Raw genomic sequence first — 230,686 nt, 5'->3', positions numbered from 1 at the left:
GAAATCCCTCCTGATGCAGCACCTCACTGAGTTGCCGGGATATCTTATCGTCCAGGGCCGCCACCGCCTCTTCAATGGTTTTGGTCAGGTTTTTGCTCCAGACCACCGTCCCTTCCAGGGCCTGGCGGGTCAGGGTAGCCAGCAGATTCCTGGTGGTATCCGGTGCCGTTTGCCCGGTGGCGGCTATGGCCCGGTCCAGAAAGCTTTCTGCCAGTTCCGGGGTTGCCTCAGTGGCAGACGCCTCAGCCTGTTCATCGCTCATATCAGTTCACCATGTTTTGCACCACAGAGATCACAAAGACCTCAATGGGAAAGGAAAAAAATGTCACATTTTCCTGTTTCCTGATTGCCGGTGACAGGTTCAATCCTGCCCCTCACCGGCGTCACCAGAGGCTCCGAGGTCATTAGCATCAATACCCAGCTCGCCCGATAGCCCGGTCAGGGCATCGGTACTTTGCAGCACTTCCTTCAGCAGGGCCTCCAGATCCCGGGAACGGTCGGCATGGGCCAATAACTCCCTCAGCTGATTCCGTACTGCCATCAGTTTGCGCAGGGGTTCAATCTGCTGGACCACATTGGCCGGCTCAAAGTCTTTCATGGAGGCAAACGACAGGTTGACGGCAAACTCACCATCATCCTCACTGCCTTCATCACCGGTACTGGCCAGTTTATTGGCCACTTTCAAATTCAACTGGGGACCAATGGTGGCCATGACCGCGTCAAAGTTATCCTGATCGATATCAGTGAAGTTCCGGAAGTCCACTTCTTCCTTGTGGCTGTCCGGCTTATCGCCGGAAAACTCACCAATGACCCCGACCACAAAAGGCAGCTCCCGTTTTTCCAGGGCACCGTTGGTTTCCACATCGTAGGTAATGCTGACCCGGTTTTTACTGATGCGTTTATGCTGTGTATTCAACGCCATACTCTTTGCCCCTTATGCCTCAACTGACCTTAACCTTTACTGGAATGGGATTCTGCCTTGCCGGTAGGCAGGTCGTAGGTGACATCGCCACCGGGCTCCAGCTTACCGCCTGCGCCTTCATTCCAGTGTTTCACCTTGACCTTGCTGTAGGCCAGGGCAATGCTTCTCGAACGGGGTAGCACCGTCGGACGCACTGAGGCTGTAATTGACAATCCGGGCATTGGTTAACTGCAGCTGCAGGTAAACCTGTGCCCCCTGACCGGAGCGATCAGGCTTGGTCACAATAATATCAACGGTGTCGCCTGTATCCCCGGGCACATACATCCGTGAAAGAATATTTTCCGAGGCACCATCCATCTCCTTGCTGACGGTGATTTCACTCATGGCCACCATGCCGGCATCACGATTCATACCATTGCCAATATCCATACTCACCGACCGGGCGGCACCCCAATTGAAGGAGCGAATGGCAAACCAGCCCTTGCCACCGACACTGTCTCCACCGGTATATTCAGCCGTAGCATCACCTTTACTCGTGGCTTCGCCCAGCTTCATGTACATATTGGCCATAACTTTTTCCTCAGAAACGGTGCTGGTTACACAAGGTCATCCAGATTACTGATATTGAGCCCTCCGGGAGGATCGGAAACGGAAGGGACAGGTTCAGTAATAACCTCTTGTTGACGACTTACGTTGTCTGCATAGTCAGGTGGTGATGTCGGAGGTTCAGGCTCCGCAGCGGCCTGCTCAGGGGCCAGTGATTCGGTCAGGATCGCAGGAATATGGCTGAGTCCCGCTACACCGGGGCCGGGAATGGGGACCTGATGGCTGGTATTCATGCCGGTTAACTCCATAATCCGGCCCATAAGGTTATTGTTATCCTGCAGCAGCTCATTCATTAATTCAGGCAACGGCGTATAGCCCCAGCGGATCGCTTTCTCCAGTAAATACGACACCGGACTCTGAGGTTCGGTACGCTGAAAATAATCGGACAACAGCCTGAGCTGCTGGAATGCCTGGTTGCGGTTAAACGATGGATCAGTCCCGGCGGCCTGCTGCTCGCCAGCGTTGTCTGTTTCATTCTGGACGACAGTTGCCTGCACACTTGCGTCTGGCTCGGCAATGTCCCGGGGGAAATCTGCGATACCGTGATTATCCCGGGCAGCCTTGCGAACATCCGGTGGCCAGGGGGTAATCAACCCCTCGGTCAGGTCAGCAATGGCCTGCAGGTTGGCCTCCAGGGCCTGACGCAGAAACCGGCTACCCGGCGCGGGCATATTTATTTTTTTGAAATGCTCTAGCAGTGTCTTATCCAGGGCATCAAGTCCATCAAGAACATCCTGAATGTCGTTTATTTGCGTAACAACAACGTTAATGTCGTCTGTGTCGTTTTGCTGGGAAGATGAAAACGCTATCTTAACCTTCTGCTTCAGCTCATTGCGGCTGGCCTCTTCACGCTGGTAGCAAACGTAGTCAATATCGCTGACCAGGGGCAACATGCGCAGGGGCACGGCAATCTGGCAACTGTCCTCTGATTCACCGAACAGCAGCTTCAGGGCCCGCCCCTGAACCTCAGCCCGCTCCATACCGGCGTTATCCGGGTCTGCTGAGCGAAGCTTTTCCACCGGCAGAAAAGGCTGTATCTGCTCGCCAAATTGATTGATACAGAGGTCAATCAGCTGAATCACCAGGGCCAGTTGCGCAAAGGGACGGCTGGTAAACAGCTGAGCCATGGCCAGCCATGCCAGGCACTCCAGGTCCCGGGAAGATTTCTCCAGAACGTCCAGCAACAGGGTGCGCAATTGCAACCAGTTCTCCCGGTTCTCGATTTCCAGAATATCCAGCTCTGTGGGATCCGGATTCAGAGAGAGTTTCTGCAGACTGGTCTGGGCAATGTTGTAGGCATTGCGAAGGGGACGATACAGTTCACGATTGCTTTTCAGGTATTCCCCCCCCGGTGACTCCTCCGACAGAGGCACCAGAAAGGCATCAAACTGCTCGACAGATAACAACCCTTTCATGGCAGAAACATGCTGGTCATTTTCAATAAATTAGAAGACAGGGTAGTTCCACTTCTGTTGATCTGCCAGATTCTGTCGCTTAATTGAAATTGCTGCGGAACAGTCGCAATTATCATGCGGAAAACCGGGGGAGCGGGTAGCACTGCCGCAATATCAGTCCCGAACAAATGACGGCACAATAGGACAGGACAAGGACAGGACAAGAACTTTTCAGGTAAAAGTGCCTCAAAAAGCCACGGGCTGCACAGCAGCAACACCCTGACAACCATCAGAAATCCGTCGTTTTCTTTTTAACCTTTTTCCGAGCCAGTAAACACTATGCTCAGCATTTTTGATATTTTCAAAACGGGCATTGGCCCATCCAGCTCGCACACGGTAGGCCCAATGTGGGCAGGACACCGCTTTCTGAAGGAGCTGGAAGAAAAAGGCATCCTGTCCAGTATCTCATCCATTCGAGTTGGTCTTTATGGCTCTCTGGCGCTGACGGGTGTTGGCCATGGCACCGATAAGGCCACTCTGCTCGGCCTGGCCGGTTATCGTCCGGACACTATTGATCCCGATGAAGCGGATCAGATTTTTGCACATATCAAAACCAATAAAGTACTTGAGCTGGCCGGTAAACACCCCATTGTCTTTGATTACGATTCGCACCTGATTTTCCATAACGGCGAAACACTGCCTGAGCACCCTAATGGCATGCGAATTTTCGCCTCCGACAACAATGGTGTAGTGATTTATTACAAGTCTTATCTCTCTGTTGGTGGAGGGTTTGTGGTCAGTACCGATGAGTACAATCAGCCAGAAGCGGCCAACAGCGCTGAAGATTTCGGTCAGATTCCCTATCCTTTCAGAACGGCCGCCGAGCTTCTTGATCTGTGCCATGAGCACAACCTGACCATTGCGCAGTTGACCATTGATAATGAAGTTGCCCGACATCAGGGTGATGTGGGCCTGGTAAACGACAAGATCGATGCCATTTGGACAGTCATGCACGCCTGCATTGAGCGGGGCCTGCGTATGGAAGGCACCCTCCCGGTCAGTGGCCTGAAGCGCCGTGCCGCGAATATGCATAAAAATCTGACCAGCAACCCTGAAGCCATGCTGATGGATCACTTTGCCATCATGGACTGGGTAACCCTGTTTGCCATGGCCGTTAACGAAGAAAACGCTTGCGGAGGCCGAGTGGTCACGGCTCCGACCAACGGTGCTGCGGGCGTTATCCCGGCGACACTGGCCTATTACACCCGCTTTATCTCGCGAAATAATCAGCAGGGAATTCGTGATTTTATTGCCACAGCCGCTGCCATTGGCTCGCTGATCAAGATGAATGCGTCGATTTCCGGAGCCGAAGCGGGCTGTCAGGCTGAAGTAGGCTCTGCATGCTCAATGGCTGCCGCAGCGTTGGCCGCCGTTCAGGGAGCAACTATGGAACAGGTGGAGAACGCGGCTGAAATCGGCCTGGAACATCATCTGGGCATGACCTGCGACCCCATCGCAGGCTTAGTGCAGATTCCCTGCATTGAGCGCAATGGCATGGCCGCCATCAAGGCCATCACCGCATCCCGTCTGGCCATGCGTGGCGATGGTGACCATGCGGTGTCGCTGGACAGCTGCATTGAAACCATGTACCGGACAGGGTTGGATCTTCAGGCCAAATACCGGGAAACCTCATTGGGTGGCCTGGCCGTGTATGCCAGGGCACAACCGATCAAAATCGTCAGAATGGTATCCTAGTTCACGCTCGGTTTTTAACCGCGAAAACCTGGGTCTTTTTCGCATTCTCAGCACTGGAGATACATTTTTCAAACCACTGATAATGCAATGCCTGGGAAGGGAGAACGCGTAATAACGGGTTTGGGTGTAAAAGATCATTGATTAAGCAAACCATCGGCTCAAGGTAGCTTTTTAAGGCCTCAGCCGTTTGGGTCAGTGTATTGAAATCCTGGATATTTGGATGGATTGCCGAAGCTACTCTCAAGCACAGTTGCTCCAGGCTTTTTTTATCATCAGGTATGGCCTTATGGTAAGTGTTATCGGGCTTTACGGTTTCGTATCTGTGCATGGCGTGGGAAAGTGCCAAAGCCCGGGCTTGACGCTCTGAGGGAAAAAAGGTGCATAGTTCGGCATCGTGACAGAAGCTGGCAGCTGTTCCGGTTTCCAGCTCTTTCAGAACTCTGTAGAGACTTTGACCATAAGCAAACGCATCGTCTGCTGTTTTTGCCGGGATATGTGCGTTCAGGTCTTGCAGTAATTTGAACGTATCCGGTGCGGCGAAATCCTCACTGCCAAAATGCGAATTTTCTCCGGCTACTGCAGCTTGCCCGAAGTCCAGCTGTTTAACGCTTTGGGTATTCTGGTCAAACATACAGTTAAATGGTTTAACATCAGAGTGAACAATGCCTTGTTTTTCAAGATGCGCCAGGGCAAACAGTTGCTGCTCGTGCAGATGGGCACAGGCATTAAAAAACGCGTCAGGCGTGATAATTCCTGTTTTCAGTTGGTGTATGAGTGTGATGGTCAGCGTTTGCAGATTTTGCCCGTCTATGAACTCAAAAAGTAATCCTGACCGGTTATCGACCTCCTCAAACCCATAGCAATTTACAATGTTTGGATGGCCGCCTGCTTTTTTCATTATTTCTGCTTCCCGATTGAGAGACTCTATAGCCGCTTCGTGACGGGAGTTTGTTATTGGCCTTTTCAGGGCAAACCTTTCACAGTTGCCATGTGCATCAGTTTGTTCCACCAGGTCAACAATCGCCGTGGCACCGTGTCCAAGTGTTTTAGTGATTGAAGCCTGTTCACTCAGTACCGAGTGGTCACTGTTTTCCCAGAAAACTGAATCTTCCGAAACCTCAGAGCATGGGGTCAGCAGTATTCCGGTATCTTCGATTGATGACCCGGAGCGACTGGACAAGGAGGTGCTGCGACTTTCATAGCCCACGTCATTTTCGCCGGTGGGGATGTGTTTGGCGACAGGTGGGGTTTTGGTTGTATTCGTGTCCTGCCGGTCAGCCTGGTCGGTATGGGCATGAATTCCCTCCTTTTCAGAGGTGATAGTGGAAGGAGTTGAGGCAGAAAGATTGAGTGGTTTCATTGCCTGTAAAGTTTAGTTGCCCTGATAGAGCAACTTATCGACATAAAAGGCAACGACTTTGCCAAAAAAGCCGGATTCGGTCTGAAACTTCCTGCATATCAATGAATTACAGTTCATCATCATCGCAAATAACCGCTGCTGCTGGAAATTTACCGGATCCGCCCCCAAGGCAGGAAGTGTAACAGCACTGGGCTCAGGGCATTAGCAAGAAGTTAATTCTGATGTTTCCGGGCCAGGATATCTATCGTAAATCACCTTCTTATCCAAAAGTTTTATTTATATAATCATTAAAAAGACAATAATTAAATGAATTAGAAATTGGCGCAATAAAAACAACCAACCATGGAAGAGCTTAAGTACTCGAACGGAGAAGTTGCCATGATAACTGCATCGAAAATAGCCCAGGCTTTACATATTGCGAATAATTCAGAAAATGAAAATTCTAATAAACCTGAAACAGGAAGCTTTAAGAATCATTTAATAACTTGTTGTGCAGAAACTACTTATATGCCTGCCAGTTCAAATATTTCCGAACTCGGCAGTGACTCACGAACGTATAAAAGCATGTCGAATATTGCACTTTCTGTCAAAAAACCAGCAACCCCTCCCGCTGCACCGCCGCCGCCACCAATAATGAAACAACCTGACACATGGGCGCAAATCAAACGCAACATCAGTGCTGAACAAAAGGGAAAGAATAAAAAACATGAAAAATCAAATAAAGAATTTATAGAAGAATTGTTTGAGAGACTGAAAGAACGCAGAAAAGAAACAGAAGGAACGGAAAGAGTCCTGGAGTCCAAACCACGAAAGCCGGAATCCCAGCCCGTGGAACCTGTCAGGGTTGCACCAAAGCAAATTGAAACGGTTCCTGTGGGTCCGGGTATAATTCCTCCCCCTCCACCTCTTCCTGCTGTTTTATCGGGTAAGAAGGTGATGAAAAACGACAAAAAACCGCCAATAGCACCAAAACCAGTGGTTAAGGGATCTAAATTATCCCCACCTCAACAATTTCAAATGTCTCAGCATGTACTCGAAAGTATCAAGTTGAAGAGGACTGGGAGGAATTTGGAATCTTGACAATTCAGGCAGAGATGACCCATTAAAATTGTTAATATGTCATCCGTTTGATAGCAAAAAGGCGAAGTCATCACTTCGCCTTTTTGCTGTTTAACCCACTATTTTCAGACAGCCATTTCCAGCAACAGCTTGTTAAGACGCTGAACATAAGCCGCCGGATCGTCCAGTTGACCACCCGCCGCCAGGCTGGCCTGATCAAATACCACCCGGGTCAGGTCGGCAAAGCGATCTTCATCCGCTTCTTTATCCAGTCGGCCAATCAATGGGTGTTCCGGGTTAATCTCAAAGATCGGTTTGGATTCTGGCATGCTCTGGCCGGCAGCTTCCATAATGCGGCGCATCTGCATCCCCATATCGTTCTGCCCAACCACCAGACAGGCTGGAGAGTCCGTCAAACGATGGGTCACCCGAACCGATTCGACATCAGCACCCAGCACATCACTGATGCGCTTGACCAGATCTTCATTCTCTTTAGCCGCCTCTTCCTGGGCCTGCTTCTCTTCTTCGGAGTCCAGCTTACCCAGATCGAGATCACCACGGCCAATATCCACGAACGCTTTGCCGTCAAACTCAAACAGGTGGGACATCAGCCACTCATCGACGCGGTCAGAAAGCAGCAGAACTTCCAGCCCTTTCTTGCGGAATACCTCCAGATGTGGGCTGTTGGCCGCCGCTTTGGGCGTCTCTGCGGTAATGTAGTAGATCTTGTCCTGACCTTCCTGCATCCGGGAAACATAGCCTTCCAGAGATTGATCCTGCTCAATTCCCTGGCTCTCAGTGGATGAGAAGCGCAGAAGTTTGGCAATACGCTCACGGTTGGCATAGTCTTCCGCTGGCCCTTCTTTGAGCACCTGGCCAAACTCTTGCCAGAAACTGGCGTATTGTTCAGGCTCTTTCTTAGCCAGTTTCTCCAGCATATCCAGCACACGTTTGGTCAGCGCGGTTTTCATGCTGTCAACGGCCGGGTCTTTCTGCAGGATCTCCCGGGAAACGTTCAGGGACAGATCGTTAGAGTCCACCACACCCTTGATAAAGCGCAGGTACATGGGCAGGAATTCCTCTGCCTGATCCATGATAAAGACACGCTGAACGTAGAGTTTCAACCCTTTCTGCATATCGCGGTTATACAGGTCAAAGGGAGCTTTGGCAGGAATATAAAGCAAGCTGTTGTATTCCAGCTTGCCTTCTACCCGGTTGTGGCTCCACTTCAGCGGGTCGGTATGGTCATGACTGATGTGTTTGTAAAACTCTTTATACTCTTCATCAGAGATGTCGCTGCGGGAACGGGTCCACAGGGCTTTCGCCGTATTCACCGTTTCCCACTCGGGCGCTTTGTCTTTGTCTTTCTCTTCTTCGTTTTCTTCCTCTGTCGCTGGCATCTCTTCCTTGCGCATCAGGATTGGCATGGAGATATGGTCAGAGTATTTGCGGATGATATTACGCAGGCGCCAGCCATCCGCATACTCTTCAGCCTCAGGCTTCAGGTGCAGAATAATGGTGGTACCCCGTTTGTCCTTCGTTATGGGCTCAACGGTAAACTCACCGGAACCATCAGACACCCAGCGCACGGCTTCTTCTGTGTCTACCTTGCGGGTTTCAACGGTCACTTTGTCTGCAACAATAAATGCGGAATAGAAACCGACACCAAACTGACCGATCAGCTGAGAATCTTTCTTCTGGTCACCGGTCAGTGTTTTCAGGAAGTCCGAAGTACCGGATTTGGCGATGGTACCCAGATGGGTAATCACATCGTCACGGTTCATGCCAATGCCATTATCGGCGATGGTGACGGTGTTGGCGTCCTTATCGTAATCCACCCTGACGTCAAGATTTGGGTCACTTTCCAGCAACTCACTGTTCTTGAGTGCCAGGTAACGCAGCTTGTCTGCGGCATCGGAAGCGTTGGAAATCAGCTCCCGTAAAAAAATCTCCCGATTAGAATAGAGAGAGTGAATCATCAGGTGCAGAAGCTGTTTCACTTCAGTCTGAAAGCCCAGCGTTTCTTTTTTCGTTTCGACTGCCATTAGAACCTCAATTCCGGTTGATCAACACATTGAGTATTTTGATAGTCAGGAGATATGGGCAGTGGTGGAGATTTCAACCCTCTTTCGGTCTTAGTTGATTAAATTTCATTTTATCATCAGCGGCTGTTTTCATATGGTGGTTAATTGATGCAAAATGCTCCTTGTCGGTTATTTGGTTAACTACCTACCAGCGCCACCTCCTGACAACACCAAAGGATGGCGGTAAATAACATTAACCGCCATTGGTTCAATGGCGGTTGTTGGAGAGTCAATGACGGAATTGCAGTATTTTTGGGGCTGGGCAGTTTACCTGGCAGGAGCTTTCGGCTGCCTGCTGAGCCTGTGGTTTATTGTTGGTAGTTGGCATCCGCGGCTAAAGCGGCCTCTGATGCTGGCTTTTGCTGTGCTGTTTTTCCTGCCCGGTACTGTTCACCCCGAGCAGAGCTATCTTGGCCCGGCCTTCCTTATCAGTCTTTATGATGGCCTTAGCCTGGGAGTTGACACCATGTGGCGAACGGGTCGGACTGTGGCAATTGCCGCAGGTGTTGCAGCGATTGCAGGCGTGTTATTACCGGTCGGCAAGGCAAAAAAAGCAGTTTCTGACAAAAAGCAAAAGCCCCGCACAAGCCACGCTCAACATCAACGCAAAGAACCCGCCCTGGGCCCTGCTTCAAACCAGAAATCCTGAACTTAACCGCGATTTATCAACTAATGTGTGAACTTCTTGGAATGAGCGCCAACACGCCTACGGATATTGTGTTCAGCTTCCGTGGCCTGATGCAGCGCGGGGGCAAAACCGGCCCCCACAGTGATGGCTGGGGAATCGCGTTCTATGAAGGCAAAGGGTTACGGGAATTCCGTGACCCCAACCCAAGCTGTGATTCTGAAATTGCCAACCTGGTCTGCCGCTACCCGATCAAAAGCACCATCGTGGTCAGTCATATCCGCCAGGCAAACGCAGGCAGAATTGCCCTGGAAAACACCCACCCTTTTACCCGGGAACTCTGGGGCAGACACTGGACCTTTGCTCACAACGGCCAATTGAAAGGCATCAGGAAATTCCCCCTGAAACACTACTTGCCGGTGGGAACCACGGACAGTGAGTACGCTTTTTGCTGGATCATGGACCAGGTGCGTGAGCGCTTCCCCAAACCACCCAAAAGGGTAAGTACACTGCAACGTTTCATCCGCCAGCTCTGTGACGAACTGCGTGGGCTGGGTGTTTTTAATATGTTGCTGACCGACTCCCGCTATCTCTATTGCTACTGCAGTACCCGGTTGCACTGGATAACCCGCAGAGCGCCGTTTAATCAGGCCAGTCTCAAAGATGACGACATTACGGTAGATTTTGCCAGGGAAACCACAGAAAACGACATCGTTTCTATAATAGCCACTGACCCGTTAACCATTAATGAGACCTGGCAGCCAATTCAGCCCGGCGACATGGTGGTTTTTGATAATGGCGAACTTGCTGCCTGAGTAAAAAAATCTGCATAACTGAAAACCAGTCCTCAACAAGCAATTACACTTAGCAGGTCTCTATCCAGTTCCGCGACTTATAGGTTAGCCCAGGGGGATAATGATGAGTACACCGATCAGCAGACCTGCGTATGATATAAACACCGGCCAACTTGATGACAGTCGGCATCAAGCCCCAAAAACACGAAGTTCAAAAAATTCTCTGTTCCATGGCAGAAATACCAGAGAGCTTCTTGAACCGGTTAACATGTCAACGTTCAGAGTAGAAGATGAAACCGTAGATCCTGGCCATGCATTGATTAATGACCGAACTTTTGCCGCAAGAAAAGAACACGTTGCCTCCCTTTCCTGCTTAACCTCAACCCAGTCAAAAATGGCGGATGATAAAAGTGCTGTGCGCCAGAATCGGCTGACTGCAACTCTCCCGGGTCCATCATCTTCATCCCGGCAGGATAATCGGGATGCCTACATTATCAATATGCACACCTTAAGGCCGGAAAACGACGCATTATCTCGTGACGGCGCAGAACCTGCCTGCCTGAAACATAATAACTGGTGGGAACGCAATAAAAAGTGGAATAGCACCTTTATCCTCAGCACGCTGGCCACCGCAACAACAGTGACCGCTTCGCTGATTTCAGACATAACCCGCGATGACGATCAGGCACTTTTCCAGCGATCAGGGTCCGTCGTCGTCTGCTGGGCCATGTTGGTGACATTTATTACCCTGAGAAAAAGAAGTGAAAAACTGCCAAGCCGTGAGCTGATGATTGAAGCACCCAACCATAAATTACCCCGGGAAGGGGACGTGAAATTAAAGGACCTTGCTGAACAGATCGGCAATGCCAGCATCACCGAAAGGAAAGTAAAAAGAACAGCCAGTGAGTGCGACTGGGTGATCCTGCTGGCAAGTATCATCGGTACCCTGATTTGGGGGTACGGAGATTTAATAGCCAAGTAAACACAACGATTTATCTGACCAAAAGTAATAAAAACTCATAATACCCTGGATAATCGATATATGATTCCACCATGCCAGCCAGTTTATTCAGATAGATCATCTGCCTCTGCGAATCATGGGAAACTGGAGTCCCCTGCCCCGTCTCATATCGCTAATCCCGATACCGTGGTTGCAGTAAATTCTCGTATTAGTGTTGGTACCAGCCATTGCCCAGTAACAGAGCGCCCTCTCATCACAACCGCCACTCTTGAGCGAACTGTCCGGAAATTACCCTGTGTTGAACATCCCATTACGGCGGCCTTTGAGCGGGCCATTGAGGGAAAAAATCCGGAACAGTTACTGCGTCTGGTTGCCCGGCATCCGTCGCTTATTGAGCAGTATCCGGCCTGTCTTTTGTTGGCAGACGAAGAAGGCAAGACACTGGTTCATCGGATGGGAGCGTCAGATTATACCCTGTTGCTCCGTAAAGCGCTCAACACTGAGCAAGGTAAACATGCATTGTGTACAAAAGATCATAATGGCGACACGGTATTACACCATGCAGCACGGGCTAAAACATCCGGAAGTCTTGATGTGATCATTGCCTCCGGTGCCGGTGCACAATCTTTGCTCGAACAAAATAAAGAAGGATTGTTACCGCTGCATATCGCTGTTCTACGGGGGTACATCAGCAGCAGCATCAAGATGATGAACTGTGTACCAGAAACCTTGATAACCATGGATAACAGTCATAAAACGCCGCTGCACTGCCTGGAATTTACCCAGGCGTCAGAGCGGGCGCAGCTGGCATTTCTCAAAGTTGCCATAGAGAAGCCCTGTGTCCGTGAGAGACTGAATCACCTACTGTTCTTTCTCAATTTACACAGCACCGATGCCCAATGTGAAAAAAGAATCCAACAGTTAAGAACATCGGTTTTGCCAGCCTTCAGGCCTGTTATTGCTTATAGGCCGAATAAAGAAACAGCCATCTCAAAAACAGGTTCCGGGACATTCCGGTTCTCACCTGTCGGGGAGCTGTTTGCCCCTCTATGGAACTGTCCTGAAGTAACTGCCACACTTCCGATGTTGGCCAGCAAAGAAAAAACCTTGCCACAGAGTCACGGAGAAACGGAGAAAAGAAAAAATCTTTGCCTCTGTGACTCCGTGTCTGCGGGGCAAAAAGCGGAAGTTACTCAGGAACAACTCCTATTTGCCCAAAAAGACAATCCTTCGGGCAGTGCATTCATTCAGGCCATGGATTTATCGTCGACGGTTTCATCCGCTAGCCGGGCATTACGCCATAGGGCAAAACAGGTGCTTCAGGGGCTTGTAGAGGTGGGGGTGTATGGCACCTTTTTCTGCATGAAGAGGGAGCAAGAGCACAGTTTTATCGCTCTGGGTGATGAAAATGTCAGCGTACAACTGGTCAACCAGCTGGTTGGATTGGGCGCTCCAAAAATTCAACTGCGATTATCGCCCCCATGGCATCAACCCACCGCTACCCGGCAATGGGGAGCAACCGGTCAATCAGACAATAATGCCGACCCGGAATCTGCTGAAGGGCTGAAAACAGAACGATTAAAGCGGGTGGAACTCAATAAGCTGGCGCTGTTATTGCCCGGCTTTGATCCTGACAGACGCCTCCCGCAATGTTTCCGTACGGGGCAAAGTACACTATCCATCGTACAGTGCGATGATGGAGTACCAGAACCTGCTGTGGTGTTTTCATTTCTGGATCTGCCCGAAAAACACCAGCAACACACTGTCCATTGCGATCATTACATGGTGGTAAAACCCTACCGATTTGACAGTACATCACCGGATGGTCGGGTGTTGTACACTGATTTTGATGGTTTGAACCTGCGAAAAATCCCCCTGCACCTGCCTCCCAACAGCCTGCTTCCGGAGCCTGGCACCATCAGAACTTTTACATGCGACCGGGATGAACGACAGTGGATCAGAGAAGCCTTGAATGCCTCACCCATAAACAGTCCCTTACAGGCGAAAACCCTGGGCAGAATCTGTACTTTGTGCCGGCAAGGGCATATCCATTTGAGTGTCATTTATGGGTTGAAGCATCAGGACGTTATACCCAGAAGAGAACAGCTGCTAGGTCGATGGATCGATGCCTTGCAAAAAGTCACCCAAGAGAGCAAACCCACGCTGATTTTGACGGGTAAATCCCAGATACCCAACGAATTGCCTGAGAACCTGGGCATGGCCAAAACACTGGTGATTATTGATGCTGAGTCGGAAGAGGCTGAGGCACAGCTGGGACAGTTCAGCAAACATAAAGCCGTTGCCATCTGTTTGCTGCCAGACCTGCCAAAACCGGTGTTTCATCATCTGATCACGGCTTCCGATCTGCCTGCATTGACCGAGGGAGCCAATACCACATCCTTTCTTTTGCAAACAGGCCACCCCTATTTGTCTACCCTGCCTGATGGTGAAACCCCGATTCCACAGGATATGGGGTATCCCCTTGAGGCGCTGAAAATTGAGGCTCTTTCCTATAAACTCAGGATAAACGAAACGGAACAGCAGCTTTTGCAAGCGGTCTATTCACTGATTTGCCACGGGCATTATCAGGAGGCGATGGACTATCTGAATGACCATAAAACAGCCCTGGCCGACTTGCGATTTATCAATGACCAACAGCATCAGGCCGTTTCTGCCGTCACCGTCCGGAGCCTGCTGAACAAAGGGGTGCAAAAGCGCCTCGGCACCCTGGAAAGGATGGCACTACTGGCGGCAACTAACCCCTCAGTGGATGCATTGGTTGAATATATTCATGATTGCCTGGACGGCTCATCCATTGTCACCCATCATTTGGCCCTGCAACGTATGCATGTGGGGCATGATTTTAACAATGCACTGATCGCCACGTTAGTGAAATTTGCCCGGATAAAACAGGTGCTTTGATCAATGTTTTTTGTCCTGCACCTGGCCTGCTCAACCACAATAGCAATGGCTTTACGCTTAAATTCCGGAGAATAATTCTTACGCTGCTTTGTCACTTTCTACCTCGTTATCAATGGTACTATTGTGCTTAATGAGGTGCCCAAGTCATTAAACAACTTCATTAGCTGAATGGCATGACTGAAGATAACGTGCTCTGGCGATCACAGCCTGCTCTCTAGCTTCTTCCTTGTTGGAGGTTCGTATTTTGATTCTTTGGTAGATCTTTTTATAGATCTTTTGTCCCTCGACGTAAGCGGGATCTTTGCGAAGCTCCCTTTGGCGCTCTCTTTTGCGCTCGGCAAGTGAAGAACGGCCATCAACATTAACTTCTGCCTGGGTTGTCTGGTTATCACGTGTAGCCTGGTGCATGTATAACGGATTAACAACAGCAACTGGCCGTAAATCTTGTGAACTATGAATTCCGGCAGGAAGATTAGTTAACTGTAAACCTGAACTTGTATGATTCGCTGGTGTTTGCTCTCTAATTTAAAGCTCATCCCACGATATTAGCTGCTGAAAGGGAGTACCTGGTGTTGGTAATAATGGATTTTTAACGTGTTCATAATCATCCTGGTAAGGAACATATTCATCAAGAATGGATTGTGGTATCTCTTGAATATCTGCTCCAGAAGCGTTTTCTGCATCGAAGTTTGTCAGAGATTCGATATTATATTTAATTAATGAATTAGAATGATCAGCTTCATTTTGATATGTATCTGGTCCGCTATTGTAAATAGAAACAGGGTTCAGCACTCGAACCGGTATGCCTTGATAAACAGCCTGTTGTTCGGTGGCACCAAATTGCCGTTCTTGATCTACTAAACCTAATGCGCTGGACCAAAGATAAAAAAAAGAAGCATCATATGAAGGAAATTGATTGGCTTGATACATCGAATTATTGAATTGTTGAATTACAGCTTAAGACTACGCCTTCTTGTAAAAGTTCCTCTCTTTCACAACTCATTCTTTATTTATCAGTCACTTTTTTAATAGATTAGTTCCATATAAAAATAATTGTCCGGGGGATAAAAAAGGGGAAATAAATGTCCAACGGTTCTGTTAAAACTGAATTGGGATCAAAAAAATGTATGGTGCAGTTTCCAGTCCTGATGGTCAGGGTGCATTCATCGGCACATCCACCGACAAAAAGCCTTATGACCTTGATGCCACCGATAAGTCGTCAGCTCCTGTTCTTCCTGTCTTGCCAAAAGAGACGTCCCCTGCCCACAGCCCTGCCTCCGCCACTGCCTTGATAGAAAGAACCATCGCACCATCAGGGCATCAAAGCCTTCAGCCCCTGCCGGAAAACTGGCAATGGCAATTGGTGTCTGGAATTTTGAACGGAGAAATTGATGCCATTTCAGCATTGCTTCATCAGAGTGTCGATGTGAATTGCGACCTCTCCAGCCAGCTTGCGACATTGGATCAACAACCTGTCAACATTAGCGGGGTAGAGCCCTCAATTGCCGCCCAACTGGCCAGGGTTTTTAAGCAAGAATCGCAATACACCCCACTCCGGCTGGCCGCAACAACTGGCAATCCTGAATTGGTAAAGCTTCTGCTGTCTTCGGGGGCACATCTTGAGTGCAGTAACCCTCTCCATGCACCACTGACAGGAGCTGCAGCTGCCGGGCATCGGGAGATAGTCCAGATTCTGCTGGAACATCATGCCGACATACAGGCTGGCAGCACCACAGGTGTCAATTCGCCACTGTACTGGGCCATTAAAGGTGACCATCAGGATCTGGTGGCGTTTCTGGAACAGAACGGTGCCCGTTTGCAAATCGGTTGCCCGGGCAGGAGTGCCCCGATTCACCATGCCGCCAAAGTAGGATCCTCCAGAGTCGTGGAGTATCTGCTCAATCGGGGCGAGGACATTGATAACCAGAGTACCGGGCAGCATACCCCGGTTTATGCCGCGGCATTCAACGGCCATTTTGAGCTGGTCAGGTTACTGCTTGAGCGAGGCGCAAACAATAGCCATGGTGAAACCGGTGAAAATACCCTGATCTGGGCAGCCTGTTGCAGCGGTAACCTGCAAACGGTCAAATATCTGCTTGACCAGGGGGCGGACATCAACGCCGGTTGCGGGGACTTCGACGCCATCAACAGTAATACCTGCCCCTGGAAAAAAACCTCCCCTATTGAGGCTGCTGCCTATTCTGGCAGTTGGCAACTGGTGGAGTACCTGCTTGAGCGTTATAAGCTGAGAATTGATGCTCCCGGCCTTGGCACCGCCCTATTACGCCACGCTGCTGAGGGAGGCAAGGTGGTGATGATGGATTACATTGCCAGCAGGACAACCATCAACATTGATGAGAAGGGTTACTATTCCCCGATCTCTTCCGCAGCCCGCAGCGGCTCCATCGCAGCGGTGGCGTGGCTACTGGACAAGGGCGCAGACATTCACGCCCACTGCCGAGGCCATCAATCCCCAATATGCCAGGCCTGCGCCCGGGGGCACTTTGAACTGGCCAAATCCCTGGACAGCAAGGGCGCAAGACTTCAAGGTACTGGGTGGGGTTCGCCACTCTATTGGGCGGCCAGCGCTGGCAGTATGGATATCGTGGCATACCTGCTTGACAGGGGCGTCAATGTTAATGCCAACGATAGCGGGCGCACTACGCCTGTCGTTGAAGCCGCAGCGCAAGGGCACCTTCGGCTGGTCAAATATCTGGTACATAAATCCGCAATCATTGAAGCAGACCTTTTGCTCAATGTCGCCGCAAACGGAGGTCATTGCCCCGTATTGGAGTACCTGTTTGAAAATAAGGCGATAATGCAGCATATCAAGCCGTCACACATCTCTATGGCACTCACTGAAGCGACCTGTCGAGGCCAACTGAACGCAATAAAGTACCTGCTCGGCGCATTCAAGACCCATTTCAGTGCTAACCCCAGGCCTGACATCTCCGACCTTCTCTGGTTAGCGGCACAAAGAGGCACTATTGATGTGGTGAAGTATTTTGTTGAGCAGGGGGCTGACGTTAATGTGGAATGCCAGAGTCTTGGCAGCGCACTCTGGACTGCATCAGAGTCTGGTCGTCTGGATACCGTCATGTACCTGTGTCAACAGGGTGCCAACATTCACTACTCCAACCCGGCTGAAAATGCGGACGTACTTTCCATTGCCAGGCAAGGGAACCATCAGGAGGTGGTTCAATTCCTGCAACAACAGCTTGCAGCAGCAGTTCCTGCCGGAAGCCCGGAGGCGCTTATCCTTGATGAGTCAAAAAATGAGTGAAATGAAAGTTTGGGCTAATGAAGCCAAAAAGTTTCCCTATCTTTACTGCTAAGGAATCAGTCACTTTTTTGATACATTAGCCCGGATATTTCATATAAAAATAATTGTCCGTAGAGGGATAAAAAAGGGCAGATAAATGTCAAATAGGTTTATAAAAACTGAATTAGGATCAAAAAAATGTATGGTGCAGTTTCCAGTCCTGATGGCCAGAGTACATTCACCGGCATATCCACCGGCAAAAAGCCTTCTGGCCTTGATGCCACTGATAAGTCATCGGCCCCGGTTCTTCCTGCCTTGCCAAAAGAGGCTGCCCCTGCCCACAACAGCCCTGTCGCCGCTACCGCCCTGATAGACCGAACCATCGCGCCATCAGGGCAGCATACCCCTCCGCCCCTGCCGGAAGACTGGCAATGGCAATTGATGTCTGGAATTTTGCATGGAGAAATTAACGCCATTTCAGCATTGCTTCAACAGGGTGCCGATGTTAATTGCAACCTCTCCAGCCAGATTGCGACATTGGATCAGCAACCAGTCAACATTAGCGGGTTAGACCCCTCTGTTGCCGCCCTACTGCCCATGGCTGTTGAGAAAGGATCGTGGTACACCCCAATCTGGCTGGCCGCATTGGTTGGCAATCTTGAAGTAGTAAAGTTTCTGCTGTCTTCGGGGTCACACCTTGAGGCCAGTAACCCTCTCCATGCACCTTTGTCAGTAGCAACCGCTGCCGGGCGTCGGGAGATAATCAAGTTTCTGTTGGCACATCATGCCAACATACAGGCTGGCAGCACCACAGGCGTCAATTCGCCACTGTACTGGGCCATTAATGGTGGCCACCAGGATCTGGTAGCGCTTCTGGAAATGAACGGTGCCTATCTGCAAATCGCTTGCCCGGGCAGGGATGCCCCGATTCACCATGCCGCCAAAATGGGGTTTTCCAGAATCGTAGAGTATCTGCTCAATCGGGGCGAGGACATTGATAACCAGAGTACCGGGCAACATACCCCGGTTTATGCCGCAGCAATCTGCGGCCATTTTGAGCTGGTCAGGTTACTGCTTGAGCGAGGTGCAAACAATAGCCATGGCGAAACCGGTGCCAAAACCCTGATCTGGGCTGCCTGCCGCAGCGGCAACCTGCAAACGGTCAAATATCTGCTTGACCAGGGAGCGGACATCAATGCCGGCGGCCCGGACATCAACGCCATCACCCGGAAAGGACACCACCCCATCGAGGCTGCGGCCTATTCTGGCAGTTGCAAACTGCTGGAGTACTTGCTTGAGCGTTATAAGCTGAGAATTGATGCTCCTGACCTTGGCACCACCCTATTTCGCCGCGCTGCTGAGGGTGGTAAAAAGGTGATGATGGATTACATTGCCAGAAGGGCAACCATCAACATTGATGAGGAAGGTTAATTCCCCGATCTCTTCTGCAGCACGCAGTGGCTCCATAGAAGCAGTAGAGTGGCTACTGGACAAGGGCGCAGACATTCACGCCCACTGCATGGGCCAGGAAACCCCATTGTGTCAGGCCTGCGGCCGGGGGCACTTGGAACTGGTCAAATCTTCATAGCAACGAGGAGTGGTTTCGGTGACATCGTGAAATACCTGCTGGTCAAAGGTGCAGATGTTAATGCCTACAGTAGTGGGCGCACTACGCCTGTCGTTGAGGCCGCAGCGCAAGGGAACCTTGGACTGGTCAAACATCTGGTACATAAATCCGCAACAATTGAAGCAGACCATTCAAAGCTGGGGGTCAGGTCTTTCTTCTTAAAAAGCTGGGGGTCATAAAAAGCTGGGGGTCAGGTCTTTCTTCTTAAAAAGCTGGGGGTCAGGTCTTTCTTCTTAACGCAAACCCAGGGAAGCCGAAACTGGCTTAGGTCTTTCTTTTGAATGGATTCAAGCTTCAAGACCTAATGGAATGGTCCGCTCCACTCCCAAAACCGCTTCAAATGAGCCAAGATAGAATGAGTTTTGCGGAACATCATTTGAAACGCGCTACCCCCAGTTTGCCTTTCGGACTATCCTGGAAAGCCACAAACACAGTTTCCGGCGAGGCCAGCAGGGCAAAAATGGGGGGCCTATTTCCTGTCCTGTTTCTGCTTGGGTGTCCTATTTCCTGCGCAGGTTAATCCTGCTCCTCTACAATTACTTGTCAAGATTCCACAAATAATAAATCAGTTTTAATGTCATACATCAGATTCGTCGACATATTATATTCTGTGAGCACGGACTTTACTGACGAGACTATTTTTTTGACAGGCTCCTATTGATTTGGTGAATAATTATGATCTCCTCGAAGTGTAATTCATTTCATTCTGAATATGCATCCTCAGTTGCCGGGGATAGTATGTCTGAAACGCTTGACACTCCTTTGCAAAGAAAAGGAGTTCCAGCTCATCCTGCTTCTGATAGTCTTTCAACGCGTACTGTAGAGCCTGAAGTTACTACTAATCACCTTGGCTCTCCAGGCTTTAGCTCTGTTTTTTTTGATGCCAGATCTCAGGAATATCTCCTTCTTGTAAAAGCTATTCGTGTTTTGGAAAAAGGTCCGACGTTTAATGATGAAAAAATTGGTTCTGTTTCCAGAAAAAAAATGACCGTTTCTCAACTTAGGCAAATGAAGAATGACTTAAAAGTTGAAAATCTTTTTAAGTTAAGACAGCTGGAGCTTATTACAAACAAGATCTTTTCTCTTAAATTAGATTCTAAAGAAGAAATAAGACAACAAGACATTGCTAGTCTTCTTGAGATATTGTCTGATTTTTACAGCCCTGATAATTTTATACAATGCATGATATGTATTATGCAAAAAGTGTATGGAGAACATTTTAAAGCCTTGAACCTATACAGTGCTACGCCCATCACGGTTGCGCTACTCAACAAGGCTCAATCTATGAAATTACCAATAACTGTTGCCGCCAAACATGAGATTGGAGAAATTGTCGAGCTAATTTTCAGGATTGTACTTAGCAAGGACGATATGGGGCAGATATCATCTTTTCCACTATGGTGTAAATTTTGGGAAGGGTATTTTACGATAAATATTATCTGCAGCTGCATTAATGCTGATGGCAGTCATTATTGTGCACCTTACTTTAGTCCAGAGCTACCGGTAAAAGTAGCTTTGAAATGTTTTGGTCGATTGCCACACTTAAGTGAAAGGGAAAAAGAATTTCTGCAGATAAAAACCTATGGGGGTAAGCTTGATGTCATCAAGATTCAGACGTTACATTTCAATTTGCTGATCGGAAAAGAGGTTAACACGGAACTGGTGATTTCCTACGTAAAAGAGAGTTGTCAGATATTTCAACATAAGTCAGTCATTAGTGTTTATGATGATCTTAAGCGTTATGGGCTGTTGCAGTTGTTGCATACTGCAACAGTTTGTGTATTAGAAAAATCTGAGCACGATGCACGACGATTAATTGAATGTTACGAATACTTTTCCTTTCTGCAGCCTTCAGCAGGTGTATTGAAAAACTATATGCAGGCCAGGTGTGAAGAAATATACGGTTCCGTTGATACAGCCAGCTCTATTTATCAGTCCCTGGTCAGTGGAGAAAATCAAGTTCCGGTATTTGAAGAATGGATTCGTTGCCTGGAAAAAATGGGTGATAACGAGGCGGTATATAATGCCTGTATAAATGCAGCAGATTATTACAGAGATAAAGGTATCAAATGGAGAGAAGAGTTCTATGAGCACAAGGCTGTTGCTACGATGATGATCATGACCGGGATGGATGATCTGAAGAACGTTGATCAATCTCCAGGGCAAGATGAGGTAGATGTCAGCGTTGATATTAAACCACAAGCTAAAGTCGACCGCAGTAAACCGCAGCAAGGTAATAGAAAAAACAGACTTAAACGGGGAGCAGAAGCTCGTACAACGGGCTCTCGACGTAGAGAAAAAACAGAATCTGCTCAATCCTGCCATCCACCTTGTCCAGCAATAAAACTCAAACAAGACACTGCTCATGCTGTGCATTCACGGACAGTGAAAACCGGTTCTTCAGAGCCCGCAAGCAAAAACAATGAGCGGGATTACTGGAGAGAGTTGAATGAGCTATTTTTGGATTACTATCACGTTCCTCATAAATACCGGGATGCTGTCGAGCGTCTTTCCCTGGAAGCCTGTCAGTTTTTTCCAAATGATATATGGATTCTTCATTCTGCGGGTTGGGGCTTTCATCTTATTGGCGATGAAAAAAAAGCCGCTGAGCTGCTATTGAAAGGTCTGCGCCAGTATCTGAACCGTGATTACCCTGAGGTGAAAAGCTTTATACCTGTTGATGTCTATGGCAGCTTTGAAGCAGCCCTGGATAAACTCAAGGTTCACCCTGACATCATGCCTGGCTCATCCGCAGGCCTCAATGTGGCCGCTTATTTAAGCTCTCTGGCGTATGTTTATCGGAATTTTGATAATCATTATGATGCGCAGATGCGTTCTTTGGCTAATTGGTTGAACCCCGCCAGGGAGGCCCGTAAAAAAGAAAAACTGCAGCTAGCTTTTACGCCAAAGGTAAATGTAATTACTGCGGAAGTTGGCCAAATTATCAGAAAGAGTATGGTTTTTGACCGTGTCTAACTCGCTTAACCCTTCCAGAAAGCAGGCGCAAAAAGCACAAGGGCGGTAATAACCTCAAGGTTTCAGAATAAGAAACGGAGCGAACCACGGGCACGCAAAACAAATCAGGAACTAATCATAAAGGTCAGGTAGCTTTCCACGGAATTGATCTGAGTAAAAAGAGTTTCCAGCTACATGGTGTTGATGCCAAAGGTCATGTGGTTATCAAAAAGAAACTTACATCACAAGGCACTCTTGCCCTTTATAAAAACACGCTCTTTCGAGCAACCAACCACCACGTTCGTTGTTCCCAGGGGAACCGCTGCGGAACTTATTAGTACTTCTATACTCTAATGGGCTATAAACCATAAGAATTAAATTATCAAGGAGTTACCGACAATGGAACAAATCAGACTTGGCGCTCTGCCAGCACTAACTCATTCATGGTTCGTGCATTGCGAATCCTCACTGCTAACCAGGTCCATAACCTGCTATGTTAATGGCATCAAAGCATTTTTTGGTGGTTATTCTGTCGGGGTTTTAGACGGTAACACCCAAAAGCTGATGCAAGAACACCCAAATGCATGGTTCACCCAAACACTCCATAAACCATTAACAGCTTTTAACATTAGTATCCCGTCAGCCTGCAGGAACTCAACGGACTATGTTTACAAAAAGATCGATAAACTACATGTTGAAGGGCGTTGGCTTGAGGTTAAACTTGCTTACATGGAGGATGACCGTATTGTTCCAATCCCCATGTACAACTCCGATAATTCCCTGTTTCCCATATGCCTTAATGGTCAAGCTTGCCGCTCTGATACTGACACCATAAAACCTGGCAAAAAAATTGTCTGCCGACATTTCGCCTGGGCTTATGCCACAAGAATGTTGGGTCCGGGAAAAGGTGCGTTTGCAGAAATAAACACGGTAAAAAAAATACAGTCAACTTTTACCAACATACCTGATATTCCCATCCTGGATGCGTTTAAGTATCCAAATGGACGAAAAGATGGCCCAATGACACCGCCAACACCTGGCAGATCCTATTTTGCTGACGGATATCATTTCCATGAGGAAACGTTTTCTGAGGCTCTTGCGAAGCTGGTAGAAAGTACTGGAATATGGCAGGTGGTGATGAAAAGAATTTTCTTTTTTCTTCAAGGCAAAGAAATGAAGTAACCGGTGGCCACTCAATGGCCCTGAGATTAAAGAAGCACGAAGGATGCATGAAGGTTATTTTTTACGACCCTAATTCTACACTCATGCATAGAACAATCCTTCTCTCGGAACCTGGTTTGGCTGCACACATTAACCGTGAAGATCTTCGAGCCAAGCACTTCTTTATTGGAAAACTGATCAATATTGATGATAGGAAGTTATACGCCGATGAATGTGATGTCCAAGGCTTTGGTGTCTCACCTGAAGAACTTCGAATACATGCAGCCCCCGGGCATGATGAACATCCCTTAGTCAAAGCACGATGGAAATCTTCACTTTAGAGTTCTCAAAGCGCATTAGTTCAAGGGAATAATCTGCTAATTACTCTTTAGTCATGATGGCAAACTTTTCCTTGCAATTCGGAGCGGACCATATGTGACCCCAAAGCAGCTGACTCATGACGTAAGGTCAGTGATAATCAGGAAAGAAATTGCTGTGGGCTTTATATAGTCCAAAGCAATCTTACCAAAACTGAAATAACGACAAAAAAGCCTTCTAGGCTAAAGGCTATATTAACCATATATTTTGTTTTGCGCCCATACAACAATGGAACGTTGAATGTTTAAACGGAACAATTTCTATGGAGTGAATTGTGCAGCCACTTTCTTCAACTCATACAGCCCTGTCAGATGTAACCGGCAATCCCTGCCTTGACGAACCGGCAAAAAACCATTCCACCGGCAAATTAGGCATTTTTGCAGTTGCCGTCCAGTCAGGTGTTACCGCTTTCTTCAGCTCTCTTTCTCCCAATTATGTTCCTGAACATCAACGGCAAACCAATCAGCCAACTACCCTGGTTGCCAATACCATGTCTGCTGAAAATAAAAACGACAAAACAAGTTTAGTGGCGAATGTCTTACAAGGGGTTGGGCTGGCCAGCAAGGCAATTTCCTGCTGGGTACCACATGCCAGTGCAGTGAGTGATGCGGTAGGAACACTCTGCTCTTCCTTTTCCCTGGCTCATAGCCTGGACAATATGGGCAAGTCAGGTAACAAGTCGGGTAAAGAGTCAACCAACGGTTCGGAAAATGAGTCAGAAAGCCATTCACAAAATATCACCAATAAAAACCGGGAAGCTGAAAAGCCGGGTAAGCCAGTAACCACTTCCGGTACAACAGTCAGTGTATCCGGTCCGGCCAAAGCAACCGTCGCCCTGATGGCGATGGATCGGCTAACGGGTGCTTCGGCTCTGCCCGCAGAAGGAAAACGAGGGTCCCGGAACAACCCGATACCCGTGGATGATAGTAAAACACTGGGCAACATCGGGAGTAACGATGACTATCCCATGGACGCCCACTATCAACAGAGACGAAGCTTCAGCCATAACACCGGTGTTCCGGTTGGCAATGACATTAAGCCATTTAATGGCACCTTTGACGGTGGGTGCCATACCATAAGCGATCTGAAGGACTGTTTGTTTGGTGAACTTGGGTCCGGTGCCGACGTTAAGAATCTGCTTATTGCCAATTCCACCATTGACCAACCCAAAAAGCAGCACTCTGCTGTACTGGCCTGCAAAATGTCCGGTGGATCTGCGGTCAGTGATGTCCGGGTTGAGCATGCCAATGTTTTAGCCAGCAAACGGGGAAGACTAGGAAAACCATGGGGGGAAGCCAGTGCCGGTGTGATCACCGGGTTTCAGGAAAAAAAGAGCGTTCTGAAAGATATTGAGATTGTTGACTGCTCAGTCACTTCTTTCAAGGAATACACCTATACCGGAGCCGGGGGAGGATGGGTTGAAGGTGACATCGAGCGCATGATCGTTAGAGACAGTCAGGTTTCCAGCGAAGGGCTCTCTTCTCACGCCGCTATAGGTGGTGGGTTGGTCACTGGCCAGATAAAACAACTCACTGTAGTCAGCTGTAATGTCACAACGAAGGGAAAAGGCACGAGTGCTGCTGCGATTGGTGGTGGGCGGGTTGGCAGGTGGGTTCCGACTGCTGCTGGCAAGGTCAGCGAGATTGTTGCCCTGAATAGCCATGTCAACACAGAGAATGAACGCAGCTTTGCTGCTATTGGCGCTGGGTCTCTCACTGATAAGCAAAGTGAAATCAACGGCATAACGGCTATCGATTGTTCTGTTTCAGCAAGTCACAATCGTTCCTGGGCTGCTATTGGTGCAGGTGAGAACGAGGGGCAAGTTACTGATACCACCGCAGTGAACAGCTCAGTCAACGGTCGTGTTGCAGATATTGGTCAGGCAGTGGGATCAGGCAAAGTGAAGGGTACCGCATCACTGAACAGTCGGGTTAACGGTGAACTGAAAAACATCGGCAATGTTACTTTACCCGGGTTGTGTCGTACGGTTGATGCACGTTTTGTGACCATTGATTGCCAGCTGAACCCTGATTCACTCACCGAAGATCATTGGAACTGTTCAAGCCCCCCCGCTGCTGCTCCGGGCTCGGTTTCTCAACCAATAAGGGCACCCGTCAATAAAACCGTGATGGCTGATACAACCTCACAACAACCGGCATTGACACCACTCACAACAGCAAAGGCCAACACAACCAGCCCGCAGTCCAGCCCAACTCTGACAACCCCGGCCCCGCTCAGCGAGCTGGTAATGTCCGATACAACCATTACAGGCCACACCATCACAACGCCGTTAACGTCCATCAATCCCACGATCACTACCACAGCACCATTGGCAATGGCTGCAATGACAACCACAGCACCAGTAACAGACAGCGTTGTGACGTTACCGGAAGCATCAATGACATCTGTCGGCATGCCGCCAACACCGACACTACCCGCAACGCCCACACCATTGGTTGAAACCCTGAACACGGGGGTGATCCTGGGTGCCAGCCTGGGTACAGCTATCACGGTCCTTGCAGGCATTGGTCTATGCGCTTTGTACCAATACCATCGTCGGAACCAGGCACAAATACAAACGGAACCCGAAACACCGTTGGAACCCTTAATAAACCAGCAGGTCAACAACTGATTGTACCCATTTATGAAGGTTCTGCTGCCTGGGCTGTGTTAACCATGCAATTATTTCAGGACAGACCCTTACTGCACAGACAATTAACCTATGTCCGCGGAATTAACGGCATCCGTTCATTATCAGTGGGTGCAGAAATATTGCCCGCTCCTCTGCGGCTTCGCTGTGAATTATTGGATCCATCCATGGTAAGGCTGATGTCTCTCCTGCCTCTGGCCATCAAAGGCTCGTAATGTTTCCCCGCAGCCCTGGACGATCCTCTGTGGCAATAATAGCGATAGAGACAGAAACCAATTCCGACCAGCACAAAGAGCACTCCGCCAAAGGCAATACCGACTATGACCCCGTTACTCAGGCCCGACGTCGACGGGCTTCTGTTACTGGAGGCAGATGGTATTATTGTTGGGGTAACAGGGCATAACCGGCGGGTATTACTTCTGATCAATCCGACAAAATCATCATTAAACTGGCAATCCGTTGTCAGCAGTCGATGGTTAAGGCCTGCACATAACTTATCCTGCTCGGAACGACAATCGTTGTCTGTATTGTTCTGCTCGCGACCATGAACATGAACATTACAGATATCGGGTTCAGGCCCACCCCTGACAGCAGCTGTTGAATATTCACCCAGGCTATCGACCTGGCAGTTAATCGCCGTGGTGCTGACCACAGTGCCACCGGAATCAATATCCCCCACCCCGATACCTGCCGTTGCCTCCTTGCCCGAGGCTAACACAGTGCAATTCAGCGCGGTGGTGTTGGCAATCGTTTCAGATACCGTGCTATGTCTGATCAGGCCCGCCCCGACGCCTGCGCCTCCACCAGAACCTGTGGATTTCACATGACAGTTCACGGCTGTGGTGTTGGCAACAGTGGCCAAGTCAAGGAGCACCCGCCCGGCACCGATGCCTGCCCTGCCACCTTGACCGGAGGCTACAACAGTAGAGTTCACTGCGGTGGTGTCGACAACCGCACCAGCAACAGAAGCTCTGCCCACGCCGATACCTGAGTCACCATTCTCTCCAGAGGTTACTACCTGGCAGTTCACTGCTGTGGTGTCAGCCACCGTGTCGAAGACATTAGCCATGCCCGCGCCAATGCCAGCCGAGCCAATGCCAGAAAATCCGGATAAATCTGCACCCGCGTTTTCCACCTGACAATTCACCGCCGTGGTGTTGCTGACCCTGCAGATATGATGATCAAGCCACCCTGCACCAATGCCTGACCCGCCACTGCGAGTCACCACTTTGCAGTTCAATGCCGTAGTGTTGGCAAGCGTACCAACCCGAAGGTATCCCACACCAATGCCAGCATTGCCATAATCAGGTGTAACTACTTTACAGTTCACTGCTGTGGTGTTGGCAATTATGCCATGACCATCAAGGTGTCCAGCGCCAATGCCTGCGCCCCCTCCTGCCGAGGCTGCCACGGTGCAGTTCACCGCTGTGGTATTGACAACCATGCCTCCTGTAAGCCGACCTGCGCCAATACCTGCCTTGGCACTGAACCTGAATCTGGATCTGGAACTGTGTGCTTGTACATTGCTGTTCACTGCCATGGTGTTGACAACCGTGCCACTGACATCCCCGCCGATAATCCCCCCAATGGCCTTTTTACCCAAGGCCACTACCCGGGCATTATCAACACAAATATTGCTGACTGTGGCCTGGTCTGAAATTTTACAGGCCACCACCCCGGTGGCACCTGTGGAGGTTATATTGGCACCGGTAAAGCGCAGGCTATCCACACGACCCTCACCGGCCAACGTTTTCACCAGGCAATTTCTGAGGTTGCCAATGGTCCGTTTTTCTTCGTTGCCTCGGAGGATGCCGGTAAAGGGATGAGTGTCATTACCAATGGACTGGCGCGACTGGCCACCGTCAATATACGCAACGGTTTGCTGGTAATTGCCGTTGAGCGGGTAGTCCGGATCATGGCCAATCTTGCCCAGGGTTTCGGCATCAGCCACCGCAATCCACGGGTCATTGTTACGGTTGCCGGTTACTGCCATGCCAGCAGTGGCAAGACCGGACAGCCCCCCCGGCACCACTGCGGCATCCAGCGGCTGACCAGTGCGAGCCAGGCTGGCCGGTTGGCGACGGTGCAGCGATGGGTTGTTGTCTTCATCGTTGTCGTTTATCAGGATTTTATCCGGAGTATTGTCCGGCAAAAGCGGTTCTACACCTGACTCCCTGAATACAGCCAGGCTGCCCCAACGTCCCTGTGGTTCTAAAGACATTGTTGTTACAGGTTGCCGCTCACCTGCGGTGCCTACCCTGGACTCGACCGATGGCTCTATCAAAACGACTACCTCATAAAAATGATATTTATTATCTTGTGGTTTAGCTTCTGTCCAACAGATAAAATAGACTGGGCAAGACAAAAAGCCCAGGAGCAAAAATGCTCAACAAACGGCAAGTGTAGTCAGGCTTATGGCATGAGCAATAATGATTTGAATTTTCTTCATGAGTTTGTGAACTTTCATTGTAAAAAATACTCATAAGAAAAAACACGAGGAATTTACTATGAATTTATCTACTGTTAAGTCCAGTGAGTTAACCACATCAAATACTGCTGCTTTCATTTCAGAGCAATCCTCAACAAGTGACAATTATCATTCATCACAAATATTTATACCAAAGGGTGATCAGCCATTTGATTTGCAAAGATTGCTTTCTAGCAGGAAAGTAATAAAAAATGATCCCACAGCTGAGTTGAGCATTAAACTTTTTGGTAAGAATTTTTTATCAGGGATCACAGTGTTTTCAGATAAACCTGAAAATGCTTTTTGGACGTCTACTCTAACAAAAGAAACCACAACCGAAAAAAATACAACTGCCTGGATAGAGTGGTGTAGACTAAACCCTTCGAATTCTTTGTTAGGAAAAACTGCAGCTCAATTTCAGGTTTTAGAAACAGCAAACATATTCCATATTGACTCAAATGAAAAATATAAATGCTTATTAAAAGAATATCCTCATCCAGTAGTTCATAATTATGTAAATTGGGAACGTGTTGCCATTAATTTTGATGCTGTACATTGTACACAAGATTTTCGTATTCCCAATTGGGATTTTGAATCAACAGCATGGTTCAATAAAGATAAATTAGTATTCCTGAAATGCCTGAATTCACAAGAAATTGACTTGTAATATGCATCTGGAAAAGCTGGGGGTATTCTTCCTGGCGCAAGAACCAGGTAAACAGAAACTGGCTTTGATCTTTCTTTTGAATGGATTAAAGCTTCAAGACCTGTTACTGGCTCCCAGCTCCAGAGTCAACCTCGGCCAGACTCTATTAGCACTGCAACAGCAGTGATGGTGTCAGACCTACCATATTGCTAATCAAAAATAAGGTTTCCCATCAAAGGCGCATACACATAGTCTTTGAGCTGTTGCTTATCCACCGGCAGCTGCGGCAGCAACGGCTTCAGCGGCAGCATCGGCACCGATTTTGACAACGGTTGTCCCGTTTCTTTACTGTGCGCAACCAGGCGCGAGCGGATAGAGGCCCGGGCGCAGACCTGAAGTGATTGGGGTTGAAAATTTTCCGGCTCATTATTCCGATTGATGTTGTCAAACCTGCCAGTCTCGGCCAACAGGACTTTCAAGTTGCGAATTCTGCCCTTGGCAAAATTCAGCGGTGTACACCTATTCCAGTCTCGCGCCTTACAGTTGGCACCCTCAGCCACCAATAGTTGTACTTTCTTGCCCGAACCACTTTTTGCTGCCAAATGTAACGGGGTCCATTGTGTGCAGTTGTCTTGCCTGACTTCAAGGTTAGCCCCCTCGGACAAAAGCAGCTTCAGATAATTCAAGTCGAAACAGTGTTCGCTAGCCGCATGGTGCAATGATGTCAGTTTATATTTATCAGCTGCATCAATATTGGCACCGGCAGCCAGAAGCACCTTGAATACCTCCAGCGTGTCGTTTATGTGAATCGAACAAATGAGTGGCGTTGCTTTATTCATATCCCTGGCATCAATATCGGCTCCCCGGACCAGAAGCTCTTTCGCTACCTCGCCGCTACAGGCTCTGTGCAGCGGAGTCCGGCCTGAATCAGAGCGGGCATTAACGCAGGCACCTGCATCGAGAAATACCTTTAATATCTCCAGATCGGCTTTAGAACAAGCCGGGAACAGTGGCGTGTTTCCGCAATTATCCCTGGCCTCAATATCAGCTCCCCAAGCCAGAAGCTGGTGCACAGTCTCCCCGCTACGGGCTCTATGCAACGGAGTTTGACCTGAATGATTATGGATATTCACGCGGGCACCCGCAGCCAGAAGAAAGTTGAGAACTGCCGGTTTTTCCGAAGTTACCGCCAGAAACAGTGGAGTTTCGCCATACCGGTCCCTGGACTCAATATCAGCCCCCTGTTCCAACAAGGTCTTCACCGATGCCAGGTCACCATCCTTGGCTGCCTTGAGCAGATTTTTGTCGTCCGGGGACAGTTTCTTTGTTGCGCCCATCAAGACATTTTCAACGTCTCTCAACAGTGTAAGCATAACTACTTCCATGAATTATCTCTGACAATCGTCGATAACCCTGCAAACTGCCTTAACGAATATGGCAAACAGGTAACAGGTTGCAGATCAGGCACAAGGGGACAGGATCTTTATGCCACAAATCAACAATTCTACCACTCAACACATTGTCCAGCCCGGCATCCATAAGTCTGACGACAATGACAAACAGCGCAAAAAGGACGCCACAGCAAGATTCGGCGATCGTCAGATATCGGTCACTAAGTCTGTATCGGTAAGGGCTAAAATCGCAAAGGCCGCAAAAGCGTTTGTGACCTCAAAGGTGCCGGGGTTTCTCCTCCGGCAGAGGAAAGTCGAAATCACCACACCCGAAAGCAGTCCGAAAGTACAGCAACCTGATAAACAACAGGGATCCGGGCACCAAATACGCCCTGAACGGCCACTGCCAAAGCCACCGGGTGACAATAGTGACAACCCCACCTCTCATACCGTGTCAAATAATAGCAGGCCGCTACCACCACCGCCCGGTAAACATAACAAACCATCCTCGAAAAAACCCAGAAGGCCGCTGCCACCACTTGTCCATCATAATGAGCAGACACCAATGAAAAGCAATCGTCAGCGACTGCCTCCTCTTAAGCAATACAAAAGACCATTACCGGAGCTGCCGGTTGACAATAGCGGTCAGATGCCCGATGAAAGCCTGACCATGGTCACTACCAGATCTGGCAATACCCTGCCCACAGCGACCACGGAGACATGGCAAGCCGCTGAGTCAACCGGTGTTGACACCCTGTATCAGGATATCAGGGAGCAGTATGCTGGCCAGCTGGCAGGCCTCGAAGGTACCAATGATTCCGGGTACCAGACGCAGACTATGGAATCGGTAATAGCAGCAGAGGAATCGCTGGGCGCAACAGAGCTTAACTCATTGCGAAAAGACAAATATAACTCCGGACAGATCGGGCTGAAAAATATCGAACTAAATCCGACCAGAGAAGCGCTTGATGAGTTGGAAGGTCTCAAAACGCAATGGCAAAAGGCAAAAACGGCAATAACAGAATGGCGGCAGAAAAAAGGGGATATGGATAACCAGTCCCCTGGCGACCAGAGGAAATTCGCAGTGCTTGCCAGGGCCGAAGCAGCTGCAGGCCAGGATTTTCGTACCGGGCTCAATTTATTTCTGACACAGTGCCGCAGCAAAGAGTGGCGGGACAGCGCTGCTGACTTGAGCATAGACGCCTTTTATAGACTGCAAACCATCATTCAGGCATCACCTCTGAACGATGAAGAGAAATACAGGCATGAAAGTGTGGTAGCAACCGTTGCTCTCTTCGAACAACAACAGCTGCCCGGCTATAAGAAGAAGACCAGAAAGAAGAAGCTGAATGATGCACTGCTACGGCTGGATAGTTGTGAAAAGCTTCTATTGACCAATAACGCGTTGGACAACCCTAAAAAGCTGGAACTCTTTGGTAGTTTACATACCAGAATCGTCCGTCATTTTGCCGTTGAGGAGCCCTGGCAAGACCAGAAAGTCAGGCTCGACAAGGGTAAGGGGGATCTTCTTGCCTTTCAGCTCTTATTACAACACTCAAAAACAGGCGGCAGTGGCAAGCATCCAGACCCGGATAACAGCGAGAAACGACAGTTACTGGAGGATTTCGTGACCAGGAAAAGCGAGGCCCTTGATCGGCTGCAGACCGTCAGGAAAACCTACGATGAGCTTGATGCTGTTAATGAAGACACATGGGAAGACTATGGAGAACTCCTTGAGCTTGCCGACGAAGAGCGTAGCCTGACAACACAGGTAGGTCGCTGGACAGAAGAAAAAATAGCAGCAGCTCAGAAAATGATCAAAAGGGAGTAGAACTCAGGGTAACAATAAAGGATCTTCCCCCTGCTTTTCTGCTTTTCATGATTTGAATTTTATCCATGACTTTGTGAACTTTCCTTGTGAATAAACACTCATAAACGTAAACACAAGGAACTTACTATGAATTTATCTCCTGCGAAGTCTAGCGAGCTAACCAGTTTACATAGTGCAGCTTTACTTTCAGAGCCATCCTCAATATATGATAATTATCATTCAGCACAAGTATTCATACCAAGACGTGATCAGCAGTTTGATATGCAACGATTGCTTTCTAGCAGGAAGGTAGTAAAAAATGACCCCAGTATTCCGTTTAACTCAAAACCTCTGGGTAAGAATTTTCCATTATGGCTGAGATTGCCGAGAGATAAACCTGAAAATACTTTTTGGACAAGTACTCTAAAAAAACAAACTGCAACCGAGGAAACTGAAACCGAAGAAATCAAAACCGAAAAAAACACAACTGCCTGGATAGAGTGGTGTAGAAATAACGGTATGCGCATTTTTCTGGGCAAAACTGCGGCTCAATTTCAGGTTTCAGATACAGCAAATATATTTCATATTGACTCATTTGAAACGTATGAACACTTATTAAAAGAATACACTCATTCAGAAAATGATAATTATATAGATTGGGAACGTGTGGCCATTGATTTTGATGCTGTACATTGTACACAAGACTTTGATCTTCCCGGATGGAGTTGTGAATCAACAGCATGGTTTAATAGAGATAAATTAGTATTCCTGAAATCCCTGAATTCACAGGAAATTGACTTGTAATGCGGAATCTGAAAGAGCTTGGGGCAGTCTTCCTGACGCAAAAACCAGGGCAGCCGAAACTGACATTGGTCTTTCTTTTGAATGGACTCAAAATTACGAAAAGTTATCGTAATCGTCAGGGTATCATCGAACCTTTTAGCGATATAATCCCCCCATTAATGAATTCAGTCAGACTTCCGCCAAATTCTGATGTCCCTTATTCCCACAGGCAGGAGACCTCCGGGTCATGACAGCAAGCTCTCTCTTCACTCAACCGGGGTTGGTATTGGCTCGGGCAGCGACCACCAAATCCCGGGCAATCCTGCTGGTCGCCCTGACCTGCCTGGCAGTTTTTTCCCAGGTCGCTTCCGCTACAGCGGCAAAAAGCCAGGCTCCTGCGGTAACGGCCTTTCCAGTGACGGCCACCACATTGCAACAGAGTCTGATGGCACTGGGAAATCTGAAAGCCAACCAGTCCGTTGACATTGCCCCGCAAATCAATGGCCGTATTGTTGCCCTGCATCTGCGCGATGGTGTGAATGTCAAATCAGGACAGCTGCTGGTTGAACTGGATGACCGTGAGCAGGAGGCAATCACCGCCCAGGCGCGAATTGCCTTTGAGGATGCCCAGCGGCAACTGGACTATATGGAAGCTTTGATCAACAGCAAAGCCATTTCCGTTGAGCAACTCAAGGCTCAGCGCGCCACGGTTGATCGTCTTGAAGCCGCGCTTCAGGCAGAATTGGCCATACTGGATCACTATACGCTGGAAGCGCCTTTCACCGGCATGTTGAGTTTCCATGAACAGAGCGTTGGTGCCCTTGTCAATGCCGGTACCGTGCTGACCACGCTGGATGATCTCAGCACCATGAAATTGACCTTTGACCTGCCGGAAAACACCCTTGGCCAGATCAGCAAAGGGGCCCGTGTTTCAGCAACCACTGATGCCTGGCCCGGAAAAACCTTTACCGGCACCATCAACAGCATTAACCCCCGGATTGATCCGGTCAATCTGACCTTTCAGGTCAGGGCCCTGCTGGATAACCCTGAGTCACAGCTTCTCCCGGGTATGCTGATGCGTACCTCTATTGAGCGCCCGAACCAGCAACAACGATTGGTTGTGCCTTCCCGCAGCATCCTGTATGACGGTAACCGCCGTTATGTGTTTGTGATTGATGAGCAAAACCGGGTGGAACGCAGGACCATTACCACCGGGCAAACCATTGATCAGTTCATCGTTGTCGTATCCGGACTGGTGGAAGGCGAGCGGGTAGTGAATGAAGGTGCGGTAAAAGTCACCGATGGCCGCCGGGTAAAGGTGCTTGAGAAAGGGCCGTCGGTTCTCTCTGCCAACCCGGTCACACCTGCCGCTGCCAATGGATTGCTGTAACCATGATACTGTCTGATTTATCCATCAAACGACCGGTATTTGCCACTGTCGTCAGCCTGCTGCTGATCACCTTCGGGGTGATCTGCTTCCAGATGTTACCGGTTCGGGAGCTCCCGGATATTACCCCACCGACGGTGATGGTGTATACCGGCTATGCCGGGGCTTCTGCCGAGGTTATTGAAAGCAAGATCACCAATGTCATTGAGGACCAGCTCGGTGGTATTGAAGGGGTGCGTTTTATTGAAAGCACCAGCCGTAATGGTACGTCCCGGATTAATATCGAGTTCTCTCCCGACCGGGATATGGAAACGGCAGCCAATGACGTTCGGGAAGCCATGTCACGGGTTATCTGGCGACTGCCGGATGAAGCCGAGTCACCCATTGTCTGGAAGAACGATGGCAGTGGCGAAACCATTCTCAATGTCAGCCTGCAAAGTGACACCATGTCTTTGATTGAACTCACTGACTATGCACAACGTACCTTGCAGGATCGCCTTTCCCTGGTGGATGGCGTCAGCTCCGTTGACCTTATGGGTGCCCGGGAATATGTCATGCGCATTGAACTGGATGCCCGGGCCATGGCGGCCCGGCAAATCACCACCAGCGATGTCCGCAGCGCCCTGCGTCGTGACAATGTCGAGCTGCCTGCCGGTGAATTAACCGACAGTTTGAGAACCTTGCCCGTCCGGTTAAACCGTGACTACAACACCATTGACGATTTCCGTCGTCTGCTGATTCGTCAGGATGGCAGCCGCAGAGTCTATCTTGCGGATATTGCCTCTATCCGCACCGAGGCCAAAGAGATCGAGACACTGGCAAAAGCCAATGGCCGGAACGTGTTAAGCCTTGGCATTGTGCCACTTTCCCAGGCCAATCCGCTGGAAGTGATACAGAATGTGAAAGATGAGATCGATGCGTTCACCCCTTTCCTGCCGGAAGGCACCTATATGACCACCACGCGGGACTCTTCCATTTATATCCAGTCCGCCATTGATGAGGTGTATGCCACCCTGGCCATGACGATTGCCCTGGTGGTGCTGGTGCTTTATATCTTTCTTGGCAATGTGCGGGCCACCCTGATCCCGGCCGTTACGGTACCGGTGTCGCTGATCAGTGCGTTTATCGTTATCCATCTGCTGGGCTACTCCATCAACCTGCTAACGCTGCTGGCACTGGTTCTGGCCATTGGTCTGGTGGTGGATGATGCGATTGTGGTGCTGGAAAATATCCACCAGCATCTGGAGCGTGGCGAACCACCGCTGGTCGCCGCCTGGAAAGGTGCCCGGGAGGTGAGCTTTGCCGTGGTGGCAACCACGGTGGTACTGGTGATGACCTTCGTGCCCATCATATTTATGGAAGGCTCTGTTGGCCAACTGTTCTCGGAATACGCCATGACCCTTATTGGCGCAGTGGTTTTCTCAAGCCTGATCGCCCTGACCCTGTCGCCTATGATGAGTTCCCGGTTGCTGAAGCTGAATGTCAAACCGTCAAAGGCAAGCCAGCTGATCGAAAAAGCACATCAATGGCTCACTGACGTTTATCGTCAGGCTCTGGCGAACATGCTCAAATACCCATGGTTGGGTCTGATGTTACTGCTGGCGTCACTGGGGTTGACGGCACTGCTCTACCCGATGATTCCCCAGACCTTCACACCGGCAGAAGACCGGGGCGAGTTTATTGTGATCGTCAAAGGTCCTGAAGGCGCTAACTATGACAGCATGGAACAGAGCATGTTGCAGCTGGAAGCGAAACTACTGCCGCATCTGGGCCAGGGAGTGCTGAAATATTTGTACGTTCGCTCCCCGGGCTGGGGCAGCAGCGGTGGCAGTAACTCCGGTATTCTGATCGGCACACTGGAAGACTGGGATGACCGGGAGGTCAGTGCCGCCGAAGTCATGGGTCAGATACGTCAGCTGATGGCCGGTATTCCCAATGTTCGGGCCATTCCTGTGATGCGTTCCACCATTGGTGGCCGTTCCGAAGCCCCGGTGCAATTTGTACTGGGTGGGGGTTCCTTTGATCAACTGGTGGCATGGGCCGATGTCATTGCCGAAAAGGCCCGTGACAATCCCGGGCTGCGGGATGTGGATATTGACTTCAACCAGAATCAGCCACAGCTGGAGATCACCATTGACCGGGAGCGGGCCCAGGAGCTGGGTGTTTCGGCAGAAGACATCGGGGCAACCCTGGAAACCATGCTGGGCGGTGTAACCGACACGACCTTTATGGAGCGTGGTGAGGAATATGATGTTTTCCTGCGTGCCAGGGAAGATGACTTTGCCAGTGCTGTTGATCTGGCTTCGCTTTATGTCCGCTCCCATACCAGCGGCACGTTAATCCGCCTTGACAATCTGGTAACCGTGCAGGAAGTGGGTAAAGCTGCCATGCTGAAGCACTACAACCGGAACCGGGCCATTACCATCTCCGCAAGCCTTGAGGGCAACTACTCCATTGGTGAAGCCCTGGAGTTTCTCGATCAGCAAGTGGTCGAGCACCTGCCACCGGAGGCTATTGTCAATTACAAAGGCGAATCCCTGGACTATCGATCAAACAAAAGTGCCATTTTCTTTGTCTTTGCGATGGCCATGCTGGTGGTGTTCCTGGTGCTGGCTGCCCAGTTTGAAAGCTTTGTTCACCCACTGATTGTTATGTTCACCGTTCCCCCGGGCATTTGCGGAGCCTTGTTCGGTCTTTATCTCAGTGGTGAAACCCTGAATATTTTCAGCCAGCTGGCGATGATCATGCTGATCGGATTATCGGCCAAGAATGGCATTCTGATTGTGGAGTTTATCAACCAGCTTCGGGATCAGGGGTGGATCTTTAACGAGGCAGTACTTGAAGCATCAGCGTTGCGGCTGCGCCCTATTCTGATGACCGCTCTTACCACTGTGGTTGGTGCCGTTCCTCTGCTACTGGCCTCAGGGGCCGGTTCAGAGTTCCGGTTCTCTATCGGGGTCGTGGTTTTTGCCGGTGTTACCGTTTCCAGCCTGTTAACCCTGTTTGTGGTGCCTGCCATGTATTCATTGATGGCCAGAAGAACCACCTCTCCTGACCATGTGTCAAGACAACTGGAGAAGCTGCTGACTCAATAACTCTTTCGCTGATTTTGTCAGGCCGGGAAGTAACTCAGGCTAATACCGGTTGCCGAATTATCGGTTATCGGTTAAGCCTGATAACTTATTACCAATTAACTCTAAGCTGGCACCGGTGGTGGATATGCAGTGCTGGACCCAGCATGACTGTGCGTCTGTGCGGGATGAGCAGGCGGCATCTGCATCTGCCATTGCCGAATTAATTCATCAACCTCACGTCTGAATTCATCAGGTGGTAAGTGTATTTTTGAGAGTAATTGAGACACTGCATATTCCAATTCCTCATCAGTTAATTGAATGGTGCTCATTAGTTCAATTAGCTGTTGACGTAATTCTGGAAGCTGCCGTAGCAGCATCAGCAGAGCATTTTGACCAGCAATGTTTCCGAGAGGCACACTTGAACTGGCATCACGGCCCAGCAGTTTGATCAATGAAGGCACGATTCTGTCCAACGACCTTCTTGCTTCATCGGTAATAGTGATCTGGGAGTCAATTAATACCTTGGCCCTGAACAACGCTACAGTTTCTTTTGGCATCTTCACATTACAGTTATAGGCTCTGTTAAACAGGTCAATGACTTTTTGATCAATCTTGCCCTCTCCACGATAGGGCATCAGATTCAGGACCTCCTGCTTCAGCTTATCCCAATTTGCTTTATCAGATTCATATTCACCCAAAGTTTTCAGACATTGAACTACCTGATCTGCATATTGACTTCTCCTGGCTACACCGGACTCTTCACGGAGTTGCTCCATCGCGCCAAGAATGGTATAGGTGGCTTTCACCGCATCCCTCGAGACTTTTTGTGCATTACCCAGATCAATAAAGTAAATGTTCAGTCTGCCATCCTCAACGGTAACCATGACATTGCCATCATGCATATCTGCATTAAAAAACCCCGTCTGGGCATAACAGTAAAACCAGTGTTCGAATGCCAGTTTTTTCAGACTTAACCTGAAGGCGAGTAAATGATCGTCCGATATATTCGTCTCATCGATATTCAATAGCTTTGCCGCAAGACTCCGAAGTTTTGGCTGGTCGTGTTCACTTAGCGTAACCCCATCAATTTTTTCCATGCCCAAGGCATGGGCAGAGGCAGTATTACCATCAACGGCTGGAACTTTAAAATTAACCGGAAGACTTAGCAAAACCGTGCCGGTGTCAGGATGCCGGATTTCCCACCCATTTGGCCGGGGAGGCAGCGCGTATGCATAATCCGGTAATTCGTCTTGCCGAATATCAAATATATGCTGCTGTGCAACGGCCTTGAAAGCAAAATCCTGTTGCCGTGTTCTGTTGGCCTCAGTGATCAGATTCAATTCTTCCTTGACACTGTCAAAGAATGAGAAAATGGCATGTTTGGTCCCTTTACCAATTGAACCCGGTGCAAGGAAGGTAATCAGCCCCAGTACGAACCTGAGAACCCGTAAATCAGAGTAAACCCTGGTTTCACTTGACTCGGAAACGGTCTTGACAATCAGACTCTCTCCGCTTTTCAGGATGATCTCATTGACCTCACCAATTGAACCAGTACCGAGATTACGCCTTTCATTCAATCGCTCCGGGTTGTAATCAATACCTGCTTCATCAAGGCAGTGAATCAGCTCTGCCTCGGTCATTGGCTTATTGCTGGTGGCAACGTGAGATAAAGTCCTGGTAAATTTCTCATGGTCATCACCAAAAAGATCTTGGGCAATTGAGGGAGAACTGCATGCAAACTGAATTGCCTTTACCAGAATCCCCCCCCCCGGGCTTTAGCAGCAGCGTTTTGGAAGCTCTCTATACTGCCACCATGCCGATAGATACTGAAGAGAATCCCCATCATTTTGAACATTCTGACCAGGCTGGCAAACCCCTTTTTAATCCTATCACCCAGCCATTCAAGGGAAGATAGAGTACGAGGCTGGCGTCCAACGATGACCTGATCATCAGGCACTTTAGAGGGGTCTTCAGGGTCAAACTGCTGTTCACCCAGGTGTAACTCAGGGGGGACAGCCCTGACAGTGTGACCGGCAGCCATGGGTCCATAAGGTGATTGTTGCGAGGTAAAGGTCGCAGAATGGACACCTTGGGATAATGGGTCAACCTGACCAACTCTTGGATGAGCATGGGGCTGATCCGGGATTTCGCTGGCCGACTCAGTGCGTGCATTAGCTGGCATCATAACAGAACTCCTTATTGTTATTAGTGGAAACATTACTGTTTAAATTAGAAAAATAAGTGATTAAGCCCAATTGAGGAGTAATCACATAATGGTTATTTAGTTATTGAGACCGAATAAAAGATGAAAAGTTCACTATTATTTCTGTTTAAAATATACCAATTACTTAAAAGCATGATTATTCATCAAGTAATGCTCTTGATTTGAAAAGATAAACCCGGCGAAAACATAGTTCACAAATAAAAACTAAAGTATCAATTAAGAACTCTGGTAAACCTGCAGCATTATCGAAAGAGATTGGTTTTTACTGGTTCAAAAGGTTGGCAATGATAGAGAATCATCGAAAAAGGCCAAATTGCGGTATTAATGTTAAATACCGCATGGGTCTCAAGTTCAATTAGGGTTGATTACCGCAGCGCCGGAACTACAGCTGCTCCCACTGAATTTCATGTCCGTGAATCCGATGAGCAGACAGGTAATAAACAACCTGTCCGGCTGTCACCCGGTCATTGCCGGGCGGATTTAATCTCAGGTTATCTCCGGTGGCAGACCCGGCCACTCCAAGGGCTATGGCTTCGTGATGAATTTTAAAAAACTCCAGCAGTCGACCAAACGTCGTCCCCCCAAAATCTTCAGGCACGCGAACACTGTACTGTGTTGGCCCGGTCAATGTTGATAACAGTTGCTGTTGCACACGAGAAGACCCCGGATCCTGGGCTGAGCGAACCAGCAGTTCCATTGACAAATTACTGTGACACTCTATTTGCGGGCAGTGGGACTGAAGCAGATATACCATCTGCTGGCTTTCAAACCAGGCAACAACATGGGCTTTGGTTTTTGTCGCGGCAATACTCAGGCAGGTGGCCAGGGTCTGATCATCGGAGTCACGGAACACGATCACTCTGGCCGCATTGCCAATGCCGGTTCGCTGAATAAACGACGGCTCCGTCAGACTTTCCCCCTGGGCAAACAAAATCTGGTCAGGAAGAGGATTCTCCATTTCCTGGCTGGTACAAAGCAGTATCTTTCGATTCTCACGACGTTTGTCGCCAAAAATCAGCTGTAACATTTTCGGGGTGTGATTCCGCTTCCAGCCAAATATGACAATATGATTATCCAAATCTGAGTAATCCCCTTTGCCCTGCATTCTTCTACTCCATAATCTGAGAAAAAATGATGACAGCTTCCCCAGCCCTCCCGCAAGAAGCACAACGCCACCGGGGAGAATAAACAACGCAGCCAGAACCCGCCCTGAGGCAGTACCCGGACTCAGATCGCCATAGCCGACGGTGGTCGATGTTGTGACATAAAAATAAAACCACTGATCAACAGGCAGAAGCGCTGATTCACCGGCCAGCCACATCAGCGCCCAGGACAACATACAGTGGCCCAGCAAACCCATCAACAAAGCCAGCCAGCTCAGTTTCAAAAAATGATGGTGAAAGAAACGTAAAGTTAATTTCAGAAAACTCAAGTTAACCGCTCCATGAAGGTTCCGGGAGTCCGGGAGGCTGACCGAGAAGTGCGATAGCCTATCAATGCACGATGCTAACACATACGATCATGACATTAACTGATAATTGGCATAAACACGGATTGTTGAACAATCGCACATGCCGCATTCTCCGCCTCTTTTGCAACTTATCAGCGGACCACCATGCGACACCTGACTCCCGAAAAGCACCCCGCTTTTGTTCTGATTTTTCTGACCCTGTTTGCGGTGGTAGGACCTGTGTCCATTGATATTTTTACCCCCTCACTGCCAGCAATCACCGCGTTTTTTGCCACCACCTCCGCGATTGCTCAATGGAGTGTTGGTTTATTCATGCTGGGCTTTTCCCTGTCGATGCTGATTGTCGGCCCATTGGCTGATCGTTTGGGCCGTAAGAAAACCCTGCTGATGGGCTACTCCCTTTACCTTGCGGCAACAGCAATCACTTTGCTGACGGATAGCATCTATCTATTCATTGCCGCCCGTTTTGCCCAGGCCGTTTTTGGCTGCTTCGGAACTGCCGTAGCCAGAATGATGGCCCGGGACTATTACCGTGGCCAGATGGAAGTGAAAATGCTGGCCTATATTGGCGGCTGCCTGACCATTGCCCCCATGGCAGCACCGATTGTCGGCGGTTATCTGCAGGAGTATGCCGACTGGCAGTACAGCTTTTACGTGATGGCAGCCATGGCGGTGATTGCAATACTGGCACTGACGCTCTTGCCAGAACACAAGCCGGAAACAACCATGGAAACCACATCGAAAAATTCTGTGCTGGCAGGCTATAAAGCGGTGCTGACGGATGCCCGCTACCTGCGCTTTACCATCGCCGCCGGTGCGGCATTTGCCGGAGCCTTTGTGTTTGTTGCCGGAGGCTCCTTTGTGGTTATTGGTCAGTTAGGCATTTCTCCGGCCACCTATGGCTACCTGTTTGCTGTGGCTATTGCCAGCTACCTGCTCAGTGCATCCATGGGCCCAAAACTGTCCGCCAACATGAGCCGGAGCCAGAGCACCCTGGTCGCTGGTAGCCTGTTGATGATTGGTGCCATGGTTTCCCTGGTGAGCGGTCTGCTGACGGATGGTCAATCTATCACCGGCTATGTTGCGGGTATCGCTATTTATGAACTGGGTCTCGGTCTGTTTATGCCGCTCTGTCAGGCCAGGGCCACTGAACATATGAAAGAGAATATGGGTACCGCAGCGGGCCTGATTTTCTTTATTGAGATGCTGCTGGCAACACTGATCAGTGCACTGATCGGCTTTCTGCCTGAAGCGGGTACCCTGTCGCTGTCAGCGATCACCTTAATCGCAGTTGCCATCTCCGGTGTCTGTCTGATGAAAACCAGCGATGTTTCAGAAGCCACGCCACAGGCTGCCTGAATCTGTTGCTATCGAAGCGGGTATGAATCACCATACCCGCTTTCTCATTGGGCTTGCCAGTAGGTCCGGCAGTGCGCTTTGTTAGCAGGCCATATATACATACCATTGTCGATAGTACTATTATCCGGTACCATTGAGGCTATACTGTTTACCAAACAAGACAATGAAAAAGAAACATGCCACGACACTGCGCAAACTGTTTGCCAGACCAGTCAGCGGCAGCATTCACTGGGCCGATATTGAAAGCTTATTTCTGGGCCTTGGTGCCAAAGTTGAAGAACGTGAAGGCAGCCGGATCAAGGTGGTACTGTTTGGTGAGGTAAGGATCTTTCACCGCCCACATCCGTCACCGGATACCGACAAGGGCGCGGTGGCCAGTATCCGCCGGTGGCTGGAGAACCACGGAGTGACGCCATGATTAACCAGATGAACATCAACGGCTATACCGCCATCATTACTTACGACCCGGACATTGATCTGTTTCGGGGCGAGTTTATTGGCCTGAACGGCGGCGCAGATTTTTACGCGGCGGATGTCAAAAGCCTGCACCAGGAAGGCAAGGTCTCCCTGAAAGTGTTTCTGGAGGCCTGTCAGGAGGAAGGCATAGAGCCACGCAAGTCTTTCTCCGGCAAGCTGAACCTGCGTATTGACCCGGATCTGCACGAATCCGCCAGTGTGGCAGCAGCGGCCAGTAACCGCAGTTTGAATCAGTTTATTAATGATGCATTGCGCCAGAGCCTGAATTAATAGCTTCTGTGTCTGGTAAGCGTAAAGACGACGTTTTCAGAAAACTCAAGGAACAAATGACCAATGGCCACTGATAGCAAGGACATTAGATCGGTTGATTCTGTGTATATGGAGATGGCCCACTCCCTGGCCAAATTATCAAAGTGTGTGCGCCTTCAGGTAGGCTGTCTGCTGGTCAAGGATGGACGGGTACTTTCCACAGGGGTTAATGGCACGCCTTCAGGCTATATCAACTGTAATGAGGCTGACTACGAAGAACACCACCCCTGGTCACTCAGGCATGAAATTCATGCTGAACTCAATGCGGTTATCTGGGCAGCACGGTCGGGTACTCCCATTGAGGGGGCTACCGCTTATGTAACCCACAGCCCCTGTGACCAATGCACCAAAAACCTGTTAGCGGCCGGTATCCGGCGCATTGTTTATGACATCCAGTACGACCGCAATCCTCAGGAAGAACTATCACAGTTCTGTCGGGAAAACGGCGTTGCCATTGAGCAGGTATCCATTAAATAACATCCGAGACATGCTGTGGATCGATAAAATTACGAAAGTCATAGAACTTATCTGCCCAATCGGAATAGTCGTCAAGGGAGTGGCCATACAGTGAGCGACAGGTCTGGCCTTTTCCCTTCTGGTAGGCGAACTCCCAATAAATATCTTTCATGACATGGGCCGCTGTTGAGAATTGAGCACCAAACTGCACACAAAATTCAGGATGAACGTGACCTATCAGACAGTTAATGTCCTTTTTCAACAACTCGGGGTCCCTGAACCAAAGTGATGCGGGCAAGCACTGAAAGGCTTGCTGAAAAACAGATTCCACCTGTTCATGCACACAGTGCAAAATCGATAACCGTAATTCTGCTTTTAACGCCTGGATCGATTGTCCAGAATAGCTACATTGGGCATACAGCGCCTGATTATCAAAGCTTTTGCATCTCAACAGCCACTGTTTATTTTGGATAAAGTGTAACTGTGCTACCGGATTTTCAATCTTACCCACATATTGATCAATGACTGCCAGAATCCCATTATAATTTTCCCGGCCTATGTCAAGGAGGAGCAACCGATTGGTTAAATCATTTCTGAAAGCGCGGGTATACATCCAGTGACGCTCAACTTCTTTTATTGACAGGCCAAAAGGAATTTTAACGCCCTGGTTCACACTAAAGCGAACCGGTTCAGGCTTGCCAGTCACCAGTTGCCATTGGTTTTCGTCCGGGCTCTGTTGCTGATCGGTTTGTTCCTCAAGCTCTGATTCACGGTCAAGGTTTCGCCCAAACTCAGGATCGGGCATTTGCATAGCAAAATGCTTTTCACTCTGAACGTCAGGTAGCTTTTGCTCCTGGCAATGTTCCTGGCAAGCTTGCTTACTGACAACATCAGGCGGGCTCTTTTTCCTGGCTTTGCTTTTCCTGGCAGGCCCACTTTCTGGTGCCCTTCCCTCAGCCTCTTTACGGTGAAATTTCTTATCTCCCGATAATGAAAGGGCATTTTTTTCAGATTGAATGTCCTCTAACCGGTTCTCCAATTGCAGCACTTTTTCACCAACCAGTTTAATCTCCATGGGGGTTTTAAACCTGACCGACCTTACATTGCTCTTATCTGCATGGTCATGTAAAAAACATCGGTAAACTTTCCAATGCTTCAATGAACCTGACAGGTCTCCCCGTTTTTCAAGCAACATGGCAAGATATTTATTCATTTCAGGCCGTGAGCCAATCACCGCCCGATAGTTAAGTTCTGCTTTATTCAGCAGGCCGGTGAATTGATCACTTGACTCACCCTGAGAGTTGGCGAGCTTTTCGTAAAGAATACCTAACAATGCTTTTACACACACATCTTTAACGTTGTCCTTTTCAATAAACTGAATCGCTAATTGATACTTACCCTTTGAGGCCATGCAAAGTCCGAAATAAAGTGTTTTACTTTTATGCCTGGCAAATTCAAGAAGTGCTGATGCCTTGGCAGGATTACCCTGCATAAAGTAATACAGGGCGACTCTTTCAGAACGCAATCGTGCACTTCGTGACGATCCACGCATCAATAGAATTAATTCATAAGCATAATCCATAGCTCTTTTGACTATTTCAGCAGATTGATTTTTATGGTCATTTATTTCAACTTGAATGAATTCCAGGTATTCAAGTGCCTTTTCCGGATTCAAAGTGGTACAGTAAGGCCAACGGGAAAACCCAAGATCATTCCAGAGCATGGTTAACAGTGCCAGAGTATTGTATTTTGCCGAGTTTTCAGCAACACTTCTAAATACTTCAACATCCTCCAGGACTTCTGCAATTGCAAAGCAAGTACATTTTGCCAGTGCAATCTCTGACTCCTGTTTAGGGCATCTCTCCAATGCCGAGCTTAATGTGGCTAATTGGACCCTGTCCGTCGTTTTCCAGCGATAATTTACCAAAAATCCTGCAGCGAGAAAGTTTAAAACCCAATAGTCAGCAACACGACAAATGCCTTTTTCAATGCTGGCAATCGTCATTTTATGAAGAATACGGTTGTATGTTTTTACCTGTCCCGGAACGGCTAACCTGACAGCGGCATTTTTTCCGGAAGAGTAACCATGGGATGACATTGAGTATTCCATGGTTACCTTGTTGTAAAATTGCCCCAATGCCTGAAGAAAAGCAAAATAGGCAATCTCTTTCTCATGAACGGCCAACTCTGTTTCTAATAAAAGTGCGTTAAAGTAGTTGTCAAGAAAGTCAATATTGCCAGCATTAACTACTTCAACATAATGATCATCATAATATTCCTGGTAGAGATGGTGAAAAATAATCACTATTTTATCAAGTTTGGTCAAACTAAAGGGGGATCTTGCAACTTCAGCCAATTGTCCCTCCTGCTGTTCCCTGGCACTGTTACTGTTTACGGCTCCCGGTTCATCCCGGTATCGACACTCTTCTACATCACCTGAAGCAGGGCTATGCATTTGGCACCGATTATAGCCAGCCATAACCGTTTCATGGTGAACTTTTTCAATAATAGATCTTATTCTAACCATGGCCTCTTTGCATTCTGACTCTTTAGCGAGTAACTTTGAAGATAAAGAACTTAAACTATTGCTATCACTGTCCCCTTCTGATGAGACAACTGTTTTTTTCAACTTCTCAAAAGCTTCCAGAAAAAGCTTGTTTTTATCAATAGACTCAATAGATTCTTCCAACTCCTTATCAATGGCCTTCATTTGCTCACATACTGAATAAAATTTCGTTAAGGATTCAATTTCAGGAAAGTATTTATCGTTATCGGGCAGCCACCATAAATTCAACACCTTGATGAGAGCATTGCCATTTGATGGTGGTATTAAGTCTCCGAGAGAATGAATCATACTGAATGCTTCCTGCTCACTTGACATGCCGTACAACATTCTTATGAGGAAATTCTTCTGAATATACAGAGCCGCCAACTTAAACCTGATCAATTCCTGATGGGGTATCTCACCATGAACCCTGGTGAGATCAATAATCTGTTGTTTTATTTCGTCAAGCTGCCGGGCTAATATCTCCGGATCCTGAGCTGCCTGATGCTCAGTCTGCTTTGTGCGCTCCGGTTGCACATCCTGTTGAGCACCTTCACACAGCGATTCCTGCGCCACATTATATTGGCTGGCTTGCAACGGATCATGGGTAATGACGCCATGAGACTGTTCGGGCACGGCAATGACACGAACTTCCCTGTTCACAATGCTCTTCCCTTGACCATCTCTGAACGTGCCCGCTTCCGTGAAATCGTTATCACCGACCAATACTGTTGGTGTAACGTTCAACGGTTGTGTATCAGAACACACCTCCCCGCCCTCAAAGCTGTGCCTTACCGGGGTGTGGCTGCTACTTATTGGGTTCATAATCTGTCGCCTGTTTATTTATATTGATCAATAGATACCCTGGAAAAGATTCTCAGTAAGACCCTCTAAATAATGTCCGAAAGATGTTGAGGATCGATAAATTTACGAAATTTATAGAACTTTTCAGCCAAATTGGCATAGTCCCCGGGGGAGTGGCCATACAGTGAGCGACATGTCTGGTCGGTTACCCTCTGGCAGGTAAACTCCCAATGAATATCTTGCATGACATGGGCCGCTGTTGAAAATTGAGCGCCAACCTGTACACAAAATTCAGGATGAACGTGATCTATCAGGCATTTAATGTCCTTTTTCAACAACTCGGGATTACTGAACCACAGAGGCGAAGGTAAGCACTGAAACGCATGCTGAAAAACAGACTCCACCTGTTCCCGCACACATTGCAAAATAGATAACCGTAACTCTGCCTTTAATGCCGGGATTGTTTGGCCAGAACGACGACAATGGACATAAAGTGCACGGTTATCAAAACTCTTACATCTCAACAACCACTCTCTATTTTGTATGAAGTGTAACTGTGCTACCGGATTGTCAGTTTCGCCCACATATTGATCAATCAGTTTCAAAACCCCATCATAATCTCCCCGCCCAATGTCAAGGAAGAGTAGCCGATTGGTTAAAACATTTCTTAAATTGCGGGTATTTCCCCAGTGACGCTCGACTTCTTTTATTGAAAAGCAAACAGGAATTTTAACGCCCTGATACACAACAAGCCGAAACGGGTCAGACTTTCCAGTGACCAGCTGCCATTGGTTTTCGTTCAGGCCCTGTTGATAATCGTGTTGAGGATCGGTTTGTCCCTCAAACTCTGATCCACTGGTAAGATGTAGCTCAGCCCCGGGATTCGGCACTTGAATAGAACAACGCTTTTCGCTGTGGATGTCTGCTGGCTTTTGTTCCTGGCAAGCCGGTTTCCTATCGGCAGCAGGTTGGCTCTTTTTCTTGCCTTTCCTTTTCCTGGCATGTTGACGTTCAGGCTTCTTTTCCACAGTTCCCTGGCCATAAGATTTATCATCACCCAATAGTGACTCTGCCTTTTTCTCAGATTTAATTCCCCCTATCAGGCTCTCCAATTCCAGAATTTTTTCACCAACCAGTTTAATCTCCATGGGAATTTTAAACCTTACCGACCTTATATTACTTTTATCTTCCTGATCATGTAAAAAACAGCGGTAAGCTTTCCAGTGTTTTAGCGAGTCTGACAGATGACCTCGTTTTTCAATCAACATGGCTAAATATTTATTCATTTCAGGCCGTGAGCCAATCACGGCCCGATAATTAAGCTCTGCTTTTGTGAGCAATTCATTATATTCTTCAGATGACTCTTTCTTAGAGCTGGCCAGCCTTTCGCACAGAATACCTAACAGTGCTTTAATACAAGCATCTTTAATTTTATCCTTCTCAATAAACTGAATGGCAAACAGGTATTCACCCTTTGATGCCATGCAAAGCCCAAAATAAAGCGATTTGCTTTTACCCCTGGTAAATTTAAGAAGTTCCGATGCCTTTTGAGGATCATTCCGCATAAAGTAATACAGGGCGATTCTTTCAGAATACAGCTGTGAAATCGGGGTCGATCCCTGCATCAATTTATTAAATTCATAGGCAATATCCATGGATTGCTTCAGCAATTCGGCGCTTTGATTATCATTACTGTTTATTTCATATCGAATGAATTCCAGATATTCAAGTGCTTTTTCCGGATTCAAGGTGTTTGAGTATGGCCAACGGGAAAACCCGAGATCATTCCAAAGCATGGTTAATAGCGCAAAGGTATTGTATTTTTCAGAATTATCAGCAACACTTCTGTACGCTCCAACATCCTCCAGGACTTCTGCGATAGAAAAACAGGTATATTTTGCCAGTGCAATTTCCGATTCCTGTTTAGGGCTTCTCTCCACCGCCATGCTTAGAGAGGTTAATTGAGCCCTGTCTCTGGATGTCCAGCGATAATTCATCAGTAATCCTGAACCGAGCAGGCTTAAAACCCAAAAGTCAGCACTCTGACAGACATCCCTTTTAATACAGTCCATCGCCATTTTATGAAGCCTGGCATTGTAAGTTATTGCCTTATTATAATGAGCTGTTTTTACATAATTACTTTTTCCAGCACAGTAACTGACTGTACACTCCATAGCTATCTTGTAGTAAAAATGTCCTAATGATTGTAGAAAAGCAAACCAGGCGATCTCTTTCTCATAAACGGATAACTCTGTTTCCAATAAAAGCTCGTTAAAATAATTATCAAGAACATCAATATTGGTAAGATTAAGTGATTCAATATACATTTTATTGTTATGTATTTGGTAAAGATGGTGGAAAATAACCACTACTTTATCAAGCTTGGTCAAACTGAAGTCAGACTTCATAGCTTTGGATGACCGATCTAATAACTCCCTCTGAATACTATTGCTTTTTACGCCTTCCGATTCATCCCGGCAAGGATTATCCTCTACATTACTTAAAGCAGAGCCATGCACTTGAGATTTATTCTGGCTGGCCGTAAAACATTCATTGCTCCCTTTTTTAAGAAGTCTGCCCAAGACCTCTTTGAACTCTTTTTCACTGAAACATTCTGAAGTAAGAGAACTTGCAGTGCTGCTATCACCGCTTCCTTCTAATGGGATCAGCTTTTTTTTCAACTCGTCGTTAAAAAGCAACCGGCCTTTGTCAAAAGGCTCGTCAACTGTATTCAAATTCCCGAGAGCTGTCTCCAAATACTCACTAACAGAATTAAGCCTCTTAAAAGAAATAATGGTTGTTTCAGGAAAGTATTTCGCGTTACCGGGAAGCCACCATAAATCCAGCACCCTCATGAGAGCAGCACCATTTGATGACTGTGGTAATAAGTCTCCAAGCGATTCCAACTTACTGAATGCTTCCTCCTGACTTGCCATGCCGTACAACATTCTTGTGAGGATATTCTCCTGGATATACAGTGCAGCTAACTTAAATCTCATCAATTCCTTTTGTGGTATCTCACCATGAACACTGGTGAGTTCAATGATCTGTGTTTCTATTTCATCAAGCTGCCGGGTCAACATCTCCGGGTCCAGAACTGTTTTTTGTTCAACATGTTCGGCACTCTGCGGTTTAATTTCCTGTGACGCACCTTCACATAGCGCTACCTGAGCCGTTTCACTCTGGCTCGGTTTCAATAGGGCACGTGTACTGACTCCATGAAACTGTTCGGACACTTCAATTACACGAACCTCCCTGTTAACAAAGCTCTTCCCATGACCATCTCTGATCGCGGCTGCATCAGTCAGCGCTTGATCACTTGTTGGAGTAACCATCAACGGCCGTGTATCAGAAGACATCTTCCCATCCCCGGAGTTAAGCCTTATCCGGGTGTGGCTGCTACTCATTGGCTCCATGATTTATCTCCTGCTTATCTATTTTTTCAAAGCAATTGGATACCCTCGATGGAAGAAGGTTTCACTATTTTGGTACCATAGGTCTTTTATTTACAGAACCCATACACTTACACTGCTTCCTGACCCAACAGAAACCAGAGGCATCCGGGAGCCAAGTTCTGGTACTATGCCCGCTAGAAAAAATAACATTGGTCTGCTATCTATGCTGCAAGCTTCGCCACACCAAAAAAAAGCCCTCTCTGACCTGACACAACTGCTGGAAAAACGCATTCTGATCCTTGATGGTGCCATGGGCACCATGATCCAGGACTATAAGCTGGAGGAAGCGGACTACCGTGGCGAACGCTTTGCCAGCCATGCCTGCGATGTGAAGGGCAACAATGATCTTCTGGTATTGACCCGTCCGGACATTATTCAACAGATCCACCGGGAGTATCTTGAAGCCGGTGCCGATATTCTGGAAACCAACACCTTTAATGCCACCACCATCGCCATGGCAGATTACCAGATGGAAGATCTGGTACCGGAAATTAATCACCAGGCAGCCCGTCTTGCCCGGGAAGTGGCCGATGAATTTACCCGGGCCAACCCGGATAAACCCCGTTTTGTCGCTGGTGTTCTTGGCCCAACCAACAGAACCGCTTCCATCTCCCCTGATGTCAACAATCCCGGCTATCGAAATACCAGTTTCAACGAACTGGTGAACGCCTATCAGCAGGCCGCCAAAGCATTGATTGAAGGCGGCGCTGATATCCTGCTGATAGAGACCATTTTTGACACCTTGAACGCCAAAGCGGCCATCTATGCGGTGCGAGACCTGTTCGACCAGCTGGGCTTTGCCTTGCCGATCATGATTTCCGGCACCATTACCGATGCTTCCGGTCGCACCCTGTCGGGTCAAACGACAGAAGCCTTCTGGAATTCGGTCGAACATGCCCGGCCACTGTCCGTTGGTCTGAATTGTGCCCTGGGTGCCAGTGAGTTACGCCCCTATCTTGAAGAACTGTCCAACTGCGCAGGTACCTGGACCAGTGCTCACCCCAATGCCGGTCTGCCCAACGCGTTTGGTGAATATGACCAGAGTCCCGATGAGATGGCAGAGATTGTTGCCGGGTTTGCCCAATCCGGCCTGGTCAACATTATTGGTGGCTGCTGTGGTACCACACCGGCACACATTAAAGCCATTGCCGACAAGGTTGCTGAAATTCCCCGACGAGCCATGCCGACCATTCCGGTGGCCTGTCGTTTAAGTGGTCTGGAGCCATTTACCATTGATCGGGACTCATTGTTCGTCAATGTCGGTGAGCGCTGTAACGTCACCGGTTCCGCCCGCTTCAAACGTTTAATTATCGAAGAAGATTACGATACGGCCCTGGATGTTGCCCGTGACCAGGTGGAAAACGGTGCCCAGATTATCGACATCAACATGGATGAAGGAATGCTGGATGCCAAAAGCGCTATGACTACATTCCTGAATCTGGTGGCCTCTGAACCGGATATTTCCCGGGTCCCGATCATGGTGGACTCCTCCAAGTGGGAGGTCATCGAAGCCGGGCTGCAATGCATTCAGGGCAAGGGCATTGTCAATTCCATCAGCCTGAAGGAAGGTGAAGATATCTTCCGCCGTCAGGCCCGTCTTTGCCGCAATTATGGGGCCGCCGTTGTGGTTATGGCCTTTGATGAGCAGGGGCAGGCGGATACCGAAGCCAGGAAAATAGAAATATGTCAGCGGTCGTACGACATTCTGGTCAATGACGTCGGTTTCCCGCCCCAGGACATTATTTTTGACCCCAATATTTTTGCCGTGGCCACCGGTATTGATGAGCACAATAACTATGCGGTGGATTTCATCAATGCGGTTCAATACATTCGTGAGAATCTGCCCCACGCCATGAGTTCCGGTGGGGTCAGTAATGTCTCTTCTCTTTCCGGGGGAACAACCCGGTTCGGGAAGCCATTCATGGGGTCTTTCTCTACCACGCCATCAAGGCCGGACTGACCATGGGCATTGTCAATGCCGGGCAGCTGGAGATCTATGAAGAAATTCCCCCGGAGCTGAAAGACAAGGTTGAAGACGTCATCCTCAACCGCTCAGCGAATGGGACTGAAGCGCTGCTGGCCGTTGCAGACCAATATCGGGAAGGTGGTTCTTCCGGCAAAAAAGAGGAAGATCTGGCCTGGCGGGAATGGCCTGTTAACAAACGGCTGGAACATGCGCTGGTCAAAGGCATTACCACCTGGATTGTTGACGATACTGAAGCAGCAAGACTGGCCGCCAGCCGTCCTATTGAGGTGATTGAAGGCCCACTGATGGATGGCATGAACGTGGTGGGTGACCTGTTTGGTGCGGGTAAAATGTTTCTGCCCCAGGTGGTGAAGAGTGCCCGGGTGATGAAACAGGCGGTTGCGCATCTTGTGCCCTTTATAGAAGAAGAGAAAGGCGAGAGTGCCAGATCCAATGGTAAGATTCTGCTGGCCACGGTCAAAGGTGATGTACACGACATTGGTAAAAACATTGTCGGTGTCGTTCTGGCCTGTAACAACTTTGAGGTTATTGACCTTGGGGTGATGGTTCCCTGCGAAACCATTCTGAAAACCGCAGTGGAAGAAGACGTTGATATTATCGGGCTCAGCGGTCTGATCACCCCGTCACTGGATGAAATGGTTTATGTGGCCAGTGAAATGCAGCGTCAGGGCATCAAACGCCCACTGATGATTGGTGGAGCGACCACATCACGGGCCCATACGGCGGTAAAAATTGAGCCGCAGTTCCAGGATGATCTGGCCATCTATGTCACCGATGCCTCCCGCAGTGTGGGGATTTCAACCCGGCTGATGAGTGATTCATTAAAGCCCGCCCTGGTGACAGAGACCCGCTCCGAGTATGAAAAAATCCGGATCCGTCACGGAAAACGGAGCAACAAACGGGCACTGCTCACTTACCAGGAAGCCCTGGATAACGCCTGCAAACCGGACTGGTCCCGATACCAGCCACCGGTTCCGACGTTTACCGGCGTTAAAGTGTTCGATGACTTCCCGCTGGAAGAACTGGTCAATTACATCGACTGGACCCCGTTCTTTATGACCTGGGATCTGGCCGGTAAGTTTCCCGCCATTCTGAAAGATGAAGTGGTCGGCGAAGCAGCCACCAGCCTGTATCACGATGCACGGCAGATGCTGGATAAACTGATCAACGAAAAGTTGATCCGTGCCCGGGCAGCCATTGGTTTCTGGCCCGCCAACCAGATCAATCACGATGACCTGGCCATCTATCAGGATGAAAAGAGAAGCGACATCAAAGCAACCCTGCACCACCTCCGCCAGCAAGCACCAAAACCGGAGGATAAGCCCAATTACAGCCTGTCTGACTTTGTGGCCCCAAAATCGTCCGGTCTGCCAGACTATGTGGGTGGTTTTGTGGTGACCGCAGGTATTGGTGCAGACCAACTGGCCAGGCAATATGAACAAGCCGGTGATGACTACAACAGCATTATGGTGAAAGCACTGGCAGACCGTTTTGCCGAAGCGTTTGCGGAATGTATGCATGAAAAAGTGCGCAAGGAGTTCTGGGGTTATGCCTCCAATGAGCAGCTCAGTAATGAAGAGCTGATCAGGGAGAAATACGCCGGTATTCGTCCAGCCCCCGGCTACCCGGCCTGCCCGGACCATACGGAGAAAACGGCATTGTTCGCTCTGTTGAACGGTGAAGAAAATGTCGGCGTGTCACTCACTGAACACTTTGCCATGATGCCTGCGGCCAGTGTCAGTGGCTGGTATTTCTCCCATCCTGAAGCGAAATATTTCGGCCTGGGTAAAATCGATAAAGACCAGTTGGAAGTATACGCAGAACGTAAAGGCTGGTCTTTAGCAGAAGCGGAACGCTGGCTTCGCCCCAATCTAACCAGTTAGACCTGATAAATTGCACAGTTCAAAGTCTCAAAAGTAACCGGAGGGCAGTTTGCCCTCATACTTTTCATTCCACAAACGTTGAGGATCTATACTCTGCGCCAAATGACAATCACGCTCACTGTGATGTTGCAACAGACGTATCAACTCTGATGCGAACTGCCTGATTGTTTCTGGCATGTCACTCAGCCCGGACTTTTCGACTTTTTTGAGATTTTCTGAAAAAAGACACTCAGGGCAGATCAACGACGGGTTATCAGAGAACCAGATACAATTACCCGGCATCAATCCAGCCCGGGCGATTATTGATACAAACCATTTTATATCATTCATTTTTGAATAATCATCACACCACAATTGATGAAAGCAACTCATAGTTTCTAACTTTGTGGTCTTATGATCCCTGAACCAGTCTTGAAATGCTGTATAGCAAAGCTCAACATATTTGTTATGGTAAACATCCCCTATATACTTGTTAATACTATTGAACCGGGAACCCAACACTGAATAACATTTACTATTCAAGCCAATAAAATTCACCAGATTAGCCCGCCTTTTATCGCCTAAATCTAATTCAAGATGAATGCCCATGTAGTTAATGTACAAATGTTGTAAATCCTTTTCTGCCAGGGCCATTGGAACAGTCGGCCTTTTATTACTACGTATACTTACAACAGTCTGGAATTTTCTAAACTCTGCATAACTTGTATCCAGCAGTGCTCTTGTGTCAAATAGTTTGTTTAATTCCATATCATCCAGACAGGGGATATTCTCATCAGGCAAGCGCTGGAATGCGACCGATCTGACCAATTCACAGAATTCTTTTTTCAGTATTAAAACTTTGTTGATACCCAGTCGATCAATTCGTTCATGCATACATATTGAGCATTGGATATCCTCATCAAGTTGATTAATACATTCAATCATATGTTCGTCATGGAAGGAAAAACTACCTTGGAAAAACTGCTTCCGTGCTAATAAAGAACTTTGAGTATCTTCTTCCCGATCATCCCGAAAGGGTAACAATAGCCCATAGAGATAGAGCTTCTTTTCTTCATCAGTCATTGAGCTTTGATTTTCAGAGATATATTTATCAGACTGGTCCTTCACCGACTTCATTTGGCTGCGTGACGTCAACATACTGGTCATAACATTTTTTTTGAGGAAATCTTCCACGTTATCCTTATTTTCATCCGGCATTTCAGCCATTAAAAAATCAACGGCTGAATGAACCGGAGCATCAATGATAATTTTCTCAACAGCCATTTTCACTAACGGTGATCGCTCCATAATCCGCAGGAACCCACTGAGCCATCTTAACAGGTTAATACTCAGGGGAAATTTGCACTGTTCCGGGCTAATAATGCACTCTCCATTGACAACAGCCCGTGACAATGCCATGACCTCAGCTGTGGTTAATAGTTGTCGGTTTTCAAGTGTTGATAAAAACTGCAGATTATCGGCCACAGAACCTGATCTTCTAATGCCAGTGATCGTTCTGTCTTGTATAGATCTGAACAAGGATACCGTGCTTTTGCGTTCAAAATGACTGGTGACCAATGGTTTATTGCCAACATCGGCCATGGCTTCTTGTAAATCCTGTACACATAGCGGTTTTGATGATGTTATGTTCATAATAATTTCAGGTTTCTGTACGGTTTTTTTATTGGACTTTTTTTTGCCCGATAGTTCATAAATGCTGGAGATATTTAGCTTAATGAAGCAAAGGCTTGCCACCATTTTTCAGTTAGGCGTACCTATCATGCTGGCCATGCTCTCCCAGAGCATGATCAACCTTGTTGATGCCGCACTGGTGGGCCCCCTGGGAGAAGGTGCCCTTGCCGCTGTGGGTGCTGGCAGCTATGCGAATTTTGTCGCGCTATCGTTGATGACCGGCCTTTCAGCGGCTGTCCAGGCCCAGGTTGCCCGCCGCGTTGGTGCAGGCCGCCTTGATGAATGTGCCATGCCAACCAATCATGGATTGATGATCGCATTCTGCTTTGCCATGCCAGTCAGTCTTATTCTGGTCATCGCTTCCCCCTGGTTGCTGGCGTTATTTGATCAGGGCTCTCCCACCTTTAAAGGGGACGCAACGGACTATTTTCAGATTCGGGTCATGGCCCTTACCGCAGCCGCCATGAACCTCTCATTTCGAGGTTTCTGGAACGGCATTGGTGAGCCAAACGGTTTTCTGAAACTGCTGGTCTGCACCCATATTTGCAATGTGATCTTCAGCTTTATCCTGATCTACGGAAAACTTGGCCTGCCGGCCCTGGGCGTGCAGGGTGCGGCCCTGGGAACCTTGCTGTCCATGTACCTGGGAGCCTTGCTTAATTTCCGGATGCTGAATAAGCGAGCCAGAAAATTCGGATTCCTGACCCACTGGAGAAATTGGCCGGCCTTAAAGCGCCTGGTTCTTCTGGCGATTCCTGACTCCCTGCAACAGACCCTGTTTGCCCTTGGCATGATGATGCTGTTTGCCATTGTTGCCCAATTAGGTATCCGTGAAATGGCCATCGCCCATGTGTTGATGAATACCTCTTTGATGCTGATACTGCCGGGTCTGGGCTTGGGCATGGCTGCCAATACCCTGGTCAGCCAGAGTCTGGGAGCCCGGGAGCCGGAGGTTGCCTGGCGCTGGGGGCAGGAAGTCATGTATACAGCCAGTGCCGTGTTACTGGTACTGAGCCTGCCGTTGATTTTTACCCCGGAGGCTGTGCTGTCACTCTTTCTCCACGATCCTTCACTACTGGCAATGGGCTCAATCCCGATGCAGTTAACCGGCATAGGCATTGTTCTGGATGCGCCCTCCCTGGTCTTTATTCAGGCTTTACTGGGAGCGGGTGCCAACCGAACGGTGCTCTATATCCGATTTGTTGCACAGTGGCTGATTCTGTTGCCGCTGTGCTGGCTTATAGGCCCTGTTCTGGGGTTTGGACTTACCGCCGTCTGGTCAGTACCCATACTGCAGAGAATGATTACCTCCGTCAGCTTCCTGGTTGTCTGGCGCTCACGGCGCTGGAGTAAAATACAGATTTAAGGAAGGCATTTTCCCGATTAAACAGCAACTCATCCGATTCAGAGCTGCAGTGTTCCAACCAGCAGCAAGCCCCTCAGGCAACATTCCGCCTTGAAGTGAGCTATGGCCAGGTTGCACTTCACCCCTGGTCGACCGTAAATGTCAGTTCGCTTTTTTCACCGGCCTCTATTTTTTGCCAGTGTTCATCGAAATTGATCAGGTCATACAGTGAAACCCCCTCCTGAAGCCTGGCAAGCACCCGTTCATCTCTGGCTTTAATCTCTTCAGCGACAGGAATCAAACGTATAGCTTCTGCCAAAGATAAAACCAGTACCCCATCATCATCACCAAAGATAATCTCACCCGGACGAACCTCTACACCGCCACACTCAACAACCCCCCGGGTATGAAATATCCGTTTTGACGTGCCTGACATTGGGGTAAACGTGTGTGCATAAACCGGGAAATTCATTGCTCTTACCGATGCCGTATCACGAAAGGCCCCGTCAATAACAAAACCGGCAACCCCTTTACGCATCGCTGCCGTTGATAACAGCTCCCCTGCCACGGCTAAAACACTGCCCTCAGTCTCAATAACCAGAACATCCCCGGATTGTGCCTCCTGAATTGATTTGATCACCGTGAGAAAGTCATTATGACAGTTCACGGTATAGGCCGATCCGATCAGCTTAAGCCCCGTCTTAAGCGGTCTTATTGCCGAGTTCATCACTCTCAGACGCTGGTCAGCATCCGCAAGATGGGATGTTTTCAAATCAGCCAGGCGGGAACGTATTTCGTTTAACTCCATAGGGAACCTCAGGTATACCGGTTATACAGCTGACCTGACCACCAGACTCTGCCGGTAAGTGCTGTCAGATCACCAACACAGGAGGCTGAAAAAGCAGAGAAGCCGAGCTCAGTACAAAAATTGATGAACGGATCAATAAAGCCAGCCTGTCTGACCAACAGGCAGACGATACTTACAAAGAGGCCAATGATTATAGCATTCCCGAGGATTTACAGTGCGCACAGGAACGTTTGAAAAAGATAAAAGCAGCAAATAAAGCACTGGAAAATTCGGGTTGGAAATTTATCAAAGCCGATTTTGTTTATGATGCTGAAGCAAAAATACTCACGCAGGAATGCCGTTCCTTCAGGGGCCAGAAGAGATCATCATTGCACTCCATCGACCGATAATACCAACTAATAATAAGTTGATATTGAGGAGCGTTCCCATGAACAGATTTTCAAGGGTCAGATGGGTCCTGCTGGTCAGTCTCTGCCTGGCCATCAAGGCTTTCAGTGCCGGTCACAGCGTCCATATCCAGATGAGCAAGAAGGCCGTTGAGTTGGTCTCTGACCCGGAGTTGAGGAGTATCCTGCAAGAGTACCAGGCGCAGTGGGTGATTGGTTCGGGCCTGCCGGACGGTGGTTACCTGAATGGTTATCCTTATGCCGAGATCAGCCACTGGTCGAAATTCCATCGTTCCTATTTCTCCCGGGTCCAGAAAACCTGCCCTCCTGACAAGCTGCAGCTGGCAGAGTGTAAAAAACTGGTTTCCCATTTTATGGGTATGGTGGCCCATGGCTTTGAGGATGAAATTTATGACACTTTATTGATGAGTTTATCCGACGAGGTGGATGGGCGTGGGGGGAATCATCTGGCCACGTCCAAGGATACCATCGTCGACAAATACGCCTTGTACGATTACCAGGGAGCCTACGATGTGCATCCTACTGCGGTATCACCGCTGGATGTGGTTTATCAGGCGCTGCAACCACTGCTGGAATCGAAAGTACAACTTAGCCACCTTGAAGAAGGACAGGGTAATATTGTGGCAGCAGCCGTTTGGGAGCGGCAGCTGGTCAATCCGTTCAGCAATCTTATGGACAGCCGGTTATACCCATGGCTCCGGCAGAACTACCGGGACGGCATTGGCGGCATCAATTATACCGGTATCAGTGTTGCGAGGTTATGGGATTACTACTGGGCAAGGTTCAAGGGGCATGATCAGGTTGAGCCACATTTTACGGTGTATCCTGAACCAGGGGGAACTATCGGCCTGAATAGCAATATTGGCCGTGGACGTTTTATGTTTATTGCTGATCGGCCACTTTCTTATTTTTACAGGGAACTTGAGCTGCAAAAGTTGATGCTCGATGGCTCGTGGCAGGAAATCGCCTCTAAAAATCACTATCGTTATGATGGTTATCTCCACGCTGTTTTTCCGATTGGAGGTTTTGTCGCCGGGGAACAGTATCGGGTCAAAATGTCCTATTCCGTTGATGGACTTCATTTTGACCGGGAACTGATATGGAATGCCACCGCAGCAGGTATTCCCTGAATGGCGAGGAGTTTGTCAGATTTTTACGCAGTCGGTCAGTGGAAAATCTGAAAGTCTCCTAGACTGATATGTAATAAAAACATAACAGGGAAAGAATGATGACGTTGCCTCATCTTGACTCACAACAGGTATTACACCCTTCCCAAGGGCCTTTGCTTCCCCCGGATCAAGTTTCAACTGACTCGCCAGGCAGCGTCTTTGTGGTACCGCCTTTAACCACTCCCCAGGATAATTTTACCGACATTGCCCAGGTTCCCTTGGAAAAGCGCACTATTAAGGTGAGCGATTACAATCTTGTCAATGAACAATCACCCTCCCGATTAAAAAAACTGGCATCGGCCATAAAAATCATTGGTGCTAATGTCATCAGGGCAGTTAATGACAGCGTAACCACCCGGCGACTGCTGCTCAGTGGCCTGTTGGGTGGTCTGGTGGGGCTGACATCCGGCGTCTTGCTGATGGCTTCGCTGACCGGGGGTCTCTCCATGGTTACCCTGATACCGTCACTCTCTATTTGCGCACCAGCAGCAGTGGTGGGGGCATTAGTGGGGACTGCCGGGGGAATGATCATGTTGGCAGGTTATGGTGTCACCAAGGGGCTGGTGCGCTCAGCAGCCTACCTCTGGCGTTCGCCGGAACAGCGCTTTCTGCATGATTACCGGCAGGCGGCAAAAGAGTTGGAGTCGCTGGAAGAAGAGCGTGTCAACAACCGTCACATGCGCTCTGAAAAATATATGCGGATTGGCATATTAAGAGCTTATCTGGAGCCCCGGCGCGCTGAATGTCACCAGCTGTTGGTCGCAGGCAATGTCCCCGATAAAGTCTGGCGTCAATATGGCTTCCACTCGGGCAATAATATTCCTCCCTCTTCGATGGTTTGAGTCTATTCCCGAATAGCCTCCCAGGAGGCTGACCGAGCATTCCCTATTAAATTGTTAGAAAACTATTTTCCCTTTAATCAAGGGCTTATCTGCCTGTTGCAGGCAACTGCTGACGCCAGAATCCACGCTTACTGCGGGCAGCTTGTGCCTTGCATCTCCGGTGATGTTTTTTGTACGATGCTCTTGCTCTGGCGAACAAGAATGAAAACAGTGGTTACTGTGATTCCGCCCCTTGAATGGACTTTTTTACAACCATCACAAACTATTCTTCTTGCCGAATGTCTAAACTGTTCAAGATTGATTCCAGAGTCTTCAGTTATGAGGATGAATTGTTAAGGAAGTGTGTTGTATGTCTCAGGCTGAAATTGTTCACCACTCGAGCAACGATGAAAAAGTCAGGGCTTTTTTCAAGGGTGCCGCAGCCATTATTCCGCTGATTGTCGCGGTCCTGCCCTGGGGTATCCTGACCGGATCGCTGGCTATTGAGTCGGGCTTTGACCCGGTTCAGAGCCAGGCACTGTCAGGCATTATTTTCGCCGGTGCCGTTCAGCTGGCCATTATGGGCATGATCCAGGCCGGAGTGGGTTTGGGCAGCATTCTGATTTCAGCCCTGCTTATTACCTCCCGCCACTTCCTTTACTCCATGGTGATGCGGAAGAACATCAGCCCGCTGCCGCTCAAATGGCGTCTCGCCCTGGGCTTCCTGTTAACCGATGAACTGTTCGCCATTGCCAACCCCGGTCAGCTGAAACGCTTTGACCGCTGGTACGCACTGGGAGGAGGATTATGCTTTTATCTTGGCTGGAATCTTGCCACCCTTGGCGGCATCATCGCTGGCGCAAGCTTTGAAAATCTTGATGCCCTCGGATTGGATTTTGCCATTGCCGCCACATTCATTGCGCTGGTTATCCCGAGTATCAAAAATGCCCCGGTGCTGGTCTGTGTGCTCACTGCACTGGTGACGTCGGTCATATGTGAGGTAATGCATATTCAGGCGGGCCTGCTGATTTCAGCCCCCCTGGCCATGATGACTGGTTTTGCCTATGCCAAAGCCACCACCGGGGGAGAAAGATAATGGATACCTGGATTATTCTGTTCACCGTAGCGGCCCTGGTTTTTGGTAGCCGTTTTCTCCTGATGGAACCCTGGTTACCTCTCAAACTCAGTGCAACGGTTCAGCAGGTATTGAGTTTTTCCGCCCCCGCCGTGCTAACAGCAATTGCCGCACCAATTGTGTTTATTCGTGATGATCAGTTCCACCTGTCCATGGACAATCATTATCTTATTGCCGGCATTATCGTGGTATTTCTCGCCCTGATTACCAGAAGCACATTACTGACCGTAACCCTGAGCATGCTGTCATTTCTGGCTTTAAGACATTTACTATAGATGCGGAAGCGTTGCTCTAACAGAAACCCTCTTGAAGGATCAAAAATTCTCACCCTCGGGGGCGGGAATTTCAGCAGTGAATGAATCCTGCAAGTGGACTCAGCTTCAGTCTTTTATTTGGTCTTCTGGTCGATGGTGTGTTTTGATTCTGATCTCCAACAGCTCCACTGTGCATCCGGATGGGGGGTGGCTTATGGCATAAGCCTCGGTCAGATTGCCGCGAAGCTTGCCCGTGAGGGCGGTCATGGGGATGGTGACGGTCGATTCCAGCTGATCATAGGGGGTATATATCTCTGCGATCGGCTCATATTCCCAGTCATATTTATCATCGTACACCTTTGTTGAAAGGCCGATTCTGGATGGCAGGCCATTTTCTGTCCTGATACGCAGCTTCAACTCAGCTTCACAAAAACAATGTTCAGTGTACGGGATCGGTGCTGAAATCAATTCAAACGATGACTGCCCATCAAGTCGACGCAGCGTTGGCAAGTTTCTCTTTTCCTGATTCATGACAGTTACCAGTGTCTTGAAAGGCAGCTTGTCAAAGTCAGAATCAAACTGTGCTGCATGCCGATCAATTTTGTGGGCTTTTTTGTTGAATAACGAGTTGGCCCAACGATTCAGGCTCTTGGTAGCATTGGCCAGGGTATGTTCATCGAGCACACGCCCCAGTTTGTCCATCATCATTCTGGCGTCGTACAACCTTGCAGCCTGCCGGATCAGTTTCGGTGCCCGGCTGGCAATGGCATTACATTGCGCAGCCTTCTGCCCCTTCAACAGGCAGACCTGTTTTGCTGTGGTGACCACCCGTTGCCCCAGATCAGACGAAGTGGGTTCAATATGGGTACCTTCACTGAAATCATTGAACGTTTCGACGATGACCAGGTCGGGTTTTTTCTTGCGGACTTGATTCCAGCTTAATTCATAGGTGTTATCACCATTTTCTGTCTCTGGCAAATAGGAGTCACAGGGACTCCAGGGCGCTCCCCGGGTATCAACGCCCGGATATACCGGCATTGTCTTGATGCCGAGATGATCCTGGCTCCTTTGATGCCTGTCATCCAGATTATTGACGTAATGGCGGATATTTCTATGGGTACCGTATCTGACAAAATTGTTGGCAATGAAAGGATTTTCGCTATCTTTTGCCATCTGTCTTCTAGGTACCACCCAGGGATAATTACTAACGACTTGTTTTACAGTTGCCGCTTTCCACGCGCTCTTGCCGCTCATAGTATAAACCAGCCTGACTTTGGCCAGCTCAGTATTATTCTTGAAAAACTGCTCCAGTTCATTCTGATTCAGGGTCAGATCTGATCTGACCTTGCCCCAGAAGTTCAGCATAAACATCAACGGATCGCCCCGATGGTGAATACAGTGTTCATCCTGATAGTAGCGCTGGATCATCTCCTCCAGTTTTTCCTTGAACTGGGCCTCTTTCTGTTCGGGGCTGAGATTGACGCTGGCCTTGACCGTCCACTGGGGAATCCAGAGTGGAACCAGCGCAAACTCATTGCCACGATTCTTGTCAGCCAGCACCGTTTTCATATTCACGATTGCCTTGTCCGGTGACGTCTGCCGTGCTGGAAAGCCCCACTCCACGACAAAGCCATCCAGTCCCGCAATTCTGGCGGTCAATAGTTGCCATTCGTAATAATGCAGGTTATCGATGGGACTGCCTCCCACCAGGGGCCTTGGCCCGGCACCAAAACCCGGGCGGCATGAAGCGGTGTCGCAGGGGGCAGAGTTATCCGGGTTTCGCAGCTCATAGCCATTGTTAACAATATGCGTCCTGGTGATGGTGTGGGGATGCCAGCTGCAATTAACTTTAATATGAACAGACTGGATCTGTTTATTGGTGTGGTAATCAGCTAACACCATGATGGTTTCGTTGTCTGCCTTGTGCTGGCAAGGGAGCTTTATCTGTGCTTCGGATGATAATTGATCAGTTTCTACCCCGGAGGGACGGGCTTTGTCCGGGGGATCAGACAAGGCCCTTTTTTCCCGCGGGGAAGGGTAAACGTACTCTTTGATCGTCCGTATCGCCCGGCCAAAAAGACTTTCAGCCCTGCTGGGCTCGACATTTAGGTATTTACTGCAAAATTCCTCGTCGTCCAAATGGTTCAGATCATCACAAAATTCGTCATCCATTTTACCGAGATAAGGCTCGTCAATATCGAGGTGTTTAATGCTCAGGTTAAAAGCGATGGGTGGTTTCGTGTAGAGTTGAGAGTTGGAAGAAGGCAGTTCCGGCATATGAGAAAGTGTAGTATTGATAGGAAAGTGACTATTAACCATGATAATTACCATTCCTCATTAATTTCAGATGATGGTTTAATAAAGTGAGATGGACGAATAACAGCATAAGCCCTCATTGATTTAGCTATATTCTGGATAGTAAGCCATAGACAGCTAACTGAAATCTCACGTGCCTACCACCAGTTTATTCGAGTCATTGAAGATTTCCGGCTTATTTTTCAACAAGAATGACATAAACGACTTATCTATAATGTTAATAAGCCACCTTATATATTAAAATTGTCGTTCAGTTAAATCATGAACATTATTTATTACAGCGAGAATGCATTTCGAAGCTTTAAGCTCTATTTTCTGAGCCTTATTACACGACATAAATTTTACTTTTTCTGAATTGATATCTTAAAAGACCTCAACAAAGCCATACCGAAAAGCAAGGAATAACTGAAAACGTCAATGGTCAATTGAATAATACTTTGTGGAGCGAACACTCCCTGCATCGCTCACTATTCCACTTAATTCCACTCTGTCGTCAAACTGATGAAGGTCTAATCGGTTTACCAGGTAACGCAGAAAGCTTCATATCAATGTTTCACTTTCGATTCATTAATCGGGGCCTAAGGCTTTGCCAGAAAGCTCAATAAACAGCTAGACTAATTGGGAGGTTTTTATGGATGAGACTTTATTGGGGGCATGCTCATGTACAAATTACTTTCCGCTATATTCCTTATTCTTCTTGTTGCCGGAGTTCTGGCCAGAAGCTTTGACCTGTCGGTATACCAGGATGGCTACTATCTGCGCTACGAATTCCCACGCTACGGGAATGATACCTGGTTTGAAATCACCCTGGGTCAACGTCAGGGTCTGGCAGGGGTTATTGATCAGGTCAAAAATAAAGCCAGCAAATAACCACTGGCTTTATTTTCACGGCTATTGGCATGTCCCGCTACTTTTTACCGGAGCCTGTTATCGAACTCATCAAGTTAGACACTGACTTTTTAAAGTCTTCAATGGCCGAAACACCCAGCTTTTTAACATCCACCAGGTGTGGCTCTGCCTTGTCCAGGTACTCATCAAGATGATCGACTTCTTCATGCTGCATATCCTGCCGCTCAGCCTCCAGCTCTTGTTCGAGGCGTTTCAGGGTTGCCTTGACCTCTTTGATTTGAGCCTTTAACTCCTTCTTGTGAGCCTTGTATTCCTTGAGTGTTGTCATCATGTCCTCCTCAGGCAGTTATCGCGATCAGGATAGCAGGTAGAATGAAAAAGACACCTACCACATAGGCCAGCACCATCCATTTCTTCCGACTGGCCGCCTGGGCAAAACGGCGGGCAACCGTTGGTGGTATATTGCGAAGGAATGGAACGATGTAAATCAACAGTACGGCTGACACATTAAACAACAGGTGGACAAGTGCTATCTGCAAGGCAAAGAATCCCATGTCACCCTGGACGGCTGTTGCCGCCAGCAAGGCCGTGATCGTCGTACCGATATTGGCTCCCAGGGTAAATGGATACACCTCCCTGAGCTTGAAAATACCATTCCCGGCAAGAGGTACGATCAGACTGGTACAGGTCGAGGATGATTGCACGGCAATGGTCATCATCATGCCTGAGAAAATACCCGTAGCAGGGCCCCGCCCAATGGCTTTGTGCAGAATCTGCTTGGCTTTACCCACCATCAGATGCTTGAGCAGTTTGCCAAGATAGATAATGGAGATAAAAATAAAGGCCAGCCCTGTCAACGCCAGGCAGACACCGGCCCACAGGTCCGGTAAAGAGCCATAGGCTCCCTTGAACAGGTCTACAGCAGGCCCGGTAAGCACCTTAACAAAGTTCAAACCTTTGATACTGACAGAGTCGCCGCCAACCAGTAGTCCGGCCAGAAAATCAGACGACTTGGCCAGGAACCCTGTCATAATCTCCAGCGGGAGAAAAATCATAACGGCCATCAGATTGAAAAAGTCATGAACGGTAGCTGCGGAAAACGCACGACGAAACTCTTTTTCTTACCGATATGGCCCATACTGACCAGTGTATTGGTCACAGTAGTACCAATATTGGCACCCATAATCATCGGGATAGCGGTGGCAACCGGAAGACCTCCGGCAACAAGGCCAACAATCACCGATGTCACGGTACTGGATGACTGAACCACTGCGGTTGCCAGTGCACCTGCCACCAGGCCCATCACCGGGTTGGTGGCAAAAGCAAATAACTGACGGGCACCTTCAGCGCCACCAGAAGCCCATTTAAAGCCAGAACCGATCATCCCGACAGCGACCAGCAATAGGTAGATCATCAGCGCCACTAATAGCCACTGAATAACCTGACCTTTCGGTTGCGTCGACTCGGCTGTATAACTGGGTTGCATTTGAACATCCTGCAAGGTGAATAAACTCGACTATCCAGAAATAACACTGGATGTCACGGCATCAAACTGGATTACCGAAAAAACGATTGTTCCATTGAAGGGGGACAAGCATAAAGAAACTGTAAAGGAGTCTCAAGCCTGTCCCGGAGAGAATTGAAATAAGAAAGCCAGTGTCGGTTACTCCAATATTCCGGTGTCAAATAATCAGACCAGCTCTCTGACCAGCAGCATCATCCCCTGGTTGCCCGTTACCGAGACTTTGTTCCCTTTGGCAACAGATCTGTCCGATTCCACCTTCCAGAGTGTATCGCCAATGGCAAGTTTGCTCTGCCCGGCTGGCAAGTCATGCTCAAGTACAATGGTCCGGCCTATTAACTGCGACGCCCGATTATTTAATTCGGGGCTGTCACTCTTGTTGTTCACTTTACGGAACAGCTTCCAGTATGCCAGTGAGAACAACAAACTGCCGGTACCAAACATCACCAGCTGAATGGGCCAGCTCGTATCAGGCACCAGCCAGAGCCATAAAGCGACAACCGCAGCAGCAGCGGCACTGCCCAGCAGGAAACCACCCGCACCCAGCGCCTCTGCGCCCAGAAGCATAAACAGCAGAATCAACCAGTGCCAGGGTTCCAGGGTAATAGCAATAGCCATCAGGCCTCCTTCTCATTTCCCTTTTTAAGAGTGGCCTCTTCCACCAGCTCCTTGATACCGGCGATTGAGCCAATCAGACTACCAGCCTCCAGAGGCATCATGATTACTTTATTATTCTCTGCAGAGGCAACATCCTTCAGGGCTTCTACGTATTTCTGGGCAACAAAATAATTAATCGCCCGATGATCACCTTCTGCAATCGCCTTGGACACCATAGACGTTGCCACCGCCTCGGCTTCTGCCAGACGTTCCCGGGCTTCCGCTTCCCGCCTGGCGGCTTCAAGCTCACCTTCCGCCTTGAGGATTTGCGCCTGCTTTTCACCCTCGGCTACTTTAATGGCCGCCTCGCGGGCACCTTCCGCCTCAAGGATCTGGGCACGTTTATCCCGCTCAGCCTTCATCTGCCTGGCCATGGCTTCCACCAGGTCCGCAGGCGGAGCAATATCACGCAACTCAATACGGGTCACCTTCAAGCCCCAGGGATCGGTGGCTTCATCCACTTTGATCAGCAGGCGTTCATTAATTCGATCCCGGTTGGACAGCATTTCATCCAGTTCCATGGACCCTAATACCGCCCGGATATTGGTCATCACCAGGTTTTTCATGGCACGATCAAGATCGTTCACCTCATAGGAGGCTTTGACCGCATCCTGGACCAGGTAGAAACAGACTGCATCCGTGGTCACCTGAGCGTTATCGGCACTGATCACCTCCTGGGGCGGGATGTCCAGAACCTGCTCCATCATGTTCATTTTTTTACCAACCGTATCAATCACCGGCACAATCACATGCAGCCCAGGCGTTAACGTACTGGTGTATTTGCCAAATCGCTCGACGGTGTAGTTATACCCCTGGGGGACAATTCGTACACCGGTTGATATAAGAACAGCAATAAGGACAACAAACACAATTGCTGTGATTTCCATACCCATAGAAGGCTCCTGTTTACTGACTTTATTTATTCTGACGCGAAGTCCGACTTATGTCATCTCATAAGCCGTGACTGCATCCTGGTCTCAAACCAATTGCAAATAGCCGGTGACAATCAGGCCTGAAAAAGAGTTTATCATCATATTTTTGACCTATGCGTTAAAAGTCGCGGTTTTTATATTGTATGTATTGTTGCGAAACTTCTTTTAACGCTCCCTTCGTTGCTCCCTTATGCGCTCCCTTATGCGCGCCCTTTCCCGCGCTGCGAAAGCGGGATCATTCTGGTAGCGTTCCCTTCGGCGAGCCCTCTGGAGTGCCTTTTTTCGCTCGACGCCATTGGGGTCATTCTGGCAGCGCTCCCTTTCGCGTTCCTTTATGCGCTCCCTTTTGCGCCTGGCGAATGCAGGATCTTTGCTAAGTATCCTCAGGCGCTCCCTTTCGCGCGCTGCGTAAACGGGATCATTCTGGTAGCGTTCCCTTCGGCGAGCTCTCTGGCGTGCCTTTTTGCGCTCGACGCCATCGGGGTCATTCTGGCAGCGCTCCCTTTCACGTTCCCTGTCGCGCTCCCTTTTGCGCCTGGCGAATGCAGGATCTTTGCGAAGCATCCTCAGGCGCTCCCTTTCGCGCGCTGCGTAAACGGGATCATTCTGGTAGCGCGCCCTTCGGCGCGTCCTTCGACGTTCCTTTTCGAGCTCAGCGTATTCAGGGTCATTCTGGTTGTTGTTGACAACGGATGAGATTTGCGGGGTTGATTGATCTGTATCTGTCGGAGGCTGAATCAGAAAACACTGATTTTCAGGAATATCTGTGTGGGCATGATCATTATTTAACGATGCGATTCTGACTGGTAAGTAACATAGTTGATCTTCTTTATTAATATTATCAACGCTGGCTATCGACCTTTTTTCCAGCCGGGTATCATCAACTGGATTATGAAAAGGCACCGTCGATTGCTGAAGGCACTTTTTAGCAGTTTCAGCAGTACGCATAGCACATAGAATAACAGCAGCTTCTATGATGTCCCGGGAGAAGGCCGCACCTGATGCATGAGATTTGGAAAAAGGAACACCCTGCAAACAGGATAAATGATCAGAAGCTGCATTTAATTGCGCAAAGGTAGCAGGTCTTTCCATTGAATTACAGAATTGTTGAATTTACCTTAAGACCATTCTTTCTTATAAAAGTTCATCCCTGAAATACTCTGTCTAATATTTATTCAGTAGTGGGTTAAAAGCCTGTTCGGGCATGAATATCACCCCCTGAATACAGCTTGTTGATCAAAAGGCCAGCAACCATATAGTTAGTGCTTTTTTTACCTTGCTGGCCAATGAATCTGTGTTCTCAAGACCGGGAGACTGTCCGGGAACGATGATAGACTCACATGGCAAATCCGTCGATCAAGGCTACTTCATGCCAAAACACTTGAGGATAAAGGCATAGTTAAACGCTTCTTCATCAATCCACTCATAACGCTTGCTGGCACCCGCATGGCCTGCGTGCATATTCATGTTCAGCAGCAGCAGGTTATCATCGGTTTTCAGCGCCCTCAGACGTGCCACCATCTTGGCCGGTTCCCAGTAGGTGACCTGCTCATCGGATATCCCGGAATTAAACAGCATCGGAGGATAATCCCTGGCCTGCACATTGTCATAGGGCGAGTACTGCATAATGTAATCAAAGTCGTCGGCACTGGTGACCGGGTTGCCCCACTCTTCCCATTCCGGTGGCGTCAATGGCAGGGATGCATCACTGATGGTGTTAATAACATCAACAAAAGGCACATCGGCCACCACGCAACCAAACAGATCCGGACGCAGGTTGGTCACCGCTCCCATTAACAGGCCACCGGCACTGCCACCATTAATGGCAATCTGCCCTTTATCGGAATAACCCTGTTTGACCAGGTACTCCGTGGCATCAATAAAGTCATTGAAGGTATTCATCTTATGACGCATTTTGCCATTGAGATACCACTGATAGCCCTTTTCATCTCCGCCACGAATATGAGCCGTCGCATAGACGAAACCACGATCCACCAGGCTGAAAAGCTTAGAGGCAAAACCAGCGGTCATGCCATAACCGTAGGAACCATAACCGTAAACCAGGGCACGATGGGAGCCATCCTTTACCAGACCTTTGTTATGAATAATGGTGACCGGAATACGCTCACCGTCACGAGCGATAGCATACTCCCGCCTGACCTCATATTTTTCCGGGTCAAAGTTGGGCGTTTCACGGGTATAGACCGCTGTGGTTTGCACGGTCTTCAGATCCAACTCAAGAACGGTACTGGGCATAACCGGTGAAGAGTAATCCAGCCGGACGGTTGTGGCGTTATGATCCCAGTCACCGGAAAAATCCAGCTCATAGGCTTCATCAGGCATGGATACCCTCTGTCGGGTACCGGATACCATATCCTGTACCACCAGCTCATCCAGCGCTTTATCGTTATTTTTCTGCTCAATAATCAGGTAATGATGGTAGAAATGAATATCGGTAAGGCTGAGTGTGTTACTTTCCGCCTGAATCAGCTGCCAATGCTTCTGCTGCCACTGGTTTACCGATGTCTTATACAGCTGGAAGTTATTGGCACCATGAAGATTGGTGAGAATATAGAAGTCATCACTGTCGCCATCAAGATAGTGATCAAGGCTGAACACCACATCATCAGTACCATGGGCAAACAGACGGAAATCTATCGCCGCGCGGGGAGAAACATAAACCACCTGACTGGAACCGCTGTTGAGATACACCATAATGTATTCACGGTCTGTGGTTTCCGCCAGCGAAAGAAACATCCCGTCAAACTCATCAGGTTTGGAGAACACCAGCGCTTTCTTTTCCGGTCCCTGATGGATATTGATTTTATAGACATGTTTACCACGGGCCTGCTCATCACGCTCCACCACCAGAAGGTGCTCATCATCTATCCAGAGTATGGAGCCGGTACTGTTATGGTAGGTCCACTCACTGTCCTGCCCACTCGCCAGATTCCGAACCCGAATGCTTCGCTCCATGGAGCCGGTGAGATTATAACCATAAGCAAGAAAGGTATTTGCCCGGTTGGTGATGGACGGGCCAAACATATAGAGGTCCTTGCCATCCGCCTCCTGGTTAACGTCCATATAAACCACTTCCGGTAGATCCATCGAGCCATGACGACGACAGAGAATGGGATAGTTCTTCCCCTTCTCTTCCCGGTAATAATAGAGAAAATCGCCCTTTTTAACCGGCCAGGACTGATAGTCTTCTTTTATCCGGGACAGAATTTCCTGATAAAGCTGCTCCTGAACGACCTTGCTGTCTTTCATTTGGGCATCTTTATATTCACTTTCAGCGTTAAGATAGGCCAGCACCTCCGGGTTGTTAAAATCCAGATCGCCTGCCACAATCTTCTGCCAGTGCTCATCCCGCAACCAGTGGTATTCATCGATGCGGGTCTGGTCGTGCTGAATAATGGAGTGTGGAATTTTTTGAGCGACCGGTGCTTTCAAAGGGATTTCCTCAATCAGTAAACATTATAAAATATGATTGGATAATATCATTCAAAACCATGACAACACTTTCTCATTATCAACACATAATGACACAAAGCGATCATAGTTGATGACTTCAAACGGCGCAGACACCGCCACCCCGCGGGCCTTTGCATCAATATCCAGCACATACACAGGGCAGCCATCCGGCAGAGCAGTCAACCGGCTTGCCGGTGACAGCAGTTCATAAACAGCGTCTTCAATCAACAACACAGAATCGCCGCTGACAACAGCACGAACACAGAGTGCCATCGCCGGACCTGGCTTATTAACGGTATGCAGCGTACTCATCAGAAATTAAACACCCTGGAATGCTGTTGGATAAACAGGGGCAACTCACCCCCGGCAAGCACTGTCACCCCTGCCTGAAGCGCATCAGGACGGATACCCCGTTCCTCCAGAGACAGCTGATCCACATAAATGGTATCTATGCCATACAGAGGCAGCACCTGAAGCATGGCGGCAAGATTCTTACGGGGAATGTCACCGGCCTCCTGCCCTGGCAATAACTGATAGACCCCATCGCCCATCAGCAAAAGACTGGTCTCAATATCATAAGAAGCGGATACCAGCGCCGTATCAAGCGCCTCACGGGCCGACTGCCCACTGTAAGGAGCCCGGCTGGAAATAACACACACAGAATGACTCATCTCAGGCTCCAAAGGTGATCAGGCGATCGGCCATCAGTGCGCCATCAAGCAACTGCCCCAGACCGGAAAGCTCATACCCCTTGCGGAGATTATGACCCGGCAGTTCATAACGGTCAGATTCTGCCTGATTCACAATACCCCGCCTTAATGCCGCCGCAATACAAACCACGGCATCCAGATTATGCGCCTGGATAAACTGCTGCCACTCTTCAGGAAGGTTGGACTCATCCTGAGGTGGCTGGGCAATGGCGGTCGCCGTATTCACCCCATCCTGATAAAAAAACAACCGGACAATTTCATGCCCCCCGGCCACCACCGCCCGGGCAAAGTGCAATGCACTTTGTGGTGCCTGACTGTTGGCCGGAGCGCCATACACGGCCAGTGCAAACTTCATAATAATAACCTTGCGTTAACAGGAAAAAAGCCATCAAACAAAAAAAAAAGCCCCACCAAATGGCGGGGCCCGATAAAAGCAAAATCAGACATCAGTCGTCACTACTGGCACCCAGCAGGTGGAGGAGCGCAGTGAACAGGTTGTAAATATCCAGGTAAAGGGAGACAGTGGCCCGGATATAGTTAGTCTCACCACCGTGGATAATACGGCTGGTGTCAAACAGGATAAAACCGGACATCAGCAGCACAATCAGGGCAGACAGCGCCATGCTGGCAGCAGGGATATTAAAAAAGATCAGGGCAATACTGGCGACCACAGCGACAATCAGGCCAACCATCAGGAAGCCACCCATAAAGGAAAAATCTTTGCGCGTGGTCAACACATAGCCAGAGAGCGCAAAGAACACCACGGCAGTTCCACCCAGGGCCTGCATGATCAGTGACGGACCATTGGCCATACCCAGGTAATGGTTAAGCATTGGCCCCAGGGCAGCACCCAGCACACCGGTAAAGGCAAAAACAGCGACAATACCTTTGGCAGAATCAGCGGTCTTGTTAACCACGAACAGCAGGCCAAAACCAACCAGAGAGAGAACCAGCGCCGTCATCTGGCTGATCTGCAGAGCCATGGCAACGCCGGCGGTGACAGCACTGAATAGCAGAGTCATGCCCAGCAACATATAGGTATTGCGAAGAACCTTATTGATTTCAACGCCTGCACCCAGGCTGGTAGAAGCAGCGGTCATTACGGGTTTGCGATCCATCTTTGTCATTCCTCTATATAGATGTAATACCAGTCATTATATCAGACCAATTTACTGGGGCTATAGTTTTAACAATTCCTGACATTTTGCCTATCTGAATAGTATCTACTATTTTTCACATTTCCTGAGCTGGGAGCATAGAAAAAGATTACCGTTTATCAAGGCGTTGACAGAATTCTGATTTCAGGTACTATTCGTCTCGTCGCGGAGGGATGGCTGAGCGGTTGAAAGCACCGGTCTTGAAAACCGGCGAGGGTTAATAGCCCTTCCAGGGTTCGAATCCCTGTCCCTCCGCCATATCAGCACTCTTTTCATCATGCTTCGTGACAGAAAAATCATCCTTGGAGGGATGGCTGAGCGGTTGAAAGCACTGGTCTTGAAAACCAGCGAAGGTTAATAGCCTTCCCAGGGTTCGAATCCCTGTCCCTCCGCCAAATTGACGATTATAGCCTCGTGTTTTCACGGGGTATTTTCGTTTGTTCCGAGCATGGCACGTAATACCAATTGGTAGTACTCCAATACACATGGTGGTGAACCGGGAGAAGAGAAGGACGATACCCCCCCGAAAACAAGGGTAGCCTCAGGTGCCACTCGATTCAGAAACCGGAGCATCCTTGATCGCTGATCTGCCTGCAATTAATTGTTTAGAGAAAGAAGTATCCTCAACAAGGAAATCAGAAATTAATTCTCTGGCAGGCAAAGGTAAATTCTTTGACCATAATTCCTCATTTGAACTTAACTCTCCAACTCCATCAGCGGAAGGGGGAGAGAACATACAGATATGTTTAAAATTGGATTCTATCTTTTTGTACTCCCTGCTACCCTCCTTATAATCCATTCTCAACTGTAGCCTTGCCAGCTCCAGACCCATAGAAACAAGCACGGAATACAGTCTTTTATCCTCTGCACTAGGAGCCTGTCCGAGAATAGCCTGATTAGGTAAAATCAGGCACCCTCAGACTACTCAAAGCACCACTGAAACGGATGTCATCCCCAAAATTCAAAGACAGCCCTGCTGAATTTAATCAGCACCTCATGTTCCCCACGAACATTTTCGACCTGTTACCACCTGATCACGACTGCTTTGTGTTTGAGGATATCTTCAGACACATCGACACTTCAGAAGTAGAGAAGCAGTATCACCACCTTGGCCAGAATGCCTATCATCCACGACTGATCATATCGATCCTGATCTACGCATACAGCCATGGTGTTTTCAGCTCCAGAGAGATTGAACGACGCTGTAACCAGGATCTGGCTTTCATGTATATCGCCAAACAGCACTGCCCAAACTTCCGGGTACTGAGCGATTTCCGTAAAGACCAGTCTGTTTTCTTTCATAGCAGTTTCAAGCAGAGCGTGCTGCTCGCCCATGGCTTCCCTGGGTCACATTGCTCTGGATGGCTCCAAATTCAAAGCCAATACATCAAAGCACAAGGCCATGAGTTATGGGCGACTGAAAGCCAAAGAAGCAGAGCTAATGGCCGAGGTTGAAGCCCTGATAAAAAAGGCTGAAACCAGTGACAAAGAAGAAGATCAGGCATACCGGCAGGAGACCGGATACGGCATCCCGGAAGATCTGAAGTTCAAACAGGAACGGCTGGAAAAAATCCAGAAGGCCAAAAAAGCCCTTGAAGAACGAGAGTTGACACTGAATCCTGATAAACCAATAGACGACAAAAAACAAATCAGTTTTGCCGATCCCGATGCCCGGATAATGGGTAAGAACAGCACTGGTTATCAGTATTGTTATAACTCCCAGATCAGCGTTGACAGCGATCGTTAAAATTCTTATTCTCGGACAGGCACCTAGTCGTACCTTCATGGCGTTCTCTTTGGAAGGCTCAGCCTTGAAGGCTTTCAGATCATCATAAATCGCCCAGAGCCATGTCCGGCACCATTTCTGGGCACTGGCTTGTTGCTCATTGACAGGATGAACCTTGTACAGCAACCGCTCTGCATGTACCCAGCACTGGGCGTGTTTGAACACATTGAACTGTTGTGCGCCATCGCTGAAGGTTGTCAGATGCCCTAAGCCATGTTCTATCAAACTGGCATAGATCAAGGCTTCACTGGCTTGTTGCAGGCGTGTTTTTTGCCTGTCAGGCCATGCTCTTTCATGCAGGCCTTCCAGGCTTCATAACTCAGGAAAGTCACTCCAACGTATGGCTGGAGTACACGCAGCCACTTTTGGGGATATTTGAGTGTCCTCAGGTAGTCCAGGGCATTCCCTGTCATCGCGTACGTCCGAAAAGGCCGGTGCAGAAGGCTTAGAAAATTCTCCCGGCTTTTGCTACCTGTGGTGGCATACCAGGCAAACGACTCATTACAGATGATGGTGCAGTAACCATTTTGTCCTTGATGCCTTGCCCCTGTGTCGTCTGTCTGAATGTGGCTTGAGCAACGAAGGCCTGTGACCAGAATCTCATCCTTCTCACTTTGAAACTGCTCATTCCCTTTAGTGATCAGGTTGCTCAGTTCCCCCGGCGAGATGGAGAGGCCAATATCCCAGAGCCATTCCAGCAGCTGCGGTTGGGTAACACCACAACCGAAATACTGGTGAAGAATGTAGGCTTGCAATGTCGGGCCATAATGGTGCCCGTGCAAATTCGCTGGAGGCTTGGCAGTGACTGTTTTCCCGTCCGGTGTTATCCATTGATCAAGCAAATATTCGACACTGGTTGGCTTGATCACCAGATCTTGTACATAGAATGGGGTAGTGCCGTTCCAGGTAGATCCCGGAGGAACACCACAGGCCGGGACACGTATGCTCTTTTCAGGCGGTGGCTTTGTGGGTTGCTTGCGCTGATTACGAGTACTTTCATCCGGTTTGCTGACCTTATGTTTTGGGACATCATCCGGGTCAGCTTCATCACCTTGACCGGTTGCCGGTGGAGTACCGGGAGGGCCGTCTGAGTCATCAGGGGGCTTGGTATTTGGTTTGATGTCAGGCTTGGGAGGCAGCTTTTTAAGACGGCGGATTTCAGCCTCAAGGGCTTCAACTTTCTCCTGTAGCTGAGTGATCTGCTCTTGCTGCTGAACGCCTTGTGCCTGCAGCCTGGCAATCAACTCCTTCTGGAGAACGTTCTCTTTCTGGGACAGAGCCAATACTTTCTGGGACAAAGCCAGCGACTCCTTGAGCAATGTGTTGTGCTGCTGGAGCTGAGCAAGATAATCCAAGACTTTTTGGCCTGGATGGTCATGCTGGACATTGGTTGCAGGAAAAGGAAAATTCATGGTGTAAAAGGATAGGCCAGGGACGTGTATTTTGCTTTATGTCAGCACTTTCTGAGAACTTACGATTCAGTATCATCAACTGACGGCTGGTTGTTTTGACTGATGTTTTCGGTTCTGCTTTCCATAGCAGGAAGTGGCTTTATCGCTGCCTGTTCCCGGGGCATCTTATCAGTACCCGCCAGACAGCCGTTCAATGGCCCGCTTTGAGATTTGCCCCCATTTTCAGGATTTGTTGCAATAGAAACTGCAATCTCATTAAATTTCTGAGGGCAATGGCTTGCAGGGTCTGCATTAACAGTCCCGATTTTGAAACTGGATAATTGACTATCAGTAAGTGAACTGAACTGTGCTGATTGGCTCTCAGGATGTAATACAGGTTTATCTTCTACTTTCTGAAGTGCGCGCCCGTTGAATAAAGGATCAGGACCTGCAGACTCTTGATAACCGGGATCTTCCTCATCAAAGAGATATTTCAAAGGGCCATATTGACGTTGAGAAAAATCGCCTGGAAATATATTGAAATTACCCGTCCCGTTCATAAATATGCTCCAGATTTATTTTATTTATAATTATATGACCAATTTTAAAAACATTAGTTCATAAAAAAACCTCCCGCTTCTGAACAAAAGCAGGAGGTTCTGAGTTAAACTGCTGAACTTAAAGCGTATCCAGAGCTTCAAATGATTTAACCAGATCATCCAGAGCTTTCATCTGAGTCAGGAAGGACTCAAGCATGGACAGGCGCAGTGCTGAAGGGCCATCACAGCGGGCATTATCAGGATCAGGATGAGCCTCCAGGAACAGTCCTGCCAGGCCAACCGCCATACCGGCACGGGCCAGTTCAGTTACCTGGTGGCGGCGGCCACCGGAGGCAGCCCCCATTGGATCACGGCACTGCAGCGAATGAGTCACATCGAAGATAACCGGTGCACCGCCGCTCACCTGCTTCATGGTATGAAAGCCAAGCATATCAACCACCAGGTTGTCATAACCAAAGTTCACACCACGCTCACAGAGGATCAAACGGTCATTGCCCGCTTCACGAAATTTATCGGTAATATTCCCCATCTGGCCGGGGCTGAGAAACTGCGGCTTCTTGATGTTAATGACTGCACCGGTTTTGGCCATGGCTTCCACCAGGTCCGTCTGGCGGGCCAGAAACGCCGGCAACTGAATCACATCCACCACTTCCGCCACAGACTGGCACTGATGTGGTTCATGGACATCAGTAATCACCGGAAAACCAAAGGTCGCTTTCAGCTCCTGAAAAATCTTTAACCCTTCATCAATGCCCGGACCACGGTAGGAGGCGATTGACGAACGGTTAGCCTTATCAAAGGAAGCCTTGAAGATATAGGGAATACCGAGCTTTTCGGTAACCCGTACATACTCTTCCGCCACTTTCATGGCCAGGTCTCTTGATTCCAGCACGTTCATCCCGGCAAACAGGACAAACGGCAGGTCATTAGCGACCTGAATGCCATTGACATCAACAATTTTGCTTTTCACAAACGTTCCTTCAGGCGTTCCAGAAAAAAACCTGCAAAAGCAGGTATCAACGATTGGCTTCAGTGAGAAGCGTGCTTAAAAGCCTGCGCTGCATGAATAAAGGCAGAAAACAGACCATGGCCATCCCGGGGTGTTGAGGTAAATTCCGGGTGGAATTGACAGGCGACAAACCATGGATGGTCGGCAACCTCAACGATCTCCACCAGACTGTTGTCTTCTGAGCGACCGGCAATGACCAGACCCGCCTCTTCAAATGCCTCAACGTAATGGTTATTCACTTCATAACGGTGACGATGGCGCTCGGTAATAACATCCTGACCATAGGCCTCACGGGAGAGTGTACCGGCAACCAGGTTACAGTTCTGGGCACCCAGACGCATGGTGCCGCCCAGATCAGAACCTTCGTCACGCTTTTCAACCATACCGTCAGCGTCGATCCACTCAGTAATAAGACCAACCACCGGATGGGCCGCCTGACGATCAAATTCCGTACTGTTCGCCCCTGCCAGACCGGCAACATGGCGGGCGTACTCAATAACCGCCACCTGCATGCCAAGACAGATACCCAAAAAAGGAATCTTGTTCTCACGGGCATAGCGAACAGTCTGGATCTTGCCTTCCACACCACGGTGACCAAAGCCACCGGGCACCAGAATGGCAGACACCCCTTCCAGGGCAGATAGACCATCCTGCTCAATGGTTTCAGAGTCAATGTAACGAATATTGACCTTGGTACGGGTTTTCAGACCAGCATGCTTAATCGCCTCAATCAGCGACTTATAGGCATCCAGCAGTTCCATGTATTTGCCGACCATGGCGATGGTGATCTCTTCGGAGTAGTTAAACTCACGATCCACCACATCGTCCCACTCAGAGAGATCCGCTGGCTGGCAGCCCAGGTTGAAGCGATCCACAATAATCTGATCCAGACCCTGCTCGTGGAGCATCCGCGGAATTTTGTAAATGCTGTCCGCATCTTCCAGGGAGATAACCGCACGCTCTTCTACGTTGGTAAACAGGGCAATCTTGCGGCGGGCCGAGGCATCAATGTACTGTTCGCTGCGACATACCAGGATATCTGGCTGAAGGCCAATCGAACGCAGCTCTTTAACCGAGTGCTGGGTTGGTTTGGTCTTGGTCTCACCGGCGGTTTTGATGTAAGGCACCAGGGTCAGGTGCATCAGCATGGCACGTTGAAATCCGAGCTCTACCTTCAACTGACGAATGGCTTCCAGGAATGGCTGGGATTCAATATCACCCACAGTCCCACCCACTTCCACCAGGGCGATATCCGCATCGCCCGCACCATTAACTACCCGGCGCTTGATCTCGTCGGTGATGTGTGGAATAACCTGTACCGTACCACCGAGATAGTCGCCACGACGCTCTTTACGCAGAACATCCTGGTAAATCCGGCCAGAGGTAAAGTTGTTACCCTGCTTCATGGTGGTTCGGATAAAACGCTCGTAATGCCCCAGGTCCAGGTCAGTCTCGGCACCATCTTCGGTAACGAAAACCTCGCCATGCTGAAAAGGGCTCATGGTACCCGGATCGACGTTGATGTAAGGGTCCAACTTGAGCATCGTCACCTTGAGACCACGTGCCTCAAGAATGGCGGCGAGAGATGCCGATGCGATGCCTTTGCCTAACGAAGAAACAACACCGCCGGTGACGAAAATATAACGCGTCATGCTTACCTGCTGTGAAAATAATAAAAGCGGGGTGAAAAGAGAGTCTCAAGATGGGATATCAGGATACCAAAACCGGCAGTAAACGTAAAACCGTTATTACATCAATACAATACCCGCGCAACCAATGCCTTAACGAATGACGCGTGCCAATCACTCACTCGAATATCAGAACGACTGACACTCATTTTATTTTCGCCGGGGATAAAAAACCGACATTTCGTAGTCTAACAAGAACAAATTATTCTAGTTAGCTATCACAAACTCTCATAATTTCACTGAGGTTTATTTATGTCTCCTGATTCTGGAAACACTTTAAGGTACGTTACCAACGGAGCCACGGGCAACAATGGAGCCTGCGGTGCAAACGGTAATTTCGGCGGTTATCGCGGGCAGGATGGTGCTCCGGGAAAATGCGGCCAAAATGCTCACGCACTGAAGGTTGCAATAGTCTCCTACAATAACATCATTTTTGTTCAAGGGAACGAGACATCAAATGAGCTCAATATCTCCGACAGAACAGTAACAATCTCTGTTGAAGCCCGTGGTGGTGATGCTGGCAATGGCGGCAACGGCGGTGATGGGGGTAAAGGGGTAACCGGGCCCAAGGGGAAAAACGCCACCCGATATCGGTGGGGTCAAAACGGAGGTCAAGGCGGCACCGGAGGCAATGGTGGCGATGGCGCACGGGGTGGCGATGGTGGCAATGGCGGTAAAGTAACCCTCACAGTCGCACCTTCACAAACCGATTTGCTCATGCTTTTCAACACTCCTGACGTTCGCGGTGGTGCACACGGCCGGGGTGGAAAAGGCGGATATGGTGGCCCGGGAGGAGACGGAGGAAAAGGTGGGGAGTCACACCATTATGTCACTACTGAGACTTGCACCGACTCAAGCGGGAGGACTCAAACACGTTTCAAAACCCATTATCAACCGGGAGGATCTCAAGGCCCCCATGGTTTACCGGGTCAAGATGGACGTAACGCCCCTGATGGACGTTGCGGAAATGCTGGCAGTTTTCACATCGCTGAGGGTACCAGGCGGTATACCGGACCTTATGACCTGTCGGTTACTGCCTCCAGACTGTTGCTAAACCAGCCCGGTGACGATGTTTTTTCGAACCCGGCAAACAGGTCTCTGTTGACCTGTCAGTCACAAATACCGGTCACATGCCAACACCAGATCCACAACCCATCAGAATGGCCCTCGTGAATAATAAATGGGTCAGCTTCAACCCCCGCTCTGTTTTCAACCTCCCTTGCGCTATACCGCCTGGCCAGGCAGTTCACCCACAGCATCGCCTGGAATTTACCATTAAAAAACCTCAAACAATACCCACAGGGGAGCCGCTGTGTGAATCGGGGGTCGCCAACTTTAGCGCCACTGTTGGGCGGGTTGAGCGACAGTTCTCAAAAGTAGCCTCACAGCAAATAAGGTTTCCCATACGATATCCAGCGGATATCGATACGATAGAAGGGAGCAAGTCCATCAGCCGCAATCAAGAAGCCCTGCTGTCGGTAAAAGTGAATAATATTTCTTCGAAAGCCCTTGGTTTGCAGTGCAGGCAACAGCGGTTGCTCAAATTGAACTTTAAAGCAGATACCAATAATGACCAAACGAGAAACGCCTGTGTTACTTTTTACAACAGAGATGGCGTACCGTTCAGCTATAACCAGGGGCTCACGAAATCGATCAATGAACTTCCTGCCCATGGTCAGGACAGACTTTCAGGTTCGATCACCTTCCTCAATCCTGCACAACCCCTTTACACAAAAGTCACACTATTTGCAGAACTCGAACTGGGACGTTTGGATTGCCCGACAGATCACCAGCTGACGGAAGTGGTACAACGAAGAGTATTTGAAGTTCAGCTTGCCGAAGGTTACCAGTACGATCCTGATGCAGATTTTCTGTTAGTTACCAACGCCGACACTTCTTTGCCAGAATGGAATCAATGGAAAACCCTGGCCAATCGGCTTGGACTGACTTTTGCCACCTGGAACAGCTCGCTCAACAATGGGATAAGCCTGTTCCATGAGCTGCAATCCAGGGAAACCGAAGGGCATCCAGCTGTCGAAACCGACACTGCACCGTTGCCCGCGACCGGGGTACATGCAGATACCGGCGTCACGTTAGTTGATCACTTTAACGACAAAACCATTGTTTTTCTGAACAATGACGATACCTGTCTAAAATCCCTTCCGCCCTGCGATTTATTCCGATCTGCCAACAGCGGCGTCAGAAGCTACATCGTGGGGCCAGACGAAGTCAGGGAAGACCTGCTTTATCCAGAAAAAGACCTTGCTGCAAACCTCAGCGGACGCGCGCGGAAAACGGTAGTAGAGAACTACATCAGCACTATGAGATCATCCGAGGACAGACTGGTAAAAGCAGCAAAAAAACAGGCAAAAAAATTACGAAATAAGTGGCCTGAAAAAAGATTTACCGTCGTTTATAACTACGAAGATCTACCGCTACCAAGAAATCGCCTGCCCATTGTCGGAACGTACGGATTAAAAAAACATCAGATTGGTACACTGACCTCTGTTCTTTCGCCGACGAAACACATGATTACCAATCTATCCAAACAACCTGACGAAAGCGATCGCTCTGATTACGTCCTTCATCCAAGTAACGTCTACGGTTTACTAAAAAGTCTGCCCCTGCAGAAAAAAATTCAGCTGGTTCAAAACAACATCACAGAAGACCGTGAAGCCTTGAAAAAAGCCATACTCTCAGATCTCGTGGATGAACATAAAGCGTTCCGTCGATTAAAGTGGGCAGGCGGCATCGGTAAGAGCGAATTGAAGAAACGTTTAACCTGTTTACAACAAGTCGTCGATGCCAGCTACCCTGAGCCCGGAAGCAAAGAGCTGATACAAGAGATACTCATCGAATTTCGTGCTTTTTCTGCCCGAGTGCTCAGGGAAAAATGGTACCGCCCTCGCTATCGCCAACTCGTCAAAGTGATCCATAAAATGATCGACAGTTTCAAACAAAAAGAGGATATTGACCCGGCACACTGGCTGGAAAATTACCAAGCAAAGAAACAGAGTTTTGCCGGGACTCACCGATGGAATTTATGGCGTCAATATCAGGATTCTGACGTTTTTCCGATCCATCAAAATGCTCTCAATGACCCGAACCCTGTGATTGATTTTAACAAATTACAACATCCATACGATACGGTGTCCCGGGTTGCTGAAAATAGTCACTACTTTAGAGACCAGGGAGAACGTTTGCGGGCATTGGCAGCATTAGAGAACGGTAACTCAAACGACAATAACCGGTAAAACAAAGACGAATGGCTGTTACCAATGGAGAGCTAAACCATCACTCTCCATGCCATAATAGCCATCACACACCCAGAGACCGGGAGCAGCCACCATTTGGTCACCATCAAACACCAATGGCAAATATTCTCTCAGCCAGGGTGGCACTTTATAGTCCTGCAGCCATTTTTTCAGAGTTTTTCGACCTTGCCGCCCGGCAATGGCAAACTTTTCATCCCCTGATATGTGACAACGGCGTTTTAACAGTAATGGTTTTTGTGGCAGTCGGATGGCGCTATCACTGCGCTCCTGTTTAGCACTGCAGATCAGCGACCGGTCTCCCAACACCACGATTGGCTCTTTCTGCCAGTCCCATACCATGGGTTCAAATGCCTGCAAATGCACGTCTTCATCCAGCAACACCAGCATTTGTTGGTAGCGAGTCAGGGTAAAGCGCGGTGCCACTGTCAGCAGGGGCTCGGCGTCGATTCGAGCCTCAACCACTTCATCAAAGATCTGTTCAAGGGTGTCTCTGGAGGGCAGTTGTATGCCCTGCTGTTTCAGCCATTGGCGAACCACTCGACGCCGGGAACCGGCATCAAGGGATTGCAGCGTTGCCAGATTCATCAGCGGTTGCCGGTCAAGCAGCCATTGCGGGCGATAATCAATACACAGGGCCAACTGTTCGATTGTTTGCTGCTGCACGGTTTGATTCATCTGCGCCACATCCCGCACAAATTCGACCAATCGTTCCGACGCACCCGGCCAGCGCTCTTCCACCATGGGAATCAGTCGCTGACGGAGAAAGTTGCGGGAGAAGCGTTCATCCGTATTACTGTCATCTTCAATAAATCGGAGGTTATTTGTCCGGGCATAATCTTCAATGGATGCTCGGGCCACATTCAGTAAGGGCCGTAACAACAGCCCATTACCCAGGGACCTTTGTTCGGGAATCCCTGAACACCATCAACACCGGTCCCGCGGAATAACCTGAGCAGAACCGTCTCTGCCTGATCATCCCGATGATGCCCCTGCAACAGACAGCCGCCCTCTTCCACGGCATTGATAAATACCTGGTATCGCGCATCCCTGGCCGCCTGCTCCAGACCATAGCCGTCATTTTCCAGAGAAACTCTGGCGATGGTCAGCGGTATCTGCCACTGTTCACATACCGAGTGACAGTGCTCAGCCCACTGATCAGCGTAACGGCTCAAACCATGATGAACATGAACAGCACACACATCAGCGATATCTCCCTGATCACGCAGGCAGGCCAGCAAATGGAGTAAAACGGTGGAGTCAACACCGCCACTGAATGCCACCGTTACAGGACATTCAGAGACCGGTATCTGCAGGCTTGAAGATAGTTGATCAAGCACCCACTCAGGGCTGAGCGGGTGACAGGAAGTGATCTCTGCGCTGGTTTTTGCCATCGTTTTCGCAATCAAAGCGCCCCAAAATCCCTGATTTTCTGGTAACGATTTTCCAGCAGGGTATCGCTGTCCAGTGCCGAAAGCATGTTCAGCTGATCCACCAGTGTTGCTTGCAAACTGGCAGCCGCTGCTTCAGGATCCCGGTGTGCACCACCCAATGGCTCTGCCACCAGGGTATCCACCAGGCCCAGCTCCTGTAAACGCCCGGCAGTTACCCCCATGGCCTCTGCGGCGGTAGAAGCGTACTCGGCTTTTTTCCAGAGAATGGAGGCACAACCCTCAGGGGAAATAACAGAGTAAGTTGAATACCCCATCATCACCAGATGATCACAAACCCCAATGGCCAAGGCACCACCGGAACCACCCTCACCGATCACCGTGGAAATCACAGGCACTTTCAAGCGGGACATCACCGCCAGGTTGTAGGCAATCGCCTCACTCTGCCCACGTTCCTCGGCACCAATACCGGGGTATGCGCCCGGTGTATCAATAAAGGTCAGGATGGGCATCTTGAAACGTTCCGCCATTTCCATCAGCCGACAGGCTTTACGGTAACCTTCCGGTTTGGGCATACCGAAATTCCGGCGAACTTTTTCTTCGATCTCACGCCCCTTCTGATGACCAATCACCATCACCGGTCGACCATCCAGTCGGGCCATGCCACCCACAATGGAGGGGTCATCAGCAAAATGGCGATCGCCATGGAGTTCATCAAACTCGGTGAAAATATGGCGAATATAGTCCAGCGTGTAGGGCCTTCTGGGGTGCCGGGCCAGCTGGGCCACCTGCCAGGAAGAAAGGTTGCTGAAAATGGCATCCGTCAGACTGCGGCACTTATCCTGCAGTGTGGCAATCTCTTCAGTAATATTCAGCTCTGCATCGCTGCTGACCAGCCTAAGCTCTTCTATCTTGGCTTCCAGTTCAGCAATTGGCTGTTCAAAGTCCAGGTAATTCGGGTTCATGAAGTCCACTTATCATGGCCGGAGAGTAAATAGGGATCAAAATACGTAAACACCGCCGTAAAGTCGAGTTAAAAAGCGTAATTACCTGTAAACAGTTCAACAGCTGGTCGACCTGGAAGTCTGCAGAAAAGCAATACGAGAATGGGATGTCCCCTTTTGAAAAGCCGGAACCACTGCCTGTAGTGGACAATAAAGGAGGAACCTTCACCGTGGGTACATTTTGCGACCACAATATCCCCCCCCGGTAGCCAGCCGACCCGCAATGCCCGGAAGTTACAACGGGCATCGGGACAGGCAGGGCGGCAGTTAGCCCAGTCGCATCAGAATAAAGACATATCCCACTCCGCCATCTTCTCCCAATATGGGTCTGGGACTACCTGTGGCATTTCCATGGCTTCTGCCTGAAAACCCGGGACTTTCGGTTGATGCCCCATCTTTGCGCCAACAGCGTCAGACCATCCCAGCAGTGGCCTGATGCAATTGGCTATGTCGGTGCCCTTGCAAGCCAGCTCAAAAGCTGCCATTGCCTCGCCATAGGTGGTTCCGCAATAGAGGGAGAAATGGTCATCATGCTCCCCGGGCCCGGGTGTGAAATCATCATCCCCCAGGTAACGGATTTGCTGGCGAGCGGTATCCAGTGTAAATAGCCGATCACAAAGCTCAGGCTTCAATGCATGAAGGAAAAACCTGCCATTATCAAGTTGACCCGCATGGATTGAATAAGGGTCATACAACCCGGAAAAACTTCTTCCCCAATTCAGATGATATTCACCGGCATGATATTTTTTGAAAACAAACGCACCGGTAACCTCTTTCAGGGTATTTCCGAGTTCCGTGAAATCCACCTCGCCCAATGTCCCATCTGCACGCCGGAAGTAGGCTACCGGTGGGACAGGCGTTGATTCAGGGTTCTCGATTATTGGTTTTTCCATTTTCCGAAATATCAGATCAGCCGGGACTGTCTTCTCTTTGATGGTATCGGGGCATAGCTGATCATTTTTGGCTGACAGAATATCCGTCTCTGCCCGTATTTTGGCAATTGTCCTTTTTTGAAATTCAGCCGTATTGCCACCAGAAGTGGAACCAGGATCCTGTGTTATCGAGGCGGGAGCCCTGCTAACAACGGTAGTGGAGCGATCGTTAAACTTTCCCTGATCGGCTGTTTTTGTAGCCTCTTGGTTGGCTTCTTTCGGCAACATCGGTGAGCAAGCTTTAACAGGAGTCATAAAAATTCCTCTCATAAAAATTTCACCAAGTACATGACCATTTGCATTCAGGCAGTCCTTAAGCCCGGTGCAGTCTGCAACCAGGAAAACCGGTGAGTTTACCTGATCGAAAAGTCAGACCTCATACGCCAATGAAAGTTCTAAGAAAGTTGATTTTACTATTCCATCGAAAAAGGGAAACTGCACAAGACCCACAGCTTCCGTTTCATACCTCAATTCCCAAGCACTTGCTCAGGCATACTCAACGTTAGCAGCATTTTTGCCCAGCCACTGCCGAAGTTCCAGCACCAATTCATCACTGGGGCTGACCAGCCATTGCTCCCCCAGCATCAGGCTGGCACGGGCATCGTCCCGTTGGTAATCAATCCTGACCGGCAGCCGACCCGGCTGCCCACCCAACATGGACGACAATTTTCGTTCAAAATGACCATCAATCTGTTCATGGGAAACCTCAAGAACCAGACGACGGGCATAATGGCTGCGGGCATCCACCACTTTCATCACTTTTTTCGAGCGGACTTTCAGGCTACCGGAATAATCATCAAAGGTGACTTCCCCTTCCACTACCAGCACCGCGTCTTTATGGAGCAGGTGTTGATACTCCCCAAACACATCGGCAAACACCGACACTTCAATCCGGCCGGTGCGGTCATCCAGGGTAACAAACGCCATTTTGTCCCCCTTCTTGTTTTTCATCACCCGCATATCCACCACCAGCCCGGCAATATTCTGGCTATCGCCCCGGGCAGGCTGCAGGTCTTTAATACGGTTGCGGATAAAGTGCCGGATTTCACTTTCGTATTCATCAATAGGGTGACCGGTCAGATAGAGCCCCAGGGTATCCTTCTCGCCACCCAAACGAGCCTTGTCCGTCCATTCGCTGGTTTTCAGATAAGTGTCGTAAACAGCCTCTTCTCCGGCGGGCACCAGGGCACCAAACATATCCATATGACCAGAATCCAGGCTTTTCGCCGCCTGGTCCGCCGCCTTGATCGCCTCAAGCTGGCTCGCTTCCAGCACGGCACGGTTGAAATTCAACTGTTTCGGCTTTTGTGGAACTGGCCCAAGCAGGTCTAGCGCCCCGGATTTGATCAATGCCTCCAGCACCCGCTTGTTGATGCTTTTGGCATCCACCCGCTCACAGAAGTCAAACAGGTCCTTGAATGGACCACCCTCTTTACGAGCCCGGACAATCGCCTCAATCGGGCCTTCACCCACGCCCTTGATGGCCCCCAGCCCATAGATAATATGCCCATCGTCGTTTACACCGAACATATATTCGCCAATGTTCACGCTGGGCGGCAGCACGGTCAGGCCCATATCCCGACACTCTTCGATAAAGGTCACCACCTTATCGGTATTCTGCATATCGGAGCTCATGACCGCCGCCATAAATTCCGATGGATAGTGAGCCTTCAACCACAGCGTCTGGTAGGAAACCAGGGCGTAGGCCGCCGAGTGGGATTTGTTAAAGCCATAGCCCGCAAACTTCTCCACCAGATCGAAGATCTTCATGGCCAGCTCACCATCAACGCCCTGGCTGATAGCGCCCTCTTCAAACACCGCCCGCTGCTTGGCCATCTCCTCCGGCTTTTTCTTACCCATGGCCCGGCGCAGCATATCCGCACCGCCCAGGGTGTAACCGGCCAGCACCTGGGCAATCTGCATCACCTGTTCCTGATACAGGATAATGCCGTAAGTGGGCTGCAAAATAGGCTGAAGCCACTCGTGCTGATACTGGGCATCCGGGAACGAGAGTTCCTCCCGGCCATGCTTACGGTTAATAAAGTTGTCCACCATCCCGGACTGCAGCGGACCCGGACGGAACAGGGCCACCAAAGCGATAATATCTTCAAAGCAGTCGGGCTGGAGACGTTTGATCAGATCTTTCATCCCACGGGATTCCAGCTGGAAGACCGCCGTCGTTTCCGCCCGCTTCAGCATGTCGTAGGCGCTTTTATCTTCAAGATCGATGGCTTCAATGGCCAAAGGCTCTTCACCCCGCTGCGCCCGACGGGGGTTAATCAGTTTCAGGGCCCAGTCAATAATGGTCAGCGTGCGTAGGCCCAGGAAGTCGAACTTCACCAGACCTGCGTATTCCACATCATTCTTGTCATACTGGGTGACCACCCCTTTACCGTGCTCATCACAGTAAAGCGGTGCAAAGTCCGTCAACTTGGTGGGGGCAATCACCACACCACCGGCGTGCTTACCGACATTGCGCGTGACCCCTTCCAGCTTGAGCGCCATCTCCCAGATTTCCGCCGCCTCTTCATCGGACTCCAGAAACTCCCGAATGGCTTCCTCCTGTTCATAGGCCTTACCGAGCGTCATGCCGATTTCAAAGGGGATCATTTTGGAAAGACGATCCGCCAGACCATAGGACTTACCCTGAACCCGGGCCACATCCCGCACCACCGCCTTGGCCGCCATGGTACCGAAGGTGATGATCTGGGAAACCGCATTGCGTCCATAGGTACGGGCCACATAATCAATCACCCGGTCCCGGCCTTCCATGCAGAAGTCAACGTCAAAGTCGGGCATCGACACCCGCTCAGGGTTCAGGAATCGCTCAAACAGCAGGTCGTATTTGATCGGGTCCAGATCGGTGATTTTCTGGGCATAGGCCACCAGTGACCCGGCACCGGAACCACGTCCGGGGCCAACGGGAATATCGTTATTTTTAGACCACTGGATAAAGTCCATAACGATCAGGAAGTACCCCGGGAACCCCATCTGCAAAATGGTGTTCAGCTCAAAGTCCAGTCGGTCCCGGTAGATTTTTTCGGTTTCCGGAAAGTCCGGTGCCGACGTATCAAACAGAAACGAAAGGCGCTCAGTCAGGCCATCATGGGAAAATTCACGGAAAAACTGATCCATGGTTTTACCTTCTGGCACGGGATATTCCGGCAGAAAGTACTCACCCAGTTTGACATTAATAGAACAGCGCTGGGCAATGGCAACGGAGTTGGCCAGTGCTTCAGGAATATCCGCAAAGAGTTCAGCCATCTCCTGTTCAGACTTCAGGTACTGCTCTTCACTGTAGCGATGTTCCCGGCGGGGATCATCCAGAACCACACTTTCGCCGATGCAGACCCTGGACTCATGGGCTTCGAAATCATCCCGGGTCATAAACATCACATCATTGGTGGCCACCACCGGACAGTTGAACTCTGCCGCCAGAGCCACGGAACCATGAACGCACTCTTCATCCCCTGCCCGGTTGGTACGGTGAAGTTCCAGGTAGAAGCGATCAGGAAACGCTCCCATCCACTCCTGCAATAACTCACCTGCCAGCGACTTTTTGCCCGATAACAGTGCCCGGCCAATCTCACCTTCCCTGGCACCGGAGAGCGCAATCAGCCCTTCTGACAGGGCCATGATCCACTCCCGTTTCACCAGCGCCTTTTCATGGTGTTGATTTTCCATAAACGCCCGGGAGATCAGCTCGGTCAGATTGTGATAACCCTGCTCATCCATACACAGCAACACCAGACGGGACGGTGCATACTTGTCCGCCGGATTTTCCACCCAGAGGTCAGCGCCACAAATGGGCTTGATGCCTGCGCCCATGGCCCCCGAATAAAACTTCACCAGCGCACAGAGATTGGACTGGTCGGTCACCGCCACCGCCGGTATGCCAGAGCCGGAAATCGCGCTGATCAACGGTTTTATTCGCACCAGCCCGTCGCTGAGGGAAAATTCGGTGTGCACCCGTAAGTGGATAAATCGTGCTGTCATGGAAGAAGGAAGTCCTGAATGGCAATCCGGTAATGATAATGAATCCTCTGATAAATACACCAATAAAAAATATTGCTTTATTGCAACCAACTACCGCGTTCATAGTCCTCAACCACCGCATCCGGCGTGACCAGCGGGCCACCCAAAGGCCTGCCCCTTCAGGCAACAATGTTCCTTTAAAGCGTGCTGTCGTTGATCTGCACTTATTATTCTGGCGCTATAGATCTTGTCGAATGGAACCAAAAGATGGAAATTGACCAGCAAGCAGTGGTGAGTATTCACTGGATCGAACAATGTTTCTTTTTTTCAGGGCTTTGGCTGCCCTTATCATTTCCACCGTTTCTTTATTTCCATGATAACGTCGGGCAGCGGCACGAGGTGACCTGGTGATCGGAAAAAACCACAGTCGAAATCTTTCCGCTTTTTTGTTTGGATCTGCACCATTGGCTAATAACAGTTCAACCATCTTATTGTTACCCAGCTTGGCAGCAAAATAGAGTGGCGTGGCCTTTTTTATAGTAGCCTGATCAACATCAGCACCCTTTTCAATCAGTTGCCGGGCCACCTCAACATGCCCTTCTTGTGCAGCAAAAGAGAGCGGCGTAGTGCCCTTGTTCGTCGCCAAATTGACCTTGGCCTCGTGGTCGAGCAGCAGTTGAACCACCTCAACATACCCTTTATCCGCTGCAAAACTGAGCGGCGTGAATCCGTCTGAAGTAGCCAGGTTAACATCAGCCCTTTTGTTGATCAGCAGCCGAACCACCTCAACATGCCCTTCTTCCGCTGCATAACTGATCGGCGTGGATCCGTCCAAGGAGGCCAGGTTAATATCAGCCCCATTATTGAGCAGCATCCGGACCACTTCAATATGCCCTTCCTTCGCAGCATAACTGAGCGGCGTCCAACCAACTTGAGTGACATAGTTAACATCAGCATTTTTGCTGATCAGCAGCTGGACCAGATCAACGTGCCTTTCAGTAACTGCAACAAACAGCAAGGAAACCATATCTTCGGTTTTTGCGCAGCGGTAATCTTTGCAAACGACAGCGGGGTCCTTTTGCAGTTCCCTTTTCAGGACATTGAGATCGCCGACCCTGCAAGCCGCCAACGGTGTGGGCTCATTGTAGGGATTGTCACAGTTTACTTCAGAAATGGCAGAATCAGATCCATCAAATCGCTGGTAGAAGAATCCGGAATGCCCGCTAATTGACTCCATAACTCCCCCCTTGGTCTGGTCAATGTTATTTCAGGAGTTGGATCAGACATTGAACAAGTAGTTCAACTGGAAGCGTAAATAACTCAAGTAACACAGCTGAAAATTCTCCCAGTTGCCTCTTTCAGCCCGGCTATATAGATTAAGGAGCTGGTCGGCAAAGCGCCAGCCATGTCATTGGAACCGGTTGAAGGCTATGAAGATTATTACTCTGCTGAAGTGCCTTCCTGCTATGGAGATGTTAAACAACGATGGTTCTTGTTTCTCAACAAAAAGTGCAGGCTGGTTGAACAGAAAACACTGACCCGAAAGATGCAGAAGCAGTCACTGAAAGAGGCCCGTGATCTGGAAAAACTGGGTAAAAAGGTTTTTCTGTGCAGGGATGATGCATTGGAGGCTTTTACCTTGTGGCAGAAACAATCGAAACGCTGCCAGAGTGCAACTGAGCCTGAGGTTACCGGTAAACCCTGCTATTCGGGCAAGGGACGGCCATCGCCGGATGGATCACTTCGAATACTTTGTGCAGGCTGAATGCTTTGTTAATGGTGATGACACTGTGTCTGATGGTCTATGCTGCTATCCAGCACGGAATAAGGCACGAGCTGAAAAAACAGGAGCGATGTGGTTTTTGACGGATTCATGGTTCAGGATTATACCTGAATCCAGCTCACTGAGTTTTGATCTGGGTGTCTTGAAATGGGACTTTCCACCAAATTTTGAGCAGTTACTTATCCTCAATTTTTCGCAATCCTCACTACGGGCGCTTAAATCCGACAGGATCCCGAGCATTTAGCAGTGACTCATAAATCGACTTAAAATTTACCGTATTCAGGAATTCCCTGGCAATGGTGGTTAATTCCTCAGATTTAAGCACCAGCGCATTGCCCGAGTTGTGTGCCTGCCTCAGATAACGGGCCTTAACAGATCTTTCAAGAGCAGAATTATTCTGTGTTTTAATCATCATGGCATACAGCTCTTCCGGTGAGGATACCTCATGGGCACCATATCTGTTGGAATATCTGCGTCCGACATAGGCCTCCAGAAAACAATAAGTTAAACGACTGCCCCTGGTTTTTGTCATATGATACAGGTAATAAATGAATGCCTGGTAAATAGCCTGTTTAACGACAGTTTCAGGGACACTTGAACGGTCATTACCAGACACACGGAGGGAATTTATAATTGGCATGTACCTGGCCCAGATTTCCTTGGTTTTTTTATTAATCTCTTCAGACTCTTTTTGATCTCGACTACCTTCTCGCTTCGCTGGCAGACGAACAGTCCTGTGAGTTTTATTAGTATGTTTTCCGGATACTTTAGAAACTTCAGCGTGATATTGATCATTTGTCAGATTAAATCTGAAGTTTTTTTCCATAACCTGCCATGGTTCTGATGAATAATGGGCTTCTACTTCATCCGCGATAACTGTGTAGGCCCACTCAGGCTTACCCAGTATAATAACCGGGCGAATGCCAGTCTTACTGGCGTTAAATTGTGGAAAAGCGGGTTTTCGCACCAACATTCGCTCAATGTCCGGAATGCCCTCAGGGTTGTTCGTCCAGGACAACTGTAAAAACGAACAGTCGATTTTTTCTTCCAGGAATGGCGAAACCCCATTAAAGCTTTGGGTTACGAAAAAATGATCGTTTCCTTTCAGTTCCCAATCGTAAAGACTCAGCCAATTCTGGCTATTCCCCAACGGAGTCAGCAATGCTTTATACCAATGTTCCAGGTAACTGACGGTCTGAGCCTTCAATTCCTTGACAGTTTCCAGACGTACCATCAGGTCATGATACTTACCAGCTGGAATAATATGGCTAGGGTAACTTTGCGGGGGTCTTAGCCAACCCGCCTTGAATGCTTCAACGGCAAAATGAATGACTGGGGGGTGGGCTAAATTACTCTCTGTCAGTATATCCACCATTGAACCCAGCCAATCGTCATGATCTCCAGAACGGTTGTGAACAATCGTTTTTGAGTAGAGCGCCTTGAGCAGTCCGGTCACCTGATCTTCACTACTGCTGGACAATATTTGAATCACCGCCTCAGACATCGGTTTATAGTAGGTATCGGTATGCCTACAAAGCACCTTGCCAATCAACCGATATTCCTCAAAGTTCAGTGTCTCTTTCTTTACCAGGATTGAGACTCCCAGAGAAAAACCGGTTAAGTCTTTGCCTTCCCATAGCCTTCTTACCACCTCGCTGGTACCTGGCGTTTTATTTGGTAATGCACAGCCTGCCTCAAGAGCTTTGTGCAGATCTTCGACACTCCGACCATAAGCTTTGGCAAGGCGCTGCAGTTGCTCTGGATCAGCACTTTCCAGAAACGCCTTAATATTCTTGACTCGGTGCTGGAACCACTTCCCTGCCGGAAAGGCTGAAAGCCAGGTTCGATTCGTTTTACCTGTGCAGGAGCGCCTCCGAGATCCTCTGACTTCCAGCTCATTCCGCCATCCAGTGAATACTCCGGATATAGGTGGTAATTACCGCTTACTGCGCGTGCAGGAATTCCAAAATAGCGGCAGAGCGCCACAAATATGGGCGTTCTGTGTTGACACTTGCCCTGTTGACGCCACAGCAGAAAGCGAAAAAAACCTTCGCCACTTTCATATTTCTCTGAGCCCTTAAAATTTTTGCAGTACTCTGCTATTGCAGCAATACGATCTTTCAGGATCTTTGCCGACTGAATACAACGAATCTGTTCCTTTTGATTCTCTGCCATATCAGCTGCTGCGAAGCCGTTAAAGAATTCAGTTAATTGTAATTTCATGGGTTCAGAAACAGTGCAGTCTAACCTCGCGTCGCCAGATTGCTGCAATAAATCCAACGTGTCGACCGATGTTTTTTCACACGAACTTTCTGTCACTCTTTTTTCTACAACGTAATTAACTGTTACTTCCTGATCATCCCCGACATTTGAAAAAAGCACCATGTGAAGGCCTGTATACCTGTCTTTTATCAACCGGTAATCCAGAGACGGTTTTATTCGCAAAGCCCGGATAGTTTCATCCGGGTTCAGACCTGGCAGGTAAAAATACTTATCCTTGTGTACCCGCAGGCAATGAACACCCAGACTCTGCTCTCTGCCCAGGGTTACTTCTCCATCAGGCAGAGTGGCGGGAAACACCAGCTCAAGACCGTGCGCCCCGGGGCTAAAACTTCGTAGTTCAACATTACCCTGATTATTCAAAGCCACATCAAAGACCTCCAGGCGATACATCCCGGGACTTTCACGAGAGGCAAAAATCTTTCTCATCACCAACTGACGTAACGCTCTGTGTTCATAAGCGGTATCAACATCCAGATAATGAGTCGTTTTGGCGGGTAGTTCTGCCTGATTATCAAGAGGCAGGGTATCGTTTGCACAGATAGTGGCAGCCTCTGTTTTGCCATTTTCCCGTGGTGCAGATTGAGCTGCTTCAGAGAGTGGCTTTCCCGGAGCGTTGTGTGTATCGCCACTATTTACTGAAACAGCACCAGGATATTTTACTGAAACAGCACCAGGATATTGTCCACCAGTTTTTGTCAGTTTATGGGCCATCGCTTCTGCGTCGGAACTGGGAGAATCTGACCTTTTTCTGCCACTGCAGGAATAGTGTCTGACGGGGTTTGATAGTATCCGTGAAATTTTCTGCCAAAAGGCAGGCCACAAAAAAACCTTGTTGGCATCCCATGCACTTATCTGTTTGTCAGCTTCCCGGAAGTATGGCTGGTTAGTGGACATTTCCAGGGTTTGCTTTTGGGCATCCGTCAGGGTAAAAACAGTATTTGCCTCCACCCCAGTCTGATTAAACCTGTGATCAAACCAGCAGTGCTGCCAGTATCGATAAAGAGTCTGGGTCAGAATATCATCCGCATCTTTCGGTTTCGGGGGAGAGACCCGAAGCCAGCCATTGGGCCTGAGCCACACGCCTGATGATTTCCGTTCGGGCCTCTGCATCACTCAGGTCAGCCTTGATGTGTATTTCACGGTGCTGTTCATCAATATGGTTGAGATTGCTGCGACGTATCAACCAGGGGCGATCAGAGCCAGCCCTGGTGTGGTGAAACCAATTGCAAAGTACAGGATCAATCCCCCACTGGCCAATGGGTACAGCCGATAATTCTGGCAATTTCTCCAGGGTTGCCCTGACCGCGATAAAATAAAGCTGATAGTGATGATTGATGTGTTGACGGAGCGCATTTTCGGTAAAGTCTCCGTCTTTAATGACGGCCCTGGCCAGCTTTTGTAAATCCAGGCCGGTGGGCTGCAAGGGCAGGCCTTGCTGTTGCAAACAGGCCCTCAGTTGACAGTGCCACTGTGTCAACAATGCAGCTGCGGACTTTCCCTCTGGCGTTTGTGGCAACACTTTTTCAACAATGGCCAGCAGTTCCGCCGGATTATATTGTCGGATGGGCAAATAGCGGAAACGTCCTTTGAGCGCTGGCGATAACGGTTTCCGGCCACTGTACCGGGGAGGATTGGTGGTGGCAAACAGGTGGAAACCCGGATGAGCATCACCGGCCAGAATAGCATTAAGTTTCCCCTCCAGGTGCTGGCTATCAATCAGATTCAATTCAGAAATGACTACGATGCCGCCATTGACTTTCGCCCGCTGGATGGCTTCGCACACTCTGTCCCAGGAACAATCCCCGGCATTGCAATAAAATACCTCCGGCATGGATTCTCCCCGCTGTGCAACCTGCTGTTTGAAGCTTTCAAGCAACAGGTTCAGGGTGACATCCTTACCCCGCCCGGCGGGGCCTTCAATCAGGGTAGCCTGACGACCATGATGTTTTCTGACGTGATGATGCGCCTGCTGACATCGGCTTAAATCCTGACCAAGCCGTTGCACCAATTCACTGACCGCTGATCCGGAGGTATCAAACTCAGGCCGGGTTTGTAACGTCGCCCGGATAAAAGTGTTACGTATAACCTCCAGGACCTGATTATGTACCAGGTCTCTCAAAGTGTTGTCTACCTGGTCACGGGCAGAAAACCAGAGTTCCAGTGCTGTCCTGGCATCCTGACTCACCCCGGGAATTTCTGAGCCCAGTACATCCTGAAAACTCTGCAAGATCAACCCATCCACCTGCTCACGGGTAACGCTGCCCTGTCTGTGCCTATTGGCTAATGCACGATCCAGATACCAACCCACCCAGCTGCAGATATCGGTCAAATCCCTGGGGGTAAACTCATGTTCCGGCAGCAATTCCGGATAATATTGCCAAAGCACCATCACACGGTCACTGGCGCTGCGTACAATGTCGTCTGTTTGCGGTTCTGGCAAATACCGTTGTAACTGCCTGAGCAGAGCAGGTTCAACCACCCGGTCCCGGAGAAAAGCCCGATTTAAGGGAAGGTAGTATGCCCCGGACAGTTTCTCCTTCAGCACAGGGTCTAATTGGCGCCCGGCGTAATGGCCCGGGTTACCGGTCAAAATCACTCGGTGCTGAGCAGTCACCTTGACCGGGTGACCGTTAACATAGATGCACGGTGCCGGTTCCCATAAACCATTCAGTGAAGCCTGCAATCCGGTATTGGCCAGATTGGCCTCATCCAGAACCACTGTAATATAATGACCTGCAGCAGCGGGTTGAGTATTGGCCCACTCCAGTAACGCCCGTTCTTGTAATGCCATATAACGGTCACCACCAGCCCCAGAGCCGGTATGTTCCCGCCATTGCCAGCGTTTCATCAGGGTCTGTTCGCTGTCGCAGGGGCCCAGAGAAATCAGCGAAGCCAATCCGGACGCCTCGGCAGTTTTGGCGGCGAAATAACTTTTACCAGTCCCGGTTTCTCCCTGCAGGAAAATGACGGGGGAATCCTCAAGCCGGTCATGCAGCCTGGATAAACGACGAAGTTCCCGATCCTTCTGGTCAACCGAACCGTAATAAAGATCATGGGCCAGCGCCTGAAGTGGAGCCTGAGCGCAACCCTGCCATTCAAGTGATTGCACCAATAGATGCTCCAGGCGTGAAATACGCTCTGGGTCACTATTTCTGGACACTCTCTCCTGGCTAACACGATAACAATCCATCGCCAGAGTATGAATGGCATCAGATCGAGTCTGTGCTGAATGTGGACGTAACTGCCAGCCAGAAGCCAGCGCATCTTCCAACCGCCTGATCTGATGTTGTGGCCTGATTGCTAACTGTTGGTACTGCTCTGCCTGCCGTGGGTCAACCTGCAGCTGAAAAGCCACCGAACTTCGCTGCATCCGGGGCGTTTGCGCGACAATCAAGGCACAGAGGCAATCCATACATTCGTTGGACATGCACGCTTGAAATGGATATTCATAGGACAGGTTCAGTTGTTCAAATACAGTCGGGCCAAAAGCCCTGGCCAGTTGCCACACATTGAGGCGGACAAAACTCCTGTCCAACGGCTGGGCACTGTTAATGACAGCATTCAAACGATCAGGATCCACCCAGGCAGTTTGCGCTGTATCCGGCAATAGCTGTCTGCAAGCCACCTTCATAAAATCACGAACTGATCGATTCTGACGGGTGCCATGGCTGAATACGCTATCGATGGCTTTGCGCCAATGGCAGGGTTGCAGCTGCGGTGCATGGTCAACCTGCTGTGCCCGCCGGGCAGCCAATATCAGGTTATTCAACAGCCCTTCTGTGATTTCAGGCAATGGATGACAAAGGGTGGCAGGTACGGTTTTAAAAGCTTCGCAGAGTTGCCTGAGCGCCTGTTCCGGGAGTTCAGTCCGGGACATACCATGATGTTCGGCGGTGATATTCCAGATATCTACCGGTGGACACAACTCTGCAGCGGCGATCATTGCGCTCCATACCGGGGATGGGCTTTGGGCAAGCTCAGGCCAGAGTACTGTGATACAGGCTTTCGGGTAAGCCTGTAATATGCCGTTAACCAGCAGGGGTTGTCCAGATACCAGGGGCTCAAGCAGCTGCTGAAGCTTTGGATTGCTCTCCAGCCCCCGGAATACAACTGGCTTGCCCGTGGTCAAAGCTGCCTGCAAGCCGCTCTGACAGCGGCCAAAATACGCCTTTTGCTCCGAAGTGACAAAGATATTGTCAAACAACTGGCTGAAGCCGGTCTGGTTATTGATCTGTATCACCAGGGGAATTTCCTGATGGCCATTAATCCAATGATTTGCCTGGGCACTGTGCTGATAAGTCACTGTGTTAACGGGGGCGTGATCCCCGTTATTATCTTTACCGCCAATACTGCTGGCCAGTTCGGGTTGCCCGGCTTTTTCTGTCAGCCCAAGTGATTGCGGTTGCCGCTGTGAATGAGCAACCTGAAGCTTCGGTTTTACCCCTGTGGTCTGCTGGATATTCTGCAGTGCACCCAGCAAAAGAAACCAGCGCGCTTCACTGAGAGGTGAAGTGACTGTCACCACGTCACCGGCCTTCATCTGGTCCAGCAAGCTGGTGTTAGGAACCGCAAAACCCTCCTGCCCGATACTGATTGGCCCCAACCATTCCATAATATTGCCATGGTTAATAATCAATGGGTTTTGTGGCTCATTACTGGCAAGTCTTGCATCCCCAGAGTTAGCCATGATTTGCAACAGCGATAGCAGCTCGTCATCTCCCACCGGCATCCGGTAAAACTGAATATCTTCTGGCAGCGTACAGACCGCACCGTTGCTCTCATAACGCCTTTGCGCCAACAGTTGGCGAATGGTCTGTTCAAATGCCAGATTATTCCAGTCGGCTCCTTTAAGAATCACCCGCTGCCCGGTTTCCAATTGCTCAAATTTGCCTGGCAGGTGCCGGATACGCCCCTGCTTATCCACCCCGGGTCCACCAAAAAACAGCTGTCGCCAATTACTGTGCAAATGACAGTGGATAATAACGGTATTGCCATCATCCATAGCACTGCCCGGGGAGAGTTCAGCCAATATCGGTGGCACATCACCGATGTCCATTGTCTGGTGATTGCCATTGTCTGCGTCAAACTGCCAGGTATTGCCCGGTCGATTAATGCGTCGCCAGAAATCCGCACCCGGTGCTTCGTCACTTTTCCCCACCATCGCCAACTGCTCATGACTGGCCAATACCAGCAGCGAAACATGTTCACCCAGAGCACGTTTTTTCTGAGTGACCTGGTCAAACAGACAAGGATTATCCGGATCCAGCAAATCATTAAGTTTTGGCAGCTCGTCACTGGTGAGCATTCGGATATCGATAACCAGGGTCAAAGGCTCATTATTTTCAAATAGCTTGCCCGGTTTCAGAGAGTGATGACCGGTCCCGGAAATACTCAAGCGGCTGAGCAGGTTCCCCTGCGAGAGATCATCCGGATGAGAAAGAATGACTACGTCTTGCTGCTCATCATGGGTTTGCGCAGATAAAAGATGTCGAACCTGATTATTATTAGCGACAAAACGAAAATCAAAGGAATGTGCAAACCTCAGGTTTGGTGAAACCTGTAAGCATACAGTTCTCGCATTGTCAGACAGCGGAATCCGGGGTAACGTTAAATGCAGCCTGGATTGTACTTCAACGCACATATCCACTGGCTTTAACGGCTGCTTCAATTTTGCCTTTTTGGCCGACAAGTTACGCTCTGATGCCAATTGTACATTGTTTCCACTATTTTGAATGTTCATAGATCCCACCACTCCATTAACCTTCAGGTTCTTTTTGGATTACAGACTGCTGAACTATTCTTTACAGAAAAAAACACCCGGTATCAGAAATGACACCTTTCAAGAAATACTGCGTTAGAACTGAAAATTGTCAGGTAGTTTAGAACACAAATAGCTGACCACGGTTTAGCCCGGGTATTTCATAAACTGCCCCGAATCTCGCGCAGGACTTTGTCGCTCTAAGGGATTTTGTGAGGGAGCGCCGTACCGGGGAGTACGGTCGACCGATCAAAACTCCCTTAGAGCGACAAAGGACAAGTGAGAGCGGGAGCACGTTTATGAAATATCCGGGTTAGTTCAGGCTATGTGTTGATAAAGCCCAGTGGATCGATATTCGATTTAAAAGGTAGTTCACGATCGGAACCTGAAGGGGGAGCTTACGACTGGGAATATTTCAATCACACGATTAACAGGTTCTCAATGCCAGTAGGCTGCCTTAAGACTGTCCTGCACGGCAACTGCTCATGCGTTGCTTTAGCTCCTGCATCCATGCAGTCGCGGGTTGCGTTGATATCCATACCATTTGTACTGAAGCGGGGTATACGGATATTAACGCTTTTCTGCACCAGGAGTTATGTACTGCTCCTCATCGCTCAGGTAACCCGGGTTGGCGTGCTCGACCTGTCGCTCCGGAAGCGGCTTACAGCACGGGCAGTCATCTATGCAGACACAGACGTAGGTAGCAGCGGCAGTGCTGGCAACACAAACAGGCAGGGCGCTAGCGATAACTGCAACAAGTTTCCAGCCGGAAAGAGCACCGCTAATAACAGTGGCTAAACTGGTCCCCCCCGCGATAAAGCCTGCAATCGTGACAGCATCTTTTTTAACTCTGGAGTCACAATTAAGGGTATAGTCTGAAATTGGATGTACCTCTGGTTGTGGCTGTTTGGTCACGGGTGGTTGTGGCTGTTTGGTCACAGGCGGAAAAGGTTTAAATTGAGTAATACCAGTCATATTCATATTCATTCTTATAAATCAAGATTGTTTATTTCTGAAACAACAAAGCTCCAGTGCAGCTAAACGTTGATACCCATACCGTTCGTACTGAGCTTGTCTAAGTACGGTGGCACCATCCTTCGACAAACTCAGGATGAACGGGTATTAACGCTTTTCTGGACCATATTATTGGTTCTTGGTTCTTGTTTTCAGAAATGGTTAAAATACTCAGTGTTTGTGAGTGTTTTATTAGAGTAAGTTATTTAGAAAAAGTTCCTTCAGAATTATCACCGCTTGGTCACAGCAGACATGGCAGTTAACTGCCCTACTGCGGTGGCAGCAAATTGGTCTAAAAATTCCGTTTTGTTCGGCAAATAGCCCCGCTATTCACCTCACAAAACGAAATTATTATCCTCAATTTTCTGCCATCCTCGCTACGGGGTCGCCTAGACGGACGCTATTCCCGGTCAGCCTCCTGGCAGGGCTTGTTGCGTCCGTTGCTTTTTATGTCAACTGACCACATCAGCCAGGAGCTCCCGAACCGGCTTGAAGGAACGACGATGGACGGGAGCTGGCCCCAGCTTTTTTAATGCTTCAAGGTGGACTTTAGTAGGATAACCTTTATGCCCTGCGATGCCATAACCCGGCCACTCCCTGTCCATAAGCAACATTTCCCGGTCGCGGGTCACCTTGGCAATAATGGAAGCGGCAGCAATCTCAGGAACACGACTATCGCCTTTTACAATGGCTTCAGCACGACAGGAAAGCGCTGGACAACGGTTACCATCGATATAAGCCAGTTCGGGCCTGACCGACAATCCCGCAACGGCACGCTGCATTGCCAGCATGGTGGCATGGAGAATATTCAGTTCATCAATCTCTGCTACTTCAGCCCTGCCCAGTGACCAGGCCAGGGCGTTATGACAAATAACGTCAAAAAGTGCCTCTCGCTTTTTCTCTGACAGTTTTTTGGAATCATTCAGACCTTCAATCGGGCGAGCAGGATCCAGAATGACAGCAGCAGCAATCACCGGGCCACACAGTGGACCTCTGCCCACTTCATCAACACCGGCAACAATAATGCCTGTGTCACTGGCGTCACACCAGTCAAATTGATTTTGCTTCATTGACTCTCTACCCGCTGCCTGGTCTGCTGAATAACTGACATCACCGCTTCATAGGCCAGCCTGCAGGCATCCTGCTTCAGTTGGTGGTGAATCTCCTTAAAAGACTGTTTCAGAGTATCTCTGTACGCCTGATCTTCAATGGCCTTCTTGATCAAAACCCGGAGATTTTCAGGGGTCGCATCGTCCTGTAACATTTCAGGTACCAGCTCTTTGTCGGCCAGAAGATTGGGCAGTGAGACATATTTGACCTTAACCATCCGGCTGATAATGGCAAAACTGAGCGGTGCCATTTTATAACTGACAACCAGCGGCTTTTTATGCAGTGCAGCCTCAAGAACAGCGGTTCCCGAAGCGATCAGAATCGCATCCGAGGCGGCCATAACCGATTGTGCCTGACCATCATAGACCGTTACGTCCAGATCCGGAAACTCACGGACAATGGGTAGAAGTTGCTTTTTTCGTCGCTCATTGGCACAGGGAATTAAAAAGCGGGCATCCGGGAAGTCTTTCCTGAGCAGGCGGGCGGTCTCAAGAAATAGTTGACCAAGTTTGGCGATCTCTGGTTTGCGGCTGCCTGGCAAGAGCCCGATCACCGGCCCACCACCATGACTGACACCCAGGGTATGTCTGGCTGCGTCTTGATCCGGATTCATGGAAATCTGGTCAGCCAGGGGGTGACCAACGAAGGTCACAGGTACACCATGATCCCGGTAATAGTCCGCTTCAAACGGGAGCAGCGCCAGCATGTGGTCTACGGAGTGGCGGATTTTTTTCAGACGACCTTCACGCCATGCCCATACCTGGGGGCTGACATAATGCACGGTTGGAATACCGGCCGCTTTCAGCCTGCGTTCAAGCGCCAGATTAAAATCAGGGGCATCAATACCAATAAACACATCGGGCTGATCGGCAATCAGTCGCTCCCGCAACTGTTTGCGAATACCCAGCAGTTCTCGCAAACGCCCGAGAACCTCAACCAGCCCCATCACCGATAACCGCTCCATGGGGAACACGCTGTCAAAACCCTCTGACTGCATCAGGGGACCGCCAATACCATAGCAGTAAGCATCCGGATAATGTCGTTTGATCTCCCGGATCAGCCCGGCCCCGAGAATATCCCCTGAGGCTTCTCCTGCAACCAATGCAACACGTAATGATAATCCCGGAGAGGAAACAGCCGACTGCATCACCGGGTAATACCACGACTTGATGATTTCAGAGAGTCAATCAGCAGTTGAATTTCCGGCAACGGCTCCATACTCTCGAGACGATCAATCGCTTCAGCCGTTCTCAACCCCTGACGGTAAATGATCTTATAGCACTGTCTCAGCTTGCTGATCAGTTCAGGCGTAAATCCCCGACGACGCATGCCTTCAAAGTTCATACCATGGGCTTCAGCAGGATTACCACTGGACATGATAAATGCCGGCACATCTTTGAACAGTGCCGTATGGGCAGCACTCATACTGAAGGCACCAATCTTGCAGAACTGATGCACCGTCGTGTAACCGCCCAGGATGGCACTATCGCCAACCATCACATGACCGGCAAGTGCCACATTGTTGGCAATGATACAGTTGTCGCCTATAACACAGTCATGGGCCACATGCACATAGGCCATCAGCAAATTGTTACTGCCAATAGCAGTCAGCCATTGATCCTGAATGGTGCCACGATGGATGGTACAGCCTTCACGGATAATATTGTTATCGCCAATCACCAGGCGAGTGAGTTCACCAGCGTATTTTTTATCCTGACACTCTTCACCAACACTGGAAAACTGGAAAATACGGTTATTTTTCCCGATCACCGTCGGGCCCTTGATCACTACATGGGAGTGAATACGGCTACCCATACCCACTTCAACACCGGACCCAATATAAGTCCATGGCCCAACTTCAACATCTTCACCAATACGGGCACCCGGTTCGACAATAGCTGACGGATGAACTTTGGCGGTTGGATGAATATCGGCTTGCAACGGGCTAATGGCTTCAACCGCCCCGGCAGCTTCAGAATCAGTAACGGAGAGTGTGTCGCTCAAGATTTTATTTCCTTTCTTGCACACGTAACTTCTGCAGAGCAGACAATATTACCATCAACCACCGCCTCACAGGCAAATTTCCAGATATCCCGTTTCAGCGCCAACAGTGTTGCCCGGAGAATCAGCTGATCACCGGGAACCACCGGTTTGCGAAAACGCACCTTATCAACCCCGGCAAAAAAATAGATTGTGTCGCCATCCGTCTTGCGAATGTGATAACCAAGGATACCTGCTGACTGAGCCATCGCTTCAATAATCAATACCCCCGGCATCACCGGATGCTGTGGGAAATGGCCATTAAAATGCGGCTCATTACTGGATACATTTTTAAGACATTCGATGGAGCCATTTTCTGTATCCACATGAAGAACCCGATCCACCAGCAGAAAAGGATACCGATGGGGCAGGATCTCCTTAATTACCTCAATTCGTCTCATTCACCTTAAACTCTATAACAGAAAAAGGCTGGACAACCAGCCTTTTCTTTACCGTAAAAATTCTTACCCTGGTAACAGCCAGGTTTCAGTGTACTTATATCAGTCGCACTGCTTCTCCAGCTGTTTAACCCGCCTGGCCAGATCATCCAGTTGCCGGAAACGAACCACGTTTTTCCGCCACTCACGACTCTCCATAAAACCAGTACCGGAAGAGTAGGAACCAGCCCTGGTAATTGAGCGCGTAATCATGGCCATGCCACTGATAAACGTCCCATCAGCAATGGTCAGATGACCGGCAAAACCGGCGGCTCCGGCAATAGTACAGTTTTTACCAATCTTTGTACTTCCGGAAATACCGACACCGGACGCAATAGCTGTGTTCTCGCCGATTACCACATTGTGAGCAATCTGAATCAGGTTATCGAGGCGAACTCCACTGTGTATTTCCGTATTACCAAGAGCACCACGGTCAATACAGGTGTTGTTGCCAATTTCAACATCACTGCCGATCACCACACCACCTATCTGGGCGATTTTGTACCAGCGGCCATCCGCATGTGCATTACCAAAACCATCACCACCAATCACCGCTCCAGAGTGAATGATGGTCCGATCACCGATGGTGACACCGTGGCAAACCGTAACATTGCGATGGAGGTGGACATCGGCACCAAGCACGGAGTCGTGCCCCACCACGGTACCGGCATCAATGCGAACACCGGCGGCAATCTGAACGCCTGCCTCAATAACAACGTTGGCACCAATGGCAGCAGTCGCATCCACAACAGCGGTCTCATCAACCACGGCACTGGGGTGGATACCTGCATTGCCACCACGGTCAGTATCGAACAGGGAGGAGAGCCGGGCATAACCCAGATATGGGTTATCAAGAACCAGGGCATTGCCGGCAAAGCCACTGGCGGAATCCGGGCAGAGAATAACCGCACCGGCCTGAGTAGTTTCCAGATATCGGGCATAGGCCGGATTAGCCAGAAAGCTTAACTCATGCCCCCCGGCATCCTGAAGGGTATTCAGACCTGAGACCTGCTTATCCCCATCTCCCTGCAGCCGGGCACCACACTGTTCTGCCAGTTGGGACAAAGTATAAACAACAGTCATGATTCATTACTTCATCTGGTTGAGGCTTTCAATGACCTTGCGAGTGATATCAATACCCGGACTGCCATAGATGGCCATCTGACGATCAATGACCAGGTCCAGCTTTAATTCACTAATAACCGTATCAATGGCAGTCTGCAGTTTTGGCCGCAGCTTTTCACGCTCTGCATTATCCGCTTCTGCCCTTTCAGTCTGATACTGACGTCCTTTCAGTTGCCAGTCTTCATACTTGCGTTGTAACTCCAGCTGACGAACTTTCAATTGCTCGGCGCTCAAAGTCGGGCCATCTTTCTGCAGCTTTTCCTGCATATTACGAACGTCGCTCTCCAGCTTCTGCAGAGCAGTCAACTGAGGCTTGAACTTGGCTTCAGACTTTTTGGCGTATTGTTTGCCCGCATCGGATTCACTTAACACCATCACCGTATCAAGCACACCCACTTTACTGCCAGTAGTGGCTGCATTGGCCAGGGGGGCCAACATAATCAGGGCCAGGAATGCCAGTCTGATGGATTTCAAAATAAATCTCCTGAAAACGGTAAAAAGAGGCATTATAAAGAAAAGGTGCCTGATAGCACCTTTTAATTACGTAAAATACCCTCTTTCAAGAGGGATTTGCTTAGAATGGAGTCCCCAGAGAGAACTGGAAGGTCTGGGTTTCATCCCTGCCTTTGGCATTCAGAGCCTTAGCCAGACTGAAAGTCAGCGGGCCAAGGGGGGTAATCCAGGTCAGGCCCACACCAGCACTGTAACGCAGCTCGCCCAGGTCCGGCTTGTAGCAATCGACCACCTGTGAGCTGCAGCTCGTATCAAACACATTACCGTAGTCAAAGAACACGCTGGTCCTTAATGAACGCTGATCCTTGACAAAAGGCAACGGGAATAGCACTTCAACCGTACCCTCAAGCAGCACATCACCCCCCATGCTGTTGAAGTCATCGCCGTTATCCCGTTGCGCAGCCTTGGGTCCAAGGGAGTTATCATTGTAACCCCTGACAGAACCAAAACCACCGGCATAAAAGTTCTCAAAGAACGGCATTTCAGAAGTACTGCCATAGGCACCGCCATAACCCAGGCGAGTGGCAAAACGCGCCGTCAGACTGCGGGTAATGGGCTGGAAGTACTGACCTCGATACACCAGCTTATAAAACGTAGTGGTTGAGCCCGGCATCGCGGCAGACAGCGACAAACTCTGGGAATAACCCGCCGTTGGCAGCAGCCCACGGTTCAACTCTGACTGCGACCAGCCCAGTGACGCCTTGATATTGGTAAACTTGCGCCCTTCTTCATCCAGATAATCCAGGATAACCCGGGGAGTGCCGGAACCGGTGGTAATTTCCGTACCATCCACCCCAAGACTGAAATTAATGGACTCTGTTTCAGACAATGGATACCCGAAACGAACGTTACCGCCAAAAGTGTCAGCCGCATAACTGGAGATGTCCGAATCACTGTAATCGTAGGTCCGATAGTAAATATCATAACCACGGGATACACCGTCAATGGTGTAATAGGGATCCATAAAACTGAAATTGTAGAGCTGGCTGACATCACTCTTGTTCAAACCAACGGTGACCTTGTTGCCGGTTCCCAGGAAGTTATTCTGGCTGACCGAGCCACCGAGCAACAGACCATCAGACTGGGAGAAACCGATACTGGCCGTAACACTGCCGGAAGGCTGCTCTTCTACGGTGTAATTAACATCAATCTGATCGCTGGTTCCCGGCACCGGCGGCGTTTCAACATTGACTTCCTTGAAATACCCCAGACGCTCAAGCCGCACCTTGGACTGCTCAATCTTCTGGGTATTGGCAGATGCACCCTCCATCTGGCGCATTTCCCGACGCAGCACCTCATCATCGGTCTTGGTATTTCCGGAGAAGTTAATCCGTCGGACATACGCCCTGCGGCCCGGATCAACAAAGAAGGTCAACTCAACGGTTTTGTTGTCATGGTCTGGTTTGGGAATGCCGGTCACATTGGCAAAGGTATACCCTTCGTTGCCAAGGCGACGGCTCAGAATCTCTTCCGTGGTAGTAATCAGTCTGCGGGAGAACACCTGCTCCGGCTGGGCCAGCAGCAGCTTTTTTGCCTCGTCTTCGGGAATCACCAGATCACCGGCCAGCTTAACGTCACTGACTGTGTACTTATCACCCTCAGCAACGTTGACCGTAATGTACACACTCTGCTTGTCAGGGCTGATAGAAACCTGGGTGGAGGTAATATTGAAGTTGATATAACCCCGGTCCAGGTACCATGACCGCAAGCGCTCCAGGTCACCGGACAGTTTCTCCCGGGAGTATTTATCCGCAGAACTGAAGAATTGATACCACTCGGTTTTTTGCAGCTCAAACAGGTCAATCAGTTCATCCCTGGGGAAGGCCGTATTACCCACAACATTAACATGCTGTATGGTCGCCACCTTGCCTTCCTTGACATTGATGCGCAACTTCACCCGGTTACGGGGCTGCGCTTCAACATCGGCGGTGATCCTGGCACCGTATCGCCCCTGGGCAACGTATTGACGCTCAAGCTCAAGACGGATCGCTTCCAGGGTGGCCTGCTGGAAAATCTCACCTTCCGCCAGACCGGACCGCTCCAGGCCGGTTATCAGATCTTCCGTCTTGATCGCCTTATTGCCCTTGATCTCAATTCCGCTGATGGAGGGTCGCTCAACCACGGCAACTACCAGAACATCACCTTCACGGGCCATACGAATATCATTGAAATACCCGGTTTGATAGAGCGCCCGGGCGGCCCCGGCGATATCCGGTGATTCAATATCATCGCCCACCTCAACCGGCAGGGCATTAAAAACTGTCCCGGCTGAAACCCGTTGAAGGCCATCAATCCGGATATCTGAGACGACGAAGGCCTGGGCAGCAGGCGCGATGGCTAAAGAGCCAATCAGCAGAGACAACAGTGATCGCTTCATGGAATCCGTTCTTATCCGTGTTCATTTCGCATTAACGTGAAAAACATGCTCTTCAATTTCCACATCGCTATTCATGACGCGCAGAGCGCAAAGTGCTTTTCTTTCATTGGAGGAGTCGGCTCAGGTCGTTATACATGGCCAGCATCATCACTCCGACAACCAAGGTTACCCCGATTTTCAAACCCAGTGTCTGGGTTTTCTCGGAAAGCGGCTTGCCCCTGACCATTTCAACGAGGTAGAAAAGCAGATGACCGCCATCCAGCACGGGTATGGGGGAGCAGGTTCAACACCCCCAGGCTGACGCTCAACATGGCCAGAAAATAGAGAAAATTTTCCAACCCGGACTCAAGCGACGCGCCAGCCACTTTAGCAATGGTTATCGGACCGCTCAAGTTTTTCACGGAAACCAGCCCGACAACCATCTTCCAGAGGGATTCCAGGGTCATGCTGGTCAGTGACCAGGTCGCCTGGGCACCTTTTACCAGCGAATCAATCGGCCCAAACTGTAAATGGCGAATCATGGTTTCTGGCCAGGAAACCTGTTGGACACCTGCACCGATAAAACCGGTTGTCACCCCGTCAGTGGATCGACTGCCCGGGGTCAACGGCATTTCCTGACTGACGCCATCCCGCTCAACCAGCAATTGCAGAGTTTGACCGGCATTGTCACGAATCAGTTCAACAAAGTGCATCCAGTCAATGACGGTTTCGCCATTAACCTGCAGGATTTTATCACCCGACTCCAGACCATCTCTTGCTGCCGCCCCATCGTCCGATAGCTGACCAATGACCGCAGGGATAACAGGAGAGTACGGCACAATACCCAGGGAACGCACAGGATTGGGCTGCTCCTCATTAACCAGCCAGTCAACTATCACGATATTCTTATCCCGGACAGCCCCCTCTGAGGTCTCTCCGGGCTCACCTGCCCGGATAGAGACATCAAGATTTCTACTCTCACCAATGAAAGACAGCAGCTCCATGTTCACGGCCTGCCAGCCCGGTGTTTCCACACCGTTCACAGCAACAATTTCATCACCGGGGTGAATACCGGCAACGGCAGATGGAGAATCGGGAATCACTTCGCCAACCCGAGGCATCAGGGTACGAACCCCCACCATATACATGAGCCAGAGGGCAAAAATGGCCAGCAGAAAGTTGGCAACAGGCCCGGCAGCGACAATGGCAATCCGGGCAAGGACGGGCTTACTATTAAAGGAAAGGTGCTGTTCATTTTCGGGTACCGGCCCTTCCCTCTCATCCAGCATCTTGACATAGCCACCCAGCGGTATTGCTGCAATACTGAATTCAGTACCGTGACGATCAGTCCAGCGCCATAATGACTTGCCAAAGCCCACGGAGAAACGAAGCACTTTGACACCACAACGGCGAGCCACCCAGAAGTGACCATACTCGTGAATACTCACCAGTATTCCAAGGGTTACTACAAAAGCAAAAATGGTCTGTGCTGAGCCAGCAATCTCCGACAAGAGCGATTCAAAAATCATGCAACACCCTGCATTTGTGAAACCTGTTTCCGGGCCAGATAGCGGGCTTCCCTGTCAGCTTCCAGCACTTGATCCATGTCGCCGGCATGCATGACCGGTAAGGTCTGCAATGTGGCATTAATGACTTCAGGTATGCGATCAAAACGCAGTTTGCGTTCCAGAAATGCATCAACGGCAATTTCATTGGCAGCATTGAGCATAGCCGCCGCGGTACCACCGCTGCGCGCTACGTCCTGGGCCAGCTTCAGACATCGGTAACGCATCATGTCCGGCGCATAGAAATCCAGTCTGGCAATCTCGGTCAGAGACAGGGGAGCAACACCGGATGTTATTCTTCCCGGCCATGCCAGGGCATGGGCAATGGGCGTTCTCATGTCCGGATTCCCCATCTGGGCAAGTACCGAGCCATCCTCATAATCCACCATTGAGTGGATGATGCTTTGCGGATGAATCACCACCTCCACCTGCTCAGGACGGGCATCAAACAACCAGCAGGCTTCAATAAACTCAAGCCCTTTATTCATCATCGTGGCAGAGTCTACGGAAATTTTACGCCCCATACACCAGTTTGGATGGGCACAGGCCTGTTCAGGCGTCACAGCGGCAAAACTTTCTACCGGAGACTGTCGGAATGGACCGCCGGAAGCGGTCAGCAATATTCGTCTGACCCCCACCCGCTCGAGCCCCCTTTGGTGATCAGCAGGCAGGCACTGAAAAATGGCGTTATGTTCACTATCGATAGGAAGAAGAACAGAACCAGATGTCTTAACCGCATCCATGAACAAGGCACCGGTCATCACCAGCGTTTCCTTGTTCGCCAGCAGTATTTTTTTTCCGGCACGAACCGCAGCCATGGTGGGCGGCAGCCCCGCAGCACCTACAATGGCCGCCATAACCACGTCAACATCGCCATCCGCCGCCACCTGGTTCATGGCATCCAGGCCGGATTCGACAGAAATGCGCAAACCTTCAGAGTGAAGATCTGCCCTGAGTTTATTGGCCGCCTGTTGGTCCGCCATAACGATATATTGCGGGCGAAACTGACGGGCCTGCTCCAGCATAACGTCTGCGTTTCTGCCGGCGACTAAAGAATGCACGGTGTATTGATCCGGGTTCCGCGCGATCACATCCAAAGTACTTTTGCCAATGGACCCGGTGGAACCCAACACACAAACCCGCTGTCTGCCGGATTGAGAACATGATGCAGTCATGACCTAAAATACACCCCTGGTTATCATGACAAAAAGAGTAAATATCGGCACGGCAGCCGTCAGGCTATCAATTCGATCAAGCACACCACCGTGACCTGGCAGCAGGCTTCCACTGTCCTTAACGCCGCGGTGACGCTTCAAGACACTTTCCCAGAGGTCACCCAGAACGGAAACCAGAACAGTCAGTATGGTCAGAATCAACAACAACACTCCCTGAAAAAAGCTGATACTGGCGAATAACGTCACCAGACTTGAAATCAGCATTGAGACCAGTAGGCCGCCGACCAGTCCCTCCATCGTCTTTTTCGGGCTGACCCGCTCAATCAGTTTTGTTCTGCCAAAACGCTTGCCAGCAAAATAAGCACCGCAGTCTGCCCCCCAGACCATCACCAGAAGGGTAACAACCAACCAGGCAGAGTCTGGCATTTGTTTGAGTTCATAAAGACCAAGCCATGGCGGCACCAGAGTCAGCGCCCCCATCAATAATCTCAGGGGCTTATTCTCAAGCCAGCGCGCGCTCTTGGGATATTGCCCGACGAGAATAAAGGCGACCAGCCACCAGACAACAGCCAGACCAAGAATCAGAGAAGAAGGTAAAAAAAGTGTCAGAGCACAAAAAACACCAATAGCCAGCGTATAGAACAAACGTACAGATCGCTGTTCAAAACCGGCAAGGTTTGCCCATTCCCAAGCCGCTAACATAATAATCGCAGCAATAAAAAAGCCAAAACCGGTTAAAGGTAATAAAAAAACGCCTGCCAGCGCCACTGGCGCTAATATGACAGCAGTTATGATTCTTTCTTTCAGCACAGTGTTTCAGCCTCCACTTGCTCGCTGGTTTTGCCAAACCGTCGCTGCCGACGGGCGTAGCTCAGCAGGGCCTGCTGTAATTCATTACGGCCAAAATCCGGCCACAGGGTGTCGGTAAAATAAAACTCACTGTAAGCACATTGCCACAATAGAAAGTTACTGATTCGCTGTTCACCACTGGTACGAATCAATAGATCAGGGGCAGGCAAACCCGACGTACTGAGATGCTGTTCAATGGCAAACTCATCAATATTTTTAGCATCAAGCTCACCACGCGCCACTTTTTCAGCCAGTAGCCTCGCAGCAGAAGCGATATCCCACCTGCCACCATAGTTGGCAGCAATGACCAGGGTCACTGAATAATCATTGGCAGTGAGCGTTTCTACTTCTTGAATATATTTCTGAATTTCAGGACTGAATCGGGTAATGTCGCCAATGACCTTCAGCCGGATGCGATTTTTCTTCATCCGACGAGCCTCTCGCTTGAGAACTCCCAGGAACAGGCGCATCAGGCCATTGACTTCAATGACCGGCCGATTCCAGTTCTCGCTGCTGAACGCAAACAGCGTGAGCACTTCAACACCCTGTTCATCGCAGGCTTCAACCACTTCACGAACCCGGTTAACACCCGCGCGGTGTCCGGCGAGCCCGGGCAGGTGTTTCCGTTTGGCCCAGCGGTTGTTCCCATCAAGAATAATAGCCACATGGCGCGGCAGCCTCTCTGGCGGAACTCCCTGAATGCCGCTTTTTCCCTGTAACGATGTATTGGCCATGGATTAAGACGATCTGAAAATTGGCAGGTAAAAAAAAGTGTAACAGTAGAACCTTGCAGGAGCCCGCCGTAAAAAGCAAGCGCCCACAAAGTATCAAAAGACAACTGACGCCTGAAATATTGCCGTCATTACCAGCAGGATTCTGTCTGACGCCAGCCAGACAAGGGCAATAACTGCAATCCAGTACAGTCAGCCATTAGATCGCCATTAAATCTTCTTCCTTAACAGAAAGATTTTTATCAACTTCAGCAATAAACTGATCAGTCAGCTTCTGGACATCATCCTGACCACGACGCTCGTCGTCTTCACTGATCTCTTTTTCCTTTTCCAGCTCTTTAATATCAGCCAGAGCATCACGGCGGATATTGCGGATGGCAATGCGGGCATTCTCCGCATCCTGACGCGCCTGACGAATATAGCCCTTACGGGTCTCTTCGGTCAGCGGTGGCAGAGGAATACGAATAACTTCACCGGCAGTCGATGGGTTCAGCCCCAGGTCAGACTTCAGAATCGCCTTTTCAACATCAGGCACAATCTGTCTTTCCCAGACACGTACAGCCAGCGTACGACCGTCTTCAACAGAAATGTTAGCCATCTGGCTCAGCGGTGTTTCTGAGCCGTAGTAAGACACCTTAATGCCATCCAGAAGACTTGGATGGGCGCGACCGGTACGAATCTTGTTGAAGGCAACCGTCAACGATTCAATGGTTTTGCCCATACGCTCTTTGGCATCATCTTTAATCTCATTGATCATCATTAACCCCCGTTTACCAGTGTTCCTTCATTACCGCCAACCACAAGATTTAACAGAGCGCCGGATTTGTTCATATTAAACACCCGAACAGGCATCTGCTGGTCGCGCACCAGACAAATCGCCGTTAAATCCATAACGCCCAGCTTGCGAGCCAGGACATCATCATAGGTCAGCTGATCAAATTTAACCGCATCAGAATGCTTTACCGGATCTTTATCATAGACACCGTCAACCTTGGTGGCCTTGAGAACGATATCAACGCCCACCTCAATGCCTCTCAGACAGGCCGCAGAGTCAGTGGTAAAAAATGGATTTCCGGTACCAGCAGAAAAAATCACCACATCGCCAGAGTTGAGATACCGCACGGCACGACGATGATCATAATGCTCCACAACACCACTCATGGGAATGGCAGACATCACCCGGGTATTGATATTGGAGCGTTCCAGGGCATCACGCAGGGCAAGGGCATTCATCACGGTTGCCAGCATCCCCATGTGATCACCGGTGACCCGGTCCAGGCCTGCGGCACTCAGCGCAGCGCCACGGAAGAGGTTTCCACCGCCAATAACGATACCAACCTGTACACCGATCCCTACTAACTGACCGATTTCCAGGGCCATTCGATCCAGAACCCTGGGATCAATACCAAACTCACCTTCGCCCTGCAGAGCTTCACCGCTGAGCTTCAGCAGTATACGTTTGTATTTCGGTTGACTATCACTTGCCGGCATGTTCAGTTTCCGAGTCTGGTTGGCTAAATTACACACATCCCGCAAATGCGCTGCCATCGGGAGACCAGCCATGAAAGCGGCATTCGATGAACCGCCTGGCCGAAAATGATCTGTTCTGACCAATCAGCCAGCGAGTTGATGTGTTCTGACAGTTGACATTCTTGTCCATGAAACTTTCCCATGAAGAAAACCTGAAAATCAACCATCAGCTATAGATAAACATGAAAAGGCCAACCCAATGGGCTGGCCCAGGAGCCTGTCGGAATCAGGACTGTCCTCTGTGGCAACTGATCCTGCGTTGCCCCGGGAGGCTGTCCGACAGGCTTCTGGTTATTACAGTCCTGCCTGAGCGCGGACTTCAGCAGCAAAGTCCACTTCTTCTTTCTCGATACCTTCACCCACTTCGAAACGTACGAAGCTGGCTACAGTAGCGCCGGCTTTTTTGGCCAGTGCACCAACAGTGGTATCAGGATCTTTAACGAAAGGCTGTTCAACCAGGCTGCTTTCTGCCAGGAACTTGCTGATACGGCCTTCAATCATCTTCTCGATGATATTGGCTGGCTTGCCAGACTGCTCAGCCTGAGCCTGGAAGATCTCTTTCTCTTTCTCTACCAGTTCAGCCGGCATATCTTCCTTGTTAACCACTTGTGGGTTAACCGCCGCAACGTGCATGGCGATATCACGAGCCAGTTCAGTATCACCACCTTCCAGTTTGGTCAGAACAGCGATACGGTTGTTACCGTGAACGTATGAGCCAATCACGCCGCCTTCAACGATAGCGATACGACGAACGCCGATGTTTTCACCGATCTTCTGAACCAGCGCCTGACGGGCTTCTTCCAGCTCGCCGTCCATCAGCGCGTTAACGTCAGCTTCTTTACAGGCAAAAGCAGCGCCAACCACCTGCTGAACGAAGTTCAGGAAGTTATCATCACGGGCTACGAAGTCAGTTTCACTGTTGACTTCAACCAGTACACCAAAGCTGGCATCATCAGCCACCTTAACGGCGACAATACCTTCTGCTGCGATACGACCGGCTTTCTTGGCAGCTTTTGCCTGACCGGACTTACGCATTTCTTCGATTGCAACTTCGATGTCACCCTGTGCTTCAACCAGTGCTTTTTTGCACTCCATCATGCCCAGGCCAGTACGCTCACGCAGTTCTTTTACCAGTGCTGCACTAATAGCTGCCATGGTTGATTCCTCGCAAATTGACAGTCTTTTTTATGCCACCAGCAATAACAGCGGCATAAAAGAATAGTTATCTGTACATCGGAAAAAAGGGGGCAAAGCCCCCTTACTCTTTTCCAAAATCGGCAAGCAGCATCTGTTATTCATGCAGAGCAATCCAAAAGCCTGCACCCCAGTCATAAGACCAGCTTAATCAGATACTGCCTGGCACCAGGTCTTCGAAGCCTCAGGCTTCTTCAGAACCTTGCGCTTCTTCAGACTTGGGAGCTTCCTCAGCCTTTGGCGCTTCTTCGATTTCTACGAACTCGTCTTCAGCACCAGTGCTCGCACGGTTACGACCTTCCAGAATCACATCAGCAGCAGCCTTCAGGTACAGCTGGATAGCACGGATCGCATCATCGTTACCTGGAATGATGTAGTCCACACCTTCAGGGCTGGAGTTGGTATCCACGATACCAATAACCGGAATACCCAGCTTGTTGGCTTCCTGGATAGCGATGCGCTCATGCTCAACGTCGATAACGAACAGAGCGTCTGGCAGACTGCCCATATCCTTGATACCGCCCAGGCTGCGATCCAGTTTTTCCAGATCACGGCTGCGCATCAGCGCTTCTTTCTTGGTCAGTTTTTCAAAAGTACCGTCGTCACGCTGGCTTTCAAGATCACGCAGACGCTTGATGGACTGGCGAATGGTCTTGTAGTTGGTCAGCATACCGCCCAACCAGCGGTGATCAACGTAAGGCATGCCACAGCGAGCAGCTTCTTCACGAATGATCTTGCCAGCAGCACGCTTGGTACCAACAAACATGACCTTGTTCTTGCCTTCAGCCAGCTTGCCGATGAACTGCAGAGCGCCATTAAAGGCAGGCAGGGTGTGCTCAAGGTTAATGATATGAATGCGGTTGCGTGCACCAAAGATGAACTTGTTCATCTTCGGGTTCCAGTAGCGGGTCTGGTGACCGAAATGCACGCCGGCCTTGAGCATGTCACGCATAGTGACTTGAGTCATGGGAATCTCCTGATTCAGGGTTATGCCTCCAAACACCCCATGTGTTCGACCAGATCATCATCCGTTTGAAGGATTAAAAACTGGCACCCGGAACCATGTGTCGGTGAATGTGAGATCTTTTATCAACGTTAAGTTTAATGAAGTCCATGCTGCCCAGTCGTGAGACTAACCGCCATGTACCCCATTTTGAAATCGCATCTCGAAATCAAGTGGCGCTTTATACCATACCCGGACAATTTTCGAAACTTTTTCTGCCATCAGCCAAAACGCTGGTTATCTTCTTCCACCGCATCATAAAGTCGCTCCAATATATCCGGAACAGCAGACATAACCCGGTTCCAACTGGGAATAAAGGGACGCTCCATGGGGTTTTCCAGAAAATGCTGACCCGCTTCCATGATATTCCTGGCAAACAACTCAACAGCCCGCTCTTCACTGTCACGATCCACATGCAAGCCATTGATCATGGCATCATCATAGTAGGATTCAATAAAGTCCAGGGCCACCCGGTAGTAGGTTGCCTTGATGGTCCTGAAAGTCTCGGTATTAAATTGAACACCATTGGTGGCCAGTTTGCGGAAAATCGCCTTGATGATGTCATGACTCATTTTCGACAGCCCGCGACTGACATCCCCTTCAGACAGCGGCTGATGCTTATGATCATAAATATCCGCAATATCCACCTGACAGAGCCGCTTACTGGAGTAATTGCGCTTAACCTCCGACAATACGCCGATCTCCAGCCCCCAGTCACTGGGAATCCGGATATCGTTAAAGACACTGGTCCTCATGGAGAATTCACCCGCCAGTGGATACCGAAAGCTGTCCAGATATTCGAGATACTCCATCGGCCCGAGGATCTTTTTCAGCGCCCGCAAAAGGGGCGTAACCAGCAAACGACTGACCCGACCATTTAACTTATTGTCAGCGATTCGCGCATAGTAGCCTTTGCAGAAGTCATAGCTAAAGGCGGGATTAGCAACCGGATAGAGCAGCCTGGCCAGCAGATCCCGCTGATAGGTCACAATATCGCAGTCATGGAGCGCCACAGCTTCTGACTTTGCCGATGCCAGCACATAACCGTAGCAATACCAGACATTCCTTCCTTTCCCTGGCTCTTTCGGGGCCAGCCCCTTTTCAGCCAGCAGGGCATCAATTGCCTGCAACTTCGGTCCATCCTGCCAGAGAATACGGTGATGCTGATCCAGCCGTCGAAAAAAATCCCTGGCATAGGCAAACTGCTCCTGATCAGCACGATCAAGGCCAATCACTATTTCAGAGAGATAGCGCACCTGGCTCAGCTCTTCGACAATATGGCCCAGGGCAGGCCCTTCCAATTCTGAAAACAATGAAGGCAAGACCAGTGACATGGGACGCTGGCGGGAAAATGCCAGCAGGTCACGCTCCATATCCTCGGTTGACCGAACTCTCAGATTGTGAAAATTGGTAATTATGCCATTCTGATAAAAGTCACCCATTCCCTACCCTTTTCTACTCTTGAAAGTGAGTTTATGACTTGCCAAACAAGTCGAGTATGGCCTGATTCCAACCCTCAGGGCCGACGCTGCGGGTTTTGACAACATTCACTAAATGATTCACATCCGGTGCCCGGCCATGCTCCGAACGGATAAGCACCGGATAATCCGCCGCCTCCAGCATCGGCAAGTCGTTCATCCCATCCCCAAGCGCACAGGTTTGCCAGGTCTCTTCCGGATATTCCTGCTGATACCTTTGCAGTAATGCCTGCAAAGCCAGCCCTTTACTCCCTTTCCCGGAAACATGATAAAAACGTCCTCCTCTCGTCAGATAAAGCCCTTGCGACTCAAGCAACCTGACAAACTCCCGCAATTGCGCATCACCATCACGCCAGATCACCGGTTCACTGGCCTTTCGGGTCATGGCTTTACCCGCTTCATCGATTGATAACCCGGTAACTTCTGCCACCTGATCCCCGGTCAGGTCACCAAAGCCGGTAAACCTGAAACCCTGTTTAAGCCGGATATTGGATAAAATTCGCCGTATGCTGCGATAAGGCTGACCATGACAAAGGTGGGTACGCCCACAGAAATCCCGAAAATAATCCGCCGGGATCGTCGTCACCATGCCATTTTCACTGATAAATGGCTGATCAATTCCCATCTGTCGCTGAATAACCAGCACCTCTTCCAGCGTTTTACTGGTGTTAAAAATGACCGGTATTTCACGCTCAACCAGCAATTCCAGGGCAGGTTGAGCGGCTGCCCAGCCATAGTCATGATGATCCAGAAGGGAGCCATCAAGATCGGTAAAAACCAGCATCCTCGGCGTTGTCGCTGCCATCAAAAAACCATCCGCTCAGCCAAAACGTTGTTGATAAATGGCATTGGTGGCCTCGACAAAACCCCCCATACTGCCACAGTCAAATCGCCTGCCCTGAAATTTACAGGCAATCACACAACCACTTCTGGCCTGAGACAAAATGGCATCGGTCAGTTGTACCTCACCGTTTTTTCCCGCCTCGGTGTTGGCAATAATGTCAAAGATATCGGGGGTCAGAACGTAACGGCCAATCACCGCAAGATTGCTGGGAGCCTCTGAGGGCGCAGGCTTTTCCACCATATCCGTTACCCGAATCAAATGCTCATCCAGAGCCTCCCCGGCAATGACTCCATACTTTTCGGTTTCTGCCGCGGGCACTTCCTGTACCGCAAGAATCGTACATCGGAACTGCTTATAGAGATTGACCAGCTGAGCCATCACCGATGACCCCTTATCATTGACACAAAGGTCATCCGCCAGAATGACACCGAAGGGCTGATCACCTATTAATGTCTGACCACAGGCAATGGCATGCCCCAACCCCAGCATCTGATTCTGCCGGGTATATGAGAAGGTACAGGCAGACATCACATCCCGGATCGACGACAGCTTCTCCTCCTTGCCACTACCGGCAATCTCCGCCTCCAGTTCATAGTTAATATCAAAGTGATCCGGTATCGCCCGCTTATTCCTGCCATTAACAAAACCGAGATCCGTTAATCCTGCTTCCATCGCCTCCTCTACCCCGTATTGAATCAGCGGCTTATCAACAATGGGCAGCATTTCCTTGGGCATGGATTTGGTGGCTGGCAAAAAACGTGTGCCATAACCGGCAACAGGAAAGAGGCATTTTGTAATCATTCAATAACTCCGTTTATCACTTGATCTTGAATGCGTTAATACAATGCAGTTCCCATGCCAATGTTACAAGGCACAACTCATGTCAAGAAGGTAAAGAGTGTGAATCAGAGCATTATTGCTGTTTCAGGAGAGGTATTTTGCAATAGCAGGTTCCGGTTTGCTTCTTCCGAAGCTTTCTTTATAGTCGACCCAATCGTTGGGTGAAACCCGCTCTTATTTATGACTTCTGCTTGATAGATCGAATGAATATACCCATTTCCCTTTTGGGGTCACAGGGTGAGTAGATCTACAGATTATCAACATACCTTTCTGGAGGCTGTCTTCATTGCGAAAAAAGAACAGCGGAGAGTAGCTGGTACGGGCATTTGCCTTTTTCAGTCGTTTCATCACCCTCTTATGCGATAAATCCACCACGTCAGCTGATCCGGCTGAAATGAATAAATCACCGTTAAGCAGACCGGAATATTCGCCCCACTTGTGTTGATCTTTTCTTAAATGATCGATCCAGGGATATTTGTACATGCTGACCAGTATTTTCACACTTTCGATGACTTCAGATATTTTACAGATTTTGATATCTACACAATTAACTGTGTCATAGAATTGAGTCAGATTATGGCTTGATTGCTCTGCCTCATCTCGGCTATTGACCTCCTGAAATTTCAACAGCGGGTATTGAGTGATCACCTCCAAGATAAATCTTTTAAGAAAGTCTTTATGACTTTCGTCCAGTGCTCGTGTAATACATGGCGGCTCTCCATTGGTGGCGGCTCCAGGGTATTCGGATATCAGACGCTCATACAATGCTTTAACACTCTGCTTCTCTGCTTTGCGACCATGGTGAAGTTTGATAAAACTCAGTTTTTCCATGACCAGACTTACCAGGCCTGACTTACTGAGAACGGCTTGAGCATCAGCTGGAGTGCCGGGTTTAAGGGCATTATCAAGTGGTAATGAACCTGCTGGTGAGACGTTCATTTTTTCTTCCTGTTATCGGGGTGCACAATACACAAAAGTTAAGGGCTGCCATCATGGTTATTAAATGGCGCATATTGCAAAAATTGCCATGTGTAATTTTTGACCATTATGGCAAAAAATAGTTCAATGCCTTAAAGTGATATATCGCAAAATTTTTTAGATAATGGCGTATATCACTACCATATACCCGCAAAGATGGTCGAATAATATGCCAACGTTACATGGCACAACTCATGCTCCTGGTATTAAGAACGTGAATCAAAACTCCATAACGCTGCTATTTCAGGAGAGGCATTTTGCCAAGCTATCCCCCTATCTTTGCGTCATTTCATCAATCGCTATCCAGGCTTCTTCACATCCCTTATGGCGATCAATCGGATGACCTCGCCAGTATTATCGTCCGCCGGGTTGAGCACTTTCTGCACAACCATGAACCGAAAAGTTTTGACGCCTGGTCAGAGCAGGATATCTATCTGATCACTTATGGCGACAGCCTCACAGAGCACGGGAAACCACCACTGAAAGTACTCAGTGAATTCCTTGGCAGGCACATCCGGCAGCTGATTTCCACCGTGCATATACTGCCCTATTTTCCCTACAGTTCTGATGATGGATTCTCCATCATTGATTATCTGCAGGTTAACCCTGCTCTTGGTGACTGGAATAACGTCAGGGCCATCGCTGAGCGCTATCGGTTAATGACCGACCTGGTTATCAACCACGTATCCCGGGAAAGCCTGTGGTTTGCGGATTTTGTCAGCGGCATCCAGCCTGGGCGGGACTACTTTATTGAGGAAGATCCATCCACAGATCTAACCATGGTCACCCGCCCCAGAAACTCCCCCCTGCTGGTTCCCACCCAGACACGCCGGGGAACCCGCCACGTCTGGGCCACCTTCAGTGAGGACCAGATCGACCTTAACTTCAAAAACCCGGATGTACTGATAAACATGGTCGATATTGTGCTTTTCTACCTTGCCCGGGGCACCAGCGTAGTGCGTCTTGATGCCATAGCTTTCCTATGGAAGAAGCTCAATACAGCCTGCGTACATCTGCCGGAAACCCACGCCATGGTAAAAGTAATGCGACTGATTATTGAACAGGTCCGCCCCGGTGCATTACTGATAACCGAAACCAATGTACCTGACCCGGAAAACTTCAGCTATTTCGCCCGGGGTGATGAGGCGCATCTGGTATACCAGTTTGCACTGCCGCCACTGATACTCCATGCACTGAACCGGGGCACAGAAAAATACCTGACGCACTGGGCAAGGGCATTACCGGAGTACCCTGAGGGTTGTACAACACTGAATTTCACCGCCTCCCATGATGGCATTGGGCTGCGACCGCTTGAAGGGCTCGTTCCCGACAGTGAAGTCGCCGAACTGGTGGACAGCATGCACCGTTTTGGCGGGTTCGTCAGCATGCGCACACTACAGGATCAAAGCGAAAAACCTTATGAGATCAATATCTCTCTATTTGACGCCATGAAAGGCACACGCCGTGGCGAGGATCACTGGCAGGCACAACGCTTTCTCTGCTCACAAATCATTATGCTCGGCATGAAAGGTATTCCGGCCATCTATATTCATAGCCTGCTGGCGACTCCGAACGATATTGTCGGCGTTGAACGATCTGGCCGCACCCGATCCATCAATCGCCGTAAATGGGATATTGAAGAGCTGCGCACAGAACTGGAAAACCCCGTCTCAATGCAGAGCATGGTCTTTAAAACCCTGAAAACCATTATTGGAATCCGCCGAAAAGAGCGCTGTTTTCACCCAGACTGCCCTCAGCAAATCATTGATATCGCACCGGGCATTCTGGCCTTTTCCAGGACTGAGCCCAAAACGGGTAGAAGCCTGGTTGCCATTCATAATCTGACAGCAACTCATTTGGACATAAATGCAAAAAAATACCAAGGCCGTCTTGACCTGCTTAGCGGCAAGACCTTTACCTCTGAACATTTAAAGCCCTATCAAACTCTATGGCTGGTTTCAGGCACCCGGTGATCTCCTGGATCGTTCGGCACAGTGAGCGCAATATCTGGTCATCTCGCCCGGCAAGCCCGGGCACGTCAGTTTCCTGGCAATGCAGCATATGACTCAACTTCAGAAGAGGCTAAAGCCCCTGATAAACCAGTAGTTAATAAGCCAAGGATATCAGACTCTACTTGACCTATCAGTGGAGTTCAGATCAGAAATTTTAACCCGGGTGTTGAAGACCTCTGATTGACTCGATGCCACACTGATTGATCTGCTTGCCAGAGAGTATTCCTGTATTGTGCGGCGACGTTCATCGAGTAAGAAAATAATACTCCCTGCTAAAAAGCCCATGATGGCCCCCATGATTGGCTGCGGAGTATCGTCCATGTACGTTGATATGACCCCATCCCGTTTCCAAAGGTAATTACTCAGTGACTCACCACCTATCCCCAGGGCTACACCAGCGGAGATAATGGTTAGCCCCCGCCAGACAGTTTTTGCCTTCTCTGTTCGGTACCAGGGAGTAGCAGTTTGGCGTTCATTGCCAGAACCACTTGCATCGCTTGCTCCCTCTGATGTGCCGGAAATATCAATTTGTACACTGCCAGTGCGGGAAATATGGGTTACGGGGTTCATAATGAACTCTCAAAAATTAACGAGCTACAGCAGGCGGACCGTCAGTGTTTACTTCCCAACTCAACGGGACGCAGATCACCAGAGATTTCATCCTTGGCAGTGATGACATTTGGCTGACCTGGTACCACGCTGATCGATCTGTTCTCAATACAAGTATTAATTGCAATATACGCCTCGGTTAAACAGGCCTGGTAAGTCCCTTGAACAAAACCCAGGACTGCTCCTCCCAAGAATGGCTGCGATATATTGAACGGGTACAATGGCAAATGCCCATCCCGTTCATCTGCGAAGTAACTACTCAGTGCCTCACTGCATGCATACAATGCTGTATTCACGGAAACAATGAACAGCCCCCGCCAGAGGGGCTTTGTTGCTATGGTTCTGAAAAAGGCAGTAGCAAGGCTTTCATTGCCAGAGCCACCTACATCGTTTTCCCCCTCTGGACTGACAGTAATAACAGCTTGAGGGTCACGTGTAATAATTTGACCGGCTCCAGTATTGATCATAATGAGCTCTCCAATAGTTATAAGTTTTTAATATATGGGATCAATTTACAATTGATTGAACCTTAGACTTTGGGCAATTGAATAAGTTCATCAATAATCATGAGCAAACAATAAAATCGCACCATCTAAATTTGGACAACACCTGAATAACTCTTTAACAAAAAAAAATCACTGCCAAAAAAAACGGAACTATATTCTTTCACCATGGTCAATATACCAGTTGAATAATTTTTAACTTTTCAGAGCTTTTAAAATGAACAGAGCTACTGGCAGCATAATATGCTGCGCAATATGTTTTGCTTTTACGTCTTTCGACACTGTTTCGGCAAGCAGTTCCTCACGGAGTGACCCGACCCGGTTGGAGCAATACCATGGGCAACAGGTATCTCCAGGTCACTATTACGAACAGGCTCCAGGATCTGACGCTGATGCAGTATTCCCACCGGTTATCAGTGTCACTCCGGAAAACAGTGACGAATTAACCATCAACCTTGCCAACAAAACAGAAATCGAGAAGCAGTACATACAGGCCTTTTATTTGAGAGGTGAGCGTGATGGTGACATCCTGCTGAAAACCATTAACGATCTTGGCCGCAGCCTCAGAGACCTAACCACCGTTGCCACAGAGCTGCAGAAAATTTCTGACGAGAGCATCCTTCAACCAATACCCGTCAGGGAATTTCTTGACCATGTGAGAACCTTCACACAGGAATCAAACCTGTTCCTTCAAGACGTTAACAACCTGGAACATTTCCCCACCCTCAGACCAGACATAACTGCAGATCCCGACAGTGAGGTTGATATGCTCCCGCTGGTTCATCAATACCAGTCAACCTTGCGCAGGCTTGATACCCAAATGAGCCAGCTTCATTTCAATATCATCCTGCCCAATGGCGTCCTTCATCAGCAGCTCGGCATCAGTAGCGACCAGCTCAAGTCGATGTCACTGTATACTGCAGAGCAGATCGCTGATATGAAACGTAATGCGTTGCAGCTACGGGCCATGCGAACCCAGGATAAGCGAGTCATTGATGAAGGGATCAACCGTTTTACCAAAGATGCCATTGAAACCTTTATAGATACCTTCGGTACGTCAGAGAGATACAGAACCATTTCCGACCGGGAAGGCAGCAAAAGAGCCAAAGATATGCTGATCGATGCATTCTGGGCTAGATCTTACATTCGTGCCACCTATGGAATTCAAATTGGGTGCATCCCGGTTGAATATGACAAGCGTATTTTCAATCTGGATTATTACCTGAACGATATGACCGTTGGTGCTGCACCCATTTATGATCAGAATAAGCTCATGCGTTACGCCAATCTCGCTCAGGAAGCAATGTTAACCATTGAAAATTCCGCCAGCAAAAAGTGGTTATCTGTCAGTTCATGGGTTACCTGGTTGGGCGGTAAATCCAATGAGATGGATACCAAATATTTCATTATCGCCCTGATTAAAAAAGATATTGATGAAGAACTGGCCATCAGCCGCTCAGGCGGCCTCAGAAAGGTTCGAGATGGATATCGTCAGCACTACCTCAGTTCAGACATGGCAAGAGCCCTCTACCAGGCAAAAGCAAAGCAGGTTTTCAGCTCATCAGAAGATGACGATGATATTGAGAGCGACGTCATGATGGTTGAGGCTGGCACACTCAAAGGAGCTGTTGCCATGTGCATCAACGCCCTGGAAAACCAGGAAAACCGTCTCGATGAAGCCAGAAAGCTGCAAAGCGTGGTTGATATGCTGACCAGGGACAACGTCTTTGCTGATCGCAGAAAAAGACGACAGCTCTTTTAAACATCAATACAAAGCAATGAGTATCTGTGACGAGATACTCATTTTCAAAATAAATTCACTAAATGTTTTTGCAGGTTGATGTGATGGCTATCAAAAAGCAACTTGTGTATGTGGCTTTGCTGCTCATACTTTTATTTTCCAAGCCATACACCTCTTATGCCGTGCCTTTTCTTATTAATAACCATTGCCTGCAAGTGTCTGCTCCGAGGATAACAGCAAGCCAGTCATGCCCCGGACACGTTATCCCTGCCCATCAAACCCGCAACCTCCACTCTGAAGAGTTAAGATGTTCGGCCAACCACTATACCCATGTTCGCTTACCGGAATCCTTTGACGAAGAAGCATGGCAGGACTTGAAAAATATCAGCCGCCACGATGCGGCAGATATTTTGCGGCAACAGCCGTCACCAGCCTGGAAAGGTGTTATTAACTACCGCACATACCTTCACTGGAATTGGCAGGAGTGCCAGCTGGTCACCGATGCACATCACTGTGGTTCTTACCATGTATGTGAAAAGACATACCTGCCCACCTCGGACGGTGGCATGAAACAAGTCGAACATTGCCATTGGAAGGCAAAAACCTGTTACGCCGATATCACTATGCACGAAAGCCGGTATTGTCAGGATGGTGAGGGAAAAATGGTCTTTGACGTTGAGTTTCTGAAAAAAGACAAAGCCCGCTGGAGCCCTGATTCCCCCGGCTTTATTGACCGTCTTGCCAATGGCTATGATCTGCTACCGGGTGAAGAGGAAGTGGTCACTGTCAGCAATCTGAAAAACATCGCGCGTACCTCACAATCTGCCAGATTAGCGCCAACCCTGTTTATTGAAGACCCTAAAAACGAGTACATCTTCAACGAGCATATCCACAACCCGCAACCGGATAGCCTTTCCTGTCGCTTCAAGGGTGAAGACGAAGTCAGCTTTACCGTAACCACACGAAAAAGAATTGCTTCAGACTCTCCCAACGCTTTTTCGCTTCCCAAAACTTTTGACAACGAGCACATTGACCCACTGGTATGGCAGTCTGCCCCTGGCCTGGATGGCTCAAGGCAAGAGAAAGGCTACCCATTCATCATGAGGGCCCAGGACTTCTCTGCCGCAGCACTCAACGAGGTATCAGAAGATGTCACTGAAAAGCTGAAAAATATCATCGTCAGAGTCCAGCTCTATGAACCCTCCATATTTGGCGACAGACTGAAGTCCACTATCTATATCGATGAAGCAAAAGGTATTCAGCAAACATTGAACGCCATTTCCAACGACCAGAAAATTCGAAGGTCCACGCTTTGGGAGTTCAAACTGAAAAATGGTGATAACCCTGACAAAAATATTTACCGGAGTTATGTGCCCACACTGTTCTACTACCCCGGAAAAATTTTCCTGTCCAACGAGGCCCTCAGTTACGACGACCAGCTGGCTCCGAACACAATATACACACTGAAGTTAACGGTTTATCAGAAAAACCTGCCTTTCTACCATCAGTCCTGCGAATCCGATCCTGACGCCTGGGATTGCCAGTGGTATACCTTGTGGGGACTCTTCAGTTCCAAGCGCTATGAAGATAATTATTTTTCAAAGAAAAGCCTTGATGTCAGGTTCAGATCAAACCCCAAAGTAGACCAGAGAACCTGGCTATCTTCCTTCTGGCACCTGGTCAGATATGCCCAAATTGCAGTACCGTTAGGGGCTGTGGCTTTATCGGCATCTTACCTGCTTTAGGACTTAAACGCAGAAGTCACCCCTCGTTTTGAGCAACAGCTGACGTATATCATATTGTTAATACTTCGCTTGGGGATTCTGGTAAGATAATAAGAATTATCATTTGACTTTCGCATCTTTAAGTGGCCTGACCTGACAATGAATGTAACCATCAAAACCCCTGAAGAAATTGAAAAGATGCGCATCGCTGGCCGCCTGGCCGCTGAAGTGCTGGAAATGATCGAACCCCATGTGCAGCCCGGCGTCTCAACCGGCGAACTGGATAGCCTCTGCCATGATTATATTGTCAATGTGCAGAAGGCAATCCCTGCCCCATTGAACTACGGCGCAGCCCCGGGCAGACCCGGCTTCCCCAAGTCCACCTGCATTTCCATCAACCAGGTCGTTTGTCACGGCATTCCCAGTGACAAAAAATTTCTGAAAAGCGGCGACGTTGTCAATATCGATATCACTGTGATCAAAGATGGCTACCATGGCGATACCAGCAAAATGTTCCTGGTTGGTGACGTTCAACCGTTTAACCAGAGGCTGGTACAGGTGACCCAGGAGTGTCTCTATCTGGGCATTGAGCAAGTGAAACCAGGCAATCGTCTAAGCGATATCGGTCGTGTAATAGCCAAACATGCCCACGGCAATCATTTCTCGGTTGTGGAAGAGTACTGCGGCCATGGCATTGGCAGTGTGTTCCATGAAGACCCACAGGTCATCCACTATGAGGGTTATAACGACAGAAATAACTGTGTCCTGCAAGAGGGCATGACATTTACTATCGAACCAATGATCAATGCTGGCAAGAAAGGAACCAAACTTCTGGGCGATGGCTGGACTGCGGTAACCAGAGATCGACGCCCTTCTGCCCAGTGGGAACACACCATTGCTGTAACCGCTACAGGCTACGAAGTGCTCACCAAACGAAAAGAAGAAAACTTTTGATGATGAGCAATCCGTTTCAGAAAATACCAGCCTCTGTTCTGGACCATCTTTTTAATAAGAGTCAGTTCCGGGCGGACTTAACAATTTCCAAAACCCCGATTCCGGCCTATAAGAAATGCCTCAAGGAAGCCACATCCAAAATGGATCAATGGTTTCTGGATGGTATGGATATAGAGCAACTGGTATTTGCCAGGGCATGGTTGATGGATCAGATTCTGCGCCTGGCCTGGGAACATCTGAACTGGAGTGACAGCTGTCCCATTGCCCTACTGGCCGTTGGCGGTTACGGCAGAGGGGAACTGCACCCCGGATCCGACATCGACATTCTGATACTGCTGGAAAAAGACCATTATGATGAACATCAGGATGCGATTGAACATTTCCTGACCTTACTCTGGGACATCGGATTAAAAGTCGGCTCCAGTGTCCGCTCCCTTGATGAGTGTGCCAGCCAGGCCGCTGACGATCTGACCATCATCACCAACCTGATAGAGTCCCGGGTGATATCCGGTCCGGCATTTCTGCACGAACACCTGTTGGACCTGATTGATACTGAACATATGTGGCCCAGTCAACGGTACCTTCAGGCAAAATTCGATGAACAACGTAAACGACACCGTAAATATAATGATACCGAATATGATCTGGAGCCAAATATCAAGGGTTCACCGGGCGGCCTTCGGGATCTGCATATGCTGGGATGGGTAGCCCGTCGCCACTACGGGACTCATGATCCCGCTGAGCTTATGGAGCTTGGATTCCTCAGCAATGTTGAATATCAGCAGCTGCAGAGATGCCGGGCATTTCTCTGGAAAATCCGCTGGGCACTTCACTCCCTGACCGGGCGGGGAGAAGATCGCCTGCTGTTTGACCACCAGCGAACACTGGCCAGCCAGTTCGGTTATCACGACCACACAGGGGCTTTGGCGGTAGAGCAGTTTATGCAGAGCTACTTTCGCACGGTCATGATTGTCAGCCAGCTGAAAGACCTGCTGCTGCAACATTTTGACGACGATATCCTCAGCGCTGGCATCGTTCATAAAGTTCATGCCATTAATGAACGTTTTCAGGTATGCAATAACTACATTGAAACCGTGCACGATAGAGTCTTTGCCGAACACCCGCCCGCTATTCTGGAGATGTTTGTGCTGCTCACCCGGGATCAGACAATCCAGGGCCCCACCGCTGAAACCATACGACTGCTGAGAGATTACCGCCACCTGGTAGACAGTACTTTTCGCAAAGACCCAAGATGCACAAGACTTTTTCTGGAACTCATGCGTGCCCCCTATGCTTTAACAGCGTCGTTAAGAAGGCTGGCCCGCTACGGCATACTGGGTCGCTACCTTCCGGAGTTTGGTCGCATCATAGGGCAGATGCAGTACGATCTTTTCCACACACTCACGGTGGATGCCCACACCCTGTTATTGATAAAGTACCTGCGAAGTTTTTCCTATCAAAAGAGCCACCAGCAGTTTCCTATTGCCTCAAGAATCATCCATAGAATTCCCAAACCGGAATTACTATATCTGGCAGGCCTTTACCATGATATCGGTAAAGGCCGTGGAGGCGATCACTCCCAGCTCGGTGCCGAGGATGCAGAGCAATTCTGTCGTGTTCATGGCCTGAATAAGGAAGATACTGCGCTGATTGTCTGGCTGGTGCAGGAACACCTGACCATGTCCGTCACCGCTCAGAAAAAGATCTGTCTGACCCGAAAGTGATTCAGGACTTCGCCCGACGTGTCGGTACCCGGGAACGACTGAAATACCTTTACCTTCTCACTGTAGCGGATATTAATGCCACCAACCCCGGGCTTTGGAATGGCTGGAGAGCCTCTCTGTTGCAACAGCTTTTCTCGCAAACCCACCAGCTATTGAAACGGGGCGTCGATAATCTGCCGGAAATGAATGAGCAGATCGCCAACACCAAACAACGGGCGATGGCTCTGTTAATCGAACAAGGCTTGAAAGAGGAAGACATATCCTATCTCTGGGATCAGTTTAATGATGAGTATTTTCTCCGTCATCAAAGTGATGAAATCAGCTGGCAGACCGAAGGTATTCTCCAGCATGACTCAGAAGAACCACTGATCCTGATTCCGGAAATTGCCGATGGTTATGAGCACCAGGGGTCAAGCGTGTTTGTCTATACCCATGACCAGTCCAACCTGTTTGCCGCCACGGTAGCGGCGTTTCATCAGTTGGGACTGGCCATTCAGGATGCCCGTATCATTACCTCCAGAAGTAACTACAGCCTTGATACCTATACCGTGCTTGAAGAAGATGGCTCTGCCATCGGGCCCAATGCCGAACGGATACTGGACATCAAAACGCACCTGCAAAATACCCTGTCTGCGCCGGACACATTCCCGGACCTTATCCGCCGTCGAACACCAAGGCAACTGCGCTATTTTAACCGGGAGCCTGCGGTGCTGATCAGCAACCAGATTGAACCCAGGCAAACAGTGCTGGATATTACCGCAACAGACCGCCCCGGACTGCTTGCCCTGATCGGCAAGACCTTCGCCAGACTGGATCTGCAGGTACACGGTGCCAAAATTGCCACCTTTGGGGAAAAGGTCGAAGACAGTTTTATCATAGCTGACCATAATGGTGAGGCCATTCAGGAGGCGGCGAGCTGTAACGAGATATGCAGTGCATTAATCCATGTACTGCGTGAAGCTTCAAGCCATGATGCCATTACACCGTAAATAGCCTGTACTGTACCTGCACGCTGCCCACACAACCTGAGGGTGTTGTGAAAGGCCTTAATTAAAAAGAAGGGAACCACAAAGGCACAGAGACACAAAGTTTTTTTTTGGGCTTGTCTGAGCTACGCTCAGCAAACAAAAGAGACCTCCTTTGTGAATTAGTGTCTTTGTGGTTTAAAGCTTTTATACCTTTTGCAAACACCCTCTGAATGTGTGCAGGCTGTTCAGCCCCGTAATCTTCCTGATAATGCCCTGCCAGGTTATTAGCACCTGGCACATTCCCACTATCCTAATAGAAGTCAATTATCGTACAATTCCTCCCCTTTTTTGTTACCAAACGGTGCAACCCTCTGACATCTGAAATGACAATATCCTCCGTTGTTTTTTAAAATATTCAGGGTCTGGTCGTTCAGATAGATAGTTTGGTGGCTGGCACTATAACTTCGAGTCGGCCAATCTATTTCGTTATCAATAAGGCAGTAACTATGATCTTTGCCTATAGTGCTCAGGATGACCAATTCTCCATTGACCGGGTAACGCCAGATTTCCCGTCGGCCAAGGGCACTATATGGCTGGAAGCAACAGAGCCGGACAGTGCTGAGCACCAATGGTTAACAACCCACTTCCCGGGCTGCCTGCCCGAAGAAGAAGATCTGGGAGAGATTGAAATTTCCTCCCGTTACTTTGAAACCGAAAGCGGTATTCATATTCGCTCCCTGTTTCCCCACAGGTCCGGCCACGAGCTGAGAAATATTAACGTCGCATTCAACCTCAGACCCGATAAACTGATCACCCTTCAGGATGAGCCCACCGGCTTATTCAGGCTGATGCGTAAACACCTTAAAACCCAGCATATCAAGGCAACAACGCCTCTGGAGGTGATCATTGCGCTGTTTGATGCCAAGGTTGAATACCTTGCTGATACTCTGGAAGAAGTGTACGAGGACCTGGAAGAAGTCAGCCAGAATGCGCTGTCAGAGCAGTATAAAGATGTTGATGAGCAGCTGCGCACCATCACACTTCAGGAGGACCTGAATGGCAAAGTCAGGTTGAATCTGCTGGATACCCAGCGCTCACTTCGTTACCTGATGCGCGCATGCAGCCATATGCTCAATGATGAACAGAAAGACAATATCAGGGATATGCTTCGGGATATTGAATCCCTGACACCACACACCGGCTTCCTGTTCGAGAAAATCAACTTTCTGATGGAGTCCACCATGGGCTACATCAATCTTGAGCAGAACAACATAATCAAGATTTTCTCAGTGGCCGCCGTTATGTTCCTTCCGCCGACACTGATTGCCAGTATTTACGGGATGAATTTCAAAATCATGCCAGAGCTCTCGATTGAGTTCGGCTATCCAATTGCACTCGGACTGATGTTGTTGAGCGCGTTAGCCACCTTTCTGTTTTTTAAACGTAAAGGCTGGTTGTAAGTAGTTAACCAAATGAAATCATATATTTCTGACTAAGTTGTCAGTCACTCCCGGCAACTGCTCCTGCGTTGCTCTATCTCCTGCATCCATGCAGTCGTGCGGCGTTGCAACTCCGGTCACATAGCTACGGCTATGCTCCCTACGTTGCGCCTTGCATAGCAACTGCCCACTTAGCCAGAAATATACGATTCCATTTGGCCAACTACTTAATACCGATAGCCACTGAAATAAAACCATCAGCGGCTATACTCTTTTCACCTCAAGCCAAAATTTACTGGGGTGATTTCCATCATGAGCATTGCCAACACAGTTTACGATTACCTTGCCAGGCAGCATATTCCCTATCAAACCATCCGACATCAACCCAGCAAAAGTTCCGTGCAGAGCGCCATCGCCGCCCGAATTCCATTGCACCAGCTGGCCAAGGCAGTGATCCTGAAAGATAGCCTTGATCACTACCTGATGGCCATTTTACCGGCCGCTAACCGGGTCAATATTCACCAGGTGAGCCAAATCACCAACTCAAAACTGCAGTTCGCCACAGAACACGAACTGAACTCCAGGTTCAAAGACTGCGAACCCGGAGCCATTCCACCCTTTGGTGAGCCCTACAATATGGCAGTGCTCTGGGACAACCGGCTGTGCCAAAGCCCGGATGTTTTCCTGGAAGCCGGTGATCATGAAACCCTGATTTGCCTGTTGCAGGAAAGCTTGCAGCAAATCAGCAATGATCAGCCCCATGATGACCTTTGTTCAGCACCTCCGGGAAATCATTAAATGATTGCCGCCACACTGTTCGGGCTCGTCGATTGCCCTGCTACCACTTTCACAGATAGCGTCCATACTGATAGCAGGCAGCTGGTTATCTGTCATCAGAAAGGCCATTTAATTAATGTAAAAAAGGAGCAGATCCCGATAAAACTTCAATAATCGGGAATTCTGGAAGCTGAAAACATGAAACAAAAACTGAGTTTACAGAATATTGTCGGTATGGGGTTTATGGTATTTGCCATGTTTCTCGGGGCAGGAAACCTGATTTTCCCCCCCATGGTGGGACAACTGGCAGGGCAAGATATGTGGTATGCCGCTGCAGGTTTCCTGCTTACCGGCGTCGGCCTGCCACTATTGGGCATTGTTGCCATCGCCAGAGTGGGTGGCGGATTCAACGAAATCAGTGGCGAAATGCCCAGAGCCCTGATCATCGCCCTTGGCTCCTGCATTTACCTGATCATTGGCCCCCTGTATGCCGTTCCAAGAACCGCCCTGGTCTCTTTTGAAGTGGGAATCACACCGTTTCTGGCCGAACCCGGCAAGCTCAGTCAGCTGATATTCAGTCTGATCTTTTTCAGTATCTCATGGTATCTGTCTATCCGGCCCGGAAAACTGCTGGAGTCGGTAGGCGAACTGATCACTCCAGCATTAATTGCCCTGCTGGTCATTCTCGGCCTCTCACCCATTTTTTCACCGCTCGGCATTCCCGGGCAGGCCATGGGTACTTATACCGAATCGCCGGTTATCAAGGGATTCCTTGAGGGTTATATGACCATGGATGCCCTCGCAGCACTGATGTTCGGCATTGTCATCATCACCAATCTCAAATCCCATGGTATTGAAGATAAGTCCAGCCTGTTTCGTTACAGTATCATTACCGGCATCATCGCAGCGGCCGGGCTTGCCCTGGTGTACCTCTCGCTTTTCTACCTGGGAGCCACCAGCCGGGAGATAGCCCCCGAGCCGGACAACGGCGGGCAAATCCTGACCCTTTATGCCGAGACACTGTTCGGAACCACCGGGATAGCACTGCTCGCCGCTGTGGTCACCCTGGCCTGCCTGACCACGGCCATTGGCTGTATCACCGCCGCCAGTGAGTACTTTGATGAAATGTTCGATAGGGTCAGCTATCGAACCATCGTCACCATCATCAGCATTGTCTGTGTCTTTTTTGCCAATATGGAGTTAAACGAGATTATTGACCTTTTTATTCCGGTACTGCTGATTCTCTACCCAATCTCCATAACATTGATTTTCCTGGGGCTTATTCGTGACTGGCTGCCCGGGCCCGTCCTGACTTACCGGGCCACACTGGCGGTCATTTTCATCTTCAGTATCATTGATGTTCTGCGCATAAAAGATTTTGCAATGCTACAGGCAGCATTACAGCCTTTTAGCATGATTCCCGGCTATGAAGCACATATGGTCTGGCTACTTCCGTCTCTGGCGGTATTAATCATTACCGTTCTAATTGGCTTGATCATCAGACCTGCTTCGAACTGTCAAACGCCATAATAAATCACAACCATTTTTTGTTGCCCGGGTAGCCTGGCTATCCGGGCTGCCTTATAGAGCGGCTACTGAAATATCAGTCTCAAATGCAAGCAGGTCCTTAATAGCAAAAGTTATTTTTCAACACCCCCCTGTTTCTGCTCCCTCCCCTATGGACATAAACCTTCGGCTCCCGTCACATCTCAGAATTTAGTCAAGATTAACAATTGGCAAGCGAAGGCAGATCAAGTAAGCTTCCTCGCTTTTAGTTGCCAATACTTCAGCCACTATCACCGGACTCCTTTAGGCTCTACGGTTTTGTTGATGACAGGCAACCGCCATGGCTGCACGCATAAAATGTGTGCGCCTTAAATAGTCCCCAAAAAACGTAGTGCTTGTCACATGTTCCGCAACTTGGCTCTGCCTGCTTTATTTGTTTTAACCATGATTTTAACCGGATGCCAGACAGCTTTTAATAAAGAGCGTCCTGCCAAGGACGATTCTCGTATTACCCAACCCGTTCCGGTTCCGGAGACGTCGGAACACCCCATGGTGCCAGCAAAGCCCGAGGCACAAACAAAACCTCCTGCCGATACCCATACGATTACCATTCGTGAGCAGACCATCCAGACACCGGCTCACCAGGATGGCCTGCTCGTTCTTGGCATCAACGAAACCGCTACCCTGCCAAACCTGAACCTCAAAATGGAGGCAAAGCTGGATACCGGCGCAGAAAACAGTTCCGTGGATGCCAGAGAGATCCAGTTTTTTGAGCGTGATGGCAAAAAGTGGGTCAGGTTTGAGCTGCATCGTACGTCCAAAGGGACTGAGCTGATGGAGTTACCGCTGAAAAGTGTCACCCGGATCAAACGTCCGGGGCTCCCATCGGTGGAGCGCCCGATTGTCATGATGACCATAACCATCGGTGACATTACCCAGTCAGTGCCTGTTTCACTGACAGATCGCAGCAACTATGAGTCACCACTGCTGATCGGGCGCAGCTTTATGCAGGATCTGGCCGTTATCGACGTCAATCAGAAGCATATTGCCACTAAAACGGTGATCAGCTCCAATAACCGTAAAGCCCTGGTTCCCGTTACCCAGAAATCCTACACCAGGGCGATCATCAAACCGGTCAGCATTAAAGGTCTGGTCACCGTGGGCGCTGTTGAACATATGACGCTGCCTGATGCCGATACAGTCCTCAAAGCCCGAATTGATACCGGAGCCCTGACCTCCTCCATTGATGCACGGGATATTGAGTTTTTTGAAAAAGATGGCAAAGACTGGGTTCGCTTCCGATTGGCAAACTCCACTGGTGATCTTATCTCCATGCAGGAGCCGGTCACCCGGTTTGTTCGGATCAAACGTCATGGAGAAGAGCCTGAACGACGCCCGGTGATCACGCTGAATGCCAGCATTGGTGACATCCTTGTGCCGACACAATTCACTTTGCGCAGCCGGGAAAACTATGAATTCCCGGCATTGATCGGTGCCCGTTTCCTTGAGAAACGAGCGCTTGTGGATGTATCCAGGGAATACACATCGGATACCAAACAGCCTTGAGTGGGTGTCGCAAAAGCGATAAAAGCCCTGAACCACAAAGACACGAAGGCACAAAGGAGGCCTTTTTTGCTTGCTGAGCCCAGAAAAAACTTTGTGTCTCTGTGCCTTTGTGGTTCCCTTCTTTAAAAGGCCGTTGGCAACATCACCCTGAGCGGCAGAAAGCCGTTAGCAGGTTCAGGTTCTTCCTATCAACTGAACCCAGGATAGACAGTTAAAAGCGAGGAAAAGAATGAAAGGTCGTTTTCAGCTTGGCCTTATGATTGCCGGACTGATTGTCGCCGGCCTGGGATTAACCCTGTACAAACACTTTGCACTGGGTTTTCCGCTATTGGGCAAGGATGTCTCTACTGTCTGGAGTATTGAAGCCTGGGTGAGCTTCAAAGCCCGGGGACAGGCTGCCCAGGCAAGCCTGACCCTTCCGGATCAGCAGCCCGATGTAAGAATTCTCGATGAATCCTTTGCCTCACCCGGCTATGGCATTAACCAGACCAACGATGGCGGTCAGCGCCGTGCCGTCTGGAGTATCCGCAAAGCGGATGGTCGCCAGGATCTGTTTTATAAGGTTAAGATCCGCCTGGAGCCCGGCATCAACCCCAACGTGAATGACCAGCCCGAACCGTTCATTGCGCCCGTGCTGCCCGAACCCTATCAAACCGCGGCCAAAAGCCTGTTAAAACAGGTGACTGAACACTCAGCCGACACGGTCAGTTTTGTCGGCTCCATGATCAGCCAGTTTAATGCCAAAGAACCCGGCCAGAACACCAATATGCTGCTCGGCATGGTGGAAGAAGGGGTCAAGCTTCCGGACTTGCTGGTCAATCTACTCCACATGAATAATATCCCCGCTCGCATTGTCCGGGGCCTGCACCTGGAAGATGGCCGACGCAGACAACCCATTATCGACATGATAGAGGTGTATGATGGCACCGAATGGCAGCTCTTTGATCCCAAAACCGGTAAAGCAGGTAACCCGGACGCCTTCTTTCTCTGGCAGCGCGGGGCCAAATCACTGCTGGATGTGATGGGCGGGGTTAACTCTGACGTCAGGTTCTCTATTATTTCCCAGAATGCCCCGACCCGGGAGCTGGCACTCACCCAGGCAAACCAGGATGGTGCCGCCTTAATAGACTTTTCCATCTACTCCCTGCCATTGGAAGTCCAGAATGCCTTCAAGATCATTCTGTTGATACCGATCGGGGTATTGGTTGTGCTATTTATGCGCATCATCGTTGGCCTGCGCACCTCCGGTACCTTTATGCCGGTGCTTATTGCCATGGCTTTCCTGCAAACTCAATTAATACCCGGGCTGGTGATTTTCACCTCCCCTGGTATCCATTGGTTTATGGATACGGTCTTTCCTTAGTCAGCAAAACATGCTGCTAGTGGCACGGCTGGGGGCTGTCATCATTGTTGTCATTCTGATCATGGCCGCCATGAGCATCTTCAGCTGGAAACTGGGCATTACCCAGGCACTGACGGTCACTTTCTTCCCGATGATCATTCTGGCATGGACCATTGAGCGGATGTCCATCCTCTGGGAAGAAGAAGGCCCCGGCGATGTCGTGAAAGAAGGCGGCGGCAGTCTTCTGGTAGCCACCCTGAGTTACCTGTTGATGTCCAATCCCATTGTTGAACAGCTCACCTTCAACTTCCCTGAACTGATGCTCACCTTGTTGGGCATTGTTCTGCTGCTTGGTCAGTACACCGGCTATCGACTGCTTGAACTCAAGCGGTTCTATCCACTGGTTCATTCAGATAAGTAGAGGTCGGTTTCCATGGGATGGTTAACAAGCCTGGTGCACAACGCGCTGGCAAAACACTCAATTACCTCACCCTCCCGGCTCAAAGAGACCGGGATACTGAGCATGAACAGCCGCAACCTGAATTATATCTCCCGATATAACCCCAGACGCCTCCTGCCCCTGGTGGACGACAAACTGACCACCAAACGCATGGCCGAGAAAGCCGGTGTTGATGTTCCAAAACTGATTGGCGTGATTGAATACCAGTCCGATATCCGCAAGTTAAAGGGCATTCTGGAACCACTGGAGAAGTTTGTTATCAAACCGGCCAAGGGCAGCGGCGGCAAAGGCATTCTGGTGATTACCGGCCGTGATGGTGATCGATACGTCAAGGCCAGCGGCGAAAGTCTATCCTTTGACGCCATTAGCCGTGATGTGTCCAATATTCTCGGCGGTCTCTACAGTCTGGGCGGCAAATCAGACGTCGCCGTCATCGAAAACCTGATCGTTGCTGACCCCATTTTTAATGACTACAGCTTTGAAGGTGTACCGGATATCCGGGTCATTGTGTTCCGGGGCTTTCCGGTTATGGCAATGATGCGCCTGGCCACCCGGAAATCCGATGGCAAGGCCAACCTGCACCAGGGGGCAGTCGGCGTCGGCCTGGACATGGCAACCGGCAACAGCCTGAGAAGTGTGCAGCATGATTTGCCGGTCAGCCTGCATCCGGATACGGGCCACAATTTCGCAACCCTCAACGTGCCCCACTGGCACAAGATATTATGCCTGTCTGCTACCTGCTATGAGATGACCAACCTGGGCTACCTGGGTGTCGATCTGGTGCTGGACAAACATCTTGGCCCTCTGATTCTGGAACTCAACGCCCGACCGGGCCTGGCGATTCAGATTGCCAATGGCCAGGGGATTGAGCCCAGGCTGAAAATGATTGAATCCCTGCGCAAGCATGACCTGCCTATTGAAGAACGAGTTGCTTTTTCACAGCAACATTTTGGCCTGACCACTGCACCAGAGCGCTGATTCCCCAATGGCTGATGAGCTGTCCTGAAATAACTTCGACATTTCTACGGACGCTGCCCGCCCCCCGCTGCCCGCAAAAGCACAAGTGGTTCCAGCTTTTCGGGAAGCGGGCGGCGACATTTTCCCAGACTGAATAAAACGATGCTGATCAGGAATGCTTCTTTTTTGGGCGGTTGATGGGGCTGGTTTTCGATGGTGCAAAAAAAGAAATTGTCTAATGGATAAACGACGGTGTGACTTTTTATACCCTAAAATAAAAAAAATGGAAAATTTTACGTCACTGCATAGACGAATAGGAATACAAAATTACATCTGAATAAACGGCCATCAATAAGGTAAAAGGATTAAAACGCTACTTTTTCCGCTAATTTTAATTAGTTTTACCACCATTCAAGTATAAAGATAACACGACACTTTTAACGTAGGCATCGCGTCCACTATAAAAAAAACATAACCCGGGAACTTTTACGTCACTGCATAAACGAACAAGGGAGTGCACCGTCATTTTTTGTGCACTTTCTAATGCACTGTTATACATACAACAGCAGGAGTCCTGTTTATGATTCAGCAACCCATTCAGCAATCAATTCAGCAACCAATTTGCGACAGCGCTTCCCAATGTTCAGGGAATGGTGCCGAATATTCCTGGCTCGGCCATGGCGTTGCTGTTTCTAAAGCATTTATGAAATCATTGATTCCAACAGAAGACCCTCACCTCAGTTTTAATTCCCGCAAAGCAGTGAAAGATCTTTTGCGACTGGCCACAACAACTATCCTGCCATCGAGTTCCATCCTTTTCATGGCGAAAGATATGGCCAATGCCTGGTCCGGGAGCGGTTTGCCCGGGCCGGATGCAAAACCGGAATTACCACAGATATTAAAAGAAACCCGGGAAAAAGAACCCGGCTCGAAAACCGTACCCCTTCAACAGCCATCCACGGCCTACTATCAAGGGAGTCAGGGAGCCAAGGGACTGCTTGCACTTGGCACGCTGGCCAGTTCTTTTCAGTATGCGAATTCGAAATCGATTAATAATGCAGAAGACCTGGGCAAGATTGGTCGACATCCCGAATTTCCACCAAACGGCAAATATCAACAGACAGCGGATATTGTTGTCAGTAAAGACCATAAACCCATTGGCACATTCACCGGGGAGTACGATGGGCAGTGCCATACCATCAGAGGCCTGTCTGACTGTTTTGTTGACACTCTGCAAGGCAGCATCAGGAACCTTCACTTTACTGATGCCAATATAAATTCCCAGAAGACGACCGGGTTAGCAGCCTGTGTTGTTGATGATACTGGCACAGTCAGTAATATCCGGGCGGTCAATGTTCATATTGTCAACTCGGGTATGTATGCAGACGCCGGCATCGGGGGGGGGGGGCGGGTTAAAGGAATGGTTGCCAACATCATGGCGGTGAACAGCCATGTCACAACCTCGGGTTTTCGGGCAGACGCCGGCATCGGGGGGGGGGGGGGAGGTTAAAGCTGGAGGAACGGTTGCCAATACCAGGGCGGTGAACAGCCATGTCAAAACTACGGGTCCTCGGGCAGAAACCGGCATCGGGGGGGGGGGATTGTTGAACGTGGAGGAACGGTTGCCAACACCACGGCGGTGAACAGCACAGTCAAAGCCGTGGGTTTTCATGCATACGTCGGCATCGGGGGGGGGGGGGGGATTAACGCTGGAGGAAAGGTTGCCAACACCACAGCGTTGAACAGCAGGGTCGAAACCTCGGGTACATGGGGATTAGCCGGCATCGGGGGTGGGCGGGTTGACGGAACGGTTGCCAACACCACGGCGATGAACAGCAATGTCACAACCTCGCGTTGGTATGCAGACGCCGGCATCGGGGGGGGGGGGGGTTCGACGTGGAGGAACGGTTGCCGACACCACGGCGGTGAACAGCCATGTCACAACCTCGGGTTGGTATGCAGACGCCGGCATCGGGGGGGGGGGGGAGGTTGACGGTGGAGGAACGGTTGCCAAAACCACGGCGGTGTACAGCAATGTCAAAACCAAGGGTAGAGATGCAAAAGCCGGCATCGGGGGGGGGGGGGGGGGGGTGAAGGAAAGGTTGCCGACACCACGGCGGTGAACAGCCATGTCACAACCTCGGGTTATGAATCATACGCTGGCATCGGGGGGGGGGGGGGTTAAATGGAGGAACGGTTGTCAACACCACGGCGGTGTACAGCCATGTCACAACCTCGGGTGATGAATCATACGCTGGCATCGGGGGGGGGGGGGCGGTCACAGGACCGGTTGCCAACACCACGGCGGTGTACAGCACGGTCAAGACCGAGGGTAGATATGCATCCGCCGGCATCGGGGGTGGGGTGGTTTACATTGAAGGAACGGTTGCCCACACCACGGCGGTGAACAGCCATGTCACAACCACGGGTGACCGTGCATACGCCGGCATCGGGGGTGGGTACATTTTAGGAACGGTTGACAAAACCAAGGCGGTGAACAGCTTTGTCAATGGCAATAAAAAGAATTTTGGATCTATCTCCTATGATCAGCTTTTATGCCAAAAAGCAGACCTACGTGTGCTAAAAGCCAATTGCTCTCCGAGAACTGAATTTCGGGTTGCGTTGGATTTATCGTCTTGCCCGGTACCCATAGAGGATGCAAAAACCCTGGGCAAGATTGGTCGAGATCCCGCCTATCCACTAAGCGGCACCTATCAACAGATAGCGAATATTGTTGTCAATAAAGACCATAAACCCATTGGCACATTCACCGGGGAGTACGATGGGCAGTGCCATACCATCAGCGGCCTGTCTGACTGTTTTGTTGACACTCTGGAAGGCAGCATCAGTGACCTTCAGTTTACTCGTGCCAATATAACAAATTCCGCGAAGCCGACCGGGTTAGCAGCCTGTGTTGTTGATGATACTGGCACAGTCAGTAATATCCGGGCGAAAGACGTTCATATTGTCAACTCGGGTGACGATGCAGACGCCGGCATAGGGGGGGGGGGGCGGATTGAAGGAACGGTTGCCAACACCACAGCGTTGAACAGCAGTGTCGAAACCTCGGGTACATCGGCAAGCGCCGGCATCGGGGCTGGGCGGGTTTACGGAACGGTTGACAAAACCACGGCGGTGAACAGCCATGTCACAACCGAGGGTGAATATGCATACGCCGGCATCGGGGGGGGGGGGGGGATAAATGGAGGAACGGTTGCCCACACCACGGCGGTGAACAGCCATGTCACAACCGAGGGTGAATTTGCATTCGCCGGCATCGGGGGTGGGGGAGGTTTACGGAACAGTTAACAAAACCACGGCGGTGAACAGCCATGTCAAAACCGAGGGTGACCGTTCACACGCCGGCATCGGGGGGGGGGTGGGTATACAGAGTAACGGTTGCCCACACCACGGCGGTGAACAGCCATGTCACAACCGAGGGTGACCGTTCACACGCCGGCATCGGGGGGGGGGGGGGACAATTTAGGAACGGTTGACAAAACCAAGGCGGTGAACAGCTTTGTCAATGGCCATAAAAAGGATTTTGGATCCATCTCCAATGATCAGCTTCTTTGCCAAAATGCAGACCCGCGTGTGTTAACAGCCAATTGCTCTTCGAGAACCGGATTTCGGGATGCGTTGGATTTATCGGTTTGCCCGGTAAATGCCGCTAAAGAGTCAACACCCACTACAGCATCAACAGCCGCTAAAGAGTCAACACCCACTACAGCATCAACAGCCGCTAAAGAGTCAACACCCACTACAGCATCAACAGCCGCTAAAGAGTCAACACCCACTACAGCAACAACTGCCGCTAAAGAGTCAACACCCACTACAGCAACAACAGCCGCTAAAGAGTCAACACCCACTACAGCAACAACTGCCGCTAAAGAGTCAACAACCGCTACAGCATCAACAGCCGCTAAAGAGTCAACACCCACTACCGCATCAACACCCATAAAGATTAATGATGCAGAAAACCTGGGCAAGATTGGCCGACACCCCGACTATCCACTAAACGGTGCCTATCAACAGACAGCGGATATTGTTGTCACTAAAGACTATCAATCCATTGGCAATCATACCCATCCATTCACCGGGGAGTTCGATGGGCAGTGCCGTACCATCAGCGGCCTGTCTGACTGTTTTGTTGACACTCTGCAAGGCAGCATCAGGAACCTTAACTTTACTGGTGCCGATATAAATTCCCACAAGACGACCGGGTTAGCAGCCTGTGTTGTTGATGATACTGGCACAGTCAGTAATATCTGGGCGGAAAATGTTCATATTGTCAACTCGGGTGATGCAAAAGCCGGCATCGGGGGGGGGGTGGGTTTACGGAACGGTTGTCAACATCATGGCGGTGGACAGCACGGTCAAAACCGTGGGTTCGCGTGCAGACGCCGGCATCGGGGGGGGGGGGGCTGTTAAGCGTGGAGGAACGGTTGCCAACACCACAGCGTTGAATTGCACGGTCGAAACCGTGAGTTGGCAATCAAAAGCCGGCATCGGGGGTGGGTGGGTTGAAGGAGAAGTTGCCAACACCATGGCGGTGAACAGCCGTGTCACAACCTCGGCTTGGGGTTCATTCGCCGGCATCGGGGGGGGGGGGAGGTAGTAAATGGAGGAACGGTTGACAAAACCACGGCAGTGAACAGCTATGTCACAACCTCGGGTGACTATGCATACGCCGGCATCGGGGGGGGGGGGTCGGTTCACGATGGAGGAACGGTTGCCAAAACCACAGCGTTGAACTGCGGGGTCGAAACCAGGAGTCAGCATGCAAACGCCGGCATCGGGGGGGCGATGGTTTACTTTGGAGGAACGGTTGACAAAACCACGGCAGTGAACAGCTATGTCAATACCAGGGGTTATGCTGCACAAGCCTACATCGGGGGGAAATTCGGCCTTGGAGGAAAGGTTACCAACACCCAGGCGGTGAACAGCTATGTCAATGGCAATAAAAAGAATTTTGGATCTATCTCCAATGATCAACTTTTTTGCCAAAATGCAGACCCTCGTGTGTTAACAGCCAATTGCTCTTCGAGAACTGAATTTCGGGATGCGCTGGATTTATCGGTTTGTCCGGTAAATGCCGCTACAGTGTCTACAGACGCTACAGCATCAACAGCCGCTAAAGAGTCAACACCCACTACAGCATCAACTGCCGCTACAGCGTCAACAGCCGCTAAAGAGCCAACACCTGCGGCAGCCGCCGACACAGTGTCAACAGACGTTACAGCGTCAACAGCCGCTACGGTGGGAGGAATTACCACAGGTTCCCTTCTGGCGGGCGGATTGGGATTGGGGATTGCCGGCTATTCAACCTATCAATGGATTACCGGTTACCAGGATGGGTTGCGTGGTAAGGAGCTGGCGATGAAACCACTTACCCGTGGTAAAGAACTGGCAAGCGCTGCGGTCAACTCAGTATCACAGGGTATTCAGGGAATCAGAGAACGAATGAACAGGCAGAGTGTTCCTGCGCAGGAACCAGCCCATGAAATGAGTTCGGTACAGACTAACTGAGCTGGAGTAGCTGGCCAGATGGAATCGAATATTTCTGGCTTCTTGGGCTGGTACTGTGCCAGGAGCCAGAAGTATATGATTTCAGGGGTTAGGAGTTGTCTGGCAATAACTTCCCTATTTTCATTGCCTGCCCCCGTTCGGACTGAGTTGCTGAGCTTGTCGAAGTATCGAAGTTCGGTGGCACGACCCTTCGATACTTCGACAAGTTCAGCACTCAGGGTGAACGGAAATCGGGAACTTATTAAAAGACAATTCCTTAGCTACTTTTGCAGGAAAGCCCCCATAAAGCCAACCTGAACGCTTCACAGAACTCCCACGACTGTGTAAGAATATCTTGAAATATTTCTCCGGGACGGAGAAAGCTCAATTGCGACATTAATAAATGAACAGGCCATCGATTTGGAACTGGTTTCCTCGTTAGGGAAGACGACATTGTTGTTATTACTGCAACATTTACTCATACCCGGGAAAAATCCTAAGTGCCAGGTCATTTGTCAACCTGCCAGGGATCTTCGCCTGTTTTTTTTGCTGTTATGGCTTTCGTTTTCCGGTTCATTGGTCGCCCAACCCATTTACCTCAGTGGTGATGATGCCATCACCACCCTGCCCCTGGTGCCGGTAAACCCACCCTCAGACATTTTTCAAAGCTCGCTCCCCAATAAAGATACCCCCCTGAACTGGTATCGCCTGGATATTGAACTGTCGCCCTACTCCCCCCATGACTGGCTGATGGTATTCCACCAGGTTCCCCATAAAAAGCTGGATGTTTTTATCCCGGTCAACAACGGGTATCAACTGACAAAAATGGGCATTGATGGTTCACCCTCAGGCATGGCTCCCAACACCATGAAACTGACACTCAAGCCCGGGGAAACCAAAACCTGGTATCTACGTCATGATCCGGTAGCGCTCAATCCGCTCAATCCTGAGTTATGGCCATCTCTGAACTACTATGAACTGCTGAGTGAGCAACAAACCGTCATCAGCTCGATTCAGACGCTGCTGATCGTCGCCTTGATTTTCATCTTTACCCTCACCCTCAGAAATCGAACCCCCGCCTTGTATCTGCTGATCAGCCATCTTTTTGTTGCCAACCTGATGATTCTGATGTGGGAAGGCGACATTTTTCGTGTTGTTTCATGGCCGGGGGAGCCGGGCCACTGGCTTATTCTGATAACCGCGGTGGTGCTGGTCACCGGTATTGCCAGCTATCGAACCCTGGCACTGCTGCCGGTCTACACCCCCAAAACGAACCGACTGATTCTTGCACTGAACATCGTTACAATGGCGCTCGTGGTTTATGGAATCACCTCTGCCAGCAATGCATCAGCGGCAACCCTGAAACTAGCCGCCTATTCACTTCTGGCCAGTTTCACCCTGGTGGTGTTGGCTACCGCTTACTGTCTCTATAATGGCATTCGTCCCGCAAAAGTGGCCTTTCCTTCAGCACTGACCATGCTCATTTTACACTCATGGTTGTGGTATCCCATCGCAGAGTCAGGAAGCCTGACGCCCTACCCTCAACTTATACTCCTCTCTGTTCATGCAGCCCTCCTGCCTCTGTTTTACTGGTATGGGCACCAGCAGAACCTGAACCATGCCATGTCGATTAATGCCATCGCCCCTGCCAGCAGCAAACGGCGTATCTTTGAGTCAGCACTGCGTGAGCACCTGCAAACCCCGGACTCACCACTTTCCGACAACGAACTGATCCAGAAAGTATTGACCACCTTCGACCAGGTATTACCCGGCATTCCTGCCATGGTGTTTCGCCACCAGCAGGATGAATGGCACTTCAACCCCGGGGAAACCACTGATTACTCAAAAGCCGCTGAAAATTTAGCCAGGCAGCTGCCAGATATCGAAGAGGACTTGCTCAGTCTCATCGCTTCGGGCATCGAAACAAAAATCAACTTTAAAGACCGGTTTGGCACCATCTATTGGCTATTCCCACTGAATATAGATGCCGGAAACAAAGTACTTATGGTACTGGCCCCTTCCAGATATCACCGAAATGCCATCACCTGGCAAACCGCCAGCGATATCAGCAACCATGCGTGTACCCTCTTTCAGGCAAATCGACAATCACTCTTCTGGCAGCAGCAGGCCAACCTTGACCCACTGACCGGCTTGCTGAACCGGCGAGCCTTTTGTCAGGAAGCAGAAAATATTATTCGGGCGGCTCTTGGCCCTGACCCCATCCGCCCCTGCTGTGCCCTGTTTATGGACATTGATAACTTTAAACAACTGAATGACCTGCAAGGTCACAATGCCGGAGACCAGATACTTAAAACGACAGCGGTTATATGCCGCAAGTCTCTCCGGCATCAAGATTTACTGGGGCGTTACGGCGGAGAAGAGTTTGTGGCATTATTGCCCGATACAGAGCCCTGGCAGGCATTCCATGTGGCTGAACGAATGCGAAGTGCCATCGCCAGTGAACATGCAAAAAACAATCAATGGGCGAACAGTCAGCCCACAACCGTGAGCATCGGTATTGCCGCCCTGTCCAAAGATGTGCACTCACTGGACAAACTGCTTGAGGAGGCGGATACGGCAATGTACCAGGCAAAACAGACAGGTAAAAACCGGACGTCAATCAGCACAAGCCTGAACGATGTTCGTTTGCCAGCCACATAAGCCACTCAAAAAGAAAGAACAGGTTTGCCACCTCAACGTATCTAAAAGCCCTGGTACATGGTTTCAATGAGTTTGACGGGTTGTCGTGCCTCTGCAATCCGTACGTCCTGAGTGCTGAGCTTGTCGAAGCATCGAAGGACCCATAGGGCCTAAAGGCGGAAACTCCGGACTCTGATAGATCGTGCCAAGCACCCTTCGACTCCGCTTCAGGGTGAACGGAGATCTTACACGTCAAACTCATTGAAACCATGTACTAGTGTTGCTGTTTTTTTGTCTGCCTGTAGCTTTTGCGAAGTGCTTCTGAGGCATAATATGCGGGCGCTGCAACAAACGGCGATATTGCCTGCTTACCCGGTACCTCATTATTAAGTGTCTTGATAAAGCCAAGCTGGCTATGCAGATTTCTCTCGTATTTTGCTCTTTCCCGGGCGGCTGTCATCATCAAGCCTGATTGCTCCCATTCGTCCGGCGAAAGTGAACGGCAATTAACCAATAACTCCTCCCCGACAGCGATATCCCTTAAGGCAAAATAGATAGGGAGGGTAAGATTACCAGAACGGGTATTCACTGAAACAAACGACATGCTGACATTGTTATCTTTGGTCCTGTTGGCCGCATTCAGGAAATGCATCGGTGTATAACGCTCGTTATCCGGTAAAATGACAACCATGTTCGTAGAATCTGAAGAAAGCCCCGCCATTGAGTATTTCGAAAGCGTTCGCTGTGTTTGATCCTTACCTCTGAGACCTGCCATCAGGGTCCGGTAGTAACTCATGAAATCCGGCATTTCAGTCGTCACTTTCTGATGCACATGTTCAGGTTGCCAATCGTGGTTATACCTGGCCCACTCACTTTTGTTGAGCACATAGCCAATACCGGAATAGACCCCGATCAACTCCCCCCCCCCTTAACGGGTGCACGGGCAAATACCCCGTAATTTTTTTCTGGCTCTGCACCCGAAGCATCAGAGCAGCTAAAGCCATAATCAACAAAACGGTATTCAAATCGCGCCTGAAAGGCTTGCCGGGCCTCTTGCTCAGACATGATCAACTGGTTCACCAGGCGGGGTTGCAAAGCTTGATTCAATTGAAAGTCCGGCAACAGCTGACTGCAAGCCAGGCGCGACATCCAGAAATAAGGCTGATAAGTATGCCCGGGAGGAAGTTCAGAGTCTGAAATAGCCCGGTTCCCCCAACGCCCTATTGGCCATCCCCGGCCTATTACTGCCAGTGGCGAAGGCCTGGTGTGCTGAATGGCGTGAAGGTTTGTTCTGTAGCGACAGAAGCATGGTTTCGGTTATTCCCCGACTGAGTATACTGGTGTCTGGCAGTGCACGTATATCTGCTGTCAGTTGCTCCAGGACTGTTGCATGATCACTATCATGCCCGGCGCGGTTGGCAGGGGTAGGGACATCTTCTGATGTTGCCACTCTCGAAGCTACAGATGAAGCTACAGATGAGGTGGTGGAATCGTCAGTTAATGGAGTTATCTTTGATTCAAATATATTTCCGGAAGAGATTGCTGCATCGCTGTCAGAACCTGGGTGGCTGAGACTCGGCTCATCACTCTGGGCAGCTACAACATCACGGGCAAAGGCCACTACCTGACCTTGCCCGCCACTGCTGGATCCACATTGTTCATTTCCTGGATCAGGGGGACGACTTTCAGCCATTTTTGCCGGTAACAGGGCATTGGTTTCCATAAGCTCCCTACTCTATATTTGCAACAACACTCTTAAAATCTCTGACAAAATGTATGCCCAAAAGTTCAACTCACGGCAAAGCCAAACCCTTTGCTTATTAAAGCAACGAATGTCCTTCCCTGACGTCTGATTCATTTAAACAGACATAGTTCAACGTTTTCAGGAACAGGCACCTGCCACTATCGTAGATTTACATATAGGGATTTACGGTTGAGGCTGATTAGAATACCTCGTAAAAGAGCCCCCCGCCGCAGGTTAACGCCAACATGTCGAATGCAACCGGCCTTCATAACAATGCTCCCGATAACCAGGAGCCACAGAAAAAAGAGCTGGACAACGTTGACCTTAAACTGGAAGGCCGTGACCTTCGCTGGCTTGAAAAAGTGGCCAGAGCCCCGCAACAGGAGCCCTGGAGTGTCATCATTTTGCAGTACGCATGGACGGCCGGCCCGGTCACCCTGATGGCCGCCTACTTTGGCTACTATTTTGCCTATGGCGAAATAATGCCGGTGGAACGGGCTTTTTATTTCCTCGGCTACTCGGTTATCGCGGTGGCGCTGGGTATGGGCTACCGTCTGTTTCATAACATGACCCACGGTCGGCAACAGATAAGAGACCGGATAAACCTTCTGAACCTGATCGACCAGATTTCCGAGCTGATCTACCAGGTTCGTGACCTTGGCCAGGTGAATATGACAGAAGAACAACGTCGTATACACTCAGCAGGTATCCTGTTTGCGCAAGCTTGATCTCGGCCCCGAGTGGGTCGCTGCCGCAATAGAAGACCTGACCGGTAACCAGCAACTGGCAAAACAGGCAGAGCGCATTGAAATATTCCGCCGCGCCGGACTTTATAACCGGATGCAAGACATCATCCATGAGGCCAAAGAAGAAGCCGACAGCGCCTGGCTCGCCCTCAATGAGAACCACCCACGAACCGCTGAGGCCCTGAAAAAGCGCCTGAACGGCATGGTAGCCCGCCCCCATGATGGACAGAAACGGGAACCCCTCTTTATTGAGCGGATTCTTTCCGCCATTGAGGAAGGCAATGAAAACCTGATGACCCTGCACGACGTGGAGGAGATACTCACCCTCTGTTTTGAGCTGATCTGCGGCCGGGAAATTGCCTACCTGAAAATTGAGTACACCGGTCACTGGGATCTTGCCAGGGCCCTGGATAAGCTTGAGGAAGAACGCAATGACTTGCGTATCAGCCGTGCCAGGGTCTATTCCCGCCTGAAGGCGTTAACCACTTACCTGAACAATATCGGGATTCCTTCGGACATTGGCAGCGGTAACGGACTGAGCACCCACAAACTGCTGGCCACTGCCACCAAATCCCTGGACAACCTCAGCCTTCAGGTACGTGAAGTCCGTCAACTAACCCTGTCCAGCCCCCAGAAAAAAACGGCAAAAAAGCACCTGCTGGCCCTTACCTCAAAGAGCCAGCAGCTGGAAAAAGCCCTTCAGATCTACAACGAAAGCCGCAGGGCCTACCTGAAACAGGGACGGGACAGCCTGCAATTAAAGCGTGCCCTGAAGAACTGGCAAAAACTCTCCAGTAAATATCAATATCAAAATAATGAAAACCTGAAGCGCAGTCTCACCATCTCGGAACAAACCATTTTCCTGGATGCGGAGGCTAAGGCAGAAGTCACCCAGCGTATTCTGCACTACCTCAATGAGTCACCCTACTTACCCAAAGCCGTGCATGAAACGCTGTCTGACGACAATAGCAAGATTAACTCAATAAAGACCGACGCCGGGAACCACCTGGCCGAAGCCGGGGCCCGTGATATCGCCATTGAGATTGCGACCATTCTCGATCCTTACATCCATCTTCATGATCCACAAATCCAAAGGGCCATCGAAAGTGCCAATGCCACCAGTCTGGCCAATATTGAACCGGGCATGAGCGCCCGGACCAAAGCCGCCTGGGGAGAAGCGATGGCCGCTGCCGTGGCCAAGAACCTCGCCACCAGCGCGGAGAAACTGGCGCAAAACCTGATCCGTTATTACCGGGTGCCACTCAGTGACCAGACCATCAACTTTCTGGTTAAAACCTATAATGCCAGTCTGGAAAGGCTTCAGTTTATTGCCCGTTATGAGACACCATTGAGCGCTTCCTACTCTCTGGACAATGTCTCAGCCATGGAAGTTCCGGGGCCAAAAGATACCTGGCAAATTGATCTGTACAATGCCAAAAAGACCATCACTCGCCTGAGCCTGAAAGGCATAGCCTAAGCGGTGATCCAAAGCTACCTGCAGGCCGTAGCTACCTGCACAGGGCATTAAGTCAAACAGTATGCGGCATACCGAAATATACCTATTTTTTTACATAAGATACTATACGTTCGCTGATTACTTATTGCCCAGACCCGCTATCAAAGGCTCAATGACTTCACCGACCGTGTCTTTTCATACAAGGCCGCCGGAGCCGGAACGCCCTCCGATTCCTGTTACCCTGTTGGGAGCCGCTGGCTGAAGCCACATTTACGTTCTATGATGCAGGTAGCTGGGCGTTACTCCAATTTTATCTATGGAGGAGTCGTATGATTCTGGAAGAAGTCATAGATCTCTCGCGCTTTCAATTTGCCATTACTGCGCTTTATCACTTTTTGTTTGTGCCACTGACTATTGGCATGACGTTTATCCTTGCCATTATGGAATCCGTCTATGTGATGACGGGTAAACAGATCTACAAGGATATGACCAGATTCTGGGGCAAACTCTTTGGTATCAACTTTGCCGTGGGCGTCGCCACCGGCCTGACCATGGAGTTCCAGTTTGGTACTAACTGGTCCTACTATTCCCACTATGTTGGCGATATTTTCGGCGCACCACTGGCCATTGAAGCCCTGATGGCCTTCTTCCTGGAATCCACTTTCGTTGGCATGTTCTTCTTCGGTTGGGATCGCCTGAGTAAAGTGCAGCACCTGGCCTGTACCTGGTTGATGGCCATAGGCACCAACCTGTCGGCACTCTGGATTCTGATTGCCAACGCCTGGATGCAGAACCCGGTGGGTGCCGAGTTCAACTTTGCAACCATGCGCATGGAGATGACCAGCTTTGCCGACCTGGTATTCAACCCGGTGGCCCAGGTCAAGTTTATCCATACGGTAGCGGCGGGTTATACCACTGGCGCTATTTTCGTCCTGTCCATTTCTGCCTACTACCTGCTGAACCATCGTGATATCGGCTTTGCCCGCCGCTCTTTCGCCGTGGCTTCAGGATTTGGTCTGGCGGCTGTTCTGTCCGTTATTCTCCTGGGTGACGAATCCGGCTATGAGCTGGGCGATGTCCAGGAGGTAAAACTGGCCGCCATTGAAGCGGAATGGGAGACCCACCCGGCACCGGCCAGCTTCACCGTGATCGGGATTCCTGACCAGGAAACCATGCAAACCGATTACGCCATCAGAATCCCTTACCTGATGGGCATTATTGCCACCCGCTCACTGGATGAAGAAGTCACAGGCATCAAAGACCTGATTGAAAACAAGATGGTCCGTATCCAGAGCGGCATGGAGGCCTATGACCTGCTGCAAAAACTGAAAAGCGGCCAGGATACACCGGAAAACCGGGCCGCCTTTCTGGAAGTGGTGGATGACCTCGGCTACGGCCTGTTGCTGACCCGCTATACCGACAACATTCCTGCGGCCACCGATGCCATGATCCGTCAAGCGGCAGAAGATGCTATTCCAACCGTATGGCCTCTGTTCTTTGCCTTCCGCATCATGGTTGGCTGTGGCGTCCTGATGCTGCTGCTTCTGGTGACGGCATTTGTCAAAACCGCCCGTCGCAATGAATACAAAAGTCGCTTCTTCCTGAAACTCTGCCTCTGGTCGCTGCCCCTTCCCTGGATTGCCAGTGAAATGGGCTGGTTTGTGGCTGAATTCGGCCGTCAGCCATGGTCGATCTCCGGCATTCTACCTACCTATCTGTCGGCATCCACCCGGACAGTCACCGACCTCTACCTGAGCATCGCCGGCTTCACGCTGTTCTACGGCATCTTTGCCGTCATTGAAGTCTGGCTGCTGTTGAAGTACGCCAGACTGGGCCCAAGCAGCCTGCACACCGGCCGTTACCACTTTGAACAACAGCAGGCCTTAACCGATGCTGTGGTTTCTGACAGTCCCCTCCACGGAAAAGCATAAGGAGCGATGACGATGGATTATGAAATTCTCCGATTTATCTGGTGGGTACTGATCGGCGTCCTGTTTATCGGTTTTGCCATTATGGACGGCTACGATCTCGGCACAGCCAACCTTCTGCCGTTCATGAGCAAAAACGACACTGAACGTCGTATCATGATCAATGCCGTTGCGCCCCACTGGGACGGCAACCAGGTTTGGCTCATCACCGCCGGTGGTGCGCTATTTGCCGCCTGGCCAACCGTCTATGCGACCGCTTTCTCCGGCTTTTACTGGGCAATGGTTCTGGTGCTATTTGCCCTGTTGATTCGCCCGATGGCCTTCGACTACCGCTCAAAACTGCCTGACCCACGCTGGCGCAACGCCTGGGACTGGGGACTGTTTGTCAGCGGTATTGTCCCATCCCTGGTGTTTGGCGTTGCCTTTGGCAACATCTTTGTCGGGTTTGGCTTTGCGCTGGACGACTTTATGCGCTCCAGCTTCTCTGGCTCATTCTTCGACCTGCTCAACCCATTTTCACTGTTGTGCGGTGTGGTCAGTGCCGCCATGCTGACCATGCAGGGCGCTGTCTGGCAGAAAATGCGTTCTGGCGAACCCATCCGTCACCGTGCAGCAACGGTCGCCCGCTACTCTGCCCTGCTGACCATGGTGGCATTTGCCGCGGCAGGTTTCTGGGTTGCCCATATCAACGGTTACCAGGTCACCAGTATTCTGGATACCAATGCGCCATCCAACCCGCTGGAAAAAACCGTGACGCTTGCTCAAGGTGCCTGGCTGAACAACTACAGCCAATACCCCATCATGATCATTGCCCCGGTACTTGGCTTCCTGGGCACCCTTGGCGTCATGATCTTCTCCGGCACCAGACAGGATGGGCTTAACTTTACCTGCTCATCCCTGGCACAGGCCGGCATTATCATGACCGCAGGTTTCAGTCTGTTCCCGTTCGTACTGACCTCAAGTACCGACCCATCCTTCAGCCTGACCCTCTGGGACGCAACCTCAAGCTTTATGACCCTGGCCATCATGACCGGCGTTGCCGTGGTGTTTGTTCCCATCATCCTTGGCTACACCATCTGGTGTTTCTACAAACTCTGGGGTCGCATGACCGCCGAGCGCATTGAAAAAGAAAGTCATTCACTTTACTAAAGAGGCAGCCGAACAATGTGGTATTTTGCATGGATCCTGGGTGTACTGCTGGCTTGCGCCTTTGGGATTATTAATGTGATGTGGTACGAATTTCATTCGGACAATTTTGATAATGAAATCAACGGGTTAGACTGATCGAAAATTTTCAGGTTACAATTTGATTGTAACCTGAGCCTCAAAAACGGTACCAAACCGTACCTTTGCTGCGTTTTGTGGTGAATGTTATACGGGAAAATGGTGCCGTTTTTTTGTATCTTTTTGGTACATCTTGGTTTTCCCACAACCATCGAATAAACTCCCGCCTCAACCACTGCATAAGAAGTGCTTTCAAACCATGAAAACCCGCGATCTGCTCAAACTTCCAGACCTCAAACTGGCCCAGGCCATCAGCACCATGAAAGGCAAGGAGTGCGAGAAACACGCCCGGAACTACACCAAAATTCTGGACATAGAATTTGAAGAAGCGATTATGCACGCCACCCACGCCGCAATGTTCAGCCAGAGCGACGAGCCGGTCAAACTGCGCACCTATAAAGCCATGATTGATCTGTTGGCTAGCGATACTGAATACGGCGAAAGGGAAGCAACAATTCTTACTGCACTGTTATTAGCCCATATCAGCAAAAGAATGGATCGGGTTCAGTCCCTTGTTGCTCAAACGCCACCATTTGTCATGTCGTGAAGTTCAAGCACTAACTATGAGTTCAAAAAAACCATCCTATACGCCACTGCAAGGCCAATATCTGTCGTTTATTTACTACTACACGAAGATCAATGGCATGCCACCAGCGGAAAAGGATTTGCAGCGGTATTTTCAGGTTATCCCACCCACCGTTCACCAGATGGTGGTGAAACTGCACCAGCTTGGCCTGATTAGTCGGGTACCCGGACAAGCCCGGACAATGAAGGTGGAGCTTCCTGTTGAAGAGTGGCCCTTTCTTGATTAAAAAAGTTGAATGGAAGTGCTGTTACATTGAATAAAGGGCGTTATGAGAAAGGGAATCCAGAAACTCTGATGCTGCTATTCTTGCACTCTAAACATCAGGGTAATTGATACTACCAAAGCATAAATACTTTCCATAGGCCTCGACCCTCAATCGCCAACTCAGTCTGGTTACCTCATACTCCATCGTGTAATCAGGAAAGTTTATCCCATTCCCTATTCTATGATCGTCAGGAATAGCCCTGTCCACAAATCGCAATTTGTTCAAATAATCCATTTATTGTGAAATCAGCCTAAAACCTGTTTATACATACAGTATAACAATTTTTCCTTTCCTCTTCGCAAATGTACGACTACCAACATCCCCCCCTACATGAGTAAAATAACCAGTCACAAAAAATTCTGCCTCTGAGCTATCTGGTCCCATGCTCCCCTGCGTCAATAAAAGACAATGGTAAAATCCACGGGCGGTAGCGTATCTGCTATTTAAACAATGAATTACAATGAAATCGCCTATAAAAAGTAAAAAAATTGATTAAATCCACTAACCTACTGATTTCCAACCATTATAGGTAACACTGCCTGCAAGCATATCTGGTGTCATGCAACCTGAAAAAACCTTTCACCACTTCAGGCATTTTTTGTAGTGCTCGCATCTTGCTACGAACAAAACTTGTGAACTCATCTTTGGTCTTCAAAGCGACTTTTCCCAGCTTTTCTTTGAGCTGATTCCAGACCTGTTCATCAGGATTTAACTCCGGAGAATAGCTTGGCAGTATGTGCAGCCCAAGCAGCTTCGGCTCTTGTTCTACATAAGCTTTCGTATATTTTGCCCGGTGTGCAGGATGACCATCTGTGATTATGATCACTGGCTTGTCAACACTTCGGACCAATGACTTCAGATAGTCAACAAACATAAAGCGATCCATTTTCCCGGTAAATGTCCGGTATCTCAGGATACCTTCTGAACTCACTACAGAAACAATGTTCAACCTGTGTCTGGAGCCTGTTGTTTTTACAACTGGAGTTAGTCCTTTTACGCCCCATGTCCTGCCACGATGGCACTCAGATTTTGCTGTAGATTCATCCAGAAAGAAGATGATTGCATCTTGTTCTTCTGCTTGCCGAAGTATCGCGGGATAACGCTCATCAAGCCATTCTTCTATTTTTTTTTATCCTGTTCCCAAGCCCCCCAGCGAGGCTTTTGGGGCGAGAAACCCAAGCGTTTTAACAGTTTGCGAACACCGCCAGGTACATACTTGACCTGAAAAGTCTTTTCAATGAGTGCTGCTATGATCTGGCATGTCCACAATGTAGTTTGGTAGCCATAATCAATAGGTGTTCGGGTTCTCAGAAGTAGCTTTAGCTGTTGCTCCTGAACGGCTGACAGTCTTGGCTTGGGGCCAGTTTTACCTGTACGGGTTTTCAGGCCGTCCCAGCCACGCTGTTTGTATCGGTCTATCCATTGATAGACTATTTTTCTTGAGGTTCCATACTTGTGAGCAAGATTTGTAGGACTCATACCTGCATTCCAGTCCTTTATTGCTTTGAATCGAATTTCTTCCCTGATGGAGTCTGAAAGCCTGCGACCGTCAATATTATTCATTACTGCCTCATTTATGGAGGTATGAAGATATGAAGGCGAGAATAATATCATACGACGGTCGTTACCTATAATAGGTACAAATCAATAAAGTGTTTATATATTTAATGTTCATGTACTACCAAAATGACCGAAATATACAAAGCTACACAGATTAATTTAAGGATGATCTGTATCCACCGAAATTCAATTTAATGTAGATAATGCGCTGCTCCGTTCGAGTGATTGAATTCAGAGCCATGAGCAAAAAACCTACAGAAAGTGGCTTGGAGCTAATTGCCATGACCGACTATACCAAGGCTCGCCTGGAGTTTGTTAATTGGGTAAAACAAAGTTTAACAGGGGCAAAGTTAAAGGATGACTTACTCTTTGAAACCAACCCATTTGATCGATATACAACAGGGATTCTTTACTCACCAGGAACTGAGCATGAAAATGATGACCTAATAGGCGAAGAAGAAGAAGGAGATAATATAGAAGAAGTCTCACCTTCAAAGAATACGAAATACCAGCCCCCATCATCAATGGGATTTTCTTTCTATATCGATAAAAGCCTTGAGTCGCTGCGAGTTTTTTTCAGTGCTGTTAGGTTTGAGGATAAAGGAGTCTCTAAACATATTCGTCGCTGGGAAAAGCACCCTCTAGTCAATGATGACGGAGAGGAAGTTGAAGTATTGCTCGATGCGTCATCTCAAAAGATTGTCTGCCAAGAACGCGCTCGGATCGATGTTACTGTTCGCCCCCATGGTGATGGAAAAATTGTAACAGTCACCCTTTCTAATAATCAGCACTTCACAGTAGCTGAAAAAGAGAAAGAACGTGATAAGTTGGCAGAGAACTCTTTGTTTGAGGCCAAACTAAGGTGTTTTTTGCCTGAAAATGCTCTTCGTAACTACCCTCGTGTTAGCAAGGCGTTATTAACGGAAGAAGAACAAGAGCTTGAACTTCGTTACAAAGACGAACATGTCTATGCTATCGGTCATGGCGTGGCGGTTGACTGGTCTCTCGAGAACGGTAATGTTGAATTATTCAGTGACTTTATGCCGGTAGTCGAGGTGCCCCAGGTCACTGCAAATACGGGAGGAAAATTCACTGAGGTTCTGAGCTTTGAATTCCTCAAGTCATTACAATCCAATGGCAAAGTCTTTGAACGCCTCGATGAATTTGTTGACGATTATTCTGACTGGATAGCAGCACAAGAAGATATTGCAAACTCTGAAGAAGACGATGAAAGAGACACCGCAAATCGCCTGATTTCCCGAATGGAAATTGCTAATTCCAGAATGAGAAGTAGCATTTCATTGATGCGAGAAGATGAAGATGCGCAGCTTGCTTTTTCATTAGCAAATCAGGCGATGCTCGCACAAATGGAACTTAACGGAGCAAATCTCCCCCAAAGCCCTTATGGCTGGAGGCCTTTCCAGCTAGCTTTCTTTCTCATGGCTTTAGAGTCGTCCATTGATGAAGACAATGATTATCGAGACTGGGTTGATCTGATTTGGTTCCCTACAGGCGGAGGTAAAACAGAAGCTTATTTAGGGGTAATGGCGTTTGTATTTGTTTATCGTCGTCTCAAGTATTCCAGCAGTGGCAAGGGTACTACAGCGATCATGCGGTATACTCTACGACTATTAACCGCACAGCAATTTATTCGTGCCTGCAAGGTTGTTTCCGCATTAGAATTTATTCGTAGGGAAACACCGACATTGGGAGACGAACCATACAGCGTAGGGCTTTGGCTTGGTGGTGAGTCTTCACCAAACACTTTTGATCAAGCCCTTGAACAATTAAATAAGGGAAACTTTAGTAAGTTTATTTTGCGTCAGTGTCCCTGGTGTGCGGCAGCCTTCACAAAAGATAACTACAAAGCGACTGAAACCAGCTTCCATTTCTCATGCAGTAATCGAGAGTGCGCATTTGGTTGTGAAGAAAATAACGTATTACCTTTCAATGTCGTCGATGAAGCACTCTACAAGGAGCCTCCTAGCTTACTGATTGCTACAGTCGATAAATTTGCCAGACTTCCCTGGGAAAACCGCGCAGGCGCTTTCTTTGGTGGTAATTCTCATCGCCCCCCAGAACTGATTATACAGGATGAACTTCATCTTATTTCAGGGGCGTTGGGTTCTATTGTTGGGCTTTACGAAGTAGGATTCGAAGCGATATTGGTCTCTCGTGGCGTTTATCCCAAGTTTATTGCTTCAACCGCGACTATTCGTCAGGCACCTGAACAGGTTAGAGCGCTGTTTGGCCGTGATATGGCAGTATTTCCTCCCGTTGGCCTTCGGCAAAAAGATTCTTACTTTGCTCGTGAGGTGCCGTTAAGTGAAAAGCCCGGGAGACTCTATGTGGGCTACATGGCTTTTGGACGACAGCGGCAAAATTGTCTGGAGGATTTAGCGGGAGCTTTAGTAGCGACTCCACAGGTTTTATTTAATGATCAGGACGAGTTAAAAGATGCGTGGTGGACTGAGATGGTCTACCATGGCAGCCTTAAAGGTGTAGGCAATAGCAGAACAAATTTTCAAAGCGGTATTCCACGTATTCAGCATCGTTTGCTACTAGCAGACTTTTTAGCCAAAGCTGATGTTTTAGAGCCTGGGTTAGCCGAGTCACTTCGATCAAAAGACTTTATTCGATCGCCAGGCTTCTTTAATGGTGACTGTCCAACCATAATTTCCGAGAATCAAGATCTCTCCAGGCTTTATAAGCAATACTTTCCTGCTCGGAAGCTAAATATTAAATCACTGACAAGTAACCAAACAGCTGATGCAAATGCGAAAATCTTTGAATCATTAAGCTCAAACTACAAGCAGCATGATGCTATTGATGCCGCGCTGGCCACAAACATGGTGTCGGTTGGTCTTGATGAGCCCAGACTGGCACTGATGGTTATCAATGGGCAACCCCTGACAACAGCGGAATATATTCAGGCAAGCAGCCGGGTAGGCCGAGGAAAAATACCAGGAATAGTATTTGCAAATTACTATAAAACTCAAGCCAGAAGCCTTTCGCACTATGAGAACTTCAGAGCATATCATCGTTCATTCTACCGGTTTGTAGAGCCCTCAAGTTTGACCCCTTTTACTCAACAAGTCAGAAATCGGGCACTCCATGCTGCTCTTGTTAGTGCGGTAAGACATGGTGAGCACGGCTTACTCGAAAATAATGATGCACAGGAGTTTACGAGAAGAGCGAACTGAGGTTGCGAAGGTGCTGAAGGAATTAAAACTTCGCATCAAGAGCGCTCTTCTAGGCCGTAAAAAAACTGAAGCAGAGGTTTACGAACATTTAGATCGGCTGGTAGCAGAGTGGGAAGATGAAGCATCATCAGCTACCAACCTAAGGTATAAACAAAATGACAAGTCCACTGAGGGTCTTTTGGTGCCATTTGAAGGGAGTCAATTTTCTTCAGGCCTTTGGAAAACACTTAACTCTATGAGAAATGTCGAAAAGACTGGGCTTTTTGAAATAGCAGGTAATAAACTGAATGATTGATAAGAAATGGTTTACTCCTGTTCGCTTTTCACACTTAACAAGCCATGCCGCAGTGGGCTCCATCGTACGTGATCAAAACGACTGGTTAATGCGTGTAAAGGATACAAGGTATTGGTCTGCTAAGAACATGGTTCAACTACATGCTGTTGAACGGGTAAAGCAGCACCTGCGAATTCATCAAAAACTGTTACTACCACCTACGGCAGAATTTGATGAATCCGTACATTTGAAGATTCATGGAACAACTATACCGACCGAGCGTTTTCCCTCATGGATGAAGTGCAGCCAGTGTGATCTGCTTTTCTATGAACCGTGGCAAACCAATGAAATAGGCATTGATGAGCATATTACTTGTCATAAATGCAAGGCCGGTATTCTGGAACAAGTAACATGGTGTGCAACAAGCAGCTTTGGTGGTCTGTTGGACGTCCCATGGCATAAGATTTGTCACAGAAATGGAGAAACTCGCTGTGTTGCCGAGCGGGAAAAAGGTTATTTAAAAATCCTTAGAGGTGATCGGGGAAAAAAAACGATTAAATGTACAAAATGCGGCTCCAATGCTAATTTTGAACAAGCTGACTTCAAGGGAAGTGCTCATTTTCAAGTAAAAGAAAAATTTGGGGAAGCTCATGAAGGTGGGGTTACCTACACAGTTATGGAGGTCAATGATCCAAGGGTCTACTCTCCGCAAAACGAACGCGCACTTGTCATTCCTCCAGAATCAAATATCGATAGAAACTCGCTGAAATATAAACTTGAATTACATTCCCAATTAATAAACGAGATTAAAGGCGCTACTCGAGGTCTGCAACGCAAGAAATTAATAAAGAGAGCAACCAGTGCACTCAATTGCACTGAAGCTGAATTAAGCGAGGCTCTAAATATTGAAACAACAACGCGACCTTCAGAGGTTGAAATAGTCGCGGGTGACATGCTGGGAGATGAATATCTTGCATTAACCACTCCGGAAGACTTTCCCGAAGGAGCAGACTTTATAACCCGTCACTTGACTCAGGATTGGGTGCAGTATATCGATGATCTTCAAGGAGCTCCGGAGTTACAAATCGCAGCCAGGATAGTCGATCAATTAGTAGCAGTTGACAGGCTAAGGGTAATCGAAGTATTTGAGGGTTTTTCCAGAGCGGCCAGTGACGCTGAAGAACATCAACCCGCCCCATTCGTGCCACCAGACCTGCTTGGTAAAACTGATTGGTTACCAGCAATAGAGTTGTTTGGAGAAGGTATATTTTTTACTCTTAATGGCGAAAAAATAAAGGAGTGGGAGTCCAATCCGCTACTTCGTCACAGAGCGAATAGCATTGAACAGCGTTATCAAAACTCGAATATAATATTGCCCGAAGACGCAACGACCTCGCCGAGTTTCATTTTGCTACACACCTTGGCTCATATTTTAATCAGAGAGCTTGAGTCGACAGCGGGTTATCCAGCAGCTTCTCTGAAAGAACGTATCTATTGTTCCCCTTCTGAAGGTATGACAGGTATTCTGATTTATACAGCTGTAGCAGATGTTGCTGGCTCTTTGGGTGGTATTGTCGAACTTGCAAGACCAGATAAATTTCTAAGACTTTTTGATGCCACATTGCGCCAAGCGGACTGGTGTTCATTAGATCCGGTTTGTGGCGAAATGGAGGGGCAAGGCCCTGCCTGGTTAAATCGGGCGGCCTGCCATGCTTGTGCGCTGATTCCGGATACAGCATGCGATTACAAGAACGTACTGTTGGACAGAGTATTTATAAAGGGGAATTCTGCCTTGGGAATTCCCTCTCTAATAGATGTGATGAGAAACACAGATGGCTAAACGAATTTTCAACTTACCTCGGCGAGATGAACTTACTAAAGATCAACGTAGGGTATTACGCTTGCCAGCAGAAGGGCAATATCTGGTAGTAGGTGCCCCTGGCACTGGAAAGTCAGTAGTAGCTCTGTGGAGAATGAAAGAATTAAACAGTATTGATGATGTTCATTTTCTAACATTTAACCATGTACTGAATCATGCAAATAAAGCGTTATTAGGTGACACTCAACTTGCCTTAAAGAGCAATACAGCCATGTCTTGGATTTATGAGCTGAATTGGAGCACTACTGGAGGTACAGCTGCTACTTATCAGCAAAATAAAATGCCAGAGATAAAGGCTCATAATCCCGACTATGAAAAGCTACAGGAAAGACTTAAGCAGTTTAACTTAGACCTTTCAGGTCATAGTTTTATCATTGATGAGGGGCAGGATTTACCTCCGCAATGGTATGAATGCATCGAAACTTTGGGCGTCGAAAATTTCTTTGTGGTAGCAGATCAGAATCAGCAAATCACTGATGAAAATTCATCAAAAAAAGAATTAATGGAAGTCTTAGGATTAGAGAAAACCGATGTTATTGAGCTTAAAGAGAACTGGCGGAATAGTACCCCCATAGCTGCATTCTCAAATTATTTTTACACCGATAAAACAAGCCCAAAGCCATCACTCCCAAATAGACCATCTGTAAACACTCCTATTTTATTTGAATATAAGACGATCGATCGCATTAAAGAACAGATTCTTTCAGAGTATGATCTTGATCCAAGCAAACTCATCGGGTTCATTGTTGCCAATGAAAATAAACGTGAATGGTGGGCAAAAGACCTCCAGAAAGATAATCAAAGCAGGAAAAACCATTCGCCTATAGTCAGCACCTACTACTCAGATCAAAAAGGTGGAGTCAATATTGATTTTAGCAATGGGGGCATCGTTGTACTGAATGATAAATCAGTAAAGGGCATTGAGTTTGATATCGTATTCATTCTAATTGATGGTTTCAAAGCTATATCCAACGACAAAGAGAGCTTGATGAAGAGAATGTACGTCATGTCATCTCGGGCCAGGGAGCGACTTTATCTTCTGAAAAGTGCTAGTCAAAAAAGTATTTTGGAAGAAATATTACCCCCAGAAGGTGAGACCATTGCCATAGAGAACGGGGAACAAAACATAAATATTGAATTACTGAAGAGGCGTCAGCTGTGAGTACCAATCGTTGGTTTATTGTTACTAATACCGAAAATCTTGAATTCTTTTTTCATTGTGGGTTAATCGTTGATAAACAGGGATTTTCTGGAAATGCATATATTGCAGATGCCATGCAAAACAGCCCGATTGGTTATATCCCTTGTTTTCCGAAAACGAATTTATGGGATGCATTGAATGCATCAAAAGCTGAAGATGACAATCTAACTGAATGTCTACTTGAAATTGATACAAAGCAAATTACTAATATTTTTGCATTCTATAGAACCAATCATCTAGACATTGGAAAATTCAAGCCATTCAAAATCGAAAAAGAAATCAACGGAAACAATAAGGCATTTTCTGAACTATTGTTACCAGCACCACTACCACTGAGTTGTGTAAAAAAAATAATTCTCAAGGACAATAATCAACAAAAATCCATCAAGGCTAAATATGAGCTTTTTTATGGAAAAAATATTGGAAAGTCCGTCACCATTGAAGCAAAGCTGTTCAAGGAAATTAAAACGCCAGAAAACAACTTACCTTTCAACCAAGAAAGTGACTTGGCTGAGCAAAAAAATATTGGAGAACAAGTTCCACATAGAAAGCTGAATTACCAAAAAACCTTTTCATACGGTGGTGCACTGAGCCTTTTGTATTACCAGACAAAAAATGGACGACACTCCACTGAAATATTCAAAAAATTCTCAAAAAACAATTCACAACCTGAACAGGATGACAACACATGGAAATTAACAGCTCTTTTTCATACCGAACCAGAGAAGTGGGATAATGGAACTAATCTATACAATCAAATTATTAGGCTCATATTCGACCAACATAACACAGGTGAAGCACGATATAGTTTGCTAGAGCTATTAAAAAGAGAAAGCCAACCTAAATTGGTTGCGATCTTGGAGGCGATAAATGATCGAACTCATCAAGATCCCCCTGATACTATCTTTAAAAACATAATACAATCTGGAAATGATAAATCAGATCTTGGACTGACAAAATATCATCTATTGTTAACCATGTTCTTTCTACGTGATAATATTGAAACTGTACTCAAATACTATCATAGTAATTTTTCAGAAGAAGACTACTCATTATTTGCCTTATTTTTTGGTGCAATTGGTGGCTTTATTAAGACCCCTGAAACAATCAGATGCACTCATGGGCTATCTATGTGGATTTCATTCAAAATGGCCACATATATGCATTTAAAAACACATAATAACCTATCTATATCTGATGATACTCTTCATACCCTAGCACCTTTTTCAGAGCCAGAAGAACCTATCCTGATCTATGATAAGTACTTCAAAAAGAGCACAACAAACCACAAGTTGCATGACTTTTATGAGTGGTTCAGCTCCGAAATAATTAATGTTCCAGACAGTGAGTTCATATCCTGGAAGCAGAATGAAGAATATGAGCAAAAAAAGGAAGGACAATTTTTCAAGACAAGGCCAAAAACCAAGGCAGAGGTCAATTATCAGCATCTTGAAAATCTAATAGCTAAAAAAACGATTAGTGACTCAAATGATCTCTTCTCCTTTAATTCAATCATTGATTCATATAAGAAAATGTTAAGATGAAAATAATTCCAAACATTCCATATGACAATAATAGCTTTGCTGAAGGTCAGGTTTTTGATGCTCTCAAATCAGCTGAACTGAAAGATGTCAATATTATAGCCTTTCACTCTCTGTCGTTAACCAGCCATGCTGACAAGAGAGAGGGAGAGGCCGATTTTGTAATCGTCAGTACTTTTGGTTTATTTGTACTCGAAGTAAAAGGTGGCAGAATATCGTTTCAAGATGGTGTATGGTTTACAGAAAATAAAAACGGTAAACACCGCATCTCAGACCCATTCAAACAAGCCAATGGTGCTATTCATGCAGTAAACAAAAAAATAAAAGAGTTTCTTAACCTTGAGGAAACAAGAATCCCAATAGGCTATGCGGTAATGTTTCCTAATGTAGTATGGAAGCAGCAAGGTGCCGAATGGGATCGAGAAATGATCTGTGATTCCGCTGATATACGTCACTTTGATCAATGGTTAACAAACCTGTTTAAGTACTGGAATTACAAGCGCCCTGCCAATGCCAACTTGCTTTCAGCAGATGATGTAAACCAAATTGCATCGTTTTTAAGGCCAAACTTCGAAGTCGTACAACCCTTATTTGACCAGATTGAAAGCGTAAATCGTTCATCAGTTTGCCTGACTGAAGAACAATATCACTATGTCGATATAGCAATGGAGAATAAACGGGTGATGTGTTCCGGCGGTGCTGGAACAGGGAAAACCTTCCTTGCTGCAGAGATGGCGAGACGATTTATTGCACAAGATAAAACCGTGCTTCTGGCGTGCAAATCCTCTTGGCTACGCCATTATTTAACAACACGAATCAAGTCTGAGAAATTGTTGATCTCTACGATCAGCGGGCTTTCGACGGCCTTGAGACGTTCTGGACTTGATGCTTTTGATGTTTTGATCGTTGATGAAGGACAAGACCTGCTGAATCGTAGCGACTTAGATATATTGGATAGTGCTATCTCTGGAGGTCTTGATGATGGACAGTGGTACTTCTTTCATGATGCTAATAACCAAGCTGATGTCCTCTCACACATGGACAAGGACGCATTAGGCTGGCTCAGGACAAAGAATAATCCAGCAGTGCTTCGTCTCAATGTTAATTGTCGAAATACAAGCAACATTCTGACCAGTATTCAAACTTCCCTGGGCTGCGATATGGGAAAACCAACCCTTGTAGAAGGACCTGAGGTTACCGAACATCATGGTAGTAAAGAATCGCTTGCTAATGAGCTTTTAAATCTTTTGAAAGAGCTAAAGTCTTCAGAAGTTGATGAACGCTCCATAACCATTCTGTCTTCAGTCAGAAAACGCCGATCTCTGCTCTCTGAGCTAAAGCAAGATGAAGTCATTAGTATTACTGAGCTGGATGATTATAAAGTCAGAAAATACCCATTTGACGGAATAACATTTTCTGAAATAAAAAATTTTAAAGGCCTTGAGAATGACATTATCATTCTTCTGGATCTCCCAAACCCTAGTTCTTTATCTAGCAGTGATAACCGCTCTTTACATTATGTAGGCATGAGCAGAGCTAAAGCGAAGCTGTATTGCTTTTGGTGTTGATTTTAATAAATAAACTCAACTTAGAATTTTTTAATCAATTACTAATCAGAGAAATACCATGTCCCGTGGAATTAACAAAGTCATTCTCATCGGAAATCTCGGTAATGAACCCGAGATCAGGGCAACCCCTTCCGGCACAATTATTGCCAATTTGAGTCTTGCAACCAGTGAATCCTGGAAAGATAGAAAGAAACCAAAACCGGGGTCGGGTCTTGATTCTTGATCTGATCGTCTTACACTTCCACTTCGTACTGCGCCAGATTTGGCGCAACTCCTTTTATTTCCCTCCCTGAACAAAAGCCTTTAGACCAACTCCCACTGACTCCCCTTTCACGGTAATAATCGAACCATCCGGAAGCTCTGCCTGGCTGGTGCCATTACCGTTATTGGCGGTGATGCCAGCCAAAACTTCCACTCCTCCAAGTATCAATGCCTAGAACTGCTGCAGGATATTTATGTAGTTGACAGATTCTCCAAAACCCTTGCCAATCAATAATGATCAAGTTGATGGGGTCGATATGGCTTGTATATTTATTGAACGTGATTCTCGCATATGCAGCCAGCCACTATCAAACTGTTTCTTGTCAAAGGCAGCCCAACCGGACTGCGTACCGCTGAAATTTCCAATTGGACAGGCAAGGCCATTGCCGGACCTCGAAGTGATCTTGATGATTTTCTGACTCGGCCAGAGTTGAGCAGCCCAGGGGTTTATCTGCTAACGGGCACTGATTCTGAGTCTGGAGATCCGGTTTTTTATATAGGCGAAGCAGAGGACGTTTCCAAGCGGCTGAAACAGCATGCCAAAAATGAGGAAAAAGACTACTGGATTCATACCTCTGCCTTTGTCAGCAAAGACGATAACCTGACGAAAGCCCATATACGCTATATAGGAGGGAAAACTGATTCAGTTGGCTCAAACTAATAAGCGAACCATTATCATGAATAATGCTGCAAGTGGCTCTTCATTGCCTGAAGCCGATCGTGCAGAAATGGATGTTTATATTGAGCGCATGTTGCAGTTACTGCCTGTGTTGGGGATTCACCACTTGGTATATTCTTTGCCAGCCACCAAATCTGGCAGTACCACTACCGCTTTTGCATCAGAGAGTGCATCGTTATTTCATTGCAAGGTCAAAGGCTCGCTTATGGCAACTGGTAAGCGCTCTGAGGGTGGCTTTACCGTTTTTAAAGGCTCACAGGCGGTTGAAAACCCCGTTAATTCTTGCCCTGAACGCTTGCGGGCCAGTAGAACCAGGCTAATTGAAAAAGGCATACTCGCGGAAAGTGATAATTGTTATGTCTTCACCGAAGATTATGAGTTCAGTAGCCCCAGTGCAGCTGCCTGTACGCTTAGGGGGCGAAGTACTAATGGTCCGACTTCCTGGGTCAATGATCATCAGCAATCTTTAAGGGATCTTGGGCTTTAACTTAAACCTCCACTTCGTACTGCGCCAAACTCGGCGCAGTACCTTTGATCTCACCTTTTTCTATAAATACTTTTTCCCCAACACCCACAGACTCCCCTTTAACCGCTATAACCGAGCCATCTCTGAGCTTTGCCTGGCTGGTGCCGTTGCCGTTATTGGCGGTAATGGTGGCGACGACCCGCTCCCCTTCAGGAATGAGCGCCTTGAACTGTTGCCAGATGTTAGTGGTTGCCATTAGTAGTGCCTCTCCAATTCAATGCTTTGAATAACGGTTCCCACGCCACTGGCACTGATACTGGTCGCCAGACAGAGGGCTTGCCAGTCTCCCGTTATATCCTGAACCTCGACCAGCATACCCGGCTCAATTAACCCGGGTGCTGTGTTGGTGTCGGTCAATGGCAGCTCGATGGTGGTAATGCTCTGGTTGCCACCCTTAGCCAGCTCATTCCGGCCTCGCTCGGTATTGACCTGCGTTTCCGTGAGCCAGTCTTCCAGAATATCGGGAGCCGGGTTGTCCCCATTCGTTCCCGTTCTTTTGACATTGACCGCCACGCCAGCATTGGTCCCGGAAACATAGACTGCATTATAAGTCTGCTCCGGTCGCCAGTTGGCGCTTAAACTAATGACCATACTGGCCGGAATGATCTTATCCATTGTCGCCGTGTTCCAGTGCCACGGGCTGGCCGGGTATCGGGGTTGAATGCTTACCTGGTCATTATCACGGCTTGGGATGACTACCGATCCTGCCGTTGTGGCTATCTTGGCTACCACCTGCATGGCGGTCTGGTTCTGATAGCTGAATGAGCCTCCGGGCATAATCCAATCCGGTGTGCTGTAGTCGTTCAGGTCAGGATAGGTTGCTGTGAAGCCGCTCTCTTCAAAGAAAGGGGCCAGTTCTTCGATGATAGCCTGTTTAGCGTTGAGGTCGGCACTGTTGCTCTTGCTTCGTTGTGGCGCATAAGGCGCTGCGAGCAGTTGGGTTCGGCTGCTGCCATAGAGGGTGTAACGCTCATCTCCGAAGCGTCTATCCGTACTGTAACGCTCGATAATAAAGATCCACTTCCAGCCATTGATATCCACCTCGATCTGCTTCGGACCGTTCTCGTCCGGTTCCACCAGTGCGATATTAGAAGCGCCCCACAGCTGCCCGGTAAAGCTCCATGAGAAGCTATCAATATCCAAGCTAATCTCCATTGAGGGCAGTTCCAGCGGTGTCCGGGCAGGCAATACCACGGCGGTGATGATGTTCATAAGCAGATAACTCTCCCTGATCTCTGGCTGTTCGGGCTCCGGCTTTTCCACAACGACCGGGTCTGTCTCTCCGCCATAGTTGCCGGTTACTGTTTCATCCTTGGCTTTCTGGCCGAAGCCCCACGGTATAATAACCGGCTGATCCTCGGCTCGGTTGCTCTGAAAGGCAAAGCGCCGCTTGCTATCCACAGGAACAGCTGCGATTTCTTTGTCAAAGGCACCAATCTGGAAAAATACCGAGCCATTTACCTGTGGCTGATACTCCCTATCCCGGAAGGTAAAGTTAAGCGGTTGCTGCGGAAAAATATAAGCAGGGCTTTTTCTTTCGTTGGCACCATAAAGATCAACCGACTGCATCCTCTCCGATACATTGCTATCCCGCTCCGAAGGATGATTCCATGGTGAGGCATGATTATGATCCTGCGCCTCAATGGTTTTATCCCATGCACTCAGCTTGCCGCTGTCTTTCCGCTCAGTCTGCTGCCAACGGGTTCCTGCTGTCGCTTCTTTCTTCTGGCTCTGCCTGTGACTAAAACTGATCTTAGCTTGCTTTTTAGCCACGGCTCCCCAAAACAGCCCAAACGGTGAGGCTTCCAGAGGCTTCGCCTGCTGACTACTTTGCTGCCGGGTAGTACTAACAGGCCGACTGCTGGAATAGCCCGCAGAAAAGCCCTGCTGGCGATTGAGCGCACCCTGCCATTGGCATCCATAAGGGCGAATCACACTGGGAGGCGGTACAAAATAAAACGACGGCCTTCCGTCAAAAGTAAAGTCAGCAATAGCCGACGATGACACGGTATAGGAAGCACCAGTCAGCCGAAAATCGACACTGTCGGTGGGAACCTCATAACTCATGGCAAGGGTTCCGCCTTGATATGGCCATGCACTAATGGGCGATAGAAAGGAAGCGCCCGGAGGGATATACCGCCTTCAATGGTGCGGGTATGGTTGGTGCCGGTATCAATCCACCATGTCGGTTCGGTAGCTGGCAAGGTGCCGCCTGCTTCAACGCGGTAAACATGGCCATTGGGAATGGTTGGATGGATGATGTCCCCTTGAACGACTGCTGCGGTAGCGGTAAAAGGCACACCATATTCATCCACCGCCAGTACAAAGGTATCCCCCGCCTTCGGTCAGCACATCCAGTGTATAGCTGCCATTTTCAGCGTCACTGGTCGTATTGCCGGTTACCGCCCATGAACCATCGGGCTTATGTTCAATAGCCACCAGTTGCCTTGCTGCGGGTTCGGCCTGATTGTCCAGCACCCGCTCTACCTTGCCGGTTATAGTGGCAGGGTCGCCGGTTGGCGCACCACCGCCTCCGCTGGTGCTGATGACGAGATCATAGACAACCACATTGTCGGGAGTAACAGGCTCACTGGCCAGCGCCCGACCATCTTTAAAGATCAACAGATTTAAGGTTTTGGTGCTGTACCTTTCCGGGATTGATTGAATGTGAACATTGCCGTTTTTTACATGTTGGCCAGAGATATATTGTAGTTTTCCTACAGCAAGGGCAAACACGATCCCTTCATAAAGCAGTCCATCAACGGTTAATTTCCCGACGATTTGATTAGCATAAGCAGGAGGCTTTTCCGAGAACAGATGCCATGATGCCGTAAACATTACCAGTCTCCTGACGTTTGAATGTAGTAAGACATCGGAACTCCATTATATCGATCAGCATTCTGCTTCGTTCCCCTGTATTCTATGCCATCTATATTAAGAGGCTTCAGCATCTGCGCCCTACTACTCACATCATTGTGCTGAAGCATCGGAAAAATATTGTACAGTCCCCGAAGACGATAGACGTACACTTGATTGATTACTAAAAACCAAGGGACACGGAGCTGTGCAGCCTGCTCGAATGAAGCAATATTTTTTCCAGCACCAGCTGCGTTAGCAGCATTGTCAGGCAAAATGCTGGTCAAAAAATGATAGCAATCGTTTTCAGACCATTCCTCACCGGGAACCTGTGTTACTGGCCGAATCGTCTTGTTAGTTAAGATCCTCTCTGAAAAACTTTCAAAAAAAGACGGTCTGCTGGAGTAGCTTGTAACAGTTCCCATAGTGCCTGAATACATCGAATTCGTAATCAACACATGACCGATATGTGTCGTATTGTTTAAGCGATCAACGTCACCAATGTAAATGCACAAAGGCATAACAGAGTTGAAGATGCTGCTAAAGGCTGTGTACATAGAGGAAGGGTATGCGAAGAAAATAAAACTCCGTTCATCGCCAACAGCCATCCATTTGTAGCCACTTACATAAGTATTAATTACCTGACTATAGCCAGAATAATCTTCAGGGGATGTGACTACATCAGCAATCTGCATTTTAAAACAGCCTGAATTAGTTGGACTGCTCTCGGCTAACAAATGACAATTCGATTCATAAGCTGACTGATTTCTGTAAACGGTGCGATCACTCCCGGCAACGGCACTGGTCATTAGCTTTGTCCAGCCAAGACCTGTCTTTCCGCTATAGCCATTAACAAGAATGGCATCCAAGACATCAATAATTCCGATTTTATAGCTGCCGCTTGACCCTGAATAAACAAATTTTGGGGCTCCCGGATCATCTGAAGAATAAAAAGTAACAGGCATCAGTCAGCATCCCCCCGAATCTGTAGCGTAAAGTCATCGTTTGTTTCCGTACCCTGACCTGAAAGCACCGTCCGGCAAATCCAAACTGGCGCAAGGCACCCATCGGTATTGAAACGGATAGCGTTGCCTGTTGACCAGCCGCTGCCCCAACCATCGGCTTTCATCGTGAAATAAGGCACTCCCGCCTCCGGGTTAATGGGTGCGGTATCCGTTGTTGTGCTGCCGGTTGATATGATCCCGAGCTTTTCCTCAACAATCTGGAAGGAAGTCGTGCTGGTGAAGATAATCGCCCACTTGCCGTAAATGGCACCCTTATTACTCACTTCTACCGGGTAGTTGATGGAGTTGTATTGGGCAGTTGTCTGGTCTCCGACCCGGTCATCCGTCCAGTTTGGATCGCCGCTATCCCATACCTTCTGGCTGAAAAAGTTTTTCACTCTCGCCTGAAGATCGCCATAGACCACCGCACTGCTGACCGAGGTTTCGCCTGCGGGCAAATCCCAAGGCACCGGGGAGATAATGGACAGGTCACCATTGATCTGCACATCGCTCAATACGCTCATGTGCTCCACCCGATCCTTGATGCTATAGGGTGCCGATAGCGGGCTACTGTCGGCATCAATCAGGCTCAACGGATCGGCAAAGGTCACGGTTCCTGCCTCTCTATCGACGGTGTATTGATCGCTGGCCAGCAAAGTACCACTGCTGTCTTCCACCACAATTTCAGCTTGATGATCACGAGCCAGGTTAATCACCTGTCCTGCCGTTGGAGTACCGATATCGGTGGTTGCCGTATGACTTATAACCACAATATCACCGGATCGATAGATGGGAACCTTGCCATCGGGAGGCAGACGTACCGGGTCAAGGCCGATCAGTTCAGCATCGAGCGGCAGGCTGGTTTCCACCACGCAGTTGTAACGGACACTCTGCGGGATGACGTAGATTGGCTTCTTTTCAAGAGAGTTTCCATCAGTAAACTCAATCTCGCACCAGCCAGTCGTAACGTCGATGTTTCCCGTCACCTCTGAAGTGCTGAAGTCGCCATTAAAGTCAGCTGTCGCAGTAATCACATCCCCGGTATCCACCCGTACAGCCGTTAGCTGCAAACTGCCCTGTCGAACAGGAGCACCGGGAGTACGGAAGGCCACCGCATTTATGCCAAAGCCGACCCCGATGGTGGCCGCTGCCTGAATGGTGGCCGTATTGACGGTGCCGGATGGATAGCTGGCCAGTGTCGCCAGCCCGCCGCTGTAATCGACCCTGCCAACCTGAACACCGGCATTGGTTTCTGTGCTCAGGTTTTTATAGAGTGAGCCATCCCGGTCAAAGTAGGTTTCACCATTCCATTGAAAAACCACGCTGCCGGGGAGCAAAACGGCATTGTCCATCAAGGGCAGTAGATCAATGGTCAACTCTGGCGAGGTAATATTCTCGTTATAAGGCGAATGACTTAAGCCGCTGGCCTGTGCAATGGCGGTAATGGTATTGCTAGTAAAGGTTTGAACTTTTGGAACATTGGTGACCTCGACCTCCCTGATACGACCATTGCCACCATAAGTTCTTACCCGCCATTCTGGATAGTTGTAATTCTCCAATGCCAGAATAGTGAACGCCCCGGTCTGGTAATCAATGCTGCCGGTTACTCCCCGCCAGCCACCCGATGTATCATCGCTGATCTGTTTGGCAACGTTTCTGGTGGACTGGTAGGTTGTCCAGTCATCCTCAAGCCTTGCGCCGTTGGGTACATTGGACAGCTGCTTAACCAGAAATTGCAGCTGGATAGAACCGGGCAATAAAGGCGCTCCGGGTATGGTGCCGCTCATTACGCCCAGATCATCCACCGTAACAATAACCTCGCCACCAGCACTGGTGCCTTCTTCATAAGTCAGCTGTATTTCGGTTCCGCTATCAGGCAGGTTGTCCAGCTTAAAACTCAGCTCGCCGGGAGCGTAATGAATAGCGCCGCTGCCATCACCCGTCAGCAGGCCATTGCCCTGATCAGTCAGGGTTTTATTCCCCCCGGATGAAATATACGTCACAGTCATGGAACCGGGCTTGATACCGGGCTTCTGAACGGTATGCCGGAAGGTCATATCATCTACCGGCACCGAGCCGGTTCTGATCGTCACCTCATCATCATTCTGGGCAACATAGCTGAGAACAATGGCACTGTCCGGATCGGGCAAAGCATCGAGGGTAATTGCCGCCGAGCCGGTTGCAAAGAGGATGGTGCCAGTTCCAGAACCAATCATCTGCCCATTACCGGAATCCCGGATGTCCTGCCATTTGCCGAGCGCAATATAGCTGACCACCAGCGTCCCCGGCCTTGGCTTGGCCTCGGCCATGTTCAGGGTGTAGTTGAAGCCCCGGTTCTGGTTAGTGATGGGGATAGCACCACTGATCGCTGAGCCCGTAATTCCCACCGCTGGCTGATAAGTCGCATTACCGGAGGCCGAAAGAACTCCGCTTACTCGCCAGACGTTTACTTCCCCAAGGTCATAATCCACGGTCAGCTTGCTGTAATTATTGGTGCCGCTTTTATGGATCAGATTGCCTGTGCCGTTATCTTCAAAGGTGCCGCCATCCACCGAAAGGGTCAGGGTTCCGGGCAAAACGCCCCGTTGCAGATAGGTGCGGCTCTGGGTGCCAGTGATATGAACAAAACGACAGCTGACTGATCGATTACTGGCCGAAGTCGCCACCATGGTCTTGCCGGTATAGCCGCCATATTGATCCAGTAATGGGCTTTCGACCTTGGCACTCGGCACCAAAGGCGCGTAAACGCTCTCGGCCTTTACAGTCAGGTCGCCTGCGGTAATGTTGGCGCTCATAGGCTGAATACCATAATAACGGCTGGTATCGGCTATCTGCGTTTCCTGAATGCGGCTGGTTGGTTCCTCCGGCTCGCCGGGAACGGGCGATGCCCCGATAAATTTGGTCACCAAAGGTGCGCTAATCTGCATCTCCACCTTTCGCCGGGTAAAATCGATATACTCCGCTCCAGTGAAATAGGTAAAAATCTCATTGGAATAATCAACGGCAGTAATACGGATGAACTGGCTGACTGTCTCATCTGGCGTTGTCAGCTTATAGACCTCGCCAATTTCAGGAACCGCCGATTCCTCCCGCTGATAGCCGACAACGGATCGCTGCCCTTCCAGCTGATCGCCCACCAGATCCCACGATGCTTTAATGCCCGGAACCACATAACTCTCGATCCGGTCTCTGGCATCGAGCCGCTCGTCTGTTTGGCTGTCGGTATTGAATAACAAGACAGAAACATTCTGATCCTTGGGAGGCTCGGTCAGGATCAAATGGCCTCCAAGGTAAATGTCATTGTTGTCAGTGCTGATCCCGATAAATGCCTTACGCAAAGCCACATCACCAATGGTTCGGTCAATCCGGGAAATGTCCTGAAACTCGACTCTAAAGTTTTAGTCTGACTATTGGGTCAAATTTGAGCAGGTCTCACTGCCGCTACTCGGACTTTAGCTGCGCAGAGTCTTCATCGTGGCAACAGGAGGCCTGCTGTACCAAGCTTGGTTGCAAAGTAATGTATTGGCAACATTCATGTGACCATGGTTATACGTATTCTTCCCTGCGCTACTCAATTTATTGATCATCTCGATCAAGCCTTACGCCGTGCTCCGCAAGCTCAGCGACTGACTACCAAGCAACGCTATTTTCTGGCATTTGTCATTTCGGCAATGATTCTGACGCAGAAGCTCTGTTGGGCAACCATGGAACGTCGAAGCCTTGGCCAATACACATCAGCCGCCTTATGGTGGATGTTTTACCGATCCGAAATTGTCTGGCATCTACTGCTACGCATCAGTGTTCTCGTCATTATTGGCCGCTATGGTTTATCAGAGGGAAATCTTCTTATTGACGACACCGGGCGCTCACGATGCAAACGAACCAAAAAGATAGGCAAGACCCACAAGATTAGGGAGAAGAAGACCAGTGGTTATGTCAACGGTCAGGAGCTGGTCTTTCTGGTTTTACAAACCCCGCTGGTGACCATTCCCATTGACTTCCGGTTCTATATGCCTGACCCGAAGATGACCGAATGGCGGAAGAAAAGAGACTTGTTGAAAAAACAGGGAGTTCCTCCAAAGGATCGACCTCCCAAGCCAAAGCCCAACAGTGAGTACCCAACAAAACAGCTACTGGCGCTGGATTTGATTCAGGCCTTCCAACGCCACTTTCCTGATATAAACGTCACCGGCATCCTGGCGGACGCTCTCTATGGTGATGCCCATTTTATGGATGGAGCTTCCTCAGTCTTCTCGGGAACACAGGTTGTTAGCCAGCTCCGTTGGAACCAGACGGTGATCTACAAAAACAAAGAAGTTAATCTGAAGACCTATTTTGACAGTTATCTCGGGCCTGGCGTTAAAAAAACTCTGGTCATACGAGGAGGAAAGGAGCAAAAGGTGACGGTATTGTCTGCCCGTCTCAAGGTCAAAGCCCATGGGCAGAAGCGATTTATTATTGCTTTGAAATACGAGGGAGAGGACGACTATCGCTATCTGGCCGCCACGGATGTTTCCTGGCGTCATGATGATATTGCCCGGCTTCACACGCTGAGGTGGTTGATCGAGGTGTTCTTTGAGGACTGGAAACTTCATGAAGGCTGGTGCAACAGAGCCTTGCAGCAAGGCATTGAAGGGTCTGAGCGTGGCGTGATCCTGAGCGTGCTGTGTGACCATATGTTGCTCCTTCATCCTGAACAATCTGCCCGCTTGGAACACAAGCAGCCTGCGCTTACCGTTGGCTGTCTGGTCGAGAAGCTCAGAATCGATGCGTTGCTGGATATCATCCGGACAGTTGTGGATTCAGAAAATCCTCAGGAGCAGTTCAAGAAGCTGACGGAGTCTCTGGAAGACTACCGGCCAGTGAGAATATCCAGCAAGCATATGGCGGGCAGGGAGCTGGGGAGAATGATGCCAACTGCTTCACTCAAGTATCGTTTACCGGAATATCAAACACTTGTGCATTAGAAACTTGAGAGTCGAGTGAAAGAGATTGTTGACGTTGCCATTGATTATTTCACTACCAGTCACCCGACCACCGCCATCCTCTTCGTCCGTCAGACGCTGGCTTTCAAAAAGTTTCACGTCATCATTTGTAATTGCCATATCAAATCCTTTTAAACAGGCTCAACTGTCAGCAAGCGCAGGGTTAAAAAATAGAAGTCATCGTCAGTAGGATAGGCTGCGGTCATCACCTGCTCGGCCTCGACGGGAGCACCACTGCTGCGATCAAAGATAACGGTAAAGGTGCGATTGTCAGGAAGGGTAAGGTCAAAGCTTAATCCAGCCGATTTTGAAAGCGCCAGAAGTGATTTTACCGTTTGCCGGGTTACCCACCCCGCCTCGCCTTTACCTGAGAGCGTAATTGGCCTGCCTTGCTTTAACTGCCCTTCCTGAACAAGTAAAGCGCCAGTAAGACTCCGCTCGGTGGATTGCTCAACCGGGTTCCAGCGAAACTCATCAATCCAGAGCAAATCATCAGGCAGTGCTATTGTATCCAGCTGCATGATCTCTTCCCTTAAACTATATATTCATCATCCAGCAACACATCGCTGTCCGTTTCTATCCATACTTTTGCGCCACAAGGTTCACATGAATCCGTTTCTTCATACCGTCTTCATCCCTGCCGCTTGCAATGCATTGAGTAGTGCAGACTCGTCGCCTGAATCGACCCCGACATTTACACTGCCACCCGGATATTCCAGTCTGATTATTCTTTGCGGAGTCTGCCTTGCTGTTTCCGGTAATGATGATCCTGGCGACTGCTGACTTGTTTGTCGGGCAGCGCTCTGCTGGTCTTCCCGCCTCTGCTTTATCTGCTCCTGATAAATGGCATCACTGACCCGGATCGCTTCGGTTAAATTCTTAACCGCCTCTGTATTGCCAGAATCCTGCGCCGCTGAACGCTGCTCCTTCAATTCGTCCTGCTGGCTTTCATAGCGCCGCCTGTCAATATCCGCCTGCCTGCCTTGCAGCCGATCCAGCTCGTCCTGCAGGGAGCTCAAGGTATCCCGAGAGGTCTCCCCCAAGGATTGCATGCTTTCCTCTGCCTGCTCAATCTGGTCGTTCAAACGGCTCAGGTCAGATTCATTCAGCAACTTCATGGTGCCTGCTGCATCCTTGCCTTGCCGAGCAAAGGATGCTGCTGAAATATCGCCCTGCTCGTAGCTTTGAATCAATTCCTCCAGCGCAATTTTCTGTTCCAGAAATTGTTGTTTTATATAAGCAGCATCAATGGACGTTTCATTAAACCAACGGCCAATACCTGTCGGATCAAAGCTATTGGCAGCACTTTGCAAATCACTAATCCGCTGTCTTGTTTCTGCCAACTCAGTTTGAAGCTCCGCAATACTGCCCGTGGCCTTATCCGTATTTACGCTGCCAACGCCCTGCTGCATGGCGATAAAAGAATCATGCGCCGCCGCACTCATACCCTGAAGCTCAGCAGTTATAGCGTTGTAATGGCCAGCCATCACGCCTGCGATAGACTGAGCACTTTCAAAGGATTGAGCTTGCTTGTCCCCGGCCTCCTCTGCCGCATCGCCAGTTCCTTCAATGCTGTCAGAAGTATTGTCTGCCTCGGCCTTCAGCTTTGCCAGCTTACGACGACTGGCTTCTGTAGCCTCGTAATATTCCTCTGCTGACAACGTACCTAACGAGAAGGCTTCTGCCAGCGCCACCCCGAGACTGGCCAGCTCAGTCCGGGTTTCCGATGCATTAACCTGACTGATGGCATCCGAAGCATCCTCAAAGTGACTTTTAACCGTTTCGGCAGTATCAGCAGCCGATTCCTCCACCTTCTTTTGACCATCGACTATTTCATCTGCGAAATTTTGCCAGAGCAATTTCTGGCTCTTGGTCATGGTCTTGGCCGAATCCTCCGCAGCCTTTGCCGCTGCTTTGCTTTCATCGGCAAAGCTGTTGTATACGCCGCTCAGCGCATCCCGGACATCCTTGGCATCCTCAACCGTCTGTTTGGCAAACTCCTTGGTCAGGCCGCCGAGAAAGTCTGTGGTGCCCTTCAGCTTTTCAGTTTTCAGCAATGCCTTCAAAGCCCAAGGCATCCGCTGATTCCTGCCAAACCCTGACAATGCCGTATATCAACCCGGTATAGACTGTGGCAAAGCCTTTAACAATCGCTGTGAAGGTATTGAAAAAGCCCTTTACCGTAGAGCTGGTGAAATCGAAAGCAGTCCGCAGCGCCGCCATCGCTTCCGTAATGGTGGCAAAGCCAGATTTAATACTGGTAACAAAGCCATCGATGGAGGCACCAGCAAAGGCATGCTTGATGGTTTCCCCCATGGCAACGAAGGCACCACTGATCCGTTTGGCCAGCTCAGTCAGCTGACCATTGCCATTCATCCGCTCAATTTCGGCAGCGATGCCAGCCAAGGTGTCTTTGGCGTAATCCAGTGCCCCGCTCTTGGCTACCTCCACTGCAAACTGCTGCCAGCTGTCCTTCAGGTTACTGACATAACCCGACAGCAGACTCATGTTCTTAGCCGCAGCGCCCTCGGAAGATCGTCCGATTTCGAGAATCAGCTCCCGCATAACATCCCGGCCAATCTGACCTGCCGAGGACAGTTTTTGCAGCTCCTGAACGTTTTTCCCGGTTACCTTCGCCAGCAAATCCCACACCGGGATGCCCCGCTCAACCATCTGCAGAATCTCTTCGCCCTGCAGCTTTTGCTTCGCCCATGCCTGACCGACTGCCAAGGAGATGCCGTTTAAGCGATCCATGCCGCCGCCAAGCTTGGAGGCTTGATCCACCAGCGCCTGCATGGTGCCATCCATAGGATCAAGGCCGAAGGCTTTCAGCCGAACGAAGGCTTCCGACACTTCGTTCAGCTGATAAGGTGTGTTCCGGGTAAAATCCTTAATCCACTGGGTCGCTTCCTGAGCACCTTCTGCCGATCCAGTAATCGCCTCCATCTGAACGCTCAGCCGCTCAAATTGGTCACCTGCCTTGAGCACTCCCTCAATGCTTCGCTTTAAGGCATAAAGCCCGGTAGTCGCGGCTGCCAGCCCAAGAAAACGCCGGGTAAGCTTGCCGACGGATGTGCTGGCCGATTCGGCATCCTTGGCGGTTTTTTTCAGGTTGCTATTGCGTAGCGTTCTCGCTGTCTGCCGGGCGCTTTCATCCGCCCGCTTAAATGCTGTCCGGGTCTCGTTCAGCTGCTGTTCGAGCTTGGCCTGCTGCTGCTTCAGGTTTCTGGTCGATAACCCAGCAGAGGACATTGAGCTCCGAAGCTTGGCCAGCGCATCCCGTTGGCGATTGTATTCGGTATTGGCCTTCTTAACGTCTTTGCGGGCTTTTGCCATGGCCGTTTGCATGGCCTTGGTGGGCTTGTCGGTCTTGCCCATTTCCCGGCCAAGCCTGGCGACCTTATCTTCAGCCTCACGGAATGCACGACCGGCATCGTGGGTAGTATTGGCCTGCTTTTTAAAAGACGAAAGAAGCTTATTCTGGTTTTCCAGTTCCTCTAACTGGCCTTTCAGCTTATTCGCCTCTTGCCGGAAGGCATCCAGGGAAGCAGAAGATTTTTTAACATCCCTGGACAGTAAATCCTTGGCTTTCAGGACTAAGCGAATCGCGGATTGTTTGATTTTGGCCATAGTCTTTTATCAAAAAAAGCCCCTGCTCTTTTTAGGAGTCAGGGGCTGAATGGAAGGAAGCAAACGGTGGGTTACTGCGCCAGATCAATCTGCATAAAGGTACTCAGACCGGAGCCCTCAATGGTACTGTCTGCCAGTACATCCAGTTCAAGTGCGATAGCGGCAAAATCGTCTGAAATAAAATCAAGGTTCTGGACAGGCGAGAATTTCACCCGGTGCACCCGGATATTAAACGGCTTGCCATCCTGTGCATCGTTGAGGCCTTCCATGAACAGGACAAACTCTTTGCCCGATTCAATCAGGGCCTGAACCATATTGGTGGCCAGTGGGGTATAGCTCACTTTCACCCCCAGGTTATCAATGCCACCACCGCCAATGACCTTGATACCGGACTTGGTCAATTCATAATCATCCCCGGCAGTCAGGACAGTATCCAGATTGTCTTTAACCGTAACCGACTGCGACAGATCGGGAAGCTTGTCAAACGGGATAAGCTCGTCAGCAACGCCAAAGCTGGTATGAAGTTCATCTGTAACCACTGTCGTTGAACCGACTGCCACAGAACCACGCAAGGCCATTGACAGGTTGGCAGCGGTAAAGTCGTGTGCGGTCAGGCTGGCCGAGATAGAGGATATCCGACTGATGGTATTGCGGTTACCACCGCCGCCGAGATAGTTTTTCAGCTCTTTTTTATCTTCCTCGAAACTGAATTGAAACTGGCTGACATTGCCAACCGGCAGCAGGGGAGCGGAATCATCAGCGGGTTTGATGTAGATGCTTCCGGCACCGATAAAGCTACGGTCCATCGTAGACATGGCTTTTCTCCTATCCTGTAGGTCATGGGTTAATCATGGGAGGGTTTCACATGGTAGAACTGGTGTTTGAACAGCCCAATGTGCTCGGTACTGAGTTAGAAGCCTGCTGCCAGAGTCCGGTGACGGGCTTCTTTCGGGATGGGTTTTGCCATACCTGTCTGGAAGATTCCGGCAGTCATACGGTCTGCGCCCGAATGACCGATGAGTTCCTGCAATTTTCCCTGTCCAAAGGCAATGACCTCATTACACCTAATCCGGAGCTTGGCTTTCCTGGCCTGAAAGCCGGTGATCGCTGGTGCCTGTGTGCAGCCCGTTGGGCAGAGGCTCATGAGGCAGGTGTCGCCCCGCCCGTTTATCTGAATGCAACCAATAGGGCGGCACTGGAAATCGTTGAGCTGGCAACGCTAAAACAGTTGGCTGCTGATGAGCCTTAAAGTACGACCTCGATGCTCACTTGCAGGTCTGCAAACGACAGATGGGCATTGCTTGGCGCAATATCAAACTGGGTTTCACTGAATTGGATATTTCGGGCTTCTGGAGTGAAGCGTTGGCCGGTAGTGAATAGCTCACGAATGGAACGGGTTAAATCCAGCAGCGTGTATGTAGTGTCTTTGTTGGTTTTGGCCACGGCACTGATATTGAACGCCATCCGGTATTTTGCCCGTTGTCCCTGACGCTGTTCTTCATTAATGGATTCCAGCTGCACCAGAATAGCCGGTAGGTCTAAATCCTGTTCCTGGCCGGTGGCTGAATAACCCAGCAGAGTATGTTCAGAAACCTGTTTCAGCTGTTCCAGCAGGCTCTCAATAATCTGTCGTTCAGGGTTCGATGTTGAAGGCGATCTTGAAAGCATAGTTGAGTTCTTGATGGAGCAGTTCAGTAAACCGGTTTACCAGTAGAGGGCTGATTTTTGCCAGTGAGGTTTCAGCTTCCCTATCGATCCGGACGGTTTTCTTTTCCAGCGGCAAACCCATCCACATCCACCGGCCTGAGCGTTTGGACTGTTGGTAACGGTGTTGCCAGTTATCCTTTCGCTCAAAGATCAGTTCCCGGGAAGCATTGACCGGCTGCATCAAAAAACTGTTTTCCCAAAAACTGTGACTGCCTACCCGGACACCTCGCCGGGTTTGTCTTGGGTTACCCAGGCGATGGGCACCTACTTCATTAATGCCAATCCAGATGGTCAGGTAACGCTCTTTCTGCCGTAACTTTTATTGAGCCTTACCCGAATCCGGTTCAGTTCTTTCAGTACCTTTTGGGAGACTTTCATGCGTCGGGACATATCACGCAGCACTTGCCGTTCAGCCCAGCGGCTCAGTTTGGACAGGGTTCTTTGAATGGCTTGTTCTGTTTTTTCCGGGGACTGTTTGAACAGGGCGGTGAGTTCTTCAATATCGCCACTGACTTCCTGTTCAATAAGCATGGATATTCCATTTGGCTAAATAGCCATCGTCTTTCAGTTTTCGGTCGACTTCATAAACCTGACCATTGGCCAACAAGGTATCACCACGCTTCAGCCGGATAGCACTATCCACAGAGAGAACGGTGACTTCACCCTGGACAGCCTCATACTTGCCAAGCTCTACCAGTTCTTTATTGATAATGCCCCGGGTTTCCAGCGATGACTGATTTGAAAGTGTCAGTAAAACCGACTGCCCGAAGGTTGAGAGAATGGTGTGATCCATCACTTTGAAAGCTTCATCCATTGGAGCAGTCTCCTTGCTTGTGGGTTAGCTCATGGTCAGTTTGATCACTGCCCGTGGTCGTAGGTTGATCGGCAGTGGATTCGACTGGGTATGAACAATCACGCCCTTCTCAAAATCCATCACCTTCTGCTTGGCATAGCGTGGCAGGCCGATGGTGTTCACCGTTTCCACAAAATCTGCCGGCGCAAACCAGGTCCTGAAGATATCCGCCCCAGTCGGGTAGAGATAAGCCTCATTGGCGGCAACAAAGTCATTGCCACCCACTGAGCCCCGGTACTCTTCCCAATCAATATCCGCAAAACGGAACCGGCCCTTGGGATCGGTACGCAATGCTTCACCATCCTGCCAACGCTGGTAGGCTTCTTTTACTGACTTGTGGCCGACCAGCCCATCAAAGAAGTCAGAACCACAGAATGCATGAAGGCCGCTGTAGGGCAAGGCTCCCAACGCATCATCCACCAGACGACGGGCTTTAACACCCTGGGCACGAACGTCAGTGGTCGTGCTGCTGAACTTGAAGTCATGGGTTTGCTGAGTAACACCGAACTCATCAAACAGGTTGTAGAGTATGGTGCTGCCATCGCCATCCAGAATTTCACCCTTGAGGGCACCCATGCGCAGAAATTCCAGCGTCACCTCATGGTTGGCATTCATCTTTTGCAACCGCTGGTTCACGACAGCCTGCACTCCCTGCATGGCATCTTCACTACCAAACTGACGGACATTCTGCACTTCTGCTGCAAGAATCGTGCTATCGTGGGGAATATGGGTACCACAAAACTGCGCAACTGACGTTTATCGCCAATGGCCTGAGTGGCGGGTGCGCCACGCTCGGTAGAGGGCAGCAAGCGCAGCTCGCCATTAATGCTTTCCACCACGACGGTTGTGGTATTGACACCGCTCTCCTGAAAGAGTCCCAGTTGCCCAAGACGACCTGGTTTGTAGTCCATCTCATTGATGGTGGCGGTCAGACTGGTAAGGCTGAACGCATCGTCATTAAAAATATCCAGCATGTTATCGCTCCTTGATAACGGTAATAGGAATGTGTGAAGAAAGAGTTACAGCAGGAAATTCGGGAAGGGTTATTCACTGCGCAGGATAATATCCAGCCCGGCCAGTTGCTCTACGGCAGTCGCCTTTTGCTCGTCAGAAATACCAGCAGGCCAGATCAGCAAACTGTCCACCACTTCTGCCAGACGGGCGATAATCACACCGTCACCACCAGAGGCATCAGTCACCTTGCCAGCGTAGAGAATGCCTGCTGCGGTTTCAGTGCCATCAGAAGCATCTGGATCAAGGGGCTTGAATGCTCCGGTCGCCGATTCTTTGCCGACCACGGTGCCAGGCTCCATCGTCAGGTTCGCAGCGAATGGCACCTGCTCACGGCTGATGCTGTTATTGCCTTCAGACACCAGAAATTCACCGGTATAGACCGATTCCGTTTTTACACTCATGGGTAAAGTCCTTTTGGTTGGGGATATTATTAGACAGGGGTTAAGCGCGATTACGCCGACTGTAAATTGCCTGCGTATCTATGGCAGAAGTGGTGGGTTTCAGGCCTTGCTGTTTGGGCGTCAGGGCATTGTTGATGGTTTCATCTTCGGAAGTCAGCAATGCCAACAGGCTGTTCTGCACCTCGGATACCGAGCAGTCGTCTTTTATAAAATCCGCTGCCTTATCCGGGAAGTCTGCTGTTTGGCAAAGGTTCTTAATCTGGTCATAGCTGGCGAGTCGAGCCTTGACCTCATCTTCCGACAGTGCCGCTTTAAGAATTGCAGCGGTTTTTTCCGCATAACCAGCCTGACGACAAAGATCAGCAATAGCCACAGAATCAATTTGAGGTTGCGGCTCCACCGTCTGATTTTGCGGCGGAGTTGGCTCTGCCGGTTTTTTAGCTTGCTTGATACGTCCATAGCCATCCGGTGTATTACGGAACATGGAGAGATCAAAGCGGGCAGCGGCTTTCACCGGTTCATCAATCTGATCCACCAGGCCCATGTCCAGCGCTTCTTTGGCGGTGAACCAGGATTCAGACTCCATCAGTGCCTTCATATCCTCAAGGCTCTTGCCGGTTCTGGCGGTGTACGACACAGCAATACTGTCCGCGATCTTATCCATAATATCGGCGGTTTTGCGCATGGCTTCGGCATCACCCTGTGCCCAGCCATAGGGGTTATGGATCATCATCATGGCATTTTCAGCGATGGTGACCGTATCACCAGCCATGGCAATAACACTGGCAATGCTGGCCGCCAGCCCTTCGATGGTGACATGGATATTGGCTTTATGCAGACGCAGAGCGTTATAAATGGCAATGCCTTCGAACACCATGCCACCCCGACTGTTCAGGCGAACATTGATATCTGTAGCATCAAGGTTGCGGATCTGATCCACTACACTCTGTGCCGAAACGCCGTACCAGTCATCAATATCATCAAAGATAAACAATTCTGGTGTTTGGCTGGCTTCATTTTTAAAGGTGTACCACTGTCGGTTATGACTCATCCCTGTCATCCTTTTCTGGTTGATTGGTAGATTTGCTGTTTTCCGGATCACGGCCATCACTGTCGTACCTCAGTGAGTGGCTATCTGCCCGGCGATTATCGGCGGCGATTTCACCATCCATCTGTTCACTGTCATAACCCAGTTCGCTGACTACTTCAGATCGCGATTTAAATCCGCTTCTGACTGCCATTTTCTGAGCCTGCATATCCTGAACCGGATGCATATAGGGCCAGCCGTGGGCGATCCACTTCACCCGGCGGTAGGCTCGTGGTTTCTTGCCATAGTCCGGAATAGCTACCGAGCCATTCAGTACCGCCATATCCAGCCAGCGGTTCCAGACCGGCCGACAGAACTGAAAGATAATCTGGTTATGCTGAATCTGCTGAATACGGCGGCGGAACTCATTGATGATCAGGCGCAGTGCCCGGTCACTGACTCCCGCCATATCACCCGACAGCAGTTCATAAGGCAGGCCAATTCCGGCAGCAATGGCCATCAGCTGCTGCTTCATAAAATTGGGATAGTCTGCCGCAGTACCCGGTGGGTTATTGAACTCGACCTCTTCACCTGGCGCCAGCTCCTGCATGGTTCCTGGTTCCATCGCCACCATGGGAAGACCATTGTCGCCAAACACCAGCGGCTTGCCGGTCAAAGGATCAATAGGGTCTTGTTCGGGAGAGGGCTTCTTGATAAAGCCGGTAAACAGGTTAGCGATCTCCTGCCGTAATAGAGTGGCATCATCAAACTTATCCAGATGATAGAGCCTGACTAATACCTGGGTCAGTAATGGCTGGCCTCTCAGTTGTCCCGGTCGCAGGGCTTCAAATATATGCAGAACATTGTCGGCCTTCACCCGCACCAGTCTGGTGCTGTCAAAAGCAAACTCGGCTGGATGCTCCCGGTGAAAGAAATAAGCGACCCGCTTGCCTAGCTTGTTAAACTCAATCCCGGCCTTAATCACATGGCCATTATCCAGCGTCTCGTTATAGCTGATGGGGACAAACTCGGATTCCAGCACCTGCAGTTGCAGGGGAACGGATAAACCGTCTTCCGGCCTGCGGGGACGAAGCCTGACAAAGCACTCGCCACCTTCAAACATGGCACGGGTAATCAGCGATTGCTGACCGGTGAAACTCAGCAGACCATCAGCGTCCGATTCATCCGACCATTGCAGAAACAGGTTTTGCAGCTGCTCCCGTAAACCATCGTCGTCCACCAGTGACTTGGGGGTAATGCCACGGCCAATCACATTGCTCACCAGCTTTTCCAAACCACTGCTGGCCCAGGGATCATTGCGGATGGCGGCCCGGGAACGGTTAATCAGCTTGGAGAGATCAGCAGTGAGTGCGGTATTCGGGGAAAGTCCTGGTGCATACCAGCTTTTGGTTCGTCGTCCCATACCGGCAGCGGTATAGGCTGAGTTTTTGAAACGACGAAACAGGTTGGTGAGCAATCCCATGCTCAAACTCCCTTCGATGAATAAATACCATACTGCTTCGGGCGTTTTTGCTGCTTGACCAATTCCCGCTCAATGGCCTGCAGTCGCCTTTCCATTTCAGCAAAACTGCTGTACTCCACCTTCCGGCCTTCAAATTCCACAGTACGGGTCTCACGCAGCAGCACTGCCCGTTTCAGAGCCTGGTATTCTGTCTCGGTAATCATGGAAGTTATCTCTGAAGGTAGGAACTGCGGGATGAACGACGGAGTGTTTTTGGCTTGTTGCTGGTTTCTTCTAATTCAGGATCAGGCGTATCTTCTGGTGCCGGTCGGCCTTTGGCGAGTAGCTCCAGATTAATGCCCCGGTGCTGCTGAAGAATACGGATCGCGGCCAGTGAGTATACCCGGCAATCCAACGCCTCATTCCGGCGGTTTTTGGCATCCCAGGTAAAGTAAGGGACACCGAGCCGGTATTTCTTGATCTTTTCTTCTGCGGTGGCCTGCTTGAAATAATCTTCATCAAAGCAGTCCTTGATCGGCCAGTGGCAGTAGCCTTGCCCGGGTTCCAAGACCCGGTAACGCTGATAGACCAACTCCTTGGCGGTATCGGTGCCAACCAGCGTCAAATAGATCCCTTTCTTGTTTTTGGTTTTGGGGAACGTGGCGATAGGTTTGCCAGCCTGAGAGGAACCCTTAACCGGAATCGCCCAATCGGCTCCTTGCTTACGACAGAAGGCATACACTTCATCGGTGTAGTGACCACCAGAATCTATACAGACCTGAGCCACATTCATTTTGGTGCCATCCTGACGGGTATAAGTTTTGTGAAGCATATCTGCCAATGCATCCCAGATACCTTGTCGGGATAAGTCACCGTATAAACGGACATAATCAATAGACCAGCTTTCCTCTCCAGCTCCCCAGCCAGTCACTTCAAATTCAAAGCGGTCATCCTGAACATCACAACCAACCGTCAGAATCTCCACCCACCAAGGCACCTCTGCCGGATAATGCTCCCGTTGCTGGTAGAGCAAGGTATGTTCTACCGTTTCGCCTCTTTCCGTCCATGTCTCACCGAGGACAGTATTGGTCGAGTCTTTGAATTGCACGGGGTTGCTTTTGGCGGCGAGAAAGTCCTCTACTGCATTTTGCCAGCTGTACCAGCCGTTAGGGCTGTAAAGCGAACTCAGATGAAAACCGGCTACCTTGCTGCTTTTTTCATTTTCAGCTTGCCAATGGCCATTAGTGAGCAGTTTTGGTTTGTCTTTTTCATAGTGCTTATGACCACATTGCACACACTCAAACCGGGTGGTTGCCGGGTCATGGTTATCAAAAATGATCTGAGCCCAGACAATCGGCTGGTAGTGTCCACAGCTATTGCAGGGAACCAGATAGCGTCGTTTATCGCTGCTTTCATAAGCCGCTTCAATCTTGCTGGTCTCTGCAATATTGGGTGTGCTAACCATCAGGATTTTTCGGTTACGGCTGAAGGTTGCCGTGCGCTTGATGGCCAGATTGATGGGACTGCCCTCGCCATCCACATCATCGTCGTAGGCATCCACCTCATCCATAAACAGAAAACGGGCAGGCATCGAGCGCAGGCCTGCTGCTGAGTTGGCCCCGGTGAAGATCAAAACGCCATTGGGAAACTCTTTAGCAAAGTATTGCCGCTATCCCTGCTCCTGGGGTCTTTCACCTTCTCCCGAAGATCCGGCATTTCATCGATCATAGGAGCGATCCGCTGCTTTGATGTTCGCTTGGCCATATCCAGTGTTGGCAGCACATACATCATCGGACCCGGCGTATGGTCAATCACATAACCAAGCCAGTTATTGCCGCATTCGGTGCCGCCCACCTGGGCACCCTTCATAAACACCACCTGCTCAACAGGCGACGATGGTGACAGACAATCCATGATTTCTTTCAGATACGGTGTGCGGGAAGTTCGCCATCGGCCAGCTTCTTTGGTGGCTTTGGCAGGAAGAATCCGTTTCTGGTCAGCCCACTCGGAAACGGTCAGGCGGGTGTCCGGCCTCAGCCCTTTGAAGAAGCCTTCAAAATATGGGCTTTTGACTGACAGGCTATCAACCATTTAAGCAACCTTTGAAGAAACCTAATAATAGGTCTATTATTTGATCTATTAATCAACCGTAAAAGGAGCTAGTTATGGCCTCAGTCCATCCTATTCTCGCTGATGTCAGTGCCGGGATATCCGAACTCAAAAAAAACCCGATGGCCGTTCTGAAAGAAGCCAATGGTGAAACCGTGGCCATCCTGAATCGCAATCAGCCCGTGTTTTATGCAGTGCCAGCCCATGTTTATGAAGCTATGCTCGATGCTCTGGATGACCTGGAACTCGCAGCCATCGTTGAAGAACGCAAAAATGATGAGCGGATTCGGGTAAATATTGATGACCTATGAGCTGGATTTTTCTGCACTGGCATGGAAAGAATGGCAGAAACTTAACTCCACAGTGAGAGAACAGTTCAAAGCCAAGCTGCGTAAACGCTTGGAGAACCCTAAAGTTTCCAAAGATAAACTGTCCGGCCAGAAAGACTGCTACAAAATCAAACTGCGAAATTCGGGCTATCGGTTGGTTTATCAGGTCTTGGACGACGTTGTTGTAGTATTTGTGATCAGTGTCGGTAAACGAGAGCGAAGCGAAGCCTATAAAGCCGCTCAAAAACGACTACGGTAAAGCCATAGCATTAAGTATCGCTTCCAACTCCTCTTGAAGTAGCTCCCCCACTTTTCTTGGGTCATCCTCCGCCGCCAGCACATCCGCCATTCGATCAGGAATAGCCAGCAGTTCATCCCGAACAATCCGCCCCGCTTTGAACGCATCCTGCTTTACCTTGGCGGCATCGGTCAGGGTACCGCTTTTTTCTTCATACTCCAGCTTGGCCATCTTGGCCTTGAATGCTTCCCGCATGGTGCGGTCAGTGACAAAGTCAACGGCTCCCGGTTGTGCCGGTGCAAGATCGGTGGATTGATCGGAACGAATAAGCGTCACCGGGTCAGCATTAGCTTTCATTGCTTGTTCAGCCTGCACCGAATCCACCTTGCCATTTTTCAGTTTCACAATGCCCTTTTTGACCAGCTTGGTGACATAGCCTTTGGTAAAGCCCTGCCGCCTGGCAAATTCCGCTTGTGAAATCAGCGCCATGGGAAGTCATACCTACAGCCATCTCATTCAATATGGACATTTGTCTTAAATTTTCTCGACTTATCGTGGCCATCCCCTATAGAGCTACTGCGACAACAAAAAATGAATCAATAAAGGATGTAGTTATGAATGAAATTGCCACGTTAAATGATGCCGTGCGACAGTCATTGGTGAATCTGGAAGTGAAGAACAGTCTTGCCCTGATCAACTGCCGGTTTGAAATAGTGATGACCGCCAACCTGCAAAACACCATTGAGAACAAAGTCGGTTTGTTGAAAGCCGTTGCCGAATTTAACCACTTCAATGAGCAGAATGATCCCTATGGCGAACACGACTGTTTCCGATTCAAGTTTGAAGATGAATGGATCATTGCCAAGTTTGATTATTACGCCCCGGATATTGCTTATTCTGGGAAAATACCGGTTTTGTCCTCTATTACAAAAGTCTCGCTGAAGATAAATTCCACTGGCCAAAGCAAGCCGACGAGCTGGTGACGATCACAGGGCAACAAATGAACTGGCTGTTGGATGGATACGACATAAGCCTTATGAAACCCCATAAAAACAGGCATTATGACAGCTGTTTCTGATCCCTTTTTACGGCTCTTTCTGGTAAAATAGCGGGCATGAAATTGCTCTCTGACACCCCTGTTTTTAAGGCAAAACCAGGCATTACTGTGCCCGGATTTCAAGCCAAAAATACTGCTGATCTTGAAGCCTTGATAAAGGTCATTGATCAGCAGGCGGATGTCATTGAGAAAAAATCCTGTGTCATCGCTGAGCAAAAAAAGCGTATCGCCCTGTTGGAAGAGTATTTACGACTTGAGCGAGCCCGCCTTTATGGTCGTAGCTCTGAAAAGAGCAGCCAGCAGGGGGAAATCTTTGATGAAGCAGAGTTGGTTGATTGTGGTGAAGAAGTCCAGAATGAGGCTTCGGAAACAGAAAAGAAACATAAAAAGTCTCAAGGCCGTAGACCACTGTCGCCTTACCTGCCTCGCTTCCAGGAAAAAATAGAACTGAGTCCTGAAGAGAAAGAAGGGGCTATCGACACCTTCTTCAGCAAAGTCCGGGAAGAGCTGGACATCGTCCCTGCCAAGGTGAGAGTAAAAGAGATCCTTCAGGAGAAGGCGGTATTCCTGGAACCGCAAGACGACGATCAACCAGAAAGACGAATCATCAAAGCCGCTGAGTTACCCAGGCATCCTATTCCCAAGTCAGCAGTGACAACCTGCATGCTGGCCTACATCAATTGTTGCCAAGTTCTGTGATGCCCTGCCTTTGTACCGGCAGGAAAAAATCCTCGCCCGCTACGGTGGTTCGGTCACCCGCACGACTATGGCTAACTGGTTGATGCGTCTGTCCCGGCAACTACAGGGACTGATCAACCTGATGTACGACCATCAGCGGACAGGACGAGTGATTAATGCTGACAAAACCCGGATACAGGCACTTAAAGAACCCAGCAAGGCAATAACATCGGACAAATACATGTGGGTCACACTGGGTGGGCCACCGGGACAAACCGCCGTGTTGTTTGAATATGATCCTTCCCGAAGCAAGGAGGTTCCCCTGCGCCTGTTTGAAGGGTTCAGTGGTTACCTGCAAACGGATGGTTACAAAAGCTACGATGCAGTCTGCCGTCAGGAAGGCATAACGCAGCTTGGCTGTTTTGACCATGTGAGACGTAAATTCACCGATGCCCAAAAAGGTGAGACCAAACCAGGTAAGAAGGTAAAGGGCAATAAAGTCAGCAAGGCAGATGTAGCCCTGGGCAAAATCCGCAAGCTGTATGCCATTGAAGAAGAGATCAAAGGACTCACCGCAGCAGAGAAAAAAGTCCGCCGACAGGAAGACAGTAAGCCACTGCTTGATGACCTGCACCAGTGGCTACAGAAAAACGTCACCCGGCTGATACCGGATAGTCTTACCCATAAAGCCATGAGCTATGCCCTGAACCAGTGGTCAAAACTGGTGGTTTACTGTGAAGACGGACACCTCAACATTAGCAACTCGGCAGCTGAGAACGCTATCCGCCCCTTCGCTGTGGGTAGGCGTAACTGGCTCTTTGCTGATACCCCGAAAGGTGCCAAAGCGAGTGCAACCTACTACAGCCTGATCGAAAGCGCGAAGGCCAATGGGCTGGAACCGTTCGAATACCTGAGTCACATTTTGAAAGAACTGACTTATGCCGACACGGTTGAGAAACTGGAGCAGCTTCTGCCCTGGGCAGTGAAAGCATCTAAAGGATAAGTCGTAAAGTTTGGGCTGGCTATGAGGGTGGTTTTATTGGCGCTTACGCTCGAACTCATGTTGACCCGCCTGCGCCAGCATCATAATCCGATCAGGCATTTTGAAGATTATGAAAACGAAGTCCATGCTCTTTTTGCTCAGGCAGAGCGTGAGGTTCTTGCAAATGACCTGGCTTCACTCGACGTCGATGCACCAGCCATTGAGCTCAATGGCACCTGCTATCACCGGGCATTGTGCTGTTCTGCAACTTATCAGTCAGCTGTCGGCCCTGTCCGGGTTGCCCGTACACTGTACCGGCATGACAAAGAACCTTGCATTGTGCCCATGGAGCTTAAGGCAGGAATTGTTGAGGGGTTCTGGACACCGAGGGCCGCAAAGCAGGCAATATGGATGGTGGCACAAATGCCGCCTGGTGAAGCCAAAAGCCTCCTTGACCTTATGGGAAATATGACACCCCAGGAAAGCGCCCTGGCCAGGCTTCCCAGACAGTTCAATGATCAATGGGAACAACGTCGTGAGCCTTTCGAGTGCCTCCTCAGGGAAAGCATCAAAGTTCCCGAAAGAAGCTGCCACCGTGGCCGCTTCCCTGGATGGAGTGATGTTACCGATGAAAGATGGCAAACGTCAGGAAAAACGCGAGAAGAATAAATCCGAGGGCAAGCGCACCCGTGGTCCAGCCGGTTGTCAGGAGGCCAGTTGTGGAACCCTGTCGTTTTACGATGTTCAAGGTGAACGCCTGTCGACTATCAGGATGGGGCGGATGCCTGAAAGCAAGAAAGTTAGTCAGTGATGCCAGCCTTGATGGACACACCTATTTTGTTGGCAGTAAATTCGTTATCTCGCCAACTGAGCGTCTTGATACTCTTCCCGGCATCGCTGTCGGCAGAACAGATTCGACTGTAACCCTGGGTTCTGCCGAAGTTAAAACCGACATCACCTCCTATACTGCATCACTGGATGTGCGATTCCATCTTGAGCGGGGCCTTTGGCTAACAACAGGTTATGCATATCAGGATTACGATGAAAAACTATTTGATGAGAGCAACGTTTTTAACATTGGTGCTGAATATGTAGTGAATGATGACTGGTCATTAGGCTTGGACTATCACACTACTTCAGATGATAACGTCACTCGTTTATTTGCCAAGGTATTCTATTAAACAATTAACCGGCCTCTTAACCGGAGGCTGGAATCAAATCAAAATTTCACCAGCCCGGACTTTATCTCTGGCAGTATCTGCATTTTAGATTCCCGTATTATTTACAAAACCGGGTAGACAATGCCCCTCCTGTTAAAACCATCCTGTAGCATGACATCCGTGCTATCATGTTAATATGATCGTTTCTTTCAGAGATAAGGCCACTGAGGATTTGTTTTGCCTGAAGCGACTCTGGTCCGGCTGATGTTGAAATCACGGATTACCATTAGGAGGCAATGATGACGCGTATTCCAACCAACCGGGCACCCACTCATCCTGGCGAAATGTTGCGGGAGGAGTTTCTACTGCCAATGAACATCACCCAGCGAGAGCTTGCTACAGCGATTCATGTCCCTTATCAGCGGGTCAATGAGCTGGTCAATGGCAAACGGGGGCTTACCCCAAGTACAGCCCTGCGCCTTGCCCGTTTTTTTGGCATGTCCGCCGACTTCTGGCTAAACCTCCAGCAACGATGGGATCTGTTCAGGGTGCAACAGGCTGAGCAGGATGATATTGAGCGTATAGAACCCGCCCAACAACAACAATAACAGCAGGCCTGAAATTTTCGCCTTTATACCAGAGAACTTCTAAAGGTTATTGTTCGATAGTACGATGAAAGATTATCAAACCTCATGGAACGAGATAATGAAAATAACAGAAAGAACCCAAGCCGCCAGAGGAGTTTACGCGGAAGCGTTGCAGTCCCACAAAGGCCCTATGAAAAAAATGAAGGCTCTGGCCAGTGCTGCGAATTGCTTCTTTGACAGTCGGAAAGTACAAAACTGGCAAGCATCGAATACAGCCACTATTACTCAGGCTCCCACAGCTCAGGAGTCAGAAGAGCTGGTAAAGACAAATATCAAAGAGCGCACCGCAGCTCCCTCAGATATGCAGGCTGAATTAAAATCGGTATTGGCAAAAAGAGCATTAACCGGGGAATCGCAGGGCAGTGACAGCAAGGCTGAATATGATTCTGCCGGTACAAAAGAAGACGATCAGGAAGTGTCTGTTACGGAACCAGAGAAAATAACCAAACAGTCTGAATCCGCAGACGACAAACTTATACCCGACGAGGTGGAAAGGCTTAATCACCAGGCTGCGCGTGACAAAATTAAAGTTCGCCCAAAGCGCAGACCCCCTACCCGCAACCCTGGCCGTCACTGATGGACAAAAGGCAGGGCTTTAAATTATGAGCGTTTAGAAGAAAAGCGACTGCTGATAAAGAAATGCTTATACAGTTGGCACATCAGTTAATCATCCGCTCCACAGGCGGACCTCCTGTTGATTACAGGATCAACCGAAAAGGCAATCGTTATACCATTAAGATCGGTGGTGGCCCGGTTATCCGGGCAATACTAAAAGAAGCCTTCGAGAAACAAGAAAATCTACTGGCACCATCAGCAACCTCTCCCCCCTGATAGGAAGTGATTGTTCGCTATCCGCAAGCACCTGAAGCAGATAAAACAACAGGATGGGAAAAATCGAACAACAGGAAATCCTGACATTAAACCCAACACAAATGTGACAATCGTTCAAAGAGCACTGCTGACGGCGAAATAGAAACCATCGTGAAAGAAAGTATTGTCAATAATGAACTTTTCTACAATTAGATAGTCATAATCTGTAATTCAACAATTACACACTTCAATAAATTGATGAATCTCCATAACAACCTGCCTTCTTTTGATATTGCTTTTGAAGAGCTTTATCATGACATTTTAGTTGAACCGCCATGTCAAGACAGTAGGCATGAAAAACAATTTACGCATCAAGGTATATCTGTTCAGGTACTACCCTCTTATTCTGTTTTCAATAGTCAGTCAGATATAGACCAGAATGAGGCCACTGATTTTAATTCATTGAGTGTATATGATATTGAAGTACTAACACCAGATGTTTCATCAGACTCATTATTAAAAGACATGCTTGAGGTGACAGAATACACTTCCGGCGAATGTAGACCCTGGAATTCTGGTAGTAAAAACGTTAATGATGAACCATCATCAATACCACACACCAACTCCATTCAACCTTTCTTAACGGGGACCGAGCCTGAGATTGAGAAACCCATGCCAGCGCACTATTCAAATACGGGTTATCAATTAACTGACTTACCAGCCATACTCTCAGACCCTCAAGATTTACCAGCAGATGCTGTAGTTAACCCGCTAAACCAGTACCAAACGACAAGTGATAACCAGTGTACTCCGGCAGAAGCATTGACTGATGCTAACGCTTCAATAGTTGCATGCCAAAGTGTGTGCAGAAAGCCTTGCCAAAGTGAGAGTCGCAAAGATCCCACTTACATGCAGCAGCTCAGGAAGCGCCAAAGGGAGTGGGTAAGAGAGCGTCGCAAAGATCCCGTTTATGCAGAGCGCCAAAGGGAGCAGGCAAGGGAGCGTCGTAAAGATCCCGTTTATGCAGAGCGCCTTAGGAAGCGGGCAAGGGAGTGGGCAAGGGAACGTCGCAAAGATCCTGTTTATGCAGAGCGCCAAAGGGAGCGGGCAAGGGAGTGGGCAAGGGAACGTCGGAAAGATCCCGCCCATGTCGAGCGCCAAAGGGAGCTGGCAAGAAAGCGGGAAAAGGAGCGTCGGAAAGACCCCGCTTATGCAGAGCGGGCAAGGAAGTGGGCGAAGGAGTGGGCGAGGGAGTATCGGAAAGATCCCGCCAATGTAGAGCGCCAAAGGAAACGCCGCATAGATTTGGCAAGGGATCGTCGCAACAGGGTGAGCATCCTGATGCACCTGAGGAAGCGGCAAGAGGCGCTTGAAAGTAAACTTCAAAAGGACTCCTGATGAAGAGAGGAAATTTTATAGGAGGGAGTAGTCCGAAGGCCTAACTCAATAATTCAATAAATCAATGGACAACTGCAACAACTCGCCTACATTTAATCTTGACTTTTATGATCTTTATTTTGGTTCAGGGGGTTTATTTAATCAAGAAGATCAATTTTGTAAACCTGAACAAGAGCCTGCCTACCAAGGCATGCCTGTTCAGGCTATGGACACACCTCTTTCTGTTTACCATAGCTCTTCAAACATTCAGAAAAATAACGTTAAGCCTCTTAATCCACTGCATGATTATATAATTGAACCTGCGGACCAATCGAATCAGGAAGACCAGTTAACAGATCTTGCCATAAGCTCTGAGCCAAAAGACGTACAACCAGTGGGTGAAGTTAACCGGCCAAACCTGAACCGGGCATCCAGGGCAGAAGACATTGCCGAAGGTAACTCTTCAATAGTTGAACGACAGAGGGCATTTTACAAAGATCACACGTACGCCAGGCAGCACAAAAGAGTGCGACAAAAACAGCACCTGAACGAACAACAAAGGCAGCGCCAAAGGGATCGCAAAAAGGCTCAGCAAAGGGACCGTAAAAGGGAGCTTCGCAGAGATCCAATTTACGCAGAGCTGGAAAGAGAACACAAAAGGCAGCGTATTCAGAATGATCCTGATTTCGCTGAGCGCCAAAGGGCGCACAGAAGGCGGGTTCATAAAAAATCCCGCTTACGCAGAGCATTGAAGGACTCACAGAAGGGTGTTCCATAAGTAAGGAACTTTAACAGGATTTAGATGCATTAACTACAAACACACTGCGAGTCAATCTTGCACCCATATCCAACCACTCTCTTATTAAATAAGGTCTGCCATCCTTATTTATTGTCCTGAGTAATCCATCGTTCAGCTCTTCGTGTATATCAAAACAAACCTCCGCACCCAGTTCGAGGAGACATCTAGCAGAATCAGGACGATTATTAAGGATTTTTGTTAGGAGCATTGCATTAAGATCAGCCTGACTGTAAGGGTTGTTTGCACCGCAACTCACCCATTCTTTTACAGCATGGGGATTATTACCTGCCGCATAACTCTGGGCGGCAAGATTTATAAATTGATTGGTTTTATCAGTTTTTTTGGCACCCAGTTCCAGCCAATGCTTAAATTGCAAAATGCTATTTTCCTGGGCAACCCTTTCCAGATTTGAATCAAGAATTGTTTGAAATTCAGGTTTAATATCCGCACCAGCTTGTTTTAAAAAGATAACTTCTGTCGAGTCAGGTCTATCTTCATGAAGCTTACTGGCCAGAAGATCGTCAAGTTGTTGCTGAAGATTTTCTATGGTGGCCCCCATTGCCACACAATCTTTTACGTCAGACACATCTTTTTGCTGCAGGGATTGTTTTAACCATTCATTTAATTTCAGTTGAACGTTAGTATCTATCGAAGCTCCCAGATCGCACCATTCTTTCGCTTTATCCACTGTAGTAGCTGTTTTTAAACCTTCATTAAGTTTCTGCTGAAGGTCGGGTATCATTGCCCCCAGAGACAACCAGTCTCCGGCAAGAACGGGCTCATTACTCTTTATCATTCTTTCCAGGCCTGAATTCAGTTTATTTGTGACTTTAGCATCTATTTTCGCCCCAATATCCAGCCATACTTTCGCATGAAATGGATTTGGATTATCTTTAGCAAACTCTCGATTCAAGCCGCCATTTATTTTGCGTTGAATATCATAACCATACAACCCTGAAGTATTGAGAACCACTTTTAATACACTCGGCAACTCCAGGTCTTCTATTAGAGGAACAGGAACATATTGACAGTTAGTAATAGTATCGAACTTTTTATTAACATAACTGATTGAATATTCCTCAAGTGATTTAACATGAATTTTTTCTAATTCACCAACAAGATATTTAGATAATTCCGGAGTTATATCATCAGAATCCTTGTTTAACTCTTTATACAATATCCCCTGAATACATTCTCGATAAGCTACATTACCAAGCATTATTGCCACCCTGTCATATTAATTTTTGAGTAATAATTGATACATAAGCACAGATAAGGTATTTGCCAAAAAACCGGTAAATACCTTTTTCAGTCAGCTATAAAAACTTTTGTGAGTGAAATCTTAAGTGATCCTCAATAAACGTGGCAATAAAATGATAGGAATGATCATATCCCTCCTGCATCCTTATGGTCATTGGATACCCTGTGTCTGCAACTGCTTTTTTTAATACATCCAGGCGCAACTGTTCGTGCAAAAAGGTATCCCTGCTGCCCTGATCCACCAGTGTTGGAACCACTACAGGTGATCTTTTCAACAGCTCGCAGGCATCATAGTGTTTCCATTGCTCGCGATCATTACCAAGATAGCCCATAAATGCTTTTTGTCCCCATGGCGCATTGACCGGATTGCAGATCGGACTGAAAGCAGACACCGATGAGTAACGGTCAGGGTTGCGCAAAGCAATCACCAGCGCACCATGACCGCCCATGGAATGGCCAGCAATACTCCGTTTATCATTTACAGGAAAGTGCTGTTCAATGAGTTCTGGCAGCTCAGAAACCACATAATCATACATTTGATAGTACTGACGCCACGGCTGTCGGGTAGCATTCACATAAAACCCGGCACCAAGCCCGAAGTCGTAGGCAGCATCAGGATCATCCGGAACGTCATCCCCCCTGGGACTGGTATCCGGTGCAACAATGGCAATGCCCAACTCTGAAGCTACCCGCTGGGCTCCCGACTTCTGCATAAAATTCTCATCGGTACAGGTCAGCCCGGACAACCAGTACAGAACGGGCACCGTTTGGCTCTGGCTCTCAGGAGGCAGATAGATGGCAAAACGCATGTTGCAGTTAAGGGTTTGTGACTCGTGGGTGTACTGTTTATGCCAGCCACCAAACAGCTTATTACTGCTGATATTTTCCAAAGACATGGACCTTGCTCAATACGGGGCAGGCTTTACTGAAAAAACCGTAAAGCCCCAGTGAAAAAAAATAACCGATGGTACAGTTATTGCCGGTAATGAATCACAGAGCGAATACTCTCCCCCTGATGCATCAGATCAAACGCCCTGTTGATCTCCTCCAAGGCCATGGTATGGGTGATAAAGTCATCAAGCCTGAATTCACCCGCCAAATATTGCTCGACAATGCCCGGCAGCTCAGAACGGCCTTTCACCCCTCCAAATGCGGATCCACGCCATACACGCCCGGTCACCAGCTGGAATGGGCGGGTGGCTATTTCCTGGCCAGCACCGGCAACGCCGATGATGACCGACTCCCCCCAGCCTTTGTGACAGCACTCAAGTGCAGAACGCATGACGTTAACATTTCCGATACACTCAAAGGAAAAGTCAACACCACCATCGGTCATCTCGACGATCACCTCCTGAATCGGTTTATCAACCAATGTTGAATTGACACAGTCAGTGGCTCCCAGCTTTCTGGCCAGTTCAAATTTTTTCTCATTAATATCAACCCCGATAATCCTGCCAGCACCGGCCATTCTGGCACCAATGATGGCCGATAGACCAATACCGCCAAGACCAAAGACGGCAACGGTGTCCCCGGGCTGAACCTTTGCGGTCTTTAATACCGCACCCATACCGGTAGTGACTCCGCAACCCAGCAGACAGACTTCTTCCAGCGGTGCATCAGGGCTGACTTTTGCCAGTGAAATTTCGGGTAACACAGTATACTCGGAAAATGTCGAACAGCCCATGTAGTGATAAATGGGCTGACCCTCTTTATAAAATCGGGTCGTACCATCGGGCATCAGCCCCCTTCCCTGGGTTTCACGTATTTTCTGGCAGAGGTTGGTTTTACCTGAACGGCAAAATTTACACTCACCACACTCCGGTGTGTAGAGTGGAATGACATGATCACCAACGGCAACACTGGTCACGCCCTCCCCCACCTGTTCGACAATCCCGCCACCCTCATGACCAAGAATGGCAGGAAATACCCCCTCCGGGTCATCACCGGACAAGGTAAAGGCATCGGTATGGCAAACACCTGTAGCAACGATGCGAACCAGCACCTCGCCAGCCTTTGGTAACATCACATCGACTTCTTCGATCGACAACGGCTGGCCTGCCCCCCAGGCAATGGCCGCTTTTGATTTAATAAATTGATCGGACATTACTATTCCCCAATATCGCTTATTGTTAGACCACTACCGAAAACCGTAGCTGAAACCAACAGTTTAACAATGGCAGGAGACGCTGCAAGGGGAGATCAGGATCACGGCTACGGCGGCTCAGGGTGAGTATATCGTTATGCTCGCCATCTCTGACTGGATAATTGAGTGCTGGTACTTGCCCGCAGGAAGATGACCGCAAAGACTATGGCTACTCTCTACCTGATAACAGGAAAACCGTCAGGACAATTTTTTCTGTTTCTTCTTAACGACAAAGGCCACCTTTCGGTGGCCTCCGGGACGTTGCATCCAAACTCAATTCATTATTGATTATCAAGCAGGATTTGTACCTTACCTCTCTCCTTCAGACTGGCAAGGTACTCATCAAACATTATGCGCCCATTGCCAGCAGCAATAAACTGACCCAATCCTTTGAGCTGCTCAGCATTTGCCACGGCCTCACCGGGATAAATGGCACTCAGGCCAACCACTGCATAATCACCATTTGCCAGAGTAACTGAACGATAGGCGACACTGTTTCCGGGATGAGGCATTTTAAAGGCTTCCTGCAAGAGCTGTGCAGGCACACCGGGCATATTCCTGCTGGTTGCAGGACTCTCAACCACGTCCAGCTTCTGTTCATCAGCCAGCACGTTCAGCGCTGTGCCGGACTGCAGGGTCGTCACCATCTGTTCTGCACGGCTGGCCAGCTGTTCCCGGGCGCGGCTGTTCTTCAGGGCATTAACGATGGTTTCCTGCACATCAGCAAGGGGTATCAGCTCAGGTTTTTTGTGCTCCTTAACCCGGACCACAACAGCCTGTTCCGGAGTAATCTCAATCAGCTCACTATTGGCACCGAGATCCAATACATCATCACTGAAAGCCGCAGCCGACACGCGGGGATCAGCGGCAATACCTGACTCAGCACCCTCTTCGACCAAAGGGCTCACTGGTCAATACGGTCAGGCCCAGCTGCTCTGCTGGCTGAGCCAGATCAGAAGCCTCAAAGCTGATATCCGCGAGCTGCCTGGTTTGTTCAATGAACAGGGAGTCAACTTCATTCTGCTTGAGTGCCACCTCAATGTCTGCGCGCATTTCATTCAGCGATGGCACATCCGCTTGATCACGGGAAGTCACTTTCAGGATCTGTATACCGAAATCCGTTTCAATAGGCTCAGAAACCTGACCAACGTTCAAACCGGCAACGGTGTTGTCAAAAGCATCGCCAAAGAAGCCCGGCTCAACAGCCCCCAGATCACCGCCGTTCTCAGCGGTCATCGGATCATCAGAATAGGACCTGGCTAACTCGGCAAACCCGGTTCCGGCTTGCAGTTTGGCAACCACTTCATTGGCCCGTGCTTGCGCTTCATCAAGGGTGCGATCTTCACCGGTCTGAATCAAGATAACGGAGACATGGGCATTATTGCCAGACTGTTGCTGCAACTGTTCGACACGGTACTGGTATTCAGCTTCAATATCTTCAGCAGAGACATCGATACCCTTGGCAATCTCCGCCTTGTTCAGAACCACGTAGTTTACGACAACCTGCTCAGGCGTCATAAACTGATTGGAGTTAGCCTGGTAGTAAGTGTTAATCTCTTCTTCGGAAGGCGTAATGGCCTGACGCACTGGTTCCGCCGACAGCATAACCCAGGCGAGGTCCCGGGTCTGACCTTCAAGACTCTGCAGTCGCTTGAGTTCTTCTGCAGTCACAAATTCGGTATTGGCAACCCCGGCGCGTAATTGCTGCAAGAGTGTTTCTTCACGGATGGCATCGCGGAACTGCAATGGTGTCATACCATAACTGCGAACCATCATCTGAAAACGGTCGGCATCAAAGCGGCCGTTTTGCTGAAACTGCGGCATGGATACGATCAGCTTATCAATCTCGGCTTTGCCAATATCCATTTTCTGATCTTCAGCGTTTTGCAGTAGCAACTGACGATCAATCAGGGCTTCAAGAACCGAGCTTTGCAGTAACTGATCGTCCAGCATGGCAGGATCAAACTGACCGCCCATTTGCTGAAGCAAAACCCGCCGCTGCTGGTCAACAGCCTGAGCCAACTCTGCCCGGGTTATATCCTTACCATTGACTGACGCCACTTCCGGGTTGTTTGGATTGGGCGCAAGCGTTTCCAGACCAGTAATGGCCATCATAAAAGCGATGATGCCGACGACAACAAATGTCACCCAACTCTTCGCTTTGTCCCTCATCGATTGCAGCATAATAACCTCAGGTACCAGGGCCGCTGAGACAGCAGAGCATATCCCTTGTTCTTCGCACCCTGCCTTCGCATCAACAGTGAAGACCGGGTTTAAAAAAAAAGCGCATCATCGGATGCGCTTTCTGGTGAACCGGCAGACAACTCCCCTGGAATAATTCATGTGGAACCCTGCCTTGCCCACCTGATGAAATAGAACCGATTAAAGCACTATAACAGTGAACCGTACCAGATCAGTTCACGGCATCCTTAAGAGCCTTACCAGCCTTGAAGCTTGGAATTCTGGCAGCGGCGATTTCAATCGGCTCACCAGTCTGCGGGTTACGGCCGGTACGAGCGGCACGCTCTTTTACAGAAAATGTGCCAAAACCTACCAGAACAACCTGCTCACCATTTTTCAGTGCACCAGTGACAGAGCTAATCACGGCGTCCAGGGCTCGACCAGCGGCAGCCTTAGAAATGTCTGCAGATGCAGCGATAGCATCAATAAGCTCGGACTTGTTCACTCTATTCCCCTTCTAAGTAGGATGCGTTTTCAATCATTAACAGAGGATAGACACAGAAAGCGTGCTGGCAACTGAGTAATTTACCGGTCTTCTGTCATCTACCCTATCAGGTGCGACCGATATGCTGCTGCATTTTCCTGTGAAAAACAAGCACCATACATGCACCTTCGTCATTAATAGCCTGCCAACCAGCCAATTTGATCTAAAACCACTGAAAATAATCACCAGAAATCATTTGCCAATGGCAACCATCGAACACTGACAGCGAACGATAACACCGGGGCAGTATGAAGTCTGATAATCTGCCGTCAAGCAAATTGTCTGACTGGATTCAAGAAGTCTGGCGGGAAACCCGCTTCCCCCGTGCTACTGAAGACAGTAGCCCGAAGGCTCATCAAATCGGGGAAGCAGAGTCATTCCTGCGTTTCTTGTCTGGAGGGTCATAGGAAAGCAAATCACCGGTTACAGTCTGTACCTGTCCGGTCATTCCGGTAAAAGAAGTCTACTTTTATCCGCATTAGCATACAGTTGTCTGACAGTTGAGCTGACAACCTGACTCTATGGCTTCGACCTAACTCCTGATCCGAAGTAGCGGCAATTTATACCAATCGTCCGGCCGTTATGTCAACTGAAGAATCCACCGGAAAGCCCCGTCATTACTGAACGACCGCCCAATACAGGGCGGCCTTCACATTCAACGGTCAGTGGGTATTGACACGTTCATCACTTTTCTGACCGGTTTTCTGCTCGGAATCGGCAACTTCCAGCGCTTTTTCTGGCAGGGCTTCGGGCATATACGACAGAGCCACTTCCAGAACTTCATCAATCCACTGAACCGGAATAATGTCCAGGTCATCCTTGATATTGTCAGGGATCTCTTTCAGGTCGCGACGGTTCTCTTCAGGAATCAACACCTTCTTGATACCACCACGATGGGCTGCCAGAAGTTTCTCTTTCAGACCGCCGATGGCCAGGACTTGCCCCCGGAGGGTGATCTCGCCGGTCATGGCAACATCGGCCCGAACCGGAATCCCGGTCAGAATGGACACAAGGGCGGTACACATACCGATACCCGCACTTGGGCCATCTTTTGGCGTCGCACCTTCAGGAACGTGAATGTGCAGATCGTTCTTCTGATGAAAATCAGGTTCAATACCCATGGCGGCAGCACGGGAGCGAACCACCGTCAATGCCGCCTGGATGGACTCCTGCATCACATCGCCCAGGGAGCCGGTTTTGATAATCTGCCCTTTGCCGGGAACCGCTACCGACTCAATGGTCAGCAACTCGCCGCCAACCGATGTCCAGGCCAGCCCGGTTACCTGACCGATCTGATCCTGATCTTCAGCCCGTCCATAGGTGAACTTGCGAACCCCAAGGAAGTCTTCAAGCACTTCCGTGGTAACCGCGCTCTTGCGGTCCTTTTCAGACAGCGCTTCCTGTTTCACCGCCCGGCGACAGACCTTGGCAATTTCCCGCTCAAGTCCACGAACACCCGCTTCTTTGGTGTAGTAGCGGATGATATCCAGCACTGCATCATCAGCAAAGGACAGCTCGCCCTTACGGAGGCCACTGCGCTTGATTTGCTTGGGCACCAGATAACGCTTGGCAATATTGAGTTTCTCATCCTCGGTGTAACCCGGAATGCGGATCACCTCCATACGATCCAGCAACGGCCCGGGAATATCCATGGAGTTGGAGGTACAGACAAACATAACATCGGAAAGATCGTAATCCACTTCCAGATAGTGGTCATTGAATGAGTTGTTCTGTTCAGGATCCAGCACCTCCAGCAACGCTGAAGCCGGATCACCACGCATATCAGAGCCCATTTTGTCGATCTCATCCAGCAGGATAAGCGGGTTTTTCACTTCAACCTTGGCCATCTTCTGGATCAGTTTACCGGGCATGGAGCCAATGTAAGTCCTGCGGTGACCGCGAATCTCCGCCTCATCACGAACGCCACCCAGCGCCATACGGACAAACTTGCGATTCGTCGCCCTGGCCAGTGACTCACCCAGTGATGTTTTACCAACCCCGGGAGGCCCCACCAGACAGAGCACAGGCCCCTTCAGTTTACGAACCCGCTTCTGCACGGCAAGATATTCAAGGATACGTTCCTTGACCTCTTCCAGCCCGTAGTGGTCAGCCTCAAGAATATCCTGGGCACGCTTCATATCATGGCGGACTTTGCTGCGCTTTTTCCAGGGAACACTGAGCATCCAGTCAATATAGCCCCTGACCACCGTTGCCTCTGCGGACATCGGCGACATCATTTTCAGCTTGGCCAGTTCCGCCAGGGTTTTCTCCCTGGCCTCCAGGGTCATCCCCGCCTGATCAATTTTCGCTTTCAGCTCTTCCAGCTCGTTGGGCGCATCGTCCATATCCCCCAACTCTTTCTGAATGGCTTTCATCTGCTCATTCAGGTAATACTCACGCTGGCTGCGCTCCATCTGTTTCTTGACGCGACCACGGATTTTCTTTTCCACCTGCAGAAAATCCATCTCACCCTGCATAATACCAATCAGATACTCCAACCGGTCGCCCAGGTCGATGATCTCAAGCATTTTCTGCTTGTCTTCGATCTTCATGGGCATGTGTGCACTGATGGTATCCACCAGCTTGGCCGGGTCTTTGATACCGGATAATGAGCTAAGCACCTCATTCGGTACTTTCTTGCTCAATTGCACATACTGCTCAAACTGAGACATCACAGAACGAACCAACAGCTCACCTTCCCGGTCGCTGATCTGCTCTGACAGCTGCTCATGAACTTTCGCCTTAACCAGCCCATCGTCTTCATAGACCGAGTCAATCGTTACCCGAGTCTCACCTTCCACCAGAACCTTGACCGTTCCGTCTGGTAACTTCAGCAATTGCAGAATGCTGGCAACGGTGCCCACAGAAAACAGGTCTTCCACCTGAGGCTCATCGGTCTGGGCACTTTTCTGGGCTACCAGCAGAATTCTCTTGTCACCAGACATTGCCAGGTCCAGCGCCTGGATGGATTTTTCCCGGCCGACAAACAGCGGGATCACCATGTGCGGGTAGACCACCACATCACGGAGGGGCAACAAGGGCAATTCATAATGCTCTGATGGTTGCAGGGTATCTTTATTATCCATAGCTCAGCCCCTATATGTTCAATCTCAATAAAGCCTGCCATCCACCAGCCCGCTGGCTGGCTGAAAACTGGAAAATGAAAACCTGGCAGGCATTCAGGACACGATCTATTACGTGTTTGATCAATGGTCAGCCTACAGCAGAAATACCTGAAATACAGTCTCAGGCATCTGTAAAACCGGCCATGGTCTCTAAGATGGGGCTTTTCCGGCTAAATTACAATAGCCACGTCTTTTCGTCTCCTGAAAACGGCTAAGGGACGCTTCATCGGCACTCAAGTCCGGGATAAAGAATCTTGTAACATCAAGAACTTGCAAAAGAACTTCGTTCAGGTAACATAACAGTCATTCGGAAGAGACGTCGCATCGACTCTTCAGGAGAGTCGGAGCGTAGCGCAGCCTGGTAGCGCACCACAATGGGGTTGTGGGGGTCGGAGGTTCAAATCCTCTCGCTCCGACCAAATTTTTTCACCTATCTCTCAGATTTATCCACTACCTGTTTTACCCAAGCCTTCAAATCCGCCATCTTTTAGAAGATATCCAGCTGATCGGTTTCAGCCTCAATCTTCAGCGGATGCCATCCGGACAAGTCCTGAAAACTGTCATGAAAGCGCTTGGCCAGAACAGGAACCTCGCGATTACTTGGGCTATGCATAAAAAAGTAGGGTTGTTTTCCTGCTGATATCCATTCCCTCAACTTGTGCTGCCAGGGTATAAGATACTCTTCATCACAGGTCATATCCCCCAGGCCAATAAAACGAATCATTGGAAACTGTCCGGTAGCAATTTCATGCACGGGAAGACGGGGCTTTTTGGCCTGAGTCAGATTTCAACCTTCTTGCGGCCTGCCAGGGCATGGGCCAGGGTACCACCATCCACAAACTCAAGCTCACCACCCAGGGGAACACCATGGGCAATGCGAGTGGCCGTCACCCCAAGGGTTTTCAACTCCTCAGCAATATAGTGCGCCGTGGCCTCACCTTCCACCGTCGGGTTGGTTGCCAGGATGACCTCCTCTACCTGATTATCAGCCACCGTTTTCAACAGGTGTTCAATGCCAATATCTTCTGGCCCGATACCATCAATAGGCGACAAATGCCCCATTAACACAAAGTAACGCCCTGAAAAGCCACCGGCCTGCTCAAAGGCCATAACATCCGAAGGATTCTCGACAATACACAACAGTTTTTCATCCCTGCCGGGATTGGCACAAATCTGACAGACAGGTTCTTCTGTCAGGGTACGGCAATGCCCGCATCGCCCCACCCCTTCGGCAGCCTGTCTGAGAGCAGCCGACAAGCGCACAGCCCCGTCACGATCCCTTTCCAGCAGGTGCAACGCCATTCTCTGGGCCGAACGCGGCCCCACGCCTGGCAGACAGCGCAATGACTCCATCAATTCCCTGATCATGGGGCTGAACATAAACAAAACCTGATTAACAATGATATCGCTACCCGACACCCATTAGTTCTAGCAAGCGTGTCGGGCGTAAGGAGTTTAGAATGGCAGCTTTATACCGGCTGGAAGACCGAGCCCTGAGGTCAGCTCACCCATTTTTTCCTTGTTGTTCTCTTCTACTTTACGCACCGCATCATTAATAGCTGCAGCCACCAGATCTTCCAACATCTCCTTATCTTCCGCAAACAGACTTGGATCGATCTCCACCTTACGAACATCATAACGACCGGTCATGATGACCTTAACCAGCCCGGCACCGGCTTCACCAGTGACTACTGCATTGGCCAACTCCTCCTGGAGTTTCTCCATATCTTCCTGCATTTTCTGGGCCTGCTTCATCAGATTGCCCATACCACCTTTAAACATATTGACCTCTGCACAAAAACACCAAACAAGGACCACCGGAATTCACCGATCATCACGCCCGGGCTTTTTACTTGATAATATTACCAACTGGCTGAATCGAGTCATCCAGAACCATGGCCGAAAAGGTCTCAATCAACCCCTTTACCCTGGCATCGGAATAAATACTCTCTTTCGCTTCCTGGAGACGCTCGGCGATTTTCCGTTCGCGCCAGGCAGCAGGAGTTTCATTAACAATACGACCAGTGTCAATTGACAGTTTAACGGACTGCTCAAAATAATCACACAGCGCCTTTTCCACACGCTGACGATGGGTGTCGTTGTAGAGCGTGCTGCGCTGTTCATCAAGTCGTAACCGGACGACACCCTGTTCACTGTCAACAAACTCACAATGGGAACCAATGGTGCCTGTCACCCCTCCCAGGGGAAGGCCACGAAAAACCTGAACCCAGCTCACAACATCCATCTGCGTAAATGACACCCGGTCTTCTTTTGCCGGTAATTCCACCACTGCCCTGACCGGGGCTTCAGGGGCAACAACCGATGGCAGACTCAGTGACTGAGAGGCATCCGCTACAGTAGCGATTTCCTGAGAATCTCCGGACGACCAGTGTGCCTGCATATCATCCAGAGCACTGTCACGCTCATCATAAACAGGCGACTCAAAGGCAGCCTGGTCATAAGCTGACAGTGGAACGACCTCGGGGACTGGCGGTGTATCTTCACTGACCACTGCCCGGGAGGCTATTTCCTCTGCTGGTGTCTTGGGTGGCTCATCAGCAAAAACAGGAGGCTCAAAGGTATCCCTGAGGCCACCGCTCTGGACCGAAGGGTTTTCGTGCTCAACTGTTTCCTGAGCAGTTTCATGAATAACAGCAGGCGCATCAACTTGTTGGGCAGCAGGCTCAGGCTCCGGATCAGAAGCTCCTTCTTCATCAGACGTACTGTTGTGAGATGAAGAGCCTTCAGCCGATGAAGAGCCCTCAGCCGGTGAAGAGCCCTCAGCCAATGAAGAGCCCTCAGCCGATGAAAAGCTTTGCGCAGAAGAGGCAACACTGTTTGTCGGCGGCGGTGCAACCGCCATCACATCCTGTTTTGCACCAGAAATATCAAGCGGCCTGCCAGCCGCTGGCGCACCATCGGGCCGGAACGCCAGCATGCGCAACAAGGCCATTTCAAAACCACCACGGGGATCCGGCGCCAGGGGCAGATCTTTCTTGCCCACAAGACCAATCTGGTAATAAAGCTGCACATCCTCAGCCGTCATTGATGATGCCAGCGCTATAACCTGCTCACGATCACCCTGACTGTTATCAACGGCATCGGGCACAGCCTGGGCAATGGCCACCCGATGCAGCAGGGACAGCATATCATCCAGTACCGCCAGATAATCCGGCGAATGTCCTGCCAGGGATGACACCGAACCCAGGATATGGGCCGCATTGGCGGTCGCCAGCGCCATCACCATCTTCATCACCTGCCCCTGGTCAATGGTACCCAGCATCGCCCCCACCTCAGCCTCACTGACCCGCCCATTGCCAAAAGCAATGGCCTGATCGGTCAAACTGAGGGCATCACGCATACTGCCATCCGCAGCACGGGCCAGCTGCCACAGGGCCGCCACTTCGCAGGGAATCTGTTCCTGTCCGAGGATATTCTCCAGATGACCAACAATTCGCTCTGGCGTCATATTCTTCAGGCTGAACTGAAGACAGCGGGACAAAATAGTCACCGGCAACTTTTGAGGATCGGTGGTTGCCAGCAGGAATTTCACATGAGGAGGCGGCTCTTCCAGTGTTTTCAACAGCGCGTTAAAACTGTGCGCCGAGAGCATGTGTACCTCATCGATAAGGTACACCTTATAACGCCCACGGGTTGGTGCATACTGGACGTTATCTAACAGTTCCCGGGTATCTTCCACCTTGGTTCTGGAGGCCGCATCCACTTCAATAAGGTCCACAAACCGGCCATCATCAATCTCTTTACAGGCTGAACACTGGCCACAGGGGGTCGAGCTGACACCCTGCTCACAATTCAGACACCTGGCAAAAATACGGGCAATGGTGGTCTTACCCACACCCCGGGTACCGGTAAACAGGTAAGCATGGTGAAGACGATCCTGATCCAGGGCATTAACCAGCGCCTGAAGAACATGGGACTGCCCTACCAGCTCTTTGAAAGAACGGGGTCGCCATTTGCGTGCAAGAACCTGATAGCTCATTGAGTAGCGTCAATACCTGATATGGAAATTAAAGAGTATCTATGCTAACCAAGAAGCCTTGAAATTGCACGATCAGGAAGCGCTAGAGAGGTATTTGAAAGTGAGTTTGTGAGCGAGGGAAATCCGGAGAACCCGAAATAATGGAGGCGAACCCTGCCAGCCACACCCCGGCACATAATGTCACTACTACCGTTGCTCCCTTCCGGGCCTGGCGGGGTTCGTAGCTGATTATTGCGGGGGGACCGGCAAGGTCCACCATAAAGACCGGGGCATCGCGTCCCGATGCAGCGCATTCTGCATAAAACCCGACCTGACGTCAACTGCCAGCGCACATCTGGCCATCATTTTATTCACAATCAGGCCCGGTTTTTTCCGGCTGGTGAGCCCGGAAAAATATTATCATTGATTCACCAGCGCCAACACACCCAACACCGCAAACAACATCGCAGCCCCACGGCGAATCCATTGCAGTGGCAGCCTCTCTGCCAAATTCTCACCAAAGAAGACCACGGGCATATTGGCCAGCATCATGCCCAGCGTAGTGCCCGCAATCACCATGATCGTGGCAGAATATTCAGCCGCCAGAAGCACTGTCGCGACCTGGGTCTTATCGCCCATTTCGGCCACAAAAACAGGGCCAGTGTCGTTAGAAAAACGCCATAACCCGTCATTGGCCCATCCTTGTCATCCAACTTATCCGGGGTCAGGGTCCATACAGCAACTGCAAAAAAGGAAGCAGCAATCAGATATTGAAGAATATCGGGGGAAATCCAGGCAACCACCCAACTGCCAAACCAGACGGCAATGGCATGGTTCAACAGAGTCGCCAGCAAAATAGCCAGAGAGATCAGCCAGGGAGCGCGAAACCGCAACGCCAGCATCAGTGACAGTAGCTGGGTCTTGTCACCGATTTCAGCGAGAAAAACAACCAGTGCAGAAAGGGAAAAGGTTTCCATAACAAGTCCGGGCAGGCGATGAATGATTGGCTCTTTAACCGGATCGAAACCGGAATTGGTCAAGACTCTACTGAACCACAATATTGAACACAACAGACAGGAGAATACAGAAAACATTGTAAGCCGGTGCTGATATGGAACAAATCATGTGTTCTATATTTCTTACAAACCAGAAGACAGCCGTCAGACTCCATGCCATTATCGGAACAAGTAGATATCAAGGGTAACTACTTGTTTTTTTGCGGATAACAGTCTGTGGGTAGTTGATTTAATACCCCAGGCTGCTCAGTTATTACCGTTGACATGTTGTTTATCAGTTCATGGAGGCCCTCCATTTTCTCGCTATTCATTGTGCATGTATGATTATTCTCGGTTACCTTCCTGGATAATCGCTCAAGCTTTTTATACAGCACTTCGTCATTTCCTTTAATCAATTTTCTAAGATCTGCAATTGCATCCCGATTTTTTTTACATCCAAGAAAAGTAACACATTGCTTCTGGGATAATCGCTCAAGCTTTTCCTTTAACTCTTTTTTAACTCTTTGTTGCTTATCAGCAACAGTTTGGTTTCATAGTCGTGCCGGACAATATTGCGTTTCTCCATGGCCAGACCAATGGCTGAAGCTGTGCAAAATGACACAAAACCAATAGGAACAGCATTAGGGAGAGTCGATACCGCATAACATAAAAGTGAGCCAATTTGACCGCAAGTACATGAGGTTATTAATACCTCTTCGTTCAAAAAGTAGTCTTTTAGATGGCAGGACGGCGCACTTGGGCATGATGTAGACTGCACTATTCAATTCCTGTTGACCAGTATGGAAAATAAGTCATTAATGCCGGGTCAGCTCATATGAAAACGACTTTCTAAAGAAAAAATGCCAAATCAAAATTTTATAGACTTTTTTTCCAAAAAAAAGTTCAACACGTATCAACTGAAAGACCTATGATTCCCTGAAACATTTGTTTTTTCTGACAGCCATTATTTGACAGGTATTGAATAATGTTTACACCATCAACAATTTCACCACCAACAGCAACCGCACTGACAAACCAATTATCGAACGAATATTCAACAGAGTTTGATGGCAGCAAAACACAAGCAGTCAAGCCAGAAACCCGGGTAAAAATCAATGACGGGACATATACGACAACACCTGAGAAAAAATGCCTTGATGATTATGGAATAACGGTAAATTATGAGGCCGAAGGAAGCCAGCTCGGTTTCAGGTATTTTAACTCGATAATCGGTTCCAGAACGGATCAGGAAAAACACAACCGATTCATGTCTGAATTGCGATCAATCAATGAAGTGGATGTTGATGCACTTAAATGTGTCGCAACAGAAAAGCACGATGGCATTAATACCACCATTAAAGTCGACAGGAATGGCAACGTTTGTTTATACAAAAGACTGACCAAGGTACATAACAAAAGCGATCCTTTGGCAGGGCTTATCGAGAATAAATACACTGAAGATATTTTTGCTGTTAATCGCTGGATGAATAAAAATAACATCGATACTGTCTTCCTCCGCTGTGAAATGGTGGGCTTTAATATTCAAAACAGGCAGAATTACGGCTTGAGTCATCACTTGATTGCATTTGCCTTGGATATAGAGGGGGAACAACTCCCTTTCGATCAGTTCAGTCAGTTGTGGGATAAGGAAATTCGTCCTCCAAACCTGCAAAAGGTCAATGTGCTGGCAGAAGGAACATTCATGGAACTCTGTAATTTCAAGGTTAATCATGTTCCCGGAACATCGGCTGCGATGCTTGCCAGTCAAGTGAATAACATCGAGATCATGCCTTCAGAATTGACTACGGATATTGAAGGGGTAGTGATTCAGCCCGAGCGTGAATTGTTGTATGTACCCACTTTCAGGGATACGGAAGCCAGCAACGCCATTCAGGAAAAAAGAGAAACAATGAGCCGCTACCCTGCTTTGTTGAGGGGACAGATACCAGACGACGCTTTTGTTATAAACTCCTGGCAGACTGGGTTGTCGGGGAAGCAGGGGCATCGTCTGCTGGCGGAAAAGTTGAAGATCAGGTGAGAAAGAAACTGGCTAACCAGTTACTTGACATTATTGAGCGGAGGGACCTGATTAAAGAACAGGGCACACTGAATCATCGAAAGGAGTTGGGCCAGAAGATATCAACAGTTTTCGACATGGCCAGAGATGAGTTGGTCAACACGCACCCGGGGAGTGAGGAGATCCTGGCGTGGGGAAAAATGAAAGGATACATTAACAAAAGGCTGGTTGAACTGATAAAACAGGCCAACCTCCAGCTTTTTCCAGTCAAATCTCCATGACCGGCATGATTGGTCATGAGTATCCGTAATCTGACTGATAGCCAAACGTTTTCTTTAACCGCTCAATATAGTCCTTATCATGGCACAGTGTTTTACCCGGGCTGTCTGAGAGTTTGGCGACGGGAGCCCCATTCAGCTCGGTTAATTTCAGAACAATATTGGGCGCATTAAAGCCCATATCATTGGTGAGATAGGTACCAATCCCAAAGCTGACATTAATTTTGCCAGCGAACCATTGGTAAATAGCCAACGCTTTATCAAAGTTCAGCTTATCACTGAATACCAGGCTTTTGCTGCGCGGGTCAATGCCCAGTCGGCGATAATGATCAAGGGCCAATTCACCCCAGACAAAAGGGTCACCGGAATCATGGCGCATCCCCTGGTAGGCGCTGGCCAACTCAACATCAAAGTCCTTCAGAAACGCTGCCATGCTGATGGTATCCGTAAGCGCTATGCCGAGCTGACCTTGATACTCATCCAGCCATACCCTTAACGCATCTTTCTGACTGGTCCGCAGACTCTGACCGAGAACCTGATGGGACTGCAGCCACTCATGAGCCATGGTGCCTAGTGGTTTCAAGCCAAGGGTTCTTGCCAGATTCAGGTTGCTGGTGCCCACAAAGTTATCTGGTAAGCGGTGCTTCAGGCTTTCCACGACGTGGTAATGCCAATCCCTTGAAAACCGCCGACGCGTACCAAAATCGACCAGGGTAATACCACTATCGCCCGGAAGCTGGTTCAGCTTCTCATCAAGGCGACGCTGGCCTTGAGTAATCACATCATCCTGAGCTCCCTGACCATAAAAGCTATGACCATGCAGCTCACTGATGATTGCCAGCAGGAAAATTTCAAAGTGGGTAATTTCACTCCAGAGCCCCTCGATCACCAACGACAGTTGACCACTGGTCTGTTCAATGGCAACCGCATGTGGGTCAAGCCGGAAACCCTCAAGATACTCGATAAAATCATCCGCAATAAACGGCAGAGTAGACAGCCACTCAAGCTCTTCCGAACTCAGACGCAGCTCTCCCAGAAATTCACACTGCCTTTTCAGTTGCTTTTTTGACAGGACTAACGGCTGGTCACTCCGGCAATGAAACTCCATGCGAGCCCAGGCATCCGGATAGCGGTGCACCATGGACTGCTGCATGGTGTATTTATACAGGTCGGTGTCGAGGAGGGTTGGTATAATCGGGCTATCCATACTTCTTTCCTTCAGAGAGCGTCGACATCACTGACCGCATCAGCAATGATCAGATCGCTGGCACTCTCTACCAAAATAACTCCGCCGGCATTCAGCTCGGCAATAGCATCAGCCACTGATGATTCAGCCAGGCCACGGGTGGCGGCAAGATTGACATACACCTGAAAACCAGCCCGCTGCAGTTGCAATGCCGTGGTTTTTACACAGAAATCAAGCGCCAGACCACCAACCAACACGGTGGTAATGCCTTTATTGGTTAAAAATTCAATAACTCCTGTACTCAACCGTTCTACCAGGTCATGAAAACAGGCACCATAGGGATGAATATCCATCTCGACCCCCTTCCAGACAAAATAATCATAATCCGTCACGTCGGGAAGCCCACTCACCAGCTCAAACCCCTGTGTGCCGGGGACAGCATGTCGATTCCAGCGCAGATCAACATTTTTATGGCCGGTTACCGGCGTCAACTGCGGATACTCTGCCCCAGCCACCCATACTGCATTGGCCGGATGCGCATCCTTGGAACCCACACGAACACCAGCCAGCCGGGCCTGGCGATTCAACTCAGTAGCGATATTATGACCATCCGGAACCGGTAGCTCATCTGGACACAGCGGGGTGAAACAGTTCTGGGCATCCACATCAAAAGCAGCAATGGTCTCCCTCGACCCAATGGCATACATTATTTTCACCGTGACAAAAGGAATCTGGTTCACTAACATAGTGAATTATGTTCCCTAACCTGTCAACCAGAGTATCTGCCATCAGGATTTGTCCATGGGCCCCAAGCCGACCAAGAGCCTTCAGCCGATTAAAAGCCTTCAGCCGATTAAAAGCCTTCAGCCGATTAAAAGCCTTCAGCCGATTAAAAGCCTCAAGACAATCAAGAGCCTGAACACGGCACTTATCTCTGTCGATCTGGTCGTGTTTCAGCTCAGCGCCAACAACAGCCTTCAGGTACTTGTTCATCAGTTACCGGAAAATAAGTGCCCCCAGCTCCCGGCAGGCAGAATAGAGCCTGAATTTGATCACTGCCTTGAAGATACGGCAAAACGACAACTGAGCCGACTGACGTCAGAACCTGCCACCTATTTCGAGCAGGTCGTCACCATTGGCGATAATCAGAGAGACTCCAGGGCTGGTCATTAACCGTCGTTTACTACGCACTCCTTCGTCCGGGTAATGAACAGTCATTACAGGCCCAGGCGGCATGGGTTGATGTTGTCAATGATCAACCGGTAACCACATTGGCCTATGATCATAACCAACTGGTTATGGAAGCGCTGGACAGACTGAAAAATAAAATACAGTACAGTGCACTGCCTGTTTATCTGCTGCCAACAGAGTTCACGTTATCCGATATTCAAAATGTCTTTTCGGTTATTCTTGGCAAAGCACCACCCATGCGCTCGATCCGCAACCGATTCCTGAATTACAATCTGCTTGAGGATACCGGCAAAAAGCGCTATGGAAGCAACCGGCCCGCTACGCTTTACCAGACCAACCGACAGTCAGAAAACTGGTTATTTGACAGGCTCTATTTAACAACTAAAGTTTGAAAAATCTTCTGGTGAGAATTCATATTATATCCGGATTGTCACACATTACCCCCTGCAAATTGATTAGCAAGATTGATCGGCAAAATTGATTAACAGTTACAAAAGTGCACTAAATGACAAGTGGCAGGAATAATAATGAAATATTGAATCATCTTTCTATTAATTTACTCAAATAATGCCTTCCCCTGTGAATGCGCTATCCATTAAAAAGTAATTTTAATAGTCCACTTACTCCAAGAGAGCAATTTTCAAAGATGCATGTTAATTCGCTTCGATCTGGTACAGATACCAACAATATCATCATACAACCAACAGCAAACAACCCATTACTGGTAAAACCAGTAACAATATGGCGGCAGAGAGAAGTTGCCCTGCCAGACCAGCCAACGGAACAACAAGTTTATTATTCACAGATGCTCAACCCACCTTCTCAAACGTTTTTTTACCCACTACAGCTACCAGTTGCAGCAGCACCACTACCAACGGTATCTGCACAGAGCGACACCTACCCCATTGCTGTTGTATCAACACGTCGAAGAATTCCAGCTTTCATCCCCGCGCAAGAGCAGGCGCTTTACTTTTGTCGGCCAACCTTTTGCGCTCCTCCCCTCCCTTTTAGTCCATTCCAGGCCAGCCTAACACCCTGCTACATCCCCCAGCCGGTTTGCCCTGACACTGCAATGCAATTTTTGCCCCGGTTTCCGGCAAGATCAACAGGAATAGCGCCAGCAAACGCATCTGAAGCCACGGAAGTCATGGAACTCATTACCCTGAACCGGGGAAGATACTTTACTGCAACCATTGACGACATTGCCTACCATCAAAGAGCTGGTACCGGCAATATACAGTTGGGGAGTTTTAATCTGAAGGTTGGCCTGCGCTTTCCATTAGATATAGTAGCCAACGGTATGATCTCGTCACCCATACAGGGAAAGCTATGCTTCTCATCATGGCAGGCTCTGATCCAATACTTATCCAGGCAACCCGTCGGCTGCTTTTATACTAAAGAACAGCAAAGAGAGCCCATCAGCAGAATTCCTATTTTCCTGAAATGTGATGAAATGAATTTATCGTCATCTACTCAGCTGGCAATCACTCAGGAGAGCATTGACCCTTTGGAGGCAGAGCAGGAAATACCGAAAATTCTCGATCACCTGAAATCCCTGAATGAGAAAAGAGTCAATGCCAGAATAGTATTCTTTGACTCCAAACAAATTGGCGGAATAGCTTGCCATAAAGATCCGACAACAGGCTATCTTGCCTATTTTATGTTTAACACACCTACCGTGTATACGTCACTGTCAGTATCCTCGCTCAGAGGGCTGTTTTGCGAACTGGAAGCTACCATACATCATTCCATGAATGACAGTGAGCTATCAGACTATATTGAATCTTTGGGTGTAGGCTGCTTTCTTAGACGAGGCATTCGCAGAAGGGGGAGCATACAGTTATTTTCTCACACTGTCAGTTTTGTATCAGATGATTAGTCCGGGAGACACAATAAGACATCACGCTTCTTAATTCAGCTATCTTAACAAATTAACCAGGCAAAGTGACTCACAATGAACAACAATCCATACACAACAAACGCCACTGCACAAGGATACCCCAGATACGGCGCGCCAGTACCAGCTCAACTGACTTCTCCTTATCGGCAGCCCTCCTTTACAGGAATGCCCCATTGGCAGGGACGGAATATAAGTCACACAGCTCATCTGGCACAGCGACATCAACACCCCTACTTTCCAGGTCAACAGGGGCAGATGTTCACCTCTTATTTAAACCCGGGTTTCACCGGTCCTGGCAGCACCAGCATTGCCGATGTGCAACCGCGCATGCGTCAAAGGAAAAGGTCGGCACCCGTTCATGTCCCAACACCCCATACTTCAGAACATACCCCCAAATCTACAGCAACAGGCAATCCGAATCGGCCCCACCCCAGAAAATCTGAGCACTGCCCCGACGATGGAAAAAGATACACTGATGGTTTTTCTCAAACATCATCCGCCAAAGGGATTAATAAATCCGCGGAAAGTGCTGAAGCATCGTTACCAGAAGACAACGGAATGTTACCCGGAGCATTCGCTGGCAGCTCAATCGATCCTCATTCCAGCCTGCAAAATAATACCCATGTACAAGTGCTTATGGCGGAATTATGGGCAGCCACCCTTAATTATGAAAATACTTTTGGGATCCCCCCCCTCTAACACCTTGCTGGCAAGAGCTTTTCATTTATTTTTGCAGCAAAACCAAAATTATAAGGCACCCTTGCTGCCTACTCCGACCACTTTCAATCAGCCAACTGCGAACTGGATGCCTTCCCACAGCCAGCACTGCCTTGATGTAATAGAATGTTTAAACTTTTCTCGAAACCAACGTATATATGGCGATATCATTCATGTTACAGACTTTAAGTCCGCTGGTCTTGGCACAGCTCAAATCTACCCGCTACACATTAAATTCCGCATTTGGTTCCCTGAGGCGTTTAAAGCACTGCCCAACCAACAAATCAAGGCAATGAAGGTAGAAGGGAGTCTGAAATTTGATCAGAGCGAAGTGGCAGCGTATATCAAAAAACATCCTGAAGGGGCTTTTTATGACGCACGGTTGCAGAATGTAAAGCATGCAAAAGAAATTCCCATCTATTTGATAGCCACCGCCTTGATTGATGAAGCCAGTAGAAGAATCACACCTGAATCCCAACAGGTGCTGACTCATATTAAATCACTTTTCGGACAGCCGATCACTGCAGATATCCTGAAGTTTTTTAGCAAGCACCAGGGAGGTATTGCCTGCCATTATGATGAAGCAAGTGGCATCAGTACCCGCTTCCTTTTCAGACTGCCTGCCCCGGAATTAAAAAGTGTCCCGATCGCAGAATTGTCGAATAAATACCGTAAATTGCAGGCAAAAATAAAACCAATCGATGATGAAAAATTAAAAAGCTATATTTTTGGCTTTGGGGCTGAAGCTTTTATGAGAGACTTTGATATAAATAAAATAAAACTGCGTTCCAGCGAGGTTTCTCTCCTTCCGAAAGAGGGCTGACAGCAAAAAGCCGCCAGCCGTATAAAATGACGTTAACGCTCAATCCGCCATGTTGTACCTTCTCTGCTGTCCTGAAGAATAACTCCCCGGGCAGCAAGCTCATCACGGATACGATCTGCTTCAGCAAAATCACGCTGCCTTTTGGCATTGTTGCGTTGCTCAATCATGCTTTCAATCATGGCTTCATCGACATCCGCACCGGATTTCAGAAACACTTCCGGATCCCGCTGCAGAATACCCAGAACCCCACCAAGCTTAACCAGCAGGGCAGCCAGTGGCAGGGCGGCAGATTCGTCCTGACTGCGCACGGTATTGAGGTGACGCACCAGCTCAAACAATACGGCAAGCCCTTCTGCGGTATTGAAGTCATCGTCCATAACCTTGAAGAACCGCTGCTCGAACTCATTATTTTCTGCTGCGGACACCCCTTCCAGGTCAAGCCCTTGTAACGCGGTGTACAGACGCTCAAGACGAACACCCGCCTCTTTCAGGCTCTCTTCGGAATAGTTGATCGGGCTGCGGTAGTGGCTGGAGATCATAAAGTAGCGAACCACTTCTTCATCGTACTCATCCAGCACTTCCCGGATAGTAAAGAAGTTACCAAGGCTCTTGGACATCTTCACATTATCGATGCGGATTGCGCCAGAGTGCATCCAGGTATTCACAAACCTGGCATCGTTACACGCTTCGCTCTGGGCAATCTCATTCTCATGATGAGGGAACTTCAGATCTGAACCGCCACCATGAATATCAAAGGTATCGCCCAGACAGCATTTACCCATAACAGAGCACTCAATATGCCAGCCCGGACGCCCCTCACCCCAGGGCGATGGCCAGCTGGGCTCACCGGGCTTGGCAGCTTTCCACAAAACAAAATCCAGCGGATCTTCTTTTTGCTCTTCCACCTCAATTCGGGCACCCGCTTCCAGCTCTTCAAGCACCTTGCCGGACAGCTTGCCGTAATCCGCAAACTTATGAACGCGGTAATAGACATCCCCGTTACCTGGTGTGTAGGCAAACCCCTTACCGATCAGCTGCTCGATCATTGCCACCATGCCCGGTACAAATTCGGTGGCCTTTGGCTCCTGGTCTGGTGGCAGGTTACCCAATCGCTGGAAGTCTTCCTGCATGGCGGCGATCATACGACCGGTAAGGGCCATAAAATCCTCACCATTTTCGGCCGCCCGGCGAATAATCTTGTCATCCACATCCGTAATATTGCGAACATAGGTCAGATCATAACCACGGGCACGGAGATAACGAGCCACCACATCAAACGCCGTTACCGTACGAGCGTGGCCAATATGACAGTAGTCGTATACTGTCATACCACAGACGTACATGCGCACATGATTGCCATCCAATGGGGTAAACGGCTCTTTCTTACGGGTCAGGCTGTTATAAATCTGCAGCACTTTATCGGTATCCTTTCTTCACTTATTGGCCCAGGTATCTTTCAAACCAATGGTCAGGTTAAACACCGGGTGTTCGACGCAGTGGTCACGGCGGTCTGCAACAAAGTAACCTTCACGCTCAAACTGGAAGGACTGTTCCGGTGCCGCATTGACCAGCGATGGCTCAAGCCACGCCTGAGTCACCTTCAGGGAGTCCGGATTCACATGACTCAGAAAGTCCTCTTCACCACGATCCGGTGCCGGATGGCTGAACAGACGATCATAAATTCTCAATTCAGCCTGTTGGCCGTGAGTCGCCGAAACCCAGTGAATAACGCCACGAGGACGAATACCTTCCGGTGGATCTTCCCCTACCGTACCCGGCACATAAGAGGCATGAACTTCAACAATATTGCCACTCTCATCACGGATCACTGCTTCCGCCTTAATGACATAGGCACTTCTGAGACGAACATAGTCACCAATTACCAGGCGCTTGAACTTCTTGCGGGATAAGGTGGTATCTTCGGTGAAGTCTTCCTGATCGATGTAGATTTCCCGGGTAAACGGCAGGGTTCTCTGCCCCAGCTCCGGACGATTAGGATGTGTTGCCGCCGCCATCTCCTGCACCTCGCCTTCCGGCAGGTTCTGAATCACCAGCTTCAAAGGCGAGAGTACCGCCATGGCTCGGGCGGCATTGGTGTTCAGGTCATCACGAATGGCATGTTCCAGCATGGACACATCAGCCGTGCCATCGGATCGGCTTACACCCGCCATCTCGGAAAAGCGGCGGATGGCAGCCGGGGTATAACCACGACGACGCATACCGGAGATGGTTGGCATTCGGGGATCGTCCCAACCATTCACCACACCTTCATCCACCAGCTTCTTCAACTTGCGCTTGGAAGTCACCGTGTAATTCAGGTTGGTACGGGCAAACTCATACTGTCGGGGTCTGGCCGGAACCGGCAGGTTATCCAGGAACCATTCATAGAGAGGACGGTGATCCTGGAACTCCAGGGTGCAGATAGAGTGGGTAATATGCTCAATGGCATCTTCCTGGCCATGGGCAAAGTCATAGCTGGGGTAAATGCACCACTTGTCGCCGGTCTGATGGTGAGGCACCTTGCGAATCCGATAGAGAACCGGGTCCCGCATGTTCATATTGGGGCTCTGCATATCGATTTTGGCCCGCAGGGACGCCTTGCCTTCTTCGTAGTCACCGGCCCGCATTTTGGCAAATTCAGCCAGGTTTTCTTCGACAGACTTGTTTCTGTCCGGGCTCTCCACACCGGGCTTATTGAAATCACCCCGGTTAACGCGCATGGCTTCAGCGTCCTGATGATCCACGTAGGCCTTGCCTGCACGAATCAGGTGCAGAGCCCAATCATAAAACTGGTCAAAATAGCTGGAGGCATAACGAACCTCACCGGACCACTGGAAGCCCAGCCAGCGGATATCCTCCTGAATGGCGTCCACATAGACCTGTTCTTCTTTCTCCGGGTTGGTATCGTCAAAACGGAGGTTGCACTCACCCTGGTACTTTTCTGCCAGACCAAAGTTCAGACATATAGAAGTAGCGTGGCCAACATGGAGAAAACCATTCGGCTCAGGAGGAAAGCGGGTATGAATTCGGCTGACCCGGCCTTCTGCCAAGTCTTTTTCAATAATCTGTTCCAGAAAGTTTCTGGCTTTTTCGGTAGCAGTCATTGTCACTGATGCATCTATGAGAGGTTACTGGCGAACAGAGTTTAGACACCTGCGCCATAATCGGCTGAGACTACCATATCTGCCAATGCTGGAAAATAACTCATTATCCTGCCAGGAGAATTTACCAGGTGTGGTTTCACTTTTTACCGACAGACAGGCCTGAAAGACAATAATAGATCGTATTGACTATCAGTATTCGGCCCCTGGTTTAACGAATAGGTTTTACACAGGTACGAGAAACACCTAGAATCCCTGGTTTTCCTGACGCTCCCAGAGTCTGTGGACGTTATGTAACAGACGTTATTTAACAAGAGTGGTGACCCACATGATGGTCGTATTACACACCAATTTCGGTGATATCAAACTGGACCTGGATGCTGAAAAAGCACCAAAAACCGTTGCCAATTTCATTGAGTATGCGAATAGCGGCCATTTTAATGGCACCATTTTCCACCGTGTTATCGATGGTTTTATGATACAGGGCGGCGGCTTTGAGCCTGGCATGGTGCAAAAATCAACCAGGATGCCCATCGACAATGAGGCCGATAACGGCCTGAAGAATGAAACCGGGACGATTGCCATGGCCAGAACCATGGACCCGCACTCGGCCTCCGCCCAGTTCTTTATTAATGTCAAAGACAACCACTTCCTTAACCACAGCGGCAAAACCAGTGATGGCTGGGGCTACTGCGTCTTCGGCAAAGTAACTGAAGGCATGGATATCGTCAACAAGATCAAAGGGGTGAAAACCACTTTCCGTGCCGGCCACCAGGATGTTCCGGTAGAAGACGTGGTAATTGAGTCCGCAGAAGTGCTTGAGAACGTGGAAACCGCCTGATGAAGGCGCTGTTTATTTCAGACCTTCACCTGACACCAGAATACCCGGCGGTTGCCCGGGCGTTCTGCCATTATCTGGCTGATCGTGCCCCGCAGGCTGATGCCCTCTATATTCTGGGTGACTTCTTTGAGTACTGGGTCGGGGATGATGCCATGGATGACTTTCAACACGATATTGCCCAGCGACTCAGACAGTATACTAACAGCGGCAAGGCCCTGTACCTGATGCCCGGCAACCGGGATTTCGCCATCGGGAAAAGCTTCCTGCTGGCCACCGGCGCACAGTGGCTGAAAGACCCAACACTGATCACGATTAATAACCAGAAAATTCTGCTGATGCACGGTGACTCACTCTGTACTGAAGACAAGCAGTACCAGCGCTACCGAAAAATTATCCGTAATCCCCTGGTGATGGCTTTACTGCGTATGACTCCCTTGTCTTACCGCAAGAATCTGGGCCGCAAAATCCGCCAAAAAAGCAAAGCGGCCAAAATCGGCAAAGCGCTGGACATTATGGATGTGACGCGATCCGAAGTGGTTGAGGCAATGGAAAGGTTCGAGGTAGATACCTTAATCCACGGCCACACGCACCGCCCGGACATCCATGAAGTCGCCTTAAAACATGGGATCGGCAAACGCTATGTATTGGGTGACTGGACGAATAAGGGCTGGGAGATTGAGCTGGACAGCAATGGCATAACGCTGGATGCTTTCCCGATCAAACATCCATGATCCGCGAGTAAAAAAGTTACTGCGCCTGATGCCCTCGTATGAAAACCATAATTTTTTTTCAAAAATTGAACAAATGATCCTCTGATATTGTCAATAGAAATAATCTTACATTCATTTAGAGGATTTGATCATGTTTTCCAGTCTCATCACCAATACGCCTGACACAAGACAGCCAAATAATTCCCAAGAGCCTCGGTCCTCAGCATCAACAGCGGCTGCCAAGGCATTTAAGTTCGCTACGTATGGTGTTTTGGCCTTTAGCTACGGATGTGTGACCAGCATAGCGATCCACAAGGTCCAATCTTACTACAACCAGCCTGCCGACGATTTTTTAGACCAATACTACTTTGGTAACGATTCACATCAATGGATCAATTATCAGCAACTACGTAGCGAGCATCAAACCCTGTCTTTCTTTGCTCAGGCAGTGATTTCAGGAACCATCACATTGGCTGCCCACGCGTTTATGAACAAAATTTTTCCCACTCAAACGTCAGCCCCACCTACCCCCTCTAACACTGAAAACCAGCCTGCACAGAGTCAATCCGCTGCAAGGCTTATCATCCCGAATAAACGCTCAGATATAGTCTGACGAAAAATCAGGTACCACTGTGACATCGGATGTCACTTATTTTGACTTATCGATGATTCCTCAGGGCTTCCGACTAAAACTGCTGGTCACCTTAAATTGCTGCAGATATTGAACAACATCCAGATGCCCCATTTTCTCAGCAATGGAAAGTACATCCGTATTGTTGGCAGGGTTTGAGTAGCGAATGTCGGCACCCTGTTGATGCAGGTACATTACGGTATCCAGATGACCATAGTCTGATGCAGTCCAGATCGCGCTGCCAAAGTTCCGTCTTTCCACATTAACGTCAGCCCCCAGTTCAACAAAATACTTCACCACATCAATATGCCCACCTTGGCACGCCTTCCATAGCAGTTCAGAGATGTCAGGCCCGGGCGCAGTACTGAAATGGGTCTCGAATGCGCTGAGCAGATACTTTACCGCTTTCAGGTGGCCTTGACTTGACGCATGAATCAGCGCCGATGAAACGTGTGACGGTTTGATCAGCTGCTGTATGGTGTACTCTTCAAACAGGTATTCCAGTACGTGGCAGTGACCTCCCAGGGCGGCGACAAAAAGCAAAGCATCTGCATCAATTGCTGCGGATTTATGAGCCAGAAGCATGACCAGCTCAAGGTGCCCCTTCGATGCAGCCTCAACAATAGGCGTATCGAGCGCGGCGTTGGCGTTAATATCTGCGCCTTTTTCCAGCAGGAGTTTGACCAGTCCACAGTGCCCCCCGGCGCAGGCCTGACACAACGGAGTTTGCTGGCCTGAGCAATTGGCTTCAATGTCTGCCCCCCTGTCAAGTAGCCACGTGACAGCTGCGATTGAGCCACTGCGGGCCGCAGCAGAGATCGGGGAATCGTAACCCTCCCCATTAACGTTGATGGCTGCCCTGCTGGCAATGTAATTCATCATCACCACCTTGCCACCCTCAGCCGCTTGCCGGAACAGAGTGGCGCTGAGGTGGGTAGTGCCAAGATTCAGATTCAGGTGCCTCAGCAGGAACCTCAACAGTTCCACATTACCAGAATGGGCCGCTGCCTCAAGAGGGTGCGGGTTTGTCTGGGAGTAGGTATTACCACATCCGGCGTTGATATCCGCCCCCTGCTCAAGCAGATATTTGACCATTGGCAGGTAGCCGCTGCGACAGGCAGCCCAGATCAAGGTTTTACTGCCGGTTTCGCCATGGCTATTGTTTGCACCTCGCTCAAGCAGTAACTTGACCTGCTCGAAATGGCCATTGATTGCCGCAACATAAACCGGGGTACGCTGACCGGTACTGTGGTTATCAATGTGCTCGCCGAGATTGAGCAGATACTCGATTAGATTGGTCGATCCCATTCTGGCCGATTGGTAAATCAGAGCATCCATGCCCCGGCAACCGACTTGTAACCGGGCACCGTTCTCTTTCAGAAACTTCACCACATCCTGATGGCCTGCATGAATGGCCCAGTACAGTGGAGAACTAAAACCTGTGGTACTGCCCGCCTGAATGTCTGCCTTATATTCCAGCAGGACCCTGACTATCGCCAGATGCCCTGAAACGGCTGCCATCACAAGAGGCCCATAGAGAGAGCCTTTTGCGTCAGGAAGTGCCCCCTTAGCCAGCAGAAGTTTTACCACTTCAAGCTTGCCAGCCCCGACTGCCAGCCAGAGTGGGGTGCACTGAGCCCCCATCTTAATAGTCCTGCCCAGACGGGCTATAACATGAGAGGACGTCCCGTGAATGCTGACAGGTTGTTGATCCAATGTTGCCATCTGCTCGGAGAGGTCACCATTAACATCGGCCCCCCGTTGCAGCAAACCTGAAATGGCGAGGATTTTTCCATTCAGGATTCCAGAGACAAATTGTCTTTGCCAGTTTTCCGGCAAGGCTCGTGGGTTATGATTCCATGATGGTGCAATGGCTCTTTTCGTCAGGGAAGTGACGGGGACAGCGGGGTTGCAGGCAGGCGCTTTTGGCAAGGCAGGAAAAACAGGGGCTGGCGACTTACCCCTGTGATCAGTGCCAGAGGGCGTTGTACCGGCCAATGTTCTCGGGCTAAGAGGACTGGAAACAGCATTATACATTTTGAAATTCCAATTCAGTTTTCGATAGCCCTATTTGACATTTATTTCCCTTTTTTTATCCCCCGGATGTTTATTTAACAGCAAAGACAGCCAGAGATTTTATAACCACGACAGTGTAGGGCCGGTCTATCAAGTTTTACCGACAGTGGTCACAGCGGCGAAGATTCTGCTACCAATATTCTCAGACAGGCACACCGCTGTGAAATCGGATTTTACTCATTTTTTGACTCATCGATCGAGGAAAAGTGCTCCCCGGGTTTCCGACAAAGACTGCTGGTCATTGGGAGAAAAATGATTAAGCTGCTGCAGGTATTGAGCAACATCCTGATGACCCATTTGCTCAGCTATGGAAAGTACATCCGTATCGTTGGCAGGGTTTGAGTAGTGAATGTCGGCACCCTGTTGATGCAGGTACATGACGGTATCCAGATGACCATACTTTGCTGCAGTCCAAACCGCGCTACCAAAGTTCTGGCTTTCCACATTCACGTTAGCCCCCAGCCCAGCAAGATACTTCACGACATCAACATGCCCACTTTGGGCCGCCATCCAGAGCGGTTTAGAGATGTCAGGCTTGGGCGCAGTACTGAAATGGGTCTCGAATGCGCCGAGCAGGTACTTTACTGCGTTCAGGTGGCCATGAAAAGAGGCTTGAATGAGTGCCATTGAAACGTGTGACGGTTCGATACGCTGCAGTATTGTGTGCTCTTCAAACAGGTATTCCAGTAAGGGGCAGTTACCTACCAGGGCGGCGACAAAAAGCAAAGAACCTGCATCAATTGCTGCGGATTTGTGAACCAGATGCTTGACCAGCTCAAGGTGCCCATTCAATGCAGCCCCAATGACAGGCGTGTGGAGACTTTCGTTAGCATTAACATTAGCATTAACATCTGCGCCTTTATCCAGCAGGTATTCCGCCATCTTCCCAAGCCCCTTCTGCGCTGCTATGTAGATAGGGGTACGAAAACCTGAAGCATCAGCATTGACGCTGACGCCCCTGTCAAGCAGGTATGCCACGGTATCAATACTGCCAGCTCTGGCCGCAAAATAGATTGGCGAATCCCATCCTGTATTGCCGTCAAGTCTTGCGCCCTTGCTGACCAGGGATTTGACCAGTTTAAAGTGCCCCCCGGCGCAAGCCTGACACAGTGGAGTTTGTTTGCCTGAGCAGTTAGCCTCAATGTTTGCGCCCCTGTCAAGTAGCCACTTCACCGCTTCGATAGAGCCACTGCGGGCCGCTGCTGAGATCGGGGAATCCCAACCCGTCTCATTAATGTTGATAGTTGCCCTGTTGGCAATGTAATCCATCATCACCACTTTGCCACCCTCAGCAGCGTGGCGGAACAGAGTCGCGCTGAAGTCGGGGGTGTTGATAGTCAAATTCTGATGCTCCAGCAAGTACGCCAACAGTTGCCAATTGCCAGAATGAGCAGCAGCCTCGATGGGATGGGGTTCTGTCCAGGGGTAGGTATTACCGCCGCCCGCGTTGATGTCCGCCCCCTGATCAAGCAGATATTTGACCATTTGGAGGTTGCCGCTGTAACAGGCAGCCCAGATTAAGGTTTCGCAACCGGTTTCGCCATGGCTATTGTTTGCACCTCGCTCAAGCAGTAACTTGACCTGCTCAAAATGGCCATTGATTGCCGCAGCATAAACCGGGGTACGCTGACCGGTACTGTGGTTATCAATGTCTTCGCCGCGATTGAGCAGATACTCTATTAAATTGGTCGATCCCCTTCTGGCTGATTCGTGAATCAGAGCGTCCATGCCCGGGCAACCAACTTGCAAATGGGCACCGTTCATTTCCAAAAACTCCACCACATCCTGATGGCCAGCATGAACGGCCCAGTACAGTGGAGAATTAACACCTGTGGTACTGCCAGCTTGTATGTCTGCCTTATATTCCAGCAGGACCCTGACTATCTTCAGATGCCCTGCAACGGCTGCCATCTCAAGAGGTGCAAAGCGATAGTCCCTGGCATCAGGGAGCGCCCCCTTAGACAGCAGAAGTTCTACCACTTCAAGCTTGCCAGCCCCGGCTGCCAGCCAGAGCGGGGTACACAGAACCCCCAGCCCGGCAGTCTTGCCCAGGCGAACTGTAACAGAGGGGTGCGTCCCGTCAATGTTGACAGGTTGTTGAGCCAATTTTGCAATCTGGCTGGAGAGGTCGCTGTTAACATCTGCACCTTGTTGAAGTAATCCTGAAATGGCCTCGATTTCTCCATTCAGGATTCCAGAGACAAATTGCCATTGCCAGTTTTCCGGCAAGGGTTGTGGGTTATGATGCCTTGATGGTGCGATGGTTCTTTCCGTCAGGGCAGCGGCGGGGACAGGGCTGTTGTGAGCAAGGGAAGTTTCTTTTGGCAAGGCAGGAAGAACAGGGGCTAACGACTGATCCGTGGCATCAGGGCCAGAGGGAGTTGTACCGGCGAAAGTGCACTGGCTATCAGCACTGGAAACTGCACTATACATTTTGTAATTCCAATTCAGTTTTCGATAGCCCTGTTGGACATTTATTTCCCTTTTTTTATCCCCCGTACGTTTATTTAAAAGCAAAGACGGCTAGAGATTTTAAAACCACGACAATGCAGAGCCGGTCTATCACGTTTTACGTACAGTCGACACAGCAGCGAAACCCCTGGTACCGATATTCTCAGACAGGCACACCACTGTGAAAACGGAATAGTTTGTCCGGCGACTCAATGGCATCCTGTTCAATCCCGGCGAATATCGCCACCCGGTCAGCCACTGACCCGCCATTAATGGCCTCTGCCAATGCCAGATAGTCCTGAAAATGTCGACTTTCAGACTTCAATAATGACCGATAAAACTTCTTCAATTCATCGTCCAGCCATGGCGAGAGTGCCGCAAAACGCTCACAGGAACG

At 49.3% G+C, this 230,686-nt stretch carries 204 protein-coding genes, 3 tRNA genes, 1 other RNA gene and 7 pseudogenes (2 of these 215 running past the window's edge); 99 read left to right on the top strand and 116 right to left on the bottom strand.

Annotated features, from left to right (window positions below; genetic code table 11):
- From O3276_RS25385 to O3276_RS02100, 4 genes are all read right to left on the bottom strand, one after another.
- A protein-coding gene (locus O3276_RS25385) for a type VI secretion system contractile sheath domain-containing protein (RefSeq protein WP_332328172.1) crosses the window boundary here: on the bottom strand, positions 1-262 show its 5' portion. It extends 218 nt beyond the left edge of the window; the window shows 262 of its 480 coding nt (coding positions 1-262); its start codon is at positions 260-262; the stop codon falls past the left edge of the window.
- Positions 263-361: 99 nt separating this feature from the next.
- Positions 362-922, bottom strand: a complete 561-nt coding sequence (gene tssB / locus O3276_RS02110) for a type VI secretion system contractile sheath small subunit (protein ID WP_269674152.1) — start codon at positions 920-922, stop codon at positions 362-364.
- 117 nt (positions 923-1,039) lie between these two features.
- The gene (locus O3276_RS02105) at positions 1,040-1,492 is read right to left on the bottom strand and encodes a type VI secretion system tube protein Hcp (RefSeq protein WP_269674151.1); all 453 of its coding nucleotides are present in this window, start codon (positions 1,490-1,492) and stop codon (positions 1,040-1,042) included.
- Between the two features lie 26 nt (positions 1,493-1,518).
- Positions 1,519-2,943, bottom strand: coding sequence for a type VI secretion system protein TssA (locus O3276_RS02100; RefSeq protein WP_269674150.1), 1,425 nt, complete (start codon positions 2,941-2,943; stop codon positions 1,519-1,521).
- Between the two features lie 318 nt (positions 2,944-3,261).
- Here O3276_RS02100 and O3276_RS02095 point away from each other — a divergent pair, with 318 nt between their 5' ends.
- Positions 3,262-4,677 carry an L-serine ammonia-lyase gene (locus O3276_RS02095; protein WP_269674149.1) on the top strand — a complete coding sequence of 472 codons (1,416 nt, stop codon included), beginning with the start codon at positions 3,262-3,264 and terminating at the stop codon, positions 4,675-4,677.
- 1 nt (position 4,678) lies between these two features.
- On the opposite strand, the gene O3276_RS02090 is transcribed toward O3276_RS02095, so the two are convergent.
- Entirely contained in the window at positions 4,679-6,037 is a 1,359-nt protein-coding gene (locus tag O3276_RS02090) for a protein kinase domain-containing protein (RefSeq protein ID WP_269674148.1), read from the bottom strand.
- A gap of 342 nt (positions 6,038-6,379) precedes the next feature.
- On the opposite strand from O3276_RS02090, the gene O3276_RS02085 reads away from it, so the two are divergent.
- Positions 6,380-7,117, top strand: a complete 738-nt coding sequence (locus O3276_RS02085; protein ID WP_269674147.1) for a hypothetical protein — start codon at positions 6,380-6,382, stop codon at positions 7,115-7,117.
- 104 nt (positions 7,118-7,221) lie between these two features.
- Here the strand turns inward: O3276_RS02085 and htpG are convergent, their stop codons facing one another.
- Positions 7,222-9,141: a molecular chaperone HtpG gene (gene htpG, locus O3276_RS02080; protein ID WP_269674146.1), complete on the bottom strand. Its 1,920-nt coding sequence runs from the start codon at positions 9,139-9,141 to the stop codon at positions 7,222-7,224.
- 271 nt (positions 9,142-9,412) lie between these two features.
- Here htpG and O3276_RS02075 point away from each other — a divergent pair, with 271 nt between their 5' ends.
- The 4 genes from O3276_RS02075 (at position 9,413) to O3276_RS02060 (ending at position 14,482) form a co-directional block, all read left to right on the top strand.
- Entirely contained in the window at positions 9,413-9,829 is a 417-nt protein-coding gene (locus O3276_RS02075; protein WP_269674145.1) for a hypothetical protein, read from the top strand.
- Between the two features lie 23 nt (positions 9,830-9,852).
- Positions 9,853-10,620, top strand: coding sequence for a class II glutamine amidotransferase (locus O3276_RS02070; RefSeq protein WP_269674144.1), 768 nt, complete (start codon positions 9,853-9,855; stop codon positions 10,618-10,620).
- A 247-nt stretch (positions 10,621-10,867) separates the two neighbouring features.
- Complete coding sequence (locus O3276_RS02065) at positions 10,868-11,581, top strand: hypothetical protein (RefSeq protein WP_269674143.1); 714 nt, start codon at positions 10,868-10,870, stop codon at positions 11,579-11,581.
- A 60-nt stretch (positions 11,582-11,641) separates the two neighbouring features.
- Complete coding sequence (locus O3276_RS02060; RefSeq protein WP_269674142.1) at positions 11,642-14,482, top strand: ankyrin repeat domain-containing protein; 2,841 nt, start codon at positions 11,642-11,644, stop codon at positions 14,480-14,482.
- Between the two features lie 147 nt (positions 14,483-14,629).
- On the opposite strand, the gene O3276_RS02055 is transcribed toward O3276_RS02060, so the two are convergent.
- On the bottom strand, positions 14,630-14,890 hold the full coding sequence (locus O3276_RS02055; RefSeq protein ID WP_269674141.1) for a hypothetical protein: 261 nt from the start codon (positions 14,888-14,890) through the stop codon (positions 14,630-14,632).
- A 117-nt stretch (positions 14,891-15,007) separates the two neighbouring features.
- Entirely contained in the window at positions 15,008-15,412 is a 405-nt protein-coding gene (locus O3276_RS02050; RefSeq protein WP_269674140.1) for a hypothetical protein, read from the bottom strand.
- Between the two features lie 193 nt (positions 15,413-15,605).
- Between O3276_RS02050 and O3276_RS02045 the strand changes: the two genes are divergently transcribed.
- The 8 genes from O3276_RS02045 (at position 15,606) to O3276_RS02015 (ending at position 26,497) form a co-directional block, all read left to right on the top strand.
- Positions 15,606-17,765 carry an ankyrin repeat domain-containing protein gene (locus tag O3276_RS02045; protein ID WP_269674139.1) on the top strand — a complete coding sequence of 720 codons (2,160 nt, stop codon included), beginning with the start codon at positions 15,606-15,608 and terminating at the stop codon, positions 17,763-17,765.
- A gap of 177 nt (positions 17,766-17,942) precedes the next feature.
- A complete protein-coding gene (locus tag O3276_RS02040) occupies positions 17,943-19,175 on the top strand; it encodes an ankyrin repeat domain-containing protein (protein WP_269674138.1) in 1,233 nt (410 codons plus the stop codon).
- A complete protein-coding gene (locus O3276_RS25620; protein ID WP_442876557.1) occupies positions 19,162-19,332 on the top strand; it encodes an ankyrin repeat domain-containing protein in 171 nt (56 codons plus the stop codon). The genes O3276_RS02040 and O3276_RS25620 overlap by 14 nt, the downstream gene beginning before the upstream one ends.
- Positions 19,284-19,550, top strand: coding sequence for an ankyrin repeat domain-containing protein (locus O3276_RS25380; RefSeq protein ID WP_269677209.1), 267 nt, complete (start codon positions 19,284-19,286; stop codon positions 19,548-19,550). Before O3276_RS25620 ends, O3276_RS25380 begins: the two co-directional genes overlap by 49 nt.
- Before the next feature lie 559 nt (positions 19,551-20,109).
- Positions 20,110-22,347 (top strand): Rho termination factor N-terminal domain-containing protein, encoded by a 2,238-nt coding sequence (locus O3276_RS02030; protein ID WP_269674136.1) that lies wholly within the window; start codon positions 20,110-20,112, stop codon positions 22,345-22,347.
- 378 nt (positions 22,348-22,725) lie between these two features.
- Positions 22,726-23,508 carry a hypothetical protein gene (locus O3276_RS02025; RefSeq protein ID WP_269674135.1) on the top strand — a complete coding sequence of 261 codons (783 nt, stop codon included), beginning with the start codon at positions 22,726-22,728 and terminating at the stop codon, positions 23,506-23,508.
- Positions 23,451-23,828: a DM10 domain-containing protein gene (locus O3276_RS02020; protein ID WP_269674134.1), complete on the top strand. Its 378-nt coding sequence runs from the start codon at positions 23,451-23,453 to the stop codon at positions 23,826-23,828. Before O3276_RS02025 ends, O3276_RS02020 begins: the two co-directional genes overlap by 58 nt.
- 311 nt (positions 23,829-24,139) lie before the next feature.
- Positions 24,140-26,497 carry a M26 family metallopeptidase gene (locus O3276_RS02015; protein ID WP_269674133.1) on the top strand — a complete coding sequence of 786 codons (2,358 nt, stop codon included), beginning with the start codon at positions 24,140-24,142 and terminating at the stop codon, positions 26,495-26,497.
- 88 nt (positions 26,498-26,585) lie between these two features.
- Here the strand turns inward: O3276_RS02015 and O3276_RS02010 are convergent, their stop codons facing one another.
- Positions 26,586-28,799, bottom strand: a complete 2,214-nt coding sequence (locus O3276_RS02010) for a hypothetical protein (RefSeq protein WP_269674132.1) — start codon at positions 28,797-28,799, stop codon at positions 26,586-26,588.
- 223 nt (positions 28,800-29,022) lie between these two features.
- On the opposite strand from O3276_RS02010, the gene O3276_RS02005 reads away from it, so the two are divergent.
- Together O3276_RS02005 and O3276_RS02000 are read left to right on the top strand one after the other, a co-directional pair.
- Entirely contained in the window at positions 29,023-29,649 is a 627-nt protein-coding gene (locus tag O3276_RS02005; RefSeq protein WP_269674131.1) for a hypothetical protein, read from the top strand.
- 1 nt (position 29,650) lies between these two features.
- Positions 29,651-29,815 (top strand): hypothetical protein, encoded by a 165-nt coding sequence (locus O3276_RS02000; protein ID WP_269674130.1) that lies wholly within the window; start codon positions 29,651-29,653, stop codon positions 29,813-29,815.
- Positions 29,816-29,837: 22 nt separating this feature from the next.
- Here O3276_RS02000 and O3276_RS01995 read toward each other — a convergent pair whose 3' ends face one another.
- Complete coding sequence (locus O3276_RS01995) at positions 29,838-31,001, bottom strand: ankyrin repeat domain-containing protein (protein ID WP_269674129.1); 1,164 nt, start codon at positions 30,999-31,001, stop codon at positions 29,838-29,840.
- A 112-nt stretch (positions 31,002-31,113) separates the two neighbouring features.
- Between O3276_RS01995 and O3276_RS01990 the strand changes: the two genes are divergently transcribed.
- The 4 genes from O3276_RS01990 to O3276_RS01975 all read left to right on the top strand — a co-directional run bounded on the left by O3276_RS01990 (position 31,114) and on the right by O3276_RS01975 (position 38,094).
- Positions 31,114-32,850 carry a hypothetical protein gene (locus O3276_RS01990; protein WP_269674128.1) on the top strand — a complete coding sequence of 579 codons (1,737 nt, stop codon included), beginning with the start codon at positions 31,114-31,116 and terminating at the stop codon, positions 32,848-32,850.
- Between the two features lie 126 nt (positions 32,851-32,976).
- Positions 32,977-33,633, top strand: coding sequence for a hypothetical protein (locus O3276_RS01985; protein WP_269674127.1), 657 nt, complete (start codon positions 32,977-32,979; stop codon positions 33,631-33,633).
- Positions 33,634-33,859: 226 nt separating this feature from the next.
- Positions 33,860-35,002, top strand: a complete 1,143-nt coding sequence (locus O3276_RS01980; RefSeq protein WP_269674126.1) for an efflux RND transporter periplasmic adaptor subunit — start codon at positions 33,860-33,862, stop codon at positions 35,000-35,002.
- A 2-nt stretch (positions 35,003-35,004) separates the two neighbouring features.
- Positions 35,005-38,094 carry an efflux RND transporter permease subunit gene (locus tag O3276_RS01975; protein ID WP_269674125.1) on the top strand — a complete coding sequence of 1,030 codons (3,090 nt, stop codon included), beginning with the start codon at positions 35,005-35,007 and terminating at the stop codon, positions 38,092-38,094.
- Between the two features lie 101 nt (positions 38,095-38,195).
- Here O3276_RS01975 and O3276_RS01970 read toward each other — a convergent pair whose 3' ends face one another.
- The 3 genes from O3276_RS01970 to O3276_RS01960 all read right to left on the bottom strand — a co-directional run bounded on the left by O3276_RS01970 (position 38,196) and on the right by O3276_RS01960 (position 41,729).
- Positions 38,196-39,713, bottom strand: a complete 1,518-nt coding sequence (locus O3276_RS01970) for an AarF/UbiB family protein (RefSeq protein ID WP_269674124.1) — start codon at positions 39,711-39,713, stop codon at positions 38,196-38,198.
- A gap of 110 nt (positions 39,714-39,823) precedes the next feature.
- Positions 39,824-40,258 carry a hypothetical protein gene (locus O3276_RS01965; RefSeq protein WP_269674123.1) on the bottom strand — a complete coding sequence of 145 codons (435 nt, stop codon included), beginning with the start codon at positions 40,256-40,258 and terminating at the stop codon, positions 39,824-39,826.
- Between the two features lie 421 nt (positions 40,259-40,679).
- Positions 40,680-41,729 (bottom strand): potassium channel family protein, encoded by a 1,050-nt coding sequence (locus tag O3276_RS01960; protein WP_269674122.1) that lies wholly within the window; start codon positions 41,727-41,729, stop codon positions 40,680-40,682.
- Positions 41,730-41,912: 183 nt separating this feature from the next.
- Here O3276_RS01960 and O3276_RS01955 point away from each other — a divergent pair, with 183 nt between their 5' ends.
- From O3276_RS01955 to O3276_RS01940, 4 genes are all read left to right on the top strand, one after another.
- On the top strand, positions 41,913-43,127 hold the full coding sequence (locus tag O3276_RS01955) for a multidrug effflux MFS transporter (protein ID WP_269674121.1): 1,215 nt from the start codon (positions 41,913-41,915) through the stop codon (positions 43,125-43,127).
- Between the two features lie 163 nt (positions 43,128-43,290).
- The gene (locus O3276_RS01950; RefSeq protein WP_269674120.1) at positions 43,291-43,545 is read left to right on the top strand and encodes a type II toxin-antitoxin system HicA family toxin; all 255 of its coding nucleotides are present in this window, start codon (positions 43,291-43,293) and stop codon (positions 43,543-43,545) included.
- Complete coding sequence (locus tag O3276_RS01945; RefSeq protein WP_269674119.1) at positions 43,542-43,874, top strand: type II toxin-antitoxin system HicB family antitoxin; 333 nt, start codon at positions 43,542-43,544, stop codon at positions 43,872-43,874. The genes O3276_RS01950 and O3276_RS01945 overlap by 4 nt, the downstream gene beginning before the upstream one ends.
- 63 nt (positions 43,875-43,937) lie before the next feature.
- The gene (locus tag O3276_RS01940) at positions 43,938-44,390 is read left to right on the top strand and encodes a deoxycytidylate deaminase (RefSeq protein WP_269674118.1); all 453 of its coding nucleotides are present in this window, start codon (positions 43,938-43,940) and stop codon (positions 44,388-44,390) included.
- Here the strand turns inward: O3276_RS01940 and O3276_RS01935 are convergent.
- Positions 44,383-47,739 (bottom strand): hypothetical protein, encoded by a 3,357-nt coding sequence (locus O3276_RS01935; RefSeq protein WP_269674117.1) that lies wholly within the window; start codon positions 47,737-47,739, stop codon positions 44,383-44,385. The genes O3276_RS01940 and O3276_RS01935 overlap by 8 nt on opposite strands.
- Before the next feature lie 65 nt (positions 47,740-47,804).
- Positions 47,805-51,077, bottom strand: a complete 3,273-nt coding sequence (locus tag O3276_RS01930; RefSeq protein WP_269674116.1) for a hypothetical protein — start codon at positions 51,075-51,077, stop codon at positions 47,805-47,807.
- 259 nt (positions 51,078-51,336) lie between these two features.
- On the opposite strand from O3276_RS01930, the pseudogene metH reads away from it, so the two are divergent.
- Positions 51,337-55,043: pseudogene (gene metH / locus O3276_RS01925) on the top strand (methionine synthase).
- Positions 55,044-55,070: 27 nt separating this feature from the next.
- On the opposite strand, the gene O3276_RS01920 reads toward metH, so the two are convergent.
- Positions 55,071-56,675, bottom strand: a complete 1,605-nt coding sequence (locus O3276_RS01920; protein WP_269674115.1) for a hypothetical protein — start codon at positions 56,673-56,675, stop codon at positions 55,071-55,073.
- A gap of 82 nt (positions 56,676-56,757) precedes the next feature.
- Here O3276_RS01920 and O3276_RS01915 point away from each other — a divergent pair, with 82 nt between their 5' ends.
- The gene (locus O3276_RS01915) at positions 56,758-58,080 is read left to right on the top strand and encodes an MATE family efflux transporter (RefSeq protein WP_269674114.1); all 1,323 of its coding nucleotides are present in this window, start codon (positions 56,758-56,760) and stop codon (positions 58,078-58,080) included.
- Positions 58,081-58,198: 118 nt separating this feature from the next.
- Here O3276_RS01915 and O3276_RS01910 read toward each other — a convergent pair whose 3' ends face one another.
- On the bottom strand, positions 58,199-58,867 hold the full coding sequence (locus O3276_RS01910; protein WP_269674113.1) for an RraA family protein: 669 nt from the start codon (positions 58,865-58,867) through the stop codon (positions 58,199-58,201).
- 427 nt (positions 58,868-59,294) lie between these two features.
- Here O3276_RS01910 and O3276_RS01905 point away from each other — a divergent pair, with 427 nt between their 5' ends.
- The 4 genes from O3276_RS01905 (at position 59,295) to O3276_RS01890 (ending at position 62,674) form a co-directional block, all read left to right on the top strand.
- The gene (locus O3276_RS01905; RefSeq protein ID WP_269674112.1) at positions 59,295-60,404 is read left to right on the top strand and encodes a hypothetical protein; all 1,110 of its coding nucleotides are present in this window, start codon (positions 59,295-59,297) and stop codon (positions 60,402-60,404) included.
- A gap of 200 nt (positions 60,405-60,604) precedes the next feature.
- Positions 60,605-61,285, top strand: coding sequence for a hypothetical protein (locus O3276_RS01900; protein WP_269674111.1), 681 nt, complete (start codon positions 60,605-60,607; stop codon positions 61,283-61,285).
- A gap of 349 nt (positions 61,286-61,634) precedes the next feature.
- The gene (locus tag O3276_RS01895; RefSeq protein ID WP_269674110.1) at positions 61,635-62,360 is read left to right on the top strand and encodes an AzlC family ABC transporter permease; all 726 of its coding nucleotides are present in this window, start codon (positions 61,635-61,637) and stop codon (positions 62,358-62,360) included.
- Complete coding sequence (locus O3276_RS01890) at positions 62,360-62,674, top strand: branched-chain amino acid transport AzlD family protein (RefSeq protein ID WP_269674109.1); 315 nt, start codon at positions 62,360-62,362, stop codon at positions 62,672-62,674. The genes O3276_RS01895 and O3276_RS01890 overlap by 1 nt, the downstream gene beginning before the upstream one ends.
- 105 nt (positions 62,675-62,779) lie before the next feature.
- Here the strand turns inward: O3276_RS01890 and O3276_RS01885 are convergent, their stop codons facing one another.
- A complete protein-coding gene (locus O3276_RS01885) occupies positions 62,780-64,972 on the bottom strand; it encodes a glycoside hydrolase family 71/99 protein (RefSeq protein WP_269674108.1) in 2,193 nt (730 codons plus the stop codon).
- 657 nt (positions 64,973-65,629) lie between these two features.
- Here O3276_RS01885 and O3276_RS01880 point away from each other — a divergent pair.
- Positions 65,630-65,839, top strand: coding sequence for a hypothetical protein (locus O3276_RS01880; RefSeq protein ID WP_209274963.1), 210 nt, complete (start codon positions 65,630-65,632; stop codon positions 65,837-65,839).
- Positions 65,840-65,876: 37 nt separating this feature from the next.
- Here the strand turns inward: O3276_RS01880 and O3276_RS01875 are convergent, their stop codons facing one another.
- The 11 genes from O3276_RS01875 to O3276_RS01825 all read right to left on the bottom strand — a co-directional run bounded on the left by O3276_RS01875 (position 65,877) and on the right by O3276_RS01825 (position 74,231).
- Entirely contained in the window at positions 65,877-66,149 is a 273-nt protein-coding gene (locus O3276_RS01875) for a hypothetical protein (RefSeq protein ID WP_269674107.1), read from the bottom strand.
- 7 nt (positions 66,150-66,156) lie between these two features.
- Complete coding sequence (locus O3276_RS01870; protein ID WP_269674106.1) at positions 66,157-66,849, bottom strand: Na/Pi symporter; 693 nt, start codon at positions 66,847-66,849, stop codon at positions 66,157-66,159.
- A gap of 32 nt (positions 66,850-66,881) precedes the next feature.
- The gene (locus O3276_RS01865; RefSeq protein WP_269674105.1) at positions 66,882-67,304 is read right to left on the bottom strand and encodes a Na/Pi symporter; all 423 of its coding nucleotides are present in this window, start codon (positions 67,302-67,304) and stop codon (positions 66,882-66,884) included.
- Between the two features lie 204 nt (positions 67,305-67,508).
- The gene (locus O3276_RS01860) at positions 67,509-67,958 is read right to left on the bottom strand and encodes an NfeD family protein (RefSeq protein WP_269674104.1); all 450 of its coding nucleotides are present in this window, start codon (positions 67,956-67,958) and stop codon (positions 67,509-67,511) included.
- The gene (locus O3276_RS01855; RefSeq protein ID WP_269674103.1) at positions 67,958-68,884 is read right to left on the bottom strand and encodes an SPFH domain-containing protein; all 927 of its coding nucleotides are present in this window, start codon (positions 68,882-68,884) and stop codon (positions 67,958-67,960) included. The genes O3276_RS01860 and O3276_RS01855 overlap by 1 nt, the downstream gene beginning before the upstream one ends.
- A gap of 210 nt (positions 68,885-69,094) precedes the next feature.
- A complete protein-coding gene (locus O3276_RS01850; protein ID WP_269674102.1) occupies positions 69,095-70,021 on the bottom strand; it encodes a hypothetical protein in 927 nt (308 codons plus the stop codon).
- Between the two features lie 270 nt (positions 70,022-70,291).
- Positions 70,292-72,382, bottom strand: coding sequence for a S9 family peptidase (locus tag O3276_RS01845; RefSeq protein ID WP_269674101.1), 2,091 nt, complete (start codon positions 72,380-72,382; stop codon positions 70,292-70,294).
- Positions 72,383-72,433: 51 nt separating this feature from the next.
- On the bottom strand, positions 72,434-72,715 hold the full coding sequence (gene tusB, locus O3276_RS01840) for a sulfurtransferase complex subunit TusB (RefSeq protein WP_269674100.1): 282 nt from the start codon (positions 72,713-72,715) through the stop codon (positions 72,434-72,436).
- Complete coding sequence (tusC, locus tag O3276_RS01835) at positions 72,715-73,074, bottom strand: sulfurtransferase complex subunit TusC (protein WP_269674099.1); 360 nt, start codon at positions 73,072-73,074, stop codon at positions 72,715-72,717. Before tusC ends, tusB begins: the two co-directional genes overlap by 1 nt.
- 1 nt (position 73,075) lies before the next feature.
- A complete protein-coding gene (gene tusD, locus O3276_RS01830; RefSeq protein ID WP_269674098.1) occupies positions 73,076-73,468 on the bottom strand; it encodes a sulfurtransferase complex subunit TusD in 393 nt (130 codons plus the stop codon).
- A gap of 91 nt (positions 73,469-73,559) precedes the next feature.
- The gene (locus O3276_RS01825) at positions 73,560-74,231 is read right to left on the bottom strand and encodes a Bax inhibitor-1/YccA family protein (protein WP_209201278.1); all 672 of its coding nucleotides are present in this window, start codon (positions 74,229-74,231) and stop codon (positions 73,560-73,562) included.
- A 206-nt stretch (positions 74,232-74,437) separates the two neighbouring features.
- Here O3276_RS01825 and O3276_RS01820 point away from each other — a divergent pair.
- Positions 74,438-74,528, top strand: a tRNA-Ser gene (locus O3276_RS01820).
- Between the two features lie 46 nt (positions 74,529-74,574).
- Positions 74,575-74,665, top strand: a tRNA-Ser gene (locus tag O3276_RS01815).
- A 146-nt stretch (positions 74,666-74,811) separates the two neighbouring features.
- Here O3276_RS01815 and O3276_RS01810 read toward each other — a convergent pair.
- Positions 74,812-75,114: a hypothetical protein gene (locus tag O3276_RS01810; RefSeq protein WP_269674097.1), complete on the bottom strand. Its 303-nt coding sequence runs from the start codon at positions 75,112-75,114 to the stop codon at positions 74,812-74,814.
- A 101-nt stretch (positions 75,115-75,215) separates the two neighbouring features.
- On the opposite strand from O3276_RS01810, the gene O3276_RS25615 reads away from it, so the two are divergent.
- Both O3276_RS25615 and O3276_RS01800 read left to right on the top strand, forming a co-directional pair.
- Positions 75,216-75,725 (top strand): transposase, encoded by a 510-nt coding sequence (locus tag O3276_RS25615; RefSeq protein WP_442876556.1) that lies wholly within the window; start codon positions 75,216-75,218, stop codon positions 75,723-75,725.
- Entirely contained in the window at positions 75,712-76,017 is a 306-nt protein-coding gene (locus O3276_RS01800; protein WP_442876555.1) for a hypothetical protein, read from the top strand. Before O3276_RS25615 ends, O3276_RS01800 begins: the two co-directional genes overlap by 14 nt.
- Before the next feature lie 275 nt (positions 76,018-76,292).
- On the opposite strand, the gene O3276_RS01795 is transcribed toward O3276_RS01800, so the two are convergent.
- From O3276_RS01795 to O3276_RS01780, 4 genes are all read right to left on the bottom strand, one after another.
- Positions 76,293-77,411: a transposase gene (locus O3276_RS01795; protein ID WP_269674094.1), complete on the bottom strand. Its 1,119-nt coding sequence runs from the start codon at positions 77,409-77,411 to the stop codon at positions 76,293-76,295.
- Positions 77,412-77,527: 116 nt separating this feature from the next.
- The gene (locus O3276_RS01790) at positions 77,528-78,007 is read right to left on the bottom strand and encodes a hypothetical protein (protein ID WP_269674093.1); all 480 of its coding nucleotides are present in this window, start codon (positions 78,005-78,007) and stop codon (positions 77,528-77,530) included.
- A 118-nt stretch (positions 78,008-78,125) separates the two neighbouring features.
- Positions 78,126-78,977 carry a 3-deoxy-8-phosphooctulonate synthase gene (gene kdsA / locus O3276_RS01785; protein WP_269674092.1) on the bottom strand — a complete coding sequence of 284 codons (852 nt, stop codon included), beginning with the start codon at positions 78,975-78,977 and terminating at the stop codon, positions 78,126-78,128.
- Between the two features lie 59 nt (positions 78,978-79,036).
- Complete coding sequence (locus tag O3276_RS01780; RefSeq protein ID WP_269674091.1) at positions 79,037-80,668, bottom strand: CTP synthase; 1,632 nt, start codon at positions 80,666-80,668, stop codon at positions 79,037-79,039.
- Between the two features lie 288 nt (positions 80,669-80,956).
- Between O3276_RS01780 and O3276_RS01775 the strand changes: the two genes are divergently transcribed.
- The 3 genes and pseudogenes from O3276_RS01775 (at position 80,957) to O3276_RS01770 (ending at position 83,958) form a co-directional block, all read left to right on the top strand.
- Entirely contained in the window at positions 80,957-81,877 is a 921-nt protein-coding gene (locus tag O3276_RS01775) for a hypothetical protein (protein ID WP_269674090.1), read from the top strand.
- Positions 81,835-82,056: pseudogene (locus O3276_RS25610) on the top strand (hypothetical protein); the annotation flags it as partial. The gene O3276_RS01775 and the pseudogene O3276_RS25610, both read left to right, overlap by 43 nt.
- Before the next feature lie 132 nt (positions 82,057-82,188).
- The gene (locus O3276_RS01770; protein ID WP_269674089.1) at positions 82,189-83,958 is read left to right on the top strand and encodes a hypothetical protein; all 1,770 of its coding nucleotides are present in this window, start codon (positions 82,189-82,191) and stop codon (positions 83,956-83,958) included.
- Positions 83,959-83,976: 18 nt separating this feature from the next.
- Here the strand turns inward: O3276_RS01770 and tilS (O3276_RS01765) are convergent, their stop codons facing one another.
- The 6 genes from tilS (O3276_RS01765) to O3276_RS01740 all read right to left on the bottom strand — a co-directional run bounded on the left by tilS (O3276_RS01765) (position 83,977) and on the right by O3276_RS01740 (position 92,515).
- Positions 83,977-84,858 (bottom strand): tRNA lysidine(34) synthetase TilS, encoded by an 882-nt coding sequence (gene tilS, locus O3276_RS01765; RefSeq protein ID WP_269674088.1) that lies wholly within the window; start codon positions 84,856-84,858, stop codon positions 83,977-83,979.
- A complete protein-coding gene (gene tilS / locus O3276_RS01760; protein WP_269674087.1) occupies positions 84,840-85,385 on the bottom strand; it encodes a tRNA lysidine(34) synthetase TilS in 546 nt (181 codons plus the stop codon). Before tilS (O3276_RS01760) ends, tilS (O3276_RS01765) begins: the two co-directional genes overlap by 19 nt.
- On the bottom strand, positions 85,382-86,332 hold the full coding sequence (gene accA / locus O3276_RS01755; RefSeq protein WP_101747059.1) for an acetyl-CoA carboxylase carboxyl transferase subunit alpha: 951 nt from the start codon (positions 86,330-86,332) through the stop codon (positions 85,382-85,384). The genes tilS (O3276_RS01760) and accA overlap by 4 nt, the downstream gene beginning before the upstream one ends.
- Before the next feature lie 320 nt (positions 86,333-86,652).
- Entirely contained in the window at positions 86,653-87,558 is a 906-nt protein-coding gene (locus tag O3276_RS01750; protein WP_269674086.1) for a hypothetical protein, read from the bottom strand.
- Between the two features lie 231 nt (positions 87,559-87,789).
- Complete coding sequence (gene dnaE / locus O3276_RS01745; protein ID WP_269674085.1) at positions 87,790-91,299, bottom strand: DNA polymerase III subunit alpha; 3,510 nt, start codon at positions 91,297-91,299, stop codon at positions 87,790-87,792.
- A 217-nt stretch (positions 91,300-91,516) separates the two neighbouring features.
- Entirely contained in the window at positions 91,517-92,515 is a 999-nt protein-coding gene (locus O3276_RS01740) for an ankyrin repeat domain-containing protein (protein WP_269674084.1), read from the bottom strand.
- Positions 92,516-92,656: 141 nt separating this feature from the next.
- Between O3276_RS01740 and O3276_RS01735 the strand changes: the two are divergent.
- A pseudogene (locus O3276_RS01735) lies at positions 92,657-93,132 on the top strand (IS1634 family transposase); the annotation flags it as partial.
- Positions 93,133-93,266: 134 nt separating this feature from the next.
- Here the strand turns inward: O3276_RS01735 and O3276_RS01730 are convergent.
- The 24 genes from O3276_RS01730 to O3276_RS01620 form a co-directional block, all read right to left on the bottom strand.
- Positions 93,267-94,712, bottom strand: a complete 1,446-nt coding sequence (locus tag O3276_RS01730) for a hypothetical protein (RefSeq protein ID WP_269674082.1) — start codon at positions 94,710-94,712, stop codon at positions 93,267-93,269.
- A complete protein-coding gene (locus O3276_RS01725; protein ID WP_269674081.1) occupies positions 94,706-96,424 on the bottom strand; it encodes a transglutaminase-like domain-containing protein in 1,719 nt (572 codons plus the stop codon). Before O3276_RS01725 ends, O3276_RS01730 begins: the two co-directional genes overlap by 7 nt.
- A complete protein-coding gene (locus O3276_RS01720) occupies positions 96,363-101,084 on the bottom strand; it encodes an AAA family ATPase (protein ID WP_269674080.1) in 4,722 nt (1,573 codons plus the stop codon). The genes O3276_RS01725 and O3276_RS01720 overlap by 62 nt, the downstream gene beginning before the upstream one ends.
- A 588-nt stretch (positions 101,085-101,672) precedes the next feature.
- A complete protein-coding gene (locus O3276_RS01715) occupies positions 101,673-102,077 on the bottom strand; it encodes a hypothetical protein (protein WP_269674079.1) in 405 nt (134 codons plus the stop codon).
- 491 nt (positions 102,078-102,568) lie between these two features.
- The gene (rnhB, locus tag O3276_RS01710; RefSeq protein WP_269674078.1) at positions 102,569-103,186 is read right to left on the bottom strand and encodes a ribonuclease HII; all 618 of its coding nucleotides are present in this window, start codon (positions 103,184-103,186) and stop codon (positions 102,569-102,571) included.
- Positions 103,183-104,373, bottom strand: a complete 1,191-nt coding sequence (gene lpxB / locus O3276_RS01705; protein ID WP_269675922.1) for a lipid-A-disaccharide synthase — start codon at positions 104,371-104,373, stop codon at positions 103,183-103,185. The genes rnhB and lpxB overlap by 4 nt, the downstream gene beginning before the upstream one ends.
- Complete coding sequence (lpxA, locus tag O3276_RS01700; protein ID WP_269675921.1) at positions 104,373-105,155, bottom strand: acyl-ACP--UDP-N-acetylglucosamine O-acyltransferase; 783 nt, start codon at positions 105,153-105,155, stop codon at positions 104,373-104,375. Before lpxA ends, lpxB begins: the two co-directional genes overlap by 1 nt.
- A 71-nt stretch (positions 105,156-105,226) precedes the next feature.
- Positions 105,227-105,667: a 3-hydroxyacyl-ACP dehydratase FabZ gene (fabZ, locus tag O3276_RS01695; RefSeq protein ID WP_269674077.1), complete on the bottom strand. Its 441-nt coding sequence runs from the start codon at positions 105,665-105,667 to the stop codon at positions 105,227-105,229.
- A 99-nt stretch (positions 105,668-105,766) separates the two neighbouring features.
- Positions 105,767-106,786, bottom strand: a complete 1,020-nt coding sequence (lpxD, locus tag O3276_RS01690) for a UDP-3-O-(3-hydroxymyristoyl)glucosamine N-acyltransferase (RefSeq protein WP_269674076.1) — start codon at positions 106,784-106,786, stop codon at positions 105,767-105,769.
- 6 nt (positions 106,787-106,792) lie between these two features.
- Positions 106,793-107,302, bottom strand: coding sequence for an OmpH/Skp family outer membrane protein (locus O3276_RS01685; protein WP_269674075.1), 510 nt, complete (start codon positions 107,300-107,302; stop codon positions 106,793-106,795).
- Positions 107,303-107,402: 100 nt separating this feature from the next.
- On the bottom strand, positions 107,403-109,718 hold the full coding sequence (gene bamA, locus O3276_RS01680; protein ID WP_269674074.1) for an outer membrane protein assembly factor BamA: 2,316 nt from the start codon (positions 109,716-109,718) through the stop codon (positions 107,403-107,405).
- Positions 109,719-109,821: 103 nt separating this feature from the next.
- Entirely contained in the window at positions 109,822-109,944 is a 123-nt protein-coding gene (locus tag O3276_RS25375) for a hypothetical protein (RefSeq protein WP_332328168.1), read from the bottom strand.
- A gap of 1 nt (position 109,945) precedes the next feature.
- Positions 109,946-111,226 (bottom strand): RIP metalloprotease RseP, encoded by a 1,281-nt coding sequence (gene rseP / locus O3276_RS01675; protein ID WP_332328167.1) that lies wholly within the window; start codon positions 111,224-111,226, stop codon positions 109,946-109,948.
- The gene (gene ispC, locus O3276_RS01670) at positions 111,223-112,437 is read right to left on the bottom strand and encodes a 1-deoxy-D-xylulose-5-phosphate reductoisomerase (protein WP_269674073.1); all 1,215 of its coding nucleotides are present in this window, start codon (positions 112,435-112,437) and stop codon (positions 111,223-111,225) included. The genes rseP and ispC overlap by 4 nt, the downstream gene beginning before the upstream one ends.
- A 3-nt stretch (positions 112,438-112,440) precedes the next feature.
- Entirely contained in the window at positions 112,441-113,247 is an 807-nt protein-coding gene (locus O3276_RS01665; protein ID WP_269674072.1) for a phosphatidate cytidylyltransferase, read from the bottom strand.
- The gene (uppS, locus tag O3276_RS01660; RefSeq protein ID WP_269674071.1) at positions 113,241-114,020 is read right to left on the bottom strand and encodes a polyprenyl diphosphate synthase; all 780 of its coding nucleotides are present in this window, start codon (positions 114,018-114,020) and stop codon (positions 113,241-113,243) included. Before uppS ends, O3276_RS01665 begins: the two co-directional genes overlap by 7 nt.
- A 196-nt stretch (positions 114,021-114,216) precedes the next feature.
- Positions 114,217-114,774 carry a ribosome recycling factor gene (frr, locus tag O3276_RS01655; protein ID WP_209200164.1) on the bottom strand — a complete coding sequence of 186 codons (558 nt, stop codon included), beginning with the start codon at positions 114,772-114,774 and terminating at the stop codon, positions 114,217-114,219.
- 2 nt (positions 114,775-114,776) lie between these two features.
- Entirely contained in the window at positions 114,777-115,508 is a 732-nt protein-coding gene (gene pyrH, locus O3276_RS01650; RefSeq protein WP_209200162.1) for a UMP kinase, read from the bottom strand.
- A gap of 333 nt (positions 115,509-115,841) precedes the next feature.
- The gene (gene tsf, locus O3276_RS01645) at positions 115,842-116,702 is read right to left on the bottom strand and encodes a translation elongation factor Ts (RefSeq protein WP_269674070.1); all 861 of its coding nucleotides are present in this window, start codon (positions 116,700-116,702) and stop codon (positions 115,842-115,844) included.
- A gap of 223 nt (positions 116,703-116,925) precedes the next feature.
- On the bottom strand, positions 116,926-117,708 hold the full coding sequence (gene rpsB, locus O3276_RS01640) for a 30S ribosomal protein S2 (protein ID WP_269674069.1): 783 nt from the start codon (positions 117,706-117,708) through the stop codon (positions 116,926-116,928).
- A gap of 257 nt (positions 117,709-117,965) precedes the next feature.
- The gene (locus O3276_RS01635) at positions 117,966-119,186 is read right to left on the bottom strand and encodes a glycosyltransferase family protein (RefSeq protein WP_269674068.1); all 1,221 of its coding nucleotides are present in this window, start codon (positions 119,184-119,186) and stop codon (positions 117,966-117,968) included.
- Positions 119,187-119,217: 31 nt separating this feature from the next.
- Positions 119,218-120,027, bottom strand: coding sequence for an HAD-IIB family hydrolase (locus O3276_RS01630; RefSeq protein WP_269674067.1), 810 nt, complete (start codon positions 120,025-120,027; stop codon positions 119,218-119,220).
- 15 nt (positions 120,028-120,042) lie between these two features.
- Positions 120,043-120,867, bottom strand: a complete 825-nt coding sequence (gene galU, locus O3276_RS01625; RefSeq protein ID WP_269674066.1) for a UTP--glucose-1-phosphate uridylyltransferase GalU — start codon at positions 120,865-120,867, stop codon at positions 120,043-120,045.
- A gap of 213 nt (positions 120,868-121,080) precedes the next feature.
- Complete coding sequence (locus O3276_RS01620; protein WP_269674065.1) at positions 121,081-121,845, bottom strand: hypothetical protein; 765 nt, start codon at positions 121,843-121,845, stop codon at positions 121,081-121,083.
- 296 nt (positions 121,846-122,141) lie between these two features.
- On the opposite strand from O3276_RS01620, the gene O3276_RS01615 reads away from it, so the two are divergent.
- Positions 122,142-123,857, top strand: coding sequence for a sugar phosphorylase (locus O3276_RS01615; RefSeq protein ID WP_269674064.1), 1,716 nt, complete (start codon positions 122,142-122,144; stop codon positions 123,855-123,857).
- Positions 123,858-124,007: 150 nt separating this feature from the next.
- Here O3276_RS01615 and O3276_RS01610 read toward each other — a convergent pair whose 3' ends face one another.
- Positions 124,008-124,466 carry a hypothetical protein gene (locus O3276_RS01610; protein ID WP_269674063.1) on the bottom strand — a complete coding sequence of 153 codons (459 nt, stop codon included), beginning with the start codon at positions 124,464-124,466 and terminating at the stop codon, positions 124,008-124,010.
- A 41-nt stretch (positions 124,467-124,507) separates the two neighbouring features.
- A complete protein-coding gene (locus O3276_RS01605) occupies positions 124,508-124,972 on the bottom strand; it encodes a hypothetical protein (protein WP_269674062.1) in 465 nt (154 codons plus the stop codon).
- A gap of 253 nt (positions 124,973-125,225) precedes the next feature.
- Between O3276_RS01605 and O3276_RS01600 the strand changes: the two genes are divergently transcribed.
- From O3276_RS01600 to O3276_RS01515, 18 genes are all read left to right on the top strand, one after another.
- The gene (locus O3276_RS01600; protein ID WP_269674061.1) at positions 125,226-126,770 is read left to right on the top strand and encodes a hypothetical protein; all 1,545 of its coding nucleotides are present in this window, start codon (positions 125,226-125,228) and stop codon (positions 126,768-126,770) included.
- Positions 126,771-126,853: 83 nt separating this feature from the next.
- Positions 126,854-128,494: a hypothetical protein gene (locus O3276_RS01595; protein ID WP_269674060.1), complete on the top strand. Its 1,641-nt coding sequence runs from the start codon at positions 126,854-126,856 to the stop codon at positions 128,492-128,494.
- Positions 128,495-128,632: 138 nt separating this feature from the next.
- Entirely contained in the window at positions 128,633-129,427 is a 795-nt protein-coding gene (gene map / locus O3276_RS01590) for a type I methionyl aminopeptidase (RefSeq protein ID WP_269674059.1), read from the top strand.
- A complete protein-coding gene (gene glnD / locus O3276_RS01585; RefSeq protein ID WP_269674058.1) occupies positions 129,427-131,151 on the top strand; it encodes a [protein-PII] uridylyltransferase in 1,725 nt (574 codons plus the stop codon). The genes map and glnD overlap by 1 nt, the downstream gene beginning before the upstream one ends.
- On the top strand, positions 131,148-132,140 hold the full coding sequence (locus O3276_RS01580) for a hypothetical protein (protein ID WP_269674057.1): 993 nt from the start codon (positions 131,148-131,150) through the stop codon (positions 132,138-132,140). Before glnD ends, O3276_RS01580 begins: the two co-directional genes overlap by 4 nt.
- Before the next feature lie 485 nt (positions 132,141-132,625).
- Positions 132,626-133,579, top strand: a complete 954-nt coding sequence (corA, locus tag O3276_RS01575) for a magnesium/cobalt transporter CorA (RefSeq protein ID WP_269674056.1) — start codon at positions 132,626-132,628, stop codon at positions 133,577-133,579.
- A gap of 291 nt (positions 133,580-133,870) precedes the next feature.
- Positions 133,871-134,356 (top strand): aminoacyl-tRNA deacylase, encoded by a 486-nt coding sequence (locus O3276_RS01570; protein WP_163373337.1) that lies wholly within the window; start codon positions 133,871-133,873, stop codon positions 134,354-134,356.
- Between the two features lie 177 nt (positions 134,357-134,533).
- Entirely contained in the window at positions 134,534-135,865 is a 1,332-nt protein-coding gene (gene brnQ / locus O3276_RS01565) for a branched-chain amino acid transport system II carrier protein (RefSeq protein WP_269674055.1), read from the top strand.
- A gap of 420 nt (positions 135,866-136,285) precedes the next feature.
- Complete coding sequence (locus tag O3276_RS01560) at positions 136,286-137,407, top strand: ATP-dependent zinc protease family protein (protein WP_269674054.1); 1,122 nt, start codon at positions 136,286-136,288, stop codon at positions 137,405-137,407.
- A gap of 229 nt (positions 137,408-137,636) precedes the next feature.
- Complete coding sequence (locus tag O3276_RS01555; RefSeq protein ID WP_269674053.1) at positions 137,637-138,770, top strand: UUP1 family membrane protein; 1,134 nt, start codon at positions 137,637-137,639, stop codon at positions 138,768-138,770.
- 10 nt (positions 138,771-138,780) lie between these two features.
- Positions 138,781-139,170 carry a 7TM domain-containing protein gene (locus tag O3276_RS01550; RefSeq protein WP_269674052.1) on the top strand — a complete coding sequence of 130 codons (390 nt, stop codon included), beginning with the start codon at positions 138,781-138,783 and terminating at the stop codon, positions 139,168-139,170.
- A gap of 12 nt (positions 139,171-139,182) precedes the next feature.
- Entirely contained in the window at positions 139,183-140,187 is a 1,005-nt protein-coding gene (locus O3276_RS01545; protein WP_269674051.1) for an alpha-L-glutamate ligase-like protein, read from the top strand.
- Between the two features lie 559 nt (positions 140,188-140,746).
- Positions 140,747-141,676, top strand: a complete 930-nt coding sequence (locus O3276_RS01540; protein WP_269674050.1) for a M26 family metallopeptidase — start codon at positions 140,747-140,749, stop codon at positions 141,674-141,676.
- A gap of 328 nt (positions 141,677-142,004) precedes the next feature.
- On the top strand, positions 142,005-142,289 hold the full coding sequence (locus O3276_RS01535) for a hypothetical protein (RefSeq protein ID WP_269674049.1): 285 nt from the start codon (positions 142,005-142,007) through the stop codon (positions 142,287-142,289).
- A 91-nt stretch (positions 142,290-142,380) separates the two neighbouring features.
- Entirely contained in the window at positions 142,381-143,475 is a 1,095-nt protein-coding gene (locus O3276_RS01530) for a M26 family metallopeptidase (RefSeq protein ID WP_269674048.1), read from the top strand.
- Between the two features lie 117 nt (positions 143,476-143,592).
- Positions 143,593-144,597 (top strand): hypothetical protein, encoded by a 1,005-nt coding sequence (locus tag O3276_RS01525; protein WP_269674047.1) that lies wholly within the window; start codon positions 143,593-143,595, stop codon positions 144,595-144,597.
- A gap of 147 nt (positions 144,598-144,744) precedes the next feature.
- Positions 144,745-145,695, top strand: a complete 951-nt coding sequence (locus O3276_RS01520) for a hypothetical protein (protein WP_269674046.1) — start codon at positions 144,745-144,747, stop codon at positions 145,693-145,695.
- Between the two features lie 399 nt (positions 145,696-146,094).
- Entirely contained in the window at positions 146,095-148,335 is a 2,241-nt protein-coding gene (locus O3276_RS01515) for a diguanylate cyclase (RefSeq protein ID WP_269674045.1), read from the top strand.
- A 253-nt stretch (positions 148,336-148,588) separates the two neighbouring features.
- On the opposite strand, the gene O3276_RS01510 is transcribed toward O3276_RS01515, so the two are convergent.
- From O3276_RS01510 to O3276_RS01500, 3 genes are all read right to left on the bottom strand, one after another.
- On the bottom strand, positions 148,589-149,230 hold the full coding sequence (locus O3276_RS01510) for an SET domain-containing protein (RefSeq protein WP_269674044.1): 642 nt from the start codon (positions 149,228-149,230) through the stop codon (positions 148,589-148,591).
- Positions 149,227-149,421 carry a hypothetical protein gene (locus O3276_RS01505; protein ID WP_269674043.1) on the bottom strand — a complete coding sequence of 65 codons (195 nt, stop codon included), beginning with the start codon at positions 149,419-149,421 and terminating at the stop codon, positions 149,227-149,229. Before O3276_RS01505 ends, O3276_RS01510 begins: the two co-directional genes overlap by 4 nt.
- A 79-nt stretch (positions 149,422-149,500) precedes the next feature.
- Complete coding sequence (locus O3276_RS01500; protein ID WP_269674042.1) at positions 149,501-150,037, bottom strand: hypothetical protein; 537 nt, start codon at positions 150,035-150,037, stop codon at positions 149,501-149,503.
- Positions 150,038-150,303: 266 nt separating this feature from the next.
- On the opposite strand from O3276_RS01500, the gene O3276_RS01495 reads away from it, so the two are divergent.
- From O3276_RS01495 to O3276_RS01465, 7 genes are all read left to right on the top strand, one after another.
- Positions 150,304-150,786 carry a hypothetical protein gene (locus O3276_RS01495; protein WP_269674041.1) on the top strand — a complete coding sequence of 161 codons (483 nt, stop codon included), beginning with the start codon at positions 150,304-150,306 and terminating at the stop codon, positions 150,784-150,786.
- Positions 150,773-152,281, top strand: a complete 1,509-nt coding sequence (locus O3276_RS01490; RefSeq protein ID WP_269674040.1) for a hypothetical protein — start codon at positions 150,773-150,775, stop codon at positions 152,279-152,281. Before O3276_RS01495 ends, O3276_RS01490 begins: the two co-directional genes overlap by 14 nt.
- Positions 152,282-152,589: 308 nt before the next feature.
- Complete coding sequence (locus tag O3276_RS01485) at positions 152,590-154,191, top strand: cytochrome ubiquinol oxidase subunit I (protein WP_269674039.1); 1,602 nt, start codon at positions 152,590-152,592, stop codon at positions 154,189-154,191.
- A gap of 12 nt (positions 154,192-154,203) precedes the next feature.
- Positions 154,204-155,337, top strand: coding sequence for a cytochrome d ubiquinol oxidase subunit II (cydB, locus tag O3276_RS01480; RefSeq protein ID WP_101748097.1), 1,134 nt, complete (start codon positions 154,204-154,206; stop codon positions 155,335-155,337).
- A gap of 15 nt (positions 155,338-155,352) precedes the next feature.
- Positions 155,353-155,472, top strand: a complete 120-nt coding sequence (gene cydX, locus O3276_RS01475; RefSeq protein ID WP_269674038.1) for a cytochrome bd-I oxidase subunit CydX — start codon at positions 155,353-155,355, stop codon at positions 155,470-155,472.
- A gap of 199 nt (positions 155,473-155,671) precedes the next feature.
- The gene (locus O3276_RS01470; RefSeq protein WP_269674037.1) at positions 155,672-156,019 is read left to right on the top strand and encodes a hypothetical protein; all 348 of its coding nucleotides are present in this window, start codon (positions 155,672-155,674) and stop codon (positions 156,017-156,019) included.
- Positions 156,020-156,035: 16 nt separating this feature from the next.
- Complete coding sequence (locus O3276_RS01465) at positions 156,036-156,284, top strand: LexA family protein (protein ID WP_269674036.1); 249 nt, start codon at positions 156,036-156,038, stop codon at positions 156,282-156,284.
- 562 nt (positions 156,285-156,846) lie between these two features.
- Here the strand turns inward: O3276_RS01465 and O3276_RS01460 are convergent.
- Both O3276_RS01460 and O3276_RS01455 read right to left on the bottom strand, forming a co-directional pair.
- A complete protein-coding gene (locus O3276_RS01460; protein ID WP_269675920.1) occupies positions 156,847-157,446 on the bottom strand; it encodes an IS630 family transposase in 600 nt (199 codons plus the stop codon).
- Positions 157,443-157,886, bottom strand: coding sequence for a helix-turn-helix domain-containing protein (locus tag O3276_RS01455; RefSeq protein ID WP_269674035.1), 444 nt, complete (start codon positions 157,884-157,886; stop codon positions 157,443-157,445). Before O3276_RS01455 ends, O3276_RS01460 begins: the two co-directional genes overlap by 4 nt.
- A gap of 236 nt (positions 157,887-158,122) precedes the next feature.
- Here O3276_RS01455 and O3276_RS01450 point away from each other — a divergent pair, with 236 nt between their 5' ends.
- The 7 genes and pseudogenes from O3276_RS01450 to ssb all read left to right on the top strand — a co-directional run.
- Positions 158,123-161,086 carry a helicase-related protein gene (locus O3276_RS01450; RefSeq protein ID WP_269674033.1) on the top strand — a complete coding sequence of 988 codons (2,964 nt, stop codon included), beginning with the start codon at positions 158,123-158,125 and terminating at the stop codon, positions 161,084-161,086.
- 10 nt (positions 161,087-161,096) lie between these two features.
- On the top strand, positions 161,097-161,381 hold the full coding sequence (locus O3276_RS01445) for a hypothetical protein (protein ID WP_269674032.1): 285 nt from the start codon (positions 161,097-161,099) through the stop codon (positions 161,379-161,381).
- The gene (drmB, locus tag O3276_RS01440) at positions 161,374-163,200 is read left to right on the top strand and encodes an MrfA Zn-binding domain-containing protein (RefSeq protein WP_269674031.1); all 1,827 of its coding nucleotides are present in this window, start codon (positions 161,374-161,376) and stop codon (positions 163,198-163,200) included. Before O3276_RS01445 ends, drmB begins: the two co-directional genes overlap by 8 nt.
- Entirely contained in the window at positions 163,193-164,401 is a 1,209-nt protein-coding gene (locus O3276_RS01435; protein WP_269674030.1) for an AAA family ATPase, read from the top strand. The genes drmB and O3276_RS01435 overlap by 8 nt, the downstream gene beginning before the upstream one ends.
- On the top strand, positions 164,398-165,984 hold the full coding sequence (locus O3276_RS01430; RefSeq protein WP_269674029.1) for a hypothetical protein: 1,587 nt from the start codon (positions 164,398-164,400) through the stop codon (positions 165,982-165,984). Before O3276_RS01435 ends, O3276_RS01430 begins: the two co-directional genes overlap by 4 nt.
- Positions 165,981-167,549 carry a nuclease-related domain-containing DEAD/DEAH box helicase gene (locus O3276_RS01425; RefSeq protein WP_269674028.1) on the top strand — a complete coding sequence of 523 codons (1,569 nt, stop codon included), beginning with the start codon at positions 165,981-165,983 and terminating at the stop codon, positions 167,547-167,549. Before O3276_RS01430 ends, O3276_RS01425 begins: the two co-directional genes overlap by 4 nt.
- 58 nt (positions 167,550-167,607) lie before the next feature.
- Positions 167,608-167,739 (top strand): annotated as a pseudogene (gene ssb / locus O3276_RS01420) (single-stranded DNA-binding protein); the annotation flags it as partial.
- Between the two features lie 87 nt (positions 167,740-167,826).
- On the opposite strand, the gene O3276_RS01415 reads toward ssb, so the two are convergent.
- On the bottom strand, positions 167,827-167,955 hold the full coding sequence (locus O3276_RS01415) for a hypothetical protein (RefSeq protein ID WP_269674027.1): 129 nt from the start codon (positions 167,953-167,955) through the stop codon (positions 167,827-167,829).
- A 147-nt stretch (positions 167,956-168,102) separates the two neighbouring features.
- On the opposite strand from O3276_RS01415, the gene O3276_RS01410 reads away from it, so the two are divergent.
- Both O3276_RS01410 and O3276_RS01405 read left to right on the top strand, forming a co-directional pair.
- Positions 168,103-168,471, top strand: a complete 369-nt coding sequence (locus O3276_RS01410) for a GIY-YIG nuclease family protein (protein ID WP_269674026.1) — start codon at positions 168,103-168,105, stop codon at positions 168,469-168,471.
- 16 nt (positions 168,472-168,487) lie between these two features.
- Positions 168,488-168,976 carry a DUF4357 domain-containing protein gene (locus tag O3276_RS01405; protein WP_269674025.1) on the top strand — a complete coding sequence of 163 codons (489 nt, stop codon included), beginning with the start codon at positions 168,488-168,490 and terminating at the stop codon, positions 168,974-168,976.
- Between the two features lies 1 nt (position 168,977).
- Here O3276_RS01405 and O3276_RS01400 read toward each other — a convergent pair whose 3' ends face one another.
- The 6 genes from O3276_RS01400 to O3276_RS01375 are packed head-to-tail and all read right to left on the bottom strand — an operon-like array spanning position 168,978 to position 176,213.
- Positions 168,978-169,211 carry a hypothetical protein gene (locus O3276_RS01400; RefSeq protein WP_269674024.1) on the bottom strand — a complete coding sequence of 78 codons (234 nt, stop codon included), beginning with the start codon at positions 169,209-169,211 and terminating at the stop codon, positions 168,978-168,980.
- On the bottom strand, positions 169,211-171,082 hold the full coding sequence (locus tag O3276_RS01395; protein WP_269674023.1) for a hypothetical protein: 1,872 nt from the start codon (positions 171,080-171,082) through the stop codon (positions 169,211-169,213). Before O3276_RS01395 ends, O3276_RS01400 begins: the two co-directional genes overlap by 1 nt.
- The gene (locus O3276_RS01390; RefSeq protein ID WP_269674022.1) at positions 171,079-171,330 is read right to left on the bottom strand and encodes a hypothetical protein; all 252 of its coding nucleotides are present in this window, start codon (positions 171,328-171,330) and stop codon (positions 171,079-171,081) included. The genes O3276_RS01395 and O3276_RS01390 overlap by 4 nt, the downstream gene beginning before the upstream one ends.
- Positions 171,323-171,853 carry a hypothetical protein gene (locus O3276_RS01385; RefSeq protein ID WP_269674021.1) on the bottom strand — a complete coding sequence of 177 codons (531 nt, stop codon included), beginning with the start codon at positions 171,851-171,853 and terminating at the stop codon, positions 171,323-171,325. Before O3276_RS01385 ends, O3276_RS01390 begins: the two co-directional genes overlap by 8 nt.
- Positions 171,853-172,836: a hypothetical protein gene (locus O3276_RS01380; RefSeq protein WP_269674020.1), complete on the bottom strand. Its 984-nt coding sequence runs from the start codon at positions 172,834-172,836 to the stop codon at positions 171,853-171,855. The genes O3276_RS01385 and O3276_RS01380 overlap by 1 nt, the downstream gene beginning before the upstream one ends.
- Positions 172,836-176,213, bottom strand: a complete 3,378-nt coding sequence (locus tag O3276_RS01375) for a hypothetical protein (protein ID WP_269674019.1) — start codon at positions 176,211-176,213, stop codon at positions 172,836-172,838. Before O3276_RS01375 ends, O3276_RS01380 begins: the two co-directional genes overlap by 1 nt.
- 204 nt (positions 176,214-176,417) lie before the next feature.
- On the opposite strand from O3276_RS01375, the gene O3276_RS01370 reads away from it, so the two are divergent.
- Positions 176,418-177,842, top strand: a complete 1,425-nt coding sequence (locus O3276_RS01370) for a transposase (RefSeq protein WP_269672517.1) — start codon at positions 176,418-176,420, stop codon at positions 177,840-177,842.
- Here O3276_RS01370 and O3276_RS01365 read toward each other — a convergent pair.
- From O3276_RS01365 to O3276_RS01345, 5 genes are all read right to left on the bottom strand, one after another.
- A complete protein-coding gene (locus tag O3276_RS01365) occupies positions 177,813-177,980 on the bottom strand; it encodes a hypothetical protein (RefSeq protein ID WP_269674018.1) in 168 nt (55 codons plus the stop codon). The two genes, O3276_RS01370 and O3276_RS01365, sit on opposite strands and share 30 nt — an antisense overlap.
- A gap of 11 nt (positions 177,981-177,991) precedes the next feature.
- A complete protein-coding gene (locus O3276_RS01360) occupies positions 177,992-178,381 on the bottom strand; it encodes a hypothetical protein (RefSeq protein ID WP_269674017.1) in 390 nt (129 codons plus the stop codon).
- Positions 178,382-178,480: 99 nt separating this feature from the next.
- Positions 178,481-179,938, bottom strand: a complete 1,458-nt coding sequence (locus tag O3276_RS01355) for a hypothetical protein (protein WP_269674016.1) — start codon at positions 179,936-179,938, stop codon at positions 178,481-178,483.
- Positions 179,904-181,490 (bottom strand): tape measure protein, encoded by a 1,587-nt coding sequence (locus O3276_RS01350; RefSeq protein ID WP_269674015.1) that lies wholly within the window; start codon positions 181,488-181,490, stop codon positions 179,904-179,906. Before O3276_RS01350 ends, O3276_RS01355 begins: the two co-directional genes overlap by 35 nt.
- Before the next feature lie 71 nt (positions 181,491-181,561).
- The gene (locus O3276_RS01345; protein ID WP_269674014.1) at positions 181,562-182,305 is read right to left on the bottom strand and encodes a phage tail tube protein; all 744 of its coding nucleotides are present in this window, start codon (positions 182,303-182,305) and stop codon (positions 181,562-181,564) included.
- A 35-nt stretch (positions 182,306-182,340) separates the two neighbouring features.
- On the opposite strand from O3276_RS01345, the gene O3276_RS01340 reads away from it, so the two are divergent.
- Complete coding sequence (locus tag O3276_RS01340) at positions 182,341-182,739, top strand: DUF2237 family protein (protein WP_241693514.1); 399 nt, start codon at positions 182,341-182,343, stop codon at positions 182,737-182,739.
- Here O3276_RS01340 and O3276_RS01335 read toward each other — a convergent pair.
- From O3276_RS01335 to O3276_RS25365, 11 genes and pseudogenes are all read right to left on the bottom strand, one after another.
- On the bottom strand, positions 182,736-183,158 hold the full coding sequence (locus tag O3276_RS01335) for a phage tail terminator family protein (protein ID WP_269674013.1): 423 nt from the start codon (positions 183,156-183,158) through the stop codon (positions 182,736-182,738). The two genes, O3276_RS01340 and O3276_RS01335, sit on opposite strands and share 4 nt — an antisense overlap.
- A complete protein-coding gene (locus O3276_RS01330) occupies positions 183,124-183,378 on the bottom strand; it encodes a hypothetical protein (RefSeq protein ID WP_269674012.1) in 255 nt (84 codons plus the stop codon). The genes O3276_RS01335 and O3276_RS01330 overlap by 35 nt, the downstream gene beginning before the upstream one ends.
- 110 nt (positions 183,379-183,488) lie before the next feature.
- On the bottom strand, positions 183,489-183,728 hold the full coding sequence (locus O3276_RS01325) for a hypothetical protein (protein WP_269674011.1): 240 nt from the start codon (positions 183,726-183,728) through the stop codon (positions 183,489-183,491).
- On the bottom strand, positions 183,718-184,011 hold the full coding sequence (locus O3276_RS01320) for a head-tail joining protein (RefSeq protein WP_269674010.1): 294 nt from the start codon (positions 184,009-184,011) through the stop codon (positions 183,718-183,720). The genes O3276_RS01325 and O3276_RS01320 overlap by 11 nt, the downstream gene beginning before the upstream one ends.
- Positions 184,012-184,035: 24 nt before the next feature.
- A pseudogene (locus O3276_RS01315) lies at positions 184,036-184,961 on the bottom strand (major capsid protein).
- 132 nt (positions 184,962-185,093) lie between these two features.
- A complete protein-coding gene (locus O3276_RS01310; RefSeq protein WP_269674009.1) occupies positions 185,094-185,465 on the bottom strand; it encodes a head decoration protein in 372 nt (123 codons plus the stop codon).
- A gap of 40 nt (positions 185,466-185,505) precedes the next feature.
- On the bottom strand, positions 185,506-186,516 hold the full coding sequence (locus tag O3276_RS01305; protein WP_269674008.1) for a head maturation protease, ClpP-related: 1,011 nt from the start codon (positions 186,514-186,516) through the stop codon (positions 185,506-185,508).
- Entirely contained in the window at positions 186,506-187,975 is a 1,470-nt protein-coding gene (locus tag O3276_RS01300) for a phage portal protein (RefSeq protein ID WP_269674007.1), read from the bottom strand. Before O3276_RS01300 ends, O3276_RS01305 begins: the two co-directional genes overlap by 11 nt.
- A 2-nt stretch (positions 187,976-187,977) precedes the next feature.
- Positions 187,978-188,178, bottom strand: coding sequence for a phage head-tail joining protein (locus O3276_RS01295; protein WP_269674006.1), 201 nt, complete (start codon positions 188,176-188,178; stop codon positions 187,978-187,980).
- 5 nt (positions 188,179-188,183) lie between these two features.
- A complete protein-coding gene (locus O3276_RS25370; protein ID WP_332328238.1) occupies positions 188,184-189,248 on the bottom strand; it encodes a terminase gpA endonuclease subunit in 1,065 nt (354 codons plus the stop codon).
- Positions 189,246-189,868 (bottom strand): annotated as a pseudogene (locus tag O3276_RS25365) (phage terminase large subunit family protein); the annotation flags it as partial. The pseudogene O3276_RS25365 and the gene O3276_RS25370, both read right to left, overlap by 3 nt.
- Before the next feature lie 251 nt (positions 189,869-190,119).
- Here O3276_RS25365 and O3276_RS01285 point away from each other — a divergent pair.
- Together O3276_RS01285 and O3276_RS01280 are read left to right on the top strand one after the other, a co-directional pair.
- Complete coding sequence (locus O3276_RS01285) at positions 190,120-190,374, top strand: type II toxin-antitoxin system Phd/YefM family antitoxin (RefSeq protein WP_163373296.1); 255 nt, start codon at positions 190,120-190,122, stop codon at positions 190,372-190,374.
- On the top strand, positions 190,364-190,651 hold the full coding sequence (locus O3276_RS01280) for a type II toxin-antitoxin system RelE family toxin (RefSeq protein WP_163373295.1): 288 nt from the start codon (positions 190,364-190,366) through the stop codon (positions 190,649-190,651). The genes O3276_RS01285 and O3276_RS01280 overlap by 11 nt, the downstream gene beginning before the upstream one ends.
- Here the strand turns inward: O3276_RS01280 and O3276_RS01275 are convergent.
- Positions 190,643-191,119 (bottom strand): hypothetical protein, encoded by a 477-nt coding sequence (locus O3276_RS01275; RefSeq protein ID WP_269674005.1) that lies wholly within the window; start codon positions 191,117-191,119, stop codon positions 190,643-190,645. The genes O3276_RS01280 and O3276_RS01275 overlap by 9 nt on opposite strands.
- Positions 191,120-191,151: 32 nt before the next feature.
- On the opposite strand from O3276_RS01275, the gene O3276_RS01270 reads away from it, so the two are divergent.
- The 10 genes and pseudogenes from O3276_RS01270 to O3276_RS01230 all read left to right on the top strand — a co-directional run bounded on the left by O3276_RS01270 (position 191,152) and on the right by O3276_RS01230 (position 198,119).
- Positions 191,152-191,613 (top strand): DUF3768 domain-containing protein, encoded by a 462-nt coding sequence (locus tag O3276_RS01270; RefSeq protein ID WP_442876554.1) that lies wholly within the window; start codon positions 191,152-191,154, stop codon positions 191,611-191,613.
- Positions 191,580-191,708, top strand: a pseudogene (locus O3276_RS25605) (hypothetical protein); the annotation flags it as partial. The gene O3276_RS01270 and the pseudogene O3276_RS25605, both read left to right, overlap by 34 nt.
- Before the next feature lie 36 nt (positions 191,709-191,744).
- Positions 191,745-192,386 (top strand): IS66 family transposase, encoded by a 642-nt coding sequence (locus tag O3276_RS01265; RefSeq protein WP_269674003.1) that lies wholly within the window; start codon positions 191,745-191,747, stop codon positions 192,384-192,386.
- Positions 192,387-192,396: 10 nt separating this feature from the next.
- A complete protein-coding gene (gene tnpC / locus O3276_RS01260) occupies positions 192,397-193,368 on the top strand; it encodes an IS66 family transposase (protein ID WP_269674002.1) in 972 nt (323 codons plus the stop codon).
- 36 nt (positions 193,369-193,404) lie between these two features.
- The gene (locus O3276_RS01255) at positions 193,405-194,016 is read left to right on the top strand and encodes a hypothetical protein (protein ID WP_269674001.1); all 612 of its coding nucleotides are present in this window, start codon (positions 193,405-193,407) and stop codon (positions 194,014-194,016) included.
- A 50-nt stretch (positions 194,017-194,066) separates the two neighbouring features.
- A complete protein-coding gene (locus O3276_RS01250; RefSeq protein ID WP_269674000.1) occupies positions 194,067-194,528 on the top strand; it encodes a hypothetical protein in 462 nt (153 codons plus the stop codon).
- 275 nt (positions 194,529-194,803) lie between these two features.
- Entirely contained in the window at positions 194,804-195,115 is a 312-nt protein-coding gene (locus O3276_RS01245; protein WP_269673999.1) for a HigA family addiction module antitoxin, read from the top strand.
- Between the two features lie 97 nt (positions 195,116-195,212).
- Positions 195,213-195,731 carry a hypothetical protein gene (locus tag O3276_RS01240; protein ID WP_269673998.1) on the top strand — a complete coding sequence of 173 codons (519 nt, stop codon included), beginning with the start codon at positions 195,213-195,215 and terminating at the stop codon, positions 195,729-195,731.
- 1,142 nt (positions 195,732-196,873) lie between these two features.
- Positions 196,874-197,362, top strand: coding sequence for a hypothetical protein (locus O3276_RS01235; RefSeq protein ID WP_269673997.1), 489 nt, complete (start codon positions 196,874-196,876; stop codon positions 197,360-197,362).
- A 190-nt stretch (positions 197,363-197,552) separates the two neighbouring features.
- The gene (locus O3276_RS01230) at positions 197,553-198,119 is read left to right on the top strand and encodes a hypothetical protein (protein WP_269673996.1); all 567 of its coding nucleotides are present in this window, start codon (positions 197,553-197,555) and stop codon (positions 198,117-198,119) included.
- Positions 198,120-198,129: 10 nt separating this feature from the next.
- Here the strand turns inward: O3276_RS01230 and O3276_RS01225 are convergent, their stop codons facing one another.
- The 7 genes from O3276_RS01225 to lon form a co-directional block, all read right to left on the bottom strand.
- Complete coding sequence (locus O3276_RS01225; protein WP_269673995.1) at positions 198,130-199,359, bottom strand: hypothetical protein; 1,230 nt, start codon at positions 199,357-199,359, stop codon at positions 198,130-198,132.
- 97 nt (positions 199,360-199,456) lie between these two features.
- Positions 199,457-200,296, bottom strand: a complete 840-nt coding sequence (fghA, locus tag O3276_RS01220; RefSeq protein ID WP_269673994.1) for an S-formylglutathione hydrolase — start codon at positions 200,294-200,296, stop codon at positions 199,457-199,459.
- A 77-nt stretch (positions 200,297-200,373) separates the two neighbouring features.
- Positions 200,374-201,504, bottom strand: coding sequence for an S-(hydroxymethyl)glutathione dehydrogenase/class III alcohol dehydrogenase (locus tag O3276_RS01215; protein WP_269673993.1), 1,131 nt, complete (start codon positions 201,502-201,504; stop codon positions 200,374-200,376).
- Positions 201,505-201,824: 320 nt separating this feature from the next.
- On the bottom strand, positions 201,825-202,451 hold the full coding sequence (locus O3276_RS01210; RefSeq protein ID WP_269673992.1) for a peptidyl-prolyl isomerase family protein: 627 nt from the start codon (positions 202,449-202,451) through the stop codon (positions 201,825-201,827).
- The gene (locus tag O3276_RS01205) at positions 202,423-203,727 is read right to left on the bottom strand and encodes a SurA N-terminal domain-containing protein (RefSeq protein WP_269673991.1); all 1,305 of its coding nucleotides are present in this window, start codon (positions 203,725-203,727) and stop codon (positions 202,423-202,425) included. The genes O3276_RS01210 and O3276_RS01205 overlap by 29 nt, the downstream gene beginning before the upstream one ends.
- A 229-nt stretch (positions 203,728-203,956) precedes the next feature.
- Entirely contained in the window at positions 203,957-204,229 is a 273-nt protein-coding gene (hupB, locus tag O3276_RS01200; RefSeq protein WP_209274988.1) for a nucleoid-associated protein HU-beta, read from the bottom strand.
- Between the two features lie 701 nt (positions 204,230-204,930).
- The gene (lon, locus tag O3276_RS01195; RefSeq protein ID WP_269673990.1) at positions 204,931-207,354 is read right to left on the bottom strand and encodes an endopeptidase La; all 2,424 of its coding nucleotides are present in this window, start codon (positions 207,352-207,354) and stop codon (positions 204,931-204,933) included.
- A 381-nt stretch (positions 207,355-207,735) separates the two neighbouring features.
- Between lon and O3276_RS01190 the strand changes: the two genes are divergently transcribed.
- Positions 207,736-207,812, top strand: a tRNA-Pro gene (locus O3276_RS01190).
- Between the two features lie 68 nt (positions 207,813-207,880).
- Here the strand turns inward: O3276_RS01190 and O3276_RS01185 are convergent.
- The 7 genes from O3276_RS01185 to O3276_RS25595 all read right to left on the bottom strand — a co-directional run bounded on the left by O3276_RS01185 (position 207,881) and on the right by O3276_RS25595 (position 212,412).
- Positions 207,881-208,177, bottom strand: a complete 297-nt coding sequence (locus O3276_RS01185; protein ID WP_269675919.1) for a DUF72 domain-containing protein — start codon at positions 208,175-208,177, stop codon at positions 207,881-207,883.
- Positions 208,174-208,773, bottom strand: a complete 600-nt coding sequence (recR, locus tag O3276_RS01180) for a recombination mediator RecR (protein WP_101746318.1) — start codon at positions 208,771-208,773, stop codon at positions 208,174-208,176. The genes O3276_RS01185 and recR overlap by 4 nt, the downstream gene beginning before the upstream one ends.
- Before the next feature lie 75 nt (positions 208,774-208,848).
- Complete coding sequence (locus tag O3276_RS01175; protein ID WP_101746317.1) at positions 208,849-209,175, bottom strand: YbaB/EbfC family nucleoid-associated protein; 327 nt, start codon at positions 209,173-209,175, stop codon at positions 208,849-208,851.
- Between the two features lie 67 nt (positions 209,176-209,242).
- Entirely contained in the window at positions 209,243-211,393 is a 2,151-nt protein-coding gene (dnaX, locus tag O3276_RS01170) for a DNA polymerase III subunit gamma/tau (protein WP_269673989.1), read from the bottom strand.
- A 151-nt stretch (positions 211,394-211,544) separates the two neighbouring features.
- Positions 211,545-211,641: signal recognition particle sRNA small type (gene ffs / locus O3276_RS01165), an RNA gene on the bottom strand.
- Positions 211,642-211,792: 151 nt separating this feature from the next.
- Positions 211,793-212,011: a TMEM165/GDT1 family protein gene (locus O3276_RS25600; protein WP_269673988.1), complete on the bottom strand. Its 219-nt coding sequence runs from the start codon at positions 212,009-212,011 to the stop codon at positions 211,793-211,795.
- Complete coding sequence (locus O3276_RS25595; protein WP_269673987.1) at positions 211,945-212,412, bottom strand: TMEM165/GDT1 family protein; 468 nt, start codon at positions 212,410-212,412, stop codon at positions 211,945-211,947. Before O3276_RS25595 ends, O3276_RS25600 begins: the two co-directional genes overlap by 67 nt.
- A gap of 940 nt (positions 212,413-213,352) precedes the next feature.
- On the opposite strand from O3276_RS25595, the gene O3276_RS01150 reads away from it, so the two are divergent.
- Together O3276_RS01150 and O3276_RS01145 are read left to right on the top strand one after the other, a co-directional pair.
- A complete protein-coding gene (locus tag O3276_RS01150) occupies positions 213,353-214,405 on the top strand; it encodes an RNA ligase family protein (protein ID WP_269673986.1) in 1,053 nt (350 codons plus the stop codon).
- Entirely contained in the window at positions 214,402-214,665 is a 264-nt protein-coding gene (locus tag O3276_RS01145) for a hypothetical protein (RefSeq protein ID WP_269673985.1), read from the top strand. Before O3276_RS01150 ends, O3276_RS01145 begins: the two co-directional genes overlap by 4 nt.
- A gap of 13 nt (positions 214,666-214,678) precedes the next feature.
- On the opposite strand, the gene pncB is transcribed toward O3276_RS01145, so the two are convergent.
- Positions 214,679-215,869 (bottom strand): nicotinate phosphoribosyltransferase, encoded by a 1,191-nt coding sequence (pncB, locus tag O3276_RS01140; protein ID WP_269673984.1) that lies wholly within the window; start codon positions 215,867-215,869, stop codon positions 214,679-214,681.
- Positions 215,870-215,880: 11 nt separating this feature from the next.
- The gene (locus O3276_RS01135; protein ID WP_269673983.1) at positions 215,881-216,555 is read right to left on the bottom strand and encodes an isochorismatase family protein; all 675 of its coding nucleotides are present in this window, start codon (positions 216,553-216,555) and stop codon (positions 215,881-215,883) included.
- Positions 216,556-216,649: 94 nt separating this feature from the next.
- Here O3276_RS01135 and O3276_RS01130 point away from each other — a divergent pair, with 94 nt between their 5' ends.
- The 5 genes from O3276_RS01130 (at position 216,650) to O3276_RS01110 (ending at position 220,479) form a co-directional block, all read left to right on the top strand.
- The gene (locus O3276_RS01130) at positions 216,650-217,021 is read left to right on the top strand and encodes an NUDIX hydrolase (RefSeq protein WP_269673982.1); all 372 of its coding nucleotides are present in this window, start codon (positions 216,650-216,652) and stop codon (positions 217,019-217,021) included.
- A gap of 98 nt (positions 217,022-217,119) precedes the next feature.
- Complete coding sequence (locus O3276_RS01125; RefSeq protein ID WP_269673981.1) at positions 217,120-217,431, top strand: NrtR DNA-binding winged helix domain-containing protein; 312 nt, start codon at positions 217,120-217,122, stop codon at positions 217,429-217,431.
- A gap of 191 nt (positions 217,432-217,622) precedes the next feature.
- Positions 217,623-218,918, top strand: a complete 1,296-nt coding sequence (locus O3276_RS01120; protein WP_269673980.1) for a hypothetical protein — start codon at positions 217,623-217,625, stop codon at positions 218,916-218,918.
- Positions 218,919-218,993: 75 nt separating this feature from the next.
- Positions 218,994-219,638: a hypothetical protein gene (locus tag O3276_RS01115; protein WP_269673979.1), complete on the top strand. Its 645-nt coding sequence runs from the start codon at positions 218,994-218,996 to the stop codon at positions 219,636-219,638.
- Positions 219,607-220,479, top strand: a complete 873-nt coding sequence (locus tag O3276_RS01110) for a hypothetical protein (protein ID WP_269673978.1) — start codon at positions 219,607-219,609, stop codon at positions 220,477-220,479. The genes O3276_RS01115 and O3276_RS01110 overlap by 32 nt, the downstream gene beginning before the upstream one ends.
- 32 nt (positions 220,480-220,511) lie before the next feature.
- On the opposite strand, the gene cysS is transcribed toward O3276_RS01110, so the two are convergent.
- Both cysS and O3276_RS01100 read right to left on the bottom strand, forming a co-directional pair.
- The gene (gene cysS / locus O3276_RS01105; protein ID WP_269675918.1) at positions 220,512-221,891 is read right to left on the bottom strand and encodes a cysteine--tRNA ligase; all 1,380 of its coding nucleotides are present in this window, start codon (positions 221,889-221,891) and stop codon (positions 220,512-220,514) included.
- A gap of 21 nt (positions 221,892-221,912) precedes the next feature.
- Positions 221,913-223,583, bottom strand: coding sequence for a glutamine--tRNA ligase/YqeY domain fusion protein (locus O3276_RS01100; RefSeq protein ID WP_269673977.1), 1,671 nt, complete (start codon positions 223,581-223,583; stop codon positions 221,913-221,915).
- 328 nt (positions 223,584-223,911) lie between these two features.
- Here O3276_RS01100 and O3276_RS01095 point away from each other — a divergent pair, with 328 nt between their 5' ends.
- The 3 genes from O3276_RS01095 to O3276_RS01085 all read left to right on the top strand — a co-directional run bounded on the left by O3276_RS01095 (position 223,912) and on the right by O3276_RS01085 (position 225,744).
- Entirely contained in the window at positions 223,912-224,421 is a 510-nt protein-coding gene (locus O3276_RS01095; RefSeq protein WP_269675917.1) for a peptidylprolyl isomerase, read from the top strand.
- Positions 224,421-225,152 carry a UDP-2,3-diacylglucosamine diphosphatase gene (locus O3276_RS01090; protein ID WP_269673976.1) on the top strand — a complete coding sequence of 244 codons (732 nt, stop codon included), beginning with the start codon at positions 224,421-224,423 and terminating at the stop codon, positions 225,150-225,152. The genes O3276_RS01095 and O3276_RS01090 overlap by 1 nt, the downstream gene beginning before the upstream one ends.
- 130 nt (positions 225,153-225,282) lie before the next feature.
- A complete protein-coding gene (locus O3276_RS01085) occupies positions 225,283-225,744 on the top strand; it encodes a hypothetical protein (protein WP_269673975.1) in 462 nt (153 codons plus the stop codon).
- A gap of 60 nt (positions 225,745-225,804) precedes the next feature.
- Here O3276_RS01085 and O3276_RS01080 read toward each other — a convergent pair whose 3' ends face one another.
- The 3 genes from O3276_RS01080 to O3276_RS01070 form a co-directional block, all read right to left on the bottom strand.
- Positions 225,805-227,799 (bottom strand): ankyrin repeat domain-containing protein, encoded by a 1,995-nt coding sequence (locus O3276_RS01080; protein ID WP_269673974.1) that lies wholly within the window; start codon positions 227,797-227,799, stop codon positions 225,805-225,807.
- 228 nt (positions 227,800-228,027) lie between these two features.
- A complete protein-coding gene (locus tag O3276_RS01075; RefSeq protein ID WP_269673973.1) occupies positions 228,028-230,271 on the bottom strand; it encodes an ankyrin repeat domain-containing protein in 2,244 nt (747 codons plus the stop codon).
- 181 nt (positions 230,272-230,452) lie between these two features.
- Positions 230,453-230,686, bottom strand: partial view of a MiaE family protein gene (locus tag O3276_RS01070; RefSeq protein ID WP_269673972.1) — the 3' portion only. It continues 447 nt past the right edge of the window; only the last 234 of its 681 coding nucleotides appear in the window; its start codon lies beyond the right edge, outside the window; it ends in the stop codon at positions 230,453-230,455.

The organism is Endozoicomonas sp. GU-1 (assembly GCF_027366395.1).
GTDB lineage: Bacteria > Pseudomonadota > Gammaproteobacteria > Pseudomonadales > Endozoicomonadaceae > Endozoicomonas.
This window is presented reverse-complemented; position numbering and strand designations above follow the sequence as displayed.

What these genes read in the sequence shown, in the direction of transcription:
- O3276_RS01850 (WP_269674102.1), bottom strand. Translation starts at nt 70,021, where the DNA reads ATGGAAAGACCTGCTACCTTTGCGCAATTAAATGCAGCTTCTGATCAT.
- O3276_RS01825 (WP_209201278.1), bottom strand. Translation starts at nt 74,231, where the DNA reads ATGGATCGCAAACCCGTAATGACCGCTGCTTCTACCAGCCTGGGTGCA.
- O3276_RS01550 (WP_269674052.1), top strand. Translation starts at nt 138,781, where the DNA reads ATGCTGCTAGTGGCACGGCTGGGGGCTGTCATCATTGTTGTCATTCTG.
- lpxD (WP_269674076.1), bottom strand. Translation starts at nt 106,786, where the DNA reads ATGACTGTTGTTTATACTTTGTCCCAACTGGCAGAACAGTGTGGTGCC.
- map (WP_269674059.1), top strand. Translation starts at nt 128,633, where the DNA reads ATGAATGTAACCATCAAAACCCCTGAAGAAATTGAAAAGATGCGCATC.
- pncB (WP_269673984.1), bottom strand. Translation starts at nt 215,869, where the DNA reads ATGGATAGCCCGATTATACCAACCCTCCTCGACACCGACCTGTATAAA.
- O3276_RS01955 (WP_269674121.1), top strand. Translation starts at nt 41,913, where the DNA reads ATGCGACACCTGACTCCCGAAAAGCACCCCGCTTTTGTTCTGATTTTT.
- O3276_RS01215 (WP_269673993.1), bottom strand. Translation starts at nt 201,504, where the DNA reads ATGTCCGATCAATTTATTAAATCAAAAGCGGCCATTGCCTGGGGGGCA.
- O3276_RS01085 (WP_269673975.1), top strand. Translation starts at nt 225,283, where the DNA reads ATGTTTTCCAGTCTCATCACCAATACGCCTGACACAAGACAGCCAAAT.
- O3276_RS01235 (WP_269673997.1), top strand. Translation starts at nt 196,874, where the DNA reads ATGCAGCAGCTCAGGAAGCGCCAAAGGGAGTGGGTAAGAGAGCGTCGC.
- dnaX (WP_269673989.1), bottom strand. Translation starts at nt 211,393, where the DNA reads ATGAGCTATCAGGTTCTTGCACGCAAATGGCGACCCCGTTCTTTCAAA.
- tsf (WP_269674070.1), bottom strand. Translation starts at nt 116,702, where the DNA reads ATGGCAGCTATTAGTGCAGCACTGGTAAAAGAACTGCGTGAGCGTACT.
- tusC (WP_269674099.1), bottom strand. Translation starts at nt 73,074, where the DNA reads ATGAGTCATTCTGTGTGTGTTATTTCCAGCCGGGCTCCTTACAGTGGG.
- O3276_RS25600 (WP_269673988.1), bottom strand. Translation starts at nt 212,011, where the DNA reads ATGGGCGATAAGACCCAGGTCGCGACAGTGCTTCTGGCGGCTGAATAT.
- O3276_RS01295 (WP_269674006.1), bottom strand. Translation starts at nt 188,178, where the DNA reads ATGATTACCGAGACAGAATACCAGGCTCTGAAACGGGCAGTGCTGCTG.
- O3276_RS01780 (WP_269674091.1), bottom strand. Translation starts at nt 80,668, where the DNA reads ATGACGCGTTATATTTTCGTCACCGGCGGTGTTGTTTCTTCGTTAGGC.
- O3276_RS01370 (WP_269672517.1), top strand. Translation starts at nt 176,418, where the DNA reads ATGGTTATACGTATTCTTCCCTGCGCTACTCAATTTATTGATCATCTC.
- O3276_RS01175 (WP_101746317.1), bottom strand. Translation starts at nt 209,175, where the DNA reads ATGTTTAAAGGTGGTATGGGCAATCTGATGAAGCAGGCCCAGAAAATG.
- O3276_RS01100 (WP_269673977.1), bottom strand. Translation starts at nt 223,583, where the DNA reads ATGACTGCTACCGAAAAAGCCAGAAACTTTCTGGAACAGATTATTGAA.
- O3276_RS01630 (WP_269674067.1), bottom strand. Translation starts at nt 120,027, where the DNA reads ATGGCAGCGACAACGCCGAGGATGCTGGTTTTTACCGATCTTGATGGC.
- O3276_RS01245 (WP_269673999.1), top strand. Translation starts at nt 194,804, where the DNA reads ATGATGACGCGTATTCCAACCAACCGGGCACCCACTCATCCTGGCGAA.
- O3276_RS01300 (WP_269674007.1), bottom strand. Translation starts at nt 187,975, where the DNA reads ATGGGATTGCTCACCAACCTGTTTCGTCGTTTCAAAAACTCAGCCTAT.
- O3276_RS01980 (WP_269674126.1), top strand. Translation starts at nt 33,860, where the DNA reads ATGACAGCAAGCTCTCTCTTCACTCAACCGGGGTTGGTATTGGCTCGG.
- lpxB (WP_269675922.1), bottom strand. Translation starts at nt 104,373, where the DNA reads ATGCAGTCGGCTGTTTCCTCTCCGGGATTATCATTACGTGTTGCATTG.
- fabZ (WP_269674077.1), bottom strand. Translation starts at nt 105,667, where the DNA reads ATGAGACGAATTGAGGTAATTAAGGAGATCCTGCCCCATCGGTATCCT.
- O3276_RS01860 (WP_269674104.1), bottom strand. Translation starts at nt 67,958, where the DNA reads ATGGCTATTGCTATTACCCTGGAACCCTGGCACTGGTTGATTCTGCTG.
- O3276_RS01740 (WP_269674084.1), bottom strand. Translation starts at nt 92,515, where the DNA reads ATGGAGTCAATTAGCGGGCATTCCGGATTCTTCTACCAGCGATTTGAT.
- cydB (WP_101748097.1), top strand. Translation starts at nt 154,204, where the DNA reads ATGGATTATGAAATTCTCCGATTTATCTGGTGGGTACTGATCGGCGTC.
- tusB (WP_269674100.1), bottom strand. Translation starts at nt 72,715, where the DNA reads ATGAGTACGCTGCATACCGTTAATAAGCCAGGTCCGGCGATGGCACTC.
- tusD (WP_269674098.1), bottom strand. Translation starts at nt 73,468, where the DNA reads ATGAAGTTTGCACTGGCCGTGTATGGCGCTCCGGCCAACAGTCAGGCA.
- O3276_RS01970 (WP_269674124.1), bottom strand. Translation starts at nt 39,713, where the DNA reads ATGACCGAGGCAGAGCTGATTCACTGCCTTGATGAAGCAGGTATTGAT.
- O3276_RS02100 (WP_269674150.1), bottom strand. Translation starts at nt 2,943, where the DNA reads ATGAAAGGGTTGTTATCTGTCGAGCAGTTTGATGCCTTTCTGGTGCCT.
- O3276_RS01400 (WP_269674024.1), bottom strand. Translation starts at nt 169,211, where the DNA reads ATGGCAACCACTAACATCTGGCAACAGTTCAAGGCGCTCATTCCTGAA.
- O3276_RS01425 (WP_269674028.1), top strand. Translation starts at nt 165,981, where the DNA reads ATGAAAATAATTCCAAACATTCCATATGACAATAATAGCTTTGCTGAA.
- frr (WP_209200164.1), bottom strand. Translation starts at nt 114,774, where the DNA reads ATGATCAATGAGATTAAAGATGATGCCAAAGAGCGTATGGGCAAAACC.
- O3276_RS01915 (WP_269674114.1), top strand. Translation starts at nt 56,758, where the DNA reads ATGAAGCAAAGGCTTGCCACCATTTTTCAGTTAGGCGTACCTATCATG.
- O3276_RS01875 (WP_269674107.1), bottom strand. Translation starts at nt 66,149, where the DNA reads ATGATGACAACACTCAAGGAATACAAGGCTCACAAGAAGGAGTTAAAG.
- O3276_RS01455 (WP_269674035.1), bottom strand. Translation starts at nt 157,886, where the DNA reads ATGAATAATATTGACGGTCGCAGGCTTTCAGACTCCATCAGGGAAGAA.
- O3276_RS25620 (WP_442876557.1), top strand. Translation starts at nt 19,162, where the DNA reads ATGAGGAAGGTTAATTCCCCGATCTCTTCTGCAGCACGCAGTGGCTCC.
- O3276_RS02040 (WP_269674138.1), top strand. Translation starts at nt 17,943, where the DNA reads ATGTATGGTGCAGTTTCCAGTCCTGATGGCCAGAGTACATTCACCGGC.
- O3276_RS01865 (WP_269674105.1), bottom strand. Translation starts at nt 67,304, where the DNA reads ATGCAACCCAGTTATACAGCCGAGTCGACGCAACCGAAAGGTCAGGTT.
- fghA (WP_269673994.1), bottom strand. Translation starts at nt 200,296, where the DNA reads ATGTCTTTGGAAAATATCAGCAGTAATAAGCTGTTTGGTGGCTGGCAT.
- htpG (WP_269674146.1), bottom strand. Translation starts at nt 9,141, where the DNA reads ATGGCAGTCGAAACGAAAAAAGAAACGCTGGGCTTTCAGACTGAAGTG.
- O3276_RS01635 (WP_269674068.1), bottom strand. Translation starts at nt 119,186, where the DNA reads ATGGGTGACTTTTATCAGAATGGCATAATTACCAATTTTCACAATCTG.
- O3276_RS01495 (WP_269674041.1), top strand. Translation starts at nt 150,304, where the DNA reads ATGTCGAATGCAACCGGCCTTCATAACAATGCTCCCGATAACCAGGAG.
- O3276_RS01355 (WP_269674016.1), bottom strand. Translation starts at nt 179,938, where the DNA reads ATGCCTTGGGCTTTGAAGGCATTGCTGAAAACTGAAAAGCTGAAGGGC.
- O3276_RS01920 (WP_269674115.1), bottom strand. Translation starts at nt 56,675, where the DNA reads ATGAACATAACATCATCAAAACCGCTATGTGTACAGGATTTACAAGAA.
- cydX (WP_269674038.1), top strand. Translation starts at nt 155,353, where the DNA reads ATGTGGTATTTTGCATGGATCCTGGGTGTACTGCTGGCTTGCGCCTTT.
- O3276_RS01605 (WP_269674062.1), bottom strand. Translation starts at nt 124,972, where the DNA reads ATGATCAATACTGGAGCCGGTCAAATTATTACACGTGACCCTCAAGCT.
- O3276_RS01380 (WP_269674020.1), bottom strand. Translation starts at nt 172,836, where the DNA reads ATGCCTGTTACTTTTTATTCTTCAGATGATCCGGGAGCCCCAAAATTT.
- O3276_RS01360 (WP_269674017.1), bottom strand. Translation starts at nt 178,381, where the DNA reads ATGCAGCTGGATACAATAGCACTGCCTGATGATTTGCTCTGGATTGAT.
- O3276_RS02065 (WP_269674143.1), top strand. Translation starts at nt 10,868, where the DNA reads ATGTCAACGTTCAGAGTAGAAGATGAAACCGTAGATCCTGGCCATGCA.
- O3276_RS01075 (WP_269673973.1), bottom strand. Translation starts at nt 230,271, where the DNA reads ATGTATAGTGCAGTTTCCAGTGCTGATAGCCAGTGCACTTTCGCCGGT.
- O3276_RS01600 (WP_269674061.1), top strand. Translation starts at nt 125,226, where the DNA reads ATGAACAGAGCTACTGGCAGCATAATATGCTGCGCAATATGTTTTGCT.
- tssB (WP_269674152.1), bottom strand. Translation starts at nt 922, where the DNA reads ATGGCGTTGAATACACAGCATAAACGCATCAGTAAAAACCGGGTCAGC.
- O3276_RS01545 (WP_269674051.1), top strand. Translation starts at nt 139,183, where the DNA reads ATGGGATGGTTAACAAGCCTGGTGCACAACGCGCTGGCAAAACACTCA.
- rpsB (WP_269674069.1), bottom strand. Translation starts at nt 117,708, where the DNA reads ATGACTCAAGTCACTATGCGTGACATGCTCAAGGCCGGCGTGCATTTC.
- O3276_RS01535 (WP_269674049.1), top strand. Translation starts at nt 142,005, where the DNA reads ATGTCACAACCTCGCGTTGGTATGCAGACGCCGGCATCGGGGGGGGGG.
- O3276_RS01720 (WP_269674080.1), bottom strand. Translation starts at nt 101,084, where the DNA reads ATGAACATTCAAAATAGTGGAAACAATGTACAATTGGCATCAGAGCGT.
- O3276_RS01620 (WP_269674065.1), bottom strand. Translation starts at nt 121,845, where the DNA reads ATGAACGTCTCACCAGCAGGTTCATTACCACTTGATAATGCCCTTAAA.
- O3276_RS01405 (WP_269674025.1), top strand. Translation starts at nt 168,488, where the DNA reads ATGAATAATGCTGCAAGTGGCTCTTCATTGCCTGAAGCCGATCGTGCA.
- O3276_RS01880 (WP_209274963.1), top strand. Translation starts at nt 65,630, where the DNA reads ATGTACAAATTACTTTCCGCTATATTCCTTATTCTTCTTGTTGCCGGA.
- O3276_RS01240 (WP_269673998.1), top strand. Translation starts at nt 195,213, where the DNA reads ATGAAAATAACAGAAAGAACCCAAGCCGCCAGAGGAGTTTACGCGGAA.
- O3276_RS01610 (WP_269674063.1), bottom strand. Translation starts at nt 124,466, where the DNA reads ATGAACCCCGTAACCCATATTTCCCGCACTGGCAGTGTACAAATTGAT.
- lon (WP_269673990.1), bottom strand. Translation starts at nt 207,354, where the DNA reads ATGGATAATAAAGATACCCTGCAACCATCAGAGCATTATGAATTGCCC.
- dnaE (WP_269674085.1), bottom strand. Translation starts at nt 91,299, where the DNA reads ATGACAGCACGATTTATCCACTTACGGGTGCACACCGAATTTTCCCTC.
- O3276_RS01090 (WP_269673976.1), top strand. Translation starts at nt 224,421, where the DNA reads ATGAAGGCGCTGTTTATTTCAGACCTTCACCTGACACCAGAATACCCG.
- O3276_RS01225 (WP_269673995.1), bottom strand. Translation starts at nt 199,359, where the DNA reads ATGCTTGGTAATGTAGCTTATCGAGAATGTATTCAGGGGATATTGTAT.
- O3276_RS01345 (WP_269674014.1), bottom strand. Translation starts at nt 182,305, where the DNA reads ATGTCTACGATGGACCGTAGCTTTATCGGTGCCGGAAGCATCTACATC.
- O3276_RS02055 (WP_269674141.1), bottom strand. Translation starts at nt 14,890, where the DNA reads ATGCACCAGGCTACACGTGATAACCAGACAACCCAGGCAGAAGTTAAT.
- O3276_RS01435 (WP_269674030.1), top strand. Translation starts at nt 163,193, where the DNA reads ATGGCTAAACGAATTTTCAACTTACCTCGGCGAGATGAACTTACTAAA.
- uppS (WP_269674071.1), bottom strand. Translation starts at nt 114,020, where the DNA reads ATGGCCAATACATCGTTACAGGGAAAAAGCGGCATTCAGGGAGTTCCG.
- O3276_RS01110 (WP_269673978.1), top strand. Translation starts at nt 219,607, where the DNA reads ATGAAAATACTTTTGGGATCCCCCCCCTCTAACACCTTGCTGGCAAGA.
- O3276_RS01775 (WP_269674090.1), top strand. Translation starts at nt 80,957, where the DNA reads ATGTCTCCTGATTCTGGAAACACTTTAAGGTACGTTACCAACGGAGCC.
- O3276_RS02070 (WP_269674144.1), top strand. Translation starts at nt 9,853, where the DNA reads ATGTGTGAACTTCTTGGAATGAGCGCCAACACGCCTACGGATATTGTG.
- O3276_RS25375 (WP_332328168.1), bottom strand. Translation starts at nt 109,944, where the DNA reads ATGGTCAGGGGCAAGCCGCTTTCCGAGAAAACCCAGACACTGGGTTTG.
- O3276_RS01470 (WP_269674037.1), top strand. Translation starts at nt 155,672, where the DNA reads ATGAAAACCCGCGATCTGCTCAAACTTCCAGACCTCAAACTGGCCCAG.
- O3276_RS01910 (WP_269674113.1), bottom strand. Translation starts at nt 58,867, where the DNA reads ATGGAGTTAAACGAAATACGTTCCCGCCTGGCTGATTTGAAAACATCC.
- O3276_RS02060 (WP_269674142.1), top strand. Translation starts at nt 11,642, where the DNA reads ATGATTCCACCATGCCAGCCAGTTTATTCAGATAGATCATCTGCCTCT.
- O3276_RS02075 (WP_269674145.1), top strand. Translation starts at nt 9,413, where the DNA reads ATGACGGAATTGCAGTATTTTTGGGGCTGGGCAGTTTACCTGGCAGGA.
- O3276_RS01365 (WP_269674018.1), bottom strand. Translation starts at nt 177,980, where the DNA reads ATGGCAATTACAAATGATGACGTGAAACTTTTTGAAAGCCAGCGTCTG.
- O3276_RS01905 (WP_269674112.1), top strand. Translation starts at nt 59,295, where the DNA reads ATGAACAGATTTTCAAGGGTCAGATGGGTCCTGCTGGTCAGTCTCTGC.
- O3276_RS01950 (WP_269674120.1), top strand. Translation starts at nt 43,291, where the DNA reads ATGAAAAAGAAACATGCCACGACACTGCGCAAACTGTTTGCCAGACCA.
- O3276_RS01485 (WP_269674039.1), top strand. Translation starts at nt 152,590, where the DNA reads ATGATTCTGGAAGAAGTCATAGATCTCTCGCGCTTTCAATTTGCCATT.
- O3276_RS02090 (WP_269674148.1), bottom strand. Translation starts at nt 6,037, where the DNA reads ATGAAACCACTCAATCTTTCTGCCTCAACTCCTTCCACTATCACCTCT.
- O3276_RS01080 (WP_269673974.1), bottom strand. Translation starts at nt 227,799, where the DNA reads ATGTATAATGCTGTTTCCAGTCCTCTTAGCCCGAGAACATTGGCCGGT.
- O3276_RS01450 (WP_269674033.1), top strand. Translation starts at nt 158,123, where the DNA reads ATGAGCAAAAAACCTACAGAAAGTGGCTTGGAGCTAATTGCCATGACC.
- rnhB (WP_269674078.1), bottom strand. Translation starts at nt 103,186, where the DNA reads ATGAAGCAAAATCAATTTGACTGGTGTGACGCCAGTGACACAGGCATT.
- ispC (WP_269674073.1), bottom strand. Translation starts at nt 112,437, where the DNA reads ATGACTGCATCATGTTCTCAATCCGGCAGACAGCGGGTTTGTGTGTTG.
- O3276_RS02105 (WP_269674151.1), bottom strand. Translation starts at nt 1,492, where the DNA reads ATGGCCAATATGTACATGAAGCTGGGCGAAGCCACGAGTAAAGGTGAT.
- O3276_RS01350 (WP_269674015.1), bottom strand. Translation starts at nt 181,490, where the DNA reads ATGGCCAAAATCAAACAATCCGCGATTCGCTTAGTCCTGAAAGCCAAG.
- pyrH (WP_209200162.1), bottom strand. Translation starts at nt 115,508, where the DNA reads ATGCCGGCAAGTGATAGTCAACCGAAATACAAACGTATACTGCTGAAG.
- O3276_RS01285 (WP_163373296.1), top strand. Translation starts at nt 190,120, where the DNA reads ATGGCCTCAGTCCATCCTATTCTCGCTGATGTCAGTGCCGGGATATCC.
- O3276_RS25615 (WP_442876556.1), top strand. Translation starts at nt 75,216, where the DNA reads ATGTCATCCCCAAAATTCAAAGACAGCCCTGCTGAATTTAATCAGCAC.
- O3276_RS01205 (WP_269673991.1), bottom strand. Translation starts at nt 203,727, where the DNA reads ATGCTGCAATCGATGAGGGACAAAGCGAAGAGTTGGGTGACATTTGTT.
- O3276_RS01275 (WP_269674005.1), bottom strand. Translation starts at nt 191,119, where the DNA reads ATGGCGCTGATTTCACAAGCGGAATTTGCCAGGCGGCAGGGCTTTACC.
- O3276_RS01325 (WP_269674011.1), bottom strand. Translation starts at nt 183,728, where the DNA reads ATGCTTATTGAACAGGAAGTCAGTGGCGATATTGAAGAACTCACCGCC.
- O3276_RS01500 (WP_269674042.1), bottom strand. Translation starts at nt 150,037, where the DNA reads ATGGAAACCAATGCCCTGTTACCGGCAAAAATGGCTGAAAGTCGTCCC.
- O3276_RS01320 (WP_269674010.1), bottom strand. Translation starts at nt 184,011, where the DNA reads ATGGATGAAGCTTTCAAAGTGATGGATCACACCATTCTCTCAACCTTC.
- O3276_RS01525 (WP_269674047.1), top strand. Translation starts at nt 143,593, where the DNA reads ATGTCACAACCGAGGGTGACCGTTCACACGCCGGCATCGGGGGGGGGG.
- galU (WP_269674066.1), bottom strand. Translation starts at nt 120,867, where the DNA reads ATGATTACAAAATGCCTCTTTCCTGTTGCCGGTTATGGCACACGTTTT.
- O3276_RS02050 (WP_269674140.1), bottom strand. Translation starts at nt 15,412, where the DNA reads ATGTATCAAGCCAATCAATTTCCTTCATATGATGCTTCTTTTTTTTAT.
- O3276_RS01120 (WP_269673980.1), top strand. Translation starts at nt 217,623, where the DNA reads ATGCGCTATCCATTAAAAAGTAATTTTAATAGTCCACTTACTCCAAGA.
- O3276_RS01855 (WP_269674103.1), bottom strand. Translation starts at nt 68,884, where the DNA reads ATGGAAATCACAGCAATTGTGTTTGTTGTCCTTATTGCTGTTCTTATA.
- O3276_RS01410 (WP_269674026.1), top strand. Translation starts at nt 168,103, where the DNA reads ATGCAGCCAGCCACTATCAAACTGTTTCTTGTCAAAGGCAGCCCAACC.
- O3276_RS01305 (WP_269674008.1), bottom strand. Translation starts at nt 186,516, where the DNA reads ATGAGTCATAACCGACAGTGGTACACCTTTAAAAATGAAGCCAGCCAA.
- O3276_RS01940 (WP_269674118.1), top strand. Translation starts at nt 43,938, where the DNA reads ATGGCCACTGATAGCAAGGACATTAGATCGGTTGATTCTGTGTATATG.
- O3276_RS01555 (WP_269674053.1), top strand. Translation starts at nt 137,637, where the DNA reads ATGAAAGGTCGTTTTCAGCTTGGCCTTATGATTGCCGGACTGATTGTC.
- O3276_RS02025 (WP_269674135.1), top strand. Translation starts at nt 22,726, where the DNA reads ATGGAACAAATCAGACTTGGCGCTCTGCCAGCACTAACTCATTCATGG.
- O3276_RS01975 (WP_269674125.1), top strand. Translation starts at nt 35,005, where the DNA reads ATGATACTGTCTGATTTATCCATCAAACGACCGGTATTTGCCACTGTC.
- O3276_RS01750 (WP_269674086.1), bottom strand. Translation starts at nt 87,558, where the DNA reads ATGACTCCTGTTAAAGCTTGCTCACCGATGTTGCCGAAAGAAGCCAAC.
- accA (WP_101747059.1), bottom strand. Translation starts at nt 86,332, where the DNA reads ATGAACCCGAATTACCTGGACTTTGAACAGCCAATTGCTGAACTGGAA.
- O3276_RS01130 (WP_269673982.1), top strand. Translation starts at nt 216,650, where the DNA reads ATGGGCCCCAAGCCGACCAAGAGCCTTCAGCCGATTAAAAGCCTTCAG.
- O3276_RS01990 (WP_269674128.1), top strand. Translation starts at nt 31,114, where the DNA reads ATGCCACAAATCAACAATTCTACCACTCAACACATTGTCCAGCCCGGC.
- O3276_RS01570 (WP_163373337.1), top strand. Translation starts at nt 133,871, where the DNA reads ATGAGCATTGCCAACACAGTTTACGATTACCTTGCCAGGCAGCATATT.
- O3276_RS01540 (WP_269674050.1), top strand. Translation starts at nt 140,747, where the DNA reads ATGATTCAGCAACCCATTCAGCAATCAATTCAGCAACCAATTTGCGAC.
- O3276_RS01985 (WP_269674127.1), top strand. Translation starts at nt 32,977, where the DNA reads ATGAATTTATCTCCTGCGAAGTCTAGCGAGCTAACCAGTTTACATAGT.
- O3276_RS01560 (WP_269674054.1), top strand. Translation starts at nt 136,286, where the DNA reads ATGATTTTAACCGGATGCCAGACAGCTTTTAATAAAGAGCGTCCTGCC.
- O3276_RS01945 (WP_269674119.1), top strand. Translation starts at nt 43,542, where the DNA reads ATGATTAACCAGATGAACATCAACGGCTATACCGCCATCATTACTTAC.
- O3276_RS01395 (WP_269674023.1), bottom strand. Translation starts at nt 171,082, where the DNA reads ATGAGTTATGAGGTTCCCACCGACAGTGTCGATTTTCGGCTGACTGGT.
- O3276_RS01095 (WP_269675917.1), top strand. Translation starts at nt 223,912, where the DNA reads ATGGTCGTATTACACACCAATTTCGGTGATATCAAACTGGACCTGGAT.
- O3276_RS02000 (WP_269674130.1), top strand. Translation starts at nt 29,651, where the DNA reads ATGCATCTGGAAAAGCTGGGGGTATTCTTCCTGGCGCAAGAACCAGGT.
- glnD (WP_269674058.1), top strand. Translation starts at nt 129,427, where the DNA reads ATGATGAGCAATCCGTTTCAGAAAATACCAGCCTCTGTTCTGGACCAT.
- brnQ (WP_269674055.1), top strand. Translation starts at nt 134,534, where the DNA reads ATGAAACAAAAACTGAGTTTACAGAATATTGTCGGTATGGGGTTTATG.
- O3276_RS01115 (WP_269673979.1), top strand. Translation starts at nt 218,994, where the DNA reads ATGAACAACAATCCATACACAACAAACGCCACTGCACAAGGATACCCC.
- O3276_RS01230 (WP_269673996.1), top strand. Translation starts at nt 197,553, where the DNA reads ATGCCTGTTCAGGCTATGGACACACCTCTTTCTGTTTACCATAGCTCT.
- O3276_RS01800 (WP_442876555.1), top strand. Translation starts at nt 75,712, where the DNA reads ATGGCCGAGGTTGAAGCCCTGATAAAAAAGGCTGAAACCAGTGACAAA.
- O3276_RS01895 (WP_269674110.1), top strand. Translation starts at nt 61,635, where the DNA reads ATGTCTCAGGCTGAAATTGTTCACCACTCGAGCAACGATGAAAAAGTC.
- O3276_RS01330 (WP_269674012.1), bottom strand. Translation starts at nt 183,378, where the DNA reads ATGCAGCCGGTCAATGCTTCCCGGGAACTGATCTTTGAGCGAAAGGAT.
- O3276_RS01135 (WP_269673983.1), bottom strand. Translation starts at nt 216,555, where the DNA reads ATGTATGCCATTGGGTCGAGGGAGACCATTGCTGCTTTTGATGTGGAT.
- O3276_RS02005 (WP_269674131.1), top strand. Translation starts at nt 29,023, where the DNA reads ATGAATTTATCTACTGTTAAGTCCAGTGAGTTAACCACATCAAATACT.
- bamA (WP_269674074.1), bottom strand. Translation starts at nt 109,718, where the DNA reads ATGAAGCGATCACTGTTGTCTCTGCTGATTGGCTCTTTAGCCATCGCG.
- O3276_RS02030 (WP_269674136.1), top strand. Translation starts at nt 20,110, where the DNA reads ATGTCTGAAACGCTTGACACTCCTTTGCAAAGAAAAGGAGTTCCAGCT.
- rseP (WP_332328167.1), bottom strand. Translation starts at nt 111,226, where the DNA reads ATGATTTTTGAATCGCTCTTGTCGGAGATTGCTGGCTCAGCACAGACC.
- O3276_RS01340 (WP_241693514.1), top strand. Translation starts at nt 182,341, where the DNA reads ATGGGAGGGTTTCACATGGTAGAACTGGTGTTTGAACAGCCCAATGTG.
- O3276_RS01280 (WP_163373295.1), top strand. Translation starts at nt 190,364, where the DNA reads ATGACCTATGAGCTGGATTTTTCTGCACTGGCATGGAAAGAATGGCAG.
- O3276_RS01870 (WP_269674106.1), bottom strand. Translation starts at nt 66,849, where the DNA reads ATGACAGGGTTCCTGGCCAAGTCGTCTGATTTTCTGGCCGGACTACTG.
- O3276_RS01995 (WP_269674129.1), bottom strand. Translation starts at nt 31,001, where the DNA reads ATGCTTACACTGTTGAGAGACGTTGAAAATGTCTTGATGGGCGCAACA.
- O3276_RS01335 (WP_269674013.1), bottom strand. Translation starts at nt 183,158, where the DNA reads ATGCTTTCAAGATCGCCTTCAACATCGAACCCTGAACGACAGATTATT.
- O3276_RS01310 (WP_269674009.1), bottom strand. Translation starts at nt 185,465, where the DNA reads ATGAGTGTAAAAACGGAATCGGTCTATACCGGTGAATTTCTGGTGTCT.
- O3276_RS01595 (WP_269674060.1), top strand. Translation starts at nt 126,854, where the DNA reads ATGGCTATCAAAAAGCAACTTGTGTATGTGGCTTTGCTGCTCATACTT.
- O3276_RS01935 (WP_269674117.1), bottom strand. Translation starts at nt 47,739, where the DNA reads ATGAACCCAATAAGTAGCAGCCACACCCCGGTAAGGCACAGCTTTGAG.
- O3276_RS01790 (WP_269674093.1), bottom strand. Translation starts at nt 78,007, where the DNA reads ATGAACGGGACGGGTAATTTCAATATATTTCCAGGCGATTTTTCTCAA.
- O3276_RS02095 (WP_269674149.1), top strand. Translation starts at nt 3,262, where the DNA reads ATGCTCAGCATTTTTGATATTTTCAAAACGGGCATTGGCCCATCCAGC.
- O3276_RS01465 (WP_269674036.1), top strand. Translation starts at nt 156,036, where the DNA reads ATGAGTTCAAAAAAACCATCCTATACGCCACTGCAAGGCCAATATCTG.
- O3276_RS01890 (WP_269674109.1), top strand. Translation starts at nt 62,360, where the DNA reads ATGGATACCTGGATTATTCTGTTCACCGTAGCGGCCCTGGTTTTTGGT.
- drmB (WP_269674031.1), top strand. Translation starts at nt 161,374, where the DNA reads ATGATTGATAAGAAATGGTTTACTCCTGTTCGCTTTTCACACTTAACA.
- O3276_RS02045 (WP_269674139.1), top strand. Translation starts at nt 15,606, where the DNA reads ATGTATGGTGCAGTTTCCAGTCCTGATGGTCAGGGTGCATTCATCGGC.
- O3276_RS01930 (WP_269674116.1), bottom strand. Translation starts at nt 51,077, where the DNA reads ATGTCTTCTGATACACGGCCGTTGATGGTTACTCCAACAAGTGATCAA.
- O3276_RS01150 (WP_269673986.1), top strand. Translation starts at nt 213,353, where the DNA reads ATGTTTACACCATCAACAATTTCACCACCAACAGCAACCGCACTGACA.
- O3276_RS01965 (WP_269674123.1), bottom strand. Translation starts at nt 40,258, where the DNA reads ATGATGCCAGCTAATGCACGCACTGAGTCGGCCAGCGAAATCCCGGAT.
- recR (WP_101746318.1), bottom strand. Translation starts at nt 208,773, where the DNA reads ATGTTCAGCCCCATGATCAGGGAATTGATGGAGTCATTGCGCTGTCTG.
- O3276_RS01385 (WP_269674021.1), bottom strand. Translation starts at nt 171,853, where the DNA reads ATGTTTACGGCATCATGGCATCTGTTCTCGGAAAAGCCTCCTGCTTAT.
- O3276_RS01270 (WP_442876554.1), top strand. Translation starts at nt 191,152, where the DNA reads ATGGACATTTGTCTTAAATTTTCTCGACTTATCGTGGCCATCCCCTAT.
- O3276_RS02085 (WP_269674147.1), top strand. Translation starts at nt 6,380, where the DNA reads ATGGAAGAGCTTAAGTACTCGAACGGAGAAGTTGCCATGATAACTGCA.
- O3276_RS01885 (WP_269674108.1), bottom strand. Translation starts at nt 64,972, where the DNA reads ATGGTTAATAGTCACTTTCCTATCAATACTACACTTTCTCATATGCCG.
- O3276_RS01715 (WP_269674079.1), bottom strand. Translation starts at nt 102,077, where the DNA reads ATGACTGGTATTACTCAATTTAAACCTTTTCCGCCTGTGACCAAACAG.
- O3276_RS02020 (WP_269674134.1), top strand. Translation starts at nt 23,451, where the DNA reads ATGGCAGGTGGTGATGAAAAGAATTTTCTTTTTTCTTCAAGGCAAAGA.
- corA (WP_269674056.1), top strand. Translation starts at nt 132,626, where the DNA reads ATGATCTTTGCCTATAGTGCTCAGGATGACCAATTCTCCATTGACCGG.
- O3276_RS01265 (WP_269674003.1), top strand. Translation starts at nt 191,745, where the DNA reads ATGAAATTGCTCTCTGACACCCCTGTTTTTAAGGCAAAACCAGGCATT.